This window comes from Marinomonas sp. KMM3893, assembly GCF_004352855.1.
Lineage (GTDB): Bacteria > Pseudomonadota > Gammaproteobacteria > Pseudomonadales > Marinomonadaceae > Marinomonas > Marinomonas arenicola.
The window spans coordinates 288,357-519,042 of record NZ_SJSC01000003.1 but is presented as its reverse complement, the minus strand read 5'-3'; the positions used below and the strand labels follow the sequence as shown (position 1 = coordinate 519,042).

Annotated in this window: 206 protein-coding genes, 1 tRNA gene, 1 other RNA gene and 1 pseudogene (2 of these 209 only partly in view); 78 read left to right on the top strand and 131 right to left on the bottom strand. The window is 46.4% G+C overall.

Annotated elements, in window-relative coordinates; all coding sequences use genetic code 11:
• The 15 genes from rnpB to E0D71_RS10225 form a co-directional block, all read right to left on the bottom strand.
• Window positions 1-134: RNase P RNA component class A (gene rnpB / locus E0D71_RS10295), an RNA gene on the bottom strand (it extends 213 nt beyond the left edge of the window).
• An 87-nt stretch (window positions 135-221) separates the two neighbouring features.
• On the bottom strand, window positions 222-1,565 hold the full coding sequence (locus E0D71_RS10290) for an ATP-binding protein (protein ID WP_133003217.1): 1,344 nt from the start codon (window positions 1,563-1,565) through the stop codon (window positions 222-224).
• 6 nt (window positions 1,566-1,571) lie between these two features.
• Window positions 1,572-2,270, bottom strand: a complete 699-nt coding sequence (locus tag E0D71_RS10285; RefSeq protein ID WP_133003216.1) for a response regulator transcription factor — start codon at window positions 2,268-2,270, stop codon at window positions 1,572-1,574.
• A 205-nt stretch (window positions 2,271-2,475) separates the two neighbouring features.
• On the bottom strand, window positions 2,476-3,774 hold the full coding sequence (locus E0D71_RS10280; RefSeq protein WP_133003354.1) for an adenylosuccinate synthase: 1,299 nt from the start codon (window positions 3,772-3,774) through the stop codon (window positions 2,476-2,478).
• Window positions 3,775-3,811: 37 nt separating this feature from the next.
• The gene (locus E0D71_RS10275; protein WP_133003215.1) at window positions 3,812-4,987 is read right to left on the bottom strand and encodes an ATP phosphoribosyltransferase regulatory subunit; all 1,176 of its coding nucleotides are present in this window, start codon (window positions 4,985-4,987) and stop codon (window positions 3,812-3,814) included.
• A 14-nt stretch (window positions 4,988-5,001) separates the two neighbouring features.
• Window positions 5,002-5,199 carry a DUF2065 domain-containing protein gene (locus tag E0D71_RS10270; protein WP_133003214.1) on the bottom strand — a complete coding sequence of 66 codons (198 nt, stop codon included), beginning with the start codon at window positions 5,197-5,199 and terminating at the stop codon, window positions 5,002-5,004.
• A gap of 117 nt (window positions 5,200-5,316) precedes the next feature.
• A complete protein-coding gene (gene hflC / locus E0D71_RS10265; RefSeq protein WP_133003213.1) occupies window positions 5,317-6,192 on the bottom strand; it encodes a protease modulator HflC in 876 nt (291 codons plus the stop codon).
• Window positions 6,192-7,442 (bottom strand): FtsH protease activity modulator HflK, encoded by a 1,251-nt coding sequence (gene hflK / locus E0D71_RS10260; RefSeq protein WP_133003212.1) that lies wholly within the window; start codon window positions 7,440-7,442, stop codon window positions 6,192-6,194. The genes hflC and hflK overlap by 1 nt, the downstream gene beginning before the upstream one ends.
• A gap of 41 nt (window positions 7,443-7,483) precedes the next feature.
• The gene (gene hflX, locus E0D71_RS10255; RefSeq protein WP_133003211.1) at window positions 7,484-8,776 is read right to left on the bottom strand and encodes a ribosome rescue GTPase HflX; all 1,293 of its coding nucleotides are present in this window, start codon (window positions 8,774-8,776) and stop codon (window positions 7,484-7,486) included.
• Between the two features lie 35 nt (window positions 8,777-8,811).
• Window positions 8,812-9,057: an RNA chaperone Hfq gene (gene hfq, locus E0D71_RS10250; protein WP_115898762.1), complete on the bottom strand. Its 246-nt coding sequence runs from the start codon at window positions 9,055-9,057 to the stop codon at window positions 8,812-8,814.
• An 88-nt stretch (window positions 9,058-9,145) separates the two neighbouring features.
• On the bottom strand, window positions 9,146-10,078 hold the full coding sequence (gene miaA / locus E0D71_RS10245; protein WP_133003210.1) for a tRNA (adenosine(37)-N6)-dimethylallyltransferase MiaA: 933 nt from the start codon (window positions 10,076-10,078) through the stop codon (window positions 9,146-9,148).
• Window position 10,079: 1 nt separating this feature from the next.
• Window positions 10,080-12,026: a DNA mismatch repair endonuclease MutL gene (gene mutL / locus E0D71_RS10240; RefSeq protein ID WP_133003209.1), complete on the bottom strand. Its 1,947-nt coding sequence runs from the start codon at window positions 12,024-12,026 to the stop codon at window positions 10,080-10,082.
• A 54-nt stretch (window positions 12,027-12,080) separates the two neighbouring features.
• Window positions 12,081-13,409, bottom strand: a complete 1,329-nt coding sequence (locus E0D71_RS10235) for an N-acetylmuramoyl-L-alanine amidase (RefSeq protein WP_133003208.1) — start codon at window positions 13,407-13,409, stop codon at window positions 12,081-12,083.
• 90 nt (window positions 13,410-13,499) lie between these two features.
• A complete protein-coding gene (gene tsaE, locus E0D71_RS10230) occupies window positions 13,500-13,967 on the bottom strand; it encodes a tRNA (adenosine(37)-N6)-threonylcarbamoyltransferase complex ATPase subunit type 1 TsaE (RefSeq protein ID WP_133003207.1) in 468 nt (155 codons plus the stop codon).
• A gap of 32 nt (window positions 13,968-13,999) precedes the next feature.
• On the bottom strand, window positions 14,000-15,526 hold the full coding sequence (locus tag E0D71_RS10225) for an NAD(P)H-hydrate dehydratase (RefSeq protein ID WP_165942981.1): 1,527 nt from the start codon (window positions 15,524-15,526) through the stop codon (window positions 14,000-14,002).
• Between the two features lie 34 nt (window positions 15,527-15,560).
• Between E0D71_RS10225 and E0D71_RS10220 the strand changes: the two genes are divergently transcribed.
• Window positions 15,561-16,310, top strand: a complete 750-nt coding sequence (locus E0D71_RS10220; RefSeq protein ID WP_133003205.1) for a sulfite exporter TauE/SafE family protein — start codon at window positions 15,561-15,563, stop codon at window positions 16,308-16,310.
• A gap of 48 nt (window positions 16,311-16,358) precedes the next feature.
• Here E0D71_RS10220 and orn read toward each other — a convergent pair whose 3' ends face one another.
• Complete coding sequence (gene orn, locus E0D71_RS10215; protein ID WP_133003204.1) at window positions 16,359-16,907, bottom strand: oligoribonuclease; 549 nt, start codon at window positions 16,905-16,907, stop codon at window positions 16,359-16,361.
• 74 nt (window positions 16,908-16,981) lie between these two features.
• Between orn and rsgA the strand changes: the two genes are divergently transcribed.
• Window positions 16,982-18,016 carry a small ribosomal subunit biogenesis GTPase RsgA gene (gene rsgA / locus E0D71_RS10210; protein ID WP_133003203.1) on the top strand — a complete coding sequence of 345 codons (1,035 nt, stop codon included), beginning with the start codon at window positions 16,982-16,984 and terminating at the stop codon, window positions 18,014-18,016.
• A gap of 48 nt (window positions 18,017-18,064) precedes the next feature.
• Here the strand turns inward: rsgA and E0D71_RS10205 are convergent, their stop codons facing one another.
• Both E0D71_RS10205 and motA read right to left on the bottom strand, forming a co-directional pair.
• Window positions 18,065-18,970, bottom strand: a complete 906-nt coding sequence (locus E0D71_RS10205; protein ID WP_133003202.1) for a flagellar motor protein MotB — start codon at window positions 18,968-18,970, stop codon at window positions 18,065-18,067.
• A gap of 34 nt (window positions 18,971-19,004) precedes the next feature.
• On the bottom strand, window positions 19,005-19,859 hold the full coding sequence (gene motA, locus E0D71_RS10200) for a flagellar motor stator protein MotA (protein ID WP_133003201.1): 855 nt from the start codon (window positions 19,857-19,859) through the stop codon (window positions 19,005-19,007).
• A gap of 82 nt (window positions 19,860-19,941) precedes the next feature.
• Between motA and E0D71_RS10195 the strand changes: the two genes are divergently transcribed.
• Both E0D71_RS10195 and asd read left to right on the top strand, forming a co-directional pair.
• Window positions 19,942-21,438: an HDOD domain-containing protein gene (locus tag E0D71_RS10195; RefSeq protein ID WP_243712014.1), complete on the top strand. Its 1,497-nt coding sequence runs from the start codon at window positions 19,942-19,944 to the stop codon at window positions 21,436-21,438.
• Between the two features lie 14 nt (window positions 21,439-21,452).
• A complete protein-coding gene (gene asd, locus E0D71_RS10190; RefSeq protein ID WP_133003200.1) occupies window positions 21,453-22,307 on the top strand; it encodes an archaetidylserine decarboxylase in 855 nt (284 codons plus the stop codon).
• Between the two features lie 141 nt (window positions 22,308-22,448).
• On the opposite strand, the gene secF is transcribed toward asd, so the two are convergent.
• The 5 genes from secF to queA all read right to left on the bottom strand — a co-directional run bounded on the left by secF (window position 22,449) and on the right by queA (window position 27,911).
• Window positions 22,449-23,363: a protein translocase subunit SecF gene (gene secF, locus E0D71_RS10185; RefSeq protein WP_133003199.1), complete on the bottom strand. Its 915-nt coding sequence runs from the start codon at window positions 23,361-23,363 to the stop codon at window positions 22,449-22,451.
• Window positions 23,364-23,373: 10 nt separating this feature from the next.
• Window positions 23,374-25,224 carry a protein translocase subunit SecD gene (gene secD / locus E0D71_RS10180; protein ID WP_133003198.1) on the bottom strand — a complete coding sequence of 617 codons (1,851 nt, stop codon included), beginning with the start codon at window positions 25,222-25,224 and terminating at the stop codon, window positions 23,374-23,376.
• A 76-nt stretch (window positions 25,225-25,300) separates the two neighbouring features.
• Window positions 25,301-25,627: a preprotein translocase subunit YajC gene (gene yajC / locus E0D71_RS10175; protein ID WP_133003197.1), complete on the bottom strand. Its 327-nt coding sequence runs from the start codon at window positions 25,625-25,627 to the stop codon at window positions 25,301-25,303.
• A 71-nt stretch (window positions 25,628-25,698) separates the two neighbouring features.
• Window positions 25,699-26,817 carry a tRNA guanosine(34) transglycosylase Tgt gene (gene tgt, locus E0D71_RS10170; protein WP_207923373.1) on the bottom strand — a complete coding sequence of 373 codons (1,119 nt, stop codon included), beginning with the start codon at window positions 26,815-26,817 and terminating at the stop codon, window positions 25,699-25,701.
• 32 nt (window positions 26,818-26,849) lie between these two features.
• A complete protein-coding gene (queA, locus tag E0D71_RS10165) occupies window positions 26,850-27,911 on the bottom strand; it encodes a tRNA preQ1(34) S-adenosylmethionine ribosyltransferase-isomerase QueA (protein WP_133003195.1) in 1,062 nt (353 codons plus the stop codon).
• A 160-nt stretch (window positions 27,912-28,071) separates the two neighbouring features.
• On the opposite strand from queA, the gene E0D71_RS10160 reads away from it, so the two are divergent.
• Both E0D71_RS10160 and E0D71_RS10155 read left to right on the top strand, forming a co-directional pair.
• A tRNA-Leu gene (locus E0D71_RS10160) sits at window positions 28,072-28,156 on the top strand.
• Window positions 28,157-28,241: 85 nt separating this feature from the next.
• Complete coding sequence (locus E0D71_RS10155; RefSeq protein ID WP_133003194.1) at window positions 28,242-28,448, top strand: DUF2986 domain-containing protein; 207 nt, start codon at window positions 28,242-28,244, stop codon at window positions 28,446-28,448.
• A gap of 44 nt (window positions 28,449-28,492) precedes the next feature.
• Here E0D71_RS10155 and E0D71_RS10150 read toward each other — a convergent pair whose 3' ends face one another.
• A complete protein-coding gene (locus tag E0D71_RS10150) occupies window positions 28,493-29,305 on the bottom strand; it encodes a helix-turn-helix transcriptional regulator (protein ID WP_133003193.1) in 813 nt (270 codons plus the stop codon).
• Between the two features lie 217 nt (window positions 29,306-29,522).
• Here E0D71_RS10150 and E0D71_RS10145 point away from each other — a divergent pair, with 217 nt between their 5' ends.
• The 3 genes from E0D71_RS10145 to E0D71_RS10135 all read left to right on the top strand — a co-directional run bounded on the left by E0D71_RS10145 (window position 29,523) and on the right by E0D71_RS10135 (window position 33,441).
• Window positions 29,523-30,947 (top strand): alanine/glycine:cation symporter family protein, encoded by a 1,425-nt coding sequence (locus E0D71_RS10145; RefSeq protein ID WP_133003192.1) that lies wholly within the window; start codon window positions 29,523-29,525, stop codon window positions 30,945-30,947.
• Between the two features lie 65 nt (window positions 30,948-31,012).
• Window positions 31,013-32,416, top strand: coding sequence for an aspartate ammonia-lyase (locus E0D71_RS10140; protein ID WP_133003191.1), 1,404 nt, complete (start codon window positions 31,013-31,015; stop codon window positions 32,414-32,416).
• Entirely contained in the window at window positions 32,413-33,441 is a 1,029-nt protein-coding gene (locus tag E0D71_RS10135; protein WP_133003190.1) for an asparaginase, read from the top strand. The genes E0D71_RS10140 and E0D71_RS10135 overlap by 4 nt, the downstream gene beginning before the upstream one ends.
• A 95-nt stretch (window positions 33,442-33,536) precedes the next feature.
• Here E0D71_RS10135 and E0D71_RS10130 read toward each other — a convergent pair whose 3' ends face one another.
• Window positions 33,537-34,421 (bottom strand): DMT family transporter, encoded by an 885-nt coding sequence (locus E0D71_RS10130; protein WP_133003189.1) that lies wholly within the window; start codon window positions 34,419-34,421, stop codon window positions 33,537-33,539.
• A 185-nt stretch (window positions 34,422-34,606) separates the two neighbouring features.
• The gene (locus E0D71_RS10125) at window positions 34,607-35,515 is read right to left on the bottom strand and encodes a sensor domain-containing diguanylate cyclase (protein WP_133003188.1); all 909 of its coding nucleotides are present in this window, start codon (window positions 35,513-35,515) and stop codon (window positions 34,607-34,609) included.
• Between the two features lie 282 nt (window positions 35,516-35,797).
• On the opposite strand from E0D71_RS10125, the gene E0D71_RS10120 reads away from it, so the two are divergent.
• Entirely contained in the window at window positions 35,798-36,580 is a 783-nt protein-coding gene (locus tag E0D71_RS10120; RefSeq protein WP_133003187.1) for a class III extradiol ring-cleavage dioxygenase, read from the top strand.
• Between the two features lie 30 nt (window positions 36,581-36,610).
• On the opposite strand, the gene E0D71_RS10115 is transcribed toward E0D71_RS10120, so the two are convergent.
• The 3 genes from E0D71_RS10115 to E0D71_RS10105 all read right to left on the bottom strand — a co-directional run bounded on the left by E0D71_RS10115 (window position 36,611) and on the right by E0D71_RS10105 (window position 38,329).
• Window positions 36,611-36,916, bottom strand: coding sequence for a hypothetical protein (locus tag E0D71_RS10115; RefSeq protein ID WP_133003186.1), 306 nt, complete (start codon window positions 36,914-36,916; stop codon window positions 36,611-36,613).
• Between the two features lie 62 nt (window positions 36,917-36,978).
• Window positions 36,979-37,272 (bottom strand): putative quinol monooxygenase, encoded by a 294-nt coding sequence (locus E0D71_RS10110; protein ID WP_133003185.1) that lies wholly within the window; start codon window positions 37,270-37,272, stop codon window positions 36,979-36,981.
• 535 nt (window positions 37,273-37,807) lie between these two features.
• Window positions 37,808-38,329 (bottom strand): NAD(P)H-dependent oxidoreductase, encoded by a 522-nt coding sequence (locus E0D71_RS10105; RefSeq protein WP_133003184.1) that lies wholly within the window; start codon window positions 38,327-38,329, stop codon window positions 37,808-37,810.
• A 70-nt stretch (window positions 38,330-38,399) separates the two neighbouring features.
• Between E0D71_RS10105 and E0D71_RS10100 the strand changes: the two genes are divergently transcribed.
• A complete protein-coding gene (locus E0D71_RS10100) occupies window positions 38,400-38,834 on the top strand; it encodes a GtrA family protein (RefSeq protein ID WP_133003183.1) in 435 nt (144 codons plus the stop codon).
• 118 nt (window positions 38,835-38,952) lie between these two features.
• Here E0D71_RS10100 and E0D71_RS10095 read toward each other — a convergent pair whose 3' ends face one another.
• Entirely contained in the window at window positions 38,953-40,221 is a 1,269-nt protein-coding gene (locus E0D71_RS10095; protein ID WP_133003182.1) for a HAMP domain-containing sensor histidine kinase, read from the bottom strand.
• Window positions 40,218-40,898 carry a response regulator transcription factor gene (locus E0D71_RS10090; RefSeq protein WP_133003181.1) on the bottom strand — a complete coding sequence of 227 codons (681 nt, stop codon included), beginning with the start codon at window positions 40,896-40,898 and terminating at the stop codon, window positions 40,218-40,220. The genes E0D71_RS10095 and E0D71_RS10090 overlap by 4 nt, the downstream gene beginning before the upstream one ends.
• A gap of 149 nt (window positions 40,899-41,047) precedes the next feature.
• Between E0D71_RS10090 and E0D71_RS10085 the strand changes: the two genes are divergently transcribed.
• On the top strand, window positions 41,048-42,067 hold the full coding sequence (locus E0D71_RS10085; protein ID WP_133003180.1) for a glycosyltransferase family 2 protein: 1,020 nt from the start codon (window positions 41,048-41,050) through the stop codon (window positions 42,065-42,067).
• Complete coding sequence (locus tag E0D71_RS10080; protein ID WP_133003179.1) at window positions 42,057-43,481, top strand: glycosyltransferase family 39 protein; 1,425 nt, start codon at window positions 42,057-42,059, stop codon at window positions 43,479-43,481. The genes E0D71_RS10085 and E0D71_RS10080 overlap by 11 nt, the downstream gene beginning before the upstream one ends.
• 136 nt (window positions 43,482-43,617) lie before the next feature.
• Here E0D71_RS10080 and E0D71_RS10075 read toward each other — a convergent pair whose 3' ends face one another.
• The 3 genes from E0D71_RS10075 to E0D71_RS10065 form a co-directional block, all read right to left on the bottom strand.
• Complete coding sequence (locus tag E0D71_RS10075; RefSeq protein WP_133003178.1) at window positions 43,618-44,583, bottom strand: hypothetical protein; 966 nt, start codon at window positions 44,581-44,583, stop codon at window positions 43,618-43,620.
• 295 nt (window positions 44,584-44,878) lie between these two features.
• The gene (locus E0D71_RS10070) at window positions 44,879-45,997 is read right to left on the bottom strand and encodes a GlxA family transcriptional regulator (RefSeq protein ID WP_133003177.1); all 1,119 of its coding nucleotides are present in this window, start codon (window positions 45,995-45,997) and stop codon (window positions 44,879-44,881) included.
• A 359-nt stretch (window positions 45,998-46,356) separates the two neighbouring features.
• Window positions 46,357-47,481 (bottom strand): hybrid-cluster NAD(P)-dependent oxidoreductase, encoded by a 1,125-nt coding sequence (locus tag E0D71_RS10065; RefSeq protein ID WP_133003176.1) that lies wholly within the window; start codon window positions 47,479-47,481, stop codon window positions 46,357-46,359.
• 311 nt (window positions 47,482-47,792) lie between these two features.
• On the opposite strand from E0D71_RS10065, the gene E0D71_RS10060 reads away from it, so the two are divergent.
• The gene (locus E0D71_RS10060; RefSeq protein ID WP_133003175.1) at window positions 47,793-49,067 is read left to right on the top strand and encodes an aromatic ring-hydroxylating dioxygenase subunit alpha; all 1,275 of its coding nucleotides are present in this window, start codon (window positions 47,793-47,795) and stop codon (window positions 49,065-49,067) included.
• 101 nt (window positions 49,068-49,168) lie between these two features.
• On the opposite strand, the gene E0D71_RS10055 is transcribed toward E0D71_RS10060, so the two are convergent.
• The 9 genes from E0D71_RS10055 to dld all read right to left on the bottom strand — a co-directional run bounded on the left by E0D71_RS10055 (window position 49,169) and on the right by dld (window position 60,133).
• Window positions 49,169-49,417, bottom strand: a complete 249-nt coding sequence (locus E0D71_RS10055; RefSeq protein ID WP_133003174.1) for a hypothetical protein — start codon at window positions 49,415-49,417, stop codon at window positions 49,169-49,171.
• A 10-nt stretch (window positions 49,418-49,427) separates the two neighbouring features.
• Window positions 49,428-50,198, bottom strand: coding sequence for an electron transfer flavoprotein subunit beta (locus E0D71_RS10050; protein ID WP_133003173.1), 771 nt, complete (start codon window positions 50,196-50,198; stop codon window positions 49,428-49,430).
• On the bottom strand, window positions 50,188-51,465 hold the full coding sequence (locus E0D71_RS10045; RefSeq protein WP_133003172.1) for an electron transfer flavoprotein subunit alpha/FixB family protein: 1,278 nt from the start codon (window positions 51,463-51,465) through the stop codon (window positions 50,188-50,190). The genes E0D71_RS10050 and E0D71_RS10045 overlap by 11 nt, the downstream gene beginning before the upstream one ends.
• Window positions 51,465-53,411, bottom strand: a complete 1,947-nt coding sequence (locus tag E0D71_RS10040; protein WP_133003171.1) for a (Fe-S)-binding protein — start codon at window positions 53,409-53,411, stop codon at window positions 51,465-51,467. Before E0D71_RS10040 ends, E0D71_RS10045 begins: the two co-directional genes overlap by 1 nt.
• A gap of 31 nt (window positions 53,412-53,442) precedes the next feature.
• On the bottom strand, window positions 53,443-55,518 hold the full coding sequence (gene dgcA / locus E0D71_RS10035; RefSeq protein ID WP_133003170.1) for a dimethylglycine demethylation protein DgcA: 2,076 nt from the start codon (window positions 55,516-55,518) through the stop codon (window positions 53,443-53,445).
• Window positions 55,519-55,564: 46 nt separating this feature from the next.
• The gene (locus E0D71_RS10030) at window positions 55,565-56,110 is read right to left on the bottom strand and encodes a DUF5943 domain-containing protein (protein ID WP_133003169.1); all 546 of its coding nucleotides are present in this window, start codon (window positions 56,108-56,110) and stop codon (window positions 55,565-55,567) included.
• A gap of 92 nt (window positions 56,111-56,202) precedes the next feature.
• Window positions 56,203-57,180, bottom strand: coding sequence for a dipeptidase (locus E0D71_RS10025; RefSeq protein ID WP_133003168.1), 978 nt, complete (start codon window positions 57,178-57,180; stop codon window positions 56,203-56,205).
• Between the two features lie 278 nt (window positions 57,181-57,458).
• Entirely contained in the window at window positions 57,459-58,154 is a 696-nt protein-coding gene (locus E0D71_RS10020; protein ID WP_133003167.1) for a VC0807 family protein, read from the bottom strand.
• A gap of 242 nt (window positions 58,155-58,396) precedes the next feature.
• Window positions 58,397-60,133, bottom strand: a complete 1,737-nt coding sequence (gene dld, locus E0D71_RS10015) for a D-lactate dehydrogenase (RefSeq protein WP_133003166.1) — start codon at window positions 60,131-60,133, stop codon at window positions 58,397-58,399.
• 271 nt (window positions 60,134-60,404) lie between these two features.
• Between dld and E0D71_RS10010 the strand changes: the two genes are divergently transcribed.
• Window positions 60,405-61,211 carry a M48 family metallopeptidase gene (locus E0D71_RS10010; RefSeq protein WP_133003165.1) on the top strand — a complete coding sequence of 269 codons (807 nt, stop codon included), beginning with the start codon at window positions 60,405-60,407 and terminating at the stop codon, window positions 61,209-61,211.
• 400 nt (window positions 61,212-61,611) lie between these two features.
• Here E0D71_RS10010 and E0D71_RS10005 read toward each other — a convergent pair whose 3' ends face one another.
• Entirely contained in the window at window positions 61,612-62,577 is a 966-nt protein-coding gene (locus E0D71_RS10005) for a transposase (protein ID WP_133003164.1), read from the bottom strand.
• A gap of 222 nt (window positions 62,578-62,799) precedes the next feature.
• On the opposite strand from E0D71_RS10005, the gene E0D71_RS10000 reads away from it, so the two are divergent.
• The gene (locus E0D71_RS10000) at window positions 62,800-63,675 is read left to right on the top strand and encodes an MYG1 family protein (protein WP_133003163.1); all 876 of its coding nucleotides are present in this window, start codon (window positions 62,800-62,802) and stop codon (window positions 63,673-63,675) included.
• A 243-nt stretch (window positions 63,676-63,918) separates the two neighbouring features.
• On the opposite strand, the gene E0D71_RS09995 is transcribed toward E0D71_RS10000, so the two are convergent.
• Window positions 63,919-64,815, bottom strand: coding sequence for a LysR family transcriptional regulator (locus E0D71_RS09995; protein ID WP_133003162.1), 897 nt, complete (start codon window positions 64,813-64,815; stop codon window positions 63,919-63,921).
• A gap of 201 nt (window positions 64,816-65,016) precedes the next feature.
• On the opposite strand from E0D71_RS09995, the gene E0D71_RS09990 reads away from it, so the two are divergent.
• Window positions 65,017-65,694 carry a glutathione S-transferase family protein gene (locus E0D71_RS09990; protein ID WP_133003161.1) on the top strand — a complete coding sequence of 226 codons (678 nt, stop codon included), beginning with the start codon at window positions 65,017-65,019 and terminating at the stop codon, window positions 65,692-65,694.
• Between the two features lie 103 nt (window positions 65,695-65,797).
• The gene (locus E0D71_RS09985) at window positions 65,798-66,925 is read left to right on the top strand and encodes a zinc-binding dehydrogenase (RefSeq protein WP_133003160.1); all 1,128 of its coding nucleotides are present in this window, start codon (window positions 65,798-65,800) and stop codon (window positions 66,923-66,925) included.
• A 126-nt stretch (window positions 66,926-67,051) separates the two neighbouring features.
• Here the strand turns inward: E0D71_RS09985 and E0D71_RS09980 are convergent, their stop codons facing one another.
• The 6 genes from E0D71_RS09980 to E0D71_RS09950 form a co-directional block, all read right to left on the bottom strand.
• Window positions 67,052-67,939 (bottom strand): DMT family transporter, encoded by an 888-nt coding sequence (locus E0D71_RS09980; protein ID WP_133003159.1) that lies wholly within the window; start codon window positions 67,937-67,939, stop codon window positions 67,052-67,054.
• A 238-nt stretch (window positions 67,940-68,177) separates the two neighbouring features.
• Complete coding sequence (locus E0D71_RS09975) at window positions 68,178-68,642, bottom strand: hypothetical protein (RefSeq protein WP_133003158.1); 465 nt, start codon at window positions 68,640-68,642, stop codon at window positions 68,178-68,180.
• Window positions 68,643-69,541: 899 nt separating this feature from the next.
• Complete coding sequence (locus E0D71_RS09965; RefSeq protein WP_133003156.1) at window positions 69,542-70,381, bottom strand: hypothetical protein; 840 nt, start codon at window positions 70,379-70,381, stop codon at window positions 69,542-69,544.
• 115 nt (window positions 70,382-70,496) lie between these two features.
• Window positions 70,497-71,612 carry a hypothetical protein gene (locus E0D71_RS09960; RefSeq protein WP_133003155.1) on the bottom strand — a complete coding sequence of 372 codons (1,116 nt, stop codon included), beginning with the start codon at window positions 71,610-71,612 and terminating at the stop codon, window positions 70,497-70,499.
• 205 nt (window positions 71,613-71,817) lie between these two features.
• On the bottom strand, window positions 71,818-72,003 hold the full coding sequence (locus E0D71_RS09955) for a hypothetical protein (protein WP_133003154.1): 186 nt from the start codon (window positions 72,001-72,003) through the stop codon (window positions 71,818-71,820).
• A 503-nt stretch (window positions 72,004-72,506) separates the two neighbouring features.
• Window positions 72,507-73,988 (bottom strand): carboxypeptidase M32, encoded by a 1,482-nt coding sequence (locus tag E0D71_RS09950; protein WP_133003153.1) that lies wholly within the window; start codon window positions 73,986-73,988, stop codon window positions 72,507-72,509.
• Window positions 73,989-74,370: 382 nt separating this feature from the next.
• On the opposite strand from E0D71_RS09950, the gene E0D71_RS09945 reads away from it, so the two are divergent.
• From E0D71_RS09945 to E0D71_RS09910, 8 genes are all read left to right on the top strand, one after another.
• The gene (locus tag E0D71_RS09945; RefSeq protein ID WP_207923363.1) at window positions 74,371-75,372 is read left to right on the top strand and encodes a TRAP transporter substrate-binding protein; all 1,002 of its coding nucleotides are present in this window, start codon (window positions 74,371-74,373) and stop codon (window positions 75,370-75,372) included.
• Between the two features lie 94 nt (window positions 75,373-75,466).
• A complete protein-coding gene (locus E0D71_RS09940) occupies window positions 75,467-75,964 on the top strand; it encodes a TRAP transporter small permease subunit (RefSeq protein ID WP_133003152.1) in 498 nt (165 codons plus the stop codon).
• Window positions 75,961-77,271: a TRAP transporter large permease gene (locus E0D71_RS09935; RefSeq protein WP_133003151.1), complete on the top strand. Its 1,311-nt coding sequence runs from the start codon at window positions 75,961-75,963 to the stop codon at window positions 77,269-77,271. Before E0D71_RS09940 ends, E0D71_RS09935 begins: the two co-directional genes overlap by 4 nt.
• A 145-nt stretch (window positions 77,272-77,416) precedes the next feature.
• Complete coding sequence (locus E0D71_RS09930; protein WP_133003150.1) at window positions 77,417-78,502, top strand: class I mannose-6-phosphate isomerase; 1,086 nt, start codon at window positions 77,417-77,419, stop codon at window positions 78,500-78,502.
• A 160-nt stretch (window positions 78,503-78,662) separates the two neighbouring features.
• Window positions 78,663-79,550: an NAD(P)-dependent oxidoreductase gene (locus E0D71_RS09925; RefSeq protein WP_133003149.1), complete on the top strand. Its 888-nt coding sequence runs from the start codon at window positions 78,663-78,665 to the stop codon at window positions 79,548-79,550.
• 370 nt (window positions 79,551-79,920) lie between these two features.
• Entirely contained in the window at window positions 79,921-81,204 is a 1,284-nt protein-coding gene (locus tag E0D71_RS09920; RefSeq protein WP_133003148.1) for a 2-hydroxycarboxylate transporter family protein, read from the top strand.
• 97 nt (window positions 81,205-81,301) lie between these two features.
• Window positions 81,302-82,900: a sensor histidine kinase gene (locus tag E0D71_RS09915; protein ID WP_133003147.1), complete on the top strand. Its 1,599-nt coding sequence runs from the start codon at window positions 81,302-81,304 to the stop codon at window positions 82,898-82,900.
• A complete protein-coding gene (locus E0D71_RS09910; RefSeq protein WP_133003146.1) occupies window positions 82,897-83,586 on the top strand; it encodes a response regulator in 690 nt (229 codons plus the stop codon). The genes E0D71_RS09915 and E0D71_RS09910 overlap by 4 nt, the downstream gene beginning before the upstream one ends.
• Here the strand turns inward: E0D71_RS09910 and E0D71_RS09905 are convergent.
• Entirely contained in the window at window positions 83,583-83,813 is a 231-nt protein-coding gene (locus E0D71_RS09905; RefSeq protein ID WP_133003145.1) for a DUF2789 family protein, read from the bottom strand. The two genes, E0D71_RS09910 and E0D71_RS09905, sit on opposite strands and share 4 nt — an antisense overlap.
• A 112-nt stretch (window positions 83,814-83,925) precedes the next feature.
• Here E0D71_RS09905 and E0D71_RS09900 point away from each other — a divergent pair, with 112 nt between their 5' ends.
• Window positions 83,926-84,330, top strand: a complete 405-nt coding sequence (locus E0D71_RS09900) for a hypothetical protein (RefSeq protein ID WP_133003144.1) — start codon at window positions 83,926-83,928, stop codon at window positions 84,328-84,330.
• Between the two features lie 7 nt (window positions 84,331-84,337).
• Here the strand turns inward: E0D71_RS09900 and E0D71_RS09895 are convergent, their stop codons facing one another.
• The 12 genes from E0D71_RS09895 to sdhC all read right to left on the bottom strand — a co-directional run bounded on the left by E0D71_RS09895 (window position 84,338) and on the right by sdhC (window position 98,181).
• The gene (locus E0D71_RS09895; RefSeq protein WP_133003143.1) at window positions 84,338-84,796 is read right to left on the bottom strand and encodes a polyribonucleotide nucleotidyltransferase; all 459 of its coding nucleotides are present in this window, start codon (window positions 84,794-84,796) and stop codon (window positions 84,338-84,340) included.
• 119 nt (window positions 84,797-84,915) lie between these two features.
• Window positions 84,916-86,136: an L-2-hydroxyglutarate oxidase gene (gene lhgO, locus E0D71_RS09890; RefSeq protein WP_133003142.1), complete on the bottom strand. Its 1,221-nt coding sequence runs from the start codon at window positions 86,134-86,136 to the stop codon at window positions 84,916-84,918.
• A 31-nt stretch (window positions 86,137-86,167) separates the two neighbouring features.
• A complete protein-coding gene (locus E0D71_RS09885) occupies window positions 86,168-86,371 on the bottom strand; it encodes a cysteine-rich CWC family protein (RefSeq protein WP_133003141.1) in 204 nt (67 codons plus the stop codon).
• Between the two features lie 150 nt (window positions 86,372-86,521).
• Window positions 86,522-87,394 carry a succinate--CoA ligase subunit alpha gene (gene sucD, locus E0D71_RS09880; protein WP_133003140.1) on the bottom strand — a complete coding sequence of 291 codons (873 nt, stop codon included), beginning with the start codon at window positions 87,392-87,394 and terminating at the stop codon, window positions 86,522-86,524.
• Window positions 87,394-88,560, bottom strand: a complete 1,167-nt coding sequence (sucC, locus tag E0D71_RS09875; RefSeq protein WP_133003139.1) for an ADP-forming succinate--CoA ligase subunit beta — start codon at window positions 88,558-88,560, stop codon at window positions 87,394-87,396. Before sucC ends, sucD begins: the two co-directional genes overlap by 1 nt.
• Before the next feature lie 90 nt (window positions 88,561-88,650).
• A complete protein-coding gene (gene lpdA, locus E0D71_RS09870) occupies window positions 88,651-90,090 on the bottom strand; it encodes a dihydrolipoyl dehydrogenase (RefSeq protein ID WP_133003138.1) in 1,440 nt (479 codons plus the stop codon).
• Window positions 90,091-90,220: 130 nt separating this feature from the next.
• Window positions 90,221-91,732, bottom strand: a complete 1,512-nt coding sequence (gene odhB / locus E0D71_RS09865) for a 2-oxoglutarate dehydrogenase complex dihydrolipoyllysine-residue succinyltransferase (protein WP_133003137.1) — start codon at window positions 91,730-91,732, stop codon at window positions 90,221-90,223.
• Window positions 91,733-91,765: 33 nt separating this feature from the next.
• Window positions 91,766-94,606, bottom strand: coding sequence for a 2-oxoglutarate dehydrogenase E1 component (locus E0D71_RS09860; RefSeq protein WP_133003136.1), 2,841 nt, complete (start codon window positions 94,604-94,606; stop codon window positions 91,766-91,768).
• A gap of 363 nt (window positions 94,607-94,969) precedes the next feature.
• A complete protein-coding gene (locus E0D71_RS09855; protein WP_133003135.1) occupies window positions 94,970-95,674 on the bottom strand; it encodes a succinate dehydrogenase iron-sulfur subunit in 705 nt (234 codons plus the stop codon).
• A gap of 12 nt (window positions 95,675-95,686) precedes the next feature.
• Window positions 95,687-97,459 (bottom strand): succinate dehydrogenase flavoprotein subunit, encoded by a 1,773-nt coding sequence (gene sdhA, locus E0D71_RS09850; RefSeq protein WP_133003134.1) that lies wholly within the window; start codon window positions 97,457-97,459, stop codon window positions 95,687-95,689.
• Between the two features lie 3 nt (window positions 97,460-97,462).
• A complete protein-coding gene (gene sdhD, locus E0D71_RS09845) occupies window positions 97,463-97,810 on the bottom strand; it encodes a succinate dehydrogenase, hydrophobic membrane anchor protein (protein ID WP_133003133.1) in 348 nt (115 codons plus the stop codon).
• Window positions 97,804-98,181, bottom strand: coding sequence for a succinate dehydrogenase, cytochrome b556 subunit (sdhC, locus tag E0D71_RS09840; RefSeq protein ID WP_133003132.1), 378 nt, complete (start codon window positions 98,179-98,181; stop codon window positions 97,804-97,806). Before sdhC ends, sdhD begins: the two co-directional genes overlap by 7 nt.
• A gap of 568 nt (window positions 98,182-98,749) precedes the next feature.
• Here sdhC and gltA point away from each other — a divergent pair.
• On the top strand, window positions 98,750-100,033 hold the full coding sequence (gltA, locus tag E0D71_RS09835) for a citrate synthase (protein WP_133003131.1): 1,284 nt from the start codon (window positions 98,750-98,752) through the stop codon (window positions 100,031-100,033).
• Window positions 100,034-100,112: 79 nt separating this feature from the next.
• Here gltA and E0D71_RS09830 read toward each other — a convergent pair whose 3' ends face one another.
• Both E0D71_RS09830 and E0D71_RS09825 read right to left on the bottom strand, forming a co-directional pair.
• The gene (locus E0D71_RS09830; protein WP_133003130.1) at window positions 100,113-100,340 is read right to left on the bottom strand and encodes a hypothetical protein; all 228 of its coding nucleotides are present in this window, start codon (window positions 100,338-100,340) and stop codon (window positions 100,113-100,115) included.
• Window positions 100,340-101,512, bottom strand: a complete 1,173-nt coding sequence (locus tag E0D71_RS09825; RefSeq protein WP_133003129.1) for a DUF2066 domain-containing protein — start codon at window positions 101,510-101,512, stop codon at window positions 100,340-100,342. Before E0D71_RS09825 ends, E0D71_RS09830 begins: the two co-directional genes overlap by 1 nt.
• Before the next feature lie 116 nt (window positions 101,513-101,628).
• On the opposite strand from E0D71_RS09825, the gene purM reads away from it, so the two are divergent.
• Genes purM through E0D71_RS09810 form a run of 3 tightly spaced genes read left to right on the top strand, consistent with a single transcriptional unit; the run spans window position 101,629 to window position 104,088 of the window.
• A complete protein-coding gene (gene purM, locus E0D71_RS09820; RefSeq protein WP_133003128.1) occupies window positions 101,629-102,687 on the top strand; it encodes a phosphoribosylformylglycinamidine cyclo-ligase in 1,059 nt (352 codons plus the stop codon).
• Window positions 102,684-103,337, top strand: coding sequence for a phosphoribosylglycinamide formyltransferase (purN, locus tag E0D71_RS09815; RefSeq protein ID WP_133003127.1), 654 nt, complete (start codon window positions 102,684-102,686; stop codon window positions 103,335-103,337). The genes purM and purN overlap by 4 nt, the downstream gene beginning before the upstream one ends.
• A 16-nt stretch (window positions 103,338-103,353) precedes the next feature.
• Window positions 103,354-104,088, top strand: coding sequence for a DUF3108 domain-containing protein (locus E0D71_RS09810; protein ID WP_133003126.1), 735 nt, complete (start codon window positions 103,354-103,356; stop codon window positions 104,086-104,088).
• Here the strand turns inward: E0D71_RS09810 and mobA are convergent.
• The 14 genes from mobA to E0D71_RS09740 form a co-directional block, all read right to left on the bottom strand.
• Window positions 104,083-104,676, bottom strand: a complete 594-nt coding sequence (mobA, locus tag E0D71_RS09805; protein ID WP_133003125.1) for a molybdenum cofactor guanylyltransferase — start codon at window positions 104,674-104,676, stop codon at window positions 104,083-104,085. The genes E0D71_RS09810 and mobA overlap by 6 nt on opposite strands.
• A 2-nt stretch (window positions 104,677-104,678) precedes the next feature.
• On the bottom strand, window positions 104,679-105,683 hold the full coding sequence (locus tag E0D71_RS09800; RefSeq protein ID WP_133003124.1) for a glycosyl transferase family protein: 1,005 nt from the start codon (window positions 105,681-105,683) through the stop codon (window positions 104,679-104,681).
• Window positions 105,680-108,364: a nitrate reductase gene (locus E0D71_RS09795; protein ID WP_133003123.1), complete on the bottom strand. Its 2,685-nt coding sequence runs from the start codon at window positions 108,362-108,364 to the stop codon at window positions 105,680-105,682. The genes E0D71_RS09800 and E0D71_RS09795 overlap by 4 nt, the downstream gene beginning before the upstream one ends.
• A 291-nt stretch (window positions 108,365-108,655) precedes the next feature.
• Window positions 108,656-108,985, bottom strand: a complete 330-nt coding sequence (gene nirD / locus E0D71_RS09790) for a nitrite reductase small subunit NirD (RefSeq protein ID WP_133003122.1) — start codon at window positions 108,983-108,985, stop codon at window positions 108,656-108,658.
• Between the two features lie 11 nt (window positions 108,986-108,996).
• Window positions 108,997-111,555: a nitrite reductase large subunit NirB gene (gene nirB / locus E0D71_RS09785; protein ID WP_133003121.1), complete on the bottom strand. Its 2,559-nt coding sequence runs from the start codon at window positions 111,553-111,555 to the stop codon at window positions 108,997-108,999.
• 62 nt (window positions 111,556-111,617) lie between these two features.
• The gene (locus tag E0D71_RS09780; protein WP_243712011.1) at window positions 111,618-112,859 is read right to left on the bottom strand and encodes an FAD-dependent oxidoreductase; all 1,242 of its coding nucleotides are present in this window, start codon (window positions 112,857-112,859) and stop codon (window positions 111,618-111,620) included.
• A gap of 63 nt (window positions 112,860-112,922) precedes the next feature.
• Window positions 112,923-113,768, bottom strand: coding sequence for an ABC transporter ATP-binding protein (locus E0D71_RS09775; RefSeq protein WP_133003120.1), 846 nt, complete (start codon window positions 113,766-113,768; stop codon window positions 112,923-112,925).
• Window positions 113,769-113,781: 13 nt separating this feature from the next.
• On the bottom strand, window positions 113,782-114,753 hold the full coding sequence (locus tag E0D71_RS09770) for an ABC transporter permease (protein WP_133003119.1): 972 nt from the start codon (window positions 114,751-114,753) through the stop codon (window positions 113,782-113,784).
• Between the two features lie 72 nt (window positions 114,754-114,825).
• Window positions 114,826-116,235 (bottom strand): CmpA/NrtA family ABC transporter substrate-binding protein, encoded by a 1,410-nt coding sequence (locus E0D71_RS09765; RefSeq protein WP_133003350.1) that lies wholly within the window; start codon window positions 116,233-116,235, stop codon window positions 114,826-114,828.
• Window positions 116,236-116,581: 346 nt separating this feature from the next.
• A complete protein-coding gene (locus E0D71_RS09760; protein WP_133003118.1) occupies window positions 116,582-117,772 on the bottom strand; it encodes a CmpA/NrtA family ABC transporter substrate-binding protein in 1,191 nt (396 codons plus the stop codon).
• Complete coding sequence (locus E0D71_RS09755; protein WP_165942980.1) at window positions 117,769-118,371, bottom strand: ANTAR domain-containing protein; 603 nt, start codon at window positions 118,369-118,371, stop codon at window positions 117,769-117,771. The genes E0D71_RS09760 and E0D71_RS09755 overlap by 4 nt, the downstream gene beginning before the upstream one ends.
• Before the next feature lie 204 nt (window positions 118,372-118,575).
• Window positions 118,576-119,220: a response regulator transcription factor gene (locus E0D71_RS09750; RefSeq protein ID WP_133003117.1), complete on the bottom strand. Its 645-nt coding sequence runs from the start codon at window positions 119,218-119,220 to the stop codon at window positions 118,576-118,578.
• A gap of 105 nt (window positions 119,221-119,325) precedes the next feature.
• On the bottom strand, window positions 119,326-120,660 hold the full coding sequence (locus E0D71_RS09745) for an HlyD family type I secretion periplasmic adaptor subunit (protein ID WP_133003116.1): 1,335 nt from the start codon (window positions 120,658-120,660) through the stop codon (window positions 119,326-119,328).
• Between the two features lies 1 nt (window position 120,661).
• Window positions 120,662-122,998 (bottom strand): type I secretion system permease/ATPase, encoded by a 2,337-nt coding sequence (locus tag E0D71_RS09740; RefSeq protein WP_133003115.1) that lies wholly within the window; start codon window positions 122,996-122,998, stop codon window positions 120,662-120,664.
• 141 nt (window positions 122,999-123,139) lie between these two features.
• Between E0D71_RS09740 and E0D71_RS09735 the strand changes: the two genes are divergently transcribed.
• The gene (locus E0D71_RS09735; protein ID WP_133003114.1) at window positions 123,140-123,505 is read left to right on the top strand and encodes a hypothetical protein; all 366 of its coding nucleotides are present in this window, start codon (window positions 123,140-123,142) and stop codon (window positions 123,503-123,505) included.
• 77 nt (window positions 123,506-123,582) lie between these two features.
• Here the strand turns inward: E0D71_RS09735 and E0D71_RS09730 are convergent, their stop codons facing one another.
• The 5 genes from E0D71_RS09730 to E0D71_RS09710 all read right to left on the bottom strand — a co-directional run bounded on the left by E0D71_RS09730 (window position 123,583) and on the right by E0D71_RS09710 (window position 127,915).
• Entirely contained in the window at window positions 123,583-125,538 is a 1,956-nt protein-coding gene (locus tag E0D71_RS09730; RefSeq protein ID WP_133003113.1) for an EAL domain-containing protein, read from the bottom strand.
• Between the two features lie 10 nt (window positions 125,539-125,548).
• The gene (locus E0D71_RS09725) at window positions 125,549-126,178 is read right to left on the bottom strand and encodes a transglutaminase-like cysteine peptidase (protein WP_243712010.1); all 630 of its coding nucleotides are present in this window, start codon (window positions 126,176-126,178) and stop codon (window positions 125,549-125,551) included.
• A 77-nt stretch (window positions 126,179-126,255) separates the two neighbouring features.
• Window positions 126,256-126,543 (bottom strand): DUF1244 domain-containing protein, encoded by a 288-nt coding sequence (locus E0D71_RS09720; RefSeq protein ID WP_133003112.1) that lies wholly within the window; start codon window positions 126,541-126,543, stop codon window positions 126,256-126,258.
• Window positions 126,544-126,552: 9 nt separating this feature from the next.
• Entirely contained in the window at window positions 126,553-127,173 is a 621-nt protein-coding gene (locus tag E0D71_RS09715) for a tRNA-uridine aminocarboxypropyltransferase (RefSeq protein WP_133003111.1), read from the bottom strand.
• A gap of 16 nt (window positions 127,174-127,189) precedes the next feature.
• A complete protein-coding gene (locus tag E0D71_RS09710) occupies window positions 127,190-127,915 on the bottom strand; it encodes a pyridoxine 5'-phosphate synthase (RefSeq protein WP_133003110.1) in 726 nt (241 codons plus the stop codon).
• A gap of 152 nt (window positions 127,916-128,067) precedes the next feature.
• Here E0D71_RS09710 and E0D71_RS09705 point away from each other — a divergent pair, with 152 nt between their 5' ends.
• From E0D71_RS09705 to E0D71_RS09695, 3 genes are all read left to right on the top strand, one after another.
• The gene (locus tag E0D71_RS09705; protein ID WP_133003109.1) at window positions 128,068-128,742 is read left to right on the top strand and encodes a DNA-3-methyladenine glycosylase I; all 675 of its coding nucleotides are present in this window, start codon (window positions 128,068-128,070) and stop codon (window positions 128,740-128,742) included.
• Between the two features lie 28 nt (window positions 128,743-128,770).
• The gene (locus tag E0D71_RS09700) at window positions 128,771-129,418 is read left to right on the top strand and encodes a DsbA family oxidoreductase (RefSeq protein WP_133003108.1); all 648 of its coding nucleotides are present in this window, start codon (window positions 128,771-128,773) and stop codon (window positions 129,416-129,418) included.
• A gap of 163 nt (window positions 129,419-129,581) precedes the next feature.
• Window positions 129,582-129,776 carry a (2Fe-2S)-binding protein gene (locus E0D71_RS09695; RefSeq protein ID WP_133003107.1) on the top strand — a complete coding sequence of 65 codons (195 nt, stop codon included), beginning with the start codon at window positions 129,582-129,584 and terminating at the stop codon, window positions 129,774-129,776.
• 4 nt (window positions 129,777-129,780) lie between these two features.
• On the opposite strand, the gene bfr (E0D71_RS09690) is transcribed toward E0D71_RS09695, so the two are convergent.
• From bfr (E0D71_RS09690) to parC, 3 genes are all read right to left on the bottom strand, one after another.
• A complete protein-coding gene (gene bfr, locus E0D71_RS09690) occupies window positions 129,781-130,245 on the bottom strand; it encodes a bacterioferritin (RefSeq protein WP_133003106.1) in 465 nt (154 codons plus the stop codon).
• Between the two features lie 11 nt (window positions 130,246-130,256).
• Window positions 130,257-130,730 carry a bacterioferritin gene (gene bfr, locus E0D71_RS09685; protein WP_133003105.1) on the bottom strand — a complete coding sequence of 158 codons (474 nt, stop codon included), beginning with the start codon at window positions 130,728-130,730 and terminating at the stop codon, window positions 130,257-130,259.
• A gap of 132 nt (window positions 130,731-130,862) precedes the next feature.
• Window positions 130,863-133,175 carry a DNA topoisomerase IV subunit A gene (gene parC / locus E0D71_RS09680; RefSeq protein WP_133003104.1) on the bottom strand — a complete coding sequence of 771 codons (2,313 nt, stop codon included), beginning with the start codon at window positions 133,173-133,175 and terminating at the stop codon, window positions 130,863-130,865.
• Window positions 133,176-133,352: 177 nt separating this feature from the next.
• Here parC and E0D71_RS09675 point away from each other — a divergent pair, with 177 nt between their 5' ends.
• The gene (locus E0D71_RS09675; protein WP_133003103.1) at window positions 133,353-134,048 is read left to right on the top strand and encodes a hypothetical protein; all 696 of its coding nucleotides are present in this window, start codon (window positions 133,353-133,355) and stop codon (window positions 134,046-134,048) included.
• 11 nt (window positions 134,049-134,059) lie between these two features.
• Here the strand turns inward: E0D71_RS09675 and E0D71_RS09670 are convergent, their stop codons facing one another.
• From E0D71_RS09670 to E0D71_RS09605, 14 genes are all read right to left on the bottom strand, one after another.
• Window positions 134,060-134,944 (bottom strand): GNAT family N-acetyltransferase, encoded by an 885-nt coding sequence (locus tag E0D71_RS09670; protein WP_133003102.1) that lies wholly within the window; start codon window positions 134,942-134,944, stop codon window positions 134,060-134,062.
• 196 nt (window positions 134,945-135,140) lie between these two features.
• Window positions 135,141-137,036 (bottom strand): biosynthetic arginine decarboxylase, encoded by a 1,896-nt coding sequence (gene speA, locus E0D71_RS09665; RefSeq protein WP_133003101.1) that lies wholly within the window; start codon window positions 137,034-137,036, stop codon window positions 135,141-135,143.
• Between the two features lie 170 nt (window positions 137,037-137,206).
• A complete protein-coding gene (gene lipA / locus E0D71_RS09660; protein WP_133003100.1) occupies window positions 137,207-138,166 on the bottom strand; it encodes a lipoyl synthase in 960 nt (319 codons plus the stop codon).
• A 1-nt stretch (window position 138,167) separates the two neighbouring features.
• Window positions 138,168-138,812 carry a lipoyl(octanoyl) transferase LipB gene (gene lipB / locus E0D71_RS09655; RefSeq protein ID WP_133003099.1) on the bottom strand — a complete coding sequence of 215 codons (645 nt, stop codon included), beginning with the start codon at window positions 138,810-138,812 and terminating at the stop codon, window positions 138,168-138,170.
• Complete coding sequence (locus E0D71_RS09650; protein WP_133003098.1) at window positions 138,813-139,118, bottom strand: DUF493 domain-containing protein; 306 nt, start codon at window positions 139,116-139,118, stop codon at window positions 138,813-138,815.
• A 24-nt stretch (window positions 139,119-139,142) separates the two neighbouring features.
• Window positions 139,143-140,291, bottom strand: coding sequence for a D-alanyl-D-alanine carboxypeptidase family protein (locus E0D71_RS09645; RefSeq protein ID WP_133003097.1), 1,149 nt, complete (start codon window positions 140,289-140,291; stop codon window positions 139,143-139,145).
• 88 nt (window positions 140,292-140,379) lie between these two features.
• Window positions 140,380-141,300, bottom strand: a complete 921-nt coding sequence (locus tag E0D71_RS09640; RefSeq protein WP_133003096.1) for a septal ring lytic transglycosylase RlpA family protein — start codon at window positions 141,298-141,300, stop codon at window positions 140,380-140,382.
• Window positions 141,293-142,351: a lytic murein transglycosylase B gene (mltB, locus tag E0D71_RS09635; RefSeq protein ID WP_133003095.1), complete on the bottom strand. Its 1,059-nt coding sequence runs from the start codon at window positions 142,349-142,351 to the stop codon at window positions 141,293-141,295. Before mltB ends, E0D71_RS09640 begins: the two co-directional genes overlap by 8 nt.
• Window positions 142,351-143,472, bottom strand: a complete 1,122-nt coding sequence (gene rodA / locus E0D71_RS09630) for a rod shape-determining protein RodA (RefSeq protein ID WP_133003094.1) — start codon at window positions 143,470-143,472, stop codon at window positions 142,351-142,353. The genes mltB and rodA overlap by 1 nt, the downstream gene beginning before the upstream one ends.
• Complete coding sequence (gene mrdA, locus E0D71_RS09625) at window positions 143,469-145,346, bottom strand: penicillin-binding protein 2 (RefSeq protein ID WP_133003093.1); 1,878 nt, start codon at window positions 145,344-145,346, stop codon at window positions 143,469-143,471. The genes rodA and mrdA overlap by 4 nt, the downstream gene beginning before the upstream one ends.
• Before the next feature lie 11 nt (window positions 145,347-145,357).
• On the bottom strand, window positions 145,358-145,825 hold the full coding sequence (gene rlmH / locus E0D71_RS09620; protein WP_133003092.1) for a 23S rRNA (pseudouridine(1915)-N(3))-methyltransferase RlmH: 468 nt from the start codon (window positions 145,823-145,825) through the stop codon (window positions 145,358-145,360).
• Between the two features lie 9 nt (window positions 145,826-145,834).
• Window positions 145,835-146,188, bottom strand: coding sequence for a ribosome silencing factor (rsfS, locus tag E0D71_RS09615; protein WP_133003091.1), 354 nt, complete (start codon window positions 146,186-146,188; stop codon window positions 145,835-145,837).
• Entirely contained in the window at window positions 146,185-146,865 is a 681-nt protein-coding gene (gene nadD, locus E0D71_RS09610; protein ID WP_243712008.1) for a nicotinate-nucleotide adenylyltransferase, read from the bottom strand. The genes rsfS and nadD overlap by 4 nt, the downstream gene beginning before the upstream one ends.
• Window positions 146,855-148,135: a glutamate-5-semialdehyde dehydrogenase gene (locus E0D71_RS09605; RefSeq protein WP_133003089.1), complete on the bottom strand. Its 1,281-nt coding sequence runs from the start codon at window positions 148,133-148,135 to the stop codon at window positions 146,855-146,857. The genes nadD and E0D71_RS09605 overlap by 11 nt, the downstream gene beginning before the upstream one ends.
• A 135-nt stretch (window positions 148,136-148,270) precedes the next feature.
• Between E0D71_RS09605 and tsaA the strand changes: the two genes are divergently transcribed.
• Both tsaA and E0D71_RS09595 read left to right on the top strand, forming a co-directional pair.
• The gene (gene tsaA, locus E0D71_RS09600) at window positions 148,271-148,987 is read left to right on the top strand and encodes a tRNA (N6-threonylcarbamoyladenosine(37)-N6)-methyltransferase TrmO (protein WP_133003088.1); all 717 of its coding nucleotides are present in this window, start codon (window positions 148,271-148,273) and stop codon (window positions 148,985-148,987) included.
• Between the two features lie 11 nt (window positions 148,988-148,998).
• Window positions 148,999-149,250 (top strand): hypothetical protein, encoded by a 252-nt coding sequence (locus E0D71_RS09595; protein ID WP_133003087.1) that lies wholly within the window; start codon window positions 148,999-149,001, stop codon window positions 149,248-149,250.
• Window positions 149,251-149,384: 134 nt separating this feature from the next.
• Here E0D71_RS09595 and rpsA read toward each other — a convergent pair whose 3' ends face one another.
• The 6 genes from rpsA to gyrA all read right to left on the bottom strand — a co-directional run bounded on the left by rpsA (window position 149,385) and on the right by gyrA (window position 159,143).
• A complete protein-coding gene (gene rpsA, locus E0D71_RS09590) occupies window positions 149,385-151,067 on the bottom strand; it encodes a 30S ribosomal protein S1 (protein ID WP_133003086.1) in 1,683 nt (560 codons plus the stop codon).
• A 163-nt stretch (window positions 151,068-151,230) separates the two neighbouring features.
• On the bottom strand, window positions 151,231-151,914 hold the full coding sequence (cmk, locus tag E0D71_RS09585) for a (d)CMP kinase (RefSeq protein ID WP_133003085.1): 684 nt from the start codon (window positions 151,912-151,914) through the stop codon (window positions 151,231-151,233).
• An 18-nt stretch (window positions 151,915-151,932) separates the two neighbouring features.
• Entirely contained in the window at window positions 151,933-154,173 is a 2,241-nt protein-coding gene (locus tag E0D71_RS09580; protein ID WP_243712007.1) for a prephenate dehydrogenase/arogenate dehydrogenase family protein, read from the bottom strand.
• Window positions 154,174-154,193: 20 nt separating this feature from the next.
• Complete coding sequence (gene pheA / locus E0D71_RS09575; RefSeq protein ID WP_133003084.1) at window positions 154,194-155,315, bottom strand: prephenate dehydratase; 1,122 nt, start codon at window positions 155,313-155,315, stop codon at window positions 154,194-154,196.
• Between the two features lie 5 nt (window positions 155,316-155,320).
• The gene (gene serC, locus E0D71_RS09570; protein WP_133003083.1) at window positions 155,321-156,400 is read right to left on the bottom strand and encodes a 3-phosphoserine/phosphohydroxythreonine transaminase; all 1,080 of its coding nucleotides are present in this window, start codon (window positions 156,398-156,400) and stop codon (window positions 155,321-155,323) included.
• Window positions 156,401-156,470: 70 nt separating this feature from the next.
• The gene (gene gyrA, locus E0D71_RS09565) at window positions 156,471-159,143 is read right to left on the bottom strand and encodes a DNA gyrase subunit A (protein ID WP_133003082.1); all 2,673 of its coding nucleotides are present in this window, start codon (window positions 159,141-159,143) and stop codon (window positions 156,471-156,473) included.
• 344 nt (window positions 159,144-159,487) lie between these two features.
• Between gyrA and ubiG the strand changes: the two genes are divergently transcribed.
• The 3 genes from ubiG (at window position 159,488) to E0D71_RS09550 (ending at window position 164,010) form a co-directional block, all read left to right on the top strand.
• On the top strand, window positions 159,488-160,213 hold the full coding sequence (ubiG, locus tag E0D71_RS09560) for a bifunctional 2-polyprenyl-6-hydroxyphenol methylase/3-demethylubiquinol 3-O-methyltransferase UbiG (protein ID WP_133003081.1): 726 nt from the start codon (window positions 159,488-159,490) through the stop codon (window positions 160,211-160,213).
• Between the two features lie 28 nt (window positions 160,214-160,241).
• Complete coding sequence (locus E0D71_RS09555; protein WP_133003080.1) at window positions 160,242-160,988, top strand: YciK family oxidoreductase; 747 nt, start codon at window positions 160,242-160,244, stop codon at window positions 160,986-160,988.
• A 61-nt stretch (window positions 160,989-161,049) separates the two neighbouring features.
• A complete protein-coding gene (locus tag E0D71_RS09550; protein WP_133003079.1) occupies window positions 161,050-164,010 on the top strand; it encodes an insulinase family protein in 2,961 nt (986 codons plus the stop codon).
• On the opposite strand, the gene E0D71_RS09545 is transcribed toward E0D71_RS09550, so the two are convergent.
• Together E0D71_RS09545 and fabV are read right to left on the bottom strand one after the other, a co-directional pair.
• The gene (locus E0D71_RS09545; RefSeq protein WP_133003078.1) at window positions 163,996-164,559 is read right to left on the bottom strand and encodes a hypothetical protein; all 564 of its coding nucleotides are present in this window, start codon (window positions 164,557-164,559) and stop codon (window positions 163,996-163,998) included. The two genes, E0D71_RS09550 and E0D71_RS09545, sit on opposite strands and share 15 nt — an antisense overlap.
• A gap of 105 nt (window positions 164,560-164,664) precedes the next feature.
• Entirely contained in the window at window positions 164,665-165,867 is a 1,203-nt protein-coding gene (fabV, locus tag E0D71_RS09540) for an enoyl-ACP reductase FabV (RefSeq protein WP_133003077.1), read from the bottom strand.
• A gap of 167 nt (window positions 165,868-166,034) precedes the next feature.
• On the opposite strand from fabV, the gene E0D71_RS09535 reads away from it, so the two are divergent.
• On the top strand, window positions 166,035-167,270 hold the full coding sequence (locus E0D71_RS09535; RefSeq protein ID WP_207923360.1) for a glycosyltransferase family 4 protein: 1,236 nt from the start codon (window positions 166,035-166,037) through the stop codon (window positions 167,268-167,270).
• Between the two features lie 47 nt (window positions 167,271-167,317).
• Here the strand turns inward: E0D71_RS09535 and E0D71_RS09530 are convergent, their stop codons facing one another.
• The 3 genes from E0D71_RS09530 to E0D71_RS09520 all read right to left on the bottom strand — a co-directional run bounded on the left by E0D71_RS09530 (window position 167,318) and on the right by E0D71_RS09520 (window position 168,488).
• Window positions 167,318-167,518: a DUF1289 domain-containing protein gene (locus E0D71_RS09530; protein ID WP_133003075.1), complete on the bottom strand. Its 201-nt coding sequence runs from the start codon at window positions 167,516-167,518 to the stop codon at window positions 167,318-167,320.
• A complete protein-coding gene (locus E0D71_RS09525) occupies window positions 167,499-167,675 on the bottom strand; it encodes an oxidoreductase-like domain-containing protein (RefSeq protein ID WP_243712006.1) in 177 nt (58 codons plus the stop codon). Before E0D71_RS09525 ends, E0D71_RS09530 begins: the two co-directional genes overlap by 20 nt.
• 96 nt (window positions 167,676-167,771) lie before the next feature.
• Window positions 167,772-168,488 (bottom strand): YebC/PmpR family DNA-binding transcriptional regulator, encoded by a 717-nt coding sequence (locus E0D71_RS09520; protein ID WP_133003073.1) that lies wholly within the window; start codon window positions 168,486-168,488, stop codon window positions 167,772-167,774.
• A 445-nt stretch (window positions 168,489-168,933) separates the two neighbouring features.
• On the opposite strand from E0D71_RS09520, the gene E0D71_RS09515 reads away from it, so the two are divergent.
• From E0D71_RS09515 to E0D71_RS09485, 7 genes are all read left to right on the top strand, one after another.
• Window positions 168,934-170,340: an ATP-binding protein gene (locus tag E0D71_RS09515; RefSeq protein WP_133003072.1), complete on the top strand. Its 1,407-nt coding sequence runs from the start codon at window positions 168,934-168,936 to the stop codon at window positions 170,338-170,340.
• A gap of 18 nt (window positions 170,341-170,358) precedes the next feature.
• The gene (locus E0D71_RS09510) at window positions 170,359-171,036 is read left to right on the top strand and encodes a response regulator (protein WP_115897125.1); all 678 of its coding nucleotides are present in this window, start codon (window positions 170,359-170,361) and stop codon (window positions 171,034-171,036) included.
• A gap of 31 nt (window positions 171,037-171,067) precedes the next feature.
• Complete coding sequence (locus E0D71_RS09505; RefSeq protein ID WP_133003071.1) at window positions 171,068-172,024, top strand: AEC family transporter; 957 nt, start codon at window positions 171,068-171,070, stop codon at window positions 172,022-172,024.
• Window positions 172,025-172,155: 131 nt separating this feature from the next.
• Window positions 172,156-173,046, top strand: coding sequence for a helix-turn-helix domain-containing protein (locus E0D71_RS09500; protein WP_133003070.1), 891 nt, complete (start codon window positions 172,156-172,158; stop codon window positions 173,044-173,046).
• A 21-nt stretch (window positions 173,047-173,067) separates the two neighbouring features.
• Entirely contained in the window at window positions 173,068-173,604 is a 537-nt protein-coding gene (locus tag E0D71_RS09495) for a flavodoxin (RefSeq protein WP_133003069.1), read from the top strand.
• 236 nt (window positions 173,605-173,840) lie between these two features.
• Window positions 173,841-174,155 (top strand): DUF3301 domain-containing protein, encoded by a 315-nt coding sequence (locus E0D71_RS09490; RefSeq protein ID WP_133003068.1) that lies wholly within the window; start codon window positions 173,841-173,843, stop codon window positions 174,153-174,155.
• Between the two features lie 243 nt (window positions 174,156-174,398).
• Window positions 174,399-176,285: a methyl-accepting chemotaxis protein gene (locus E0D71_RS09485; protein ID WP_133003067.1), complete on the top strand. Its 1,887-nt coding sequence runs from the start codon at window positions 174,399-174,401 to the stop codon at window positions 176,283-176,285.
• A 140-nt stretch (window positions 176,286-176,425) separates the two neighbouring features.
• Here E0D71_RS09485 and gltX read toward each other — a convergent pair whose 3' ends face one another.
• Entirely contained in the window at window positions 176,426-177,907 is a 1,482-nt protein-coding gene (gene gltX, locus E0D71_RS09480) for a glutamate--tRNA ligase (RefSeq protein ID WP_133003066.1), read from the bottom strand.
• Window positions 177,908-178,198: 291 nt separating this feature from the next.
• On the opposite strand from gltX, the gene E0D71_RS09475 reads away from it, so the two are divergent.
• Window positions 178,199-179,353 carry a methyl-accepting chemotaxis protein gene (locus E0D71_RS09475; protein WP_133003065.1) on the top strand — a complete coding sequence of 385 codons (1,155 nt, stop codon included), beginning with the start codon at window positions 178,199-178,201 and terminating at the stop codon, window positions 179,351-179,353.
• Window positions 179,350-180,174, top strand: coding sequence for a nitrate- and nitrite sensing domain-containing protein (locus tag E0D71_RS09470; protein ID WP_133003064.1), 825 nt, complete (start codon window positions 179,350-179,352; stop codon window positions 180,172-180,174). The genes E0D71_RS09475 and E0D71_RS09470 overlap by 4 nt, the downstream gene beginning before the upstream one ends.
• A 45-nt stretch (window positions 180,175-180,219) precedes the next feature.
• On the opposite strand, the gene xni is transcribed toward E0D71_RS09470, so the two are convergent.
• Window positions 180,220-181,002 carry a flap endonuclease Xni gene (gene xni / locus E0D71_RS09465; protein WP_133003063.1) on the bottom strand — a complete coding sequence of 261 codons (783 nt, stop codon included), beginning with the start codon at window positions 181,000-181,002 and terminating at the stop codon, window positions 180,220-180,222.
• 117 nt (window positions 181,003-181,119) lie between these two features.
• On the opposite strand from xni, the gene E0D71_RS09460 reads away from it, so the two are divergent.
• The gene (locus tag E0D71_RS09460; RefSeq protein WP_133003062.1) at window positions 181,120-182,352 is read left to right on the top strand and encodes a hypothetical protein; all 1,233 of its coding nucleotides are present in this window, start codon (window positions 181,120-181,122) and stop codon (window positions 182,350-182,352) included.
• A 175-nt stretch (window positions 182,353-182,527) separates the two neighbouring features.
• Window positions 182,528-183,850, top strand: coding sequence for a TolC family outer membrane protein (locus E0D71_RS09455; RefSeq protein WP_133003061.1), 1,323 nt, complete (start codon window positions 182,528-182,530; stop codon window positions 183,848-183,850).
• Window positions 183,851-183,944: 94 nt separating this feature from the next.
• On the opposite strand, the gene E0D71_RS09450 is transcribed toward E0D71_RS09455, so the two are convergent.
• Window positions 183,945-185,243 carry a M18 family aminopeptidase gene (locus E0D71_RS09450; protein ID WP_133003060.1) on the bottom strand — a complete coding sequence of 433 codons (1,299 nt, stop codon included), beginning with the start codon at window positions 185,241-185,243 and terminating at the stop codon, window positions 183,945-183,947.
• Between the two features lie 123 nt (window positions 185,244-185,366).
• Here E0D71_RS09450 and E0D71_RS09445 point away from each other — a divergent pair, with 123 nt between their 5' ends.
• The 5 genes from E0D71_RS09445 to E0D71_RS09425 all read left to right on the top strand — a co-directional run bounded on the left by E0D71_RS09445 (window position 185,367) and on the right by E0D71_RS09425 (window position 190,842).
• Window positions 185,367-187,430 (top strand): carboxy terminal-processing peptidase, encoded by a 2,064-nt coding sequence (locus tag E0D71_RS09445; protein WP_133003059.1) that lies wholly within the window; start codon window positions 185,367-185,369, stop codon window positions 187,428-187,430.
• A 209-nt stretch (window positions 187,431-187,639) separates the two neighbouring features.
• Entirely contained in the window at window positions 187,640-187,939 is a 300-nt protein-coding gene (ybfE, locus tag E0D71_RS09440; RefSeq protein WP_133003058.1) for a LexA regulated protein, read from the top strand.
• A gap of 73 nt (window positions 187,940-188,012) precedes the next feature.
• Window positions 188,013-188,591: a thymidine kinase gene (locus E0D71_RS09435; RefSeq protein ID WP_133003057.1), complete on the top strand. Its 579-nt coding sequence runs from the start codon at window positions 188,013-188,015 to the stop codon at window positions 188,589-188,591.
• Window positions 188,592-188,593: 2 nt separating this feature from the next.
• Window positions 188,594-189,496 carry a recombination-associated protein RdgC gene (locus tag E0D71_RS09430; RefSeq protein ID WP_133003056.1) on the top strand — a complete coding sequence of 301 codons (903 nt, stop codon included), beginning with the start codon at window positions 188,594-188,596 and terminating at the stop codon, window positions 189,494-189,496.
• Between the two features lie 173 nt (window positions 189,497-189,669).
• On the top strand, window positions 189,670-190,842 hold the full coding sequence (locus tag E0D71_RS09425) for a cation diffusion facilitator family transporter (protein WP_133003055.1): 1,173 nt from the start codon (window positions 189,670-189,672) through the stop codon (window positions 190,840-190,842).
• Here the strand turns inward: E0D71_RS09425 and E0D71_RS09420 are convergent.
• Window positions 190,839-192,152, bottom strand: coding sequence for a DNA recombination protein RmuC (locus E0D71_RS09420; RefSeq protein ID WP_133003054.1), 1,314 nt, complete (start codon window positions 192,150-192,152; stop codon window positions 190,839-190,841). The two genes, E0D71_RS09425 and E0D71_RS09420, sit on opposite strands and share 4 nt — an antisense overlap.
• A gap of 65 nt (window positions 192,153-192,217) precedes the next feature.
• Here E0D71_RS09420 and E0D71_RS09415 point away from each other — a divergent pair, with 65 nt between their 5' ends.
• The 6 genes from E0D71_RS09415 (at window position 192,218) to E0D71_RS09390 (ending at window position 199,052) form a co-directional block, all read left to right on the top strand.
• On the top strand, window positions 192,218-192,835 hold the full coding sequence (locus E0D71_RS09415) for a YigZ family protein (RefSeq protein ID WP_133003053.1): 618 nt from the start codon (window positions 192,218-192,220) through the stop codon (window positions 192,833-192,835).
• Window positions 192,836-192,837: 2 nt separating this feature from the next.
• Window positions 192,838-195,666, top strand: a complete 2,829-nt coding sequence (gene rapA / locus E0D71_RS09410) for an RNA polymerase-associated protein RapA (protein ID WP_133003052.1) — start codon at window positions 192,838-192,840, stop codon at window positions 195,664-195,666.
• Window positions 195,667-195,672: 6 nt separating this feature from the next.
• Window positions 195,673-196,329 (top strand): RluA family pseudouridine synthase, encoded by a 657-nt coding sequence (locus E0D71_RS09405; protein WP_133003051.1) that lies wholly within the window; start codon window positions 195,673-195,675, stop codon window positions 196,327-196,329.
• Window positions 196,330-196,453: 124 nt separating this feature from the next.
• Window positions 196,454-197,071: a MarC family protein gene (locus E0D71_RS09400; protein WP_133003050.1), complete on the top strand. Its 618-nt coding sequence runs from the start codon at window positions 196,454-196,456 to the stop codon at window positions 197,069-197,071.
• A 539-nt stretch (window positions 197,072-197,610) separates the two neighbouring features.
• Window positions 197,611-198,162: a hypothetical protein gene (locus E0D71_RS09395; protein WP_133003049.1), complete on the top strand. Its 552-nt coding sequence runs from the start codon at window positions 197,611-197,613 to the stop codon at window positions 198,160-198,162.
• 677 nt (window positions 198,163-198,839) lie between these two features.
• The gene (locus E0D71_RS09390) at window positions 198,840-199,052 is read left to right on the top strand and encodes a hypothetical protein (protein WP_133003048.1); all 213 of its coding nucleotides are present in this window, start codon (window positions 198,840-198,842) and stop codon (window positions 199,050-199,052) included.
• Window positions 199,053-199,137: 85 nt separating this feature from the next.
• Here E0D71_RS09390 and E0D71_RS09385 read toward each other — a convergent pair whose 3' ends face one another.
• Together E0D71_RS09385 and E0D71_RS09380 are read right to left on the bottom strand one after the other, a co-directional pair.
• Window positions 199,138-200,109 carry a histone deacetylase gene (locus E0D71_RS09385; RefSeq protein WP_133003047.1) on the bottom strand — a complete coding sequence of 324 codons (972 nt, stop codon included), beginning with the start codon at window positions 200,107-200,109 and terminating at the stop codon, window positions 199,138-199,140.
• A gap of 48 nt (window positions 200,110-200,157) precedes the next feature.
• Window positions 200,158-201,258 carry an HD domain-containing phosphohydrolase gene (locus tag E0D71_RS09380; protein ID WP_133003046.1) on the bottom strand — a complete coding sequence of 367 codons (1,101 nt, stop codon included), beginning with the start codon at window positions 201,256-201,258 and terminating at the stop codon, window positions 200,158-200,160.
• Between the two features lie 160 nt (window positions 201,259-201,418).
• Between E0D71_RS09380 and E0D71_RS09375 the strand changes: the two genes are divergently transcribed.
• The gene (locus tag E0D71_RS09375) at window positions 201,419-201,880 is read left to right on the top strand and encodes an EVE domain-containing protein (RefSeq protein ID WP_133003045.1); all 462 of its coding nucleotides are present in this window, start codon (window positions 201,419-201,421) and stop codon (window positions 201,878-201,880) included.
• A gap of 14 nt (window positions 201,881-201,894) precedes the next feature.
• Here the strand turns inward: E0D71_RS09375 and E0D71_RS09370 are convergent, their stop codons facing one another.
• Complete coding sequence (locus tag E0D71_RS09370; RefSeq protein ID WP_133003044.1) at window positions 201,895-202,578, bottom strand: hypothetical protein; 684 nt, start codon at window positions 202,576-202,578, stop codon at window positions 201,895-201,897.
• 193 nt (window positions 202,579-202,771) lie between these two features.
• Here E0D71_RS09370 and miaB point away from each other — a divergent pair, with 193 nt between their 5' ends.
• From miaB to lnt, 5 genes are read left to right on the top strand one after another with little or no spacing between them, the layout of a single operon-like run.
• Window positions 202,772-204,127: a tRNA (N6-isopentenyl adenosine(37)-C2)-methylthiotransferase MiaB gene (miaB, locus tag E0D71_RS09365; protein WP_133003043.1), complete on the top strand. Its 1,356-nt coding sequence runs from the start codon at window positions 202,772-202,774 to the stop codon at window positions 204,125-204,127.
• 12 nt (window positions 204,128-204,139) lie between these two features.
• A complete protein-coding gene (locus tag E0D71_RS09360; RefSeq protein ID WP_133003042.1) occupies window positions 204,140-205,186 on the top strand; it encodes a PhoH family protein in 1,047 nt (348 codons plus the stop codon).
• Window positions 205,186-205,650, top strand: coding sequence for an rRNA maturation RNase YbeY (gene ybeY, locus E0D71_RS09355; protein ID WP_133003041.1), 465 nt, complete (start codon window positions 205,186-205,188; stop codon window positions 205,648-205,650). The genes E0D71_RS09360 and ybeY overlap by 1 nt, the downstream gene beginning before the upstream one ends.
• A gap of 12 nt (window positions 205,651-205,662) precedes the next feature.
• On the top strand, window positions 205,663-206,526 hold the full coding sequence (locus E0D71_RS09350) for a transporter associated domain-containing protein (protein ID WP_133003040.1): 864 nt from the start codon (window positions 205,663-205,665) through the stop codon (window positions 206,524-206,526).
• Between the two features lies 1 nt (window position 206,527).
• The gene (gene lnt / locus E0D71_RS09345; protein ID WP_133003039.1) at window positions 206,528-208,129 is read left to right on the top strand and encodes an apolipoprotein N-acyltransferase; all 1,602 of its coding nucleotides are present in this window, start codon (window positions 206,528-206,530) and stop codon (window positions 208,127-208,129) included.
• Between the two features lie 96 nt (window positions 208,130-208,225).
• Here lnt and E0D71_RS09340 read toward each other — a convergent pair.
• Window positions 208,226-208,666 (bottom strand): annotated as a pseudogene (locus tag E0D71_RS09340) (hypothetical protein); the annotation flags it as partial.
• A gap of 158 nt (window positions 208,667-208,824) precedes the next feature.
• Between E0D71_RS09340 and leuS the strand changes: the two are divergent.
• The 3 genes from leuS to holA all read left to right on the top strand — a co-directional run bounded on the left by leuS (window position 208,825) and on the right by holA (window position 212,911).
• Window positions 208,825-211,272 carry a leucine--tRNA ligase gene (leuS, locus tag E0D71_RS09335; RefSeq protein WP_133003037.1) on the top strand — a complete coding sequence of 816 codons (2,448 nt, stop codon included), beginning with the start codon at window positions 208,825-208,827 and terminating at the stop codon, window positions 211,270-211,272.
• A gap of 62 nt (window positions 211,273-211,334) precedes the next feature.
• Entirely contained in the window at window positions 211,335-211,853 is a 519-nt protein-coding gene (gene lptE / locus E0D71_RS09330; RefSeq protein ID WP_133003036.1) for an LPS assembly lipoprotein LptE, read from the top strand.
• A 23-nt stretch (window positions 211,854-211,876) separates the two neighbouring features.
• Window positions 211,877-212,911, top strand: a complete 1,035-nt coding sequence (gene holA, locus E0D71_RS09325; RefSeq protein WP_133003035.1) for a DNA polymerase III subunit delta — start codon at window positions 211,877-211,879, stop codon at window positions 212,909-212,911.
• 29 nt (window positions 212,912-212,940) lie between these two features.
• Here the strand turns inward: holA and E0D71_RS09320 are convergent, their stop codons facing one another.
• Complete coding sequence (locus E0D71_RS09320) at window positions 212,941-214,392, bottom strand: MFS transporter (protein ID WP_133003034.1); 1,452 nt, start codon at window positions 214,390-214,392, stop codon at window positions 212,941-212,943.
• A gap of 199 nt (window positions 214,393-214,591) precedes the next feature.
• Between E0D71_RS09320 and E0D71_RS09315 the strand changes: the two genes are divergently transcribed.
• A complete protein-coding gene (locus tag E0D71_RS09315; RefSeq protein WP_133003033.1) occupies window positions 214,592-215,251 on the top strand; it encodes a putative 2OG-Fe(II) oxygenase in 660 nt (219 codons plus the stop codon).
• 14 nt (window positions 215,252-215,265) lie between these two features.
• Here E0D71_RS09315 and E0D71_RS09310 read toward each other — a convergent pair whose 3' ends face one another.
• The 3 genes from E0D71_RS09310 to E0D71_RS09300 form a co-directional block, all read right to left on the bottom strand.
• Window positions 215,266-216,786, bottom strand: coding sequence for a SpoVR family protein (locus E0D71_RS09310; RefSeq protein ID WP_133003032.1), 1,521 nt, complete (start codon window positions 216,784-216,786; stop codon window positions 215,266-215,268).
• A complete protein-coding gene (locus E0D71_RS09305) occupies window positions 216,767-218,059 on the bottom strand; it encodes a YeaH/YhbH family protein (protein ID WP_133003031.1) in 1,293 nt (430 codons plus the stop codon). Before E0D71_RS09305 ends, E0D71_RS09310 begins: the two co-directional genes overlap by 20 nt.
• Window positions 218,060-218,149: 90 nt before the next feature.
• Complete coding sequence (locus E0D71_RS09300; RefSeq protein WP_133003030.1) at window positions 218,150-220,072, bottom strand: PrkA family serine protein kinase; 1,923 nt, start codon at window positions 220,070-220,072, stop codon at window positions 218,150-218,152.
• Between the two features lie 417 nt (window positions 220,073-220,489).
• Here E0D71_RS09300 and E0D71_RS09295 point away from each other — a divergent pair, with 417 nt between their 5' ends.
• On the top strand, window positions 220,490-221,098 hold the full coding sequence (locus tag E0D71_RS09295; protein WP_133003029.1) for a flavin reductase family protein: 609 nt from the start codon (window positions 220,490-220,492) through the stop codon (window positions 221,096-221,098).
• A gap of 26 nt (window positions 221,099-221,124) precedes the next feature.
• The gene (locus tag E0D71_RS09290; RefSeq protein WP_133003028.1) at window positions 221,125-223,740 is read left to right on the top strand and encodes a cyclic nucleotide-binding domain-containing protein; all 2,616 of its coding nucleotides are present in this window, start codon (window positions 221,125-221,127) and stop codon (window positions 223,738-223,740) included.
• A gap of 131 nt (window positions 223,741-223,871) precedes the next feature.
• On the opposite strand, the gene E0D71_RS09285 is transcribed toward E0D71_RS09290, so the two are convergent.
• Window positions 223,872-224,483, bottom strand: coding sequence for a LysE family translocator (locus tag E0D71_RS09285; RefSeq protein WP_133003027.1), 612 nt, complete (start codon window positions 224,481-224,483; stop codon window positions 223,872-223,874).
• Window positions 224,484-224,831: 348 nt separating this feature from the next.
• On the opposite strand from E0D71_RS09285, the gene dapA reads away from it, so the two are divergent.
• Together dapA and E0D71_RS09275 are read left to right on the top strand one after the other, a co-directional pair.
• Window positions 224,832-225,704, top strand: a complete 873-nt coding sequence (dapA, locus tag E0D71_RS09280) for a 4-hydroxy-tetrahydrodipicolinate synthase (protein ID WP_133003026.1) — start codon at window positions 224,832-224,834, stop codon at window positions 225,702-225,704.
• A 188-nt stretch (window positions 225,705-225,892) separates the two neighbouring features.
• Entirely contained in the window at window positions 225,893-226,576 is a 684-nt protein-coding gene (locus tag E0D71_RS09275) for a mobilization protein (RefSeq protein WP_133003025.1), read from the top strand.
• 155 nt (window positions 226,577-226,731) lie between these two features.
• On the opposite strand, the gene E0D71_RS09270 is transcribed toward E0D71_RS09275, so the two are convergent.
• From E0D71_RS09270 to cofC, 5 genes are all read right to left on the bottom strand, one after another.
• Entirely contained in the window at window positions 226,732-227,595 is an 864-nt protein-coding gene (locus E0D71_RS09270) for an oxaloacetate decarboxylase (protein ID WP_133003024.1), read from the bottom strand.
• A 257-nt stretch (window positions 227,596-227,852) separates the two neighbouring features.
• Window positions 227,853-228,860 (bottom strand): TIGR03842 family LLM class F420-dependent oxidoreductase, encoded by a 1,008-nt coding sequence (locus E0D71_RS09265; RefSeq protein WP_133003023.1) that lies wholly within the window; start codon window positions 228,858-228,860, stop codon window positions 227,853-227,855.
• An 88-nt stretch (window positions 228,861-228,948) separates the two neighbouring features.
• Window positions 228,949-229,641 carry an NADPH-dependent F420 reductase gene (gene npdG / locus E0D71_RS09260; protein WP_133003022.1) on the bottom strand — a complete coding sequence of 231 codons (693 nt, stop codon included), beginning with the start codon at window positions 229,639-229,641 and terminating at the stop codon, window positions 228,949-228,951.
• Between the two features lie 57 nt (window positions 229,642-229,698).
• Complete coding sequence (cofE, locus tag E0D71_RS09255) at window positions 229,699-230,472, bottom strand: coenzyme F420-0:L-glutamate ligase (RefSeq protein ID WP_133003021.1); 774 nt, start codon at window positions 230,470-230,472, stop codon at window positions 229,699-229,701.
• Window positions 230,465-230,686, bottom strand: partial view of a 2-phospho-L-lactate guanylyltransferase gene (cofC, locus tag E0D71_RS09250; protein ID WP_133003020.1) — the 3' portion only. 438 nt of this gene lie beyond the right edge of the window; only the last 222 of its 660 coding nucleotides appear in the window; its start codon lies off the right edge, out of view; the stop codon is at window positions 230,465-230,467. Before cofC ends, cofE begins: the two co-directional genes overlap by 8 nt.

Here is a 230,686-nt window from a genome sequence, read left to right as displayed (position 1 = left end):
AAACTACTTAGGCGGTTTATTTTCTGCTGCACTTTCCGTAGGCTCACGCCCCCCAGGCGTTACCTGGCACTTTACCCTGCGAAGCCCGGACTTTCCTCCCCCTCTTACGAGGCGGCGACTGCCTAGCCAACTTGCGACGCGCATATTACTGACCTCGCCGCAGAATAACAAGCACTTTCTTGCAAGCGCCCCAAAAGCCCTGCAAGAAAGCCTAATAAACACTAAACCAAAGGCACTTTAAAGCAGACTTCTAAGCCGCCTTGCGGTCGGTTTTTCGCCTCGATACAGCCATTATGAGCGTGAATAATACGTTTAGAGATGGTTAAGCCCACACCAAAACCACCGCTATTTGCCTCGCGCGCTTCAGACGAGCGATAAAAAGCATGGAATATTTTTTCGAGTTTTTCCTCAGGCACACCAGGGCCATTATCACGTACAAAGATAAGGGCATTCCCCCCTTTCTCTTCCGTGGCCACCTCGATAATGCCACCCTCACCCGCGTAGAAACACGCATTACGCAGCACATTCTCAATCGCATGACGCAACTGCAAAGGGTCGCCCAATAAGGTTTTTGGCAAGGTGCCAGACTTGGTAACCGAAATGCCCTTAAGCTGACTTTCAAAACTCACATCAGCAACAATTTCATCCAGCCATTCTTGCAAGTGCACCGTTTCTTTACTCAATGCCGCCGCTTCAAGACGACTGAGCGTCAACACCTGCCCAATCAACTCATCCAACTCATGAAGCTCAGTTCGAATTCGGCAAAGGTAACTTTTCTGCGACTCGACAGCGAACTTATCTTCTGCGATCGTCAAAGCCACTTCCATCCGAGCCAGCGGCGTTCTCAATTCGTGAGAAACATCGCGCATCAAACGCTCTTTGGATGACAGCAAGGTATCAATGCGCACCGCCATTTCATTAAACTCTTGCGCCAGCTTACCTACCGCATCACTGCGCCTTGCAAGCTTATCCTCTACCCGCGCCGACATGTCCCCTTGACCAAATAGCCGAGCCACACGTTGCAGTTTCAACAATGGACCAAGCAACCAGTAAGCCAACACCCCACTAGAGACCAACAAGCCCAATAATGACAATGCAATCACCAACCCAGGCGCCAAAGAGTCTATCTCAGGGTTCGGTCTAAAAATTAATAGGTATTGGACGTTATTCGCACCAATAACCTGGATAAACTGACTGTGTAAGAAATCCGCAGCGGGACGCCCGTCCGCTCTAGCGCCTTTACTCAACGCGCTTCCTGCCGTCGTGCCACTTGTGTCGTTTTCACGGAAATTTCTTGGCAGCGGCTTAAGCAAGGGACGACCATTTTCTTGGTAAAGATAAATATTACCAGACAAGCGTTTTTCCGCTTTTTCCGCCTCCCCTTTTAACGCCGCTAAACCAAATTTTTCGTACCCTGCTACCAGTTGAACACCAATATCACCTAATAAATCAGCAGACACCTGGTTATGTTTCTGGACAAATTCAACAATTCCCAAACCAATACTTACAACCACAGTATTAGAAAGTAGAACCACCAGAAACACGCGCAAAAAAGTACTCTTCATAAACTATTAAACGCCCTGTTCACTTGCTACAAAAATATAACCCACACCGCGTACTGTTTTGATTCTAGGATCGCCATTCTCTAGATTACCAATTTTCTTACGCAAGTTACTGATGTGCATATCCAAACTACGGTCATACATTGTTAACTTTCGACCCAAGGCTTTTTCGGACAATTCTTGCTTAGTCAATACCTGACCCGGCGCCATCAACATACACTCAAGCAAGGTGTATTCAGACGTAGTCAGCTCAACCAACTCACCTTCCAAGAAAACACTGCGATCTTTACGACGCAAAAGCACACCCGACAACTCGATATCCGCCGTTGGATCGTCTTCTTTCTCTTGGCTAGCTCGACGCAAGATGGCTTTAATACGAGCCAACAATTCACGCGGGTTAAACGGCTTAGACAAGTAATCATCCGCCCCCATTTCCAAACCTAGGATACGATCAATATCGTCTCCTTTCGCCGTCAACATAATAACGGGCACAGAACTTTTATTACGAATCTGTTTGAGTGTTTCAAACCCATCCAACTCAGGCATCATGACATCTAGAATCACAATATCAGGCATATCAGCTGCCATTAACTCCAACGCTTCACGACCATTCCATGCGTGAGCAACCTGGTAACCTTCACCATCAAAGTACTCTTTGATCAAATCAGACAAACGTGCATCATCATCCGCTAACAATAACTTCATCATAATTACCTTATCTCTTTTAAATAGATTCATTCTCTTACGACGCAAGTGCGTCCGTAATATCAATTGTAAATATTACCTTAGGGATAAATAAAGACCTGCCCCCATTTTCACTCTATTTACAATTCATACTAATAAATGACTCCTTCTCACTAAAAGCAAACAAAAAAAGCCGCATCAGCGGCTTTTTTGTCTATTTCACAAGCAATTAGCTTTTGAAAGGGTCACGCAAAACAATAGTTTCGTTGCGATCGGGACCCGTCGAAATAATATCAACAGGCACACCTACATGCTCTTCTAAGAAGCGAATGTAGTCTTGTGCATTTTTAGGCAGCGCTTCAAAGTTTGGCGCACCCACTGTCGATTCACTCCAACCAGGAAGTTCAACATAAACAGGACGTGCTTGCTCATAGCCTTCACTATCAACAAGAGAGCCAACCACTGGATTGCCATCGGCGTCAGCGTAAGACACACATACCTTGATCACACTAGAACCGTCTAGTACATCCAGCTTAGTTAAGCATATGCCAGATACTGAGTTGATCTGTACTGCGTGACGAAGCGCCACAGCGTCAAACCAACCACAACGACGAGAACGACCTGTTGTTGCACCAAACTCATGACCACGAGTACCAAGGCGCTCGCCATCTTCATCAAACAATTCAGTTGGGAAAGGACCTGAACCAACGCGCGTTGTGTAAGCCTTGGTGATACCCAAAACATAATCCAGATACAAAGGACCGAAGCCAGTACCTGCAGGGGCACCGCCAGCGGTTGTATTGGAAGACGTCACATAAGGGTAAGTACCGTGATCCACATCCAACAATGAACCTTGCGCACCTTCAAACATGATGTTGGCGCCAGACTTTCTCAAGTCATGCAAAATGGAAATCGTATCCGCAACCATAGGGCGCAAGAAGTCCGCCATTTCCAAACCTTCCGCGTAGACTTCGTCGTAAGAGATAGGCTCAACTTTATGGTAGCTTGTCAAAATGAAGTTATAGTACTCAAGCACTTCTTTCAGCTTACAAGCAAAACGCTCAGGATCCAGCAAATCACCAACACGAATCGCACGGCGCGCTACTTTATCTTCGTACGCAGGCCCGATACCACGACCCGTTGTACCAATTTTTTTCTCGCCTTTTGCAAGCTCGCGAGCTTGGTCCATTGCGATATGGTAAGAAAGGATCAACGGACAAGCCGCACTCACTTTCAAACGATCAACCGCAGGCACACCCTGTTCTTGAAGATCAAGCACTTCTTTCTTCAACGCAGCAGGAGACAGCACAACACCATTACCAATGATGCACTGAACGCCTTCACGCAAAATACCAGAAGGAATCAAATGCAGAACTGTTTTTTTGCCATCAATAACCAAGGTATGACCCGCATTGTGGCCACCTTGAAATCGCACTACCGCTGCAACATCTTCAGTAAGTAGATCAACTACTTTACCCTTGCCTTCATCACCCCATTGGGTGCCTAGAATAACGACATTTTTACCCATAATATCAGGTCTCATCTTGATAGTTCTTAAAGAAAATCTATTGTTCGGCCGACACAAGCTGCCAAGCATCATCAACAAACACTAACGTAAAATCTATGGCGTCTACACAACCATCGTCCAACGCCTCAATCACTCGGTATCCCTGAGCTCGCAATGCATTCACTTTCAACCACAAATCATCACTTTCGCAGACAGGAGACAACACAGTTTTTGGCGCCACAACGTCAATATTGGCCAGTGCCACCAAGGCTTTAACATCAGTACTAAAGCCAGTTGCTGGTCGAGAACGACCAAAAACTTGTCCAATATTGTTATAGCGACCACCTCGAGCAATGGCGTTACCATGCCCTGGAACGTAAGCCGCAAAAAGCAATCCGGTGTGATAGCTATAAGACACCAAATCGCTCAAATCAAAATGCAATCCTATACTAGGATAGCGGCGAGCAACGACGGTGCTCACATTCGTTAGCAACGCCAGCGCATCATCAATCGACTGACTGATACCGCCTAACCCTTGAACAGCGGTTTTCAACACTTCAACACCGCCACACAGGCGAGGCAAAAGCACCAACCACTCAGACTGTTCTTGAGCCACGTCTAAATGTTTCACAAAAGCATCAAGCTCAGGAAGATCTTTAGCATTATAAAGTTCAAGCAGCTTACTTTCTTGATCATCGGTCAAGTCACAAGCGGCCAACACACCTCGCACGATATTAACGTGACTAAGGTCTAACACTAGATTTGATAGTCCCGCAGAAAAAAGCGTTTCCAACATCAAAGACAAGACTTCGATATCGCTCTCTAATCCACCGTGACCATATAATTCTGCACCCAGCTGTATTGGGCTACGAGTACCATCCAAGCCTGCTGGCATAGTGCGCAACACACTACCGCAATAACTCAAACGCTGAACACCTTCACCTTTAAGACAATGCGCATCGATTCGAGAAACCTGCGAGGTAAAATCTGCACGCACGCCCATAAGACGACCAGATAATTGGTCAATCACCTTAAATGTTTCGATTTCTAGGTCTGAGCCTGCACCGATAAGGAGGGAGTCTAGGTATTCTAAGAGAGGTGGGATTACAAGATGATAACCCCAACTTTCATGGAGATTCAGCAGGGTTCTTCGAAGATGTTCTATTTTAGCGGCCTGTTCAGGCAACGCCTCATCCACACCTTCAGGAAGCAACCAACGGTCTGCTAATGTCATTAAACTATATCCTCTTAGCTTCGAGTCAGTAAAAGGAGCATTAATCCAAGAAACATACTAACCACACCCAGAATACGCAAATTCACATCGGAACTCGCGAGTGCTTTCACCATGATTCGTCTCCATAACTGAGGAGCTAAAAACGGCAAAATTCCCTCGGCGATCAATAACAGGCTGACGCCAATAAGCAGCGACTGCAACAATTCCTGCATAGACTCTCTTTATTTTGACCATTAAAAAACCGGGCAGGACCCGGTTTGTGTAATAGTACCATGTTTCCTATTTCAACAAATAGGCTTCACGATCCAATATTGCTGAATAATTCATCCTTACTTAGAAGGAGTAGAACTATTCAAATACTTAAAGAACTCGCTATCAGGTTTAAGCACGAACAAATCCTTCTTACCAGAGAAGCTATCTCGGTAAGCCTGAAGACTACGATAGAAATCGTAGAACTCTGGATCTTGCTTGTAGACTTTAGAATAAATAGCAGCCGCTTGCGCATCACCGTCACCGCGAATCATTTCCGCATCACGTTGAGCTTCCGCTTCAAGAACCACACGCTGACGATCTGCATCCGCTCGGATACCTTCCGCCAACTCAAGACCTTTCGATCTGTGCTCGCGTGCTTCACGCTCACGTTCCGTTCTCATACGCTGGTAAACAGACTCACTCACATCTGGCGGTAACTCGATTCGCTTAACTCGAATATCAACAATTTTGATACCCAACTCAGACTGAGCTACTTTATCCAAATTATCGCGAAGCTCTGTCATCAACTGATCACGCTGACCAGAAACCACTTCATTCATGGTGCGCTCACCAAACTGGTTACGCAAACCTGTATCTACTCGAGAAGAAAGCACTCGGTTAGCCACAAATTCATCACCTGAAGTCGCCTGATAAAACTTAGCAACCGATTCAATTTTCCATTTAACATAAGAATCAACGATGACCGCTTTCTTCTCAAGTGTTAAATAACGCTGTGGACGAGAATCCATTGTCAAAATACGTGAATCAAATTTCTTCACATCATTTACAACAGGGATCTTAAAATGAAGACCCGGCTGAACATCCGCTTCAACAATCTCACCAAATTTAAGCACGACAGCGCGCTGAGTCTCTTTCACGACATACAAAGTCTGAGACGCAACCAAAATGGCAATCAGTGCAGCAAATAGAATTGAAAAAGAAAGTCCTTTCATTAGTTTCTCCCCTGTCTATTTACCGTCGTACCTTGGCGCTTACGAATCTCATCAATTACTTGATCCGTTATCGTGCCAATACTGCCAGAATCAAGAGACTTAACGTCTACCTTGCTTCCTGAAGCTTGATTTTTCATCAACTGATCTAGAGGCAGGTACATCATATTGTTACCGTCTTTTGTATCCACAACGACTTTATTGGTATCTTTATAAACAGATTCCATTGTTTCGATATAGAGACGACGACGCGTCACATCTGGTGCTTTCACATACTCACGGTAGAGGCGATCAAAACGATCGGCCTGACCACTCGCACGCGCCACTATTTCAGAGCGATAAGCTTCGGCTTCTTCACGAATTCGCTGTGCTTTACCACGCGCTTCAGGAATCACACCATTAGCGTAAGACTCCGCCTCATTACGAACACGCAATTCATCTTCTTTCGCTTTAATAACATCATCAAACGCTTCTTGCACTTGCGTTGGCGCTTGCGTGTTTTCAACGTTAACTTTAGAGATCAATAAACCGGTACCGTAAGCATTATTGTAATCCTGTAGACGCACCTTAACTTCTGACGCAAGCAACTCACGACCTTCCGTCAAAATCTGATCCATTTCAGAACTACCAACAACATGGCGCAAAGCACTTTCTGTCGCTTGAGCAAGAGACTCTTCAGGATCACGCACATTCAAAAGGAAATCTTTTGGATTTTCTACTGAGTACTGCACAGAAACACTTACATCAACAATGTTGTCATCAACCGTTAACATCAGCGCTTTATGATCATGAGAACGTACTTTTGTCACGTTCACCTTACTAACAGAATCTATTAATGGCGCATTCCAATGTAGACCAGGCATTACTGTTTCGTAGTACTTACCCAATCTTAGAACAACACCACGCTCTTGCTGATCCACCTGGTATACGCCTGACGCTGCCCATAAACCAAGCAAAGCGATCAACACGATGGCAACTAAGCCACTACCAAATTTTCCAGAAAAACCAGAATCACCACCACCGCCAGAACCGCCTTTACGGCCTTTCTTGACGCCTAGCATCCCCATAAGCTTTCTAAAAGCTTCGTCAAGATCAGGCGGACTTTGATCATTGCCACTGCCTGTTTGACGACCCCATGGGTCATTACTATTGGAATCCTTATCACGACCGTCGTTTGGGCGATCCCCATCTGTACGGTTTTTATCCGGATTCCATGGGTCCTTGTCGTTATTACCCGGTTCATTCCAGGCCATACTACATCTCCACTTTATTTTAATGATAATCAAATCTTGAGTTATGCAGCTTCAATCTGATCTTCAGACATTCCAGCACGCGCTAGTATTTGTAAATAGTCCTTTTTTGGCAACCTAACTTCTAACACAGATTGCCCAAATTCATCATAGCGTTCGGAGCGAACCGCTCCTTGCTCAAACAACATGGCCCTTAAGCGGCCATATTCATTTGGTAATACCAGCGTTTCATTGAGTACATCTTCCGCCAAAAGTTCCGCAATCGCTTGCTGTAATAATTCAATACCCAATCCATCGCGAGCTGACACCCACACCCGAACAGGTTTGCCATCCGCATCTCGATCTATTCGAGCTTCTGAGCCTGGCAACATATCAATTTTATTAAACACTCTTAACGTCGGCACTTCATCAGCGCCAATTTCTTTCAGTACACTTTCCACTTCCGCGATGTTTTCATCTCGTGATATATCCGCCGCATCCACAATGTGAAGCAACAGATCCGCCTCAGAAGACTCTTTCAATGTCGCCTGAAACGCTTTTACCAAGCGGTGCGGCAACTGTCGAATGAAACCAACTGTATCGGCCAACACCACAGAACCAATTTGCTCTAAGTCCAAGCGTCGTAACGTCGGATCCAAGGTTGCAAACAATTGGTCAGCGGCATACACATCCGCGCCGGTAGCACGATTAAACAAAGTAGACTTGCCCGCGTTGGTGTAACCCACCAAAGACACAGTCGGCACCGCAGAACGAGAACGCGCTCGACGGTTTTGATCACGCTGAGAATTTACCTTATCCAAACGTTTTTGAATGGACTTGATACGCTCACGCAACAAACGACGGTCTGTTTCAAGCTGGGTTTCACCTGGGCCGCCTCGTACACCGATACCACCTTTCTGGCGTTCCAAGTGAGTCCAACCTTTCACCAGTCTTGTCGACATATGCTGAAGCTGGGCCAATTCCACTTGTAACTTACCTTCATGGGATCGCGCACGCTGGCCAAAAATATCCAAAATCAATCCTGTGCGATCAAGCACACGACAATTTAAGAAATTTTCTAGATTTCGTTCTTGGGAAGGAGATAAGGAGTGATCAAAAAGGACGACTTCTGCCCCTTCTCGATCAACAATACCTTTGATTTCATCTAATTTGCCGGTACCGACAAAATATTTGGAATCAGGTCGCAGACGAGATCCGGTAACAACCGCTATCGGATCCGCACCCGCTGAGATGGAAAGCTCAACAAACTCTTCCGGTCCATAGGACACACGCTGATCGTGAAAATCCATATGAACCAATACTGCAATATCACCACTATCGGGGCGTTCAAAAAACAAATTAATATTCCTCAGTTTGCCCTGTTAACAGCAAACTATTCAGTAGCGTCTTCCGGCTGATCAGGAGAAGGGACGCGTATAGTACGAGAAGGCACAACAGTAGAAATGGCATGCTTGTATACCATTTGACTAACGGTGTTTTTCAAAAGAATCACAAACTGATCAAAGGATTCGATTTGGCCTTGAAGTTTAATACCGTTTACAAGAAAGATAGAAACAGGCACTCTCTCTTTACGTAAAACATTTAGATAAGGGTCTTGTAATGATTGCCCTTTCGACATTGGAATCTCCTTTAGCAAGCGCAAAAAATAAAATTAATCTTAGTAAAACAATACGGTAGATAGTACACGAAATCTTTCTGTATTTCCCCTATATAATCCTGCTTTCTATGTAATTCAAGGCCTGAGGAATAAGATCTTTTGCCAAACTGTCGAAAATCATCAAATCCTCCCAGCCTCGCAGCCAAGTTAGCTGCCTTTTCGCTAGCTGGCGAGTAGCAACCACTCCCTTAAAGATAGCATCTTCAAGCAAATCGTCACCATTTAAATAGTGCCATAGCTGACGGTAACCAACACAGCGCATAGAAGGAAGGTCAATAGACAAATCACCACGCCCATACAAGGATTCCACTTCTTGCAAAAAGCCTTGATCCATCATGTCGTAAAAGCGCTGCTCGATTCGTGCATGAAGCACGCTTCTTTCTTTTGGCATGACCGCCAAATTCACCATCTCAAACGGCAATGAAACAGGTGTCTGCTCAGACCACCATTGCGTCATTGATCGGCCCGATACTCGATACACCTCTAACGCTCTTTGCAAACGCTGAGGGTCATTCGGGTGAATTCGCAAAGCCGACTCAGGATCCACTCGCGCCAACTCCTCATGCAGCGCAGGCCAGCCTTTCTCCATCGCCTCTTGCTCAAGATCCGCTCTGATTTTGTCATCCGCACTTGGTAGTGGCGCCAACCCTTTTTGCAAGGCGTTAAAGTACATCATGGTTCCGCCAACCAACAAAGGCGTTTTACCCGCCGCGATAATCTCCTGAGATTGCGTCACCGCGTCCTCAACAAAGTCCGCCGCCGAATACGATTCCAAAGGGTCAATGATATCAATAAGGCGATGGGGAGCTTTCGCCAATGTGCTGGCGTCCGGCTTAGCCGTCCCAATATCCATCCCCTTGTACACCAAAGCAGAATCAACACTGATAATTTCATAACCATGATTTTGCGCCAGCTCAACCGCCAACCCAGTTTTACCAGACGCCGTTGGCCCCATCAAACACACAACACTTGGCTTTGCCATACTAGCGCCCTCGCAAAAATAGTTTATCAAGATCAGACATTGTCATCTGAGTCCAAGTCGGGCGACCGTGATTGCACTGACCGCTTCGCTCGGTAATTTCCATGTCGCGCAGCAAGCTGTTCATTTCAGCAATCGTCAATTTACGATTGGCACGCACCGCACCATGACAAGACATGGTCGCCATCAACTCATTCGCCCTAGCCTCTAACAGGTCAGACACCCCATTTGCAGACAGATCGCTGATCACATCACGCACTAAGGCTTCAGTATCCGCTTTAATAAGAATAATCGGCACTTCGCGCACCATGACACTTTCTAGACCGGTGCGCTCAACCCTAAAGCCAAACGCAGAGAATACCTCGCCATTTTCCTCTACCAGATCCGCCTCGCTTTGCGACACAGACACATTGATAGGCACTAATAACGGCTGAGTGGCGATGCTTTTTTCATAGAACGAGGTCTTCATTCGCTCATACACAATGCGCTCGTGCGCTGCGTGCATATCCACCAGAATCAAACCATTTTCACTTTCCGATAAAATATAAACACCGTGCAACTGGGCAACCGCGAAACCCAAAGGAGGAACCGTTTGGTATTCTTCTTGTACACTGCCAGCAAAACCTGTCGCCACATTCAGCGATGGCGCTGGGGTTTGCCGAATCTCACCGGTCAAAGGGTCAACCTGCTCATTACCAGCCGCCGACGCATAACCACCAGATGACGCATAGTCATTCGCATAACCAGACAAGCTTCGCATGCCTTCGAGTTGGCCCGCCACCTGATCCACTGCCACACGAGACTGAGGCGCGCGCATCCAATCGGTACTGTTCACCGGGCGATTCGCCAGAGGCAACGCGGATTGTTCGGTAATCGCCGCTTCTGGTTGCGCGACACCCTGAGAAACACTCAGACCGCCCTCACTCGCCCCTTCAGTTTCGGACTCAGGTCGCACATCCGCAATCGCCTTATGAATACGACTGAACAAAAAGTCATGCACCAAACGGCCATCACGAAAGCGTACTTCATGCTTCGTTGGGTGCACATTGACATCCACCGTTGCAGGGTCTAATTCCAAATACAACACAAACGTAGGGTGTCGACCGTTGTACAAAACATCTCGATACGCCTGCCTTACCGCATGCGCCACCAGCTTATCCTTGACCACACGACCATTAACAAAGAAATACTGAAGGTCGGCTTGAGAGCGAGAAAAAGTCGGCAAACCAATCCACCCCCACAAACGCAAGCCGGCGGCTTCCACATCAATGGTCAGCGCATTTTCAATGAATTTTTTACCCAACAAACTGGCCAATCTGTGCTCAGCATGCAACTGATCGGTCACCGGGCGCAGGTCGTAAATTTGCTTACCGTTATGGCTTAATCGAAAGCCTGTATCGTAGCGACTCAATGCCAGTCGTTTCACCACCTCTTCAAGATAGTTGAATTCGGTTTTTTCCGTGCGCAAAAACTTGCGACGCGCTGGGGTATTAAAAAACAAATCGCGCACATCTATCGTCGTGCCTTTCGGGTGAGAGGCAGGGCGCACAGAAGTGCTCATATCCTTACCTTCGGTTTCCACCCGCCAAGCCTCAACTTCGCCTTCTGCCTGTGAGGTCAAATGCAAACGCGACACAGAACTGATACTCGCCAACGCCTCACCACGAAAACCCAGCGTTCGTACGGCTTCCAAATCATCGAGTGTAATGATTTTACTGGTCGCATGACGACTCAACGCCAACGACAAATCGTCCTTCAATATACCCACGCCGTTATCACGAATTTTGATACGCCTCACGCCGCCCTGCTCAACATCGATATCAAGCTGGGTCGCTCCGGCATCCAAACTGTTTTCAAGCAACTCCTTCACCACAGAGGCAGGACGCTCAACCACTTCACCAGCGGCAATTTGGTTTGCTAAACGAGGGGATAAAAGATTAATTCTTTGCATGAACTGCCTTTTATTGAGAAAAGGCCCCTGCCAAAAGGCAGAAACCAGTAAAGATTAACTTGCGGGAATAAGAAGTTTCTGGCCAATCCAAATTACATCGTTTTTAAGCGAATTAGCACTTCTTAACGCACTCAGAGAAACATTATTACGTCGCGCAATTTGAGAAAGCGTGTCTCCCTTGGCCACAGTGTAAGCGTAACCAGCATGACGCTGCTGCTTCCATGCCACCAAGCTTCCTTTTGGTGCATTTTTTGTAAAATACCCAACAATGCCGCTCGAAATAGCCGACGCCAGTTTATAACGGTAAGTTTTGCTGGATAAATTTTTAGCCTCGGTGCCATTCGAAACAAAACCGGTTTCAATCAAGATAGAAGGAATGTCTGGGGATTTTAACACCACAAAACCCGCTTGCTGAACCGAGCTTTTATGAAGTCGAGCCACGCCTTTTAAATCATTCAGAACACTATTCCCCACATTCAAACTCATTTGAATGGTGGAGTTCATCGACATATCCAACAGTACTTCTGCCAACAACTGATCCTTATCATCCAGCGATATGCCGCCCACAAGGTCGGCTGAGTTTTCTTGTTGCGCTAACCATCGCCCCATTTCAGAGGACTTACCACTTAATGACAGCGCCCACACCGAAGCACCGTGCGCGCTCGCCCGAGTAAAAGAGTCCGCATGGATAGAAACCATTAAATCTGCATTCGCCTCACGCGCCACTTTAGAGCGGTCACGCAACTTCAAAAAAACATCCGTGGAGCGCGTCAATACCGCCTTAAAACCATCCACCTTGTTGATTCGCCTGGCCAGCTCTTTCGCAATAGACAACACAATGTCTTTCTCACGCACTCGATATTTACCAAGAGCACCTGGGTCTTTCCCCCCATGCCCTGGGTCGATGGCGATTACAATATCGCGTTTAGCGCTCTCAATGCTCGCCAAGCTTTTAACCGTTTTGGCAACTTGCTTTTTGCCATAACTAAGCTCCACTAAAATGCGTGGACCATAACCACCACTGGCCGCTAATACGGTGCTTTTCGCTCGAACTTGCTGTGACAAGTCCAACACAAAACGAACCCCATCGTTACGACGCGCGTAGCGCACTCGCATCAGCACCCCAGAGGATAAGGCCGATAAATTGTTAACGACCTTTTCACTCAATTGAACCTTACTAATATCCAACACCACGCGGTCGGGGTTAGACAACGGAAACATCCGATGCTCCGACGCAGCAGACAACTCAAAAACCAAACGGGTAACACCGGCTTGTTGCCCTACTCTAATATCACGAATTTCTGCCGCCGATACATCAAAAGACACCAACAACAAAAAAAAATGGCAGAAAACAAACAGGTAAGTGCGAAATTTATTATGCATATCAGACAGCTAGCTAGTATATGTGACACACTATAACTGCTGACTAAGTGGATCTCAATCTTAGTCAGAAGAAAGACATTAACGGGGCAATCAATTTAACGCGTTAGCCAAACCACTGAGCGCCAACTGTCCTCTCTTTGTCCCCGCCTCCACTAACACCTTACGACCTTGCGCAATGCGCTCAATAGACACAACCACATCCGCGTCAGGCAAGACACCTTGGCCCATTTCGGCCCATTCAATCAGGCACAAACCTTGATCAGAAAAATAGTCTCTAATGCCCATGTACTCTAACTCTTCAGCATCCCCCACTCGATACAAGTCAAAGTGAAACACCTCAAGCCCGGTAAACTCATAAGGCTCAACGATCGTATAGGTTGGACTTTTGACAGGCCCTTCGTACCCTAAACCACGCAACACACCTCGAACCATGGTGGTTTTACCCATTCCCAAGTCACCTTCAAGGTATACAACCACCCCTTTTTCAAAGGCTTGCGCTAAGCTCGCACCAAATGCTTCCATCGCTTCTTCGCCGTAAATTTCTTTTTCAACCTGCATTAACTCGTTATTCCTCAATAGTGTCTGATAATTCAATCCAAATACTCTAATACATCATAGGGCTGAGCACGATGAACCCCTCTCTTTCCAGCCATTTCGCCGGCGGCATAATTGTGCCAAGAAACCGCCATTAAAGCAGCCTCTAAAGGCGTTTTATAATACGCAAGTGTCGCACCCAACATACCGCTCAGTACATCACCAGATCCGCCCTTGGACAGCACTGGCTCAGATTTTCCCGCAATATAAACCTGCCCTTGGGGATTTGCTATCACAGACGCTAGGCCTTTTAACACCACCACACAAGCGTATTGCTTCGCCAACGCCACACTCGCCTCAATAGGAGAACGGTTAATGGCATCGATACGCCAACCTAATAGCCGAGCAGCCTCACCCAAATGGGGGGTAATAACAGACCCCTCGGGCAAGCTTACATCACTCAATTGCGCCAACCAAAACAACCCATCCGCGTCCAAAACCAACGGCAGGGACAACGCCATCACACGCTGAAATAACGCCTCCCCCCATTCCTCTCGACCCAAACCTGGCCCAAGCACCACCACAGTGTCTTTTCGAATACCCAATGACATTGCTCGCTCATGGGCAAGGTCGAACGCCATGACATTAGGGTTTCTAACCAGAGAAGCCGCCACATGTTCACCACGAGTCATCAAAGCAACCGTACCAGCGCCCGATTTCGCCGCCGCTTCACTGGCCATAATCGCTGCTCCACCGTAACCATGATCGCCGCCAAACACGGCCACATGCCCATAGCGCCCTTTATGGCTGTCGGCAAAACGCGGACAAGGCTTATGCTTAGCTAACTGGGCCACATCAAACCAATCAATTTGCTCGGAAAAAGAGGCAACAGCAAGAGACGAACGATCCCCCTCTGACATGGCGGACAACAAGGCATTCGACCCTAAAGCCTCATTAACCAAGCGCCCCGAGGCAATGCTTCCCAACCCTAAGACATGACCAATTTTAGGCTGCACCATGGACAGGGTAATATCCGCCGCCACGTACGCTTGCGCATAACCTGTATCGGCATCCACCCCCGTGGGTAAATCAATGGCCATTACCGAGGCACCAGCTCGCTTCGCACGATTAATCCAATCAACAACCGAACACAAAGCGTCGTCAAGCGGTAAACGCGCACCAATGCCCAGCACACCATCAACCACCACAGACCCAACGCATTCACGCAGAGCGTCAAATGGTTCGATGTCCACACCATCCGCAAGCGCCAAATCAAACGCTTTTAGTGCATCACCCCGTCGTTCGGTTTTTGCACAATCCAAAACCAATACATTCAACTCAGCTTGTTTTAATAAGCGCGCCAATAGAAGACCATCGCCGCCATTATTGCCACCACCAACCACAATGACAAAGTGCTGGGAATCGGGCCAATTTATGGCAATATGCTTAAACAGCATTTGGGCTGCACGCTGCATCACAGCAAAAGGGTCCCTCTCAGCCGCAAACAGACGCTTTTCTATTTGCCTGATGGCCGCCACGGTGAACACTGGCTGAGCAACAAAGCTTCCAATATGTTTGATCATCTTCATCACCTATAAATACACGCTAAGGTTATCTATGGATTGGCTACTTATTTCACTTATTGCGATTGCGGTTGTACTAACTGGCATTTCTAAAGGCGGCTTTTCAGGGGCATTTGGCATTCTCGCCGTCCCACTGATCTCACTAACAACCTCCCCCATGCACGCAGCCGCCATCATGCTTCCTATATTATGTCTTATGGATCTTTTTACCGTGCAAAAGTTCTGGAAAAAATGGGACACAACACAACTTAAAAAATGCATTCCACCGGCCATTATAGGCGTGATTATTGGCGGTTTAACAGCCAATTGGTTTTCTGAAGACTGGCTAAAGACGTTAGTCGGGGTCATTGCCATTGGCTTTTCCATTAACTCATGGCCAACCGAAAAACGAAAACGCACCCTTAACCCGCTCGGCTTTATCGCGGCAAACGCCTGGTGCACACTCGGTGGTTTCACCAGTTTTATTGCCCATGCCGGTGGCGCACCAATGAGCGTTTACCTGTTAAGAGCAAAGCTCGATAAAACACGCTATGTGGCCACCGCCGCGGTTATTTTCGCCACCATCAACTACGTAAAACTGATCCCATACACCTTGCTCGGAGAATTTAATACTCACACAGTGTTACTGTCTCTAAGCTTCGCTCCACTGGCCTATCTGGGTGTTCAATTGGGCGCCTGGCTACACTACAAACTGCCTTCTGACGTGTTTTTTAAGTGCATCTTTGTGTTTTTATTTTTAACGGGGCTCAAACTTACTTACGATGGCCTATCCGCCATTCTATAAAAAAGGCGCGCTGGTTAAGCGCGCCTTTCAAAAAGCAAAGCTCAGCGATTACGCGAGGCCAAACATGGTTTTTCGATAGTGCTGCAACTCACCAATGGACTCCATAATATCATCCAGCGCCAAATGTGCCCCTTTCTTAGTAAACCCTTCTAACGCCTCTGGCTTCCAGCGTCTTGCCAACTCTTTAATCGTACTCACATCAATATATCGATAATGGAAAAACGCTTCCAGCTTCGGCATATACTGGTATAAAAAGCGACGATCTTGGCCCACACTATTCCCACAAATTGGCGACGCGCCAGCGGGTAAATATTGCTCTAAAAACGCAATGGTTTCTGACTCTGCTTGCGCCATACTGATGTCTGATGACAAAACGCGTGCCGTCAATCCTGACTCACCATGATGCTGGGTACACCATTCATCCATGGCGTCCATAACGGCTTTTTCTTGATGAATAACAAGATTCGGACCTTTCGCCAGCACATTAAGATTTTTATCGGTTACCACAGTGGCAATTTCGATAATGGTTTCTTTCTCAGGATCCAATCCGGTCATTTCTAGATCAATCCACACTAAATTTTCATTACTAAAGCTCATCTTCGTCCAAATCCTTTATTATCAATGCTAAGCATTATACTCTATGCCCCTTACTATATGACCAGTCGAATCTAATGTCGAAGCGAAAACTAACCAAACAACAAACTTGGCGAATTGAAAGAATTCAAAAAGAACGCGTAGAACGCACACAAAAGCGCGATGAGCGCGCCGAAGAGGTCTTACAGTCTTCAGATCTTGGCCCAGAGACAAGCGGAATTATCTTGTCGCACTTTGGCACCCAGGTGGAAGTTGAGGGTATCCAAGAACCTTTCATAGGCGTCGCGACACGCTGTAATTTGCGCGCCAATCTAGGCCAGCTCGTTACTGGCGACAAGGTGATTTGGCGTCCAAAACAGAACGAAGGCGGTGTTGTGGTTGCGACCACCCCTCGCGTTACCTCCCTGTCTCGTCCGGACATGCACGGCCGACTCAAACCCGTGGCCGCCAACATAGACCACATTGTCATTGTGATTGCCGTTGAACCAGAAGCGCACGCGAACCTGATCGACCGCTATTTGGTCGCCGCAGAAACAGTGGGCATTCCACCGGTTATCTTGCTCAACAAAAGCGACCTGATCAACGAGAAAAACAAAGCTGGGCTCGACACACTAATGAGCACCTACGAGAAGCTCGGCTACCAAATCATTCGCACGTCAATTTCCAATCAAGCTGGCATGGAATCCCTATACGATTTTATGCAAAACAAAACCAGCGTCTTTGTTGGTCAGTCTGGAGTGGGGAAATCCTCTTTAATCAGCACATTGCTGCCTGGCGTGGACATCACGGTCGGGGAATTGTCGCAAAAAAGAAAGAAAGGCGTTCACACCACAACGGCGGCTCGCCTATTCCACATGCCTAAAGGGGGAGATCTTATCGACTCACCTGGTATCCGGGAATTTGGCTTGTGGCATATTTCAGAAGACGAATTGTTAAATGGTTTCATTGAGTTTCGTCCGCACATTGGCTATTGCCGATTTAGAGACTGTGCCCATGAAAAAGAGCCTGGCTGCGCTATTCTAGAAGCCCTTGAAAAAGGCGAAATAGAGCAACACCGCTTCGAAAGCTACCTAAGAATCAAGCAGTCCATCCGAGACAATAACGCCTTCTAAACGAAGGCGTTATGCTTTATCACCCAGCACTCCCAAGCAACCCTCTGCTTAGAAAACAGACTCAGGCGACAACTTCAAATCTGCTTGCTTAATCGTTGGGCCGTAATTCAGCTCATTGCGCTTTAACAAGGTTTTATAAGCGGAATCGGTCAGCAATGTAATGCTAATACGACGGTTTTCTGGGCTATTTGGGTCCACTCGATTGTACGGCACCGTATCAGACAAACCGATTACTTGCGCCACTCGACGATCCTCCACTCCGCCTTCTTCCAAGATTTTTCTGGCGGCATTGGCTCGACGCGAAGACAAATCCCAGTTATCCAATCCATTACCACCAAATTTTACCGAATCCGTATGCCCAGTGATCGTAATAGGATTACTCACCTTGGCAAAAATAGGCGCCATACTCAGCAAGATGTTTTCAAAGTCTGGAATAAACTGCGCACTGCCGCGCTCAAACATTGGCTTATCTGGATCATCCAACAAGGTAATCCGCACCCCTTGAGGGGTAATTTCAATGCGAATATTGTTCATTAAGGCGTTGCTTAAATTCATATTTTTAAGATCAGCCTGCAGCGTTCGATTCATTTCCTCCAGCTCTTTCTGACTGTCGTCTTTGGCTTTTTCTGTCTGCTTATTCAGCTCTTTTGTACTTCCTGGGTCAGGTAAATCAAGGTCCAACTTCTTTTCCGTACTTTTTGCCGGACTGCCGCCTAAATCAATCGGCTCAGCACTAAAGCCTGACTTTGACTGCCCAAGAGGGTCGTTAAAATAACCTTGAATCACCACCAACTCTTGAGGAGAGGCAACGTTGATCACCCACAACACCAAGAAAAAAGCCATCATGGCCAACGCAAAATCCGCTAAGGCTATTTTCCAAGCCCCACCATGATGACCGCCTTTTTTGACTTTTTTTACGCGACGAATAATGATGTCGCCAGAACCTACCGCCATAAAACAGCCTCCACTTCCATCAACCGCGATGCACTCATCGGTACTGTTTCAATTGGTCAGACAGCTCAATAAAGCTTGGTCTCATTTCTGGCGGCAATAACTTACGGCCGGTTTCAGCAGCAACCGGTGGCGCGTAACCTGACACAACAGAAATCAAGCACGACTTAATGCACAAGTAGGCTTTTAACTCATGAGCCCCTAAATTTTCCAAATGCGCAGAAGCTGGGCCAATAAACCCATAAGCAAAGAAAATACCCAAAAAGGTTCCCACCAACGCCGCCGCCACATGGTTGCCTATTTCAGTCATAGGGCCGCCAATCGACCCCATGGTAATGACAATCCCCAACACCGCGGCCACAATACCAAACCCAGGTAAGGCCTCCGCCACTCGATTCACCGCATGACTCGGCGCCAACAGCTCTTCACCAATTTGCTCGATCTCAGAATCCATAATCGCTTCAAGCTCATAAGCAGGAAGCCCAGTTAGCGTGAATATGCGGTAATTATCGGTTAAGAAGTTCACTATCTCGTGATCCCTCAACACATCAGGAAAGCGAGCAAATAATTCACTCGTGAAAGGCGACTCAATATCATCCTCAATGGCCAAGAAGCCATCTTGACGGCTTTTCTGAAACAAAGAATAGATCAACCCCAAAAGCTGGAGATAAAATGTTTTATTATGACGGCTCCCGGTAATCACCTGAGGCGCCATAGAAAGTACTTTTTTCTGCAAGGAGAAAGGGTTCGCCATCATGAATGCACCCAAAGCGGCACCACAAATGATGAGAATTTCAAACGGCTGCCATAGAACAGCCATATTACCGTGCGATGCTAGATAGCCACTTACTACACTGATAATAACAATCAGCATGCCCGCTAACGCAAACATATATTCTTCCTTAATATGACAAAGTATGCTCTTTAATAAATATACAGTATGATTAATGGAATCAAGTATTTTAGAGCTTTTAATGCAGCGACCTATGAAAGACAAGTCACCTTACGGCCTCAACAAATGGCTACGTTTTCTTAAGGATCACAAGCTACCTGTTAGGTCCGAAAACTTAGCGAGCTTAAAGAAACACATATCGCATCCAGATGCTACCATTGAAAACCTACAAACAAAAATCAAACGAGAGCCACTTGTCGCCTTTGCTCTGCTTAATCAAGCAAACAAAATCATCCCAAACAAACGCGGCGAGATAAAAAACCCTTATCACGCAGGCTCCATGCTTGGCATGAACGGCATCAAGCAGAGCTTTACAGACCTGTCGCCCTACACACACTCTAACAGCAATCCAGCCCACGTCGCCTTCTTGCAAGAGATACAAACCAGCTACGAAGCCGCTGGCATCGCCAATCGCTGGGCCAGCGGAAAAAGCACCGAGCACGAAGAGATCTTTTGGATAACTTTTTTTAGAAACACACCGCGCTGGTTAATGTGGTTTTTTGCCTACCCTGTCATGGAACGCCTACAAAGCAAACTTGCCGCAGGCGAAAACGCCGCCCAAGCAGAAATAAGCGTACTCGGCTGTCGGATTGATGAAATCACCGTGCACATGTGCAAATACTGGAACGCGCCTCGCGCTATTATAGAGTCTTTTCTAACCAGCCATGTGCCCAGCAACGAAGAGCTCAAAACATTAGCAAGGCTCAGCCACACCCCCGATCAGCTTCCAGGTTTTATCGAAGACAAACGACTAACGATCTTAGCAAACAGCCCGTTAATGTTTGTTTATTGTGCCAACAAGCTCATCCAAGAGGCGTTATTGCACGGCTGGCAAGGCAACACGCTGCATTTTTACTACCGAGTGATTGCCACCATCACCCACGATTACTTAGGCAAAGCAATCCAGAACGCCCATCTAGGTTGTGCTGAGGCCGCGACCCTTTATCTACACACCGCCAAAGTGCCACTTGCCTGTCAGCTATTATCGCCCACTCTGTACTCACCAGTTCGCACTAAAAAAGCAGCGCCTGCTCACATTCCTAGGTCTGCAATGGATAAGCTCAAAACACAACTGAGCAATCCGGCGTTAAAAACAAAAGAAAAACTGAATCTAGCCCTTAAAACCATTAAACTCACCATACCCAATGCCCAGCAGGCTATTTTACTCAAGCACACCGACGGTAAAATCAGCCCCGCCATGCAATATGGGCAAGACGTTAGCATCATCAAAAATGTAAAATGGAACATGCCATCGTCACTGTTTAAAAAAATGATCCAAAAACGTTCTGCTATTCACTGCCAAGGAAGCACATTGTCGGACTTGATAAACGACCTTCCTTATCTAGCAGACAGCCTTATTGATCAAAATGGCCATTTAATACTCGCGTCCACACCGATATCAGAAACGGAAACTGGCATTTTTTGGCTAACCACATCGAATGGCTTCAACGATAAAGATTATTCAAATTTAAAAAAGATTGTGATGCTGATTAGCCACAACCCAAGAAAGACACTTTAGACTAGGAAAAACTTGTGACCAAAGATCAACTTTTTGCGTTCGCGCAACAAATAACACCTCAAAAAACCCTTTCCAGAGTGATAGGAAAAATTGCAGAATGCGAAACATCTTGGGTTAAGAACACCTTCATTACTCAATTTATTAAAAAATACCAAGTAGACATGTCTCAAGCGATCAACAGTGATCCACTGTCTTATCGCAATTTTAATGATTTCTTCACCCGCGCAATTCGCCCTGAGCTTCGCCCTATCAGTGAAGAAAGCAACAGCATTGCCTGCCCGGCTGACGGCGCTATCAGCCAGCTTGGCAACATCGAGCATGGCACCATATTGCAAGCCAAAGGTCATCACTACAGCCTAACAAGCTTATTGGGTGGCGATGCCGCTTTGTCCGATCAATTTCTAGGCGGCTCTTTTGCAACCGTGTATTTGTCGCCAAAAGACTACCACCGCGTGCACATGCCTCTAACAGGCAAACTCACCAAGATGATCCACATCCCTGGCAAGCTGTTCTCTGTCAACAAGGTAACGGCTGAGCAGATACCCAGCGTTTTCGCTCGTAACGAACGCACCGTATGCCTATTTGATACCGAAGCAGGCCCCATGGCCGTGATTCTTGTGGGCGCCATGATAGTGGCCAGCATAGAGACCGTCTGGGCAGGCCAAGTCACCCCTTTTAACAAAAATGTGGTGACTTGGGATTACAGCGCCCTTAATGACGTAGTGATTAAGAAAGGCGAAGAAATGAGCCGCTTTAAGCTAGGCTCTACGGCCATTGTATTATTTGGCAAAGACGCCGTGAACTGGGAAGAAAGCCTGCAAGCAGAAACCCCAACCACCATGGGCATGCCATTTGGCACCATCAAATAAGCCATTGACGCTGCGACACTAGATTTTAGACAATAAAAAGCCTGCAATAAGCAGGCTTTTTTTGACTCTCAAACAGGATAACCTTGAAATAGGCTGCCTTGAAAACAAGCGTCGCGGCACAGTGTCCGCAACGCAGTAATGCTATGGCAACTCGTCTTCTAACTGCTCTTTTGGTGCAGGAATAAGATCTTCTCGGGTTACCTTCATCGTGAGTAGCAAGTTCGCCGCCACAAAGATAGAAGAGTACGTACCGATAAGAATACCGAACAAGAGCGCTAGCGAGAAGTTATGAATCGACTCGCCACCGTAGAAGAACAACACAAACAAGGTAAACAAGGTGGTTAAGGACGTGATAATAGTACGTCCCAGCGTTTGGTTGATCGATAAGTTAATCAAGTCATAAGGCTTGATGTCACGCAGAATACGGAAGTTTTCCCGAATCCGGTCACAGACCACAATGGTGTCATTCAACGAGTAACCAATCAGCGCAAGAATCGCCGCCAATACGGTTAAATCGAATTCGTAACCGAACAAAGAGAAGAAACCCAATGTAATGGTCACATCGTGAACCAAGGCAATCACCGATGCCAATGAGAACTTAAACTGGAAACGCACCGCAACGTAAATCATCACGATCAACAGCGCCAGCAACATACCTAAGCCGCCCTGCTCTCGTAACTCTTCACCCACTTGCGCACCCACAAACTCAGAACGCTTCAAAGACACAGACACATTGCCGTTGTCTTCAAGAGTAGACAATACCTGACCACCCAGTTCTGGCGTGTAAGCATTTGCCATGCGCACAACAACATCCGTTGGTGAACCAAAGTTCTGCACAACAACGTCACTGTAGCCGCCTTTATCCAGCAGACCACGCACCTCATCAAGTTGCGGTGCTTGCTGATAAGACACCTCAATCAAGGTACCGCCGGTAAAGTCCAAACCAAACTTAATACCCTTGGTCGCCAAAGAGGCAATAGAAATAAGGATCAGCGTAATCGAGAACAAGGCCACGACTTTACGCATCGCCATAAATGGAATTTTTGTCACTTTCATGGCTTTCTCCTTAAATGTACAGTTTCTTGTTAGCACGTCCGCCGTAAACAAGATTAACTTGTGCACGCGTCACGACAATCGCCGTAAACATGGACGTAAGAATACCCAGCGACAAAGTAACCGCGAAGCCTTTCACTGACCCAGTACCGACGGCGAACAAGATAATCGCCACCAACAAGGTCGTAATGTTGGCATCAAAGATGGTCGTAAAGGCACGGTTAAAGCCGGAATGAATCGCCTGATGACTCGGGGTTCCGCTCGCCAACTCCTCTTTGATCCTAGAGAATATGAGCACGTTGGCGTCCACCGCCATCCCCATGGTCAGCACGATACCTGCAATCCCCGGAAGCGTTAACGTTGCCCCTAGAACCGACATACAAGCGAGCAATAAAACCACGTTCAAGATCAAAGAAACGTTCGCAAACAAACCAAACAGTCGGTAATACGCCAACATAAACAGCATCACAACCAACAAACCAATCTGCGCAGAAACCATACCTAAATGAATGTTTTCAGCACCCAAGCTTGGCCCAATGGTACGCTCTTCTACGAAGTAAATTGGCGCCGCCAACGCACCCGCTCGAAGCAGCAATGCCAACTCAGACGATTCGCGTGAACTATCAAGACCAGTAATCCTGAACGAATTACCCAAGGTGGTTTGGATGGTCGCTAAAGAAATGATGCCTTTTTCACTGTAGCTCTTACGAACTTCTTTCAGTTTGCCATCTGTTTTAACAAAGCGAACCCGTGATTTGTGCTCAATGAAGACAACCGCCATGTTACGACCCACTGCCGCACGCGTGACTTTCGCCATCTTCTGACCACCCTTAGAATCCAAGCTAATGTTCACTTGAGGACGACCATTTTCATCAAAAGAAGAGCTCGCATCAGACACGCTATCACCAGTGATAATAATGTCTCTGTCTAAACGCGCCGTACGGCCACTGCCATTACGGAAGTTCAAGGTTTCAACATCGCCACCCTTATCATCCAATCCAGCTTCCAGATGGAACTCAAGGTTGGCGGTCGCACCGATAATACGTTTTGCTGTTGCAGTATCTTGCACACCAGGCAATTCCACTACAATACGATCGCTACCCTGACGCTGCACCAACGGCTCAGCCACACCCAACTCGTTAACACGGTTACGTAATGTGGTTAAGTTCTGCTGGATCGCATAAGACTCGATGCTTTTACGTGACGCATCTGTAAAGCCTGCGTCCAAGTAGAAGTCCGAACCGTCTTGGCGCGTACTGTAAACGTACTCATTGAATTGATCTTTCAACAGCGACTCTGCTTTATCAAGATCCGCCTCTTGCAAGAAACGAATTGAGAGCACGCCATTGTCAATGCTGACACTGCGGTAACGAACACGTTCCTTACGCAACGCTGCTTTCATTTCACTGGAAGCCACGTCCAGCTTCTGCTTAAGCGCCGCTGGCATATCAACCTGAAGCAAGAAATGCACACCGCCACGTAAGTCTAAGCCAAGTTTCGCAGGACCCGCACCAATAGACGACAGCCAATCTGGCGTCGTTGGAACAAGGTTCAATGCCGTCACATAACCATCACCTAACGCAGCAGCCACAACTGGCTTAGCCGCTAATTGGTCCTCACCACTATTGAAGCGCAAGGTACCACCAGCAGAGGTCAGCTCTGCTTTTTTCAAATTTATATGGGCGTCAGAAAGCGCCTCTCTTGCTTTTTCTAATGTGCGCTCATCAACGACAGTCGTTGTTTTTTGAGTGGAAATTTGCAACGCCGGATCATCCGGATACAAGTTGGGTACGGCGTAGATAACCCCTAACGCCAATACAAGAAGAATTAGCAAATACTTCCACAAGGGGTACTTGTTGAGCATGAAAAATCCCTTACACCTAAAATTAAGACAAACTAAAATAAGAAAAGCGCCTAAGAAAGGCGCTTTTCAGGGAAGGTTAGATGGATTTCAACGTCCCTTTAGGTAGCACAGCCGCTACTGAAGACTTTTGGAACTTCATCTCGATGTTCTCAGCAACTTCTAGTACAACGTAGTTATCATCTACACGAGATACTTTACCTAGTACGCCGCCGCCTGTTACCACTTCCGTTCCTTTTGCCAAAGAAGCAATCAAGTTTTTATGCTCTTTAGTACGTTTTGCTTGTGGGCGCCACATAAGGAAATAAAAGATAACGACAAAGCCGCCAAGCAACACTAGGTTGAAAATGCCAGCACTAGCTGGTGCTGCATCTGCCGCGTACGCGGATGAGATCAATGAGATCATGGTGTTAAACTCTCCAATGGTTTATGAAACTGTGGGCCACTCTTTTATGAGCAGCCATTATAAATTGATTATTATTCACTCAAAGGTGGCGTTTCCATGCCACGCTTCGCATAAAACTCATCAACAAAGGCGTCAAATCTACCTTCATCGAGCGCTTGACGCAATCCCGCCATAAGCGTTTGGTAATACCTTAAGTTATGAATCGTGTTCAATTGAGCACCGACCATTTCCTGACACTTATCCAAATGATGTAAATAAGACCGAGAAAAGTTTTTACAAGTGTAACAATCACATTCTTTATCTAATGGGGCTGTATCGTGACGATTTGAGGCATTACGAATGCGCACAACGCCATCAGAAGTGAACAAATGGCCATTACGCGCATTACGCGTTGGCATCACGCAATCGAACATATCGACACCGCGACGCACACCTTCCACCAAATCTTCTGGCTTACCAACCCCCATCAAATAGCGTGGCTTGTCTTCTGGCATTTTCGGCGTCACATAATCCAACACCTTCATCATTTCGTCTTTTGGCTCACCCACTGACAAACCGCCAATGGCATAACCATCAAAGCCGATGTCTACCAAGCCTTCTAAGGATTCATCGCGAAGGTTTTCGTACATGCTGCCCTGAATAATACCGAACAACGCCGATGGGCTGTCGCCATGTTCTTTCTTCGAACGCTGCGCCCAACGCAGACTCATGCGCATGGAATCCGCAGCACGCTCAGGCGTCGCAGGATAAGGTGTACATTCGTCGAAAATCATCACAATGTCAGAGCCTAAATCTTTTTGCACCTGCATGGAAATTTCAGGGCTCAAAAAGACTTTAGACCCATTAATTGGAGAACGGAAACTCACCCCTTCTTCGGTAATCTTACGCATCTCACCCAAAGAGAAAACCTGAAAACCACCGGAATCCGTTAGAATCGGTTTTTTCCATTGAGTAAAGTCATGCAAGTCACCGTGCGCCTTCACCACTTCAGTGCCTGGGCGCAACCAAAGGTGAAACGTGTTACCTAAAATAATATCGGCACCAATTTCTTCAATGTCTTTGGTCAACATCCCTTTTACGGTACCGTAAGTACCTACCGGCATAAACGCTGGCGTTTCCACTTTACCTCGAGGAAAAGTCAGCGTTGCACGACGCGCCTTACCTGATGTTGTGTGAAGGTCAAAGTCCATAAAACATTCTGGACGCTTATCTGACATACGTCTTATTCCTCACTCTGCGGGCCTTTGGCCTGCTCATTTCGCGTAATAAACATGGCATCGCCATAACTAAAAAAGCGATATTCATTTTCGACAGCCGACTGATACGCCGCCATCACGTGATCGTAACCAGCAAACGCACTGATTAACATAATAAGCGTTGATTCTGGCAGGTGGAAATTCGTCACCATGCAATCAACGGTTTTAAACTGGTAGCCTGGGTAGATAAAAATACTGGTGTCGTCTTTCATCGCCTGAAGCTCACCGCTTTGGCTGGCCGACTCCAAACTTCGCACACTTGTCGTTCCCACCGCAATCACTCGACCGCCGCGGGCTTTGGTTGCCCTTACTTGCTCAACAACGCTGTCTTCCACTTCCACATACTCAGCGTGCATGATGTGATCTTTCACATCCTCCACTTTGACAGGCTGAAAAGTGCCTGCCCCTACGTGCAAGGTAACAAAAGCCGTCTCAACCCCTTTGGCTTTGAGCTGCTCTAATAAGGCTTCATCAAAATGCAATCCTGCCGTCGGTGCTGCCACAGCGCCAGGCTTTTGATTGTAAACCGTCTGATAGCGCTCTTGGTCGCTGTCTTCGTCAGGACGCTCTATATAAGGCGGCAATGGCATATGCCCTATGCGCGCCAACACATCCAAAACCGGCTCAGCGAACGAGACGCGAAACAAAGGCCCTGATCGATCGACCATCACCGCTTCGATGGCTTCGCCTTTGTCTTGCCCAAGAATCAACTTGTTGCCAGGCTTTGGTGATTTACTGGCTCGAATGTGCGCGAGGGCTTCTTTCTCGCCCACGATACGCTCAATCAATATTTCAATTTTGCCGCCGGACTCTTTTTGTCCGAACACGCGCGCAGGAATAACCCGCGTATTATTAAAGACCATTAAGTCGCCAGGGCGAACCAAGTCTAGAATATTAGGAAACTGCAAATGCGCCAGATCCCCACTCACCCCATCAAGGTGCAGCAATCGGCTCGCGGTTCTATCCGGCATCGGATAGGTAGCAATTAGTTTTTCTGGTAAGTCAAAGTGGTAATCAGAAACTCGCATGATAAAGAAAACGACCTAGAAAAAATGACCCAGCATTTTAGCGAATTTCCACCGAAAAAGGTACGACCATAAAGAAATACCTGAAACATAATCAAAAAAAGGCGAAGTGAGTGTTGACAGGAGATTTATTTCATATAAGATACGCCTCACCTTTTTCAAGGCCAGTGTGGTGGAATTGGTAGACACGACGGATTCAAAATCCGTTGCCTTCGGGTGTGGCGGTTCGAGTCCGCCTACTGGTACCAACATAAAAAGCCCTGATCTTCGATCAGGGCTTTTTTTTCGTTCCTTAATGGAATGTTCAATAATCATGCATTAGGAACCTGCACTATGAATCGTCGCAAAAAAATCAAAGACATCTATGATAAGCGCATGAAACAAGCCAATCTGAAGGTGAATCCGAAGAAAGCCAAAGCCAAGTACATTTCGAAAGCGGAAAGAGCGAAGCTGGAAGCGGAAAGCGCGGCAATCAGAAATGGCGAAGTAGAAAACACAGAAAGCCAAACAACAGAAGCGACTGACGACAACCAAGCCTAGTCGCTCCTGTTTATTATTTTTCCTGCCTTTTCACAAAAGACAAACTAAAAACGTGCCCGGAAATGCCATTCATCGGGCGCCATTTGGTTTTTAATAGACTGACGAATCCCATAATCAATCTCCGCACTGTCTTTGTCGTACAAACCACACAGTTTTAGCGCATTATAATGGTCCACTTGCAGCCCAAGGTACTCATACACCACGCGGGCGCAGCATGGCATTCTCTCGCCACTCCCTGATACTCCCAAGCGCAAACCATTTAAACGATCGACCCGATTCTTAAACGAAGGGAACAAAATCGTTTGCGTCATCTCCACACCGGTTAACGACTCGTAATCCATCAAGAAAATGCGATCAGAAAGAAACTGCACCATCCCCTTATAAAGGTTATGAAACGGCTTGCTCCGACCTTCTTCTAACAAGCGTTCCGTTCTTTGATAAAACGCTTTACCATCGCGTTCTTCAATGCAGATCAAGGTACGCAATATATTCCCTGGGTGCGCCATCGAAAAATAGTACTCGTAATAGTACCCGTAATACTTTTCTAGGCCACCTTGACCTAGCTCACTCAGCTTATCCAGATGCGCCACTTCAACCGAAGTACGACTGCCCTGTACTTGCGACGCCGGTCGCATTTGCACCAACTGTAAAAACTGATGATGTGGCAACACAATCTCGTGATGTTCGACCCCAAAAAACTCACAAAAGCGACGCATGGTGTTTGCCGAAGGTCGATTTGTACCGCTTAAATAGCGATTAAACTGAGGCCGATTAATGCCCAACCGACGACACACTTCCGACGTCGATTTGTAATAACTGCATAACAATCGCAAGTTATCTTTAAAGTCATCACTCATAACCAATTTTACTCTCCCCAAATTTAGGGCGCCCATTCTAAAGCAAAAAAAACCAAAGCCGAACCTAAGAATAGTGCAAGTTGAATCCTTATTAGCATCAACTAGCGTCAAATAGTAACAAGTCACAAACTATCTAACAGGCATCAGCTCTTGTTCAATTAGCCCTCGCTGAATTTGAATAAAAATAGTTTATACATTCCTTTATAGGAGCACACACATGCTTTCCCTTCTAAGCGATCTTTTATGGAGTAAAATCCTAATAGCCGTTCTTATTGGACTGGGTCTCTGGTTCACTCTGGCCTCTCGTTTTATCCAGTTTCGTTACTTCGGTAAAATGTTCTCAATCCTAACGGCTCGTCATCATGAAACAGACGGTCATTTAAGTTCTTTCCAAGCACTAATCCTGTCTGTTGCTGGTCGTGTTGGCGGCGGTAACATTGCCGGTGTTGCGGTTGCGATTACCTTAGGTGGCCCTGGCGCGATCTTTTGGATGTGGGTGGTTGGCCTAATGGGCATGGCAACCAGCTTCATCGAGTGTACCTTAGCGCAAATTTACAAAAAGGCAGAGCCTGATGGCACTTACCGTGGCGGTCCTGCTTATTACATCGAAAAAGGCCTTGGTACAAAATGGAAATGGCTTGCCGTTATTTACTCCATCTTGCTATTAGCGACCTTTGGTATTGCGTTCGTCGCATTGCAATCTTACGCTGTCGCCAACTCCCTTAAAGACGCATTTGGCATCCCGCTTTCTTACAGCGGCATTGGTTTGGCCATTGTGGTTGGGATGATTATTTTTGGTGGCGTAAAACGCATTGCAAAAGTTGCGGAAGTACTGGTGCCCGTCATGGCTGGCGGCTACTTGTTGATCGCGCTTGTGGTCTTAGCAATGAACATCACCGCCATTCCTGACACCCTAATGATGATTGTAAAAAGTGCCTTTGGCATAGGCCCTGCTATTGGCGGTGGCGTCGGCGCGGCCATTTTGATGGGTGTAAAACGCGGACTGTTCTCCAACGAAGCCGGTCTAGGCAGCGCGCCAAACGTGGCGGCGGTTGCTTATGTTCCTCACCCTGCTAGCCAAGGTGTGGTGCAAGCCTTCTCCGTGTTCATTGACACCATCCTATTATGTACATGTACTGCGCTGATCATTCTTTTAGGCACAGCCTATGATCCAAGCACTGTCTCTGCGGCTGATGGCATTGCATTAACACAAGCGTCCTTGGCCACTCACATTGGTGAAACCGGCCGAATTTTTGTCAGTATTGCTCTATTACTGTTTAGCTTCAGTACCGTTTTGTACAACTACTACCTAGGCGAAAACAGCTTAAGCTACCTAACCAAAGACAAGAACAATCCTTGGTTAATGAATGGCTTTCGCGTATTGATCCTTTTCCTATGCTGTATTGGCGCCGTATTAAACCTAGGCACAGTATTCTCTTTTGCCGACTTGACCATGGGCTTACTGGCACTGGCTAACTTGCTAGCACTGGCGCTTTTGTTCAAAAAAGCACGATCTGTTACCAAGGATTACGACGACCAAGTCAAAGCAGGGGTTGCACAGCCAAGCTTTGACTCTGCGAAATTCCCTGAGCTGGATCTGGATAAAGACGCTTGGCCTGAAATCAACAAAAGTACGAAGTAATACCCCCATACCACACCTTAATTTCTAAGGTGTGGTTCTCTTTTTCGGTAATGAGGACTAGAAAAATGACGACACGCTCTGAATACGATTTACTTGGCAATATGGACGTTCCCGCTGATGCTTTGTATGGCATCCAGACTCAGCGTGCGGCACAGAACTTCTCTATTACCGGCGTTCCTATTTCACACTTTCCTGAGTTAATTAAAGCGCTCGCAATGGTCAAAGCCGCTGCCGCTCGTACTAACCAAGAAATGAACTTACTGTCTGCGGAAAAAGCCGACGCCATCGTCTTTGCTTGTCAGGATTTAATCCAAGGCGATCACCACGATCAATTTATTGTGGACGTTATTCAAGGCGGCGCAGGCACATCAACGAACATGAACGCCAATGAAGTCATCGCCAACATTGCCTTGGGCAAACTGGGCCATGAAAAAGGCGAATACAAATACCTTCACCCAAATGACGATGTAAACCGCTCACAGTCCACCAACGACGCTTACCCAACAGCGGCATGCCTTGGCATTCAATTTGCTGCCGATAACTTTGTGCCTAGCCTAGCGTCCCTTAAAGAAGCACTAGAAGAAAAAGGCAGAGAGTTCGCACACATTGTCAAAATGGGCCGTACTCAACTGCAAGACGCGGTACCAATGACACTGGGCCAAGAATTCGACGCCTTTGCGGTAACACTTGGTGAAGACATCGACCGCATCAGCGAAGCCTGCGCCCTACTTTGTGAAGTAAACCTTGGTGGTACCGCGATTGGTACAGGTATCAACACCACTGAAGGCTACGCTAAATTGGTCGTTGAGAAACTGGCGACGATTTCAGCCAAACCATTGGTGCCTGCAAGTAACCTAGTGGAAGCAACCTCCGACATGGGCGCTTTTGTGTTCTTCTCTGGCATCTTAAAACGCCTCGCGATTAAGCTAAGCAAAATGAGCAACGACCTACGCTTGCTTTCTAGTGGACCTCGCACCGGTCTTGGTGAAATCAATCTTCCTGCCATGCAACCTGGCTCTTCTATCATGCCAGGTAAAGTAAACCCGGTGATTCCAGAAGCCATGAACCAGACTGCGTATCAAGTTATCGCCTCTGATCTGGCGGTCACACTGGCTGCCGAAGCGGGTCAATTGCAGCTCAACGCAATGGAACCTATGATCATTTATAACTTGCTCAACTCATTGAAAATGCTGAAAGAAGCCTGCCATATGATGGAACATCGCTGCATTCGAGGCATTAAAGCCAACGAAAGCATCTGTGCTGGGCATGTTGAAAATAGCATAGGTATTATTACTGCACTTGTTCCTCATATCGGCTACGCTAATGCGTCTCGCATTGCTAATACCGCCCTCAATACAGGCAGCACGGTCAGAGCATTAGTGATTGAAGAGAACCTGTTGTCAGAAGAGCAGCTAAACACGCTTTTAGACCCGAAATCCATGCTATCTCCTAGTAAGGTTGGCGTATGAAATCTCAAGTTTTAATTCTCTATACCGGTGGCACCATCGGTATGGTACAGACAGACCAGGGCTTAGCCCCTGCGTCTGGCTTACAAGAACGCATTGAAATGGCGATGGGCGCAAGCTTGCCAGACTTACCAAGCTTTGAGGTACTTGAGCTCTCCCCCTTAATCGACAGTGCGAACATCACGCCGAGCAGTTGGACCAAGTTGGTGACCACCCTAGCCACTCATTGGCAGGATTACGATGGTTTTATCATTCTTCATGGCACAGACACCATGGCTTACACCACCTCTGCCTTGTCTTTTATGCTGGGTGCGTGCGATAAAAATGTCCTAGTCACAGGTTCACAAATACCGCTCGGCATGAACCGCAGCGATGCAACCAGTAACTTGCAAGCAGCCTTATCTTTGGCGTGCAGCCACCCAATCACAGACGTCAGTCTGGTATTTGATGGCAAGCTGATGCGCGGCAATCGCGTTCAAAAAGTCAGCAGCGGACGTTTCAAAGCTTTCGCCACCCCCAATGATGAGTTACTCGGTGAAATTGCCATCGACATGCAATTGCACTCCGAGCGCATGCTCGATAAGCCACAAGAGGCAAATCCGCAACCTCTCTCAGAAAGAGCTTTGACCTTCAAAGAAGGCGCGGTGGCCGTATTGACACTTCATCCGAGCCAGCCAATCTCTATGTACCGAAGCTTGTTAGACGATGAGAATTGCCAAGCTATTGTCTTGATGACGTACGGCGCGGGCAACGTACCGGACCAAAACAGCGCATTTTTGGACTTCTTGAGCGAAACCTTGTTGCGCAAAAAAGTCGTGGTTAATCTAACCCAGTGCTTGCATGGTGGTGTTTCACAAGGGGCTTATGCCGCCGGTTCCATACTGTCCACCATGAAGGTGTTGAGTGGCTATGACATGACGCTAGAAGCCGCCTTTTGCAAACTGCATTTCCTATTGGCACAAGGCAATGATTACCAAGCCATTTTAGAAAAATGGGACACCAATCTCTGCAACGAGTTTACCGTTTAATCCGTTAATCTAAAACGCATTAAAAAAGGGTTTGAAGGCAATCTTCAAACCCTTTTTTTGTACTTCACCAGTAGCATAAATGCCCAGCACCAAGATCAAACGGTGGCGGCGGTCACCAAGATAACGCTGATCACTATCATAGCCCCACCAAACCATTGACGCGCGGTAATTCTCTCTGAGAATCGGTATTTGGAGTAATACAAGGTACCTAAAATCTCCAGCTGCCCCAAGGTTTTCACCATGGCAGGATTGACCAAAGAAAAGGCTGTAAACCAACCAATAGACCCCAGACCGCTTAGCATACCCACCTTAAAACTTAATCCGGCATTCTGCTTAAACGGAGCGCATAGATTTCGTGTTTTCACGATTTGCAAAGCGCACAAAATCCCTGACTGTAGCAGTAACACGTACAAAAGCGTGACCCCTGCACTGGTCATAATAGAACCTTTTAAAGAGTGACTTGCCATCGACGCCATCACAGAAGTGATCGCAAAACAAAGACCGCTCCCTAAGCCAAACATCAAGGAAGCGTCTTGATGTACATTGGCTAAATTTTTCCATTTAATGCTCATGACCAATGCTCCGAAGACGCCGAAGGCGATCCCCCACCATGCCATCGCCGACAGCCCATAATGCAAAAGAGGCAAACCAATTAGCGCCGCCAGCACCGCCTCTGTCTTAGCCAATAAGGTCCCAAGCGCAAAGCTGCCCGACTGAAAAACACGCAACATAAAATAGGTCGCCATAATCTGCGCGAGTGCACAGACACTGGCCACGATAAAGAAGATCGATCCGGTTGGCAGCGAAACCGATCCAAACACCAAAATACAGACTAATAAGTACGCTGCCACCAAGGGCAAAGCGTAAAGAGAACGCGCCATGGTTGCGTGTAGAAAACCCGACTCGCGCGCTAACGTATTTTGATGAGCGGTACGAACAGACTGGCACGCCGCCGCAAACAAAGTGATAAAGATCCACATAAAACAAGGCATTCCTGAAGAGAAAATAAAATCGGCTAAGCATGACGCCAGAAAGGAAATTTGTAAAAGGAATTAGCCACATTAATTGGCCAAATAAGAGGGATATTGCTGTCTAATGCGGCATAGTCACACCTGATCGAAAAAAATAGACATCCGCAGGTCACAAAAAATAGAAACACCGCCCTTTAACCAACCATGGTTCTATTTTTACCGCCTCGCTTCGCCTGATATAACGCATCGTCTGCACGCTTTAATGCCATTTCATAAGACGTATCTGTGGCCAATATTTCTGCAATACCAATACTCACGCCAATAATAGAGGCAAGGCTTTTTGCAAAAAAGCGATTAAAATGAGCCTCACAACGCTCATGCAATAAATCCGCAAAGACCATCGCTTGCTCTAATTCCACATTAGGCAAAGCAACAACAAATTCATCGCCACCAAAACGACAGGCTATCGCATCGCCATTCAGTCCCGCACGGCAAATATGGCCAATCGCCATGATGACTTCATCGCCCACATAATGGCCTAAGGTATCGTTAATAGTTTTCAGGTTATCAAGATCAAATGCGACAATCGATGTCGGAATAAACTGCTCTTGCGCGGCTTTATAATGGCTTATTAGGTCCCGTTCGAGTCGCCTGCGATTAAATAAGCCCGTCAATTGATCTGTATCACTCAGTTCTCGCAGCTTAGCTTCCATATCGTGCCGTTCGGTAATATTGCTCGCCATCCAAAGCACTACCTCCTCGCCATCCACCAAGAAATCGAGTTTTTGAATGCGCCCTTCAAACCAAATTGGGTTCAGCGGCCCGTCTTCAACATCCGTATTCACTTCTTTAATGCTGAGTTCATACTCCCTAATCAAAAGCGCTTCGGTTTCTAACGCCAGTTCAATTTGCTCTAAAAACCACGCGGCCTTATCAGCCGACACCATGTCAGCAATACGCAGCCCCATCAAGCCCTCACTGCTGTGATAATAACGCTCGTCATGACCTCCAAATACAGCCACGTATTTACCACTTCGCGATAACACAAAAGCAGGGTCTGGTAAGGCCTCTAACACCATCGCCATCTGCTCGATACTAATCATACTTCTACTCCATAGAAAGATTATTGATACACGATTGCAGATACAGCGTTTGACAATCTATTTAAATGCCTAATGATAACCCATTACATTTAGCGCGTGATGATGAAAAGCACAAGCCTAAGCTGCTTATCAGGAGAAAATAACCGTCTAAATTAACAACAAATCGTTGTCAATAATTCAACAGCAGAGCAATTTATCTTCAATCAGATAAGCAATACCATGTCCGCATCATGATCGCACACAATGCGATCGTCCACAGTATATCTATAAAGAGACTTTAGAATGACCCAGCAGCCAACGCTTTTTATCTCTCATGGCTCTCCAATGATGGCTTCAGAAGTCAGTGACACTTCTGTGTTTTTGAGCCAACTAGGGCAAGAATTAACGACCCCCAAAGCGATTGTTGTTTTTTCTGCCCACTTTGATCTGAGCGCCGACATCGTTATTACTTCCGGCCAACACCCTGAAACGATCCATGACTTTTACGGTTTTCCTAAGGCGCTTTATAGCATTCAATATAAAGCGCCAGGCGCGCCTCTATTGGCTCAGGAAATTGCGTCTTATTTTGAAAAGGCTGGCTTAAACCCAATATTAGACAGCACACAAGGCTGGGATCATGGGGTCTGGATTCCCCTTAGATTGATGTACCCAAAGGCCAATATTCCTATCGTGCAAATTTCGATTAACAGTCGCTTAGGTACACAGCAGAATTACCTTTATGGTCAGCTCGTTGCGGCATTAAAAAACGATAACATTTTGATCATTGGGTCTGGCGGCGTTAGTCATAATTTAAAAGAAGTATTTAACCGTAAGCCGACCGAAAACCGCGTAGCCATGGTGACCAGCTTCACGGATTGGGTACATGAAAAACTGGTTAACAAAGACCTTGATGCCCTATTGAATTATGAAGAAGAAGCGCCTTTTGCACGCTTTAATCACCCTACTCCAGAGCATTTTTTGCCGTTAATTGCGGCGCTAGGCAGCAGTGACTTAAGCAAGGTAGAGCGCCTTCATAGCACGGTTGAAAGAGAAGTACTGGCTCTAGACACTTACCTATTCGCATAAGAGCTCAGAAAAGAATCGCCCGCAGCCCGATCATACTTCGGGCTTTAAAAACACCAGACAATAAATTACGTACAGCGCCACCACGCCCCACGGTACGGCATACCACCAAAAGCTGGCAACCGAGCCGCCTTTCCAATATTGAACCAACACAATAATGGCCGTAATAACAAAGGACAGCGGCAAAACAAAAAAAGAGGAACTTAATACCTGATCGTCAAAAGGCGTCAATGCATGATGCTGAGCCACTGCACCACCGGCAAAGATGCTCGCAATGACCATGTAACCGCCCAGCCCCAGCTGCACAAATGTCCCTATAACTACCCACATTAACGGCATGATTGATCCTTAGAAAAAGCGCGATTTCATGATGTTTTTTGTATTATCAAAGTGACATATTTCTACACCACATCCAAGCGCAACACCTTAGTCGGGCCCGCTCGAAACGAAGGCGTCAACTTGCTGGCTTCTTTCATATGCGGCGTTTCATGATGCGCATGCCAAGCGGCTTCACTGGCCCAACGTTCAGTCAGAACAAGCTGGTTCTCGTTGTCAGACACTCGATGAAGCTCGTATTCAAAGCAACCGTCCTCTGCTAGCACTAACGGCTTTAGCCTGTTAAAAAGGCGAACCTGCTGTTCTGCTTTCCCAGCTTGCACCTCTATCAAGACAACCAGTTTCACTTCCTTATCCATTTCAAACCTCTTTTTTAATGTCCCATTGCCGCCAGCTATCGCCATGCGTTAGGCCTCGCACAAAAAGCACCTTTCTTTTGTAGAAAATCCAACAAGGCTGTTTCTAAACATAAATTTACGCGATTTAACGGTCAAAGCAAGCAGCCTGTCACACCGGATATCGATGCGCTTTTCAAACAACAGATTCTCAAATAAATATATTTTAAGCGTCACCCGATTCTCTATATCGCTTCTTCAAAAATAGGCACATACTGATTTTGTTGCGCATAGAGAAATTCAAACCGCACAACAAGCGCCCTCAGGTTGGCTCAAACTGACTTCAGGTTTATTCAGTTTACAACGAGTGAAACGATTATGAGTAAGGGTCAAAACAGCAAAAAAGATTCCAAAAAGAAACCTCTGTTAACCGCCAAAGAGAAAAAGGCCGCAAAGATCACGAAGAAATCCACCATTACTAGCGTGCTGCATAGCTAAGCCGTATTCAGAGCTAAAAATCCAACTCTAGAGTTGGATTTTTTACGTGACAAATACACTATTACGCAGAAGCTTTTGCCATCAATGCCACCAAAGACTGCTTCAGCTCGTCATCCACAATATCACCGTCTTTCATAACATCGTAAAAAGAAGGAACGCTTAAGCTGCCTAATACATTCGCTTGGAAAAACGGCAAGTTATTTAACGCAAGCGCCAACACACTTTTCGCCCCACCAGGCCCAGGAGAAGTGGATAACGCAATAACAGGTTTATTTTGATAAACCTTAGTCACCAAGCGCGACGCCCAATCAAAGGTGTTTTTATAGGCCGCGGTATAACAACCATTGTGCTCAGCAAAAGACACCACCAGCAAATCCGCTTCGGCGATCTCATCCAAGAAGGCCTGAGCTTCGCTGGGAACACCAAATTCTTTTTCACTGTCTTCGCTGAACAGCGGCATAGCAAAGTCATTCAAATCCAACACTGTGACGGTCGCGCCTTCTATTAAGCCTGCAGCATAAGTTGCCAGCGTTTTGTTTATTGACTGCGCGCTCGAACTTGCACCGAATGCCAATACTTTCATGGTTGTTCTCCTTGTTTGGGTTAGCGTTTTGTTCACTTTTTTTTGATGGTACTATTTTTACACTGATTTGATGATTCAGACTATCCTTCAAAAACCTTTTGTTCGTTTTGCCATTGTTGGCAGTATTGGCTTTCTCGTTGATCTCACTTGCATGATCCTGCTTTCCCTTTGGCTATCGCCGATGCTAGCAAGAACGGGCTCATTTTGGATTGCGGCAACCTCTAACTGGGCATGGAATCGACATTTTACTTTCCGCCATGCCAACACCATGAGCCCTAAAGAAACACTGCAACAATGGGGACATTTTCTTTTTTGTTCAGGGCTGTCTTTTATTCCTAATTGGGGATGCTATTACTTTTTGATGAAGTTTGTATTACCTGACTCTCACACCCATTCTCTGCTGTGGCCTTATATCGCCATGGTGCCTGGCATCGTCTTGGGGTTGTTTTTAAATTATGCTTTTTCTCGATTTTGGGTGTTCAATCGCAAGCCTGCCTGCCCTTAGGCACAAAAAAAAGACCACTGATGAGCGGCCTTTTGTACAATGAATTATCCGTGCTTGATTTCCTTAAGAGATCCTAGCTTAGGTATTGATGACGTAAACCCAAAGCCATCGAGAAACATCAGACCTCTTGTTCTAATGGGAACAACACGGTAGCGGTACAACCTACGTCATCATTGTTTACTAAACTAAATTCACAACGATATTTCGCACAAATATCACGCACAATCATCAAGCCCAAACCATAACTTTCACCGTGCGGTTTACCATCCAAACCACAGCCTGTGTCTACTACTTTAATCTCATTATCCAGCATAATAAGCTGAATCAAGCCTTCTTCAGTGCATGCAAGCGCGTTCTTAACCAAATTACCGATAAGAATATGCAAAGCCGCAACCGGCAACTTCGTATGCACGACACCTTGCGCAAGGGTTTCTAATACCACCGACGACTTCGGCTGATAGTCTGTATGAGCACGGCAGATTAAGTTCAGCTCTGCTTGCGTAACTTCTCGGAACGAGAGGTTTTCAGGGTCCTCATCTCGGGTTAATGACAACAAGGTGGTAATGTAATCTTCCATCTCTTGGCAAGCATGTATCATGCGCACTCGCTGACGCTCAATAAACTCTTTAGAGTCTGACTTGCCCAATAAGGTCAACCCACCTCGCATGACCATCAGAGGCGTTCTCAGCTCATGACTCGCATTACGGTTAAAGGCTCGTTCGCGATCAATCAGGCTTCTAATCTGATTCTGATAACCGTTCAAGTGATCCACTAATTGATGTATTTCGCGTGTTGCTGCGCCATCAGGAATCGGAATCGGCACGAAATCCTCAGGGCTGCGTGATGCTAAGTTTTTCGACAAGCTCGACAAAGGGGCCGTCAAGCGACTAGATATACGCATTACGACCCATAAGCTGACCACCAACAACAACAGAGAGATAACCAATTGGATGGTTTGAGTATCAAACATCTTGGCTTCACTGGTTTCATAAATCTCATCGTAGTGGATCAAATAGAGGTCTCGCACTTGCCCATTGATCGTCACTTTCTTAAGCATGGAAAAAAACTCAAGATTCGTATCGGAATCTGAGTCTAGGTGATAAGGCTTATCGTCAGACACATCGTCTTCTAAAACCACCCAAGAAGGTAAGTTCTGTTTACCTAAGTAAGCCTCTGAAAACGGAGGAACAGAAACATGAGTGAGTGTCGTGCCCTGAAACATCTGGGTCGCCGTCGCAATGTCTTTATCCATACGGGTTTTGGCGTAAATCGATTCCATGTTTTCTATCATCGACACCAGCATAGAAAAATGGAAAGCAATAATCGCGAAAGCAACGATGGAGAAATAAGTAACGGTTAATTGTTTAGAGGTTCTTATCAGCTTCATTCTTCGCCTTCCGCCACTAAGCGATAGCCCACTTTTGAGATCGTCCTTAAGTAGGCGTGTTCAAACGGGCGGTCTATCAAGCTACGCAACTGATAAATATGACTGCGCAGTACTTTGCTGTCTGGCTCTTCATCGCCCCACAAAGCATCACAAATCTCTTCTTTGCTCACCACTTCCGGCGCACGGTTCATTAGGCATTTCAAAATAGTGTATTGCGAAGGGTTAAGAGAATAACGACTGCCTTCCCTTTGTAGCACTCGCGTGTTCATGTCCAAGGTCAAAGCACCGAAGGTTAACACTCGGTTGGCGACCCCGCCGTTACGACGGCGAATGAGCGCCTGTAAACGCACATCCAAAATTTCCAAGTCAAACGGCTTAATCAGATAATCGTCTGCGGCATGGGTAAAACCATTCAAAATGTCGTCTTTTGTGTCACGCGCTGTGAGCATCAAAACCGGTGTGTCTTTACCGCTTTCTCGTAATAATCGACAAACGGTTAACCCGTCCATTTTAGGCAACATGACGTCCAAAATAATCGCATCGTAATGCCCATTTTTTGCCAGCTCAAGGCCTTGCACGCCATTATTTGCGTAGTCCAGAATGTCGCCTTTGATTTCGAAATAATCGAAAATAACCCCAGCAATATCTTTGTGATCTTCAACCAATAGTAGTTTCATTCGTTCTCTGTCTCTGTCTGCCTAGCAAGGTCGCATCTGTGCTAGGCTAAATTAGGCGCATTAGCATGAAAAAAAAGTGAATCACCTTTTTACGACACCCCATTGAGTAACATGTCAGTATTCAAATCAGAGTACGCAAAAGGTGAATCATGAGTGCAGTACCCTACCTTTATAAAGCACCAACAAGAAAGCCAAAATCAGAACAAGCATTGGTTAGTGTCATCATTCCTTTTTTAAATGAAATGGATGTACTCGCGGCCTGTCATGAAAGGGTTTGTCGCGCTCTAGATGAGCTTGGTCAACACTGCGAAATCATTTACATCGATGATGGTAGCACAGACCTCAGCTGGCGCCTCGTCAAAACCTTTCGCCATACAATCCATCAAGTACAATGCTTGCGATTAAGCCGTAATTTCGGTAAAGAAGCGGCCACCAGTGCCGGGTTAAAAGCGTCCACGGCGCAATGCGCCATTCTACTGGATGCCGACTTACAAGACCCGCCAGAATGCATAAAAGACATGGTACAAGCGTGGCGAGAAGGCGCTCAAGTAGTGGAGATGCAACGTAAAGCACGCCATGGAGAAAATTTCCTGAAGCGCTTTAGCGCTCGTCTGTTTTACAAACTGATGTCGAAAATGAGCGATCAGCCGATCACTGAGAACGTCGGTGACTTTCGCCTGCTGGATCAAAAAGTCGTGTCCGTGATTAATGGCTTACCAGAGCGCACTCGCTTTATGAAAGGCTTGCTTGCGTGGCCGGGCTTTAAACGTACCATTTTGCAATTTGACCGAGACCCTCGTTTGGCTGGCACCACAAAATGGAATTACCCAAAACTGATTCATTTGGCGCTCGAAGGCATTACCTCTTTTAGTACCAAGCCTTTGCGCTGGGCGACCATGGCGGGCATTTTCACCTCCCTGAGCGCGTTTATTATGGCGTTAGTGATACTCACCAAAACCCTTATTTGGGGAGACCCGGTGACCGGTTATCCTTCCACCATGTTGATGATTTTGTTTTTAGGCGGCATTCAGCTTCTGTCGATTGGCGTGCTTGGCGAATACGTCGGGCGCCTGTTCATTGAATCCAAACAACGACCACTCTATGTCCTTATGGAAGAGTCTTTAAACCGCCCCACTTTTGCCCATCAGGAACTAGAGTATGCCCCGTAATACAAACGCTTTACCCTCTTCAAAGAGTCTCTTATTGCTGCTGCTTGGCTGTGTCGTAATACGCTTATTATCCTTGAGTCTCTACCCATTGATGGACACCACAGAAGCACGCTACGGCGAAATGGCCCGCATCATGGTAGAAACAGGAAACTGGGTAACCCCCATGTTTGATTACAATGTGCCATTTTGGGGAAAACCGCCAATGTTCACCTGGTTGAGCAGTGTCGGATTCAGCCTCTTTGGTATCACTGAACTGGCTGCTCGACTGCCTCATCTTTTGGTGGGACTAGGCGTACTTTGGTTGACCTATTTATTGGCAAAAACCCACTTCCAATCAAGAAGAATGGGACTGTTTTCGGCCAGTGTACTCGCCTCCACCTTCTCGTTTATCCTGATTTCTGGCGCCGTCACAACCGATACCGCATTAACCTTTTCCATTACCCTTAGCATGGTCAGCTTCTGGTTCGCTTGGAACAAAAAACACCCTATTTGGGGTTACCTATTCTTTGTTGGTTTGGCGCTCGGCATGCTCTCAAAAGGCCCGCTTGCTCTCGTACTGGTTGGCATCAGTTTGACGCTTTGGTTGCTGCCTAATGCCCGTTGGAAAAAACTCTGGCAAGCTCTACCTTGGGGTTATGGTAGCCTTCTGTTTTTACTGATTGCCTTGCCTTGGTATGCACTCGCTGAATATCGAACCCCCGGATTTTTGGATTACTTTATTGTCGGCGAGCACATCAAGCGCTTTGTTATTGGTGGTTGGCAAGGGGATTTATATGGCACCGCCCACGAGAAAGTCCGTGGCACTATTTGGCTTTATGGCGTAGTCGCCATACTGCCTTGGACGCCCATCATCATTGCGCAATGGGTCAGGTTGCTGAAATCCGGTCAGGACACTCAAGAATCCGCCAATGGCTTCGGTTGTTTCTTACTCTGTTGGCTGCTCGCGCCACTGCTTTTGTTTACCTTTGCGGGGAACATTTTATTAACCTATGTCATGCCTGCTCTGCCGGCTGCCGCGCTCTTAGTGGTTCATTACCATCACCAAAAAGCGCTGCCGTCTTGGCTTTATGGCGTTGGTTTTATTACCCCTGCTATTTTGATTGTGTTTATTGGCGCTCTTCATTTTCACTATGGTGACGCTCGTTCAGAGGCCAATATAATGACCAGCTGGAAAGCGCAAAAAGAACACGCCGATGCGGATCTGTTTTACTTAAGACACCGACCATTTTCGGCCGAGTTTTATTCAGCAGGTAAAGCCTTACAGCGCTCTCGAGCACTAAACTCTTGGTTGCCTTCGCAACATCAGCCTTTTTTCATCGTACAACGAACTGATAGTCAGGAAAGCTACCCGAACTGGTCTTGTTCAGAAAGAAGCCAAGTGCACAAAGAAACGCTCCTGTATTGCCATCAATAGGTTTTTAACAACCAAAAAACAGGCGTAAAAAAGGGAGCCTGCGCTCCCTTTTTTAATAAAAACAATTCATATCTAAATTGCGACAATCGAAAGTGCTGAAATTTAAAAAAACAAAAGAAAACAGTTTTCGAAAAGGTTAGTTCTCTTTTAAAGAATATTCAGAAAACTCAAATTCATTCCAATTTACTGTTCTTCGATTTTTTTCTCTTAAATGCAAAACTGTATCAAACCAATCAAGAGAAAGAGAAAAAACCTCATTGAAACCTTCGAGACGGTTTGATTCACAGAGAAATAATGGAAAGCATCTTCCAGGGTATTTTCTATCTATAGCCCCTACAAGATCACCAATTACACCAACATTAATCTTTTCATTTACATTTACTAATCTTCTATTTTGCTCATGAAACTTTCCAATAGCATGAACATAACCATCAAGCACTAAATGTAAATCAACAACATCTGAAAATCTTTCTAATACTTTTCTATCTTTTGATTTTTTCACTTTAATTTTAAATTTATTCATAGGTACAGAAAAAATTGAAAAAACAGAGCCATCTTTCCTACTCGATTCTCGACTTATGGTATTAATAGGTAAAGCTGTATGCTGAGAAAGATTTCGCAAAATACAAGCTAGAGCATATTCATTGTTATCTTCATATTCTTTTAGGTAGCTACTCTCAACAATATCAAGATAATCTTTATTCCCGCAGACTCTAGCCAAAAATGAAGTTCTATGGTCTATTGATGTCGACGATTCGTCATTTTTTTTATTCGCACGAAAATGTTTATCTAAATATAATTTTCCAAAATTCAATAAATTAAATGCTCTTCGATTTAACTCACTTCGCATCTCATGCATATGTTTATAGTCAAAAGCAAGGCTGGATGAGCCGTGAGCTGACTTCAAATTAAACTTATACAAACTTGTTTTAAATTCAATCAAACACTCAACGATCTGATCATATATGCATTCAAGATCAAGAATTCTAACAAGACCATCTCTTGCGTTTTTTACCCCTAACACTTCGTCATGAGTCAACTCAAACTTATGATTTTCTATCCCAAGTTCAGTTTTAACATTCACACCTACAAAATATTTCATTGATTTAGTCCTTTAAATATAGAGACAGCAGTATCTAATCAACACCGTGCATAAACACCACCTTTATGAATAGTACCAAGCAAGACAAAGTCTTGGTGAAGAGTAGACAACCTACTAGAAATTAAAAAATAAAACCTCAGGTTTAACAAAAAGAGATCAAAATGATAGATACTTTTTAAAAACACAGCCAATTAAAAGTAAAAAAACGGAGAATATACTATTTATGGACATAAAAAAAGGGAGCCTGCGCTCCCTTTTTTTATCCGTATTCTTCATTCACCAGATAAAAAGAGTTTTAAATGGCAACCGAGCCATAACTGGGTTCTGCATGCGCATTATTAAGTGCCGAAGAGGCATGGGCCATATACACAAAATTACCCGTTTCATTGGAGGTGGTCGCCGCTGGCACTAGGTCCACATGGCTCCACGCCATTTTACGTTCGTCTCGCGGCGAAATACCGATGTGTTTACGGTAGCAGCGGCTAAAATGCGGGGTGGATATAAAGCCACAAGCGGTGGAAATTTCCACGATCGACATATTCGACTGTTTTAATAATTGACGAGCTCGGTCTAGTCGCAAACGCAGATAATAGCGCGATGGTGAACAATCCAAATATTTATGGAACATGCGCTCTATTTGCCGACGCGACACATCCACAAAGGTCGCCATTTCATCCAGCTCTATTGGTTCTTCTAAGTTATTTTCCATCAACTGAATCACATCGACCAATTTGGGTTTGCAGCCTCCGCCATTATTCAATTGGCGCAGTGGCATACGTTGCTGATCAGACTCAGTACGAATACGTTCACAAATAAACATATCAGACACCGCATTCGAGAGCTTTGCACCATGCTGACGAGCAATCATGGTCAAAAACATGTCCATTGGGGCGTTGCCACCGGATGAAGTGATTCGATTGCGATCAATAGAAAAGAGCAAATTATTGCAATTTACTTTAGGAAAACGCTCTTGCAAGGCCGTTAAGCACTCCCAATGAACGCTGCAATTATAGCCATCCAACAAACCCGCATGCGCCAACACATAAGCCCCAGTACAAATACTGCCTAAGTGAACACCCTTGCGGGCTTTTTGCTGTAACCAAGAGACCTGCTTCGCGGTAAAGGCACGGGTAATATCTAACCCACCCACGACAATAATCAAATCTAGCTCAGGCGCATTCGCAATGGAAAAATCTGGTGTCAGGCTCAATCCATCACTCGCGGATAAAGGCTGTCCATCCTCAGAAATGAGTTGCCAGCTATACAGCTCTTCTGCGGATAACTGATTGGCCATTCGCAATGGCTCTATCGAGGAAGCCAACGCAATCATGGTGAAATGATCCAGTAGTAAAAACCCTACCTTGATCACCTTTTTTGCCTCGTGAGGAGATACTGAGTGTGTTGTCGTAGCCATGTCTGTGCCCTCTTATTTTCACTCTTTAAACTTAGGCAAAATTCAGACCAAGATTAAAGAAAATACTATTTTTATTATTTAGGGTAAAACCACATCAATATAACCAAGCCAAATGGCAGTTAAACGCTTTTTAAGCACAGAAAATCAGGCGTTTGATAAAAAGACGCATAAGCAAAAAGACGTTTCTATTTACGGCTCAAGTCATGTCAGATAAGACACCCTCCTCAACCCTTAAATAAAACGTCTTTTACGGCTCTCTTTTTGTCAGGCTAAAACGCCGTCGTTTTTCTGTTTTCGCACTGTTTTAAATCACCATTGCTCTTTTATTGATCCAGCATTTAACAAAAATAGCCTGTTAATTAAAATTCTACAACAACATTAGACTTAGGCACGGTGCAACACGACAGAACATAGCCGTCTTCTACATCTTCATCGGTGATACCACCGTTATGATCCATTTGAGTTTGGCCTGTTTTCACCAACACTTTGCAAGTACCGCAGATCCCCATACCACAAGCTTTGGGGATCATTAAATCCAGTTTTGCGGCCGCGGTGTGCAAGGTTTCTCCCGCAGAAACTTGGATACTTTTGCCGGTATTGGTGAACTCCACACGCAGTAAATCTTCTTGGTTAATCGCATCGGCTTCTGCTTGCGCGACTTCCGCTTGTTCTAACGCATCTTCCACCACATTGTCTGGGGTCGCGCCAAAGGACTCTTCATGGTAATGAGACATATCAAAACCATGTTCTTGCAGTAATTGTTTCACTGCCTTCATATAGGGCGTTGGGCCACAGCAAAAAATCTCTCGTTCCATAAAATCTGGCGAAATCATTTTCAACTTATCTTCATCAAAGAAACCGCGATACCCTTGCCATGGCAACCCGTTTTCCATGCGCTCGACAATCAAGTACAAACCAAAATTATCCAAACGCGATGCCATATGATCCAGCTCACGAGGGTAAATGACATCACGAGGCGAACGCGCACTATGGATAAAAGTAATGTCCACATCGGCGTTCGTATCAAACCACCAACGCGCCATCGACATAACGGGGGTAATCCCCACGCCACCAGACAGAAGCAGAACTTTCTCGGCGGCAAAATCAATGCAGTTAAACTGACCGACAGGCCCGTGCACTGCCACTTCACTACCAATGACCATGTTGTCATGAAGCCAATTGGACACTTCCCCACCCGGAACACGCTTCACCGTAATAGAAAAACTGTAAGGCACCGATGGCGAGCTCGAAATGGTATAAGAGCGCATCACTTGCTTGTCATTGATCTCTAATTCCAAGGTAACAAATTGCCCAGGCTTAAAGAAAAACATCACCGGTTGTTGCGCCATAAAACAAAAAGTGCGCACGTCCCACGTTTCATGAATTACTTTTACGCAACGCACATTGTGACGGCCATTAACCCAAGTTTGAGTGTTTACTGGGGCTAAGTAATCCGCGTTTACAGCAGGAGTCGAATCAGTCATAGAAAGTTCCCAATTAGTGACGCTATTGTCTGGTATTTCGCTCATTCTCGTTCGACTTTGTGCGCACCAATTAACTCTAAACGACAATAACTTGCTCATTGCAGTCAAGACCACGTAATTCAAGCCATGAGCGGTCGATTTGAATGTCACAGCATGTCGCGATTAGGCATTTTAATAAGCCGTCATTGGGAGAAGATAAGCCTAATGTTATCGCTCAAGAATCCCCCATTCGGCGCGCTTGAGTAGCAAACAAACCACCGTCAGTTTGACACCCCATGCACTATTCTTTTTGTTATTAAGGGTCCAGAAAGATGAACCAAAACGATCTACTCAATGTCCGCCACGCTACCCTTGATGAGGCTCGCACTGACATGCTCAGCGCACTGGATAAGCGCCTCAAAAACCACTCTTTGGAGGCCGCGCTCTATAACGATCCGCACATGTTTCGTATTGATATGGAAGAGGTGTTTCAAAAAGAATGGTTGTTCGTTGGCATGACCAGTGAAATTCCCAAAAAAGGCGACTACTTCACGGTTGAGGTAGGACAAAACCCAGTATTAGTGCTGCGTGATGCCGACGGCAACATAAATGCCTTCCACAATACTTGCCGCCATCGAGGCTCTATCATTTGCAGCGAGCATCGTGGCAAGGTTGCCAATCTCGTTTGCCCTTATCATCAATGGACCTATGATTTAAAAGGCAAGCTGTTGTTTGCTGGCACCGAGATGAATGAGAATTTTGATAAAACACAGCATGGCCTAAAACCGACCCATTGCAAAAACGCTGGCGGTTTTATTTTTGTGTGTTTAGGCGAGACCGCTCCTAACGATCAATTTGATGAGTTTCTAGCGTCTCTTGATGAGTACATGGAACCCTACGATGTGGAGAACACCAAACTGGCGGCGGAATCGACCATGTACGAACGCGCCAACTGGAAGCTGGTACTTGAGAACAATCGCGAATGTTATCACTGTGCAGGCAGCCACCCAGAATTATTGAACACCTTGCTCGAATGGGACGACACAAACGACCCTCGTGCCCCACAAGATTTCTTAGACCATTACACTGCGCAAGCGGCAAAATGGGACGCCGAAGGCATTCCCCATCAACACAAAAGCTTTGGTTCGTCGCAGCGCAACCGCATGGTGCGCATGCCATTGAAAAAGAACACCAAGGTCATGACTATGGATGGCAGCGCCGCTTGTCAAAAAATGCTCGGCCGAGTGAAAAATCCTGAATTGGGCTCAATGCGAATTTTGCATCTGCCTAACTCTTGGAACCACATGCAATCTGATCACTTCATTGTGTTTCGCGTGTTACCGGTGTCGGCTCAAGAAAGCATAGTGACAACAAAGTGGTTCGTGCACAAGGACGCGGTAGAAGGCGTTGATTACGAGCCAGAAAAACTGCGTCACGTCTGGGATGCCACCAACGAGCAAGACAAAGTACTTGGCGAACGCAACCAATTAGGCATTAACTCCATGGGCTATCGGCCAGGGCCTTATTCAGAAACCTATGAATTTGGCATCATTAACTTTTTAGAATGGTACGCCAATACCATCAAGAAAAACCTGCAGGCACCCTAACGATAACTGAATGTCAGGCACAAAAAAACGGGCGCTTACAGAGCGCCCGTTTTACTGTGATTCTGGTGGTTTCACGCTCACATCATGAGCCAATAATCCGCTTATGCTATGCCAGTAAAACTGACAAAACGACGCAATAGCGCTTTCACTTCCGGCAGAACGGTTACTTCATTATGCTCCATCTCTTGGCAAAGCTGCTGCACAAAAGAGATCTGTTCAGGGCATTCTTTTAACCAGGCTAAGGTCGCATCGCGCACCTCTTCTAAGCTCTGCTCTTGGCGAATAGGCGCCCCGAGCGCGATCAGCTTTTCTTTAAAATCTACTTCATCAACCAAGTCTACAATCATCATAGTTTAGTACCTAGCGAATCACTTTTTCTTCTAGTAAAAGATCAAAAATAGCGCGTGCTTTTTCTTTTGGCGTTTCGTTTTTCATCACCTTGCCAGTGCCCCCTTCGGGTTTTGCCGTGGCCGCTTTGAAGCGTTCAGCCGCGGTTTTCGCTTTCACCGTTTTTAGACGTTTCGGACGAATTTTTGCCACCGACTCTTGCCAATCTACACGAATCTGATCCACTTCACCAACACTCTCGACGCTTTCTACTGTCGCTCGTAAACCAACGGCAAAGGCACTTTGGCGAGCCGCTTCCGCGGCATGGTCCATGCTCGCTATAAACGGCAATTGAATGCTCACTGCACGGCGCTGCCCACGAGGCAAGGCCAACAGCACTTCCGCCTTGCCATCCTTAACTGCGACAATGTCCGCCACCCGCGCCACCACAGGCCAGCCTAACGCGTGCGCCAATAAATACGGCACCATACCAGATGACTCGCCGCTTTCAGCACGGACACCGGTCAGCACTATGTCGATGTTTTTCTGTTCTAAAAAACGCTGTAGAACAGGCACAGCATCGACGCTATCCTCTTGTTTTAAGACGGTTAAAGAAGGCAAGCCCATGCCTGCATATTGTCGTAATATCGGGTCATCTGGGTTACCCACATGAAGCACAGTCAAGGCCGTATCGGCCAATTTCAAACCAAGCTCTACCGCCCGTGAATCTTGTTCTGCGCGTCGTGCACGCCCCGATTGAGGATGACGCCCCACCGACACTAAGGAAACAATATTAAGCGGCATCACTGTTCTCCTGTTTTTTGCTTCCTTGCTGATTTCCATGCTCACTGGCATAAGCCTGAGCAAGCAGCATCAGCTCTGATAACACAAGGTCGCTATCGTCAATCACACTTAAATTCGCCCGCTTTACCATGTCGCAACCGGCATCCGTGTTAATGGCTATGATTTTGTCGCACTGGCCGATTCCCTGCATGTGCTGAATCGCCCCTGAAATCCCCACAGCCATGTACACGCGCGCAGTGACCCAGGTGCCAGAAGCGCCCACTTGGCGAAAACGCGGCATAAAACCGTCGTCCACCGCCACCCGACTCGCCCCTTCTGTGGCGCCCAGCGCCTCAGCGGTCTGATGAAATTGCGGCCAATTATGAATACCATTGCCCGCGGATAGGATGAACTCAGCCTCTGCTAATGGAATTTCATTAGGGTCCACCGCCACCTGACCTCGATCGAGTATGCGAGGCGTGTGCTCATGAAAAGCAGGCATTTCCAACGGCAAGACTTGGTGACGCGTTTCATCAATGGCGTTGCCACACTCTTCTAACACCATCACAATACGCGGTGTTTGTCTGGCAATATCAAGGCTGCCACCAGCGCCACGACAAACAACCTTCTCAGGCGTCACTTGCCATGCTTGTGAGGCAGGTCGCTCTCCTAAACTCGCCGCGAGACGCGACGCTAAATCCGTACCACCATGCACGCTGTCTGGAAACAACCAATGTTTTGGCGCCCAGGTTTCCTCCATCTGAGTTAACGCTGCCGCTCTCGCTTCAGGGGAAAAACCATCAAACTCATCACTTGTTCGCTGTATCAAACGATCCACCCCAGCAAGATCAAAGTGTTCCTCTTTGGTGTCTCCAAAGCACACGGCGACCACCGCGCCCTTGCCTTCCATGTCCGCTTGCAAAGCATGAGCGAGGCCTAAAATGTCTTTATCATGAACAGACAAGCGGCCGCCGACTAAATCTGGCACCACAAAAATATAAAAATCAGGGGCCGTCACCGTATGCAATGGCAATACCGTGTCCGATGACTTAGCCTGATGAGGCTGGCTGACGGCTGCCCCATTGCCCTTAAGACGATCAATTCGCTTAATGCCATTAGGGCCAATAAAACCAATTTGATGAGGGTTTTTACGGGGCAATCCACTCGGCCCAATAACATGCCCTAATCCCTCGCTGATCACCTCATGATGCAGCGGGTGCAAACGATTTCGTGCAATCCATTCCTTACGAGGATCTCGGCGCACGATGGCGGATGAAGAAGTCGTCATTAATGCACCTCCTCAATAAGCTGACCTAGCAGAATTTCAGCGATGTCTTTGACCACTGGACGCGGCTCAACCACACCTTCTAGCATCGCCGTACATTGCTGACAGCCTACCGCGACTAACTCAGCCCCAGTCTGGGTAATGTCTTCCATTCGCATGTCTGCAATACGTCGCTCCCCTGGAATATCAGTAATAGGTGCGCCACCACCGCCACCGCAACAACGGGAGCGAAAAGCCGAGCGCTCCATTTCCGCGATCTCAATGCCTAATGATTCTAGCAGTGCTCTTGGCGCCTCGTATTCGCCGTTGTAGCGTCCCAGATAACACGGATCATGATAGGTGACTTTGCCGCCTTTAAAAGCGCTCAGTTTGAGTAACCCCTGTTGCACCAATTGATTCAAGAAGGTGGTATGGTGAAGAACCTCAACGCCTTGGCCTGACCCTCCTTTAGACAAGACACCATCCACATCAAAATCACCGTATTCATTGCGCAAACAATGGTAAGCGTGAGGGTCAGTGGTGACTATTTTGCTAAATTTATACTTACCAAGCGTCGCCAGATTACGCGTCGCTAACTGCTGAAAGGTAGCGTCGTCGCCCAATCGTCTTGCCACATCGCCACAATCAAGTTCTTCGTCACCTAAAATAGCGACGTCCACATTAGCGGCTTTCATTAGAGCCACAAAAGCTCGGAGAATACGCTGACTGCGCATATCAAAAGCGCCATCGGATACCCAAAACAAAACCTCCGCGGTTTGCTTTTGTTTCATCAAGGGCAAATTCTGATCCGCCGCCCAATGCGTTCGGCTCGCTGGCGCATAACCGTTTGGATTGTCCGTCGCTATGATATTCTCTAAGATCTCAGCGCCCTTATTGGGCGTTTTGCCTTTTTCCATTGTCAGAAAGCGTCGCATATCGACTATTGCGTCCACGTGCTCAATCATCATAGGGCACTCTTCAACACAGGCACGACAGGTGGTACAAGACCATAACGTATCGGCATCAATGAGACCGGCGGTGATCACATTATCGATCCCACCTTTGGCGTTGCCCAACACTTTTGCGTCGCCCTTGCCGGCTGGATAAGGGCTGCCGGCGTAGTTTGCATCTGTGCCGCCCGCCAAACCAACCACCATATCTTGAATCAACTTTTTCGGGTTCAATGGCTGTCCAGCCGCAAACGCCGGACACATGGCTTCGCATTTACCGCACTGCACACAAGCGTCAAAACCGAGTAATTGGTTCCATTTAAAATCGCTCGGTTTGGCCACACCGTGAACATCCCCACCCAATACGGCAGGTTTTAACCCAGTAGAGCGCCCCCCCCCAAAACGCTCAGGGCGACGATGAAAAGCAAGGTGCAAAGCGCCAGCAAAAGCGTGCTTCATCGGCCCGCCCCACGTCATACCAAACAGCATTTCAGACAAACTCAAAACAATGCCGATCGACAACACCAGCGTCAGCAACCAACTGCCAGTGCCTTCAGGCAAAATGTCTGCCATAGGAAGCGTGAGCACAAAAAAAGTCAGCGAAAACATCAATAAGCTTTTCGGCAATCGCATCCAAGGCCCTTTCGATAAACGACTAGGGGGATGTAAACGACGCTTCGCAATGAACAGAGCACCCACAAACATCAGCACCAGAGACACCAATAATGCCCCCGCCAGCAGCTGGCTAGAGACACCAAACACATGCACCAAGATCACCAGAATCATCGACAAAACAAAACCACCGGCCGTCGCCACATGGCTGCGAGACATATATTTGTCCCGTTCCACCACATGATGAAGGTCCTGCAGATAGCGTCTTGGCAGCGCCAATAAACCCGCCACTATGTTCACTTTTTCCGGCTGTCCGGCGCGCCATAAATTGGCTCGCCGCACCCCTCCGACCACCGCCAACACAAGCAGCGTCGTAATTAAAACTGAAGGTAACCAGTCAATAACCATGATGAATCCTCATCAACGAGCGCTCTAACCATTAAAGATCTTTGCAAAGGCGCAAAGCATCATACAGCGCCGCATGCGTATTTCGCTGCGACACACAATCCCCAAGACGCCATAAAATCATGCCATCACTCGCCGCGTTACCCTCTGCTTCAAGCACAGGTTGAGGCTTGATATCAAACAAGGCTTCCATGTCGATTTGCCCCTTATTGCAAGACGAGGCTTTTAAGGCGTAATACAAATCCTCGTTTGGACGCGTGCCATTCTCCACCACCACTTGATCCACCACGCGTTCTTCTTGCTGGCCTGTGTATTCGTTTTCTAACACCGCCACCAGGTTGCTCCCTTCGCGGTAGACTTTTTCCAAAATCAAATCAGAAGACATGATCACGTCTTTTTCATACAGCGAACGGTAGTAAGTCGGAAAGGTGGTACCGCCAATGCCAACACCGGGCTTAATGTCATCCGTAACCAGCTCCACTAAAGCGCCTTTTGAGGCCAAATAATCCGCCGCCGACATGCCTGAAAACTCGCAAATCGTGTCGTAGATCAGCACGTTTTTACCCGGCTCTACCTTGCCACTTAAAATGTCCCAAGTGGACACCACCAAGCCTTCTTCTGCGCCCCACTCTGGGTTTTGCTCAAGGAAAGGGCGGCCACCGGTTGCCAAAATACAGACATCAGGGCTCAGGCTTTTTACCAAGGATTCATCGGCTGCCGTATTGAGTCGAATCTCAACGCCTAAGCGCTCCAACTCCATAATTAACCAACGACTAATGCCCGCAATTTGATCCCGCTGTGGTGCTTTTGCGGCCAAGGTAATTTGCCCGCCGAGCTCCTCAGCCCTTTCTATTAAGGTGACGTTATGACCACGCTCAGCCGCAACTCGAGCAGACTCCATGCCGCCAGGGCCACCACCAATCACAACCACATTACGAATCACTCCGGTGGTTTTCTCTATGGTATGAGGCAACCCCATGTATTCTCGAGAAGTGGCCGCATTTTGAATGCACAACACGTCTAAACCTTGGTATTGGCGATCGATGCAATAGTTTGCGCCGACACATTGGCGTATTTGATCGACCTGATCCATCTTGATTTTGGCAATAAAGTGCGGGTCAGCAATGTGCGCGCGGGTCATGCCGACAAAGTCCACATAGCCGCCTTCAATAATACGTTTGGCTTGGTTTGGGTCTTTAATGTTCTGGGCATGTATCACAGGCACAGACACCACGGTTTTAATGCCCGCAGCAAGGTGCAAAAACGGTTCTGGCGGGTAACTCATGTTGGGGATCACATTGGCCAAGGTGTTGTGAGTATCACAACCTGACCCGACCACACCGAAATAGTCGATCATGCCAGTGTCGTCAAAGTATTTGGCTATTTGCTTCATGTCTTCGTGGTTTAAACCATCGGGGTGAAACTCATCCCCCGAAATGCGCAAACCGACAACAAAATCTGGCCCCACTTCTGCGCGCACCGCTTTTAGCACTTCCATGCCAAATTTCATGCGACCTTCAAACGTGCCGCCCCATTCATCGGTACGTTTATTGACTCGTGGCGACCAGAACTGGTCGATCATATGCTGGTGAACCGCCGACAACTCAACACCGTCTAAGCCCCCTTCTTTCGCGCGGCGTGCCGCTTGGGCAAAGTCGCCAATGATGCGCCAGATTTCTTCCACTTCGATGGTTTTACAGGTCGCACGATGCACAGGTTCACGAATACCAGAAGGCGACATCAAGTTTGGCCAGTTTTCGCCATCCCAACGGGAGCGACGTCCCATATGGGTAATTTGAATCATGATCTTGCCACCGTGTTTGTGTACCGCGTCGGCCAGATTTTGAAAGTGCGGAATAATACGATCGACGGACAAATTAACGGAACTCCACCAGCTTTGTGGGCTGTCTATCGACACCACGCTGGAGCCACCGCAAATACACAAACCACAACCGCCTTTGGCTTTTTCTTCGTAATACTTCACATAACGGTCTGTTGTCATGCCCCCATCGGTGGCATATACCTCCGCGTGAGCCGTGCTGACGATACGGTTGCGTATCGTCAATTTGTTGATGTTTAATGGCTCGAACAACGCATCATACTGGGACATAATAGAACCCCGCCTTATTTAAAATAACGGACAACAAGTCAAAAGATTACAGTGGTGACACCGAGAAGTAGCCCACATCGCACCCTTCTTCTGCAGCACTCTGTGTTTGAATGGCTTGGCTGCGCACTGTCAGCCCTTGGCTTTTGGCCACCTGATCGAGCGCGCCAGCGAACCAGCCGGTGAACATATAATCCACCTTGCGATTCACCTTACAACCGTGTTCTTGCTGATAATGGTACACAAAGGCGGAGTTTTCTAAGCGCACCTTAGCGGTGCCGTTTGCCACATCCAAGGCTTCGGTAATAAAAAAGCCCCAGCCCCGTTGTGAAAGACGTTTTAAATAATGGTGCCACACTTCATCGCCGCTAAAGCCGTGCAGTTCAGCTTCTTTTTCACACCAAAAATACGCAGATTTATAGCCGGCTTTGTAGAGAATTTCGGCGTATCTATCTGCGCCTATTTCGGCTTCAATCGCCATATGGTTATTAACGAAAAAATGGCGTGGTACATACAGCATTGGCAAAGCATCGGTATTCCAAACACCGGTGTCATCATCGACGGCAATTGGCATTTCTGGTGCATGAGTTCCCATAATTTTTTTCCTAAGACATTGGTCGCTAAATTGATTAACTGAACATTAAAACCCTATGAACGAAATCGCTTGAACGTCACAACAAGAACCTCTTATTCTCCCCAGACGTTCTCAAGCAATGACACCCAATTCTCGCCCATGATTTTGCACACTTGACGCTCGCTGAAGCCGCCTTTCAATAAGGCCTCGGTTAGGTTAGGAAACTCGCCCACGGTGCGAATGCCTTTCGGGTTAATAATCTCCCCAAAGCGCGTTAAACGGCGTGCATAGCCTTTGTCATGAGTTAGGTATTCGAAGAAGTCTTCGCCGTGGCCTTGGGTGAAATCGGTGCCAATGCCAATGGCGTCTTCGCCCACTAGGTTGTAGATGTAACGAATCGCTTCTACGTAATCGTCAATGGTGGCATTGACGCCTGCGCGCAAAAAAGGCGTGAACATGGTAACGCCCACAAAACCGCCATGATCGGCGATGAACCTAAGCTCTTCGTCGCTGCGATTGCGAGGGTGCTCTTTTAGCCCTGACGGCAAACAATGAGAATAAGCGACCGGCTTGTTGGATTCGAGAATGACTTCTTTGGCGGTATTAGGCCCCACATGAGATAAATCACACAGCATGCCGACGCGGTTCATTTCAGCCACTATTTCACGACCAAAGCCGGATAACCCGCCATCCCGTTCGTAACATCCGGTGCCGACCAAATTTTGCGTGTTGTAGCACATTTGTACTATGCCCACGCCAAGGTCTTTAAAAATCTGTACATAGCCAATTTGGTCTTCAAACGCATGGGCATTTTGAAACCCCATCATGACCCCAGTTTTGCCCTCTGCTTTTGCCCGATGGATGTCTTTGGTGGTGTACACCTTGGTTAATAAATCGCTATTGGCTTCGATCAGCTGATTCATCTCAACCACATTACGAACGGTACCTTCAAAGTTTTCCCAGAAAGACACAGTACAATTAGCGGCGGTTAATTTTCCCTTGGCCATGTCTTCAAAGAGTTCACGGTTCCACTTCGCACAAATCAAACCATCGATCACTATGGCTTTATCATGTAGCTCTGCTGCGTTCATTGCTCTTCCTTCCTGATTAAAATCGAGGTTTTAAAGTTGGTAAACATCAATGAACTCAGTGTAATTTTTCGATTCGCGAGAGAGGTGGCTGGAAACGACTAGAGGAACACCAAAAGCGACTTGGCCAAAACGCACAACAAGGCGACTGCCCCATTAATACGAAAAAGGGATCATGAAAGGACTCTAAGGGAACGAAGAAATAAAAAATGGCCCTGTTTATCTAGCGTGATAAACAGGGCCATGGACGATCGAACAGGCGGTGTTACGCGAAGGAAATGCTATTTTTTAACCAACAACTCTTCCAGTTTTAACCCTGTCGCTTTATGAATACTGCGCCACAGGTAATAAAAAATGCCCATCATCATGATCATAGACGGAATCGCAATCATCGGATAACTGTATAGCGTCATTTGCCCTAGCTCTTCATTGAAGGCTTCGGTGCCCGCTGGGCTGGTGACTATCCATTTCGCCAAGATGTAATTCATCGTCGCGGAAAAAGCAAAAGAGGCCACGATAAAATAAGTGGCTTTCATCAACTGACGCTCAAATTGAGCGGTACTGTTGTTTTCAGCAAGCTTTTGCTTAATGGCATCGACGTCCATGATAGAGGCGTTAAAAAACAAAGCGCGCACCAAAGGGTAGCGTGTAAAAGTAGACACCCACACACCGATGCCGATCAATGCAGGGATCGCGGCTTCTTTGATCGCTAGCCATTTGTTGTCCAGTTCAAACAAACCAATACTGCCAGTGAGCAACACACTCACTAACCCCAACAAAGCGATGAAATTGAATTTCTTGTACTTGATAAGCTCAAACAGCCCCCAACCAAGTGGGAACGCAAGCGCAGCAACTAGGCCACCACTGACGCCAAGTTTGTCCTCACCGCTCATTTTCATCAGAATAAAAGAAGGCAAGATAACACTCACCATAAGGTCAACCATCGGACGTGGCTTGTGTGTGGGTGTACTGTTCATAATTTTGGGGTTCCAAGGTAAAAACAAAAATACTGTCGGACTATCATAAAGGAAAACGCATCCATAAAGGAAAACATACCATAAACCACATAGACAATATTTGTCCGCAAAAGTGCCATACTGAGACACAACAAGATGCCAAACCTCGCGCGCTTTTCAGACCCTTGCCGGTTGAAAAAAAAGAAGCCGAGATGTTTCCACCTCGGCTTCTAAATAGACGTTTTTGTTAATCAAAAACGCATTTATTTGCAGCCACACCCCTGATGTTTGTCATCCAGTGATTGCCAGTTTTTCAGTTTACTGGTGCCACCAATGCCGGAGTTAAAACTGTTGGTCGGATCTGTTTTTTGATAAAACTCACGCAAAGCAGGCTTCGCAATGTATTCGTGCCCAACATTATGTTCCGCTGGGTATTCAGCGCCACGAGCGTCATAGCTGGATAAAATCTGCTTTTTAACCGCCTTCGCATCCACGCCTTTTTTCATGATGTAATTTTGATGCATCACGTGGCAGAAGAAATGGCCGTAATACATTTTTACCGCCACTTTATCGTCGATCTCTGGCGGCAATTGCTCAAACCAATCTTGCTCATTACGCGGGAATGCCACGTCAATGGTCATGATGGAACCCAGATCTTTGCCATTCATCACATGGTAACGACCCAATGCACCACCGGTCACATAGCGGTGCAGAATCGCTTGATCCGCCTCGCGATCCGTACACTCTAGGAAATCCCCTTCGTTGTCTTTAAAGAAGTTTTCCAAGTAAGCTTTGGTTTCTGCAACACCCTCGTTGCTGGTTTCTACAATCCAATGATGTTCGTATTTGTCACGGTATTCTTCCATGCGTTTCGGCAAATGATTCGGAAACAGCTGGCTGATGTATTGCATCATACGATCTGAAAACTTGTTTGGCATAAACTTAAATTTTCCTGCCCAGCGATCGACCGCACGCTTTATGGCAAACATTTTAGGAATGTACTTGGTGCCCAATTTATCGATCACCAAGAAACTGTCTTTGCCGTATTTTTTACTGATGTCGTAACTGCTTCGGTGCATGTATTCGCCCGAAACAGGCAGGTTTTTAAAGGTCGACAACATATCTCGGCGCATTTGTTCCATTACCGCAGGATCGTTGGTGCCTATGTAGAAAACCTGATGTTTTTCTGGAATCGGGAAAGTATCAATGCGCACCGCAAACACCGCCAATTTACCGGCACAGCCTGATGCTTCAAACAAACGGCGAGCGTCCGCATTAAAGCGTGATGGCGTATCGGCGTCGACATCGCGAATCCGCTGTTGGTATTCGTTATCCGAGCCGCGTTTGTCTGGGAAATGAACGTCTTTTTCTTGATAACTTTGATTACCAAGGTTTTCTAACACTTGCTCTGGCGTATCGCCCAAATCAATACCAAGGTTGTTCACCAACTCCAGCTCACCGTCGCTTGTCACTTGGGCAAACAAGGACATTTCTGTGTACGCAGGACCGCGCTGCACCAAGGCACCGCCTGAGTTGTTACAAATACCACCAACAATCGATGCACCAATACAAGATGAACCAATCACCGAATGCGGTTCACGACCGAATGGTTTTAGCCTTTCTTCTAAGCCAAACAAGGTACTGCCGGCCAAGCCAACAATCTGCTTACCTTGATCGATCAATTGAATATCATCAATGCGCATGGTGCTGATAATCACAATCGGACGATCGTACTCTGCGCCATTCGGGGTAGAACCGCCGGTCAAACCTGTGTTTGCCGCTTGCATAATGACAATCACATCCGCCTTAACACAGGCTTTTAGTACTTTCCAAATCTCCACCAAACTGCCCGGTCGCACCACCGCATACGCATTACCACCACCAAGGCGAAAGCCCTGACAATATGGCTGCTTCTTGTCTTCATCCGTTAAGGTGTATTGACTTCCTACAATGGCCTTTAATTCAGTGGCCAAATCTAAGCTAAAACTGGATTCTGTCATAAAATGCTTCGTAACATGTTGATGGAGGGGCGATAAGTATACTCGACTCAAGCGACGATAAAAAAGTGTCATCTTCATTAGATGAGACATAAAAACCGGTTATATAGACAATTTTCTCTTACAGAAACTTTTCGCGCTTTCTCGACCTGCGCCGCAAGGTCATCGGGGACGAACCGCCATTAACAAATCTCCCACTGCGAGCACGAATTATTTGCTGCTAGAATGAAAAGAAACTCGACCCTAAACAGGCTATTTTTAAGGCGGTTCAGATATGAAATTAATAACGCATTCTCAGAAAGTGGCCCTAGCGGCTGCGATGATACTTCTGGTCGGTTGCAGCGCCTCGCCCACAGGGCGCACCCAGTTCGTTGCCCTACCCGACAGCCAATTGGATCAAATGGGCGCAGAGTCATTTACCACCATGAAAAAAGAAACCCCAGCCTCCGACGACGCCCAATTGCGCCAGCAAGTACAATGCGTGGCCGACGCGCTCATTGCCATATTACCGGACGATTACCGCAATCAAGATTGGGAAGTGGTGCTCTTTGACGACAAACAAGTGAATGCTTTTGCGCTACCTGGTTATAAAATCGGCGTTTACACTGGCCTTCTTAGCGTGGCGAAAAATCAATCTCAATTGGCCGCGGTCGTAGGCCACGAAATCGCCCATGTGATCGCCCGCCATGGTAACGAAAGAGTCTCCACGCAAATGGCCACCAGCCAAGCTCTGGCATTAGGCTATCAATTGAGTGGCGAAGAGTCGGTAGAGAAAACCGCGATTTTCCAAGCACTCGGCATCGGTGTGCAAGTGGGGATTATTTTGCCATTTAGCCGTACACATGAGTCCGAAGCGGATTTACTGGGTTTAGAATACATGGCCAAAGCCGGATTTGACCCAAGAGAAAGCGTAACACTTTGGCGCAATATGGCCGCCGCCGGCAGCAGCAAAACACCAGAGCTGCTATCAACCCACCCCTCCCATGACACCCGTATCAACGACTTACAAAGCAACATGCCGGCTAATCTCGCCGTCTACGACACCCTTGTCGCCCGCCATAAACAGGCAAAATGCTACTAACCACCCCTCAGGGTAAAACGCCATCAACAAAACGCGTTTTACCCTCATATCAAGACAGGCACTTCATACCCTCATATCAAGACTACTCTCATATCAAGACAGGCACTTCATAAAGCCAATTAAAACAAACACTTGATATTCGACTTACAAAAAATACCCTCATATCTAGACAGGCACTTCATAAAGCGAATTAAAACAAACACTTGATATTCGGCTTACAAAAAATGTAGCCAACCTCTTTGCGGCTAGGAAATGAATAAAACAATGATGTAAACGATAAGAAGAAGGAATGAGGCTAGAGCGCACATTCTCGTTGAGTGAAGTGGTTATTTGGCTGTTTTTGGCCATGAGAACCCCTCAACGCCATGCTGATACCTTGTAATTTATTCGACTATTTCAATCAGGCGAGTAGCTGAGCGCTTTTTCGATTGCGTCTGCGATGGTGCGATTCACAGTACTGGTCAATGGACGATACCTGCCCGACGACTCTTCCTGTTCTGGCTTCGAACTCGGTTGCAATACACACCCAATTGTCAGACGAGATATTCAATCGCTGTAGGATGGGAAGTAAGGAGGCATCAATCGAGCCTTTTTTGCCCTCTTTCACTATCCGCCCTGTCATCTCGATCAGCTCTAAATAATCCGCCAGTTTAAAAGGCAAACCGTTGGGCATGTCTTTTCGTGGATGACCGACAAAAGGATGCAGCGTCTTGGGCTGGCTGTTTTCTTTCACGGCAAGCACGCGCTTCTTAATACTGGTGAAATCGGAGCTTTCTGGAGTGTCACTAATACCCGACCTGACTGGATTTAAATCCACATAGGCCATGCAAGCGATAAGCGCCGCTTCGTCCAATAAAGCCTGGGATTTAAAGCGTCCTTCCCAGAAATGGCCGGTGCATTCGTCTTCTAGATTGGCTCGCCGTGCAATCGGCTCGTTAAGTTCTTTCATAAACCAGCTAATGTCTGTTAAGCGTGCTCGATAAGTTTCAGCGGCGGCTTCCACTACAGAGGTCACATAAGCTGGAAGCGTGCCGCCAAGCATATATTGCTGAGTAAAGGTCGTGCCTTTATGAAGCTTATGCCAGCGCTCTAACACCTCCACGACAGACCAGTTTTTCACAGTCTCTGAATCGATATGCAGCACAACATGAAGATGGTTACTCATCACCGCATAGGCACACACATCGATCGAAAAGACACTCGCGAGGAACAGCAAACGATGCTCAACCCAACTGCGTCTATGTTCGTAGCTCGCACCAGTAAATGGATCCTCACCGCACAAAAAAGCACGACGCACACATCGAGCCACGCAATGATAATAAGGGGTATCGTCTAAGCAAACCTGCTGACTTCTGGGCATTGGCATAATCCCGTTCCTCTTCCTTGAGAAAACAAAAATTAAGTATAGAAGAAGTCTGAAAAATAAACCGAAAAGAGCGGTAAGTACCGTGGTTACTGGCTTTTTCGTATGCCTGTCTTGGGTATTCTCAAATGAACTGTGTCACCCACCATTAAAACCCCGTAAAATCCCGATTTTTAGTACGTGTGTGCTGTTAAGTGAAATGAAATTAATAAAAGAGACTATAGAATGACCGAGCAAGTTCAAGTAATCGCAACGCACAATGGCAACTTTCACGCAGACGACGTATTTGCGGTAGCCGCGCTTAAACACATTTTTCCATCGATAGAATTAATACGCACACGTGACTTAGACGTCATAGCCAAAGCCGACATTGTGTTAGATGTAGGTGGGATATACGACGCAGAAAAAGACCGTTTTGATCATCACCAAAAAGGCGGCGCAGGGGCGCGAGAAAATGGCATCCCGTTTTCATCATTTGGACTGATTTGGCAAAAATACGGCCTAGCAATATGCGCAGGCAATCAAGAAGTCGCCAACTCATTGGATAAAAACTTAGTATCCGCCATAGACGCAATAGATTGCGGACACGTAGAAGGCGTAGCAACCGGCATTAGCCTGAGTCAAACCATCTCAATGTTTAATCCTACATGGCAAGAAGAAAGCGATTTTGATGCCTGCTTTGATGAAGCCGTTGCCTTTGCATCGCGTATATTAACTCGATTCATTGCTGCAGCAAGCGGTGGCGTAAACGCAAGAAGCATAGTCGCCAACGCCATAGAAAAGGCCGCGGACCCAAGAGTGATCGTGTTAGAACAATACACGCCATGGAAAACCACTGTCCTTAAGTTATCGCAAGACGCCTTGTTTATGGTTTACCCATCCCAAACAGGACAATGGCGCATACAAACCGTGCCCGTTGAACTTGGCTCATTTGAAGACCGTAAAAAGCTCCCCGCACCGTGGGCTGGCTTGTCTGATAAAGACCTGCAAGACGTAACCGGTTTAGACGATGCCATGTTCTGTCATAACGGTTTGTTCATCGCAGGCTGTGCCTCGTTTGAAAATACAATGAAAATGGCAAAAATGGCGTTGGATTATTAACCCATAAAAAAGACCAACATAGGACAGGCACCGTTAAACCCCAGTAATAACAAGGGTTTTGATATGCCTGTCCTATTTGACTTCTATTTTCCCCTCACCTTATTCACCCTATTCTGCTCTCCCTGCTAACCCTCTCTTTCTTGAGCAAATAAATTCAAGCATAGAAAAGAGACGAAAAATCTAAAACGCTGTTTTTATTGGGTTTTATGTATGCCTGTCTTAGATCGTTAGGTCTTTGCTGCTCTACCGCATTCGTTCTACTAAAAAGTCTACCGCCGCTTTTACTTTTGGTACTAAATAGCGCTGCTTTTGATACAGCAAATAAACCGCCATATTAGCATTTTGAGTGATGGCTAACTCATGCTCAAACTTGAGCTCTTGCAACGCCCCTGACTCAAGATAGCCATCGAGCGCCCATCGAGTGGACATTAAAATGCCCTCCCCCTTACAGGCTTTTTTGGCAAGCCACGATCCGTTATTTGAAATAGCGACCGCAGGCCCTGAAACATCATGCCATTGCTCATCTACTTTGCATAACCAAGGCGTTGGCCCTGTTGGCGTTTTAAAATACAGGCCACTATGGTGCTTTAATTCCATCGCATTCGCAGGCATTCCGTATTTTTCTAAATAACCGGGTGACGCGACAGGAATAAAGCCGTTATCCATGAGCTTTATGGCTAACACCCGTTCATTGGGCGCATAACCACCACGAATCGCAATATCAACATCGTCACGCCCAAGTGTCGATAGCTCATCGCTTAAGCTAACATCCAATACAATCTCGGGGTACAAGGCGCTAAATTCGTCAAGCAGCGGCAGCAAAATTTTGTCGCCAAAACCCACCATAGAACTGATCCGTAAGCGCCCCATTGGCGTAGTTTGATAACTGCGAACCGTCTCGTGGCTTTGCTCTAGTTGATTTAATATTTGTTGAACATCGTTATAGTAAATTTGCCCGACTTCTGTCAGTTTAACGATTCGGGTCGAGCGCTTTAATAAGGTCGCCCCCAAACTCTTTTCTAAATCGGCAACGCGTCTCGACAACGACGACGGCGGCACATTAAACATCTTCGCCGCTTTGGTAAAACTGCCCGTTTCGACGACTTTGCTGAAATAGCGTATTGCACGTAGTTGATCCACTCACTTCTCCACCAAAGGAATAGCTGGTTATCTTCGCTTTATTATTGCTTTAAAAGCAATAGTGATTCGTTTTTACCCCTATATATAAGTAGATTAAAACCAGTAATAATGACCCTAACGTAAGCACTGCAACCTTGACCCTCATCGCGTTGTGTTAAACACAGAGGCTCAACTTGCGCCCTCATGATGGAGCACTGACCTATGATTACTTTGCACGGTTTTGCGGCTAGCAACTATTACAACCTAATCAAACACCTGCTGCTCTACAAAGAGCTGCCGTTCCAAGAAAATCTTCTCTACGCTGGTAGTGACGAGTTACTGGCCATCAGCCCAGCGGGCAAAGTACCTGTCATCACCACAGCCGAAGGCCTGTATCTTTCAGAGTCGAGCGTCATTTGTGACTTTATCGAAGAGACTTACCCTGCCATTCCGCTATACCCTGAAAATGCAGGGGAACGTGCGGTTGTACGCCAAATCATGAAAGTGGCAGAGCTGTATTTTGAACTGCCTAGCAGACGATTTATCCTTTATGCCTTCTCAGGCACTGAAGCGCCAGAACCGGTTAAAGCAGAAGTACGCGAAGTATTAACACGCGGTGTGACTGCCTTGCGTCGCTTATGTCAGTTTTCACCTTGGATTGCCGGTGAGCAATTCACCATGGCTGACATCTACGTTTATTACGTTAACAGCATCGTCAGTAAGTTTGGTGCGAGTCAACTTAACTGGGACCTACTGGCAGAAATTCCTGGTATGAAAGCGTGGAACGAATCCATGAGCCAATCTGCCATTGCCCAAACAGTAGAAGCAGATCGCTTAGCAAATTGGCCCGAATTTATCCAAAAGGTAACGGCTCAGATACAAGCGGCGAAGACGAAATAGCACTCAGCGAGAAACACCAAGACCAAACTATTTATCAACAAAGCTTAACCAACACAACAAGCTGATAGCGTCGAAAATTCATCATTTTTAGGAGATTATCCAAATGACAGACACAAACATCCAACTTACGTCAACCATCAACGAAGACAACACATTAACACTGGCTCTACAAGACATCGGCATGCCACAGCCTGGTGATGATGAAGTGGTGATTCGCATCGAAGCCGCGCCCTTAAACCCATCTGATTTAGGCGTTCTATTCAGCGCAGCAGACATGTCTACAGCAACCCAATCAGGCACTCAAGAAAGCCCGGTCATTACTGCGAATGTGCCCGCTCAATTTATGCCATCGCTTAAAACGCGTGTCGGTAAAGCAACGCCCGTTGGCAATGAAGGGGCTGGCACCGTTGTCGCGGCTGGCGCATCGCCTGCCGCACAAGCATTAATGGGGAAAACCGTCGCCGTTATTGGTGGTGGCACTTATCGTCAATATCACTGTGCCAATGTACAAAGCTGCTTACCCTTAAAAGAAGGTACGACCGCCAAACAAGGCGCCTCCTCTTTTGTTAATCCGCTTACCGCACAGGCCATGGTGGCCACCATGCGCGCAGAAGGCCACAAAGCCATTATTCATGCCGCTGCAGCCTCTAACCTTGGTCAAATGCTCAACCGTATTTGTATTGCCGATGGCGTTGATTTAATTAATATTGTCCGTAAACCAGAACAGGAAAAACAACTGCGTGATTTGGGCGCCAAATACGTTGTTAACTCAAGCAGTGATACTTTCCTTGCGGACCTCACCGCCGCGATTATTGAAACCGGTGCAACGATAGCGTTTGACCCAATTGGTGGCGGTCAACTAACCAGCGACATTCTTAACTGTATGGAAACCGCCGCTGCACGCGATATGAAAGAACACACCATTTATGGTTCAGATACGTTCAAACAAGTTTACATTTATGGCGCACTGGACCGCGGCCCTATCACCCTAAATCGTAACTTCGGTTTTGCTTGGGCGGTAAATGGATTCTTATTATTCAATGCACTGGGCAAATTGGGCACAGAAACAGTCGCAGCGATGCGCAAACGCGTTGCAGAAGAAATCACAACGACCTTTGCAAGTCACTACACACATGAAGTGTCATTAGCAGAAGCATTACAACTGCAATCAATAGCGGGTTATGCGAAGCAAGCGACAGGTGAGAAATACTTAATTACACCTCAGAAGTAGTGATAATGAAACGGTGACGCTTTAGTCATTAAAAAAGCAGATACTGAATGTCAGTATCTGCTTTTTTTTGCTTGCGAACTCGTCGAATAAAAACAGAACAACAATGATAATAAAGGCTGTCTTTAGTTAATCAGCAACCCGCTTGCGGGTTAGCGCTATGCCTAAAATGATTAATAACATCGCCGCTAGGCTGTGCCATTCAATGACTTCGCCCAAAAGAAGCGCGCCGGTGAAATACGCCACAACAGGAATCACGTAATTAATGTACGACAGAAACGTAGGACCTGCCGTAGCGATAACGCTAAACAAAATAATGGTGCCATACGCCGTTGGCCCAACACCTAACCACAACATGGATAACGTAGCTTTTAAAGAATAGCTTTGTTGCCAAGGTAAATCTTGCCACAGCCACAATGGCACGACAGCAATGCTCGAAACAATCGTCATGCCAGCCGCGGTGACAACAGGGTTATAAGAGGGTAATCGCCTCACCAAAATGGCATTTATCGCATAACTAAACGTCGCGAGTAAAATCAATAGACCACTCAGTAAGTTACTGTGAGCGCCGACCAACGACGGCCAAAGTACAATCGCCACACCAGTAATACCTAGCAAAAAGCCGAAGATTTTAAAGCGATTAAGACTTTCCCCTGAGACAAAATAGTGTGCCAAAATCATGGTCGCCAGCGGCATAAATGCCATCAACAACCCGGTAATGCCTGAGCTAATATCCTTTTGCCCAGTGGAAATCAAAAAGAATGGCAACAAGTTACCCGCAAGACCCAGCAACAAAAATACTCCCCAAGCCAACGGCTCCACGGGCAAGCGCCAACCCTTAGCATACATAAAGAGAGTGAGAATAATCGCTGCAATCAAGACCCTTAGAGAGACAATTGCCAAAGGGCTAAAGCTTTCCAACGACACAGCGGTAAACATAAATGACGTCCCCCACAGCAAAATAAGCAACAGCAGAGAAAGCCAGTTTTTTAAAGTAGGTGTGTCATTATGAGCCATATGATTGATCCAATTAGCATTCTTACCGCATATATTAAAGAGAGAGTGTACCCGACAAGCCCCCACTTGTTTGATGTTTTTAATGCCCGCTTTCTTCAAGGCCATATTGAATAGCAAGCCTCTCTTTAGACACTCGGGTGCCGCTCCTGCTTGAGAGCACAAAGATTAATCGTAAATAAGATTAGAGGAAACGAACTAACACTTTGTTTTTATTGGGCTTTAGGTGTGCCTGTCTTAGTTAGGTCGATAAATCTCGTCTATTAATTCGATGTTCATTAGATATATTTTTTGATAATTCATGGAGCTTTTTATTTGAGAAAGATAAAAGGGTTTCGCCAAACCCTTTGCGGTGAGAATACTCAGACGCAATTACACTACCGGGGCCATTAAAAATTTCTTCATACGATCCATCTTCGTGAATTTTAATGCCAAGATAGTAATCAGGGACCTTTTTAAAAGTGAGGGATTCTTTGAATGTTGCTTTGATCTGTACTTTTCTACCATCCGATGTTTCTCCGTCATAATCCTTGGCTAAATATTCATACAAGGTTATGTCGTAGTCACGCTGAACTATAGCCTCGCCAATATCCCCGACTAAACGACCATCAATGGTAAATTCTTTAGCTGGAAGAGCTTCTTTAAGCTGCCTTATCCCTGAAAAAATTTGCCTTAGAGAATCTTCAATTATTTCGTGTTTTGGCATGTTATTCCTTTAGACGTTAAAACTTAAGTAGTACACATGCACGGTATTATATTCTTTTTAGCATAGTTATAAATCACTGGCCCTAAAGCTAGTAAAAACCGAAGTACTCTATGCCATTTTATTTATAGGATTTTATGTGTGTCTGTCTTAGTTAGATTTGTCTATGACACAATCTAATTCTGAGGAGTAAATAACTAGGTATAAATATGATACAAAAACCAAGCTATCAGAGATCTAAAGTACCGTATTTACTGGCTTTTTATGTATGTCTGTCTTGGTTAGGAGGCGAAGGCTAATCAATAAACTTAAAACTTTCAGCGCCATCAAAGTGCTTAACTCGCACTGATTTATATAATTCGGGGTCTGCCATACGAGTGTTTATAGCAACTCTATTTGTACCATCATCTCTTTTTTGCGTGTAATGCGTGGTGCAGCCACAATTTGGACAAACGTGATATGACCGTCGTTTATTGCCCCATAAGTAGACTTTTGAATGTTCTTGCTGCGTAATCTCTACTTGATCGGCTGTGTAATATGCCCACAAAGCACCAATCCTATGACAATTTGAACAATTACAGCTTGTTATCGTTTCAAGTAGTTTCTCAAACCTAAGAGTGATATTTCCACAATGGCACTTTGCTTCAATCATGAGATGTATTCCTGGTATTTAACGCCTGCATTTTCGGAAGATTTGTAGCGCAGTGAAAAATCAGTCCGACAAACTGCACTTGTTAATCCTGTCCTGATTGGTTGTTGTTTTTATTGGGTTTTAAGTATGCCTGTCTTGGATGGGCTCTTAAATCTAGATTACTCCCTCTTTAGAAATGTAACGCCCATATAAAAGACGCGTCATTAGGTGCGTCCAGAGGAACTAAGTATAGCGATTTTTGATGTGTTTTTTAGGGGTATACTTCAATTATATGCAACCTCTTGATCTTGGTTTCGCCCAGCGGATCAATTGACATTTCTTTTAACACAACTGCCTTTATTTCAGGCTTTGCCATTAATGATATATATTCAATACGATCCTGATCACCAACTACAGTAAACGAATAATCACCTTCAGAAATCTCTGTGCCACCGGTTACGGTAAGCTTGCCAGCGTTGCTACGTTTATTAAAATCAAATATATCACAAGGCACTTCTACTGGTGTTTTATCGATATGTGTCGGCGTATCAAAGATATTTTTAAATTCACTGCTTAGTTCTATTTCAGGGTCTTCTGGGTTTCCCATTGAATAATTATTAATATGACCCTCTTTGAGCTTATGATTTAATGCGCGCCAATGGTTTACTGAAAGCTCCCCAATTTTTACAACTGGTGCGTTATAAACCCTTACGTTATCACCATGAAAAACATTTATGGTGGCATTATCTTTTGCTTCATACATTGGTTTTTCTCCTTTTGCAGCAAGACCATAAATAAATTTTAAGAAATCCCAACCCTGCTGCGTAAGATCCCAAACGTCTTTTGGTGTATAAGCTGCAATTACAGGCAATGTATATTGAGCGGCCTCATAAATTATTTGAAGATCAGACTCTAAAGACCCGTGCTTAATATTGAATGTTTTTAAGTAAAACGAATCTCTGTCTTTCTTGGTGATTTTATGGCTACCATTGAGTACTAGATACGTCTTATCGAATATAGCCTGTACTTCTTGGAGTGAAGAAAGTGCCACCGGCAAGGGGATACCTTCGTTGAAGGCTGGCCCTTCCATTTTAAACCTAAAATCACTCATAACTTTCCTTGTGGTAGAAAACCCATAACGCATCACTAAGAGGTAAATAATAGTTGATTAAAATAAGCGACGAAGGAGAAAAAACCAACTGTTATTTGTCCTTTTGAGTGACTTGTTAGCCATTAACTCTCCGCTCTAGATAAACTTCGGTTAATTTATTACCTTTAAGGTCAAACAACTCAAATACGGGGCTCATTCCTTTTTGATACAGCATCGCTAGGTAGTTGTGCAGCATAGGGAAAACTTTGCGTAAGCCCGAAGAGCCGTTGGAGTTTGAGTCTTCAAGTTTAAAGATTAGATTACCCAAAACATTTTGAGCACTCAAAATTTTATAGCCGTGAAGCCCGAGATTGTTACCTATTTGACCAATTATTGTTTCTAAGCTGAGTTCAACATTTGTCATGCTCTTGAAATCTACCTCATGCATGAATTCAACAATAAAAAAATCCACTGCTATTTTATGCAATGCTTGCAGTTGATTCAGTTTATTCATTAACTGAATCAACTCATCAACTGTAACCTTAATAGTTTGAGAGTTGTTGTTACCATAATTGCAAATTATGACTTTGGCTTTTGAGTCATACCTATATGAAGAGTGGCTGGCAATATTTCGCCATTGATTGAAACTCACACCGAATAAATTATGTTTATATATTTTTTCAAACACTTCGATTTCTATAAGATTTGAAATTTCTTTCCCAAAAGATACACTTTCAGGTCTACCATGAATTTGAACACTGTCTAGGTTTACCAACATTTTGTAAATAAATTCAATGTGAGGAGCATGTACGCTTTCAACCGTATCACCTAACATTCTAAAGCAAGCTCTAGAAATATGACGTGGGTTATCACTTTCATCATGGTTTTGTAGAAAAAATGCATCATGCCAACAGGCTAAGGACTCATGAATACGTGGATAAATATTGTTGATAATTGAAACTGCTTTCTCTTTATCTTTTAACATCAAATCCCGGAACGATTTTGATAAATATAAAAGCGCTTCGGAAAACCAAATTTCACTTTCCATTTCAAGAATTACTGATATTTCCCAAGTATGGGTTGCCATATCTAATAACTTATGGACCATCTCTTCGTTTTCTATGAATTGATGGAGAGTTTTAAAAGTTAAATTATAAAATTCACCATCACTCATATTACTCTTGAGATCCATTAGAAAACTAACATCATCAACTGATGCTTCCGACATTGCGTGAATTTGACCAGACTCCATTGCTTCCCTTAATGGCTAACATCTTATTAGTAGGAATGCTCGTTTGCACTTTTTAAAAAACATCTCTATAACCACCTGATTTTTCAGTATTTTATAAAGCTAGCCACAAAATTAAAAACTGGCTCAACGAGCTTTCACATTACGTACTTAGTTTTTAACTAGGGAATAAAAAGAAGGTGTTATAAGAGGCTTAACCATCCGTTAGTTACTTTGCTTCCATTCCTTTGCTTACAAAATGTAACGCGAGTCGATCAAGATTACCAGACTGCTTTATCGTTTTTTGGTTTGTGGCTCTGGTTTGCGATTTGCTCCAAGTGCCTAGAGAAAGACGAAGACATTGGTATTCATCTAGTGCTGCGGCAACATGGCCATGTGAAAGCGCTGCTTTCATTGCCAGATTCCCGTCGTTCCTCCGTTCATACTGACCTACGTTCAATCGATGTTCTCGATGAGATCAGCGGCAGGTGTGAAGAAGAAGTGCCGAAGAGAAACGCTGGTTGGGCTGCTGGTGATGGTCAAGCAGTGCGGTCGAGGTCAGGTCAAAGCCCTTTTTGAAGCTGTGTTTATGGCTACAATAAGATCTGTAGGGCAAAAAGGGGTTCGACCCTGAGCTGTACATAACGTCACCGATCGTTTCGACTTTAACCGATGATTGGCTTTAGATATTCTCCAGTTACCGGCCTAAAGGCCAGCCCACAAGTAAATCGTATTCGACAAGTTTGGCGTTACCCGTCGGGGTCAAATCCTGAGGTATCCCCACGAATTTAAACATTGTGATAACTCATTTCAGCCAAAAGGCGCTGAAGCTGGTAGATGCTTCTTCGCCACTGAAATCGTAAAATCTGACATCCTGTCTGAACACCTCTTTTACCTAAGAAAAACCCCTTTAAGTCATTACAAGTAGCGTCCTTCTAGATGTTTTCTAAAATGTGCGGCATTCAGTGTTTCGCCTGTAGCGCGCTTGACCAGTTCATCCGTGGTGTGCAGCGAGGCTTGTGACCAGATGTTGTCGCTGAGCCATTGGAAGATGGGGCTCAGGTCGCCGCTTTGGATGGCGGCGTCGAAGTCAACGGTGTTGGTCATGGTGGCTTTGTATTGGGCGGCGTACATGGCGCCAAGGGTGTAACTTGGGAAGTAACCGAAGGCGCCATCGGTCCAGTGGATGTCTTGCATGCAGCCGTTTTTGTCGTTGTCTTTGGTGGAGAGACCAAGGGACGCTTTCATTTTTTCGTCCCACAATGCAGGCACGTCTGTGTGTTCGATGACGCCGTTGATCAGGTCTCGTTCGATCTCGTAACGTAGGATGACGTGAGCTGGATAGGTGAGTTCGTCGGCGTCCACTCGAATGAAGCCTTTCTCTACTCGGGTGTAGATTTTCTGTAGGTTCTCTTCGGCAAACACTGGGTCTTGATGCGCATTAAAGGCATCCGCTGACAGTCGTGATAAATGAGAAATAAACGGCTGGCTGCGGCCAATTTGCATTTCAAAGAATAAAGATTGGGATTCATGAATGCCCATGGAGCGTGCCTCGCCTACCGGTAAGCCAGCAAAGGCGTTTGGCAAGCCTTGTTCGTACCGCGCGTGGCCAGTTTCGTGCACTATGCCCATTAGCGCTTGCACGAAATCTTCTTCATCATAGCGCGTGGTAATGCGCACATCCGATGGCACGCCACCACAAAATGGGTGCACGCTTTCGTCTAAGCGACCACGAGTAAAATCAAATTGCAGCAGTTTCATGACTTCTAAGCCAAGGGCTTTTTGCGAGGCAGTCGAAAAACGCCCTGTTGGCATAATAATGGTTTCAGAGCGCTGCTTGGCTAAGGCTTTTTCAATCAACTCAGGAAGCCAGAGTTTCACTTCTGAAAACAACACATCCAATGAGGCGCTACTGGTGCCTGGTTCAAACTTATCGAGCATGGCGTCGTAAGGGGTAACACCAAGGGCGTCGCCTCGTATTTGCGCTTCTTCGCGGGACAAGGCAACGACTTCTTTCCAGTTTTTCTCAAAGCCTGCCCAATCGTTCTCTTGTCGTTGAGTGCGCCAAGCGTGCTCGCATTTAGAGCCCGCCATGGATTGTGCTTGCACTAAGGCTTCAGGAACGACCGTCGCTTGCTGCCATTGGCGCTTCATTTCTCTAAGGCTGGCTTGCTGTTCGCCGGTTAATGCTTCTTGCTCGGCCTGACCAAACCAGTCTTCCAATTGTGGCTGGGTAGATAATCGATGAACATGGACAGACAGTTCCGCCATGGCGTTTGAGCGCGCGTCATTGCCACCAGCGGGCATGTTGGCGGCGGCATCCCAACCGAGCATCGCTTGTGCGTGGTTAAAATGATGAATGGTTTGGTAATGGGCACTAAGCTGATCGTACTTTGACATAATTCTATTCTCTTTAAATTCGAGCGTTTTCTCATTCGAGTAGCGTCTGTGTTTTCATCATAATATTACATGCTCCCTGAGTGGGATAGGCTCCCATTGCCATCAAATCCATCCTATAAGTCATTATCTGCACTCATTCTTTTTCATAATCCGCCCCAACGAACTACTTTATAGAGTAGCAAGCTGATTATTTATTAAACGCTCACCGATCCATGCTTCATGATTAGAGCAAAACCAGACAGCTCAAAGAAATGAAAACAATGAGCAAAAAATACGCATAGACAAGGTGGATTTTTTTAAATATAGTGACTTTACCCCATTAAGTACTATTGTATAACAAATAGGATTTTCTGGATCAGATCATATAATAAGGATAAAAAAAATGATGACACTCCGTAGACACCTAAAGCAAATCGCAAAAGTTACATTGATTGGTGCCGCCTTCGCTGCATTAGCGACACCGGCAAGTGCAGACACTACTCTGCGTGGCGCCAGCATGTTCGATGAACAGCACGCATTCACAAAAACCTTGATGAAATTTGATGAACTCGTCACCCAGTATTACAACGGCGATGTGACCTTTGATTTACGCCTGAATGGCGAGCTGGGCGTGGAAAAAGATTATGTCACCTTCTTGAATCAAGGCGTGGCAATTGATTACACCATTTTAGCCCCATCCAACATGGCACGTTTTGCGCCTTCTATCCCCCTTATGGACATGCCGTTTCTTTTCCGTGATCTAGACCATTGGAATGCCGTGCTGTCGAGCAATGTGCTAGAACCGCTGGAAAAAGAACTGTCAGAGAAAGCCGACATTGTCATTGTGGGTTACGCAGGCGGCGGTACACGTAACTTAATCTCCAGTGAAAAAATCGCCAATATGGATGAGTTGGCAGGCCACAAAATGCGCGTAATGGGCGCACCGATTCAAGCTCAAGTCTTTAATGCGATTGGTGCAGCGCCTTCTGCGATTGCCTACAACGAAGTGTACAACGCCATTCAAACTGGTGTGGTAGACGGTCTTGAAAACGAAGCCGCCAGTATTCAGAACTTAAAGTTCTATGAAGTGGCGCCTTACCTAACAAAAACCGCCCACTCTATTACCGTTCGCCCTATCGTATTCAGTGGTAAAAGCTACCGCAAATTACCCAAAGACCTTCAAGCGGCCATCATGAAAGCAGGCAAAGAAGCCGGTGCTTTTGGGCGTGAGCTTGAGTCTCGTGAAGATGCGATCAAGTTGAAACAAATGGCAGACGCAGGCCAAATCAAGGTGTCTGAATTTGCCAATCGTGAAAAATTACTCGAAATGGTCAAACCTGTTCAAGATAAGTATGCCGCAAGCCTTAACGCGACGGATTTGCTAACGGCCATCCGTAACAAATAATACCTTGCGTTGAAAAGCCATTGCCCTCTCCGTGCGCGACCTCGTTCACGGAGAGTGTATTTTCATTCACGCATTCTATCTTGGAAGATTTTTTATGATTAAACGCATTTTGGAATCGCTGTGTAACATTCTGCGGGTACTACTAGGCATACTGGTAGGCGTCTTAGTTATTCCTGTCGTGATGCAAGTTGTCGCTCGCTACACCGGCATTATCCCTGTCTATTTATGGACCGAAGAGCTAGCCACCTTTATTTTTGTCTGGGTCGTGATGATCGGCTCTGTGATCGCCGTCTGGGACAATATGCATTTCGATGTCCAAGTCATTCCAGATAGTAGCAACCCGCTTATTCTGTTTATTCAACAGGCCATTGTTTATCTGCTCGTCGGCCTCTTCGGAATTTTATTCGCTTGGTACGGCGTCGATTATGCGAAGTTTGGCTATATCCAACACTCCGTCATGATGAACGCCAACTTACTGGTCACACACATCACTATTCCTCTTGCTGGTATTTTATGGGGTATTTTCTCCCTTTACCGTATGTACGAAGCCTTTGAGCACTATCGTGCCACTTCTAAAAGGATTGCTTCATGATTCTTACTACTGGACTCGCATGCGCACTCTTAGTGGGCGGCTTTATTCTCTTGGTGGTCGTCCGCGTGCCCGTTGCCTTTGCACTGGGCCTTGCCACCATCCCTGTTATTGCACTGGAAATTCGCTTAACCCCTTTTATCATCATCGACCGAATGTTTCAGTCGTACAATTCCTTTATTTTGCTGGCGGTGCCCTTCTTCTTGTTGGCCGCCAACTTAATGAACTCGGGGAAAATCACAGACAAGCTCATTGACCTCGCCAGAGTACTCACAGGCTGGATGCCCGGTGGTTTGGGTCACGTCAACGTCGCCGTTTCCATGCTGTTTGCCGGCATTTCTGGCTCCTCGACGGCCGATGCCGCCGGTTGCGGGAAAATCTTGATCCCTGCGATGATCAAAGAAGGCTATGACCGACGCTTTGCCATTGCCATTACCGCCTGTTCATCCGTTATGGGGGTTATTATTCCGCCCAGTATCTTGATGATTGTGTGGGGCGGCGTTATGCAAGTCTCGGTCGGCGCGTTGTTTCTGGCCGGTGCTGTCCCTGGCATCATGATTGGTTGCGCCCTGATGGCCACCGTTTATGGTTTTGCCAAAGTGTACGATTACCCGATTGCTCTGAAACCGACTTGGTCTTCGACGTTTAAAGCCTTTAAAGGCGCCGCGTTGGCCATGCTGACGCCAGTATTTGTAATCGTTGGTATCGTGGCGGGCATAGTGACTCCGACAGAAAGTGCCATTATTGCGGCGGGCTATTCCTTGTTTCTAGGCATGGTGGTTTACCGCACGGTGACGCCTCGTGAAGTGGGGACAATTTTATACGATACCGGCCGCTTCGCGTCCATCTCGCTCTTTGCCATTGGTACTGCGTCTGTCTTTGGTTGGCTATTGGCCTACTACAATGTGCCGCGCCTGATCATCAGCTTGATCACCGACATGGAATTAAGCAGCTTTGGAACGGCCTTGATCATTGCCTTCTTATTCTTGTTTTTTGGTCTCTTTATCGATGCGATTCCGACCATTATCATTTTAGGTACTGTGCTATTGCCAGTGGCCATTCAAGCGGACATATCCCCTGTGGTGTTTGCCATGATAGGCATTATTTCGCTGGCATTCGGACTGGTGACGCCCCCCTATGGGCTCTGTCTACTGATCTCCGCCTCCATTGGGGGGATGAACGTCATCAGTGTTTTGAAACAAGTGGTGATTATCCTTTTGCCTATGCTATTGATTTTGTTACTGGTGATCATATTCCCAGAAATCTCTCTCTGGTTACCAAGAACTTTGATGCCAAACACATTCAATTAGCCTAACACCCGCATCGTCTGCCTAAGCGTATGGCGATGCGGACAAGGTGTTAACCACAAATAAAACCATCGAGCAGCCAGCCAAAGGTATCAGTGAACACCCCCTGATAGGCCCACTGCCGATGTAAAAAAGAGCAGGAAACAGCATGGATTATAAAAACAAACTGGTGCGTTTCACCCCCAACCGTGTATGGCGCACCTACACTGGCGGCAAAATTCTGGACGAGCTAGAACAAAAAGCCGAGCCCAAAGATTCCCACTTCCCTGAAGACTGGATCGGTTCAACCACACAGGCGGTAAACCCAGACCGAGAAGACATAGTCGAAGGTTTGTCCCATGCGGTGGTCGGAGCAGAAAGCATTCGTTTCGACACCCTGTTAGCGCTAGACCCAAGCTACTTTTTAGGCGAGCAACACACCAAGGCCTTTGACCTTAACCCTATGTTGCTGGTGAAGTTTTTGGACTCCTCTGTGCGTCTGCATTTTCAAGCACACCCGACCGCAGAATTTGCCCGCGAACACCTCAATAGCCACCACGGCAAAGCAGAAGGCTACTACATTCTAGAGGTTCGCGAAGACATCACTGAGCCTTATGTCTATGTCGGCTTTCAGCATCCGCCTTCGCGTCGTGCTTTTAAAGACATGATAGAAAGACAAGACATTAGCGCAATGGAAGCCTGTTTTGAGAAGATCCCAGTAAAGCCCGGCGATTGCTTGTACATTCCAGGCGGCTCGCCTCATGCCATTGGCGAAGGGATTTTGATGGTTGAGATTATGGAGCCTTCGGATTGGGCGGTACGCTTTGAATTTTCCAAAGCGGGCTACACCATGCCAGAAGAAGCGCGCTTTATGAAACGTGACCTTGAATTCTGCATGGATGTGTTTGACTTCACTCAGCTGTCAGTACAAGACGCCATTAACACCTTTTATCAGCAACCTAAAATAACACGTCAGTATTCAGATCAATCGTACCAAGAGAGCTTGATTGATGACGCTGTTACCGACAAGTTCCGCGTTAAAAAATCCACCATCACAGGCTCGATAAATAAGGCCGAACAGGACTTTTACATTGGCATTGTCGTTCGTGGCGAATGCCGTATTCAAGTGGCTGATGAAGTCACTCAACTTAAACAATTTGATCGCTTTTTCTGCCCAGCCGGTATCGACAGCGTCACCATTGAGTCCTCTTCTGGCGTGGAAATTCTGGAATGCTATCCACCCGCTATCACCTAGCAAGATGGCACTGTGACCGACAATAGCTTGGCCAATAACATGGCCATTTGCTGTCATTAAGGTCATGGCAAATAACTCGCTCTTTCAGGTGCATGACGCTCATGCGCCTAATGGCGCCACTTACGAATAAAAATAATGTGTTTCATAGGGAGAACATAAGATGACAAAACCAACAATTGGATTTATTGGCCTAGGCCTAATGGGTGCGGCCATGGTCGGTCGCTTGCAATCTTTGGGTTATTCATTGACCGTGATGGGCAATGTTTCCCGTCCTAGAATCGATGCCGCTGTCGCGGCCGGTGCGGTGGAAGCAAAAACCGCCAAAGCCGTGGCTGAAGCCAGTGATATTGTGATGCTGTGCATGGACACATCTCACTCGGTTGAAGGGAGAATGCGCGGCGATGACGGCGTGATCAGCGGCTTAAAGCCTGGCACTATCGTCATTGATTTTGGCACGTCTCTGCCTGCTTCAACCCAAGCATTAGGGGAAGAAGTGGCGGCCGTAGGCGGCACGTATTTAGACGCACCATTAGGCAGAACCCCAGCTCAAGCCGTGGATGGTCTCTTAAATATCATGTGTTCTGGCGACGCCGATGCGTTTGCGAAAGTGCGCCCTGTGCTTGAAGATCTGGGCGAAAACGTCTTCCATCTAGGTAAATTAGGGTCTGGACACACCATCAAACTGATCAATAACTTCTTTGGCATGACCACCGCCAGCGCCATGGCTGAAGCTTTTGCCATGGCAGATCAAGCCGGGGTCGATCGCCAAGACCTTTACGATGTGATGTCAGCAGGACCATTACGCTCTGCGATGATGGATTTTGTGAAAGCCTATGGGGTCGACGGTGACCCAAGCAAACTGGGGTTTTCGATTCGAAACGCCTCTAAAGACGTGGGCTATTACCGCCAGATGGCAACCGATCTTGATGCCAAAAGCATTATGTCGGTCGGTGCTGACGAAGCCTTCTCCAGCGCGGTAAAACAAGATATGGGGGATAAAATGGTCTCTGAGATGGTCGATTTCTTCACCAGCAATCTCCGTAACTAATCCAAGTCCTTTCGCTGACGATCCATTTAAGGCGCGTTCCTAAAAGAAATCTGCTCAAGGAATTTAGCTAACATAGTCAGCGAATGATGACCCTCTGCTTTTCTACCTAAACCCAGCGATCTTCCATCGCTGGGTTTTTCTTTTATAAAAACCCCATGTAGACCCTATCCATTCAGCCACCTATTCAGCCACCCAAAGACGTTTTTCTGCCCTTTCTTAGAGGCCAAAAAATGCACAAAAATAGACAGATATTCGTTTCAAAAGTTACAAAAGGCCTCTTTAGTTTCATTAACAAGTCGATGACTTCCGCTTCAGAAGAAGATTGATAGACTGCGCCGCACAAATAAAACAAACAGAAAGTGAGATCTCCATGATTACAAACGATACTGTGCAGGCGCCAAATCAAGGCGCTCAAAAAGTTATCTTGGCCATTGCTGCCGCGATTATATTGTTCGCTACTTTTGAAAATAAAATGCCAGGTGGCATGATTGGCGCATTAGGTGCCATGGCCATTATCGGTTTTATCCTAAATTATATTGGCGATAGAACGCCTATTATCAGCCAATTTTTCGGTGGCGGCGCCATCGTGGTAATCTTTGGTTCTTCTTACCTTTTCCATAAAGGCGTCTTTCCTTCCCAAACCGCCGACCAAATCACGACCTTCATGAAGAGCGGTGGTTTTCTTGCCTTTTACGTTGCCAGCCTAGTCACCGGCTCGATTTTTGGCATGAGCACACAGACGCTGAAAAAAGCCGCGTTAAAATACATTCCTGTTATTTTGGGTTCTGCCGCGGTTGCCTGCTTATTAACCGGTCTTGTGGGCGTCTTGGTTGGCAAAAGCTTCTACGACTCAGTGATGCTCATTGCCTTGCCTATTATGGGTGGCGGCATGGGTGCAGGCGCAGTGCCTTTGGTGCAAATCATGTCTGGCAAAACCGGTATGGATGCGCAGACTTTAATGTCTCAAATGGTGCCAGCGCTGGCCATTGGTAATGCCATCGCCATCGTAATGGCAGGTTTGCTCAACAAACTGGGCCAGGTGATGCCAAGTTTGACGGGCAACGGCGAGCTTATTCGTGGTGCTGCTGCTGAAGTAGAAAGCGAAGAGAAAGACGCCACTATTGATCTTAAAATGCTGGCCATTGGTGCGCTCTTGGCAATCTCTATGTTCTTCTTTGGCACGCTGCTGTCTATGGCCATTCCGATGCACCCTTATGCATTAATGATCATTTCGATCGCGCTGATTAAGGTCTCTGGCTTGATGCCAAAAGCGTTCGAAGACTCTGCTCACGCTTGGTACAAATTTGTGGTGGGTAACCTGACTCCTGCTTTGCTGGTTGGTATCGGTGTGGCTTACACCAACCTAGACCAAATCCTAGCGGCCTTAACGCCTATGTACTTTGTGTTGGTGTTTGTCACTGTCTTGGGTGCGGTCATTGGCGCAGGCTTGATCGGCTGGATGATGGGCTTTTACCCAATCGAAGCGGCGATCACTGGCGGTCTTTGCATGGCAAACATGGGCGGTACTGGCGATGTTGCGGTATTGGCGGCGAGCCGTCGTATGCAGCTGATGCCTTTTGCTCAGATTTCCTCGCGTATTGGCGGTGCCTTTATGCTGATTCTGGCCACCCTTGTTGTGCAAGCACTGGCGTAATCACCGTTAAGAAGGGGGCGAGCCGCCCCCTTCTCTTATCTCTTCTTAGTTCATGCTGTATAATCGCGTCCCCAATCATTTTGACCTTGATGCACGCATGACGCTTAAGTCTTATCTTGCCCTTATTACCCTATCGACCGTTACGCTCATTGTGATTGTAGTGGGTTTGGTGCTGGGCTATTCCCTTCAAAATGCCTACTTAGAAGGCATTACTCAACGGGGTTTAGAACTCGGTCGAGTCATTGCCCATAATGAGAAGGTGATTCAAGCGGTTGAGCTAAGCAATCAAGGCACCTCAAACGACATCGAACACTACATTGAGACCCTGCGCGCTCAAACCGATGCCTCTTATATTGTTGTGGTGAACAAAAAGGGCATTCGTCTCAGTCACCCTACCCCTGAACGAGTCGGTAAAGCGTTTGTCGGCGATGACATCTTACCCGCCCTGCATGAAGGAAAAGACAACACCTGCGTCGCCACCGGCACCTTAGGTAAAGCGATTCGAAACTCCATTCCGATTCGTCACCAGGGCAAGATCATTGGCGCGATTAGCATCGGCTATTTGTCGCAATCTACCAGCACGCTTATTTACAGCCACCTTAAAGAAACCGGACTGTTAGTGGGGTTTGTGTATTTGCTTTGCATCGTCATTGCGGTTTTCTTATTGATCAAGTTAAAGCGGACATTTCTCTCGTTAGAACCCGAAGAAATTGTGCAAAAGTTCAAGGAGCAAGAGCTTCTGCTGGACAGTATCCGCGATGGCATTGTCGCCATTGATGAGCACCAACACATTACCGCCATCAATAGCACAGCGGTCGAATGGCTGGACAAAAACATCCCCAGCAGACAACAAGTGGTAGGAGAATGTCTGAGTCTGCATTCACAGCATTTGTCGCACTTTGCATTAGAAGCCAAAGGGCAAATTAGCAAACGCTCATTCAGCCTAGGGAAGCTCAATTTCATTGCTAACCTGTACCCAATGCAGCATAAAAAAGACCAGTTTGGTTACGTCATCGTGTTTTACCCAAACCACGAAGAGAAATCCCTTGAGCAAGAGCTGATTACCACCAAAAACTACGCCGATTTGCTGCGCACCAAAACACACGAGTACTCCAATCGCCTCAATGTATTATCTGGCATGCTGCAAGCAGAGCGCTACAAAGAAGCCATTGAGTACTTGCAACAAGAAAGCGATGGCTATCAAAAAATACTGCGCCAAATCATTCAATCCATAGAAAGCAGCGCCATCGCAGGCCTGATCTTGGCCAAATACAGCAAAGCCATCGACTCGAACATCACCTTTCATGTCGATAACGATTGCCAGCTTAGCGACTATTCTCCTCACACTTCTGAGAGTCTGGTCACCCTGGTTGGCAACCTGATTGATAATGCCTTGTTGGCCGCTTGGACCAACCGAGAAAAACGCAGGCCTGAAATCAGCCTGTATATTAGCGATCGCAGCGCCCACATCATGATCGAGGTAGAAGACTCAGGGGCAGGCATTGCGAAAGATCTGGAAAACCGCATTTTAGATTTTGGTATCAGCAGCAAACATAGCTCAGAACAACACGGTATCGGGTTATACTTGGTGAAGAAGATTGTAGATCAATACCAAGGCAGCTTAGACTGGGAACGCAGTGAAGCAAACACCACGGTATTTAGCGTATATTTAGATAAGCAGGCTCTCTCCCAATGAACATCATTCCTGTCATGATAGTAGAAGACGATATTCGCGCCAGCTATGTGCTTGAGAACACCATTAATCAACATCCGAATTTTGAGGTTGTGGCGGTGTGTGAAAGCCTGTCTGACGCTAAAATCAAAGCGCAGGCTTTTTCCCCAGAACTGGTGATGGTGGACATCACATTACCGGACGGCAATGGCATCGATTTAATCCGCACGCTAAAAAGCGACGGTTTTCATGGCGCTTTTATCATGACCACAGCCGAACGCGAAACCAGCACTATTGAAAGAAGCATTCAACTGGGCGTGATGGATTATCTGGTTAAACCCATTCGCATGTCGCGAGTCTTACAAGCGTTGTCAGACTATACCGAGTTGCGTCAGCAGCTTTCCAAAGCGATCAAGATCGACCAACAAAGCATTGATGCCCTATTTCGTAAGCAAACCCATTTGGACAAGAGTCGCAAAACCCCGAAAGGCATCGATCAGAAAACATTGGATGTGCTGAACAGGCACTTAGAAGAACGGCAAGAAGCCACATTTACCGCGGAGGAAATAGGCAATGCGATTCATTTAAGCCGCATTACCGCGAGGCGTTATTTGGAGTATTTAGAAGCCCAAGGGCTTGTTGAAATGAGCTTGGACTACAAAACTGGCGGTCGCCCCAAACAACGCTACACGAAAATCGTCGCGGTTTAACGCAACAAAGCATTCAACTCATCAATCGCCGCCGCCCACTCAGAGTCTTTGGACCACTCTTGGCTTAGAAAGGTCTTTTGAGAATCATTAAAACAACTCGCTTCGGTTAATTGCACCGTACTAGGCAAACCGCCGTGGGCGTCGACAAACTGATCGACATCCGCTTGCTCTTCACCTAAACCTAGTTGTGCAAATAAGCCTAAAATCGTGTGAGATGATGTATCCATAACGCGTCTCCTTTATTTAAATAAAGCGTTTAACGTTGCAAGAAAGCAAATACTCTCTGCTTTTAACATAGACTATGCGCATTAACTCTCCCATCTTTCTGGAGGAAACGAAATGAATCGAATCTGCCAATGGGCAAAAAACATTTTTCAACGTCAGACAATCACCTACCCCATTATTCTCATCGGCATTGATTACCCTAGCTTCTCATTGGCCAAATACCTTCAAGAAGAAGCAAAAGACATTCGCATAGTGGCGCTTATTGATGAAGAACCTTGGACCAACAAGACCCAAGTACATGGCATCACAGTGTATTATCCTAGCGACTTAATGACCTTGGCCGACAAGTATCAAGCGCAGCTGGTTGTTGCCATAGACGGCCAACAGCCTGAATTAACCCCTGAGTTAATAGCAGACATCTCTGCGTCCAATACCAGATTGGTACAATTGCATCACCACACAAGCAACGCAGAGCAACTCAAAACACTGTACCAAGCTTTAGAGGCGAATAGCCAATAACGAGAGACTATCGATAGACCTTGGCGAGTGCCAATTGTTGATTAGGAGCCATGTCATGCAGTGCGTTCATCATGGCTTCTTGTGACGACATAGACACCGCTTTTAAACGGTCCGATGACACTATTGCCGGTAAGGCTAAATCATCACGTTCCGCCAATACCTGCTTAAAGGCGGCCACATCGATGGCGTCTTTGCCTCGTGTGACTCGCTGCCTCTCTTCTGGGGTTAATGTCGCGACTCGGCCACCTGGCAGGTAAATGCCTCCGGTCACAAAATCCACGCCAAACGCGACCACGCCAGGTACAAAAAAGAACAGCAAACCGACCGCATCCAATAGGGCAACACCCACGTCTATCGTGCCTGTGGTCTGCCCTCTTCGCTCTGGATAAAGTAAGGTTCCACACGCACTCAACTGTGTTACTAACACGCTGGCGACGACCCCACGCACCCATATTTTTGACTGCATCCTGTTCTTTATTCTCTGCATTTCGTGCTCTCAATATCTGTTGTCCGATAGGCAGCACTCTAGCTCGAAGCGCCCACGACACGCAAACCCTGTCATATTTATTCCCTATTCCTTGCGAACTACACAGTCGTCATCAGGTCGTCCAGCTTGTCCACTATATAGTTACCGATCGGAAAAGCACTGGTCGCAGCAGGAGACGGTGCATTACACACATGCAAAGATCGTGGGCTATTCGCAAACAGAAAATCATGCACTAGGCTGCCATCACTCATCACCGCTTGAGCACGAATGCCCGCTGGGTAATCTTGCAAATCTTCCAATGTGATTTGCTCACAGTACTTTCGTACTTGGGCCAAATAACCGGCTTTAAACCAAGAATTTTTGGTCTCTTTTAGCCCTACTTGCCAATTCTGTCCGATCAAACGCCAGAAACCAGGAAAGCGCACCATGTCCCAAATATCTCGTGGGCTAATATTAATCGCGCCATAACCTTCACGCTTCCAGCCTTGCACGGCATTGGGCCCTACTGTGACCGAGCCATCGATCATTCGAGTTAAGTGCACGCCTAGAAATGGCAATTCAGGATCAGGAACCGGGTAAATAAGATGGTTTACGATTTGGCTGTGTTTGCGCGGTAATTGATAATATTCACCACGAAACGGAATGATTTGAAAATCAGTAGGAATCTTCAACATACGCGTCAGTCTGTCGGCCATTAACCCTGCACAGCACACCAGATAACGGGTATTGATTAAGTCACTGCCAACATGGATAGAGACTTTTTCATGGCTTTCTTGCAACGCTGAAACCTTGCAGCCAAAACGGATTTCGCCGCCTTTTTGCACAAACAGTTCGGCTAATTTTTGGCAAATCTCTCGATAATTGACAATCCCCGTCGCAGGGACAAATAAGGCGGCCACCCCTTTTACATTGGGTTCTCGGCGATACAGGGCATCGCGATCCAGACGAAAGACTTCCAGTTCATTTTCTTGGCAACGGGCATAAAGCGCGTTCATGCGCTCTTCTTCTGCGGCGTTGGTGGCGACAATCAGCTTGCCACATTCTTCAAATTCAATGCCGTGCTGTTGGCAAAAAGCTTTGGTTGCGGCGGCGCCTTGCTTACAGAAAGAGGCTTTTAAGCTGCCCGGCGCGTAATACACACCCGCATGAATCACACCTGAGTTATGACCCGTTTGATGCTGCGCCACTTCCTGTTCTTTTTCTAACAATAAAATCCGATACATGGGATAACGTTGCTGCAGCTGCCAAGCGGTTGATAAACCAACGATGCCACCTCCGACTACCGTAATATCGTATTTGACGCTTTCTGAATCATTCATCCACTGTCTCTTTTAATTGTTTTAAGAAAATTTAAACACGGGCTTTGTATTCGATAACAAACGCATCTGGGTCACTTTTATATCGCTCAAGACAAGACTGGCAGATGCAATCACGGCCAACAGATGACTCAGGCAAAAGGGACAACAATGAAGCAGGAACCGCCACCACAAAACACCAGCACTCACCATCTCGATCGCATAAATTTGACGCTGAACAAAAAGGGCAATTCATCATAAACCAAGCGCTCTATTTAGGTGATAAAAAAGCAAAAAAAAATCCCTGCCGAAGCAGGGATTTTACTATAGCTGTTGGTCTAGAACTATTAGCCTAAAGGCTAGTTGTCTAAGCCGATCTAACTAGAGAGTATCTAGCTAGGCAAGCAACTTACCAGCCAGTAAGTTCTTTAAGGCCAGCACCGATGTCAGCTAGAGAACGTACAGTTTTAACACCTGCGTCTTCTAGAGCAGCAAATTTCTCATCAGCAGTACCTTTACCGCCAGAGATGATCGCGCCAGCGTGACCCATACGCTTACCAGCAGGTGCAGTAACACCAGCAATGTAAGATACAACAGGCTTAGTCACGTTTGCTTTGATGTAAGCAGCCGCTTCTTCTTCAGCAGTACCACCGATTTCACCGATCATAACAATCGCTTCAGTCTGAGGATCGTTTTGGAACATTTCCAATACGTCGATGAAGTTAGTGCCTGGGATTGGGTCGCCACCGATACCAACACAAGTAGACTGACCGAAACCAGCGTCCGTTGTTTGCTTAACCGCTTCGTAAGTCAAAGTACCAGAACGAGATACGATACCTACTTTACCTGGCATGTGGATATGGCCAGGCATGATGCCGATTTTACATTCGCCAGGAGTGATTACGCCTGGGCAGTTAGGGCCGATAAGACGAACACCTAGAGAATCACACGCAACTTTACAGTCAAGCATATCAAGAGTCGGGATACCTTCAGTGATACAAACGATTAGTTTGATACCAGAGTTAGCCGCTTCAAGAATAGAATCTTTACAGAAAGGAGCTGGAACGTAGATAACAGACGCTTCAGCGCCAGTTTGTTCTACTGCTTCTTTTACTGTATTGAAAACAGGTAGGCCTAGGTGAGTTTGACCACCTTTACCTGGAGTTACACCACCAACCATTTTTGTTCCGTAAGCAATCGCTTGCTCAGAATGGAAAGTACCTTGTCCGCCAGTAAAACCCTGACAGATAACTTTAGTATCTTTATTAATTAATACAGACATTATTTGCCCTCCGCAGCTTTAACAACTTGAATAGCTGCATCTTTAAGACTTGTAGCTGCAATGATATCAAGATCAGATTTCGCTAGTACTTCGCGACCAAGGTCAGCATTCGTACCTTCAAGACGTACAACAACAGGCACTGTAACGCCTACTTGTTCTACCGCACCGATAATACCTTCAGCGATCATGTCACAACGAACGATACCACCGAAAATGTTAACCAAAACGGCTTTAACATTGTCATCAGAAAGGATGATTTTGAACGCTTCAGCAACACGTTCTTTTGTCGCGCCGCCACCAACGTCTAGGAAGTTAGCTGGCTTGCCGCCGTGTAGATTAACGATGTCCATTGTACCCATTGCTAGGCCGGCACCGTTTACCATGCAGCCAACGTTTCCGTCTAGAGCAACATAGTTAAGTTCCCATTGTGCTGCATGTGCTTCACGCTCATCTTCTTGAGATGGATCGTGGAACTCTTGCATTTTCTTCTGACGGTAAACAGCGTTGCTGTCGATGCCGATTTTGCCGTCTAGGCAATGAAGGTTACCTTCGTCAGTGATTACTAGAGGGTTGATTTCTAGCAATGCAAAGTCGTAGTCGTGGAACATTTGAGACAAACCAAGGAACACTTTAGTGAACTGTTTGATTTGAGCTGGGTTAAGACCCAATTTAAATGCTAATTCACGAGCTTGGTAAGGTTGAGCGCCAACCAAAGGATCGATGATCGCTTTGTGGATTAGCTCAGGCGTTTCCTCAGCTACTTTCTCAATCTCAACGCCGCCTTCAGTAGACGCCATGAAAACAACACGACGAGTAGAACGGTCAACAACAGCACCAAGGTACAATTCGTTAGCAATGTCAGTGCAAGATTCAACAAGAATCTTAGCCACTGGCTGGCCGTTTTCGTCTGTTTGGTAAGTAACTAGGTTTTTACCTAACCAATGTTCTGTAAATGCTGCAACTTCTTCATAAGAATCAACAAGTTTTACACCACCTGCTTTACCGCGACCGCCAGCATGAACCTGAGCTTTAACAACCCATTTGTCACCGCCAATTGTTTTCGCTGCTTCGACTGCCGCTTCTGGCGTGTCTACTGCGTACCCTTTAGATACTGGCAGACCGTATTCAGCAAAAAGCTGTTTAGCCTGATATTCATGTAAGTTCATTTGATTCTTCCGCTCATCTGAATGATTGACATAAGCTCTGTCTGTTAAGACAGAAATTACCGGCACAAGGCCGGCAAATCTAATTTTTTATTAACGCTTTTTACGGTTTGCAATGTGGATGGCATGACCATCTACTGCCAACGCCGCTTCGTGTACTGCTTCACTTACTGTTGGGTGAGCAAATACAGTCAAGGCGATGTCTTCCGCTGTAGAGCCAAATTCCATTGCAATTACCGCTTGTGCGATCAAGTCAGCCGCATGGCCACCAATGATATGGCAACCCAAGATGCGATCTGTTTCTTCATCAGCAATGATTTTAACAAAACCGTCAGTGTCGTTAGCAGCCATTGCACGACCAGACGCCGCGAATGGGAATTTACCAACTTTGTATTTAACGCCTTCTGATTTCAATTCCTGTTCGTTTTTACCAACCCAAGCAAGTTCTGGGTGAGTGTAAATAACAGAAGGAATGCAATCGTAGTTCATTTGCGCTTTGTGACCAGCAATAATGTCTGCCACCATCACACCTTCTTCAGATGCTTTGTGTGCCAACATTGGACCACGAACGATATCACCGATAGCAAATACGCCAGGTACAGAAGTACGGCATTGCTCATCAACGAATACGAAACCACGCTCATCTAGCTTGACGCCAGAATCGTCAGAGAAACAACCTTGAGTGAATGGCTTACGGCCAACCGCAACGATCAATTTGTCGAACGTTTGCTTCTGCTCTTCACCTTTTGCATCAAGGTAAGTTACTTCTACTTCTTCACCGTTGATTTGGCTGCCAGTTACGCGAGCGCCTAGGCGAATGTCTAGATCTTGTTTTTTGAAGATCTTAGCCGCTTCTTTCGCTACGTCTTGGTCACAAACGCTTAGGAAAGAATCCTGCGCTTCCAATACAACGACTTCAGAACCAAGGCGAGCCCATACAGAACCCAACTCTAGACCGATTACGCCAGCACCGATAACGCCAAGACGCTTAGGTACTTCACGGAATTCCAACGCACCAACGTTATCAACGATGATGTCACCCGTTTGTGGTGCAGGTGGGATATCAACCGGAATAGAACCTGTTGCCAAAATCACGTTTTCTGCGTCCATAACAGTAACGGTACCGTCATGCGCTGTGAATTCAACTTTTTTGTTCGCCAGTACTTTACCAAAACCTTCAAGGCTAGTAACGCCATTGGATTTGAAAAGACCTGCAATGCCGCTTGTCAATTGATCAACAATTTTGTCTTTACGATCAACCATGGTATTTACATCCATAGCCACATCGCCAACGCTAATACCGTGAACGCCGTAAGACGCTTTAGCATCATGGTATTTGTGTGAAGAATCCAAAAGCGCTTTTGATGGGATACAACCCACGTTCAAACAAGTTCCGCCCAAACGAGGCTTCTCTTCTTTGTCTAACCACTTTTCGATACAAGCCGTTTTTAGGCCTAATTGAGCCGCACGGATAGCAGCAACGTAACCACCAGGGCCGCCACCAATAACAATAACATCAAATTTAGTAGACATAATGCGTTTCCATTTATCTTGTCGAACTGCGACAACCCTCAAGGGTTGCCGCAAAATCAATTCGTACCTTTAAAATTGGTGCGAATACTTAGATTTCAACCACTTACACTTCAAATACTGAGCAAATCGCTTAGATTTCAAGTAGCAGACGAGATGGGTCTTCTAGAAGGTCTTTAATCGTCACCAAGAACTGCACCGCTTCTTTACCATCGATCATACGGTGGTCATAAGAAAGCGCTAGGTACATCATAGGTTGGATGACAACTTGACCATTAACCGCCATTGGACGCTCTTGGATTTTGTGCATGCCCAAGATCGCTGTTTGTGGTGGGTTAATGATTGGCGTTGATAGCAAAGAACCGAATGTTCCGCCGTTAGTGATAGTGAAAGTACCACCTTGCATATCATTCATACCAAGCTTGCCATCACGTCCGCGTAGTGCGAAGTCCATGATAGTTGACTCGATATCAGCAAGTCCCATCGCTTCTGTGTTACGAAGCACTGGCACCATTAGACCACGGTCAGTCGATACAGCAACACCGATATCTTGGTAACCATGGTAAACCATGTCGTTGCCATCGATAGAGGCGTTCACGGCAGGGAAGCGTTTTAGCGCTTCTGTCGCGGCTTTCACGAAGAAAGACATAAAACCAAGCTTAGTGCCATTGTGCGTTTTAATGAACAGATCTTTGTACTTCTTACGAAGTTCCATGATCGGGCCCATGTTGACTTCGTTATAAGTCGTCAATAGTGCCGCTGTTTGTTGCGCTTCAACAAGACGCTTAGCAATCGTAGCGCGAAGACGAGTCATAGGAACGCGTTTTTCGATGCGACCTTCTTCTCCTAGTGCTGCGACTGGCGCTGGTGCCGCTGCTTTCGCCGCTGGCGCTGCTGCTGGTTTCGCTTTCACTGCTGCATCGACGTCTTCTTTAGTGATGCGTCCGCCTTTACCAGTGCCTTTTACTTGTGCTGTCGTCAAACCTGCTTCAGCCAATGCTTTACGAGCAGCAGGACCTGCTACACCGTCTTCATCAGATTCTGCGGCGGCAGCGGCTGGCGCTGCGGCGGCAACCGGTGCTGCTGCACCAGTAGCGCCTACTAGGAAATTCGCTAGAATTTCGTTGCTTAGTACCGTTTCGCCTTCAGCTTTTAGAATCTCACCGATCACACCGTCTGCAGGCGCAACCACTTCTAGAACCACTTTATCGGTTTCGATATCAACGATGTGCTCATCGCGTGCACAGGCTTCACCTGGCTGCTTGTACCAAGTTGCTACTGTGCCGTCGGCAACAGATTCAGGGAAACTTGGTGTTTTAATTTGCACACTTTCTTGCGCAGCAGCAGGCGCTGCGGCGGCCGCTGCAGGTGCCGCTGCTTTTTCAGCTGGTGCAGCAGAAGCCGCTGCGCCAGATTCGAAAATAGCCAACACTTCGTCACTTAGTACAAGATCGCCTTCCGCTTTCAGTACGTCTTTTAGTACACCATCAGCAGGTGCAACCACTTCTAAGACAACTTTATCGGTTTCGATGTCGACGATATGCTCATCACGAGCACAGGCTTCACCTGGTTGTTTGTACCAAGTAGCGACGGTACCGTCTGCTACAGATTCTGGAAAAGTAGGTGCTTTAATTTCGATACTCATTTGATACCCTTATCTCTCTGACAGGCTATGGTGCTAGCCAACTAATGCGTCGTTAACCAGCGCTTCTTGTTCTTCAACATGGATAGACATATAACCAGCGGCTGGCGCAGCAGACGAAATACGGCCTGCGAAACGAATTTTCAGCTCTGGGTACAGTTTTTCCAATACTCGGTTCATACGGTGACGATTGGCATGCCAAGCACCTTGGTTTTTCGGCTCTTCTTGACACCAAACTAGGCTCTCAACATTTTTGTACTGCTCTAACTCTGACTCTAGGTCATCGTATGGGAACGGGTACAATTGCTCCAAGCGAATCACAACAACATCGTCTTTTTCAAGTTCTGTACGACGGTTGATCAAATCGTAATAAATCTTGCCGCTACATAGGACAATACGTTTTACTTTGTCTGCAACCATCGTTTCGGATGTATCAGGCAATACCGTTTTGAAGCTACCTTCTGCCAAGTCTTCTAACGTTGAGATCGCTTGCTTATGACGCAGCAAACTTTTAGGAGACATAATAACAAGCGGACGACGCATTGGGCGAATCGCTTGACGGCGTAAGATGTGGAAGATTTGCGCTGGCGTTGTAGGAACACATACTTGAATGTTGTATTCAGCACACAACTGCAAAAAGCGCTCTAATCTTGCGGATGAATGCTCAGGACCTTGACCTTCATAACCATGAGGCAACAGCATTGTTAGGCCGCATAAACGTCCCCACTTGTGCTCACCACTGGTAATAAATTGGTCAATAACCACTTGCGCACCGTTAGCAAAATCACCGAACTGTGCTTCCCAAATAACAAGCCCTTTTGGCGCTGTTGTTGAGTAGCCATATTCAAAAGCCAATACCGCTTCTTCTGACAAGTATGAATCGTACAAGTCCATAGTAGGCTGACTTTCAGATACATGTTTCAGAGGAACAAAGGTACTGCCGTCTTTTTGACTATGGATCACAGCATGACGATGCGAGAAAGTACCACGACCAGAATCCTGACCGGTAATACGCAGCGGGTAGCCCTGCTCTAACAAGGTCGCAAAGGCTAGCGTCTCAGCGTAACCCCAGTTTAGAGGTAAGGCGCCGGCGGTCATTTTATCGCGGTCTTGGTAGATTTTCTGCACTTGACGCTGAACCACAATACCATCAGGAATCACGGTCAACTTCTTAGCCACTTCTTGCAATTTAGCAAGTGGGTAGCTGGTATCACCCGCGTCTGTCCATTCGACACCTAAGTAAGGTTTCCAATCAACAAACAAATCAGATTTTGGTTCTAACACCAAGCTCTTAGCAACGTGACGACCGTTATCCAAGTCTTCACGGTTTTCGCTTACCATGCCAGCAGATTCCGCTTCGGTAACCACATTTTCAGCGATCAAACGATTTGAATAAAGCGTACGCGTCGTCGGCAACTTGCTGATCACGCTGTACATTAGAGGCTGAGTACCAGAAGGCTCGTCTGTTTCGTTATGACCACGACGACGGTAACAAACCATGTCAATCACAACATCACGGCCAAACTCGTAACGGTAATCCAATGCCAGCTGAGTAATAAACAATACCGCTTCTGGATCGTCACCGTTTACATGGAAGATAGGCGCTTGGATCATTTTCGCAACATCGGTTGCGTACTCTGTTGAGCGCGAATCGTCTTGACGGTTCGTCGTGAAACCAACTTGGTTGTTGATCACAATGTGAACCGTACCACCTGTGTGGTAGCCACGTGTCTGAGACATCTGGAATGTCTCCATAACAACGCCCTGACCTGCAAAAGCGGCATCACCGTGGATAGAGATAGGCACCACTGCTTTACCTGTTGTGTCCTTGCGGCGATCTTGACGAGCGCGAACGGAACCTTCAACAACAGGTGAAACGATTTCTAAGTGAGACGGGTTAAACGCAAGCGCGATATGTACTTCGCCGCCAGCAGTCATCACATTAGAAGAGAAACCTTGGTGGTATTTAACGTCACCAGATGTTTTAACCAGCTTCAACTTGCCTTCAAATTCATCAAACAAGTCTTTAGGGCTTTTACCTAAGGTGTTAACCAAGACGTTTAAGCGACCACGGTGAGCCATGCCAATCACAACTTCTTTCGCACCCAGTGCGCCAGAACGTTGAATTAACTCATTCACCATAGGAATTAAACTTTCACCGCCTTCAAGACCAAAGCGCTTAGCACCTGGGTAACGACTTGCTAGGTATTTTTCTAGACCTTCTGCTGCGGTTAAACGCTCAAGAAGATTTTGACGTGTTTCTTTAGAATATTCAGGGCAGGATCTTACTGATTCTACACGCTGTTGAAGCCACGCTTTTTCTTGCGTATCAACAATGTGCATGAATTCATAACCTATGCTTCCGCAGTAGGTTTTTTCAAGTTCAGCGATGATTTCGCTTAACTTCATTGAGTCTTTATTAAAGAACAAAGAACCCGTTTTAAATTGAGTATCAAAGTCCGCACCAGTTAACTGATGATAACTAATGTCTAAATCAGCCACTTTTTCACGCTTTTGCAATCCTAATGGATCAAGCGATGCGTGCTGATGACCTCGTACTCGGTAAGCGTCAATTAATTGAAGAACATTAATTTGTTTTTGTTCGTGATCAGAACCGGCTGCTGTACCTGTTGAAACAGGCATTGAGCGAAACTTGTTTTTGCCAAGTTCCAAGAACTGCTGTTGAATCACTGAATGAGGAAGATCTGTTGACTGTGCTTCGCTAACGCGAGGCAACTGATCAAAACATTTTCTCCACTCTTCCGATACTGAGTTCGGATCGACTAGGTAGCTTTCAAACAACCCCTCAACGTATTCCAAGTTACCACCTGAAAAATGAGAGGTGCCCCATAGCAACTCCATTAAACTTTCGTGCATTCTCGATCACCCTTATGTTCGAGCCAGCTACCGGGGTCCCGGTATGAATCCATCATGTTCGATCGATCACTTTATCAGGCCCGTAAGGCTGTTAAAGCCTCGATTTATTGTCAATTTGTCACCATTTCTGTCCCATTGCATTTCATACCAAACCATGTCGACAGCACACCTCCGTGACACTGTTTGCCGAAGCAATAACCGCTATGGTTTCTCTAAGTACATCCCTGCAAGCAGAGGACAAATTTTAAATTCTTTTTACTCAGTTCTCTACACCGAAAGATGCAAAAACGGCGGCATTGAAGACTAGATTCAAGCCGCCTGAGCATAATTCACTCTATTACAATAAAGTGAACCATTTATTACTTAAGTCGCTCTTTGCAAAAGCATGGTACGAATGTTACCAATTGCTTTTGTAGGATTTAATCCTTTAGGGCAAACGTTGACACAGTTCATGATGCCGTGGCAACGGAAAACACTGAACGGGTCATCTAATTCGCCTAAGCGCTCTTGTGTTGCTGTGTCACGGCTGTCTGCTAAGAAGCGGTAAGCCTGTAGCAAACCAGAAGGTCCGACAAACTTATCAGGGTTCCACCAGAATGATGGACACGCCGTAGAACAACATGCACACAAGATACATTCATAAAGGCCGTCAAGCTTTTCACGCTCTTCAGGACTTTGCAAACGTTCAATCGCTGGTACTGGCGTATCGTTGATAAGGAAAGGACGAATTTTTTCGTACTGTTTGTAGAACTGTCCCATATCAACTACTAGGTCGCGTATTACTGGCAAGCCTGGAAGCGGACGCAAGACAAGCTTGCCGTTCTTCGCAGCTTCTGAAACCGTGGTAATACAAGCCAGACCATTTTTACCTGACATGTTCATGCCATCAGAACCACACACACCTTCACGGCATGAGCGGCGGTAAGAAATACTAGGATCTTGAGCTTTCAACAAGTTCAACACATCCAGAACCATCAGATCTTTGCCTTCTGGCAGATCAATCTGGTAATCCTTCATGTATGGAGCATCGTCCACTTCAGGATTGTAACGATAAATACTAACTAACATTCCAATTACTCCTTAGTATGAACGAACTGTAGGTGGAAAAGCTTCCATCGTTTTCGGTCCAAAGTTTACGTCACGTTTCGTAACTGCTTTGCTCGCAGGATGGAACAATGAGTGTTTCAACCAGTTTTCATCATCACGCTCAGTAAAGTCATTACGGGCATGCGCACCACGACTTTCTTTACGGAATTCTGCTGGAATAGCGGTTGCTTCTGCCACTTCTAACAAGTTCTCAAGCTCAAGTGCTTCAACACGTGCGGTGTTAAACGCCTGACTCTTATCGCTAAGGTTTAGGTTTTCTACACGCTTACGGATCTCTTCAAGCGCTTTCAAGCCTTTCTGCATCATCGCACCTTCGCGGAATACGCCAAAGTACAACTGCATGACTTTTTGAAGTTCTGCACGAACCGTAGCAACATCTTCGCCGCCAGTCGAATTATTCAGACGGTTTAAACGAGCCATGGCTTTTTCAATGTCCGTGTCGTTAGCATTAAGCGTGTCAAAACCAGCGTCTAGCACCTTCTTAACATGCAAACCAACAGCACGACCAAAGACCACCAAATCAAGCAGTGAGTTACCACCTAGACGGTTCGCACCGTGGACAGATACACACGCGATTTCGCCACATGCATACAAACCATCGATGATCACATCTTCGCCTGAGTCGCTTTGCATTAGCGCTTGACCACTGATGTTAGTTGGCACACCACCCATCATGTAATGACAAGTAGGAATTACTGGAATCGGCTCTTTTACTGGATCTACGTGAGCAAAAGTACGAGACAACTCTAGGATACCAGGAAGACGTTTGTTCAACGTTTCTTCACCTAGGTGATCAAGTTTAAGCAATACGTGATCGCCTTCTGGACCACAGCCACGACCTTCTAGGATTTCAAGAATCATAGAACGTGCGACTACGTCACGACCGGCAAGGTCTTTCGCGTTTGGCGCATAACGCTCCATGAAACGCTCGCCGTCTTTGTTAATCAAGTAGCCACCTTCACCGCGACAACCTTCTGTCACAAGTGTACCGGCACCGTAAATGCCCGTTGGGTGGAACTGCCACATTTCCATGTCTTGAACAGGGAAACCAGCGCGCAACACCATACCAACACCATCACCAGTGTTGATGTGTGCATTGGTTGTAGACTGGAAGATACGACCCGCACCACCTGTCGCCAATACCGTTGCTTTTGCTTTAAGGTAAACCGTTTCGCCTGATTCAATACAGATTGCGATAACACCAACAACGGCGCCTTCACTGTTTTTCACAAGGTCAGTTGCGTACCACTCATTTAGGAAAGTAGTACCGCCTTTCAAGTTTGCTTGGTAAAGCGTGTGTAGCAAAGCGTGACCAGTACGGTCAGCCGCAGCACAAGTACGTGCCGCTTGTCCGCCTTTACCGAAATCTTTTGATTGGCCACCAAAAGGACGTTGGTAAATACGACCATTCTCTTTACGAGAGAAAGGTAGACCCATGTGCTCAAGCTCAAATACCGCTTGTGGACCAACAGAACACATGTACTCGATGGCTTCTTGGTCACCGATGTAGTCTGACCCTTTTACGGTGTCATACATGTGCCAGCGCCAATCATCATTTGGATCTTCACTTGCGATTGCACAGGTAATACCACCTTGTGCAGAAACTGTGTGTGAACGCGTTGGGAATACTTTCGTTACACACGCCGTGTCTAAACCGGATTCTGTCAATTGCAATGCGGCGCGCATACCAGCACCACCGCCACCAATTACAATGGCATCAAAAGAAATAGTACGAATATTTGCCATTACTTAAAGCCCCCAAAGAACCTGAATGCCCCATACGATGTAAACAAACATCAGTAGACCGCATAGCGCTTGAAAAAAGAAACGAATACCGGTTGGTTTAATGTAGTCGGTTGACACAGACCACAAACCAATCCAAGAGTGCATACCAATGGACAGCAGCATCATTAAACTAAAGATACGTACCCAAGTGGTCTCGAATAACGCACTCCACTGATCAAATGTTAGATCAGGGTGCAACAACAAGTAACCGATAATAAAAACCGTGTACAAGGACAAAACGACAGCAGAAATACGCTGCATCATCCAATCATAAAGACCAGAACGGCCGAAACTTGTGATTTGAGTTACCATATCCACACCCCTGCTAAAACGATTAGGACGGCAGCGATCACTAGGTTAGCGATGGCAGCTTGGCGCCCACTTTCTAATTCTTCAAAATAACCAAGATCCATAAACAAGTGTTTAATACCTGCTACGAAGTGGTACATCAAAGCGGAGACAACACCCCAAATAATGAACTTCGCTAGGAAGTTGTTTTGAAGCATATCAACAACGTGATCAAAACCTTCTTGAGACTCTAAAGAGACATCAAATGCATAAAACAAGAAGATCAAACCTACGAAAAGAATGATTCCTGTTGCACGATGGAGAATTGATACTATTGCTGTTACGGGCTGCGATATTGTTGAAATATCAAGGTTGACTGGTCTTTTTTTACTCACGACTCTTTACACCATTTTATCGATTGAATGGTCAATCACGACCCAATATCTATATGCAGATACACACTCATTGTTATAAAGTGCTACTGCATCATAGGCCTGCTTTGAAAATCCCATCGATTTGCAAACGAGTTTTGGTAAAGCAACTACTCTTTATCTCAATACGTCGGCAAATCAATGAAATCATCGGAGCCGCAATTATAGACCAGCAAAATTTACTAAGACAAATAGACAAGAGTAAGGGTTTTCAATGGTCATCATTCACAAGCTGAATGTAACCATAAGCTAAAACAATAATGGTATTAAATTACAAAAAATAATCCCGTTTTTTTTGACAAATACCTCTTATTTTTCAATAGGTTAAACGCATCGAGCGTATTTTTCAACCACAGGGAAACCACCCATTTTGTCAGATAATTACAAACAAAAGACCAAATATGCAAGTAGTTTGCAAATGCATAAGATTGACTTTTATAGTGCGTAGACAGTACTTTTTGCCCACCTTCTGGGCTAAGCGCATAATTCTGTCACTTCTTAGCCTCGGATCAGAATATGAAGGAGACCATAAATGGCCGATAAAAAAGCTCAACTTACAGTAGATGGGATCGATAAAACCATCGAATTACCTGTTCTTTCCGGTACGCTAGGCACAGACGTTATTGACGTACGCTCGCTAGGCTCAAACGGTATCTTCACTTATGACCCTGGCTTTATGTCCACAGGCTCATGTGAATCTGCCATTACTTATATCGACGGCGAGGCAGGCATCTTGCTTCACCGCGGTTACCCTATTGCACAATTAGCAGAACATTCTGACTATTTAGAAACCTGCTACCTTCTTTTATATGGAGAGCTACCAGACAAAGCTCAAAAAGAAGAGTTCGAAAGAACGGTTGGTAATCACACTATGGTGAACCAATCTATGCACAAGTTTATCGAAGGCTTCCGTAACGATGCCCACCCGATGGCGATCATGTGCGGACTAGTAGGTGCATTGTCTGCTTTCTACCAAGACCACATGGACATTAGCAATCCAAAACACCGTGAGATTGCGGCTTTTCGTTTAATTTCGAAAATGCCAACTCTGGCGGCTATTTGTTTTAAATACTCTAAAGATCAGCCAGTTATGTACCCACGTAACGACTTATCTTACGCAGAAAACTTCTTGTACATGATGTTTGCAACACCTTGTGAAGAGTATGTTGTTAACCCTGTTTTTGCGAAAGCCATGGATCGAATTTTCATCCTACACGCTGACCATGAACAAAACGCATCGACCTCTACGGTACGCCTAGCCGGTTCTTCTGGCGCTAACCCATTCGCTTGTATCGCCGCTGGCATTGCAACGCTTTGGGGACCTGCTCACGGCGGTGCCAACGAAGCAGTATTGTCTATGCTTGAAGAAATTGGCGATGTTGAAAACATCGACGAATTCATCGCAAAAGCGAAAGACAAAAACGACCCATTCCGTCTAATGGGCTTCGGTCATCGTGTTTATAAAAACTTTGACCCTCGCGCCAAAGTAATGCGTGAAACGTGTGACCAAGTATTAGCAGAACTGGGCATGTCAAATGACCCATTGCTAAAAATTGCCAAGCGTCTTGAGCAAATCGCCTTAGAAGACCCTTACTTCGTAGAGCGTAAGCTTTACCCGAACGTAGACTTCTACTCAGGTATCATCATGAAAGCCATTGGCATTCCAACCAGTATGTTCACGGTGATTTTCGCCATGTCTCGTACTATCGGCTGGATTTCTCACTGGAACGAAATGATCAGCAGCCCTTACAAAATTGGCCGCCCTCGTCAGCTGTATGTCGGTAAAACAGAAAGAAATTACCCTACTGACAAGTAGTTAATGACGACTGAGTTTGCATAAAAAAGCCGCGCTATTTCTAGCGCGGCTTTTTTTGTTTTACATTACCCTAAAAAGACTACTCGTCTTCTTCTACTATCTCGGTCACTACTTTGGCGGAACACTTAACGCACTCACCTTCAATCCAAACCTTATCCTTGTCTTGGTATTCCACAGGGTTGGTCATCCCAAGGTCCATTTCCATGCACTCATTACACCAAGTCTGACGCAAAAAATCTTGCTGCTCATCGGCAGGACGGGCAAAAAAGTCGACGGTTTGTACTGTGCCTTCATTTACATCTGTCACTATTGAACTCCATTGTATTTAAAATATTCGTCCGCAGCGGGTTCGGGCGTGCTGACGACAGGTTGTGCAATCACCGCAGGTGTTTCGCCATCAGACGGCGCACTGGCCTCTGTGTCTGACACTGTTGGCAACACAGCCACTGGCGGCGGATTCGTTACCTGCAACACACTGTTTAACGAGATGCTGTTGATGAGCTTTTGCTTGCTGCCATTGATCGCGATCGAGAAGAGCACCACGTCATCTTTAGCGCCCACAACGGACACATCTCTCACCACACCGACTCTTTCAAGGTAGGTTTGCACTGTGTTTAACGCACTATAACTGTTGATCCCAGACACCTGGACAGTCATACGACTCTCCGCTTGGTTGTTTCGAACCGCGGCATAACGAGTGGAAAACACTTTGGCCATCGCCGCGCTGGCTTGGTCTGTTAGTGCCGACAAATTATCGCCGCTCAACGTAAAGCGCTGAGAACTGCCGTCACTTAATAGCACCAGCAAGCTGCCACTCAGACTGCCCGCGTAATCTGCCACCCGAATGGCCGCCACCGCGTCTGTTTGATAGCGTTTACTGGCTTTGCTTATACTGCCTTCAAAAAAGCCCCATACATCGGCTGATGAAATGGCATTCTTATCAACCGAATCAATTAAGGGCGCGTAAATAGGCACGCCATACATGGCCGCCGACGACGCCAGATTATTAAGCAGATCGGACGGTGCGTTTGCACCTGATAATTGACGCACACCGCTGTCTTCACTCACCGCCCACACTAATACAGACGGACGATCTTCTCCCCAGACAGGCAAATTGTGTTGCGACAGAAAGCGATCAATGGATTCGGCATAAAACACCACGGTCACTTGCTTTCCTGCGACCAATTGACCATCAACAGGCAACAATTGACTTAATGCGACAACCGAATGCTGAGCAACCCAAGTCGGCGCCTCTGACTGCGCCTGCTTTAACAAGTCGCCAGTGATCGCCGCCTTGTCCCCCGACACTCGAACCAACACTTGTTCAACCGCTTGCGCAAAGGCTTCATTAAGCATTTGCGCTTCCGAATCGGTCACCGGCAATTTTATTTCAGCCCGATAAAGGTGCTTAACCGGAACCGCATTGGCGAATGACACAAAAAAAACACTGAATAAAACTATTAATATACGAAAATTCATAACCCTTCCTTCGTTTATTTGCTTATTCTACTGTCTTAATACCAAAGAACCATAGCCCTAATGCGTCACTATGCTAAAATGCATTTTTTTCCTCGTACCATGATAAGGCATAGGCAATGACCAAGTCGGATAAAACATCGATTAGTTATAAAGACGCGGGCGTTGATATCAACGCAGGCAACCAACTTGTTGAGCGCATTAAAGGCGTCAGTAAAAAAACTCGTCGCCCTGAAGTAATGGGTGGATTGGGTGGATTTGGCGCATTAACTCGTCTTCCAACCAAATACAAAAACCCCATTCTTGTTTCCGGCACAGATGGTGTAGGCACCAAGCTGCGCTTGGCTATGGACCTTAACAAACACGACACTATTGGTATTGACCTAGTGGCGATGTGTGTTAATGACCTTATCGTCGCTGGAGCAGAACCACTTCTTTTCTTAGATTACTACGCAACAGGTAAGCTAGACATAGACGTGGCAGCCAATGTGGTCACTGGCATTGGCGAAGGCTGTCTTCAGTCTGGTTGTGCCCTTGTGGGTGGCGAAACCGCTGAAATGCCTGGTATGTACCACGATGGCGACTACGACCTAGCGGGTTTTTGTGTCGGCGTTGTTGAAGAAGAAGGCATTATTGATGGCAGCAATGTAAAAGCTGGCGACACTTTAATTGCATTAGGTTCTTCTGGCCCTCATTCAAACGGTTACTCTTTGATCCGTAAGATTCTTGAAGTCAGCAAAGCCGATCTAAATCTAGACATCGACGGTGTGGCACTAAAAGACGCCCTAATGGAACCTACTCGCATTTATGTGAAATCCATTCTGAAATTAATGGAATCCGTTTCTGTTAATGCGCTGTCTCACATTACCGGTGGTGGTTTGCTTGAAAACATTCCACGCGTATTGCCAGAAAGCGCCGCCGCTCGCATTGATGCAAGCAGCTGGAAACGCCCTGCCGTGTTCGATTGGTTACAAGAACAAGGTAACGTTGAGCAAGAAGAAATGTACCGCGTCCTAAACTGTGGCGTTGGTATGGTGCTTGCTATTGACGCTGACAAAGCAGAACAAGCCTTAGCCATCTTAAAAGCAGAAGGCGAAAACGCTTGGATCATCGGTGACATTTGCGAGCGCAATGGCGGAAAAGAAGTACTGATTTCCGACCTTGAGGCCAATGCATGAGTTTTCCCATCGTTGTCTTAATCTCTGGCAGCGGTAGCAACTTGCAAGCTTTGATTGATCAAAGCTTGCAAGGCAAGCTCGACATTACGATCAGCGCTGTAGTGAGCAACAAAGCCGATGCTTTTGGCTTAGAAAGAGCCCGCAAAGCAGGCATACCGACTCATGTTTTGGATCATAAAAGCTTTGGCAGTCGAGAGGAATTTGACCAGTCACTGCAAGAAGTGATTGATCAATACCAACCTAAACTCGTTGTTCTAGCTGGCTTCATGAGAATCTTAACCGATTCCTTTACCCGTCACTACGAAGGCCGAATGCTCAACATTCACCCTTCTTTGTTGCCGAAATATAAAGGGCTAGATACGCATCAACGCGCCATCGATGCGAATGATAAAGAACATGGAGTCTCTGTGCACTTTGTCAGTGCTGAGCTTGATGCCGGTTCGGTTATCGTGCAAGCTAGAACCCAAATAGAAGCGACAGACACCGCCGATTCATTAGCAGAAAAGATTCATAAGCTTGAGCATGTGATCTATCCGCTGGCGGTAAAGTGGTTTAGTGAAGGCAGATTAACTGTCAATAATGGTAAAGCACTTCTTGATGGCCAACCGCTTCCCGAAAGTGGTGCCGATTACAAAGAAGTGCCTGAATAATGTAGGAATAAAACGTATGGGCATTCATAAGATTCTAATACCACTCATTATAAGCTTACTCGCCTTGCCCATACTTCCTGCCTACAGTGCCAGCGAAAAGTCAGACGCTTTTCTCACGCCCTATTCTGCGGTCTACAGCACCGTCTGGAAAAAAGGCATTACCGTTAAGGTAAAAGGCACACAAACACTCACCAAAGAAGCCAACGGCAACTGGCATTTTGCCTTTACCGCCGACAACCTGTTCGCGTCTCTAAACGAGCGCAGCACCTTCTCTGTCAACCAGTACCAAATTGTGCCCTCCCATTACCTGTATGAAAGCAGTGCATTTGGCAAAAAGCGCAAGGCAGAGCTTCTTTTTGATTGGTCAAAAATGCGGGTTCGCAACGACATCAAAAACAAACCCTGGAGCATGAAAATCGAGCCCAAAACGGTCGATAAGCTCAGCGTGCAATTGCAAATACGAGAAGATTTAAAGCAAGGGAAAACGAATTTAAGCTATTTAATTGCAGACGGCGGTTACACCAAGAACTGGCGCTTCAAACGTTTGCAGACCGAAACCATAGACACCACACTAGGACGTCTTAAGGCGATCAAGGTAACGCGCATTAAAGACGCCAATTCAAAGAAACAAACCTCGTTTTGGTTTGCCCCTAGCCATGACTTTTTATTGGTGAAATTGACTCACAAAGAAAAAGGCGGCGAAACATACACACTGGACATAGAATCGCTCGAGACCCCCAGCGAATCATAATTGGCCGGGGGGAAGGTTTGCGTCCAACTGCGCCTGATAATTGACGTTCAGTAAATCGCTGTCACAGTGCCACGGCACACAGCAATAACCATGTTGCCGGTAAAACGCCAACACGCTATTTTTCTCGCCGCTAGCCAAAAAATCCGTCAAGGACAAGAACGCCGATTCAACCGGCATAATCGCGTGCAAAGGATGAATACCACTGTCACTTTCTAAGCAATGTATCTTTTCTGGCTGCGCCAAGCTCGCGGCATTTAGCGCAGCAAAAGCCGCGCTAGAAATATTCGGTGTATCACAAGGTGCCACTAATAAATGCGAACTACGGGCACGATGGAGCACACTCCACAACCCAGAAAGTGGCCCTCTATTGGCGTACGTCTCGGCGTCTTTTACCCATTCATAACCGAGCGCCTGATAATCCGCAAACTGGCGATTTACGTTTAACACAACCGTCGAGGTTAACCCTGACATGGCCTGTGCTACGCGCAATATCATAGGTTTACCTTGATAACACTGTAAGCCCTTTTCCACACCCGCCATGCGCTGCGCCTGACCACCTGCCAGCACAGCACCAGATAAAGACCGCATGATTAGAGCGCCTCTTGCAATGACAAGGCACTTTTGTCCCGTTTTGACCAGATCGTATCAGCCAAGCTCAAGCAAGCTTCGTGGGATTCCACCTTGAACACCAAACCGGCCACCGACGCCAGCGTTTGCCTTACAGCTTGTTCCCCAAACGGGTCCAGGCTCACGCCTTGCCAATGCTCCGCTAAACGTGCCAAATCCAAATTGTCTTTGAGTCGTTTATGCTCGCGCTCAGCTTTCGGCCAGCTCGTCCGAGAAGACACACCTTGCTGGTGTTTGCCCAACACCACATCACGCTCTGGGTTCACTTCGGCTTCCCCATTGCCACCACGAAACACCAACACGGAAGGATCGCCTAACTGCCCAGTGGCCTCCAAATGCAAATCATCGTAGCCCTTATGAAACACCCCATGAACACTGTGTTCACCGCCAAATGGGTTCATCATACGAACCACGGTATTCACTGGCGAACGCAAACCTAACAAATATTTTAGGTCCATCATGTCACTGAGTTTGGCGTCGATGTTCGCCAGCGCAATATAGGCAAAATTACGCAGTTCTAACTGCTCATCCACCTCGGATCGAGTCTGACACAAAGGCCAATTAAAAGCCTTTAGCACCTGATCCACATAAATACGTTCTTCGCCACGAAAAGAATGACCGTGCATCACGGTTTTCACGCCATCATTCGCCAATGCCAACGCCGCCAATAAAAACCATGGCAATTCATTGCGCTTACCTGCATAACTCGGCCAATCCAGCTGTACTTTATGCTCAATGCCTCCGCGCTCGGCTAAAAAACGACGCGTTGCTCGAGTAAAGCCTACGGTTTCATCGACTGTTTCTTCACGTATGCGAATCAACATCCAAAAGGCGCCTATTTGTTCTGGTGCCACCGTCTCTGTAAGGATAAGCCACATCGCTTGTTCCGCTTCTTGTTCCGTTAAACTACGGGCCCCTTTTCTTCCACGACCTAGTATTTTAACAAATTGCGTAAACGCCTGACTCATGCAGATAGCTCCATTCTTTTCGGTATAAAGTGTTTCAATTCAGGGATGCAGGAACCACAATTGGTGCCGCATTTGAGAACCGCGCCCAGTGCTTCAACGGTCTCAGCCCCCGATGCTATGGCTTTCTCGATTTGTTTACTACCGATTTGATAACAAGAGCAGACAATATTCCCTTTATCTTCAACATTGGCTGGCAAACCAACCAATAGCGCGATGCGATCCAGCTCTGACAGCGCATCACTTGAGGCCAATTTAGACAGTAACCAATCCGCTGACACCACTTCAGGCTGATGACTCAAATACACAACCGTATCAAGCCGGCCACCAGCCAAACAAGCCAAACGCAACTGCCCCGTCATGGGGTTTGTGTATTCCAGCCAATGATTCCCCTCAACACACAGCGCTTCTTGCCATGGCGAAAAGGCTTCTTTCAACCTTGCTAGGTGAACGCCATTGGGCCAAACCACCTCATACCGAAAGCCTTGATCAGAAGGAATCACACACCAATACAATGCCTCAGGGAAGGATTGCGGCCGTGAAGACACCACCAATGCATACTGCAACAGTGGGATACGCTCCACTTGCACAACGCCATGCTTAGACTCAGGCTGGCCTGATAATGGGTCGACTGTTTGTGGAATCAGGTTGGAAACGACGGCCGCGTTAGCAAATTGCTGCGTCCAATGAATTGGCACAAATATCTGACCTTGAGCCGTGCTCTTGGTCACTTTGGCTTTTAATCTCACCTCACCGTGAGGCGAACTCAGGCGCGTTAATGCTCCGTCGATAATACCCAGTCGCTGTGCGTCTTCTGGGTGAATATCCACATAGGGTTGTGCCGTGTGTTTTGCTAACGATGGGGCATCACCGGTTCGCGTCATGGTGTGCCATTGGTCGCGGACTCGGCCAGTATTTAACACAAACGGCCATTGTTGGGTGACCTTGAGCGCAGGCAAGCTGGGTTTGATAGGGACAAATTGCGCGCGACCATCCTGAGTAAAAAAATGACCGTCGGCAAACATGCGTTTGGTCCCTTCTGGCTTGCCTTCCGGCACTGGCCACTGGGTCGGTGTGAAGCCATCGTACTGGGCTTGAGTGATATGGCGATAATGACCAATATCAAAATCCCGGGTGCCATTATTTTCAAAAGCAGACAGCCCAGCATGCTCCGCAAAAATCTCATGCACACCTTGATAGTCAAACGCCGAACCGTACCCCATGGCTTTGGCGACTTCACAAATCGCCCACCAGTCGTGTTTTGCGTCACCCGGCGCTGGCAACAATCCGCGCTGACGAGAGATCCTGCGCTCAGAATTGGTGACAGTACCGTCTTTTTCACTCCAACCTGTGGCTGGCAATAGCACATCCGCCATGGCCGTGGTGTCTGTGTGCGCCTTGCAATCGCTAACAATCACCAATTCGCACTTTTCCAATGCGCGCCTTACTTGCGCAGTATCCGGCAAACTCACCATGGGATTAGTGGACATAATCCACAGCACCTTTACTTTTCCAGCCTCAATCGCCTGAAACAAATCCACCGCCTTTAAACCATTTTGCGTGGCCATGTTCGGCGCCTGCCAAAAACGCTGCACCAGATCCAAAGCGCCCGGTGTAGCAAAATCCATATGGGCCGCTAACTGATTCGCCAAACCACCCACTTCACGCCCTCCCATGGCATTAGGCTGACCGGTAATGGAAAAAGGCCCAGCGCCTTCTTTTCCAAGTCGAGCGGTCGCCAAATGACAATTAATAATGGCGTTGCATTTATCCACCCCTGAGGAGGATTGGTTCACGCCTTGGGAGTAGAAGGTCACCGCCTTATCGTTGCTCGCCCACCACTGAGAAAGCGTCATCAAATCGTGCTCATCCACACCACAAAATGCGGCTGTGCTGGCCACATCTGGAGTGGACTCCATCGCCTGCTGCAAGGTGGCTTCAAATTGGTTGGTATGCTGGGCGACAAAAACGTCATCCACCAGCCCCATGCGAGCCGACTCCTGCAATAAAAAAGAAAAAATCGCCGCGTCTGACCCTGGGCGAATCGCCAGATGCAAATCAGCAATATCGCAGGTCGCCGTGGCCCTTGGGTCTATCACTACGATTTTCATAGAGGGTCGCTGTTGTTTCGCGGCAACCATTCGCTGAAACAAAATGGGGTGTGTCCATGCGGCGTTCGAGCCCACCATAATCAGCAAATCACAGCGCTCTAGATCATCGTAATTGCAAGGCACCGTATCTGACCCAAACGCTCTTTTATACCCCACCACGGCAGACGCCATACAAAGCCTGGAATTGGTGTCCACATTGGCGGTACCAATGAAACCTTTCGCCAGTTTATTCGCCACATAATAATCTTCTGTGAGAATTTGCCCAGACAGATAAAACGCGAACGCATCGGGCCCATGATCTTTCACCACTTGCGAAATCTTGTCAGCAATGGTGTCAATCGCGCGCGCCCATGTTGCTACTTGGCCGTCAATCTGTGGCGACAGCAAGCGATCGTCTGACTTGATGGTTTGCGCCAAGCTGCTGCCTTTCACACACAAACGCCCAAAATTAGCAGGATGATCAAGGTCACCAGACACCGGAGGAACAACCTCATTAGGGTTCGCAGGCAGGCTCAAGTTAACGCCGCACCCGACACCACAATAGGGGCACGTTGTTTTCACTGTTGTTGTCATGGCTTGCTCCTAAACGAAAAAAAGCCCAACCGCATTGATCTCAATGCGGTTGGGCTTCGTTGCCTTTTTATGATATTCGTCTGCTTTATATGACAGCCTTCATCGGCCCTCGGTGCAGTATGCTTAGATAAATGCAAAACACAGGCCAATATTTATGACTTTACGTAAAAATATAAATCACATATAAATCAACAACTTAACAATCCATCAAACCAATATAAAAAACACCAATCAAAAAGGCATCTTTTGCTTACTCTAAGTGCACCATAAAGGTGCCACGCCTGCCCAATATTAATCAGGCTGTCGAATGTAGACCTTGCCATCAACCAACTTCGTCGGCCAAGCAGGCACTTTAACGTCTTCTTCTACACACTGACCATCCAATAAAGAATAATGCTGCTTGTACAAGGGACTTGCCACCGACCACTGCCCCTGTAGGTGCGTCACTAAACCTCGCGATAACACATTGGCTTTGCCAATCGGGTCCCAATTGCCAATGGCAAACACCTGCTCTGGTGCGGCTGGCACATAAAACAAGGCCACCTGTTTGCCGTTTACCATTGCGGCGACACCCGCATCGACGACTAGATCACTTTGCTTACAAATTAAATTCCACTGCATTGCTGTTCTCCCTAGCCTACTTTTGCGATCAGTTGCTGCTTTTCTAAATCGGTTGCTGGGCGCACTTGGTTACGCTCTTCAACAAACACCACATTAGTGTCTTCGCCTTCGCTGTTCACAAATTGGCGGAATGTTTTCAGCGCCTCGTCATCTTCTAAGGTGGTTTTCCATTCGCACTGGAAGGTATCAACCACGGCCTGCATTTGCGCCTCCAGCTCTGCGCACATTCCAAGCTTGTCTTCGATCACCACGCTTTTAAGGTAATCCAAACCGCCCTCAAGTCCTTCCATCCACACGGAAGTACGTTGCAATCGATCGGCGGTTTTGGTGTAAAACATCAGAACTCGGTCAATGTATTTCACCAAGGTCGCATCGTCTAAATCCGTCGCGAACAAATCCCCATGGCGCGGCTTCATCCCGCCGTTTCCACAAACGTACAGATTCCATCCGCCCTCCGTCGCAATCACCCCGATGTCTTTACTCTGTGCCTCTGCGCATTCACGCGTACAGCCAGACACCGCAAACTTGATTTTATGAGGGGATCGAAGGCCTTTGTAGCGATTCTCAAGATCAATCGCCATGGTCATACTGTCGTTCACACCATAACGACACCAAGTACTGCCCACACAAGATTTTACGGTTCGTAAAGATTTCCCATAGGCTTGGCCCGTTTCAAAGCCTGCGTCAATAAGCTGTTTCCAGATTGCCGGTAACTGAGACAAGGTCGCACCAAACAAATCAATTCTCTGCCCGCCCGTCACCTTGGTATAGAGCTTATACTGCTGGGCAACTTCTCCCAGCACGATGAGTTTTTCCGGCGTGATTTCTCCGCCAGGAATACGCGGCACAATAGAATAGGTACCGTCTTTTTGCATATTGGCTAAGAATCGGTCATTGGTGTCTTGCAACGAAATATGTTCTTTTTTCAGCACATAATCGTTCCAAACACTGGCTAGAATTGACCCAACCGCTGGCTTACAGATATCACAACCGTGACCTTTACCATGCTTGGCCAATAAGGCTTTAAAACTTTTGATTTCTTCGACCTTGATCAGGTTATACAGATCTTGGCGGGTATACGCGAAATGCTCACACAAATCCGTACTCACCTCTACGCCTAAAGAAAGCAGCTCATTGTCCACCACTTTTTTCAGCAAAGCGGCACAGCCACCGCAGCCTGTCGCCGCTTTGGTCACGCCTTTCACATCACCGACAGACAGCGCACCCTTGCATACGGCATCGCTGATATCTTGTTTGGAAACATTATGACAACTGCAAATAGACGCCGTTGCAGGCAAAGCATCGACGCCTAAGCCCACCGGAGCATCGCCCATGGCTGGCAAAATCAATGATTGAGCTTGGTCAGGCAAATCGATGGCGTTTAAGAAATACTGCAATAAGGTATCGTAGTAACTGTTGTCACCCACTAACACGGCACCTAGCAGCTTTTTACCGTCTTCAGAGACCACCATTTTCCGGTAGCTTTGGCTCATTTCATCTTGGTAAACAAAGACCTTACAACCCTGAGACTGCCCATGTGCATCGCCAATGGAGCCAACATCGCACCCCAACAATTTCAATTTCGTACTCATGTCGGCGCCGGTGAAAGACAAGGATGCGTCCCCTAACAGGTGCCCCGCCGCCGTTTTCGCCATAGTGTAGCCAGGCGCCACCAAACCAAAGATACGATTATTCCAAAGCGCACACTCGCCAATCGCATACACGGAATCATCGCTGGTCTGACAATGGTTGTTGATGGCAATCCCGCCTCGCTCCCCCACCGTCAATCCAGACTGTTTCGCCAAAGCGTCTTGTGGACGTATCCCTGCAGAAAATAAAATAAGATCCGTTTCTAGATGGCTACCATCAGCAAAATTCATCCTGTGGTACGCGTCATCCCCATCAATGATTTCTTGCGTCACGGTATTGGCGTAGACGCTAACGCCCAACTTTTCGATCATGACTTTCAGCACTTCGCCGCCGCTTTCATCCAGCTGCACGGGCATTAATCGCGGGGCAAACTCCACCACACTGGTTTCAAGCCCTAACTGCTTAAGTGCATTGGCGGCCTCAAGACCTAGCAAACCACCACCGACCACAGTGCCTCGGGTGGCATGTTGAGCGCATGCTCTAATCGCATCAAGGTCTTCTAGGGTGCGATAAACAAACGTGTTATCACGCTGATGACCAGCAATAGGAGGCACAAAAGGATAAGACCCTGTTGCCAATACCAATTTGTCGTATGGCAGAAACTCTCCTGTTTCTAAGGTAAGCGTTTTCGCCTCTCTGTGGATCTCTGTGACTTGGCTGCTGGTAAAATAACGAATGCCATTTTCATCGTATAATGAGCCATCCGTCATGGCCAAATCGGCGGCGCCTTTACCTGAAAAATACTCGCTTAAATGAACACGGTCATAAGCCAAATGAGGTTCTTCGCCCAATACCGTTATCTGATACAGGTCCTGACCACCCTGAGCGATCAATTGCTCGATGAAATGGTGCCCGACCATACCATTACCAATAACGACTAAATGCGGCTTAAGTGCTCTGTTTGATGTCTTTGAAATCATCTTATTTTCCTCTCACCAGTATCCGTTTGCCCGTAGGCTGACAGCGTCTAGAAAGGCTTGTTTTAGGCAACTTTGGATTGGCAGTACGCTTCGCCAAAGACCAGTAAATCAAGCATGTCAGAGACATTGGTCTTATTTTGAATCAGCTGGAAATACCAGCTACCATCGGCGACGTTGCCATAAAGAATTGCGCCCACCAGTAAGCCATCGTTGACCACCAGTTTGCGATAATGATTGGATCCTACATCGTTAAATACGATGCAATTATCATCTTGATTAGGCTGAATCCTTCCAACGGAGAAAAGATTCACACCTGATACTTTTAGTTTTGTTGGTACGGGCTCGATCAAGAATCGAGCTTGATTGCCAGCCAGCACGGCAAGCAATACCTTTATTTGCGTCCAAATCGGAGCCACTAACCCAAAGGTTTGATCGTCAAATTCGCAACACTCACCTAGGGCAAAAATATCTTGGCAAGAGGTCTTCATCTGCGCATCCACAAGGATCGCTCGGTTAACTTGAAGCCCTGCCTTTTTGCCTAATGCCACTTCTGGTGTAATGCCTGCGGCCATAACCACCATCTTGGTTGCTATCTGCTCCCCATCCGGCAATTTGACGTGCGAAACAAGACCCTTTTCGTTTTGTAACAAGGTTTGTGGGCTTGTCCCTAAACGAAAATGAACGCCCATTGTTTCTAATTTTCTCTGCAACAAGCGTGCCGATTCTGTGTCGAGCTGTCTGTTTAATAACCACTTAGAACGATGAAACACAGTGACTTGATGACCTCGCTTGGCCAAACCAACGGCGGCTTCCAGCCCCAGCAAACCACCACCAATCACACTAACAGGCTGAGAGCCTTTTATGGCGGACATCAAGTTCACGTCTTGCCATTGTCGAAACCCTATCACGTTGCTTGCCTGTGCACCGTCAATCGGCAGCATGGTGGCGCGAGAGCCTGTGGCAATGATTAACTTATCGTAAGACATCACCATGCCACTCAGTAAAGTAAGGCTTTTTTTCTCAACTGAAATGCCCTGAACAGGGTCACCTGATATAAGAGTGGCACCAGATAAGACCATTTCTTCAAGGTTCACCAAAGCCATGTCGGCCGATGAAATCTCCTCCGCCAACAAAGAAGACAACATAATGCGGTTGTAACCAAGCTGCGGCTCTTCGCCTATCAAGGTAATGTGAAAGCGCTCGCTCTGCTGACGACATAATTCATAAGCGAGTTTACTGCCAGCCATCCCTCCACCGACAATCACTAGGCGCTCTTTAACAGGCGTTTTGACGACTTTATGCACTGCCCACCTCCTGCTGATTTGCCCTTGAAATATCTGTCTCTGGTACGCTTAACATTGGCTTATTCATGCGCTCGCAGCTTGCTGACACGTCTTTTTACTGGCCTTAGAGACGGAAACAATAGGCTCAACTTTGCGCTGTTTTTCATATAAGAAAGTTAGAACCTGGGCTCTGTAATTGACATATTTAGGGTCATTAGCCAAGGCCAAACGATCCCTAGGGCGCTCCAAATCCACTTTCAATATTTCGCCCACCGTGGCCGCAGGGCCATTCGTCATCATGATGATGCGATCCGACAGTAATACGGCTTCATCCACATCGTGGGTAATCATGATCACCGTGTTGTTTAGGTCTTTTTGAATGTCCATCAAAGAGTCTTGTAAATGGGCTCGAGTGAGCGCATCCAAAGCACCAAATGGCTCGTCCATTAGTAGTACACTGGGCTCCATCGCCAGCGCTCTGGCAATGCCTACTCGCTGCTTCATACCACCAGAAATTTCATTCGGTCGCTTGTCCGCTGCGTGCGTCATGTGCACCAACTCTAAATTGTGCAAAATCCATTCGTGCATTTCTTTTTTGGATTTTTTGCCTTTAAACACCCTCTTCACCGCCAGCTCTACATTTTCATAAGCGGTCAGCCAAGGCAGCAAAGAATGATTCTGAAACACCACCGCTCTTTCAGGTCCTGGCCCGCGCACTTCCTTGCCATCCAGTAACACTCCGCCCTCTGTCGCATCATAAAGTCCGGCAACAATGTTCAATACAGTGGATTTACCACAACCAGAGTGACCAATGAGAGACACAAACTCCCCTTTGGCTATTTTAAGGCTGACGCCATCCAACGCTTTAAAAGGACCATGCGCGGTAGGAAACTCAATCGACACTTTACTGATATCAAGATGGGTAGACATACTCTTCTCCTAATTAGCGTAATACTTGGCTTTTATCCCAAGACACAAAGCGTTGAACCGTTAACATCGCTCGGTCTAACAAAAAGCCGATAAAGCCAATCATCAACACCGCCACCATAATGCGCCCTAAAGAATTCGAGCTGCCATTTTGAAACTCATCCCAGACAAACTTACCCAAGCCTGGGTTTTGCGCCAGCATCTCTGCAGCAATCAATACCATCCACGCAATACCAAGAGACAAACGCAGACCGGTAAACATCAAGGGGATCGCTGAAGGAATGACGATCTTGATCACATGAGTCAGCCAACCCAGCTGCAACACTTTCGACACATTCAAAAGGTCTTTATCAACCGCCGCCACACCCACCGCGGTATTGACCAAGGTCGGCCACATACAACAGAGCGTGACAGTAAACATCGACGTTAAAAAAGATTTAGAAAACATGGGGTCATTCGTGACATAGGTTGCGCTCACGACCATGGTGACCAATGGCAGCCACGCCAACGGCGAGACCGGTTTAAAAATCTGAATGATCGGATTTAAAGCGCTGTAGATCGAACTGTTTAAGCCAATTAAAATCCCCACCGGCACGGCGATTAATGACGCCAATCCGAAGCCCGCTAAGACGGTATAAAGACTGGTGAATATTTGCTCGAAAAAAGTCGGCTTGCCAGTGTAGCCGCGAATGGTCCCAACATAACTTGGGTCTTTCGCTTGTCGCTTCGCAATGCGCACTTCTTGACGCTCATAAAACTTGGCTTCTTTTACCTTCTCCCGCTGATGATCCGCTACCAAGCTATTCCATTGCTGGTACACCACCACAGGGCCTGGAAACACGCCGAGTGAGGTGTGCACTTTACTCGCACCAACTTGCCATAAAAGCAGGAAAACAAGGATGCCAAAAACAGGAAAGAAAACCGATTTTAAAGAGAAGCCTGACAGCCACTCTTTAAACATTGCCGTTGATACAATTGATGTTTTCATAATAATCTCACTATTGCGATGTGGCTTAGATTAAACAGGCTGCAAGCCAAGCTCGCAGCCAGAGGGCCAAAACTAAATCTGGTCATCGCCTTTTAAACCTATGGTGAAACTGTCTAGATACGCATTCGGGTGCTTGCCGTCATAAAGCACATGGTCAATAAACTCATTTTGAGGCGGTTTAAAGCCATCTTCTGTTGCAAAGTCAGGGAAATCTGCGGCCGTCATGACACCATCTTCAATTAAAGACTCTGCGGCTTGTTGATAAATGTCTGGGCGGTACACCTCTTTCGCGGTTTCCATATACCAGTCATCCGATTTTGCCTCTGGAATTTGCCCCCAACGGCGCATTTGTGTGAGATACCAGATCGCATCGCTGTAATAAGGGTAGGTAGCGTGATGACGGAAGAAGACATTGAAGTCAGGGATCTCGCGCTTGTCCCCTTTTTCATATTCAAAGGTCCCCGTCATACTGTTGGCAATGACTTTTTCATCGGCCCCCACGTATTCACTACGAGCCAGTATTTTCACTGCTTCAGGGCGATTGGCGTTGTTGTTTTCATCCAGCCATTGGGCGGCTCGGATCAAGGCTTTCACCACATGGATGTGTGTATTTGGATACTTATCCGCCCACGCTTGGCTCACGCCAAACACTTTTTCTGGGTTGTTTTTCCAAATTTCATAATCTGTGATAACCGGCACACCAATGCCTTTAAACACAGCCTGCTGATTCCAAGGTTCGCCCACGCAATAACCTGAAATCGTACCGGCTTCCATGGTGGCGGGCATTTGTGGAGGTGGCGTTACCGACAAGAACGCATCGGCGTTAATTTGACCACTGACATCGCCCTTTTTAGGAGAGTAATACCCCGGGTTAATGCCCCCTGCCGCCAACCAATAACGAAGCTCATAATTGTGCGTAGAGACAGGAAAAACCATTCCCATGTTGAAGCGTTTGCCTTGTGCCTTAAAGTTCTCAATCACGGGCTTCAAAGCACTCGCGCTGATCGGATGAACCGGTTTGCCATCTGCGCCGACCGGAATATGCTGTTTCATTTGTTGCCAAACATCATTGGAGACCGTAATGCCGTTGCCATTTAGATCCATACTAAATGCCGTTACTATGTGCGCTTTGGTGCCGTAACCAATGGTCGCACCCAGCGGTTGCCCAGCAAGCATGTGCGCCCCGTCAAGCTGCCCATCAATCACTCGATCCAGCAATACTTTCCAGTTCGCTTGCGCTTCCAAAGTCACATACAAACCTTCGTCTTCGAAATACCCCTTCTCGTAAGCGATGGCAAGAGGCGCCATGTCCGTTAATTTAATAAAGCCAAATGTCAGCTCTTCTTTTTCTGGGTAACCTAGCTCGGCGTGCGCAACACCGGCAAACACCGCCGACCCGACAAGTAAGGACACAGTGATTTTTTTGCTCGCCACTGCGAATTTCGCTAAAGGTAACAAGGCTCTCTTCGGTCTCAAATTCATGATCAACACTCCGCTTAGGCGTAAAAACAAAAAAAGGCGCATGCGAATCACAATCAATGTGTTCGCAGGCGCCTTTGCCATTCTTCGATCATTCAACTCTGAACAATCTAAAATTAGGGTGATAATTAGCGCTCGTTGCTAACCTCACCAAACTGTCATCGGAAGCGTTTTTCTATCCGACTGTCTATATAACTCTCTTAATCCTAATAAAGCACGGAGCATGCCAAAAAAAATAAACCATTGATTATTAATCATTTTATTCATATTCAGCAAACAAGTGTGTCATCTAGTATCAATAAAGCAGATCATTTTTGGGCATATTTTTTCAACCCTGCACCATGACTAATCAAAAACGAAGACCATGTAACACCCCATCAGGGTGCAACTGAACGCGATTCGCTGTGACCGCCGTTAAAAACGCTTTTTCTTGCTCTTCACTGATTTTCCTACCAGCCTCTTCAGGTCGAGCTAGACCAAGCGCTTGATAGTAGAGATCTTGACGATACACCTGCTCAACAATTTGATTCAAAGGCGGAAGTTGTGCCAGTTGTTGCCATCGAGACATCTGCGCCATTATCCATAATGCATAATTAGGCAACGGCCGATTGATATCGACCCCAGAAAAGCGCTGATAAGCTTCCATTGGCCAATCAAATTGCCCTTTTGGCTTCAAGGTATTAAAGCCATACATCAGCTGCTCAGCAGAACAATTTAAATAATCTGGATGGCTCAATATGGTCAATAATTCAGCCTGATTCTGTTTATCATCGACCCACTGACAGGCACGATTAAGGGCGCGTATCATGGCTAAATACACCTCTGGATGTTGCGCCGCCCAGAGCGAATTCACCCCAAATACTTTTTCTGGCGTACTGCCCCATAAGTCGTACCCAGTCACCAATATATGACCCACACCCTGCTCGACTGCCAAACTGTTCCAAGGCTCACCAACACAATAACCATCTATCTCACTTTTTTTCAGATAATCGACCATCTGTGCAGGTGAAACAACGATAATCTGGAGGTCTTTATCTGGGTCGATCCCAGCCTGAGCCAACCAGTCACGAAGTTGGTAGTTGTGGGAAGAATAAGGGTAAACAATGGCAAAACGAAGCGCTGGATCGGTTGGCTCTTTTTTATCTAATAAGCGCTTTAAGGCCGCGCCTGAGCGGATATCTTCAGGACCATTGCTGTTGCTAAGCAGTTTTTGATACAAGGCATTGCTGACGGTAATCGCATTGCCGTTGTGACTTACTGTAAAACTGGTTTCCATCGCCGTTTTAACGGTCCCAATGCCCAAACTTGCCGCTATCGGTAATGACGCCAGCATATGCGCCCCATCCAATACATTAAACGCAACCTTATCTCTAATGCTCGCCCATGAGGCTTCTTTGGACAGGGTTACTTGAACCCCTTCAGCTGAAAAAAAGCCTTTTTCATGAGCAACAACAAAAGGCGCACAATCAATTAAAGGAATAAAGCCGACTCGGACCGGCTCGCTGTGCGTTATCACTTTGCTAGAACCAAACACGCTCATTTTGCTTCCCCCAATAATTCCATGACAGAGATGACGTTTCTTGCCACATCGATCATGCGCTGACTTCGATCCATGGCTAACTTTCTTAAAGCTTGGTAAGCCGCAGGTTCATCACAAGCTTGATGCTTCATAATTAGACCTTTTGCCTTCTCTATGACTTTTCTATCCTCAAGCTGACTTTTCACCGAGTCCAGCTCCAAGCGGAGCGCCTGAAATTCCCGAAAACGCGCAATGGCCACTTGCAACAAGGCTTTGACACTGCCACTTTGCACACCATCTACCACATAAGCGCTCACCCCTGCTCGGATCGCGGCTTCAACGTATTTGGAGTCATCTTCTTCAGCGAACATCACAATCGGTCTGGGGTTGTCTTTGGTTAAGCGAGACATATTCTCCAACATATCTCTGTCTGGCGACTCAATATCAATAATCACCATATCTGGCTGACTTTCCGTTACGGCTTGGGTCAAATTTCGCGCGTTCTCAAGACGCCGAATCACTCGATAACCGCTGTCTAACATAGCTTGTTCTACGATGGCCGCTCGGGCTGGCTCATTATCAACAAGCATGACAGTCAATTCTTTGGCTGGGGGGGTCATGTGCAGTCTCTCGAAAACAGCTATAAACACCTTAATGAAGCAATAAGTGCGCCATAATGAGACAGGAAAAGGCTAAATCAGATCGTCAGCGTGCAGAAGCCTAATGGCAACAAAGCTGGAGAAGGGTGTTTTTTTGTATGGAATTAAATACGTTAGCCGCGGATGGTGCAGCTAACACAATACAGTGATTCGATAGGGAATATCTTAGTGCGTAAAAGACGAGCCTTGCACCAAAAGAGCCAACGAAAGGCGATCTTTGGTCTGAGTTTTTTTAAATATGGCGGTAAGGTGGGATTTTACCGTTCTTTCTGTGATGTCCATTTCATAAGCTATTTGCCTATTTGAGAGTCCGTGGGCAATAAAACGCACCACATCTTGCTCTCGTTCAGACAGCGTCATGAGCAACTCAGTATCTTCAATTTGTTGCGCTTGAGGTAGCGATTGGGCAATTAAATTTTGAATAAACTGCTTACCGCCCCATATTTCACCAGCGTCGATTACGGACAAGGCTAGGGCGAGCTGCTCTTTTGCAATATAAGGTGAGCATTGCCCACTAACCCCAAGAGAAAGCAATCTTAATGCCGCATTCTGACTTGGCTGATTAGGAAAAACGACTATTTTTATCGACGGATAAGCACGGCGTAATCGCGCCACATCTTCTACTTTTTTGGAAAAATTCTCGTCTTCTAAAAACACAAAAAAGTATTGAAAGCCGCCATCTGCTTTTGCATCAAGATGAGATTGAACGTCTTGCATATCTAGAACGCGAGTCAACACAGTCCCTTTTTTTACTACTTTTCCCCAATGATTCCATACGGCGTCATCAGTATTCCAGCACAAAATATTCAAAGCGTCCCTCACCTACTTCTGTTGTTGCTATTCATTCTACTCTCGATGTAAAAAACAGACTGTGAAAATTTGTTACTCTTTCCGCTAACACAGTGCTCTTTTGTATCATCTCTCGTGCAAGGCATTTTGCTTGGCTTTGATAATCGGTTTTAACAAATAGTCCAACAAGGTTTTCTTCCCTGTGATGACATCTACTGTCGCTTGCATACCAGGAATAATAGGCAGATTTTGCTGGTCACTGCCCAAGTAATTACGGTCTGTTCTCACTCGCACTAGATAAAAACTTTCCCCCTCTTCATCTACTATGGTATCGGCACTGATATTTTCAACCGTCGCCTGTAATCCACCATACACAGAGAAGTCATACGCGGTCAGTTTCACCACCGCATGCAATCCAGGTTTAATAAAGCCAATATCCTTAGGCCTTACTTTTGCTTCTATTAATAAAGAGTCTTCGATCGGAACAATTTCCAGCAGATTCATACCAGGCGTGATAACACCCCCAACGGTGTTAATCTGCAACTGCTTCACGATGCCTTTAACAGGCGACCTTACTTGAGTCCGAGATACCTTATCTTGCAAGGAGACATTGGCTTCACGAAGCTGATCCAGCTTGCTGCGCACTTTGGTCAAATCCTCTTGCGCATCAGCGCGGAACTTTGTCGTGCTCTCGTTCAACTTGTTTTCCGCTTCTTTTAAAGCGGATCTCGCTCTGGGTAGCGCCAACTTAGTTGCATCCAAATCCCCTTTAAGTTGGTTCACCTGTCTTTCTAGTTGCAGCAACTCAACACGCGACACCGCCCCTTGCTCAAAAGCCGGACGCGTTAAATTCAACTCTTCTGTTGATAATTCAAAGCTACGCTGTAGGTTACTTAATTTGGCTTTCTGCTCAACTATTTCTTGTTGTTTTTGCGCCACCTGTTGATCGAAGACAAGTTGATTACTGCGCAGTGATGCCGCCCGGTTTTTATACAACTCCATCTCTCGACTAACCACATCCGGGTGCAGGGCTCTCATTTCAGAATCAAAATTGGGTTCTTTGCCTAATGCTTCCGCTTGTAAGCGAGTGGCGCGAGCTCGTAAATTGACCGACTCCGCTTCTTGCTCTCTAAGAGACGAAACCGCTTCGGTGTTTTCTATCGTCATCAGGATTTGACCGCGTTCAACCGTCTGGCCTACACGAGTATTGATTTCTTTGAGGATACCCCCTTCCAAGTTCTGAATCTGTTGAACTTGGCTAGAAGGAATAACCTTGCCTTCCCCGACGGTTATTTCATCAAAATCCGTGTTGTCGGCCCAGATAACGGCGGCCACCACAAAGATAAAAATAACCCATAGAATGATGCGGCCACCACGCGGGGTTTTTAACATCAGTGCTGAGTTTTTATCGTTCAAAAAACCCAAATCACTTTGTGATATCTTATTCGATTTTTTTGTCATGCTAACTAACCTTAAGCTTGCCTTGTCGAAGCGCCTCATGAACCTGCGCTTTTGGACCATCTGCAATTAATCGACCGTTATCCATCACAATAATTCGATCAACCATGTCCAACATTGACGCTTTATGAGTGATCAGTATCAAGGTTTTGTCTTTAACAACATTCATCAAACGACGCTTCATTCTTGTCTCAGTGGTGTTGTCCATAGAAGCCGTCGGCTCATCTAAAATCAAAATCGGCGGATCGAATAACAAGGCACGTGCGATGGCAATACTCTGACGCTGACCACCGGATAATTGCATGCCACGCTCACCAACAATACTGTCTAAACCACTGGGTTTGCGGTTCGCAAACTCAGACACGCCTGACAGCTCAGCGGCGCGCAAAATGGCTTCGTCTTCCATGTAAGGAACACCCATGACAATGTTGTCGCGTATGGAACCATAAAACAGGGTCACATCTTGCGATACGGAGCCAACATTACGACGTAAGTCTGTTGGGTTAATTTGGCGAACATCCACACCATCGACACGAACCGCGCCATCCATTGGTGTATAAAGCCCAGTCATTAACTTACCAAGCGTTGATTTACCAGAACCGATCCGGCCAATAATCCCCACCTTTTCACCAGACTTGATGTTGATGTTAATCGCACTGATTGCCGCTTGTTCTTGTTCAGGATAAGCAAAACTGACGGCATCAAACTGAAACGCCCCTTCAAATTTAGGACGGTGAACAAACTTCACATCATCTGGATTTTCGACTGGGGAATTCATGATTTCGTTTAACGCAGTAAAGGCGGACTTAGCTTGATTATAACGAGTGGCTAATCCGGCCACTTGCGCCATAGGCCCAAGAGCACGACCGGTTAACATAACTGACGCCACCAGCGCCCCCATGCTCATATTGCCCTCAGAAATCTGATACACACCGACGATGACGATGACGACCGTCGTTAGTTGCTGTGCCATCGAGGCAAAAGACGAACAAGATTGCGCCAATTGACGGGTTTTTACCCCCCAATCCGCAATGTTACCAACGGCATTTTCCCATTTCTGCTGCAACACACCTTCTGCGTTGTTCAACTTAACGCTCTCGGCGTTATACAAACTTTCAATCAGTACGGCATTCTTTTGCGAGGCCGTTTTTTGGCTTTCTTCAATTGAACGACGCAGCGGTATTTGGATAATCACGCTGTACATAAGAATCAAGAAGATGGTGATAATAGGTATGTAGCCAACCGGGCCACCAATCAACCAAATCACACCCACAATTAAAAACATAAAAGGGATGTCTACTAACGTAGTAATGGAAGCCGAGGTAATAAAATCTCGTATACTTTCAAATTCTTGCAGGTTTTTAGCAAACGCCCCAACCGATTGTGGACGAGATGCCATGGTAATGTTGTTTACTTTAGAGAAAATCGAAGCTGATATCAGAATGTCCGATTTTTTTCCTGCGATATCAATAAAGTACGCTCGTAATGTGCGTAATAAAAAGTCGAACATATAGACAACCGTCGCGCCAATCGCCAATACCCACAAGGTATCAAACGCGTTATTGGGCACCACTCGGTCATAGACATTCATCACAAAAAGCGGGCTGGCGACCGCAAAAATATTAATCAGCAAGGAGGCAATAAACACATCGCGGTAGATCCGCCAAGACCGCGTAATGGTTCCCCAAAACCAATGTTTCTTACTGGCTTTTTCACTCTCTTTTTCTGAGCGTTTATCAAACTGATAAATCGGTTTAACGAAGAAACAATAGCCACTGTAGGACGCCATCAGCTCAGATAATGGCAATGTAAACTCACCCTCACCGGCTTCAGGACGCATGATGGTCGCTGTTTTATCCTGTTGATTGACGCTCAACAAAACACACGCTTGCTGGTCTTTTAACAATAAAACCGCAGGCAACACCATGCTTGGTATTTTTAGTAAAGGTCGTTTAATAAATCGCGAGCTGATACCAATGCGTTTCGCGGCGCGCTTGAACAGCGCAGGCGTCATATCGTTATCTGTAATCGGCAGCCCTGCCGCGATTGAGTCGGCGGAATAAGGATTATGGAAATATTTACTGAGCAATACGAGACAATCAAGAAGCGGATTTGGGTACTCTAAGTCGCTTCCTTCTACTTGCCATTGAGGGGCTGAGGCAGGCTCATCTGTTGTCGCTTGGTGCGGCGCATCATCAGGTAGCTCTTGCTTTGCGGCAGAGCCAGTGTCTTCTTGGTTTGAGAGAGTATCAGAGCTCTGTTCTTCTTTCACATTGACGTCAGCTGGCGCTTCGTCAGAAGCAGAAGTATCACCTTGCCCTGTTCGAATGGAGTCAGACATACTTCCTTTTACTCCTTAAACATAAAAAAAACATAAACTTAGAAATCGACTTCAGATAGTTATAGTCTAGAATAGAGCTTATTAAGTAAGATAGAAAGTCAGATTCTTGAACTATACAAAATAATACAATGGGGAAACGCTGTGCTCTATGCAAAAATAAATAAGGATGGCGACATTATAGATGTAGCCACAACACAATCAAATGACTACAAGCTGCTTGTTGCGCCAGATGACCCAGTTGTTGCCGCGTTATTAGAGTCTAAATTCAAAAGCACTGAAGAAAGCACCCAAGAACTGCTGAGTGGTTCTGACGGCGACATGATGCGAATCATTGAAGACTTGATCGATCTATTGAGTGAAAAGCGCATTATTCAATTTACAGAATTGCCGATGGCTGCTCAGAAGAAATTATTGAGTCGAAAATGGGTGCGTGGCGTTCACAACGGCGGCGAAGACAGCCTGATCGACGATGAGTTTGCCAATAACGACAATGACTCCTTGATTTAATCCAGGTGAGCAGCCCGATATAAATCAACAAGTCATTGTTTATTCAGAGCCCTTGAGTGGGCTTAGCCTTATTGGCTTTACATATCTTGGGCTCGGTCAACAACAAAGCCTTGTCCTGCCGCAATATCAAACTTCGCCAATCGACTTAATTGTTGCTCGCTTTCAATCCCTGTCGCAATCACTTGAATATTCAAGCTGCTAAACATCTTACATAAGATATGCATGAAAAAGGATTCAGACTCTTTGCCCGTGGCCATCTTAGTATACGATGGGTCTACTTTCACATAATCTGGCATGAGCTGCTGTAAATAATGGAAGGTGGTAAATTGCTTACCCACATTGTCTACACCAAAACGCACATCATGTTTTCTTAGCAGTTGAGACAAGACGAACACCTGCTCTTCAGCCGCAAGTACGTTTTGCTCGGTGACTTCAAAGACAAGCTGATGACGAAGCGCGCTGTCTAACCCTTGCAGGGTATGATCCAGCCAGGTCATGAATTCAGGTTTTGAATAAGAAGATGCCGCCAGGTTAATCGCTAACGCTGGCAAGGGCGTACTTTTGCGACGTCGAATAAACTCAATAACACGTAAGATAACCACTTTATCCAGTTGATCACCAAGGTCAAACTGTTCAGCCAAACCGATAAAGTAGCCCGCATGGTATTGTTTTCCCTCGTGCTCTAGACTGGCAAACACTTCCTCATGCATCACTTTTTTATCTTCTTCAAAAAACACCACCTTCTGTTTTCTTAACAGGAAGGCTTTATTGGCAATCGCTCGCTCTAATATTTCTTTCCAAGCCAGTCGACCAATGGCCGTTTCTTGCCCTGTAATGGCATCAAAAACACGGCTGATATTCGCGCCATTGGCTTTCGCCTCCCGCAGCGCCGCGTCGGCTTGCGCCATGGCATTAGAACGACTCACCTTACCGCTTAATGAGACAGCGCCAATATTCGCAACCGCATCGCCATAGGAGATCTGGTTTGGAATCAGCGTCATCAAGCCGTCCAAGATATCATCGACGACGCGCTGTAATCTGGCTTGATCAATATTGGGAATCAAAATAATGAAATCAGCACCAGACAAGCGTGCAATAGACGCTGAAGAGGCCACGCTTTGCACCTTCTCTGCCATGATCTGCGCAGACGCACGAATAAACATATCGGCCGCTTCATACCCGCGCTCATTATTGAGCTTGCCCAGATCAGAGAGATTCACCAGCAACAAGCCATCCATAGTACGATCATTGCTGGCAAAATAAGATTTGGCTTGGCTTTCAAAAAAGTGACGATTGCCTAATCCACTAACCGGGTCTTTAAAGGCCTTAGCTTGCAACCACTGCACTGTTTCGGCTTCGGCGTCGAAGTCTTTTTCTAGTTTTTCAGTCAATCGATTCATCGACTGTACGACGGATTTTAGCTCCCGGGTTTTAGGCAACTTGTCCATCTTAATAAATTGACGTTGCTGAATCGCTTCCGCTTGTTTTTCCACTTCGGCTAAAGGCTTAAACAAATACCGCAGCGCAATACTGCCAAACAAGATGGTCATCACACCGATAATCACAAACGACAGCAATAAGTCCCTACTGGCTTCCCATAATTGGTAATAGCCGTAACCCGCGCTACCGGTAATGTACACCTGACCTAGTTCATTCCAACCATTAGAAATCACCGCATTGGCCTGTGGTACATCAAAACTGATTAACTTAATAAACCACTGTGGTACGCCGTTAATTTTGGTCTCGTTTGCACGCACAATGTCTTTGTCTGTGGCGTACACATGAATACGTACTTCAGAAAAATAGCCACTGTCAAACACCGCATTAATGGCACTGTCCACCGACGCGTAATCTTCCTTCGCCATAAAGTCTGACACAGTCATACTGAGCGAGGTTGCCGAATCTTGTGTTGTCGACTCAAGCTGATTAATCAAATAGCCTTTTGTTGTATTGAAGTTAATCCCCATCACAACCACTAGTATTACTGAAAAAATGACAACAATCGTCATCATTAACTGGCGAAATAGCGTCACTCTGATTCTCCTAGTTATTGTACGTAGCGAGTCGGTTGTTTAAATCGGTCCAGAGACTCAAGCGCGATGAACCTCCCACCAGTTGCCCGCGTCCTTTTTCTTTTGAAAGCCACAGATTTTTCGCGTTAAAAGAGTAAATAGGCAATAAATCCGGGCGCTGGGAGGCTGGTTTTAACGTTTTATCTAAATTATCCAAAAGAACAGGGATCGAGGTTGGCTTATGATAATACGCCAACACCATATGATGCTGATTGAGAGTCAGCGACTTAACGTACACTAAACGCAGTTGCTCATCTGGCACACCTAGCTCGCGCAACGCAAAGTATTTCGCAATGGTAAAATCTTCGCAGTCCCCTCCTCTTGTTGCGAGAAACTCAATCGGGGTGGCCCAATAATCTTCTTTGCCCCAATGTTTAATATCACTGACAAAGTCCATCATATTAAAAAAATTATTCACCTTCGCTAGTTTCTCGACAATCGGCAGGTCTTTGGATTCATCAATCATCGCTCGCCAAGCAAAGATCCGTTGCTCTGCACTCCTGCCATATTGTTTACCCACTTTTTGAGCGATGGCAAAATATTTATCAGAAATATCAGCATACAACCAAAATTGAGGAATAACACACAGAATCAATGACAAGCATACGACCCGTTTATTAGGCCGTATACTTTTCAGGAAGGAAAACAAAGAAACAAGCAAGCGCAGCACCTAAAGCCTTATTTAGACGCTTTAGCGGCGAATGCAGCAAGCTGTTCTGCGGTGGCGGCAGGCTGATACTTGTCTTTCCACTGCGCATAAGGCTCACCATAGACATATTCTCGGGCGTCTTCATAAGCCACTTCAACGCCTCTCTCTTCGGCTTCTGCGACATACCATTTACTCAAGCAATTACGACAAAAGTCCGCCAAATTCATCAGATCAATATTTTGCACCGACTTGTTATCGTCCAAATGTTTCAAGAGACGACGAAAAACCGCGGCTTCAATTTCAGTTTGCTTATCCATGAAAGTACCTTAATGTTTAATTTCAATAGTGGGGACCGGTTGCTTATGCTCGCTCGGTTGACGACGCCATTGCCACTTTATGGATGCGACCATGAAATCTCGAATTGGTTGCATTTCTTCTGCGGCGATTTTCTCAACGGCATAACAGCAGGCCTCTAATGTAGACAGAGCACAGGCATTTGGAGATTTACGAATTTCGTAATTAGGCGCAGGCGGAGACGCAAAATGCACACTCGGTATAGAATGAAGAAATGGCTGACTCAAATAGAATCGTTTTGCCTTTCGCCATGTTGCATCAATCAGAATAATACCCTCAATGGTCGCCGCTACGTCGCTTGTTAAGGCTTCAATCGGTTGCGCCTGTTCAGCGGGATACAGCACTCGCCATTTCGTCAGATCTAACGCCTGTAAACGCTCTGGTAACCTAACATCATCCATCCCTATGCATTCTACTTGCGGCAACACCAAGGTGAGCAAAGCCACCGTATTCTTAGCATGCTTTGCTTCTTTCGGGTCCTGCAGCACAATAATTCGCAACCCGACTTGTCGAGGCGCTGGCAATAAGTGGCAGACACATTGCGCGGCTAAAAAATGGCAGCGAGTACAGGTTTGTCGTTTACTGCTGCCCATCAGTTAACACTCATCCTTAAGACAACTTTTCTAGGTACGCTCGCACCACATTATCCCAACCTAGGTCTAACGCTTCCGCGGTTAACGCATGACCGATCGACACCTCTGTAATGCGCCCAGGCTTGCATAAGCGTTCAATGTTCAGCAGATCTAAATCGTGACCGGCATTGACACCAAGCCCTACTTCTAAAGCGGCTTGCGCTGTGTCTTGATAGCGCTGTGCAATCGCTTCAAAGTGTTCGTCTCCATAATGGTTCGCGTATTCTTCGGTGTAAAGCTCAACGCGGTCCGCACCCACTTCCTTGGCCAATGCCATGTTGTCGGCGTCAGGGTCCATAAACAACACCACTCGGATGCCTTTCTCTTTTAGTTTCGCAATCACTGGGCGCAATGCATCTTGGTCGCGGGCAATGTTCCAGCCATGATCTGATGTCAGCTGGTTAGGGTCATCAGGCACGAGCGTGCATTGGTGAGGTTCCACTTCAAGCACCACACTTAAAAACTGCTCGTCCGGAAAACCTTCAATATTAAGCTCAGCACCAGGGTAGCTTTTTAACAGTTCTTTTAAATCGTAGGCGTCTTGGTACGTCGCATGGCGCTGATCGGGTCTTGGATGAATGGTGATCCCAAACGCCCCTAAATCCAAGGTGCGTTTTGCCATCTCGACCATGTTAGGGTAATTTCTGCCACGAGAATTTCGAAGTAAGCCTATTTTATTCAGGTTAACGCTTAAGTGTGTCATTTCACTTCTCTCGATCTGTCTAAATGTATTTCATCGCATTATAAGACAAAGCCTTAGCAGACATCACTAAAATACCACATCAATTCCTCTTATCGACCCCGCTCAGCCTCCTATCCTTGTGGTAAACTTCCCGCCAATAGATAGGAGTAGCCATGCAGTACGAACCATTCCAAACGATTTATGATCGCGCCGCGTTACGACACGGTGGCCAACAAAACCTTGAACAGCAACTGACCAAACCTGCCAGCGTGGCACAACTTTACCAACAATCAGATGATCGTTGGTTGGCCGCTTTTTCGCAGAAAATTTTTCAGTCAGGCATTAATTGGCAAGTGGTAAGAAACAAGTGGGAAGGTTTTGAAAGCGTTTTCTTTGGCTTCGATATTGAGAAAATGTTACTGATCCATCATGAAATGTGGGAAGAAAAAGCCAAAGATACCCGCATTATCCGTAACTTCGGCAAAGTCATGACGATCCGTGAAAACGCCTTTATGATCCATGAATGCCAGCGTACGCACGGCTCCTTCGCCAAATTTGTTGCCGATTGGCCCACCAGCGACATCACAGGCTTATGGACCTACCTGAAACAACATGGCCAACGACTCGGTGGTAACACAGGCCCGTATACATTAAGAATCATGGGCAAAGACACCTTTCTAATGACACGAGACGTCGAAGGCTACTTACGCCTGCACGATATTATTACCACAGGAAAAGACACAAAATCCGCTCTACTGGCCGCTCAAACGGCTTTTAACCATTGGCAACAAGAAAGCGGCCGATCGCTAAATGAAATCAGCCAATGCATCGCAATGAGCGTCAATTAACTTTAAAAATCACCGTTTAGGAGAAAACATGGCCGACCTGCGCATCGATATCATTTCAGATGTTGTTTGCCCTTGGAGCTATCTAGGGTATACCAGATTGAAGCAAGCAATTGACCAATTGGGCGACGATTATCGCATTGATATTCGCTGGCAGCCCTTTGAGCTGCACCCTGACATCTCCCCAGAAGGGGAAGACAGAGAAAGCTACCTAACAAAGCGCTTTGGTAGCCAAGAGAGACTAAATGAAGCCACCCACGCGCTGCAGCAAGTTGGCATAGAAAATGGCATCACCTTTAACTTCTCTGAAAAAGATCGCCTGCCAAACACCAAGCTAGCACATCAATTTATCTTAGCCGCCAGCAAGGTCGATTTGGCAACGCCTTTGGTGCTTGCCCTTTTCCACGCGCACTTCACGCTCGGCCAAGACATTGGCAAAAAAGCCAAGCTGGAAGAAATTGCCCTAAGCATTGGCATGCAAGACAATGACATTCAGTACGCTTATCAAGAAAAAGCGCTCACTATTGTCAATAAAAAAATAGCACGCTTAAAAAGCCTGGACATCACCTCTGCCCCAACCTATGTGATCAATGATCAATACATGGTCCATGGCGCCCACGACCCAGAAGCCTTTCTAAAAATTCTTCACGACATTGCCAACAAAACACCGACAGCCTAACCTCTTTTTTGTACGAATTAGCCTTTAGGCTAATTCGTACAAAATTCACTCAAAGTTAAAATCTATCAAAGAAAATAAATAGATAAATTTTTATCCGTTGATAATCATTTGCATTCGAACTAGAATCGCATTATTGGAACATTAACGAGAGTGATTTTCATTTATGTACGTATGTCTTTGTAACGGCGTTACCGATGGCCAGATTAAACAATCCATTCAAGAAGGTGCGACGACCATGAAAGCCCTGTATCAGGAAACGAATCTGGGGAACCAGTGTGGGAAATGCTGCCAATGCGCGAAAAAGATATTAAACGATGAGCTTCTGCAGATTGCAGAAACCCAGTTTCAAGCCGCTTAATGATTTACATTTGAGACTGTAGGTAGTTTTCCAAACCAGATGAGGCAATAAGCATCTGCTGTGTTTCTAACCAATCAATCTGCTCTTCCTGCTCTTCTTGAATATTTTCTAGTGCATCTCGACTCATGAAATCGAGCTTGGTTTCGCACAATTCAATGGCGTCTTTTAGCACGACCAAGGTATCCAGCTCCAACGCCAAATTCGCAGCAATCATCTCTTCGCTGTTTTCGCCAATGCGTAACCGACCTAAATCCTGAAGATTCGGTAAGCCTTCCAGAAACAAAATTCGCTCAATCAATCGATCGGCATTTTTCATTTTCTGAATAGACGTTTTATAGTCTGCTTTATCCAGAGCACTAAAACCAAAATCTTTAAACATGCGAGCATGCAAAAAGTACTGGTTAATGCCCACAAGCTCATTGGCCAACACCTTGTTCAAGCTCGCTAGTACTTCGCGATCACCTTTCATAAAATGCTCCCTTATTTGCCCATTTGTGACTGGATATAGTTCTGCATACCAATTTTGTCCATCAAGCCAAGCTGTTGCTCTAGCCAGTAGACATGATCTTCTTCGGTATCAAACAAGAGTTTTTCTAGCATTTCGCGTGTTTGATAATCCTTTTCCTCTTCACACAAGGCGATCGCTTCACGCACACAAGCAACCACTTCAAGCTCTAGAGTCAGGTCATTGGCCATGGCAGAACGCACATCAGAGCCAACCAACAAATCACGTCGCTTCGTCATGCATGGCACGCCCTCAAGAAACAAAATTCGTTTGATCAACCAATCTGAATGCTGAGTTTCTTCTTCCATCTCATGATTTAATCGCTCGTAGAGCTTATCCATGCCCCAATCATCATACATACGTGAATGAATAAAATACTGGTCAATGGCCGCCAGTTCGTTTGCTAATAGCTTATTCAAGCCATCAATTACCTTTTTGCTACCTTTCATTTCACTCTTCCTCATTCCTATCAGGGATGTCCGTTTAATGCTTTTCGTTTAATGCTTTTCGTTTAATGCTTAGCGCCCAACTCATGAGCTGGCGTAACCACACCAGCTCATCTTTACTCTAGTTCAATTTTGCTATTTTTCAGCCACGTCTTCTACGCCACTGTCGCCTTTATTTGGCTTACCTTCACCCACTTTAACGTCGAGGGTATCAATGCGCTGGAAGCCTCTTGGCAATTTCAAACCACGACGTCCACGCTCACCGATGTAATCCTGTAGATCTTTTTCCGTAAAGGAGATAAAGCGCTTGCCTGCGTACGCCATCAACAGGTCGTTAGGCAACACACACGCCATGGAGACAAGCAACTCTTCTCGCTCTGCGGCACGCGCACTCGGAATGCTCAACATTTTATTCCCTTTGCCTTTCGCCATTTGTGGCAAAGAAGCGACATCAAACACCAGCATGCGACCTTCATTGGAGATCACCACCACGCGCCCTGATTGCGGATTTTCAACCAACACCGGCGCCATAACCTGCGCGCCTTTTGGCAAGGTCAATGTGGCTTTACCCGCTTTGTTTTTCGCATAAAGGTCTTTTAGCTGTGCCACAAAACCGTAGCCTGCATCGCTTGCAATAAGGTAATGGGCCTCTTCGCTGTCTAATACCGCTGCGACAATAGTGACGTCTTTCTCAAGGCTGATGCGCCCCGTGATGGGCTCGCCCTGTCCGCGTGCAGACGGCAAGGTGTGCGCCTTCATAGAATAGGTACGCCCATTCGATGCTAACAGCACCAACGTCTGATTTGAGCGCCCTTTGGCGCTGACCAAGTAACCGTCGCCTGATTTGTAGCTAAGCCCTTCTACGTCAAGGTCATGCCCTTTACCGGCACGAATCCAGCCTTGCTTAGAAATAACCACAGTAATAGGGTCATTGGACAGTAGGTCTTCTTCATTGAACGCTTGCGCTTCCTTACGCTCCACAATTGGGGTTCGGCGATCGTCACCAAACGCATCAATGGCTTCGCGAATTTCTTTTGAAATAAGCTTCTTCAATTTGCTATCAGAAGACAGCAAGCTTTCTAGTTGCAAGCGCTCTTTCTCAAGCTCATCTTGCTCCGCTTTAATACGCACTTCTTCAAGCTTCGCCAAATGACGCAATTTCAACTCTAAGATGGCTTCAGCTTGAATGTCGGTGAGGCCAAAACGCGCCATCAACTCCACTTTGGGCTTTTCTTCAGTACGGATGATATCGATCACTTCATCGATATTCAGAAAGGCGACCAATAAACCCGCCAAAATATGCAGTCGACTATTTACTTTATCTAAGCGGAACTGCAAGCGACGACGCACCACATCAATGCGGAAACGCAGCCATTCTGACAAAAAGTTTTTCAGCGGTTTGACTTGTGGCAAACCATCCAAACCAATCACATTCATATTAACGCGATAGGATTTTTCTAAATCGGTTGTCGCAAAAAGATGCGTCATCACAGAGTCAATATTAACCCGGTTAGACTTGGGCACTATGACCAAGCGCGTCGGATTCTCATGATCAGATTCATCTCGTAAATCCACCACCATCGACAGTTTTTTAGCGGGGTTTTTATCCTGCATTTGAGCGGCAATTTGCTCAAGAATCTTGCTACCAGACACCTGGTGAGGCAATTCATGAACAACAATCTCGCCCTCTTCTATCTCGTAGCGGGCACGCGCTTTAATTTGCCCTTTTCCGGTTTCATAGAGTTTACGAATGTCGCTACGGGGTGTGACTATCTCGCCCCCTGTTGGGAAATCAGGCCCTTGAATGAAACCAAGAAGATCATCCAATTCTGCTTTTGGGTGATTCAATAAATGAATGCACGCCTCACCCACTTCTCGTAAGTTATGAGGAGGAATGTCGGTCGCCATCCCCACCGCGATCCCCGTGGTACCGTTGAGCAATAAATTGGGGAGACGCGCAGGCAACACCGACGGTTCCTGCAAGGTGCCATCAAAGTTAGGTACCCAATCGACTGTACCTTGGCTCACTTCACGCAATAACACATCGGCGTATTTAGACAATCGCGATTCGGTATAACGCATGGCAGCAAACGATTTAGGGTCATCGGGTGCCCCCCAGTTTCCTTGTCCATCGACCAAAGGGTAACGGTAGGAAAACGGTTGCGCCATTAACACCATGGCTTCATAACACGCGCTGTCGCCATGGGGGTGAAATTTACCTAACACATCGCCCACAGTTCGAGCGGATTTTTTGTACTTAGCAGACGCCTTTAAACCTAACTCGCTCATCGCATACACAATACGACGTTGTACCGGTTTTAGCCCATCGCCAATATGCGGTAAGGCACGATCCAAAATCACGTACATTGAGTAGTTTAAGTACGCTTTTTCTGTATAGTCTTTTAATGAAAGTGTTTCATTCGACTCGAAGTTTGACAGCTCACTCAAGGAGAATTTCCTTCTACAGCGTTTTTCAGTGTGTCGTTAGTAGCACACCAATAATTGAAAAAATAGTTTGCCCGTACTATAAAGAAACATCGTTATGGCCTGCAACCTTAGCTTGGAAGTTTATCTAAGGTAGATGACTATCTCATCCATATATTGCGTTATTGCAAAGGGATCTATATGAATAAGCACCACTCCAGCTTTTCGCCTTACCCTATTCAGCACGAGCTTGGTAAAGGCGGTTGCTCTTCTATTATTCACAGGGAAGACAACATAGGCATTCGTCACGAGCATTTGTTACAAGACTCAACACCCAGCCGTTTCTACCAAGCCACCGACAAGTGCTTCCTGTTTATTTTATCTGGCGAGCTCTTTCTAAAAAGCCAACACAATGAGATACACCTTAAAAAGAACCAAGGCAGCTGGCTGCCCAGTACTGCAATCACAGTAGCAACCTTGTTATCACCAGAAGTCCGACTCTGTATTGTTACCTTTTCCACTTACCCGAAACAAACCGAGAAAGTCACTCAATTCAATAAGGTATCATCCGGCAACATCACCAGTATTGTGGAAAAAAGTGGTGTCACCATATGGCCTCTGTATCAAGGAGAAGAAGGGGTTATCGCCATTCATAGCTATCCAGCACACTATAAAGAAACCCCTTACTATCATAAGCACACTGACCAATACCTACTCTGCTTAGACGGAAAAATGGCCTTATCAATCAATAAACAGGCGTTCGAATACTGCCCTGATATTGGACAGCACCTGCCAAAGATGACACGCAAAGCCGTGTTCAACCCTAACAACAAAAGCATTACCGTACTGAGCATCACTACCCCTTACCCAGAAAAAGGCCGCGTACTCGCTCTGTAAGCGCCGCGACACTAGCGCATCACCAAGGCGGTGAGCACGTGATCCTCCCACTGGCCATTTATTTTCAGATAATGTTTAGCGTAGCCTTCTTTAACAAAATTTAATTTCTCCAGCACCGCAGCACTGCGTGCATTTCTAGGCATGTAATTCGCCTGAATTCGATCAATACGACACTCTTTTCGAAGGTATTCATTACCGGCGCTTAAGAATTCATGCATCAGTCCTTTGCCCTGCTCAGACTCTCGTAAGCTGTAACCAAGGTGACAAGACTGAGAGACCCCTCTGACCAGATTCGAATAATTCGCGTAACCCAACATACGGCGCTCATCAGGGGATAAGAAACAAAAGGCAACACCTTGATCTTTAAGGAAATCTCGGCGCATTTCACGGATCCGCAGTTTGCATAAAGCGGTAGAGTAATAAGCGTCTGTGCGCAATGGTTCCCAAGGAGCAAGGAACTCTTTTTCCTCTATTACGTAGGCTTTCAACAAGTCTACTTCTGACTCATCTAATATTTTAAGAACGCCTCGTGCGGTTTGAATACGGGGAAAACGTGATGAATGATCCGGTAAATTCGTCTGTTGAAATGAGTGACTTTCGACGACCTCAACCAATCGTAAGTGATACGAATCAAACCAAAATTGCTCAGCCAAAGACAGCGTTCGTCTCAATATTGTATTGTTCAACCAATGCTCAGCCGTGTCGCGATCTTGCCAATAAGTTAATAGTAAATCGGTTTCGCCTAACGAGCATTCTGCGGCAATGAATCCGGCTTGCTCTTTGGCCAAATCAATCAACTTATCGATCATAATCCGATAAGTCATATTCTCAAGCATAACACTGCTCGACAGTATCACAGCATAACAAGGCATACTGGGTTGAGAAGACGTCGTCATAATCATCCTAGTTAATGAAACGGTTCTTAAAAATGACACTCTTACTGTTTTTTATACGAAGCCAGCTTAAGCATGAATCTGCCGATCTTAAAACAAGGGGAAAACACACTTTGACCCAAAGAAAACACCCTCATCAAGCACCATAACAACATCAGGCTAAGACCTAAACACAGTGCCTTAGCCTGAATATCCGCGCTTAAGATAAGTAAGTAGAACCTCGCAATACTTTTTGATAGGTATCAATTAGCTTTGCCTGTTCCTGGCCATCTAGATCACTTGCAGAGACTTTCTCTTGATAGCGTTTTAACAAGGCTTGCTCATCATAGCTTACGTACTTAAGTACGTCCTGAACACTGTCCCCCATCAACACATGGTCAATTCTAAAGCCATCTTCCGTCAGATAAACGTCCACAGAGCTAGTGTCACCGAAAAGGTTATGTAAGTCACCTAAGGTTTCTTGGTAAGCCCCAACTAAGAAAAACCCCATTAGATAGTCTTCATTGATCGGAGGCGGCGGCAACGGCAAAGAAGACTCAATCCCCTGGCCATCCACATAACGATACAAACAACCATCTGAGTCACACGTAACGTCTTGTATTTTGCCTCTAAAAGACGGCGCTTGATCCAATCCTTGCAAGGGCAATACAGGGAACAACTGATCAATCCCCCACGCATCTGGCATGGATTGAAACACGGACAAATTAACAAACAGCTTTTCCGCCAAACGTTCATTCAGCTCATCGATCACCGGACGATGCCCACGGTTGCGGTTGTCTAATTTTGGCAACAAGTTACGACACGCCACGACAAAAAGGTTTTCGGCTTGAGCGCGCTGTTCAAGATTCAGCTGGCCGTGATTATAAAGAGTCAGGCTGTCATTAAAGTCATCTAACAAATCATGATAAATTTCGACCAGTGATCGAGTATCGCTTTCTTCGTTATTTTTTAAACTTTGGTAACAGTCCCAAAGGCGCTGTATTTCTAACACGCTGTCTGCATCTGGTGCTTCAATCGGCAGCAATTCCGCGCCGTGAGAAAACACATCCGCAATCATCATGGCATGGTGCGCCGTGACCGCACGACCGGATTCTGAAATCAGGTTTGGATGAGGCAAGTTGTATTGGTCACACACATTATGAAAAGCAAACACCACGTTATTCGCATACTCGCTAATGCTGTAGTTGGCAGAATAGGCACTTTGTGAGCGCGTTCCTTCGTAATCCACACCCAGTCCGCCGCCAACGTCCACCCACTTCACAGGCACACTCATTTGATGCAACTCAGAATAATAACGTGCGCACTCTTTCAGACTGTTCTGAATATCACGGATTTTGGTGATTTGAGAGCCGAGATGGAAATGAATCAACTCAAGGCAATCCAGCATGTCTAAATCACGCAAACGATCAACCGCACGCAACAGTTGCGAGGTGGTCAAACCAAATTTGGACTTTTCACCACCACTGTTACTCCAATGCGTTGAGCTCGTCGACGCCAAACGAATACGAATGCCAATACGAGGCTTAACGCCTATTTTTTTCGCTTCGTCTAAAATAAGATCCAGCTCATGCAGCTTTTCAACCACAATAAACACTTGGTGACCCATTTTTTCAGCCATTAACGCCAAGTGAATAAACTCACGGTCTTTATAACCATTGCAGACAATAATGCCGTTAGGGTTTTGGTGCATCGCAAGCACCGCCATCAATTCAGGCTTACTGCCGGCTTCTAACCCTACCGTCGACGGATTGTCAGGTTGGCAACCCGCTATCTCTTCTACGACTCGGCGCTGCTGGTTCACCTTAATCGGATAAACAATCGAATAGTTCGCTTTATAATCATAATGCTCGATGGCTTGGCAGAATGATTCCGTGATCTTTTCGATTCTTGAATGCAGAATATTAGGAAAGCGCACTAAACAAGGATAAGGAATACCCTGCTCTTTCAGGGCTTTCGAGAGTTCAGTCAAATCAATGCTATTTTCTCTGTCTGGCAGCGCAATGGCACGGCCTTGATCGTTAATAGAGAAAAAACCAGCACTCCAGTGAGTGACATTATAAAGTTCAACAGAATCTTTCACTGACCAAGGCTTCATATTGCCTCCTAAAATTCAAATAAATACATCAAAACAAATCCCGCTGAGTGACATGAAATCAGAGCCTCAACCGCACTTGCCCTTATTTAGATTGTTGTCATGAGATAATAAAAAAGCGGGGCTAAGGGGGACTCCCTCAACTCCGCTCTTTTCAGTACTGTAATAATAGCTTAAGAAACGCGTTCGCCGTGAGCTTGCTTATCAGCGTGGTAAGAAGAACGTACTAATGGACCACAAGCAGCATGCTTAAAGCCAAGTTCTTTTGCCACTTCTTCATAACGCGCAAATTCTTCAGGCGGTACAAATCGCGCCATTGGGAAATGGTGTTTTGAAGGTTGCAAGTATTGACCAATCGTCAACATATCCACGTTATGAGCACGCAGATCTTTTAACACTTCAACGATTTCTTCAAACGTCTCGCCTAAGCCCACCATCAAACCTGATTTGGTTGGCACTTCTGGGCAACGATCTTTAAAGTTCTTGAGCAAATCAAGAGACCATTGGTAATCAGAACCTGGACGCACTTGACGGTAAAGGCGAGGAATGGATTCTAAATTGTGATTAAACACATCTGGTGGTGCAAGCTGCAAGATGTCCAACGATGTTTCCATGCGCCCACGGAAATCCGGCACCAAAGTCTCGATTTCAATGTTAGGGCTCAAAGCACGAGTTTCATTGATACAATCAACAAAATGCTGCGCACCGCCATCTCGTAGATCATCACGGTCAACGGAGGTAATCACCACGTATTTTAATTTCATGTCACGAATGGCCGCCGCAAGCTCTTTTGGCTCATTCGGGCTTAATGCATTCGGACGACCGTGAGCAACATCACAAAAAGGACAACGGCGCGTACAAATTTCGCCCATGATCATGAAAGTCGCCGTACCATTACTGAAACATTCCCCTAAATTAGGGCAGTTCGCTTCTTCACATACAGAGGCTAGCTTATGCTCACGCAGTGTCTGCTTGATACGAGCAATTTCAGGAGAAGCAGGCATACGCACACGAAGCCAATCTGGCTTGCGTGGAATTTCTTCTGTTGGGACAATTTTTACTGGGATGCGGGCCATTTTATCGGCGCCACGAAGTTTTTCGCCTTGGACAACGCGTTTGCGTTCTGCAGTCATTCTATTTCCACCCTTGTTGGATAGTCGGATGTTTGTATCCGAGCTGTTCAGCAAGCTGGTTCGCCAACTGAACTTTAACATTAGAAAAATCGACCTGACTGCTCAAGCGAGCCATATCGACCATCTGAAGACCTTGATAGCCACATGGATTAATACGATTAAAGGGGGATAAATCCATATCCACATTCAACGCTAAACCATGAAAAGAACAGCCTCGGCGAACTCTTAAGCCCAAGGAAGCGATCTTTTTTTCATCTACATAAACACCTGGGGCATCTGGCTTGGCATACGCCTCAATATCATTGAGCTTGAGAGTCTCAACAATGGCATTCTCTAACACACTGACCAAATCCCTTACGCCTATTCCAAGGCGTTTGAGATCAATCAGTACATAAGCTACCAGCTGGCCTGGGCCATGGTAAGTAACCTGCCCGCCTCGATCCACTTGAATAACAGGAATATCTCCTGGCGCCAGTAGATGCTCTTCTTTACCCGCTTGTCCTTGCGTAAATAAAGAAGGATGTTCAAGTAACCAAATTTCATCTTGATCTTCTTTCGAGCGAACTTGGGTGAATTCTTTCATTCGTTCCCAAGTTGTCTCGTAGGCAATCACGCCTAAATCACGGCAAATAAGGTCCTGATTCATTTATAGAACCATCTTAACCGCTTCAAGCGCCATAAGATCCTTATGCAAGTTTGCTAGCTGTTCTTCACTCTGAGCCAAAATACGGAAGCTGTAGCTGACAAAACGTCCCTTGCTTGAGCGATTGATATTAGTCGCTTCATTGCCCATTTCTGGAGCATGCACTTGCATGCATTTCACAATATCCACATGACAGTTATCAAGATCAAGTGCCACCACTTTAATCACATAGTTGTCACATGGAAATTCAATCTTGGGCGCATCAACTGCATTTTCAGCTTGATCGCCATCTTTTGTAATCAGAGCCATCGATAGTCCACTAGATCCTAAGACCTAAAATAAATTCATGAAGAAAAGTTTGATTTTATCAAATATACGCTTAAAGAAGCCACCTTGTTCAACAGGCTCAAGCGCAACAACATTGCGTTCTAATACAACATTGCCAGCGGTACCAACAACCACTTTACCAAGCACATCGCCCACTTTGATTGGCGCTTCAATTTCAGGGTTCATTTGTAAGCTTGCAGGAAGCGAGTCCGCATCTTGGCGCGGCAATGTTACCAATACGTCATCGGTAAAACCAACTTTCACTGTATTTTGGCTACCACCCCAAACACGGGCATTGTTCACCACTTGGCCACGGCTATAAAGCTTGCGTGTTTCGTAGTATCGGAAACCGTAATCCAATAATTTCTGAGATTCGCTGGCACGAGCTTCATCTGATTTTGTGCCCATGACAACGGTAATCAAACGCGTGCCATTGCGTACGGCAGAAGCGGCCAAGCAAAAACCAGCGGCTTCAGTATGGCCTGTTTTCAAACCATCTACGGACTTATCACGCCATAACAGACGATTGCGGTTAGGCTGACGAATGTTGTTATAGGTAAAGTACTTTTCCGCGTAAATTGGGTAATTTTCAGGGAACTGAGTAATGGTCGCACGCGCTACGATCGCAATATCGTGAGCACTAGAGTAATGATCGTCTGCTGGGTAGCCCGTCGCATTGACGAAATGAGAGTCTTTCATACCAAGCAGTTTAGCGTGCTGGTTCATCAAGTCAGCAAAAGCAGACTCACTGCCTGCAATGTGCTCTGCAATCGCGACAGTCGCATCATTACCAGACTGAACAATCATGCCTTGCATCAGTGTCATTAATGGCACTCTTGTGCCTTCACGAACGAAGGTACGAGACCCTTTCATGCGCCATGCTTTTTCACTGATGGTGACTTTATCATCAACACTGATATCACCGCGAGCTAGCTCATACTCAGTGATGTAAGCCGTCATTAACTTAGTCAGGCTGGCTGGCGGTAGTTTTTCATCCGCATTGTGAGACACTAAGATATCGCCGGTGTAAGCATCCATTAGGATATAACTGCTAGCGGCAAGTTCTGGTGGCGCAGGAATTAGCGAAGGCTCTGCGTGAACGGCATTGGCTGTTATGCCAAGAAATACGGATAAAATAATTAGGAGTCGCTTCATACTCTACAACATCGTCTGGTTAAAAAAAGTTTACAAATGATACTAGAGAGAAAAATGAATCTCTAGTCTATGAAATTCGCCTTTACAGTTACATCGCAACTCGTACTGGCTTTGCAAAGCCTGCATCATAAAGCCTTTTTTGCCAATTAGACAGTTCTACATCACTGCCATAAGGGCCTACTAATACTTTATAAAGTGCATCGCTGTGCTTCACTATCTCGATATTAATTTGCGTATCAAAGACAGAAAACAGTTGGTTTTTCAAGCGTTCGGCCGCTTCCTTTGTTGAAAAAGCCCCCAATTGCAAGTGCGTAAAAACAGGCACTTTCGACACCGAACTTGAAGGTGCCGCAATTGACTTAGAGGTCAATATAACAGGGGGATTAGCCTCTTTCTTAAGGCCTGAAGAAGCGTTGGGTTCTGGCTGATAAACACCCCCTTTTGGCGGCGTTATGGCTTCGATTCTCACGTGAGCCAAGCCTTTTTTCTGATAATCCAAGCGCACCGCGGCCGCGTAGGAAAGATCGATCAATCGGTCCCCATGAAAAGGCCCTCTGTCATTCACTCTAACAATCACAGAACGCTGATTATCCAAGTTGGTGACTTTTAAATAGGTCGGTAAAGGCAGGGATTTATGGGCAGCAGAAAAGGCATACATATCATATGTTTCCCCATTTGATGTGGTATGACCATGAAATTTCATGCCATACCAAGAAGCCGTTCCTTCTGCTACGTAGCCCTTAGCAGATTTCATCACCCAGTATTTCTTACCCCAGACTTCGTAAGGGCTTTTATTGCCGCCTCGACTTTTAGGTTCCCATTTAGGCACCAAGTCAGGCAAATGGTCTACTTTGACATCGTGGTCAGGAGCGTGATCCTTAAGAATGGTATAACGCCCTCCAGCGGAGGCTTTATCATACTCAGCAGAACTCATTGTATTACCGGTGCAACCACTCAATAACACAAGGCACGCCCCAATTAATAACCATAAACCACGATGTTTAATCATTCTTTCCTATGCTCTCAGCAAGCTCCAATACTGACATGGCATAACGTCGGCTTGGGTTGTAATCCATGATAGTAAAAAAGTTCTCATAAGCCAGCCAATAAGAGGTTTCATCCTCCTTGGTGCGCAAGCCCACTAAGCCCATTTTCTTTGCTAAGAAAGGTTGCGTTGGCAACACTTTCAACGCCGCCCACTGGGCCGCTGTTTTGATGGGTTTTCTGTCTGCGTTTATCCATTTTGATACCGCATCTGGACTGTCCACCTGAGCCATTACCAAGTAAGGTTGCTCGTATTCCCAGCCATGGTGACGCAAATAATTTGCCACACTGCCGATGGCATCTGCATCTGAGTGCCAAAGATCAACATGACCATCGCCATCATAATCCACCGCTAACTTACGGTAATTGGTTGGCATAAACTGCACCATACCCATGGCCCCACTATAGGACCCCTTTGTCGCGCCAATGTTCCAATTATTTTCACGCGCCAATAATAAATAGGCACGCAGTTCATTCTGGAAGTAAGCTTGTCGTCTTGGGTAATCAAAGGCGAGCGTGGTTAATGAGGTGAAAACATCTTTCGAACCGGTAATGCGCCCGTAATAGGTTTCAACCCCTATCAAAGCCACAATGACGTGCCAATCAACGCCATATTCTTGCTCTGCTTTTTCTAACCAATGTTTGTTTTTCTGGGCAAAAGCCTTACCACTGGCAACCCGTTGCGCATTGGTAAAACGCGAGCGATATTCATAATAAGGGGTAATGGATTCTGGTTGATTGTTGGATTTTTGAATGACTTTTTCACGTATTTTTATCCGTGAAAACGCCAATTCTAGCGTATTTTTATCAAAGTGATCTTGCTTCACTAAGCGGGCAATAAAGGCTTTTACTTGCGGGTTGGCTGCATAAGAGTCTGCTTTATCTTCAGGCGCATCATCGAGCAATTGATTACTGACACCCAGCTCATCACCCAACGCTTGTTCCTTCACTTGCCCAGCGCTACTGCACCCGACCAAGCCAAGCACTAGTAACATCCCTACTGCTAGTTTCATCATCATCTCGCCCTTTTATGTGTTTGTACCGACATCAAAATTCCAAAGGTCGCCATAATTGTTATGATGGACGTACCGCCATAACTGACCAAGGGCAAGGGTACCCCAACCACAGGTAAAATGCCTGACACCATGCCGATATTTACAAACATATAAACAAAAAAGGTCAGCGTTAAACTGCCTGCTAATAGGCGTGCATAATTGTCTTCCGCTGTTGCGGAGATATACAAACCACGAGAAATCACCAACAAATAGGAAAAAATCAGAATACCGCAACCGAGCATGCCAAACTCTTCACCCAATACCGCAATAATAAAATCCGTATGGCTTTCTGGTAAAAAGTTTAACTGTGCTTGCGTGCCTTCGAGCCAACCTTTGCCATACAGACCGCCCGAGCCAATCGCGGTTTTAGACTGAATAATATTCCAGCCAGAACCTAATGGGTCGCTTTCTGGATTCAAAAAGGTCAATACGCGCTGACGCTGATAATCGTGCATAAAATGCCAAAGCACATAGCCTGCAGCAGGCGCTGACACGGCGGCCCCCAGAATATAGCGCCAACCAAGGCCCGCCAAAAACAACACAAAGATGCCCGACACGGCCACCAATAACGCGGTTCCTAAATCAGGTTGCCTAGCCACCATCAATGCGGGGGTAAAAATCAACGCTAACACCACCACCACTTCTCTAAATTTAGGCGGTAACTGGCGATCAGAAAAATACCAAGCAATCATCATTGGCATGACGATTTTCATGATTTCAGAGGGTTGAAAACGCAAGCCACCAGGCAGTGCCAACCAACGCTGCGCACCTTTCGCACCAACGCCAAACAGCAAGACACCAATCAGCAACATGGCCAAGAAAATAAACAAAGCCGGTGAGGCTCTGCGCATGTATTTAGGGGGCAGTTGCGCCAAGCCAAGACACACCCCCATACCGATACCAAAACGGAGAATTTGTCGCTCTACCATTTCCATATCTTGACCAGACGCCGAGTACAAGACAACAAGGCCACCGGCCATCAGCAGCAGTAGCGCACCAAGCAACAAAATATCGACGTGAATCAGCTTCCAAAGGCGAGCGTTCGCAAATGACAGCGCTCTTCTATAAACATTATCACTCACTTCGCATTACCTTTTAAATAGTCGTACTTTTTAGGGTACTTACCGTCGATATAAGCATCAAAAAGTTTCTTCGTTAAATCGGCCGGTTTGGCAGCCCCGCCGCCATTTTCAAAAATCGCAAAAACGGCAATCGTCGGCTTCTCCGCTGGCGCAAAAGCAATAAACAAACCATGGTCATGAAGCCGCTTCGCCAGTTTGTCCGCTTCATATTCCTCACCGTCTTGCAGACTAAAGACTTGCCCTGTCCCTGTCTTACCGGCAATGGCGTAATCCGTCCCCTGTAAGCGCCTTCCTGTGCCCTTAGGATCGGTAATCACTTTGCGCATTGCGGTAATGATTTTTTCCCAGTTGCGCTGGTCTTTTAGGATGATGTTATGAACACCCCCTTCTTTGCCCTCAAACGTCGCAGCTTTGTTGCCAATTGTCTGCGCCATGCGTGGGAAATAATAATGCCCGCGCGCCGCAATGGCGGAAACCGCCGTTGCAATCTGAATCGGTGTGGCCACCATGAAACCTTGGCCTATCCCAACGTTTACTGAGTCCCCTGGGTACCAAGGCTCATTGTATTTGGCTTTTTTCCACGCATTGGATGGCAACAAGCCGATGCTCGCACCGTTTAAATCTAGCAACACACTTTTCCCAAAACCAAAGCGTGTCAAAAAGTCATGGATCGGGGTAATGCCCATTTTATTCGCTAACTGGTAGAAATAGGTGTCCACCGATTCGATGACCGCACGCTCTAGATTAATCCAGCCATGACCGCCTCGTTTCCAATCACGATAACGACGTCCACCGGGATTAATTTGGTAATAACCACGAGCAAAATAACGTTCAGTCCATGAAGAGAAACCATATTCTAGGCCAGCCAGCGCCATAAACGGCTTAATGGTCGAAGCCGGTGGGTAACCACCACGTAAAGCACGATTAAACAAAGGAAGGTCTTTTGAGTTGCGCAATACGGAATAGTCTTTATAAGAAATCCCCCTAACAAACAAATTAGGGTCAAAGCCGGGCTTGGAGACCAAGGCTAAAATACCGCCAGTATTCGGATCTATGGCCACCACAGAGCCTTTGTAATTACCGAGTAAGTCGTAGGCGTATTGCTGCAAACGCGCATCCATATACAAATGAACGTCTTTACCTGGGACCGGATTCTCTCGCCCCAGCTCATCCATGATACGACCGCGCGCATTCACTTCGACTTTCTTAATACCTGGCTTACCAAACAAGGTGCTTTCGTAATAGCCTTCGACCCCAGTTTTACCAATAAACAGAGCGCCTTGGTAAGCCTGCTTATCCACTCTTTCTAAATCTTTGGTCGTAATACGCCCAACGTACCCAACGGCATGAGCAAACGCTTTGCCATAGGGATAATAACGAGTGAGCTGAGCCTCAACCTGTACGCCATCTAACTTATAAAGATTCACGGCAATACGCGCCCACTCTTCATCGGTTAACTGGGATTTTAAGGTAATGGATTGATAAGGCCGACGATAGTCTTTCAGTTTTTCATCAAACTGATCCCATTCGTCCGGACTAATATCGATCAACCCAGAGAGAATTTTGCGCAGCTGAGGCATGCTTTTAATGCGCTCTGGCGTCACCGTCAAACTGTGAATAGGACGGTTATCGGCGAGCACCACGCCATTGCGATCATAAATCAACCCACGTGGTGGTGGCTCAGTGACCAGCATCACACGGTTATCATCGGCTTTGGTTTGATAAAGTTGGTAATTTAAGACTTGGAGGTAAAACAAGCGAGCCATCAAGACGCCCGCCAAGAGCAACACTAAAAGGCCCGCAATAATAATACGCGATTGTGTCAGTGTTTTTTCTTGATTGTAATTGCGGAAGTTCTTATATCGACGGCTCAACGAACGATCCTCTATCTATGGTACGGATGATTATTCATCAAGGTCCAAGCACGGTAGATTTGCTCAGCAAGAATAACCCGAACCATAGGGTGTGGCAGTGTCAAACGAGAAAGCGACCAGATTTGATCGGCTTTCGCTGTACAACGGGGGTCAAGCCCATCAGGGCCACCCACCAACAAACTGACATTATAACCTTCCATGCGCCAGCTCTCGGTCTGATCTGCCAACTGATGCGTTGACCACTCTTTACCGAGGACCTCCATTGCGATTACCTTATCTCCCTGAGGAATCGCATCGAGCATCAGATCACCTTCTTTGCGAATTGCTTTAGGTATATCGGTGTTTTTCCCGCGTGGTGACATTGGGATTTCCACCAATTCTAAAGCAAAATCTTTGGGCAATCGCTTGGCGTAATCGTCATAGCCTTGCGTTACCCATTTCGGCATTTTAGTGCCGACAGCAATCAGTCGAACGCGCATTGCAAAACCTTAAATCGATTCTGGTTTAATGTCCCAAAGTTTTTCTAGGTCGTAAAAAGCTCGCGCTTCTTCGGTCATGACATGAACAACAACATCATGAAGATCAACCAACACCCAGTCGCTTCCTGTACCGCGTCCTTCAAAACCTAAAGGCTGAAGACCATTAGACTTTAGATGCTCAATAACATTCTGCCCCAAACCATTCACATGACGCTTAGAGGTACCGGTACAAATAACCATGAAATCCATCATGTCTGTGTGTTTTGAAACATTCAACACAGTGATCTTATCACCTTTGACATCTTCCAGTGCTTCCACTGCTAAAGCTAAGATTTGATCCGCTGTGAGATTAGGCTGACTCATAAAGTTACGTTATCCTGATATAATTGATTTTGTATTATGTATGTTTGTACGGGTTCTGGTAGCAGATACGCAATGGATTCCTGTTTTTTACGCAGGGCTCTTATCATACTCGAAGAGATCTCCAGAGACGGTAGCGTTTCTAACCAAATAAAACCTGAGGGCGCGCATTGTAACTCATGCGATGAAGCGGCACGATAGTTTTCGCAGAAAGCGCTTAATTCCGAAATCAGATCCGGCTCCCAGCCCGGTCGAGACACCACCAAAATATGCGCATACTGGATCAATGCCTGCCAATCCGCCCAAGTTGGGATCGACAAAAAACTGTCCATTCCCAACACCATGATCAAGGGCTCATCTGGGCCAATCTCAGAACGAATGTCTTTTAAGGTATCAATCGAGTAACTCGGCCCTTCACGCACAATTTCTCGTCGATCAACGGACAAACGCGAATCGCTCGAAATCGCCATTTCAACCATTGCCAGACGCTGTGCCGCGGTAATGCTAGGCAGACCTTTATGAACTGGCTGAAAACAAGGAACCAAACGCAAAGACTCAAAACCAAAACGGTCGAGGATTTCTACCGCCGCCCTCAGATGCCCATTATGTATCGGGTCAAACGTCCCTCCCATAATGGCAACGCCAGAAGCTCGCCCCAGATGCTTGGTATTAATTGTCACGGGTGTGGCCATCCCCTAGCACTATGTACTTCTGGCTGGTTAAACCAATCAGACCGACCGGTCCACGGGCGTGGATTTTATCGGTAGAAATACCAATTTCGGCACCCAACCCATATTCAAAGCCATCCGCAAAAGCGGTCGAGGCGTTCACCATCACAGAAGACGAATCCACTTGCGTCATAAACGCACGGGTCTTAGAGTAATTTTGAGAAATAATGGCATCGGAATGGTGAGAGCCATAATGATTGATATGCTCGATGGCTTCCTCCATGTCAGCCAGAATTTTAATCGAAAGCTTAGGAGCAAGGTATTCGGTAAACCAGTCTTCTTGTGTGGCGACTCCGATCGCTATGTCTGACGCAGCAGACCCAGCTACAATGGTTCGAGTGGCGTCACAACCAACCAACTCAACCCCTTTCTCATGAAAGGCCGACACCAATTTTGGCAAAATCTGCTCAGCAACCGCTTGATGAATCAACAAAGACTCCATGGCATTACAAACACCGTAACGACGCGTTTTGGCGTTCAACGCTATATTAAACGCCTTATCCAAATCTGCCTCATCGTCGATATAAACATGGCAATTACCATCTAAGTGCTTAATAACAGGCACTCGAGCGTCTTTACTAATGCGCTCTATAAGCCCCTTGCCGCCACGAGGAACAATCACATCTACGTATTCAGGCATGGCGATCAAACGCCCCACGGCATCACGGTCCGTCGTATTTAATACCTGCACGGCACTTTCTGGCAAACCAACGGCCTTAAGACCCGCTGTTACCGCTTCTGCAATCGCTTGGTTCGAATAAAACGCTTCTGAACCACCACGTAAAATAGTGGCATTGCCTGATTTCAGGCATAAGCTGGCGGCGTCAATGGTGACATTTGGTCGTGACTCGTAAATGATACCGATCACACCCAATGGCACGCGCATTTTTCCTAGCTGAATACCCGATGGGCGATACAACATATCGGTAATCTCGCCAATCGGATCCGGTAACCCAGCCACTTGTTTGAGCCCTTCAATCATGCCATCGATGCGCGCATCACTGAGCAGCAAACGATCCAATAAGGCAGCATCTAAGCCCTTTTTCTCACCATTTTGAATGTCTTTGGCATTTTCTTCTATCAATCGAGGTCGTGCCTTTTCCAACGCGTCCGCCATGGCTAATAGCGCATTGTTTTTATGCTCTGTGGACGCTTTAGCAAGCAAGCGCGATGCCGCTCTCGCTTGCTGACCAATCTGATTCATATAGGATTCTAAAGACATTTTTAATCTCTAATTCGGTTAAAAAGTAACGCTCTAATCGCAGAAATTTATCGTCCGCGCAGCTCTCTTGCCAGTATACTAACACAAACTATTTAATCCTTTAGCCTTGAATTCGATGAAAAAAAGGAAGCAAGCTTGTCTGCTCCAACGCACTTTAACCTAACCACAATTGGCCTAGTCCACTCCTGCTACAAAGAAAAATTTGGCATTCCAAGACAACCTGGGCTTGTCACTGAGGCAACCGCCAAGATCGAACTACTACCGCCTTTTAACCGCTTGGATACGCTTGATGGATTAAGCGATTTCTCTCACATCTGGGTTCAGTTCATTTTTCACGCCACCATGACAGAAAACTGGAAAGCCAAAATACGGCCACCTCGACTGGGCGGCAAGGTCAAAATGGGGGTGTTTGCCACTCGCGCGACACACAGACCCAACCCCATTGGGTTGTCGGTTATAAAGCTTGGCAATATTTACCAAGAAAAGGGCAAGGTTTTTATCGAGCTACTTGGCGCCGACTTACTCGATGGCACCCCAGTACTCGACATCAAACCTTATATTCCCTACGCCGATAGCATCCCCGATGCCCAAGGCGGCTTCGCCCCACAAGCAGATCGCACCAGTGAGGTTGTTTTTTCTGAGCTAGCCGATCGCCAGTGCAACCATTACCAATCATTGCATCAGCGAGATATTAAGACTTTAATTAAACAAGTCATCGAGCAAGATCCTCGCCCGTCCTACTTACAACAAAAAGACGGCAAAGAGCATGGCATAAGATTATGGGATCTGAACATTAGATGGCGCGCTCATCCAGAGTATTTTGAAATACTCCATATAGAACAAACCGAATAGGGAGAGCAGGTATGAATAAAAAAGACTTTCTAAAGACCTATCAAAACATAGACAAATTGAAGCAAGCAGACGTTTCAAACAGCGAATCAACGCCGCCACTGTATCGCTCTCCTTATGATGAGAAGCTCATCAAAGACATGCATTTTGCTAAATTTCAGAAGAACCTTCAGCAAACACAAGAAAACAACTCACTGAAACAATTATTAGAAAAAGAAGACTGGGACGAAGAGGACACGAAAACACTTCTCAAATCGCTTCGATGAAGCGTCACACAGAGTCTATACCCACAGTTATCCACATGTTTTATGTATAGTTTTCTTGTCAACGCGTTATCGTAAATTTGACATAAAAAAAGCGGGCCTAAGCCCGCTTTTTAATAGCCAATGAAAATCAAAACTTAGTTTTGGTTTTCTAGTTGAGCTTTGATCAAATCACCGATAGTGGTAGGACCGTTCGCTTCAACTTGCTGTTTCTCAGAATGAGATTTAAGCGCAGCTTTTTCTTCAGTAGCATCTTTCTGTTTGATAGAAAGTGTAATAGTACGAGCTTTACGATCAACACTGATGATCGCTGCTTCTACTTTATCGCCTTCTTTCAATACAGTTGTTGCATCTTCAACACGCTCACGGCTGATTTCAGATACTTTCAAAGTAGCTTCAACGCCTTCAGCTAGAACAACAACCGCACCTTTTGCATCTACAGAAGCAACAGTACCGTTTACGATAGTGCCTTTGTCGTTTTCAGCAACGAAACCAACAAATGGGTCTTCTTCAAGCTGTTTAACGCCAAGAGAGATACGCTCGCGTTCTGCATCGATAGACAATACAACAGTCTCAAGAACATCACCTTTCTTGTATGCACGAACCGCTTCTTCACCCGTTTCTTCCCAAGATAGGTCAGACAAGTGAACAAGGCCGTCGATGCCGCCGTCAAGACCAATGAACACACCAAAGTCAGTGATAGACTTGATTGCGCCAGAGATTTTGTCGCCTTTGTTGAAAGATGTAGCAAACTCTTCCCATGGGTTCATGGTGCACTGCTTGATACCCAAAGAGATACGACGACGTTCTTCGTCGATATCAAGGATCATAACTTCAACTTCATCACCGATCTGAACAACTTTAGATGGGTGGATGTTTTTGTTAGTCCAATCCATTTCAGATACGTGTACTAGACCTTCTACGCCTTCTTCAAGTTCAGCGAAGCAACCGTAATCAGTCAAGTTAGTAACTTTAGCAGTTACTTTAGTACCTTCTGGGTAACGTGCTTTGATAGCAACCCATGGATCTTCACCCAATTGTTTAAGACCTAGAGACACACGGTTACGCTCGCGGTCAAACTTAAGTACTTTAACGTCGATTTCATCGCCAACAGCAATGATTTCACTTGGGTGCTTAATGCGTTTCCAAGCCATGTCAGTGATGTGTAGAAGACCATCAACACCACCAAGATCAACGAACGCACCGTAGTCTGTAAGGTTCTTAACGATACCTTTAACTTCTTGGCCTTCTTCTAGAGAAGCAAGTAGTGTTTCGCGTTCAGCGCTGTTAGTCGCTTCCATAACGGCACGACGAGATACAACAACGTTGTTACGTTTTTGATCAAGCTTGATAAGTTTGAACTCTAGATCCACACCTTCTAGGTGAGACGTGTCGCGGATTGGGCGAACATCTACCAAAGAACCTGGCAAGAAAGCACGGATGTTTGCGATATCAACTGTGAAGCCACCTTTGACTTTACCATTGATAACACCATTGACGATGGCGCCTTCTTCGTAGGCTTTTTCAAGAACAGCCCAAGTTTCAGCACGTTTCGCTTTTTCACGAGACAATTTAGTCTCACCGAAACCATCTTCAACAGCGTCAAGTGCAACTTTAACTTCGTCGCCGATGTTAACATTGAACTCACCACTTTCCGTTAGGAACTGAGCACGAGGAATTACGCCTTCAGATTTAAGACCTGCATGAACAGTTACCCATTCGCTGTCAATATCAACAACAATACCAGTAACAATTGAGCCTGGCGCCATTTCGACGGTTAACAGGCTTTCTTCAAACAGTTCTGCGAAGCTTTGAGTCATTGTATTTCCTATATAGTTGACCAAAAAATTTTGGTCTTATCCGTATCACCAGCAAATACGGGTCAATTTTTATGATTATTGCGATGGAAGCGTTGCTGGTCTCCCACCGACTTGAATAACATTTAGACTATTCTAGCACATTTTACACGCACAAAAGAACAGGCTATATCAGACCAGCCTTCACTGATTCAGCAAAAACGATCTCAACAACCTCTTCAATAGAAAGATCTGTACTATCAATAACCAGCGCACCAGCGGCTGGAACAAGCGGCGCTATGGCTCGATTCGCATCGCGCTCATCTCTTTCTTTAATAGATTGTACCAATTCTTCTAGATTAACCGCCTCACCTTTTTGTTGCAATTGAAGTAAGCGGCGCTGGGCACGCTCTTCTGCAGACGCGGTTAAGAAAATCTTAATGGGCGCATTCGGGAACACAACAGTGCCCATATCTCGACCATCTGCAACTAGTCCTGGTGCTTGAGCAAAAGCGCGCTGACGCAACAACAAACCCTCACGCACTTCAGGAATCGCCGCTAGTTTGGACGCATTGTGCCCTACTTCTTCGGTTCTGATCGCTTGGGTGACGATCTCACCCTCTAACACGATTTCGACTTTACTTTCTTCTGATTGCTCGAACTGAATATCTAAATGTTCAGCCAACACTTTCAGCGTGTCCGCGTCTTCTACTGACATCCCATGATGAGACACCGCCAACGCCAACAAACGGTACAGCGCACCACTATCAAGCAAATGCCATCCCAGCTTCTCTGCGACCAACTGACTGACAGTGCCTTTACCGGCACCACTTGGACCATCAATCGCGATGACTGGAGCTTGATTTATCATAAACATTCCTCTTAATTTCTATTGCACTACTGCACAGTGAAAACCCAACTGCGCCGCAACACTCCCTAACTCAGTAAACTCTTCTAATAATTTTTGGCAATCATTCACCTTGGTCACTTCTCGGCTACGCAGCCCCAGCGCCAACATAGCCAATGCCAAACGATAATCACCAGCACAATCAACCTCACCACCAAGCGGAACCCCACCAGTGATCGACAAGTTGCCTGAGCTGTATTCACAAACGATGCCAAAATGTGTCAGCGCGTCCACCAAAGACAAAATTCGATCTTCATAATAATATGGCAGATCCGATAAGCCTCGAATAACACTCACTCCGGAGGCATAAGCCGCCGCAACACACACAAACGCTAACTCATTGCGCAAACCATAAACATCCGCCGCCGCTAACTCAAAACAAGACAAGGGCGCAAATGACACATCCAGTTTACCGACCTCAAATCCTGCCGATTGCTGCTCTGCAACTCGAATATTGGCGCCAATGCTTTGCAAAAAAGACACATAAGGCGACGCCATTTCACCGACAAACGCATTCTCTATGGCCAACCTAGACCCTGGGGACAATACGGCAGACAGCGTCAACCACGCGGTTTGGTTAACGTCTCCGGGCAGTTCAATGTCTGCCCCTTGAGGCGTTGCAGGCACAAGACTGACAACACTACCGTTAAGCGAAACATCCAAACCGAAGCAGGAAAACAAGGCCTTCACCTGTGACACACCATATTTGCACGCCTGTAACTCGGCGCCTTCTGGGGAATACAACATGGCCAGCAGCGCGGCAGCATGAAGCCTTTTCGAGCCACTGTTTAACACCAAGGACACTCGCTGAGAGGTGGATGGCGCCAAAGAAACAGGCAAGCAGTCCGCTGTGGCGGTCATTACATGACCCCCCATAGAGCGCACCAAGTTAAACAACGCCTTCATCGGTTGGTTCAATAATGCCCCTTCACCGACCAAGGTAACGGGGAAATCCTGTCCAGCCAACACTGGCAACAGCAAATGCAAACTCACACTAGACTGATGCACATTAATCGGCGCTATTGGTGCTTTTAGCCCTTTTAAGCCAACCCCATGAACACGCAATTGGTCTGCAGCCACCTCTTCAATCACCACCCCCATATCTCGAAAGGCCTGAACCGTAACACGAACATCACCGGTTAGATCGACGTTGCGTAAATGACTCACCCCATGAGCAAGACAAGCTAGCGTAATCGCTTTATGTGACAAAGACTTGTCGCCGGATAAAGAAACACGGCCTTTTATGGAAGACGCGGGAGCAACACTAATAGAAACCGGACGAACTTCTTTAGGAACAGCAGAGGTTCGCTGTTCCAACAAACGAAGAAAATGATCACGAGCGGATTTCGCCCGAGTAAAAACACCAAACATACTGGCGCCATCACCCTGCTCAATAGCCGTTCTCATCACCGCTAAACGCTCAGTAAAATGATCTAACGTTGCCAGTGTCGCTTCTTTATTAGATAAGAAGACATCACGCCACATAACAGGATCACTGGAGGCAATACGAGTGAAATCACGAAAACCGCCTGCTGCGAATTTAAACACATCCTGACTTCGATCACTGTTCGCCAGCGCATCCACCAAGGTATACGCCAATAAATGCGGCAAATGACTGGAAGACGCAAGCACATGATCGTGATGTTCCACATCCATGCTCACCACATCCGAGCCCACAGCGGACCACAATTGATGCAAACGATCCAGCAGCGCCGGATTACTGTCGACCAAGGGAGTCACAATCGCCATGTGCTTTTCAAACAACTGGGAATTGGCCGCCAACACACCGCTTTTTTCCGCACCAGCAATAGGGTGACTCGGAATAAAATTAGCAGGCACTTCACCAAATACTTTTTTAGCCGCACTCACCACGCTGCCTTTTGTGGAACCCACATCCGTCAGCAAGGTCGTGTCTTTCAAATGCGGCTGTATTTCTAATAACACAGATTCCATCGCCCTAACTGGGGTCGCTAAGACAATCACATCCATGTGCGCAATGTATTCTGCCGTCAAGGCGGCAGGGTAATCAATCACACCTGTCGACACCCCTAACGCCAACTCGCCCTCTCTACGGTCGGCACCGTAAAGAGTGGCTAAGCCTTTTTCTTTTAGCGCTTTGGCGAAAGATCCGCCAATCATGCCCAGACCAACAATCAACACATTACCGAACGGCTTTCCCTCTCGCTGAGAGTCGAGCACGTTTTCTGAGTCATTTCTATTCACAAACAACACCAATTATTAGACTAAAGAACGGCAACCGGGTAAGAGCCAAGCACTTTTACTTCAGAAGCTCGCCCTCTCAACTCCGCAATAACCGCCTGACAGGCTTCATCTTGATAATGGCCGACAAAGTCTATGTAAAAGATATAACCCCAACGACTCATTAACGAAGGTCGTGTTTCAAGACGCGTCATATCAACACCATGGCGCTCAAACGCTTCCAACAAGCGGTACAAAGCACCCGGCTCGTTTTTCGCACTGATCAACAAGGAAGTCTTGTCCTTACCACTTGCCGGCACATCTTGATTACCAACAATCAAAAAGCGCGTCGTGTTATCAGGACGATCTTCAATATTGGCAGACACCGTCATAAGACCATACAATTCACAGGCTACTTCGCCAGCAATGGCAGCCACTGCGCGACCGTTTTTGCCCGCCTCAGCAGCAAGACGCGCCGCTTCAGCATTAGAACTCACCGCCACACGCTCAGCATGCGGCCAGTAACGATCCAGCCAAGCACGGCATTGCGCCAAGGATTGTTGATGAGAATAGATATGCGTTACTTCGTCTGCATTACTGTGTGGACTCACCAATAAATGGTGATGAATACGCACTTCCACTTCCCCACAGATTTTCAACTGCGAATCTCGAAAGCTGTCTAAGGTGTGATTTACCACACCCTCGGTGGAGTTTTCTACCGGCACCACTCCATAATTGGCGGCCCCCGATTCCACCTCGCGAAACACTTCGTCTATCGCGGCCATCGGCGCACTAACAATAGATTTACCAAAATGCTTCAGCGCCGCCTGTTGCGTAAAGGTCCCTTCCGGCCCTAAAAACGCAATGCGCATCGGTTTTTCCAGCGCCAAACAAGAAGACATTATTTGGCGAAAGATCTTCGCCATTTCTTCGTTGCCAAGCGGCCCTTCATTACGTTCCATCACGCGACGCAACACTTGAGCTTCACGCTCCGGACGATAAAACACCACGGCATCGCCGCCTTGCTCAGCCAGCTTTACTTCCGCTACTTTTTGAGCACACTGCGCCCGCTCATTTATCAAAGCCTGAATTTGCGAGTCAATGGAATCGATCCGATCTCTCAGCAAAGGCAATGTTTCAGGCACAGACTGTTTCGTATTTGCCATAATAATTATCCGTGACGCTGTTCAAAAGAATGCATGAAGTCGATCAAGGCTTGCACCCCTTCCATCGGCATCGCGTTGTAGATACTCGCGCGCATTCCGCCCACAGAGCGATGCCCTGCTAAGGTTCTCAAGCCTGCCGCTTCTGATTCTTCCAAAAACAACGCTTCAAGAGAGTCGTCCGCCAACACAAAAGGCACATTCATGCGTGAACGGTAAGCTGGGTCAATCGGATTAGAATAGAAGCTGCTTTCGTCAATCGCACGATACAGTGCTTCGGCCTTACGAATATTGGCTTGCTCAATGGCCTCTACGCCACCTTGATTTTCCAACCACTCAAACACCAAATCCGCCAAGTAAATGGCGAAGGTAGGTGGCGTGTTGATCATGGAGTCGTTTTTCGCCAAGGTCGCAAAATTCCACGTCGTCGGTAAAGTCTCCGCACTGCGCGCCAACAAGTCTTTACGCACAATACAAATCACCACACCCGCAGGTCCAACATTCTTCTGGGCACCCGCGTAAATCATGCCGTATTTGCTAACGTCTATTTTACGAGACAAAATCGTCGACGATAAATCCGCCACAATCGGCAACGAGGTTTCAGGCAACTCGGAAAATTCCAAACCACCAATGGTTTCATTCGGGCACAAATGCAAGTACGCCGCGCTTTCATCCAAATCAAAAGAAGAAAATGCTGGCACAGTTTGGTAATTCTGCGCTTTAGAAGACGCAACCACATTGATCTGGCCGTATTTTTTCGCTTCTTTAATCGCCTTGGTGGACCAAGCGCCCGTATCCAAGTAACAAGCCGAGTCAAAACCATTCATTAGGTTGGCCGGAATCTGTGCAAACAAGGTAGACGCACCACCCTGTGCAAACAAGATTTCATAGTCATCACTAATATCCAGCAAACGCGCCAGACGCGCTTTCGCCGAAGCAAGAATAGACATGAACTCAGCACTACGATGGCTCATTTCCATCACGGAAACGCCAGCGCCATGCCAATCCAACAATTCAGACTGCGCTTTCTTTAGAACTTCTTCAGGGAGTGCAGCTGGACCAGAACAAAAATTATAAACTCGGCTCATCCTGTTTTTTACCTCTAGTATCCAGGATCTAACTTAAACAAAAGCGACGCACCAAGGTGCGCCGCTCTTATTACTCTTCGTCTTCGGTGGTATCAGGCGTCTCACCAGAAGCAGTAGTCGGCGCTGCCGCCTCATCTGCTCCAAGCTCCTCGCCGTCTTCCACATCACCTTCATCGTCTTCAACAACACGAACCACACCCACTAGGTGCTCATCGTTTGTTAAGCGAATCAAGGTAACACCTTGTGTGTTTCGACCTTGACAAGACACTTCGGTGACTCGCGTACGAACCAAGGTTCCTTGATCTGTGATCAAGATAATCTCATCCGTTTCGTCTACTTGAGTCGCACCAACCACTGGGCCATTACGCTCAGAGACCTGGATACCGATAACCCCTTGACCACCACGACCGTAGACTGGGAAGTCGTCGATCGAAGTACGCTTACCATAACCATTTTCACACGCCATCAAGACGGCAGCGCCTTCTTGAGGAACGATCAAAGAAACCACTTTTGCGTCTTCGCCTAAACGAATACCACGAACACCGGCGGCGGTACGACCCATGGCACGCACGTCGCCTTCAGAGAAGCGAATCGTTTTACCAGAGCTCGATACCAACATAATGTCATCGTTGCCAGTCGTTTGAGCAACACCCACAAGAGCATCACTGTCATCTAGACTCAAGGCAATCAGACCCGTTGAACGAGGGCGAGCAAAATGCTCCATTGCTGTTTTCTTAACAGTACCGTTGGCTGTTGCCATGAAGATGTAGCTGCTGGCTTCTTGAGCCTCTTCATCCACTTCTGCATCCGCGTCTGATTTTTCCGGTGTTGTTAATGGCAATAAAGCCGAAACATGTTCACCTTCTGCAAACGGTAACAAGTTTACAATCGGACGGCCTTTCGAGTTACGGCTGGCCGTTGGAATTTCAAACACGCGCAACCAATACACTTTACCAAAGTTAGTAAACAGCATCACAGTATCGTGACTGCTTGTTACTAATAGATGGCTAATATGGTCTTCGTCTTTCATGGCTGACGCAGATTTACCGCGACCGCCTCGGCGCTGAGCTTTGTATTCTTCTAATGGTTGAGATTTCGCATAACCGGTATCCGAAATCGTCACAACCATAGGCGCTTCATCAATCAAATCCGCAATCGTCAAATCTTGACGAGACGTTAAGATTTCAGTACGACGCACATCACCAAACGAATCACGAACTTCTTCTAGCTCTTCACGAATGACTTCCATCAAACGATCAGGGTTAGACAAGATTTCCAATAGTTCAGCGATCAACTCAATCAGCGCTTTGTACTCCGCCATGAGTTTTTCGTGTTCTAAGCCCGTTAAACGGTGCAAACGCAAATCCAGAATCGCTTGCGCTTGGTCTGGAGAAAGGTGGTAAGCACCATCCACAAAACCATATTGCGCATCCAGATCATCAGGACGACAAGCATCAGAACCCGCGCGTTCTAACATCGCCATCACATTGCCTGGCTGCCAAGATTCAGCAACAATTCTTTCTTTTGCTTCCGCCGACGTTGGCGACATTCTGATCAACTCGATAACGCGATCGATGTTGGCAAGAGACACCGCCAAACCTTCAAGAATGTGACCACGCTCACGCGCTTTGCGAAGCTCGAAGATAGTACGACGAGTCACCACTTCACGACGGTGTTTGACAAAGCATTCAAGGATTTGTTTCAGGTTAAGCAATTGTGGACGGCCATCGACTAAGGCCACCATATTGATACCAAAAACAGATTGGAGTTGTGTTTGAGTGAAAATATTATTCACCACTACGTCTGGGTTTTCACCGCGACGCAGTTCAATCACAATGCGCATGCCGTCTTTATCAGACTCATCACGCAACTCACTAATCCCTTCTAATTTTTTCTCTTTTACCAGCTCAGCGATTTTTTCAATGACTTTCGCTTTGTTTAACTGATAAGGAATCTCAGTAAAGACGATGGCTTGGCGATTGCCCTTTTCCATGTCTTCAAAGTGGTGACGGGCGCGCATGTAAATACGACCGCGACCTGTTTTATAGGCCTCCACGATACCGGCACGACCATTAATAAAGGCCGCTGTCGGAAAATCTGGACCAGGAACATGCTCCATCAACTCATCAACAGTAATGTCAGCATTATCAATAACCGCTAAGCAGCCATCGATTACTTCACCTAAATTGTGAGGAGGAATGTTCGTTGCCATGCCCACCGCAATACCGGCAGAACCATTCACTAATAAGCCTGGTACTCGGGAAGGCATAACCGATGGCATAAATTCAGTGCCATCGTAGTTAGGAACAAAATCGACCGTTTCTTTTTCAAGATCCATCAATAAATGATGGGCGATTTTGGCCATACGAATTTCGGTATAACGCATTGCGGCGGCGCTATCGCCATCGACAGAACCGAAGTTACCTTGTCCATCCACCAAGGTGTAACGCATGGAGAAAGGTTGCGCCATACGAACAATAGTGTCGTAAACAGCCACATCACCATGTGGATGGTACTTACCGATTACATCACCGACGATACGCGCGGATTTTTTGTACGGTTTATTCCAATCGTTTTTCAGTTCATTCATTGCGAACAAAACACGACGGTGGACGGGCTTTAAACCATCTCGTACGTCTGGTAATGCACGCCCAACGATTACACTCATTGCGTAATCTAGGTAGGAACCCTTTAGTTCGTTTTCGATACTGACGGGAATAATTTCTTTGGCTAATTCACCCATAGATACAACCGATCCTTATGCCTCGGAGTCTGACAGACGCCCTGATATCTTTTTATAAGCGCTGCATTGTACCATAAGGAAATAAATAACACCCCTGCGACAGTATCTTTTGTTTGCTATTTGATGACTCTACCGAGACACTCAATCTGACAAAATTTATGACACGATTCAGACGATTAACTGACAAAGAAACCACGAGCAAGCCAAGTTTGCTATTGGTTGCCTGTATTGATCTCGCTATAATGCAAAGAACACTTTGGCCAATCCGCCATAAAACGGCAGCATCTATCTAACTCAACACCCTAGATGCAGACAACGCCCTACAACACCATCGGAAATTAACCATGACCAATACAAAAGAACAGCACAACAATGTAGATTTTACCGAAGTGGCTAAATTTGAAGCGCTAGCCAGCCGTTGGTGGGACACTGAGAATGAATTCAAACCTCTGCACGACATCAACCCATTGCGCGTTAACTATATTAATGAACGCGCAGGTCTGTCTGGAAAAAAAGTCATTGATGTTGGCTGCGGTGGCGGCATTTTGTCAGAAGCCATGTCCAAACTGGGTGCCGACGTTAAAGGCATCGACATGGGTGAAGCGCCTCTCGCGGTTGCCAACTTACACCTAGAAGAGTCCAAACTAGACATCGACTACGAAAGAATCACCGCCGAAGAAATCGCGGATCGCGAAGCCGGCACTTATGATGTAGTGACTTGCCTAGAAATGCTTGAGCACGTGCCAGACCCAGCGTCCGTCATCAAAGCCTGCATGACTCTGGTCAAACCTGGCGGTCACGTCTTTTTCTCCACCATCAATCGCAACCCGAAAGCGTACCTTTTTGCGATTGTAGGCGCCGAATACATTCTAAACATGTTGCCAAAAGGCACCCACGATTACGCCAAGTTCATTCAACCTGCTGAGCTGAACAATCACGCAAGAAAAGCAGGACTAGAAGTCCTACACATGACCGGACTTACCTACAACCCAATCACTAAACACTATAAGCTTACAGACAAAGATGTGTCCGTGAATTACATGATGCATACCCAGAAGCCGAGCATGTAAGCCATTAAATAAGAGAGAAGGAGGCGTTATGTTTGATTATCAAGCCCCAGAGCAACTACTCAAAGACAAGATAATTCTGGTCACTGGCGCTGGAGATGGCATCGGCAAAACCGCCGCCCTCACCTACGCCCAGCATGGCGCCACTGTCATATTATTAGGCAGAACCACAAAAAAACTAGAAGCCGTTTACGACACCATCGAAGCGAAAGGCTACCCACAGGCTGCCATAGTCCCACTCAATTTAGATGGCGCCAGCGAGCACGATTTTATTGAACTGGCAGCCACGCTAAAAAATGAATTCGGACACCTAGACGGTATTTTACACAACGCCAGCCTACTAGGTGAACGCACCCCACTTGAAACCTACGACGCCGAGGTCTTTGATCAGGTCATGAAGGTTAACGTGCTTAGCCAATTCATGCTAAACCAAGCCCTTATGCCACTATTAAAGGCGGCCCCCAACGCGTCAATTGTGTTTACAACCTCCAGCGTTGGTAGAAAAGCCAGAGCTTACTGGGGCGCTTATTCGGTGTCGAAATTTGCCACCGAAGGCATGATGCAACTGCTTGCTGACGAATTAGAGAGCACCTCCAACATTCGCTGCAACGCCATCAATCCAGGGGCAACCCGCACCACAATGCGCGCGGCCGCTTACCCGGCAGAAGACCCAGAAACCCTTCCCTCTCCTGAGGAAATAATGCCGGTTTACCTGTATTTAATGGGCGCCGATAGCGAAGGCATCAATGGCAAATCATTAGACGCTCAAGCCAAATAAACTACCGCGCAATGGTTTTCCACCATTGCGCGCCACTCAAACTTTCGGCTAGTATCGTGACATGACAACAATACCTAAGACATTGATCACTGCGCTTTTTTTTCTCGCCACTCTCGTCGGCTTTCACCCTACCGCTTTCGCCGCCACAGTAACCAGCAACCCTCATAAGCCTCTTGAAAAAGCCATTAGCGATCACAACAACTACAGTTTAATAACGCTAAAAAATGGCCTCAATGTCATCCTTGTTAGCGACCCACACGCAGAACGATTTGCCGCTTCCATGGCCGTAAATGTCGGCAGTTACCAAGACCCTAAAAACCAACAGGGATTAGCGCATTTTTTAGAACACATGCTGCTCTTAGGCACCCAAAAATACCCTAATGCTGGCAGCTACCAGTCCTTTATTAGCCACCATGGCGGCAGCTACAACGCTTACACCAGCATCAACTCCACCAACTTTTTCTTTGATATAGAAAGTAAGCACTTTAGCGGCGCATTGGATAGATTTTCACAATTTTTCATTGCCCCACTGCTTGACCCGAATTCCGCACAACGGGAAAAAAACGCGGTTAACGCCGAATACAAAGCGAAATTTAACAGTCAACGCCGTCGCCTCAATCAGGCCTTTAAAACATTACTCAACCCAGAACACCCTCAGAGTCAATTCACCGTCGGCAGTTTAGACACACTGAAAGACCGCGAAAATAACCCACTGCACAAACAACTACTGACGCTTTATAAAGAAAACTATGTGGCCAACAACATGGCCTTGGTGTTGGTTGCTAACCTGCCAATGGCAGATCTTGATGCATTGGCCACCAAATACTTTTCAGCCATCCCTTCTGGCAACATAAAACCAAGACCAAAAGCCCCATCATTACTCAAACCCGGGGCACCTCAACTGCAGTTCACTCGCCCCAATATAGACAGCAACACGCTGTCATTTTGCTACCAGATTGACAGCCAAGAAAAACACTACAAGACACGCCCAGCTCGCTATTTAACCTATATTTTAGGCAACGAAAGCAAAGGGTCACTGTACGCCACACTTAAAAACGAAGACTTAATCAACAGCTTAAGCAGCGACATATCCCCTGACTACGAGCACAACGCGCTATTTTGTACCGACATTCGACTGACCGACCAAGGCACGCACAACATAGACAAGGTTGCCAGCACCTTCTTCGCTACGATCGGCACCATTAAGTCAGCCCCGATTAACCCTGTTTATCTCGAAGAAGAAGTCACACTAAGCAAACTGACCTATGACTATCACAATTACATCAGCCCACAAGCCTTAGCCAAGCTACTGTCTTCTAGGATGCTGTCGGTGCCACCACAAGACGCCCTTAGCAGCTTCAAAATAGAGAAAGTCGCCAGCAACAAAGACATCACCCATATTTTGAATCAACTAACCGATCAAAACCTATTGGTCCAATTATCCACCCAACACACACTACCCAAAAAATGGTCAAAAGACCCCATCACATGGCACACAGAACCCTGGTACCAAAGCCAGTACAGCAACACCCAATTTAGCGACTATTTTTTGAACATGGTGCATTTCTCCACCAAAAATACGGCCATCACACTTCCCAAAAAGAATCCGTTCATCCCAACATCACTCAGCATGGTCGATGAGCAAGATAAGACGCCACACATCATCCTCCAGAAAAAGAATTTCACCTTTTGGCACAAAGCGGACACCAGCTTCCAAAAACCAACCAGCATTAACTTTCTCGCCATTCAATTTGACCACGCTGCCGATACCGCCAAGCACAGCGTACTCAATCATTTATGGACTCGAACCGTAAACGACAGCATCAGCGAGTCCACTTATGAGCCCTATATTGCAGGCCTTGGCTACAGCCTCTACCCTCACCTTAATGGCATTTCTTTTAACACCACAGGCTATGCAGACAAACAAGGCGACTACCTCGTTTGGCTGGTCGATCAGTTTTTTCTATTCAAGCCTACGCCGCAAGACTTTCAGCGCATCAAGGCACAGCTAAAGAAAGATCTCGATAACCAAAAGAGCCGCCAAGCCTATCAAGGCGCCAACATTGCACTAAGCTCCTTGATCACCAAGAACAACTTCACCACCAAAGAACTGCTTGCGGCACTTAAAGACAGCACCATTGGGGACCTTCAAAACTACATCAAGAACGCCAAAAGCCACTTCGAAGTCGTCGGCTACAGCACTGGCGACGTGTCAGAAGCAAACGCCATGAAGCTTGCCAGCACACTGCATGAGCGATTCATCAACAGACTCGCCCCTCACTTATCGACCAAGGTAGAAACCAAGCAACTGGCCGCACAAGAAAAGCTCGAGTACCGCTTCCCATCTATCAGCAAAGACAGCACAGTCCTTTACTCCTTGATAGACACAGGCCCGCAGACAGAAAACAAAACTGAGTACGAATCCACTCTGCAAAAGTCCTACTTTGCCATCTTGTGCAACATACTCAACAGCCGCTTTTACAACCAGCTGCGCACCGAACAACAACTGGGCTACATTGTCGGCGTGCAAGACCTCAGTACACGCAACACCCCTATTCTCGGCTTTCTCATACAGTCCCCTGATAAGGACACCAACACCTTGGTCAACGCCATTGAATCCTTTATCAAAGAACAAGCCATATTGTTGCAAACACTGCCCAAACAAGACTTTCAGAACACCAAAAACAGTCTACTGAGTAGCCTAAAAATGGGCGCTAGAAATCTAGACGACAACGCGTACGATGAATGGCATGAAATCGCCAAATACTCACAGGATTTTGATCACAAAAAACAAGCTATTAAGGTCGTAGAAGGGATCACGCAAGAAGGTTTTATTCAGTACATTAAGCAGAAAATAGAACAAGGCAATACTGCAAAAATACTCATTCACAATAAAGCGCTAGATAAGACACTAATACAGAAAGGACACTGGATAAAAGCTCACCCAGAAGGCAACAACTTGACTGGACACTCGTTAAAAATAGAAGCTCAACACAACACACACACCCTAGCCGCCAATTAGTTTTTCCAGTTTATCTTCTTGGCTTTCACTCGGCTTCGCTACATTATTGGAAGCCTTCACCGCTGGTGTTTTAGGCTTTATTTCTGAGAACTCTCCGGTATCTGGGATTAGATTTTGTGAATTCGAGTCATCTTGAGACTTCTCTAGCTTATTAAGCTGATCGCCAAAGACACCTATTTCCGGCATCATTCGCAGGCGCTTTTCTTGAATATCATCAGGGATATGACCAGTAAACAAAACCGTAAAGGGTGCATCTTTAGTACGCTTATTCACCTCATCATAAATCGCTTTTTCTCTTTTGGCGATCTTCTGCTCTTCAAGATAAGAGCGATCCGCCCCCGTCGCCGTCACCACCACATTAGGCCCCAACAACGACACTTTACTTTTTTCAGCAGGAATAACAGCAACCTCATCTGGAGAATTAAGCACCACCTGATGACGACCATGGATCACCTGATTGCCATAGATAATATCCACCGGTTGAATTTCCACTGTTTGAGCCTGCACCACTAAAGGCAGCACAAACATAACCCCTACTATTTTTTTCATAACCACCCCAAAGATCGAGCCTCTAACTATAAGAGATAATCAGCCATTAAAAAAGGAGGCTAAACACTGCTTAGCCTCCTTTTTGTAAACTAATCGCTGAGCGTATTACAAAGTAATAACATCAAACTCAACCAATGAATCCACATCCGCTTCGTAATCAACGCCATCTACACCAAAACCAAACAGCTTCAAAAACTCATCTTTGTAAAGCTGATAATCGGTTTCAGCAAATAAGTTTTCATCGGTAATTTGTGGCCATAGATCACGGCAAGCTTGCTGAACATCGTCGCGCAGCTCCCAATCATCCAAGCGCAAACGGTTCGCGTCATCAACCAATTCAGCTGGGTTATGGTTATTGTACAAACGCTCAGAGAACATGCGGTATATCTGATCCATACAACCTTCATGAAGGCCTTTTTCGCGCATCACTCTGAAGACCATAGCCAAATACAAAGGCATCACTGGAATAGCCGAAGAAGCTTGAGTCACAACCGACTTCAAGACAGCGACGTTAGCACCACCATTAAGCACAGACAGCTGACCGTTAATTGCAGCAGAAGCACGATCTAGATCTTCTTTCGCTTTACCTAGAGCACCGTGCCAATAGATAGGCCATGTAATATCAGAGCCGATGTAAGAATACGCAACGGTACGCACACCTTCAGCCAATACGCCCGCTTCTTGCAACGCAGACATCCATAATTCCCAATCTTGGCCACCCATTACGGTCGTTGTCGCCGCAATTTCTTCTTCTGTCGCTGGCTCAATTTCCGCTTCGATAATCACATCTTTATTCGTATCGATCGCAGTAGAACGGTAAGGCTGACCGATCGGCTTCAAAACAGAACGAATGACTTCGCCAGTTTCTGGCATTTTGCGCACTGGCGACGCCAATGAGTAAACCACCATATCGATTTCACCAAGGTCTTGCTTGATCAACTCGATGACTTTGTCACGCGCTTCATTTGAGAAAGCGTCGCCATTAATGCTTTTGGCGTACAAACCTTCTTCTTTGGCTGCTTTTTCAAACGCCGCCGCATTGTACCAACCCGCAGTACCCGTTTTCTTTTCTGTTGCTGGTTTTTCAAAGAAAACACCGATTGTCGCCGCACCAGAACCAAATGCCGCTGCAATACGAGAAGACAAGCCATAACCACTAGAAGAACCAATGACCAATACTTTTTTAGGGCCATTTTCCACTTGGCCTTTTGCTTTCGTAAAAGCAATCTGCTCTCTTACGTTTTGCTCACAGCCTACAGGGTGAGTGGTGGTACAAATAAATCCACGAATCTTTGGTTTAATGATCATATTATCTTCTCAACGTCATGTTTTGCTTACATCCTACCTAACCAGAAAGCACCTTTCATCAGGCAAGACAAATCTGCGCACAATGATACAATAGCTTATCCTATATGTCCTCGCTCACTTTCAATAACCGGACATTCGTTCCCCATTTTCTGCAAAGAGACACCTTGATGCATCTACTTGTTATTGGTTATGTATGGCCAGAGCCAAACTCCTCGGCGGCCGGCAGTCGCATGATGCAATTGCTCCATACTTTTCGAGACGCCAACTGGCAAATCACTTTCGTCAGTCCAGCACAACAAACCGAGCACATGACCAAGCTTGACGAGCTCGACATCGCCTGCGAGCACATCACGCTAAACGACGCCTCGTTTGACCACTATGTCAGCTCATTGGCACCCGATGCAGTGATGTTTGACCGCTTCATGATGGAAGAGCAGTTTGGTTGGCGAGTTGAAAAGTTCTGCCCCAACGCATTGCGCATTCTAAACACCGAAGATCTTCATTCCCTAAGGGAAGCACGCCATCAGGCACTGAAACAAAAGAGAAGCTTCCAGCAAGCAGACCTGCACAGTGATTTGGGCATTCGAGAAATCGCTGCCATTCATCGCTGCGACCTAACATTAATGATTTCCGAGTTCGAAAAAAACCTACTCGTAAATGAATTTCATGTGCCTGAGTCTCATGTTTTTCACCTTCCCTTTATGCTGGAAAGATCCACTGAATATGGGGTTTTACCCACCTTCGAAGAACGCCAACACTTTATTACCATTGGCAACTTTAGGCACGCCCCGAATTGGGATGCCGTTCTGTATTTAAAACAACAAGTGTGGCCAAAGATACGCAAAAAACTCCCCACCGCAGAGCTGCATATTTACGGCGCCTACCCGCCTCCAAAAGCCACCCAACTGCACAACGAAAAAGAAGGTTTTCTGGTAAAAGGCTGGGCCAAAGACGCTCAAGACGTCATGAAACACGCCAGAATTTGCTTAGCCCCATTGCGCTTTGGGGCTGGCATTAAAGGCAAGCTTGTCGAAGCCATGCAAATGGGCACACCCAGCATCACCACCTCAATCGGCGCAGAATCCATGTACGGGCACCTGCCTTGGAATGGCGTCATCAGTGATGACATAGAAGAATTTGCGGCCGCCGCCGCAGCGCTTTATCAGGACTCTGCCAGCTGGCATCTGATGCAGAAAAATGGCTTTTCCATCCTAGACACCCTTTACGATAAAGCCGTCTGGGGACCGCGTTTTTTAACAAGGATTGAGCGACAACTTGCCCTAAAAGACACCCTAAGGGAAAAACATTTTTTGGGTAAAATGCTCAGGCACCACAGCCTAAAAAGCACCCAATACATGTCTCAGTGGATAGAGCTAAAAAACAAGAAAGAAGAAGGTAATTAACACAAAGAACCCATGAAGCGAGCGCTCACAGGCCTGAAAAACATTGACTAACTAACGAACTGACTGGTCTGTTCGCGCTCAGACACTTTGACCAACACCGCTCTTTGCTCTTCTGCCGTCAATCGCCCCCAGGTACTGATTTCTTTGCCAGTACGGTAGCAACCAACACAGACGTCGTCATCGTTAAGCAAACACAAATTCACACAAGGCGATGCTACTTTGGCGTTTTTAGTCGCTTTTTTTGACATGACTCTCTCCTTCGGCATCCTTGTCAGCCGCTGCCTTCATGGCTTTCTGCTCAGCATTCCATTCGCGCAGCTCTTCATAATACGTATCCCAAACACAAGGAGAGCACTCACTTTCACAGCATTCCCAGTCTTCTGGAGGTGTCGGACGTTCGGACATTTCATTACCCATACAAAAGCGTTAACACATTGAAATTAAAGTCATTGCACTTCTTAGAGTCGTCCCCCTAAGAAGTGCAATAATATTGATAAGCGCTTAATACTCAGCGTTATGATAAACACGCTGAACATCATCAAGATCATTCAAAAGGTCAAGAAAACGATCAAACTGCTCAACATCTTCACCTTCAATGGCCGTCAAGTTTTGCGCAACGAATTGAATCTCGTCAACATCAAATTCAATCTCACCAAAGGCGTCAACCAAAGCCGCTTTGGCTTTGCCATACTCTGTGTTTGGTGCAAACACGGTTACCTTGCCATCTTCTAGCTCGATATCAGTCACGTCCACATCGGCCATCATTAGCGCTTCTAAAACAGCCTCTTCGTCTGTGCCGTCAAAAACAAAAATCGCACTGTGGTCAAACATATGACTCACACTGCCTTGGCCACCAATCTTGCACTTAACCTTGTTAAAACAAGTACGCACATCACCAAAAGTACGGTTTGGATTATCAGACAAGCAATCCACGATCACCATGGTATTGCCCGGCCCAAACCCTTCATAACGAGCCGTGTCGAAATCTTCTCCGCCACCGCCTTTCGCCTTATCAATCGCTTTATCAATAACATGGGTTGGCACCTGATCTTTTTTCGCTCTTTCGATCATCGAGCGAAGTGCCAAGTTACCATTTGGATCAATACCACCGGATTTTGCGCAAACATAAATCTCACGGCCGTATTTACTGTAAACCTTGGCTTTTTGATCAGACGTTTTTGCCATGGACTCTTTGCGGTTTTGAAAGGCTCTGCCCATTACATTTTCCTATTCTATGCGTTCTTAAAAGCAAGATTCTAACGTGAAGGACAAAAAGAAGGAACTGCTAGAGTGCCAGATTCCTCCTTTTAAGTGCATTTTGAAGAACAGATGGAAGCCAACACAAGGCGAGAAAATACGATAAGAATCAATTTCATAACCCGCTCAGGCAAGCACGGGAAGATTTCGAGCGGCCAATACAGCAAGGGAAACCGTCGCTAAAACACAAAACATTTCTTTATTTGGCGCGAAAACAGCAGAAAATCAGCAAATCCTCATTGTTTACACCACCCAAAAGTAGCGCACAAGATCCTTGAAACTGTATGATAAACATTCTATAAAAAGTCTTTATATTATTAATCTAGATGCGGTTATTTTAGCCAACTCGTTGCGGCTCTTGAAATACAAATGAGTCCACCTACCACAGGATTTCACTGACTCCACTATGAGAATTACCAAGAAATTCAAAATACGCCATAAGCTGTTTGCCGTCTTCGTGCTCAGCAACATTTTAGTGATTGTGTCTATGTGGCAGGTTTTTCAATGGAGCTTTGACCGTGGTTTTGTGTCTTACGCCACAGAGCGAGATCGCGATTTCCTAGAGCAAATGGCGAACAGAACCGCCAACTTGTATATCTACTACGATGATTGGTACTTCTTGATTCAAGAAAGCCAAATGGAAAAAGACTGGCACAAAGAACGCCTTGAGAACCTGAGAGACTTGGTGCCGCCTCCTAGCACCCCTAATTTGGACCTTATCTATCCATCTCAATACTATCGCCAGCGTTTCCTATTGTTTGATAAAAATCAAAAAAGCATCATAGGTGATACGCCCTTTGATAAAGCGGAAACCCACGCGGTTATCGTCAATAAAAAAGTCGTCGGCTATATTGGCTTACGCTCTATGCGCGCCCTAGTACAAGACCAAACCTTGCGATTTGTACGTCAGCAAGGGGAAGCCTTTTTATTGATCTCTGCCTTTATGCTGGCAATTGCCGCTTTGCTTACTTGGCCTCTTGCTCAATGGCTAAGCCGACCATTATGTACCGTACGTGAAGCCACACGTAAACTGTCAAAAGGTCATTACGATACTCGCATTAAAATTCACGGCTCAGACGAGCTTGCGGATTTAGGAAATGACTTCAACCATTTGGCCATCACGCTGGAAAACTCTCGCGAATCCAGAAAACGCTGGGTTGCAGATACCGCGCATGAGCTAAGAACGCCGGTTGCCATTTTAAGGGGCGAAATTGAAGCCATGCAGGATGGCATCATTAAAGTATCGCCAGAAAGTCTTTCTTCTCTACAGCAAGAGACGATACATATAACGCGTCTAATTGATGACTTAAACCAGTTATCCATGCATGATGTAGGCAATCTAAATTATGAAATGGAAGACGCGGATTTAAATGAAATCCTAGAACAAACAGTCCAATCTATGACACTGAGATACAATGAAGCGGGTCTTGATATAGAACTTGATATCATCAAGAAAGCCCCGATCATGATTACCGGTGACACAGATCGATTGCACCAGCTCTTTGCTAACTTAATGAATAACTCATTAAAGTACACAAACGCACCAGGAAAACTTAGTATAGTATTATCAAGAGAAGATGATACGGCGGTTGTGTTGTTCGAAGACACTCCTCCAGGTGTGAATGAAGAAGAGAAAAATCGAATTTTCGAACAGTTCTATCGAGTCGAGAATTCACGTAATAGGGCAACAGGTGGTAGAGGCTTAGGGCTTGCGATCTGTACCAATATTGTAGATGGCCATCAGGGCAACATTAGTGCCTATCACTCGCCACAGGGTGGTTTAGGAATAAGAATAGAATTCCCTTTAAATTAATATGGAACAAAAAGCATTATGAGCAAAATACTAATTGTTGAAGACGAACCAAAATTAGCTGAGTTAGTCGGCGCCTACCTAGACCAAGCAGGCTATGAAAACCACCATATTGATCGTGGCGATCAAGCGGTAGATTACGTGAAAAACAATCACGTAGATTTAATCCTTTTGGATCTTATGCTACCAGGCCTAGATGGTATCGAGATTTGCAAACAGGTACGTCAATTCAGCGGCATCCCAATCATTATGGTGACCGCAAAAGCAGAAGAAATTGACCGTCTAATCGGCCTAGAAATGGGCGCAGACGATTATGTATGCAAACCTTTCAGCCCACGCGAAATCGTTGCGCGCGTTAAAGCCAACCTTCGTCGCGTTGAGCTTGACCAAACTGAATCACCAAGAACAGATGGTTTTGACCTAGATGTAGATCGCCTACGCGCCACTTATAAAGGTGAGCTAATCGATCTAACGACCGTTGAATTCCAATTACTGCAATTGCTGATCAAAGAACCTGGTCGCGTTTTCGGCCGTGATCTGATTATGAAAAGCATTTACGCAGACAGCCGTGTAGTAAGTGACCGTACCATTGATAGTCACATCAAAAAACTGCGCAAGAAAATCTCTGCCGTTGCGCCTGAGCTAAACGTGATTCATTCTGTCTACGGTGCGGGTTACCGATTCGAAAACAACGATTAATAGACACTGTAACTCTGTTTATCTATAAGGAATGACGTTGGATAACTTTTTAGACGTACTTGGTTTTTCTTTTTCTATCACCATGCCAATTTTTTTAATTCTGGTGCTAGGAATTTTTCTTTACCAAGTACAGCTGATCAATGATAATTTCATTGATGTTGCCTCTAAATTGGTTTTCAACGTCACTCTTCCTGCCCTACTCTTCATCAGTATTTCCAAAACCAAATTAAGCAGTGACACAGATTTTTCTCTGGTCATTTACGCCATGCTTGCCGTGGTTGCGACCTATATTCTATTAGAAGTTATCACCAGTAAGATGATTCCCGATAAGGGAGATCGTGGCGTGGTTATTCAAGGCGCTTTTCGCTCTAATATGGGCATTATTGGTTTAGCCTATTGTGTCAACGCCTATGGCGACAGCGTGTTTTCTGTGGCTTCTATTTACCTTGGCGGTGTAACCGTCCTTTATAATATTTTGTCTGTTATTTGTTTAAACAGATCCATGGATGCCAAAAAGAGCATTGCTAACACCTTAAAAGGCATCGCAAAAAACCCACTTATTCTCGCCATTGTGGCCGCATTAATTTTCTCTGCCACTGGCCTAACGCTGCCTTCTACCCTGCACAAAGCAGGTGATTACTTTGCGCAAATGACACTGCCTCTGGCTTTGCTCTGCGCGGGCGCCTCGTTGAGCTTTAAAGCCATGCAAAAAGACATCACGATTGCGATGATATCTTCTGTTGGCAAGCTCATCTTTATCCCTGTCATCATCACCTTCGGTGGCTATCTGCTCGGATACCGAGGCATGGAACTTGGCGTGTTATTTTTGATGTCGTCTGCGCCATCCGCCTCAGCAAGCTACATCATGGTCAGAGCCATGGGCGGCAACGCGACCTTGGCGGCAAATATTATCGTGATCACCACCATTGCCTCTCTATTAAGCACCAGCATAGGCGTCACCGTGTTGCGCAGTTTAAATCTAATGTAAGAGCGCGTAACGCCAGTGTGACCGGCGTCATTTCAGGCGCGATAGAAAATTAAATTATTTTAATGATAATCACTTGCATTTAACCTAAAAAACCTCTTTAATGATAACCATTATCAAGACAGAGGTACGACATGCAGCACGTTAATTTACATGAGGCCTATGACTCACAAGGTGACACCATCAGTCATCTATCTGACATTATTGGTGGTCACAAACGTCATATCAGTCTGTTACCCAATCTAAAGGTTATTGACCAACACCTATCCTGTCATAGTGACACTCTGTTTACTGAACAAGCTCAACAAGGGCTCTATTTTTCGCTTGTGGGCACAAAACCTATTATTGATAGCGACGATATCGATAGCATTCAAATCAGCTATCAAGCTCAAGACATTGTTGGTGATTTTGCGATGGCGGAAGGCGAAGAAAAATCGTTGTTCCAAATCCACGTGACAACAGAGCTGCTTGCCAGTTTATTTAATGAAACAGAAGAGCAAGTTATTCAGTACTTTAGCAATTTATTTGCCAGCATTAATCAAGACGGCCCTCTTATTAGCCTGCCTGTAACGGAAAAAAACCGAGCGGTTTGCCGCCTAATGCTTGCCTATCAAAGACAAACATTAAGCCTTATTGGTCACGTGTACTCTTGTATTTTCACGTTTGTCGATCAACTTAAAATGCTCAACCATTTATCCCGCTGTGAAGATTGCCAACAAAAAGTCTTTCAAGCACAGAATTTATTAGAAAGTCCTGATCACGGTAAGCTGGAAATAGATCAGCTGGCCCATCGCGTAGGCTTAAACAGCGAGGCATTAACCCTTGGATTCCAGCACCTAGTAGGACAATCCGTTGAACGCTATGGCATGCACAGTCGAATGCAATATGCCGCGGCTATGTTGCGCCAAGACCCTCATTCAAAATCGTCCGTTGTGGCCAAAAGCGGTTTTACTGAATCTCAGTTTGAAGCCGCTTTTGTCCAGCATTTTGGCGTTAGCAGCCATCAATACGGGCAAATTCACTAGTAATAGGAACATTGAAAAACCATGGATCAGCCGTCAATCGCCTTAATATATGGCACAGATACCAATAACACCGAGGAAGTTGGTACAAAAATCGTTAATCAATGGAAAGAACTGGGCATTGATGTAGAAATGCACAATGTTAAAGACATCGAAATCAATCAACTCGAAAACTACGAGATGTTGATTCTCGGTATACCAACATGGGATTTTGGAGGCATTCAAGAAGATTGGGAAGAGTTAGGCGATGCGCTTAGTGAACTCTCGCTTGCTGATAAAACCATCGCCCTTTATGGCCTCGGCGACCAATTTGGTTATGGTGATTATTTTGTCGATGCCATGGGCTGGCTCTACGAAAAATTAGCACCAACCCAAGCCACCTTTATTGGTGAATGGCCAACGGAAGGCTACGAATTTGAAGCCTCTAGAGCCTGCATAAAAGACAAAGAACACTTTGTCGGTTTGGCCATAGATGAAGATCAACAGTTTGAACTCACTGATCAGCGCATCGAACAGTGGGTTATCCAACTTTACGCAGAAAGAGCGGTTGAAGCCGCATAAATATCACCTGACTGGCACATTGGATATAGGTTCACGACTCAAGATTTGGACGACTGCACATTCGCTGCCCCGAATGACCAAATTTCACCTCATCTAATGGATATTTATAACGCTCGCTCATACAGCGTGAAGCACGTGACCACTCCTTCTTTCTCTCCTGCTTGGGGGGTGGTCACGCATTTCTATTTTCTAGCGCGATTCGCTATGATGGGTACTCCTTTTTTGAATAGACCATCATGAACCTGCAACTTTCTGACATTATCTTCTTCTTAATCATTGCGATGCTTTTCTATGGTTGGTGGCGTAACAGCACCATCAGAGAACGCGCCATCATGACGGCAAAAAGTCACTGCCAAGAACTCAATCTGCAACTACTCGATGACAGTGTCGCTGGTGACGGCTGGAAGCCATGCTGGGCAAATCATCAGCCTTGTATAAAGCGCACCTATCAATTTGAATTCTCTTCTACTGGACGTATGCGCTACCAAGGTCGTATTGTTTTTGTGGGCAATAAAATAGCCACTATTTGGTTAAGCCCCCACGATATTTAACCCCTAAAAAAAGCGTTATATATTCTCGATTGTTGCGACAATTGAGCCGCACATTGTGTGTTTATTAAAATAAATTTTTCCATTTAATTGCAAAGCAAGATAAACAAGAAATAGAATGTAAATGAAACCTTACTTTGTTTGCATGATTCACAACAAACTAGGCTTTAGCTTTACCCCAATATTAGGCTGTGTATCAGCGCATTATTGGCTCATAAAATATAATAAGAAATATAGGTATCATTTATGCTGTCAAACCTAAGTTTTCGCACCAAGCTTATAGCCCTGCTGTCTGCAGCGATTATTGGTTTTGTTATTGTTACCGTGGTGGCTTTACAAGGATTGAATACCCAAACTTCTGCATCAGAAAGGTACGAAGTATTAACACGGGTAGACAAAGACTTGGCAACCTTGGTTATTACCTTAATGGAAGAGTATGAAACGCTTTCCTCACTCAACGACAAGTCGCATAAGTCCTTCTTAAAAACACTCGACTCTGAGTCTATCGAGTCAATGAAAACCTTAGATGACAACATACAATCCGTGTCCTCAGAAGAGGCAAAAAACCTTTTACATCAGGTTAAAACAACCGTAGATGCTTATAACAGCACCTTAAAACAACTGGTTCATCAACAGCAAGTCGTTGGCTTTAATGGTTCCGCTGGCCTCAAAGGCAAGATCTCGGATTTGGGTGTTCAAGTTACTGATAAAGTCTCTTTTCTAAGCCTAGTAAAACAAGAATTCTTACCGGTTCGCGAAGCGGAAAAGAACTTCATCTTTGAACCGACAGCAGACAATAAAGCGGCGTTCATGGAGAAGTACAACAAGTTCCACAAACGCATCGTCGATTTTGGTCTAGAAGAGCGCTTCGGTGAAGTTATCGAGCAGTACTTTGCTGCCATACAAAATTACGATCAAGCCAATAACACCCTAGTGTCTCTTCAAAAACAGTTTAAAACGAACAAAGAAGCCTTTCACGATGCTCGCTTAGCCGCGGCTAACTTTATGCAAAGCGCGGTGCAAGAGGCTCGTTTACAAGCCTCCGCCAGTTCTGAGAAAGCCAGCGCAGGTTTAATCATAGTGAGCATTATTGTTGCCATTGTCGCCGCGCTAATGATGCTAGGCATTGGCCGCAGCGTAAACAAAACACTCAATCAAATTATTCGAGATCTGGGTAAGGTAAAAAGCGGTGACCTAACAGCCCGCCTATTCGTGAATAGTAAACGCAATGACGAATTTGATTCCTTGTGCAGCTCAGTCAATGAAATGACCGATGGCCTAGGCTCTGTGATTGGTGACGTGGTGCACACCACACGAGATGTGTCCGGCATGGTAACCGAGCTAAATGACTCAGTGAAGAACATCGCCGACAGCAACCGTTCGGTCAGTGAACAAACCAACTCTTTAGCCGCTGCGACAGAGGAAATCTCCACAACCATATCCAGTATTTCCATTACCACCGACGAATTAAGCAATCAGTCTCAGGATACCTATGAGTCTGCTAAAGTCGGGGCAGAAACCATCAAGGGCGCATTGTCGAATTTGGCCAGCACCATTAGCATTGTCAATCAAACGGGTGTGCAGCTCAATGAGTTAGGTCAGCTATCAAAAGACATTGATAATGTCATTGGCATGATCAACGACCTTGCTAGCCAAACCAACTTGCTCGCACTGAACGCGGCCATTGAAGCGGCACGTGCAGGGGAAGCGGGTCGAGGCTTCTCCGTTGTGGCCGATGAGGTTCGCTCTTTGGCAGAGAAAACCGTTGATGCAACCGCCAAAATCACCGACATTGTCAGCACGATTCAAGGCTCCACTCAAACCGCCATCGAAACGATGCAAAGCGGCCAAGAAAGCCTCCATGCTATTGAAAGTTTCAGTGAAAAAGCCGAAATCGCCATTCAGGAAATCGAGCAAAATGCTCAAACCAGCTCAGCCTCCTCCATTGATATGGCACGCTCTATTCAAGAAGTAGCGAAAACCGCCGTGCACATGAGTGAAGAAATGGACCGTATCGCACAGCAATTACAACGCGATAACAGCTACATCAACAGCATAGAAGACAATACACGTCACATTCACGACCAGGTCGCGAACCTAGACAGCAAAACAAGCGTGTTTACCACCAAGTAGTATTCGAGCAGCCACAACCGGCTTATCCACTATGTCGTGATGACAAAGGCGCAATAAAAAAGCTGACTTAGTAAACTAAGTCAGCTTTTTTTGTTTTACTTACCAAGCCTTTAAATCAAAGCATTGATCTATAGACGGGCTTATAAATCCGCAAATTCTTTTTCCCAACGTTTCGCTTCTTTCTTAGAAGGTCCACCTAAGGCATTCACCGCGGTACGCATGCGCGCACGCGAAAGGTCAGGCCCTAGAATCGCCATAGAATCGAAAACCGAGACAGATGCACTGGAACCCGAAATAGCCACAAACAAAGGCGCAAAGAAATCTTTCGGCTTCACGTCCATACTTTGAGCAAGAGATTTCAAGGTGTTGAAAATCTCATCTTTTTCCCAAGTGCGTAACGCTTCAAGTTTCCACAAGGCAAACTGCATGGCTTTGCGCAATGTTTCTTCTTCCATTTTTACCGTCGAAAAATCTTCTTTGGTAATCGGCAACATACCTTTTAGGAAGAAGCCTGCAACATTCGCTACGTCGGAGAAGGTTTCTACGCGAGGCATGATCAATGGAATGATTTGCATCAAATACTCAGGGTTTAACGCCCACTCAACGTATTTCTGTGCGAAGGTTTCAGGGTTTAGATTCTCACGAATCCACATACCGTTTAACCAGCTCAGTTTTTCAACATCAAAAACTGGCCCGCCCAAAGACACACGTTGGATATCGAATTGCTCAATCATTTCATCCAATGAGAATTTTTCACGCTCATCAGGCATAGACCAACCCATACGACCAAGATAGTTAATGACAGACTCTGCCATGTAACCCATGCGTTGGTAGTACAAGATACTGGTTGGGTTTTTGCGTTTTGACAACTTTGACTTATCTGGGTTACGCAACAATGGCATATGGCACAATGTCGGCATGTCCCAACCAAAGTATTGGTAAAGCAAAATGTGTTTAGGCGCAGAGTTAATCCACTCTTCACCACGAATAACATGGGTGATCTTCATCAGATGATCATCCACTACGTTCGCAAGGTGATAGGTTGGCATACCGTCGGCTTTCAGCAAGACTTGCATGTCAACTTGAGACCAATCGATCTCAATGGTGCCACGCAGCATATCTTGAACAACACAGGTGCCTTCTTCAGGGATTTTCATACGAATAACGTAGGGAACGCCGGCGTCTAGCTTTGCTTGTACTTCTTCTGCGCTCAGAGCCAAAGCTCGACCATCGTATTTTTGCGGTAGGCCTTGCTCTTTTTGCTCGATGCGCATTTGATCAAGCTCTTCAGGGGTTTCAAAAGCGTAAAACGCATGGCCTTTTTCCACCAACTCTAAAGCGTATTGACCGTAAATATCACCACGCTCACTTTGACGGTAAGGACCATATTCACCGCCAACATCTGGACCTTCAGCCCAATCAAGCCCTAACCAACGAAGCGCATCTAGAATCATTTTTTCTGATTCCGGCGTACTACGAGTTTGATCCGTATCTTCTATGCGTAAAATAAACTTGCCGCCCATTTTGCGAGCAAACGCCATATTAAACAGAGCGATGTAAGCTGTGCCAACATGTGGGTCGCCTGTTGGAGACGGTGCAATACGAGTTCTTACCTCTGACATATCAATCTCATTTATCCAGTTCGTGAAATGCGGCTATTATAATCTGCTTGGTGCCATGGGGTAAGTGCGCTTTCACATCTTTTCCAACCTCATGTTTGACCCTGACCAAACAAACCCACGAAGTCTGCTCTTTTATAGCGCCTAGCGCCGTCTTTATTGGTGCAATTCTTAATCAGCACGCCCAACATCAGGCCAAAAACCGCCCATCACTGCTCTGGCCTATTTATTGCTGGTTAGGAAACAGCTCAACCGTGACGTAACGGTATTGGATACCTTATAAGGATTGCAATTATGCTATTGAAGCCTGGCACCTTGCTGATGACAGCACTGCCCTATTTTGGCCGCCAAACCTTGCTCATCGTACTGGCCTGCGGCACCCTCTTCCTCTGCTTTACGCCGACTATTCCTACGCTGTTTGTTGCTTTGTCGGTCTTATTGCTGCTCTACTTTTCCCTATCGGTCTCCCAGATAACAAAAAACAGATTGCAAAAGCTAGGACAGGCTCTTGAGGTAAAGGATCAGCCTAGCGTCATACCGCTTATTCATTCAGACGCTGAATTTAACCGCTTAGCCCACTGCATTAACCCTTTGCTGCGCACCTTAGAGCGCCACCAACAGCTGTTGATCAGCTGTTCACAAGAAACCCGTTACACAGCCACCGAACTGCAAAACTCATCCACCCATGTGGCGCAAGGCGCAGAAGAAGAATATCTAGCCATTGACACGCTCGCAGCCACCAGCCAAGAGATGAATAACAAGATCTCCACCATTGCCGAGCGCATTGCACAAACATCGCAACTGGCCGCCAATACTAAATCGCAATCTGAAAAAGGGCAGGACGCACAAACTCAATTAAAAGAACGACTCACTCTGATGCAAGGCAAGGTGGACAGCAATCAATCACAAATGGCTTCCTTAAGCGAAACCGCCAGTAACATCCGACGCTTTGTTGAAACGATTGAAACCATCACCTCACAAATCAATCTACTGTCATTGAATGCGGCCATTGAATCCGCCCGGGCAGGGGAAGCCGGCAGAGGCTTTGCGGTGGTGGCTAACGAAGTACGCACTCTCGCAGCCAATACGGAACTTGCCACCCAAGACATTGCCACGTTAGTGGATTCCATCTCAAAACAAGTGAATGCCTGCGAACAAACCAGCGATGAATTAATCGCCTACGCCAACAGCGCCAATGCCAGCGCAGAAGAAACAGATAACGCACTGCAATTGATTTACCAAGCCGCCCACGAAACACAAGATGACATTAGTGTCTCAACGCAATTAATCTCAGAATTTCGCCTCTCAAACGCCGCCATGAGCGAGCGTTTGCAAAGCATTGCCTTAATCAGTAAACGCCACAGCAAAGCCAGCCAAGACACCAAAGACATGGTCAAATATTTAGAGTGGCTGTCCTCACGACTTGAGCAGAAGGAACTCGCGGAATGACTTCAATCCTCTTATTTATCGGTTTATGCGTTGGCGTAGTTGCCTTAGCCATAGCGCGCCATTATTACTCAAAGAAAAGCGCTAAACGGCGTTCGTACCAAGGTTTAGAAGGCAGTAAACAGCTCATCGAGTTAATCAAGCTCACCCAGCAACATCGCGGCATGCATTCTGGATTTTTAAATGGGCAAACCGAGTTTTCAAGCAAATTAGACTCATTAAAAGCCGACATTAGCCATCGCTACAACACCCTACTCCGGCTCGAAGAGACACTTAATTACCCCAAACAATTAAGTTGCCAGTTTCAATACATTCAATGGCAAAAGCTCATCCGAGATTCAGCGCTTAGCAGCGCACAAAGTTTTCAAATTCACTCACGCCTTATTGCTAGATTGCTCGACGGCCTTTGGGATATGTCCGATGAATTCGCGCTAACATCAAGCCAGGATGACACTGTGCGGGCCTTAGCACAGCAATACATTAAAACCCTGCCGAATATTGCCGAAGCGTTAGGACAAATTCGCGCACTGTCTGTGCAAGTGGCGGCCAAACACACCCTAAGCTCCGATAAGAAACTGCAGCTGCTTTTTACCTTAGGAAAAGTCGATGCTCATATTGACCATCTCGATCAAAGCCACGCCTTACAAGACAAGCAAAAAATCAGAGATTTTGTTGAGCAGATTCGCAAAAAGACAGACAGCAAAGAGTTGGTTAATAGCCAGCCAGAGGCCTTATTTAAAGACGCCACCTTAATTATAGATGACGTGTTTGCACTTATTTTTACAGGGGTAGACACATTGCAAAAGAAAATCCACTTGTCCTAAAGACTCAGCCTGTGGATTGCTCATCAGAGCCAAAAAAATGCTCGTTTAGGCTGGCTGGTAAGCCAGTTGAGAAAGGCGCACGCCGATTTCAACATCGACTTTTAAGGACACCAACTGGCGCGATAATAAGCATTGCTCATAATTATCAGATAAAAGATGCTGAATGCGGTCCGAAAAAGACGTCACATTTTGATAAATACTTTCTATGGTTGAATGCGTCTTCATGATCGACATGGCGGTTTTCGGGCCTATGCCTTTCACCCCAGGAATGCGGTTAGTGGTGTCTCCAACCAAAGCCCAGTAATCCGTCAGTTGAGTGGCTTGCACCCCGTATTTCCCTGGTACCCAAATTTTATCGTAACCGAGTTTGGCAAAATAATCGTATTGCAGAATATTCTCGTTATCGAGCAACTGAGTAAAGCCTTTATCGGTCGACACTATGTAGGATTTTACCCCTTGGTTCGCCGCTTTGACGGCCAAAGTAGCAATCAAATCATCCGCTTCCCAACCTGCTAAGCGCAAACAATGAATCTTGTTATAACGAAAGACGGTGGCAAAATCAGGCAATGACTCCAAAAGCGCATCGTCCATGGGCACTCGACCTAATTTATATTCTGGGAAAATTTTATGACGCCAAGTTTGACCACTGGCATCAAATACCACAACAATATGAGACGGTACGATTTGTTTAATGAGTTTAATCAAGGCATCAATGGAAACACTTTGTGTTCGCTCTACCCTGCGCGCCAGATCTTGTTCTGATTCCAGCGCCGCATAAAGGCGACGAATCAAATTTAATCCATCAATGATCAGTAATCGTTTATCCACTCTAGACCCTTTATTTACACGCTGTGATATTAATGCCATATTTTGCCATTAGATTAACATGCCAAGACAAGTAGAACGACACAACGACGCTTAATCATTGAAGACAAGAAGGTTTTTATGAAAGGTTTGACGGTATATTTCTGCCTACCTCTGCTGCTAACCAGCATTCAGGCTAGCGCACAGGCATCGCCACTTCGCGCTGTTATCGACACCAACAGCAGTCAAATTGTTGAAAACATCTCCGCGAATCAAACCCCCAGTTTATCGGTGACACCCGGGAGTTTACTGCCCCTCACCGCCAACTTCTCACCAATCACACAAGTTCGAGCGGCGGACTACCGTGATTGGTCTTCACAAATCGGCCAGCAAGTGACGGTCGAGAACAAACACAGAGAGTTATCTTATACTGGGAAATTGCTGGCTCTTGAGCCGCAAAGCGACACCTTTTCTTTACTCATAGAGAAGAAAACCGTCACTTTGCCCATCAATGATTTTTACTTGATTCCGTCCCACGCCCACGCCACGGACAAAAGCACCAAGACTCAGTACCCAAGCGTTGTCAGCTATCAATCCAATGACTTGTCCTGGAGCCCGAAGCGCACTCTTATTTTTACCGATGGGTTTGTTTCTCTCATCAATTCCGCCGAGCTCCACAACGCGGCAACGCACGCAATTCAGCTCAAAAACAGCGTGTTACACTATTCTCCGGCGACACCAATGAGAGCCAAAGTAGAGCAAACCGCCTTGCGCATGAGCGACAGCAGTAGCGCGGATTACACAGACAACGAAGTGACTTTCCCGCTCAAGAGCGCACACCTGAAAGCCAACTCAGACACCCTAGTCAAACTCATTCGCTTGCAATCGCCTATTGATAAAAACGAACATACTGCCACTGTCTATACCGCGTTTAATCGCGCCGCTGACATCCCTTTATCCTTTGAAAATACGCTAACTTTTACACTGAGCGCCGACGCCTTTCCTGGGCACTACCAGACGTTTTGGCAACGCGATGGCTTACTGATCCCAAGCAACAACACCCACCTAGACATTGCTCGAGCGAAACAACCGATCCAAGTGGTGACCAACAAAAGCCTCGATATCACAGGGCATTTATCGCTAGTGAGCAGCACATCGCAAAAATTACCCAGCAAGCAAACTTGGAAGGTCACGCTGCAAAACCACTCAAATCAGGCGAAAAGCTATGTAATTTCACACACAATGCGCGGTGTCATTAGCCATGTAGAGGGTCCGAATGTCAGCCAAAAAACAGCCAGTAGCGTTCAAATAAAAGGCAAAATACCGGCCTTAAAAACGCAAAGCTTCCAATACCAAGTTGAGCTAAAAGAATAGAAAAAGGGTAATAAAGACGAGATGATGCATTGAATTTTCACAATCCGCGACGCACTAAGTTTTTTGATTATGATATGGTCACGGGTAATACCAGATATAACATTTACCCTACTGCCATCTTATTGTGCCCTAGGGTAATATAACTATATTTCATACTAAGAGCCCACGATAACCCATGAAAAAGCATATTATCTCATCTTTTATAGCCGCCATGACCATAAGCAGCGCCACTGTTCATGCAGAAAGCTTATATGACGTTTATAAATTAGCACTGCAAACGGATCCTGGTTTACGCGCGGCAGCGGCGACTTATAAAGCCCAAGGCGAACAAGTCACCGTCACAAAAGGTAGCCTATACCCTAATATTTCTTTGAGTGGGAGTTTGGGCTATGCAAAGGACGACAACCCAAGCACAGACTACAACACCAAAACAGGGGCCGTATCACTGGACCTTGATTACCCAATCTATTCCCCTGCACTCGATTACGGTGTGGATGCGGTTGAATTGACTTACAAAAGCTCTGGAGTCACCTACGAAAACACCAAAGAAGATTTGTCTTTGACGGCGTTGACGGACTACTTCAATTTGCTGATGGCACAATCCACACTGAACACCACCCTTGCTCAAGTAAAAAGCAACAAGAGCGAATTGGATCAGGTTCAGAAGCAATACGATGTTGGCCTAGTGTCTATTACTGACTTGCAAGATGCGCAAGCAGAATATGACGCAGTAAAGGTAACCGAGCTGACCAACCGCGCGAATGTTGCTTATGCTCAAAAGGTGCTGTTGCAGTTAACCGGTCGTGTTATTACAGACATTCCTGAACTTTCAAAAGATTACCCGATCCAGCTTGATCCAAACATGTCAGTGGATTCTCTGATCCAAAAAGCGGTCAAGAACAACAAAGAGTTGAACATCCTTGATCTTGCGGTACAAAGTGCCGATAACAACATCGATCTAAAAAGAGCCAGCGGCCGCACGCCTGTTGTGTCTATCACAGGATCATTATCTCGTTCTAACTATGACTACAGTGAAGACGTATCATCCGGTGATGGCAACTACGATAATGCCACCGTTGGCTTAGCGCTTAGTATGCCACTTTACAGCGGTGGCTCGATCAATGCGTCCATTAGACAGGCTGCGGCAGAAGCCGAGTCGAGCCGAGAGTCCCGCGATGACTCATTGCAAACCATTGAGCTAAACATCCGCAGCTTGGTTCTTAACTTGCAAACGTCTGTGGCACAAGTACAAGCACAGAAAGTACTGATCAAGTCTCGTCGCAGTGCATTGGAAGCCAGCAAAGCCGGCTACGAAGTAGGAACACGTAACTTGGTTGAGTTATTAGACGCTCAATCCAACTTGTTTGATGCGATTGACGCCTTACAACAATACCGCTACAACTTCGTCTTGCAGCAACTTCAATTGCTTGAAGTCACAGGTGAGCTAACAGAAGACAAGATCAAAAGCCTAGACAAGTGGCTTGTCAGCAGAAGCTAATCGCTGCGCGCTAAAAACCACCCGCTAGCACCATAAAAAATGCCGAAGCGTGAACTCATTCACACTTCGGCATTTTTTTATCAAGGACTCGCTCTTAACGCGCGATCAACTTAGCACGCTTAGTAAAGCGCGCCAGCACCTTATAAAGCCCATGAGCGTCATGGCTACCAGCTAATTCACGAATGGAGTGCATACCAAAAGTTGGCAAGCCAATATCGATCGTCGGCACACCGATTTCTCCAGAGGTTATCGGCCCAATCGTGCTGCCACACGCCATGTCGCTGCGCACGACAAAGCTCTGTACTGTGTAGTTTTCTTCAGCGGCAATATCCCGGTACACACTCGCCGTTTCGCTGTTGGTGGCATAACGCTGATTCGCGTTAATCTTGATCACCGCACCTTGGTTAATCATAGGAGCGTGATTTGCATCGTGCATGCTAGCGTAATTCGGATGCAACGCATGCGCGTTGTCTGCAGACACCAACATCGAACGCTGCATAGCCTGTACATATTGCTCTGGATTTGGCGATAAGCGACGCAGTACATCTTCCAAAAACGGCCCATTCGCGCCACAAGCAGACAAACTGCCAATCTCTTCATGATCGGTACAAATCAACAAACTTGGACGCTGATTATCTGAATCCAATAACGCTTGCATACCAACAAAGCAACTCAGCAAATTATCCAATCGAGCGGAGCAAATGTACTCTTGATGCAAGCCCACTAACGACGGCTTCTGAGTATCGTAAAGGCTGAGCTCAAAATCCAATATGGTTGCCACTTTCGCATCTGGATGCTGCTTCTCAATTTGAGTTTTCAGCAAAAGTTGCAGATCGAATGTGTTTTCTGCGCCACATAAAATAGGCAAAATTTCGTTTTGTGGGTTCACAGAAAACGCTTCATTGGCTTTTCTATTCAAATGGATGGCCAGATTAGGAACCACAGCAATAGGGTCTTTAAAGTCCACCAGACGGCTACTAATGTCACCGTCTTGGTTTTTGTAACTAACGCGACCTGCGATCGACAAGTCACGGTCTAGCCAGGTGTGCAGCAACACCCCGCCATACACTTCCACACCCAATTGGTGATGGCCATGACGCTGCACATGAGCATTCGGTTTCAGCTTTAAGCACGGACTGTCTGTATGCGCCCCTATCATTCGCCAGCCACTTTGATGAAAATCCAATTGCGGACTCGTAAAGGCAATCAGTGACGAGTCATTACGGGTCACAAAATATTTTCCACCTTCATCAATCACCCAACTATCTTCTTCTAATAGTTCAATGAAACCCGCATTGGTTAATGCTTGGCGCATGCTGTCTGTGGCATGAAAAGGAGTGGGAGAATCTTGTAAAAAAGATAACAAAGTATGATTAAAGCTAGAATATTCCATAATTTCCTGAAAGGACAATACCTTAAAAAAGTGACTTTTTAGCAGTTAGGCTGGCCTTACTGCTCTGTGTCTAATATGATTTTACTCAATAACGTAAATACAGACCAAGAGAACCCACACCGGATGAATTATAAACACCTATTGTTTTGCCTTTTCACGGGTCTAATCTTTGCCTCGACGCAAGCATCTGCCTACACAGAACTTCAACCGCCACATGAGTACGACACAGTATCCAAAGAACTAGTGAGTATGCTAGAAAGCGAACATTATGACAAACCTACGATTGATGATCGAATTTCAGAAGAAGCCTTTGATTATTACTTGGACTCTCTCGACCCATCTAAAAGCTTTTTACTGCAAAGCGATGTGGATGCGTTATCACAATACAAAGACAGCTTTGACGATGCCTTACGCAATGGCGACACACAAGTGGCTTACACCATCTACAACCTCTATTCAAAGCGCATCGAAGATCGTCTAAACAGCGTTGAAAAAGACATTCCAAAAATCGTCAAATCCTTTGACTACACAAAAAAAGAGTCACTGAATAATGACCCTGATAAGTTAAAGTGGGCAACCTCTGAAAGCGAGCTAAACGAATACTGGCGCAAGCGTTTAAAAAACCGCGCTTTGGTGCTTAAGATGAACGGTGATTCCGAAGAGAAGATCATCGACACATTAGAACGCCGCTATAAAAACCAGCTGCGCCAAGTAGACCAAACGAACGCCGTGGATGTTTACCAAATCTTCGCCAATTCGATTACCGCAACATTGGACCCTCATACGTCTTATTTTGCGCCACGCGCATCAGAAACCTTCAACATCAACATGAGCCTTTCTTTAGAAGGGATTGGTGCGGTACTGCAGGCCGATGACGACTACACCAAGATAGTTCGTTTGGTTCCAGGTGGCCCAGCCGCCACTCAGACCGACCTAGCCCCTAACGACAAAATCATTGCCGTTGGCCAAGAAGGCAAACCCATGGTCGATATTGTTGGCATGCGACTTGATGATGTGGTCGAAATGATTCGCGGTGAGCGAGACACCAAGGTAAATCTGGAAGTGATTCCAAGTAAAGGCGATGGCCAAACCAGTAAAAAAATCACCATAGTCCGCAAAAAAGTAAAACTGGAAGACCAGTCTGCGAAAAAAGACATCATCCACATTAAGCGTGATGGTAAAGACTACAAGGTAGGCATTATCCACTTACCTACCTTTTATTCTGATTTTGCGGCCATCCAACGTGGCGACAAAAACTACAAGAGCTCCACTCGTGACACTAAGAAGCTGATCGAAGAATTGCGCAAAGAAGGCGTGGTCGCGCTTATCCTTGACCTTAGAAACAACGGTGGCGGCTCATTGCAAGAAGCAAACTCACTAGCAGGCCTATTTATTCCATCTGGCCCTGTGGTGCAAATTCGCGATCAAAAAGGGCGTGTTACGCCACTTGGCGACAGCGACGGAGAAATCAGCTACAGCGGCCCTCTTGCTGTGTTAACCAACCGTATGAGCGCATCCGCGTCTGAAATCGTCGCAGGGGCTTTGCAAGACTATGGCCGCGCCTTGATCCTGGGCAGTCAAACCTTTGGTAAAGGCACAGTCCAAGTACTTCAAGACATGGACAAAGGCCAACTTAAAGTCACTCAAGCGAAGTTTTACCGCATCTCAGGTGAAAGTACCCAGCACAAAGGGGTTATCCCAGACATTGCCTTCCCTTCTTTGATTGACGACAAACTGGTCGGTGAAAGCGCATTAGACAATCCGCTACCATGGGACAAAATCCATGAAACACGCTACCCAGTCTATTGGAACATGGAGGCCTATGTACCACTGCTTGAGCCACGCCATAACGCGCGCATCAAGAAGGACCCAAACTTTATTGCGGTGGTAGATCAAATCAAAGACTACAAAGCCCAAGCAGAAAAATACAAAACCATCTCTTTGAATGAAAAGGTTCGCGAAGCACAAGCCGCGGCGAATAAGAAAAGAGAATTGGACAGAGAAAACACGCGTCGCAAAGCCCTTGGCCTAGAGTTGGTTAAATCAGTCGATGACATCAAGCCATCTGACAAAGCCGATGACGACGCTTATGCTCACGAAGCATCAGAAATTTTGCTGGACTTCATTGCCATTAACCAAAAAGCAGAAGCCGCCGCTAAGGCACAGCAAGCCGCCAGCCACAACTGATCTTAATCCTGGCGGGATTACCCAAAAAGGCAGTGTGTTTTCACACTGCCTTTTTCTTTATTAAACGCAAACTCGTGGCTTTGGTCTTGGACTGACATCAAAATTCCCACATAATAGCGCGCTGAAATTCATAATAAGGCGATACAGGGATTACCCCCCTGCTCAACGCCCCGTTTTATTCTACTTTTTGATTGTATGTACGGAATACCATGGCAAAATCGTCCGCCGATAGAAACACTATCGACTTATTTGGCTCTCCTCGAGGTCGACCTCGAAGCCAACCGTTGAATCGAAAAGATCAACTAAAAGCAAACAAACGCATCCAACGCGAAAAAGAAAAAGCCCTTGGGCTGAAACGGTTAGAATTATTGGTTGATGAAGAAACCATCACCAAGCTTGACCAGCTCTGTGAGCTAAACGATGTAAAACGCTCTGAATGGCTAACCATGCAAATTGCCTTGTCTTTTTCAAAGTCAAAAACAGGGAAGCTAAAAAAGCCGACCCGCTAGCCAGCCTGCGTCTGTAACAAGACTTTTCGCTGACTATAAACCCACGCATAACAACTCGATTAACTGACTTACTATGGCCAAACTGTACTTTTATTATTCTGCAATGAATGCGGGAAAATCCACCATACTCTTGCAGTCCGCTCACAATTACCAAGAACGCGGAATGGAAGTCATGTTACTGACGGCCGCTATTGACGACCGTTATGAAAGCGGGCAAATTGCTTCTCGTATTGGCATTAATGCAGAGGCTCAAGTCTTTACCAGAGAGTCCGATCTTTGGTCGCAGATCGACGCACAACATCAAGCAACCAAGCTAAGTTGTATCTTGATCGATGAAGCTCAGTTTCTTACCAAAGAACAAGTGTATGCATTGTCTGATGTGGTTGACTCGCTGGACATTCCCGTCTTGGCGTTCGGTATTAGAACCGATTTCCAAGGGGCGTTATTCGAAGGCAGTAACGCCCTACTCGCTTGGTCAGATAAATTAATCGAGCTGAAAACCGTTTGTCATTGTGGCAGCAAAGCCACTATGGTGATTCGCCTTGATGAACAAGGCCATCCAGTAAAAGAAGGCGCCCAGGTAGAAATTGGTGGCAACGACCGCTATTTGTCCGTTTGTCGAAAACATTTTAAAGAAGCCGTGAGACGATAATTATGTGGTTCAAGAACGCCCAGATTTTTCAATTAAAAGACACAGAGTCACTCGATACGAATGAGCTCATTGATAAAATTCCTGAGTTCCCACTAAAAGAATGTGGCTCACAAGAAGAGTTTTCTTTCGGCTGGCTGCCATTAATTCGCAACAGCGAACAATGGAGTCTGGCCAGCGACCACTGCTTGTTATTCCGTGCAGGCAAAGAAGAAAAAGTATTGCCAGCGGCGGTAGTTCGTGAAGAACTGGAAGCCAAGGTGGCCGAAATCGAATTAATAGAAGGACGCAAAGTCGGTCGTAAAGAGAAAACCGACATGAAGGACGAATTGGTCTTCACGTTGCGCCCTAAAGCGTTTTCAAAACGCACAGACGTTTGGGCATATATTGATTTAAAAGCCAAAATCTTAGTTATCAACAGCACCAACGCAAGCATGACCGAATTGCTTTTCAAGCACCTGCAAACCACGCTAGGTAGCTTCCCTATGTCTCCGCTGCAAGCTCAAGTTTCACCGGCGTCTTTGATGACCGACTGGCTGACCAAAAATGAAGTGCCTGCTAGCCTAGAAACCGGCGACGAATGTGAAATTCAAGACGGTTCAGAAGAAAAAGCGACGATCCGCTTTAAAGCATTAGAACCACTATCAGAAGATGTAACACGCCACCTAGAGCAAGGCATGGCGGTAAAATCTTTAGCCCTACGCTGGACAGACAAACTGACCTTTGTATTGCATGAAGATCTGACCTTACGCAAAATCAAATTTGATGATGCGCTAAAAGAAGCGGCCTTTAATGACTCTCAAGGTGGCGGTTTATCCGACATGGATGCCAACTTCTCCTTGATGTCGCTGACACTGCGCGAGTTCTATGCCTCTTACTGCCTTTGGTTTGAAATCCCAGAAGCATAAAACGTGCCTGAGTTTTAACCACTCCCCAACGTTTTCCACAGATATCGTGGATAACACTGGGGAGAACATTCGGGAAGCCAGATAACATGCAGATCCCCAGAATAAAGTTAGACACAACAGACGCTATTGAGTGCTATTAAACTCAATCTGGAAACCATATTGATGAGCGTTTTATGACAAAACTTCAGCAAGAACAAGCTATTGCCAAAAGAGTTACCCTGATGGGAGCAATTTGGGATGCCATCTTAGGCGCCGCGAAAATTGTTGCCGGTTATTTCTCTCAATCCCAAGCACTGATTGCCGATGGCATACACTCATTGTCCGATCTAATCACCGATGTGTTTGTTTATTTCGCGTCTTCTAATGCGCGCCAAGGGCCTGACGAAAAACACCCATACGGACACTTACGCTTTGAAACCGTGACCACGGTCTTTTTAGGCATGGTATTGGTCGCGGTCGCGGTAGGCATTGCCTATGAATCACTGGATAACCAGAAAGAAGCGCAATTCACCTGGTATGGCATGGCGGCGTTGCTGGCCACCATTGGCATTAAAGAAGCCATTTTTCACTATACCAAAAAAGCGGGCGAAGAAATCAGCAGCAAGCTGTTGATTGCCAACGCTTGGCACAGTCGCAGTGATGCCCTGTCTTCGGTTGCTGTGTTAGTCGGCCTCATTGGGGTGTATTTCGGCTACGGATGGGCTGATATGCTGGCGTCCATCGTGGTGGCTTTATTGATTGGTAAGATGGCGCTTAGCATGATCTGGGAGAGTTTAAGCGAATTGGTCGACAGCGCCCCAGACCCAAAGCTTATCGCCAAGATCAAAGAAACCGCAGACAGCCTAAAAAATGTCATGGCGCCCCACGATGTGCGGGCACGCTCGATGGCGGGTAAAATTTACCTTGATATGCACATTCATGTACCAAGCCATGCCAGCGTCAGTGAAGGGCATTTTCTGGGTGAACTGGTGTCTTACACCATTCGTAAAGCGCACCCGCAAGTGGTCGACGTGTTAGTACACATTGACCCAGAAGAAGACTTCGACGAAGTGTTGTCGGCTGAAGGCGCCAAGCCTGAGTACCTGAAACGACCAGCAAGGCACCAAGTATTGGCGGATTTACGTTTTTTATTGCGTCAGCACACGGCGTACTTAAATATTGATCAGACTCGCTTGCATTATCTTGCAGACAGCTTAGACATCGAACTGGTGGCCGATTCTAGTAAATTGCCAGAAGACGCGAACCTGCAAAAAGTGACGCAGGCTATCTATCTTGATATTCAAGCGGCACCTTATGCTAAAAAGGTCGACGTGCTTTGGTCTTTTCCTAGAAACGATACGAATTAAGCGTCTTCCGATTCGTCACTCAGAGCGTCATTCAGGCGCTCTGCGGGCAGCGCCTTGGTGGTTTTTGCGCCCATCTGTTTCAGTTTTTCAGCGCGCGCCAATAAGTTCCCTCGGCCTAAGCTCAGTTTTTTCAACGCCGCATCATGACTGCGCCCTACCGCGTCTAACTTGCTACCAATGTCATCCATATCCTGCACAAAAGCAGCGAACTTGTCGTACATAGCCCCTGCTTGACGGGCAATTTCAATGGCGTTTTGGCTCTGCTTTTCATTGCGCCAAATGTTCTGAATAGTCCGCAAAGTGGCCAACAAGTTAGATGGCCCCACAATAATAATATTGTGCTCAAACGCTTCACTAAAGAGACCGTTGTCCGCCTGTAACGCCAGACCAAACGCCGCCTCGATGGGAATAAACAGGAGCACAAAGTCCAACGAAGTAATGCCAGGAAGGTCATGATAAGACTTAGCGCTAAGCTCTTTCATATGACGGCGTACCGCTTCGAGGTGCTGTTTTAACGCCCGATTTCTTGCCTCATCGTTGTCCGCTTCCATATAAGCAAGGTAGCTCACCAACACCATTTTAGAGTCCACTACGATTTGCTTACCTTCAGGAAGATGAATCACCACATCAGGCTGCAACCGTCTTCCCTCTTCTGTTTGCAAGGACATCTGTACATCGTATTCCCGGCCTTTTTCTAGCCCCGACTTTTCTAAAATACGCTCCAAGATGACTTCACCCCAGCCACCTTGCAGTTTGTTTTGCCCTTTTAATGCCGTCGTCAAGCTCATGGCATCGTCACTGATCTTCTGATTCAGTTGCTGTAAGCTTTTGATTTCTCGAACCAAAGAAAAGCGCTCTCTGGCCTCTTCTTGATAGCTTTTGTCCACGCTTTCTTGAAACTTCTGAATTTGGCTGCCAAGCGGCGTCAGTAAAGAACCCAGTTGGCGCTCGTTTTCTTTTGCCAAATGCTGCCCTTGCTGGCTCATAATCTCATGGGCCATTTGTTTAAATTCGGTTTCGTTCTGTTTCTTCTGCTCACGATAAAACGCTTCTTTTTCCTGCCAAACGCTTTGCGCTGCGGCAAATTGCTGTTCTAACGTAATGGATTCTTTTTCGAGATAGTGAATCTGTTCCTTAGATTGCTCAACGAGGCGCATTAACTCCTCATTTTGTTGCTGCATTTTTTCTTGTGTATGGTGCCACTGACGACGCATAGCCTGTACAATAAGGCTGGCAAGGCCAGACAGTAGAATCGCGCCCACACAAAAGCCCGATAACGCCCAAACCGATTGTGAAAGCCAATCTGTCATATGAATTAAAACCCGCTATTTTTATAGTGAAATCAATCACTCTTGAATTCAATTGATAAGTTTACATGGATTACTACTTAAGCCCAACACACACGCAACGCTTTGATCTTGAAATTAAAAATAGCCAGTTCATTACGCGAGTAAGTCGAACTCAAGGCCGTGATGCCGCCAAAGCCTTCATAGACGAAATACGCGCCCAGTACCCAGACGCGAATCATCATTGCTGGGCCTTTGTCGCGGGCGCCCCCAACAACGTGCATTTGTGGGATCAAAGTGACGATGGCGAGCCCAAAGGCACCGCCGGAAAACCCATGTTAAATGTGCTACAGCATTCAGATTTTGGCGAAACGACGGTCGTCGTTACTCGCTACTTTGGTGGCATTAAACTCGGCGCTGGCGGGCTAGTAAGAGCCTATAGCCAAGCCGTACAAGAAGCCTTAACACAAACAGAATATGAAAATGTTTACCCGCGCGTCCCTGTTCAACTAAAAATCACCTACTCTCTATTGGGTAAGGTCGAATATTTTTTAGAGCAAAGCGACATTGAGGTAAACAACAAAACCTACACCGACAGCATTATCATTGATCTTGCTGTTATAGAACGCACTTGGCCTGAGCAGAAACAAGCACTGACTGACTTATGCCAAGGCAGCTTAACGTTAATTGAACCGGACAAAGAGTAACTATGTACCAAACTGGACAAAGATGGAGTAGCCGCAACGAGCCTGATCTTGGCGTCGGCATGATCATTGAAAAACAAAACAAATCCTTCTTGTTGCATTTTCCCGATGCAGAAGCAGATCGCCAATACTCAAACGACCAAACCAGTCTTGTACGCCGTACACTCACACCTGGCGACCAATTGTCTTTCAAAGATGAAACCTTCACGGTACTGGAAGTGGAAGAAATTGACGGGCTCATCGAATACCGCATTAGCGACGATGACGATTGGCTGGAAGAGTCTCTTATCCAATTTCCACGTAACGACAAAAATGAACTGGATTCCATTTTAGCCTTGTCACCTGCCCGTCGCATGTGGTTTGACTTACGCCGCCATACATTGGAGCACCAAGCCGCCAACGCTGCGTCCCAAGTGCGTGGGTTAATGGGCTTAAAAGCAGAGCTTTTGCCACACCAAATTTACCTAGCGCACGACATCGCAAATCGCCCACAAGCACGCGCCCTCTTATGTGACGAAGTGGGCATGGGTAAAACCCTAGAAGCCGGCTTGATCTTGCATCAACGCCTATTAAACGGTCTGTGTAAACGCGCCTTGATCCTCACCCCAACCAACCTGCAACACCAATGGTTGGTTGAAATGCTACGTCGTTTCCATCAGCCATTTAGCTTGATTAACGACGCTGTGTATGAAGATTTCATGGACGGTGACGACAACCCATTTGAACAACAACCCTTTGTGATTGCCCCAATCGATTGGGCAAGCCAGCACCCGAAAGCCGCCCAGCACATGCTAGACGCAGAATGGGACATGGTGATTGTGGATGAAGCGCATCACCTAGCGTGGCACCCAGAAACACCGAGCATCGGTTACCAGGTGGTTGCCCGCCTTGCTGAAAAATCAGAATCTTTGTTACTGCTCAGCGCAACACCAGAGCAGACCGGCGAACGCGAACATTTCTCTCGTTTGCAATTACTGGATGCCGATCGCTATCACGATTTCGAGCGTTACCAAGCGCAACAACAGGCATTCAAACAAGCCGCCAGCTTAGCGGAAGCCTTGTTGCCAATCACCACACAGGATGACAACGCTGCAGAGCACGATTGGCCGACCACATTTGGCGACTACCTAGAGGAAGTAAAAGCCAAAGAATGGTTCACCAACCTAACCGATGGCAACCCTGAGCAACGCGCCGAAGCGGCCAAAGAAGCCATTAGTTGGCTGATTGATCGCCACGGTACTGGGCGTGAAATGTTCCGTAACACCCGAGCGGCTGTCGGCGGCTTCCCTAATCGAGCATTGCACAGCTACCCGCTTGAAAATAACGAGTTTTTTGCCTCTGCAACACACCATGTTCAGCCTGAAACAGACGTTCAAGATGGATTGTGGGAAAAAGACCCGCGCTGGAACTGGCTAAAAGAGTTCCTAGAATGCCAAGCAGATAAAGTATTGGTGATTTGTCATACCGCTGACATGGCCCAATGGCTAAATGACCAGCTTACGTTTGCCGGCTTCCAAAGCGCCGATTTCCATGAGCAAATGCCATTGATCCATCGCGATCGCGCGGCCGCTTATTTTGCTGACGAAGAAGGCGCACAAATTCTCGTTTGTTCTGAAATCGGCAGTGAAGGTCGTAACTTCCAGTTTAGCCATCACCTAGTGATGTATGACTTACCTGAACACCCTGACTTGCTTGAGCAACGTATCGGTCGTTTGGACCGTTTAGGACAACGTGAAGACGTGCAAATTCACGTGCCTTACCTTGCCAACAGTGTGCAAGAACGCCTATTCCATTGGTATCACGATGCACTGAATGCATTCTGCCGCACCACAGGCGCAGGCGACAAAGTGGAAGAAGCCTTCCGCGATAGCCTATACGCTTATCTGCATGGGCAAGACGATGACACCACCTTGCTTGAAGAAGCCAATGTGTATCACGAAGCGTTGCTGAAGCAGATGGAAGAAGGCCGCAATCGTCTATTGGAAATGAGTTCTTGTCGCCCTGAACGCGCTCGTGAATTGATCACACAGATCAATGACCAAGCCATCCACGGCCTGCATAACTACATCGAAGACGTGACCCACGCTTTTAACATTCACGCCGAATGCATGAACGACAACCCTGAGCAAAGCGCTTGGTTCATTCGTCCATCAACCGACATGATGCTAGAAGCTCTGCCTGGCATCGAAGAAGAAGGCAAAATGCTGATGTTGGATCGCCGTCAAGCGAGCCAGCGTGAAGATGTGGCCTTTGCAACGTGGGAACACCCACTGATCACCATGCTAATGGACGAAGTCCAAGGCTTTGATTCAGGCAAACTCACCTCCGCTATCTTGCCTATTGCCGCCTTACCAGAAGGCACAGTCTTGGTCGAAAGTATGTTTGTCATCGAAGCGACAGCACACCCTCGATTGAAGCTGGCGCAATCACTGCCGATGACGCCAATGTGGCAATTGTCTGATTCCAATGGCAAATTCCTGCACCAGCAATTTACCGCGGATAAGTGGGCTGAAAAACTAAAAGGCGTGCCAAACCGCGTTGCAGAACAATGGGTTGCTGCCTTGCGCAAAAATCTGATCGAAGTATTACAAACTCATCAGCTCAACGCTCAAGACCAAGCTCGCCCTATTGTGCAGGCGGCAAAATCGTCTTATCAGCATCGCTGTCAAAGTGAAATTGAGCGTTTAAGTGAACTTAAAACATTCAATTCTGCGATCACCGAAGAAGACATCGAACGCCTAGAAACAAACATGCAAGAAGGCTTAGTGCGCATTGATGAACACCAAATCCGTTTGGATGCGATTCGAATCATTCTAACCACTAAACCGGAATAGCCATTCGTGCCAACGCCATCATCTAGACGAGCACCAGACTCTACCCTAGAGATACTCTATGAAGACGACTGGTTTGTTGTGATCAACAAACCAGCGAATTGTTTGTCTGTACCCGGTCGCGGTCCAGACAAACAAGATTCTATTTTGTATCGTGCTGAGCAGCAGTTTGGTGAAGCCTTTGCCATTCATCGATTGGACGAAGCCACCTCAGGATTGATTCTGGTGGCCAAAACCCACGAATGCCAAAAGCGCATGTACGCACATTTTCGTGAACGAGAAGTCAAAAAAGAATACCGCGCCTTGCTGCGCGGTAAACTTTTAGGCCAACGAGGAGAAGTGCGCAAACCGTTACGTTGCGACTGGCCAAACCGGCCAAGGCAAATCGTTTGTACTGACGAATGGAGTAAAGATTCCATCACCTTTTGGGAGCCAATGGCCTACGAAGGCAACACCACTCGCGTTCGGCTAACGCCCTACACGGGTCGTTCCCATCAACTTCGTGTGCACATGCAAAGCATCGGACACTCGATCATCGGCGATGAATTCTACGACCCAGAATACTCCGAAGCCGACCCTAGATTACTGCTGCACGCGTATCGCCTCGAATTCCGCCATCCTTTTACCAAAGCCTGGCTCGCCTTCGTCGCACCCTGTCCTTTTTAGCCCGCGGTCCCACCGGGGCGAATGACCGCTGGGCTATTTATTGCGGCGTATAAATGGTTAGTAGTAACATGGGCGCGCAAATGACTCACAAGCGCATTAGCGCCATACAAGGAAGAGTAACGATATGAGCGATCTGTATACGCAAATGATCACGGTCTTTTTGGGCTTTTTCGCCATTATGAACCCTATCGCAAACACCGCCGCCTTCGCGGGCTTAGTCGGAGACAAAAGCAAAGCGGAGCAAATTAAAATCGCCGCGAAAGCATTGGTCATCACTTTCATCGTCATCTTGTCTTTTGCCCTACTTGGCAAAGCCATCTTTCATTTATTTGGAATCACCATTTCTGCGCTGAGAATAACCGGCGGTATTTTAGTGTTTCTCGTCGGCTATCACATGCTGAATGGACACACCTCTAAAATGCATTCTGCACAAGAGCATGACGAAACAGACATTGCTGTGTCGCCTTTGGCCGTGCCACTGCTTGCTGGTCCTGGCACCATTGCAACGGCAATGAATTACTCTTCGTCAGGGGGGGTATCAGGCATATTAGTCACCCTGTCTGTGTTTGCTGTTTTGTGCATCATCACTTTTTTCTGCTTTATTTTTAGCTCGCGCATTCTGGCACTCATAGGCAAAAGCGGCCTTGATATCGTCACCCGTTTAATGGGGTTAATTCTCGCGGTCATCGGCATGCAAATGGTGATTGTCGGCGTCACCGCCGTGGTCAAAGCCATGAACTAAGCAACTCAATGCTTTGCCTTCCTCAACCAAAGGGTCATCAGACTAGGAGGCATTTCCCTTTAAAATCCTAAGCACTTTATGATGACTACATCCGTTGCGTTTAAAGGGATTTGACCTCGCAGGTTCCAACAACCTGATACACAATCGGCGTTTCTCTTCGAAACTGCCGCCTGCCTCATCGAAAACACCGATTATTCTTATCCGCAACCGACTGAACTCCTAAGCCTGCATGAGCACAGAGCAAGGGGTCATTTCCCTTTAAAATCCTAAGCACTTTATGATGACTACATCCCCTGCGTTTAAAAGGATTTGACCACGAGTATTTGCCGCGATCTTGGGCAAACGTGACGACAAATATTTGTCTTCTTTAAAAAGTATTTGAAAGGGTATTTTTAAGCTCAATACAACATGACAAAAATAGATTTCATCCATGAAAGTCGACATAAACTTTTCTATAACATGCTTGTATTGCAGTAGAGGGGTGGTCGCTGATTTATGTTTTAAGACCCGATAAGTCTAGGATTTTCGAAGGTGTCTAGGTGAGTGACCATAATGGCGCTGAAATGCATGAAGTGCGTGATATAGAAGAGATTAAAGTCTTTGATATTTATGAGGCTTCAGCGGCCCGCTTGGTCGACCAAATTCAAACAGACATGAAGATTAAAGCCAGTGTCGTCAGCAAAGAAGAGCTACCTAACACCGTCGCTTGGGCCGATATTGTCAGTTGTGCCACATTAAGTGAAGAGCCGTTGGTACTAGGAGAATGGGTAACACCTGGAACACACGTTGATTTGATCGGTAGTTTTACCCCTAATATGCGAGAAGCCGATGATTCTCTAATGCAAAAAGCACAGGTATTCGCCGATTTCAAAGAAGCAGCACTAACTGAAACGGGCGACTTTATTGCCCCAATCAAAAGCGGTGCAATCACAGCGGACCATATAATAGGTGATTTTTTCACATTAAGCCGTGGTGTTCATGCTGGACGTCAACAATTTAACGACCCAGAAAATGATATCTCCGTATTTAAAGCGGTTGGCTCCTCCATTGAAGATCTTGCCACTGCGATGTTATGGTTTGATTCAATTTAGCGAATAAGTTTTCACAGAATTGCCTTTTAAAGTGCAAGGTCAAACTTGCACTTTTTATAAGGCATTCTCTATAAAATAACGCCATACAGATCAATCATTTATTTTTTAGGAAAGGATCATTTCTAAAAAAGAGATTGGTTTCTACAAGCCAGATCTTAAATAAAAGCTGAGCTTTTTATAATGGTAGCAGCATAAATTCAGTGTTGAACATTGCATCACTTGAAAAGAGAGCGAACATTGCCTAGGGAAGGTATGACTATCTGCCGCCTTTTTTAAGGCCTACAGCAGCAAGGCTTAGGTTGATTTTATTCACTGACTGTCCCTCTAGAACGTCAGCAAAAAGGCATCTATAGCAAGCAATCGGTGCTCCACAGACGCCCGACTCTTGTTCTTTACCCTCTCTATACCAATTCTTATCAAATTAAAGTAATGGGCTGGCGAGGTTATGAGGTAAGATGTTGGCACTTACATTGCATTTTGTTGCTGTTGATCACGGTAATAGGTGCCCCTATGATGTAAATTAAAACAACTTAATAACAGATCGGTGTTTCCTCACCGCTTTGAACACGCTTCATTACACCACTATTCCGTACGCTAAAGAGGCACTTCTAAACAAAGTGCTTGTTGGTTACCCCATGGAACAATGACGTTATTACACACTAAGAGACAGGCGTTTTATGACAGATAAGCACTTTATTTTTCAACGAATTCAGAACTTTGCAGGCGAAGGGTTTGACCCCACTGCGGATGACCAGGTAGCGACTATGCTGCGCTCAAAATTTAATATCTACCTACCTCAAAGAACATCCATCGATAAGTCCCTTGAGTCCACCAGTAGTGATCACGAAATCATTAATCTGATTATTCAATATCGAACCATGAGCGCTTAACACTTTTCCCTATTCTTTTTCACGACTGCCCTTAACGCTTCTTTTTCTTGCCAACAGGCGTCTGTGACCTATCAGGGTTCGCGCATTACAAACACGAGAGCGGGCTTTCTTGCCAAACTCGATTCGCCGCTTGGTGCAATAAACTGTGCCGCCACGCCACTTTTTCTTCTTGCCGGTCATAGCCACCACCAATCACACAGGCAACAGGCAAGCCCAGCGCTACACAAGTGGCGATCACGAAGTGATCTCGCGCCAGCACCCCCTTATCGGTTAGGTTGACATAGCCTAGCCGGTCCTCTTTGTGCACATCGACACCGGCATCATAGAAGATAAAATCAGGCTGATGTTGCGCTAATAAGTTCGGCAGCGTGCTTTTTAAGATGGCTAAATATTGCTCGTCATCTGCCCCTTTGGGAATGGCGATGTTGATGCCTTTTGTTTGTTTCACACTAGGGTAGTTTTCTTCGCAATGCCAAGAGATTGGTATGATGTCAGTCCGATCTTGAAAGAAGGCAACGGTGCCATCGCCCTGATGCACATCGCAATCCAAGATCAGCACTTTTTTGGCTTTGCCTGAGTTCACCAAAGCCAATGCCGCGACAGCCAAATCATTAAAAATACAAAAGCCTGCACCATGGGAAGGGTGCGCATGGTGTGTGCCACCCGCCAGGTGACAGGCCAACCCATGTTGCAAGGCCAACTCACTGGTAAGTATGGTGCCAGAAACCGCACGCAAGGTACGCTCTACTAGCCACTCAGACCAAGGCAAACCAATTTCTTTGACTTCTTGGACACTCAAATCGCCACGAATAAAGCGCTGAACATACCCTTTATCATGAGCCTGCATCAGTGTGGTTAACGATAAGGGTATGGGTTGATGCTCGTTTTCAGCGCTCAAAATACCTTGTTCACGCAAGGTCTCTGCGAGCAAGCGAAATTTGTGCATCGGAAAACGATGCCCTGCCGGAAACGGTATGCTGTAGTGAGGGTGAAAAACCAGTGGCATTTTAGCCGGCGTTACCGCCACAGCACTGGCTGTAGAAAGCGAATCAGTCATAGAAAAACACAGAAAATTAAAGACATAGAACAAGCATGTTAGCAGTGATTATTGGCTGCGCGCCACTATGACCTTGCGAATCGCCGCGTTAAAGGATTCCACCAAACGAGGAGGAAAGCCTTTGCCACTTTCAAAGTTAACCTGTTGAATCGCTCGCATCGAACTTTTTCGATATTCGCTGCCCGACTTCCCCCAGACAACGTCAATAAACATCACAGAAATGGCCAACAAGAAGGCCCCTTGAGGAATTAAAGGCCCCACCAATCCAGCCGGAAAACCGCTGCCATCAAAACGTTCTTTATGGGTTTTCACCATGGCGACTGCGGCATCCCAGCCAAGGTGTTTGTCGAGCAGTTTGGCGCCGACCATAGGATGATTTAATTCTGCCTGACGCTTGGCCTCCTCGTCATCTTGGCAGTTCAACACCACCGCCATCCCCATATTATGCATGTAGGCTGCGGCACTGAGTTGAGCGGGATCTTCTGGTGTTTGGCATTCTAGATTGATCAATTGGCTCAGTTTAAGAATGCGTTCACTACGCTCCTCAGAGTAACCTAGCAAACGGTTTAGCTTGGTGCTGAATAATCGAAATTGCTCGATGTCTGCTTGCTGCACAGCGCTGTAATTGACCTTCACCAAAAGCGACGTCGTTTTTGCGCCGATCGGTGCATCGCTTAACTCAACCGCGATATCTTCTAATAAAGAACGAGCAAGGCTTGGTCGGTTGGCGTCGTTTTCACAGCCATAAATAGCGTCCAGTCCTGACTGTAACTTTTCCAACACCAAACGCTCGGCGCCGTGGTATTGATACAGATCTTGCAATAGGCAACCCACTTGCTCCAGCACCACATTGATCACATCGCCTAAGTCATAGTGATAAGCGATATAGCCGCCCCGCATGCCATCCACAATTTCTTCTAAACTGTGAAGGGCCGCCACCAAAGGATCCAGAAAACAGACAGAGCAGTTTCCTTTCATACTATGAAGCGAACGAAATAACGTATCGAGTTTGTCGAAAGAAAAGCCGTCATCTTCGATATTATTGATGATGTTTTCGATTTCTTGTTGGGCTTCTTGGTAGCACTCTAGTAAGTCATCTTTGAGCTCTTTTTCCAGAGCAGAGAATTCTGTGCAGGCAAATTGACTCATAGTGTCCATCCATTACAAAAAAGCGCGCTTGTTTGAAACCTGTATGTCGCCTTCAAACGATTTCGCGCATGACCTATTCCATGGCTTAATGCCCTCATTGTAGATAAAATACCATGGATCGTGAAGCACCCAACTGTCTCGCTATGACACTGAGGAAAATATGTCTCAATATTGGCTAATAAAATCCGAGCCTGATGCGTTTTCAATAGATGACCTTAAACAACAAGGACCGTCCCCATGGGATGGTGTTCGAAATTACCAAGCTCGCAATTTCATGAAGGACATGAAGATTGACGATCTTGTCTTTTTTTATCACTCCAGCTGTAAACCCGCGGGCATTGCGGGCATTGCTAAAGTCACTCGTAACGCGTATCCAGACCACACCAGTTGGGATCCGAACAGCGCATACTACGACCCTAAATCCACGAAAGAAAGCCCTCGTTGGTTTATGGTGGATATTGAACTCGTTGAGAAATTTCCTGTACTGATCCCATTAAGCAGTCTAAAACAAGACCCTGAACTGACCGACATGGCGCTGCTGAAAAAAGGGAGCCGCTTGTCCGTCATGCCCATAGTAGAGTCTCATTGGCAACATATACTCCAGAGCACACGCTCAGCCTAACCCATGATGCTGGCTTAATGATAACGCCTTTCGCGCTCTTTCAGTGACACGGCGGTATCAAAGTAATAACGGGCAATAACCCCCAGATAATCATTGTCTTCGCCCGATCGAACAATGATCCCAAGGCTCGCTAACTGGCGGTATTTCTCTGGCTGATAGTAGGTTTCAAGACGCCAAGCAGACTCATCGTTATAGCGCTCACGATAGACAGAAACACGCTGATCGTCGTTCAGGTAATAACTCATACCAACACGAGTACTACTAAGATTGTTGAGTGTACTGTCGTATGAGGTGTAGTTCCCGGTGAGCGTTACAGCGTCCCAGAATGCATCCGCCATGGCGCGCCCCACCACACTGCGATCGGTTTCTTTGTTGTCGTCTTTCGGCTTGAACTCAGACACGCCAACACCAATACCTAATCGACCGTATTCATTTCGAGCAAACCAGTTAGAAGCCAGTTCCGACTGCGCAAAACTGTCTTCTGAGCGTCCTGTCATCAGGTAATTACTATTCAACAGAACTTGTGTGGAATACACATCCGTTAACGGAATATTCAGCACGACGTCCAAATTAAACAGCGCTTTACTGTTTAATAGCCCGCCTCCGAGCCCCAATTCAAAATTGGGGGATTCGTCATCTGCCCATACGGACTCACTGAAAATGTTTAAAATAATGAAAATTGAAAGCAGGTACTTCATAGGGTCTCCTTGCCCAGACAGCCCTATAACTGTGGCATTGTCAGGTAAATAAAGCAAAGTCGATGGCGCTTGTGAACAAACTATTTCGACTTTAAATGCGCGGAATGTTCGACACCTCTGTGATTCAGACTCAATCCCCAATATAATGGGTACAAAGTCGATAAGACGAACACATTTTAGGTTTATAGGTTACATGGCAAAAAAACTTTTTATCCAAACTCACGGCTGCCAAATGAACGAATACGATTCTTCTCGTATGGCAGATTTACTCGGCGAAAGTCATGAGATGGAGCTAACAGACAATGCGGACGAAGCAGACGTTCTGCTTCTAAACACATGCTCCATTCGTGAAAAAGCGCAAGACAAGGTATATCACCAACTTGGCCGCTGGAAAAAACTAAAACAGAAAAACCCAAACCTCGTCATTGGTGTGGGCGGTTGTGTAGCAAGCCAAGAAGGCGATGCTATTCGCAAGCGCGCTAAACACGTTGATATGATTTTTGGCCCACAAACGCTGCATAAGCTACCAGAAATGGTCAATGCGGCGGGCAGCCATATTCCTATCACTGACGTCACTTTTCCAGAAATTGAAAAGTTCGACCACCTACCAGCGCCTCGCGTTGACGGCGCGGAAGCCTTTGTTTCCATCATGGAAGGCTGCAGTAAGTACTGTACTTTTTGTGTGGTGCCTTACACTCGCGGTGAAGAAGTCAGTCGTCCGTTTGAAAGCATCCTAGTTGAAGTCGTTCAATTGGCTGAGCAAGGCGTTCGAGAGATTCACTTGCTGGGTCAGAACGTTAACGCATACCGTGGTGAAAACGAAGATGGCGACGAAACAGATTTAGCGGACATTATCCACGCCGTTGCTCAAATTGACGGGGTTGAACGTATTCGTTTCACCACCTCGCATCCAGTGGAATTCACCGACAGCTTGATCGAAGCCTTCCGTAACGAGCCTAAGTTGGTGAGCCACCTGCATTTGCCGGTACAAAGTGGTGCCGATAACATTTTGAGCGCCATGAAACGCGGCCATGATCGTCAATATTACATTGATAAAATCAACCGTATTAAAGAAGCACGACCAGGCATTAGCTTGTCTTCTGACTTTATTATTGGCTTCCCTGGCGAAACCGACGATGACTTCATCGACACAATGAACCTGATACAAGAGATTGGTTTCGACCATTCTTTCAGCTTCGTTTACAGCCAGCGCCCTGGTACGCCAGCGTCTAACTTAGAAGACGACACGCCTGAAGAGGTGAAAAAAGAACGCCTTTCGATTCTACAGCGTCGCATCAGCCAGCAAGCTTATGACATTAGCTTGGCCATGGTTGGCGAGGTTCAACGCATCTTAATCAGTGGTTATTCCCCACGCGATCCAGGCCAGCTACAAGGCCGCACAGAAAATAATCGCATTGTGAATTTCCGCGCGACGGACTCACAATTAATCGGCAAATTTGCCGATGTGGTGATCACAGACGCTTATCCAAACTCCCTTCTTGGGGAATTGATTGGCTCTGAACTCGACACTGATTTTGTTCTTCATTAAGTAAGGTAACTCTTGGAAACCACACAGACAACACAACAAACTCGCTTAGCGCCTGCCCAAGCTTCTGCTTTGGCGGCGTTATGCGGTCAGCTTGATGAGAACATTAAGCTGATCGAAGCTCGTCTTGATGTCACTATCCGCTATCGCGGTGAACTGTTTGATATTTCAGGCGATGACGCAGAACGCGTTGCTGCCAGCAAAACCCTGATCGAAAACTTGTATCGAGAAGCCCTCGCGGAATCAGCGCTTAGTACAGAAACAGTGCATCTCTATTTGCAAGAATCTGCGATTGAATCAATCACCAAAAGCAGCAAAAGCCAAAGCGATCAACTGGTCATAAAAACACGTAAAGCCTTTATCAAACCAAAAGGCAAAAACCAACAAGGTTATGTCCGCGAAGTTCGCAAAAATGACATTAACTTTGGCATTGGACCCGCTGGTACAGGTAAAACGTACCTGGCAGTGGCGTGTGCAGTTGAAGCGTTAGAAGCCGATCGTGTAGAACGTATTATGCTTGTTCGACCGGCAGTGGAAGCAGGCGAAAAACTGGGCTTTTTGCCTGGTGACTTATCACAAAAAATCGACCCTTATCTACGCCCACTGTACGATGCTCTTTACGAGATGCTCGGCTTTGAGTTAGTGGACAAGCTGATCGAGAAAAACGTCATTGAAATCGCGCCGCTTGCGTTTATGCGCGGTCGTACGCTAAACAATGCGTTTATCATTCTGGATGAAAGTCAGAACACCACCCGTGAGCAAATGAAAATGTTTCTTACGCGCATTGGTTTTGGCTCTACTGCGGTTATCACAGGCGACACCTCTCAGGTCGATTTGCCGCGTGGAACCTCCTCCGGCCTTGCCCACGCTATGCATGTATTACGTGGCGTCAACGGCATTAGCTTGACTCACTTTACCGCGGCCGATGTGGTTCGTCATCCTCTGGTACAACGCATCGTTGAAGCTTACGAGCGCTTCGATGAAGAAGAGGAAGTCGAGAAAAAAGCCCGCACCGAAGCCCGTTTAAAAGCGCAAGCTGAACACAAGAGCAATACAGAATAATGGCCCATTTAGAGTTAGATCTACAAGTTGCCACAGAAGACACCGACACCCTACCCAGCCTTGAAGATTTTTCTCGCTGGGTACAGGTGGCCTTGCCGACCATTGGTGACGAATTTGAAGTGACTATTCGTCTTGTTGACGAAGCAGAAAGCCAATCACTCAATAACGAATACCGTGGCAAAGACAAACCCACTAACGTCCTCTCTTTTCCATTCGAAGCACCTATGGATTTAGATGTGCCCCTGCTGGGTGACTTAGTCATCTGTACGCAAGTGGTTAACCAAGAAGCAAAAGAACAACAAAAACCTCTTTTGCATCACTGGGCACACTTGACGATTCATGGCATATTGCATTTACGTGGTTATGACCATATAAATGATGATGAAGCAGAAGAAATGGAAGCACTGGAAGTGCAACTACTCGCTTCCCTAGATATACCCGACCCCTATTTGATAAAAGAGTGAGTTCACAACCCCATGAGTGAAGACCGATCGAGTAACTCCAACGATCATAAATCTTGGTTTGAGCGATTAGCGCAAGCGTTTCATGACGAGCCTCGTAGCCGAGAAGACATCGTCAAGCTACTAGAAACGGCGGTAAAGTCCGATGTTATCGACCGCGATGCCTTTACTATTGTAGAGGGTGCTTTAGAAGTATCTGAAGTACAGGCCCGTGACATTATGATTCCACCTTCTCAGATGGTGATCATCAAATCCGAAGACGATCCAAAAACCTCGATTCGAAAAGTCATCGATTCTTCCCACTCTCGCTTTCCTGTGGTGGGCGAAGAGCCGGATGAAATTCTGGGTGTACTGCTTGCGAAAGACCTATTGCCTTTGCTGTTTAAAGAAGAAGACATTGTGCTGGACGACATTATGTCGCGTTTACGTCCGGCCAACTTCATCCCAGAAAGCAAGCGCCTCAATGTATTATTGAATGACTTTCGAACCAAACGCTACCACATGGCCTTGGTACTCGACGAATACGGCAGCGTGTCTGGCTTAGTCACCATCGAAGATGTGTTAGAACAAATTGTTGGTGAAATCGAAGACGAAACAGACCGCTTAGAAAACGAAGACATTCAAACCACGGAAGACAGTAATGTGTTCCTAGTACCAGCCTTGTGCACCATTGAAGACTTTAACGAATTTTTCAAAGTGGACTTGAGCGAAGAAGAGTTCGATACCGTTGGAGGCATTCTGGTACAGCAATTTGGCCATGTGCCCGTTCGCGGCGAAGAAATCACCTTCAACCAGCTGCATTTCCATGTGCTGAAATCAGATGGTCGCCGAGTGAAAACCATACAAGTCTCCACCCCTACAGAAGAATCAATGGAATAATATGTCCGACCGCCTCCCCGACTTAACCACTAAAGCGGGGCGGAAACGCCCTTCTGCGTTAAAAAACCGCTCACCGTATATTGTTTTTATTATCGGTTTATTGGCGGGTGCTTTGGGAGTAACCAGCTTTGCTCCCTTCAATTTTTGGCCTAGCTACTTTGTCACCCTGATGGTCTTCGCGACCTTAATTTTGTCCAGCTCGACGGCAAAATCGGCGTTTTGGCGAGGCACCTCGGTTGGCTTAGGTTTCTTTGGCGCGGGCGTGTCTTGGGTCTTTGTCAGCATTGACACCTATGGCCAAGTGGGCGACATTGCTTCTGCTCTGATTACGTTTTTATTTGTCTTAGTCGTCACGCTTTTCTGGTCCGTATCCGGCTGGCTGTCTTGGCGCTTAATTCAACGTTTTAAACACATCTCACCGGCTTTGTTGATCGCCTTTAGTTTATTGCTTGGCGAATTTGCCCGTAGCCATTTATTCACCGGTTTCCCATGGCTCTTACCTGGCTATGCCATACAGGAAACTTGGCTGTTCGAATTACTGCCAATTGGTGGTATTTGGCTGACCAGCGCTGTGGTGGTACTGACCGCCTGCCTGATTCCCGGACGCTTGTTTAGCAACCATAATCACATTGCTTTGATCATGGCGGTGCTGTTCACCTGGTCTGCCGGTTTGTATTTGCATTACTTCCCTGAAAAATGGGTCTCGCCAACAGGCTCAATCAAAACCACCTTGGTGCAAGGCAATGTTCCACAAGAACTAAAATGGCAACAAAGTACCGCCGCCAGCTCATTGGCGTATTATGAAAAAGCCACCAGAGAACATTTGGACAGTGATTTGGTCGTTTGGCCAGAAACCGCCATCACCTATTTTTATCACGAAGTTCGCCCTTTCTTAAGCCCATTAAGAAAGCAATTGGCAGACACTAAAACCACCTTAATTACTGGTGTGCCGGATTACCAAGCCGACACAAAAACCTACTACAACGCGATGTGGGCGACGGGTAATGGCTTTGGTCTTTACTACAAACGTCACCTAGTACCGTTTGGCGAATACATCCCTCTCGCGTCGATCGTGGGGCCTATTTTAGACATCTTTGGCATGCCGATGTCGTCTTTCTCTCCAGGAGACAGCAACCAGCCAACACTGCAAGTGGGCGAATGGGCCGCGGCGCCTTTCATCTGCTATGAAATTGTGTACCCAGAACAGGTTCGCCGTTTAGTTCGCGACAGTGACTTCCTAATCACCATCAGTAACGATGCTTGGTTTGGCGCGTCCATTGGTCCGTGGCAACACTTGCAGATCGCGCGCTTTAGGGCCAAGGAATCAGGGCGCTACTTGATTCGTGCGACCAACACAGGTGTGTCGGCGATCATTGATCAAAATGGCGACATTGTGGCCGAAGCGAAACAGTTTAAAAGAACCACTCTCACCTCCACCGTGAAGACCTTTAGTGGTATCACGCCTTATGTCCAATGGGGTTACTGGCCTGTGCTCTTACTGCTGCTGATCACCTTTATCCTCTCTTATAGCAGCAACAAGGCTTTGAGCAAAAAACGCATCGACGAGAAGAAGAGTCTATTGAAGAAGCGACTTTACCAATAAGTCGCGCTTTCATCGCAAGTAAAAAAGGAATTAGGTTACTTGCGATGAAAACATTAGGTCTATCAAGCAATTAGATAGGGTAAGAAAACCACCTGTTTAATGGGTCGACAACAACCCGTAGTGGCACACTTCACAGGTTTCTAACGGGCCATCTTGCGCCAAGGTATTATCGTGGCCACAAGACATGCAGTGATACACACCCGCTTTCGCTTGCTCTCCGGCCACATGACACTCTTCGAGTGGCACAGGATTATTGTTCGCGTGATTGATTAACCACAACAAGGCGGCGTCTTCTTTCTCGTCCAGCTCTTCGACAAAATCATGACCTTCGTCTAGGATCAAATGCCAATTGGCATCAACCCACGCTTCGGTATAGCCCATCTTATCGTGCCAATAAGCTTTCATAAGCGACACGTCGTCTAATAGCCAATCCTTAGCCCCTTGCAATGTCTTACGAGCTTCTTCAACCAAATCCGTGTTGTTTTGCTCATTTGCGTGATCTTTTTTCATTGTTTTCATAACTCCTCTTCTATGTGCCTTCTCATTAGAGCTCCATCTCTATAAAATAGCGAATATTCTTAGACTCTGTTGGGCTCTACGCAAACATTTAGTGCATTTCTTCTCTTTTCCTTAGTTAGAGAGGCAATTGTGTAGACAAGGCCAACCTAACGCCTATTACGGGACCATAAAACATCATGCAAGAACAATATAATCCTCAGCAGATTGAACAAGCTGCTCAATCATTTTGGGATGAAAACAAAGTATTCAAAGCCGTCGCCGATGCCAGTAAAGAAAAATTCTACTGCTTGTCTATGTTCCCTTACCCAAGTGGCCGTTTGCACATGGGCCACGTACGTAATTACACCATTGGCGATGTGATCTCTCGTTACCAGCGTATGCAAGGCAAAAACGTTTTGCAACCAATGGGTTGGGATGCTTTTGGTCTGCCAGCAGAAAACGCAGCGATCAAACACAAAACCGCACCAGCGAAATGGACCACAGAAAACATTGCCTACATGAAAGGCCAATTAAAAGAACTTGGCTTTGGTTATGACTGGGACCGTGAAGTAGCAACTTGCACACCTGAATACTACAAGTGGGAACAATGGTTCTTCACTCAATTGGTAGAAAAAGGCTTAGCGTACAAAAAAACAGCGGCCGTTAACTGGTGTCCTGAAGACCAAACGGTTCTCGCAAACGAGCAAGTAGAAGAAGGTGCTTGTTGGCGTTGTGGCACGACCGTAGAGAAAAAAGAAATTTCTCAGTGGTTTATCCGTATTACGGATTACGCAGAAGAATTACTGAACGACCTTGACCAACTAGATGGCTGGCCAGAAAAAGTAAAAGCCATGCAGCGTAACTGGATTGGCCGCTCTGAAGGTCTAGAATTCAGCTTTGCCGTAGAAGGTAAAGAAGAGCGCTTATCTGTTTATACTACTCGCCCAGACACCATCATGGGGGTCACTTACGTTGCCGTAGCGACGCAACACCCATTGGCATTAGAAGCCGCTGAAAGTAACCCAGCGCTTGCTAACTTCGTCGCCGAAAGCAAATTGATGTCGACCACAGAAGCCGACATGGCCACGGTTGAGAAAAAAGGCATGGACACTGGCTTTAAAGCCATCCACCCTATTTCTGGCGACATAGTGCCTGTTTTCGCGGCCAATTTCGTGTTGATGGAATACGGTTCGGGCGCGGTTATGTCGGTACCTGCTCATGATCAACGCGACTTTGAATTTGCGAAAAAATACAATCTAGAAATCAAACAAGTCATCCAGCCTGCGGGCGAAGAAACAGTGGATCTTGAGAACGCAGCTTTCACCGAAAAAGGCGTGTTATGCAACTCAGGTGAATTCGACGGTTTGGCGTTTAAAGACGCGTTTGCTGCGATTTGCACTTGGATGGAAGACCAGGGTATTGGCGAGAAAAAAGTCAACTATCGCCTACGCGATTGGGGTGTAAGCCGCCAACGTTACTGGGGCACACCCATTCCGACTATTAACTTGAAAGATGGTTCTGTCGTTCCTGTACCAGAAGATCAACTGCCTGTTGTCTTGCCGACAGACGTGATCATGGATGGCGTTAACTCTCCAATCAAAAACAACCCTGACTTCTCGTCTATTATGTTCAACGGCGAAGAAGCAGAGCGCGAAACCGATACCTTCGATACCTTTATGGAATCCTCTTGGTACTTCGCACGTTACTGCTGCCCAGATTCAACAGACGCCATGCTGACAGAAGAAGCCAACTACTGGCTACCTGTTGACCAATACGTTGGTGGTGTAGAACACGCTATCTTGCATTTGTTGTACTCACGTTTCTTCCACAAGTTGCTGCGTGATGCCGGCTTAGTAACGTCTGACGAACCATTCAAACGCCTTCTAACCCAAGGTATGGTGAATAAAGACGGCACCAAGATGTCTAAATCCAAAGGCAACACCGTTGACCCTCAACAAATGATTGAGAAATACGGCGCGGATACCGTTCGCCTATTCATCATGTTTACCGCACCACCAGAGCAATCTCTAGAGTGGAACGACGCGGGTGTGGATGGCGCATCACGTTTCTTACGTCGCTTGTGGGCTTTGTCTTACCGTCACACCAACGCAGGCGAAGTCGGTACATTAGACATTGGTGCACTGAATGGCGCGCAAAAGTCACTGCGTCGTAAAACTCACGAAACCATTCAGAAAGTCACCGACGATATTGAACGCCGTCAAACCTTCAACACCGCCATTGCCGCTGTGATGGAGCTGTGCAACGAAATCAGTAAGTTTGAAGACAACTCGCCATTGGGTCTGGCTGTGGTTCAAGAAGCATTAGAAGCGGCAACCTTGTTGTTGTCTCCTATCGTGCCTCACATTTCTCATCAGCTTTGGACAGACCTTGGTCACACGGACAACATTGTGGATACCGCTTGGCCAACACTGGACGAAGATGCCTTGATCAAAGACGAATTGACCATTGTCGTTCAAGTATTAGGCAAGAAACGTGCTGAGTTAACCGTGTCTGCCAGCGCAGACAACAAAACGATTGAAGCTGAAGCATTGGCTCACCCAGGTGTGGCTAAGTTCCTTGAAGGAAAAACGGTTCGTAAAGTCATCGTTGTTCCCGGTCGCTTGGTTAATATTGTCGCAAACTAATGCGCTTAACAGGGATGGCGCTGCCATCCCTTTTCATTCTTGCCGAATAAGAGATCATGGCCATGCTAGTATCATTTAACAAAACGACCCGTTATTTTTTCCTTGCCCTCATCGCCATGAGCGTTACTGCTTGCGGCTTTCACTTACGTGGACAAGTCGCAATACCACAAGCACTGAAAACCATTACCCTAACCTCAGACGCAAAATCCAATACCTTTAATACTTCGTTACGTATTGCCTTGTCGCGCGCTGGCGTTAACGTGGTCGACCCTAAAGACGCTGGTGATGATGTATTAGAACTCAAAGTAAACGCCATAACGACTTCGGATACTGTGTTGGCGCGTAACTCGTCAAACGACATTACCCAAATCGAGCGTCGCATGAGCACCAGCTATTTTATTCGCCAAGAAGATGGCAAGTCGCTGTACGGTCCTCGTACCGTCAGTACTAGCAAAACCTTGTCGAATCAGAACTCAGAAGAAAGTACCAAAGCGGCTTACAATCAATCAAAAGAAGAAGACATGAGCGAAGAGCTTGCCAATCAATTGATCTATGATTTAGGCTACGCGCCCCTTAAATAAGCTCGCCAACAGGCTAATCACTGATGAAAGTAAGAGCAGATCAACTGCCTCAGCAGCTTAATAAAAACCTCGCACCCCTGTATATTATTTCGGGGGACGAGGTGTTACTGATCCAAGAAGCCGCCGATAGCATTCGTCGTGCAGCGCAACAAGCAGGCATCAGTGAACGCCTTAGATTTGTCGCCGACGCGCAATTTGATTGGCAAGATGTGATCAATGAAAACCAGAGTTTGTCGTTGTTTTCCAATCAACGTTTGTTTGATATTCAAATAGATAAGATGGGCGAGAAACACACCAAAGCCCTCGCTCAACTGGCGCAGTCTCTCACCCCTGATAACACCATATTACTCACTTTACCCAAGATAGACGCTCGCACCCAAAAGGCAAAATGGTTCACACAACTGGAATCCCAGGGCGTGTTTGTCCAAATTTGGCCAGTGGACGCCAGCCGCCTGCCAGCGTGGGTTCAACAACGGGCTCAAGCGCTCGACTTATCCTTGAGCCGAGACGCCGCAAGCATCATTTGTGAACGCGGAGAAGGCAACTTATTAGCCCTTTCCCAAGAGCTTGAGAAGCTGGTATTACTGCATGGCGCTGGCACTAAAATAGACGCAGAAAAGGTCGCCGAGTCGGTGGCCGACAGCAGTCGTTATTCGATTTATGATTTAAGCGATCGCTTATTAATGGGCAAAACCAAAGACGCCATGCATTGCTTAAGCCAGCTCATTGGCGAAGGGGTCGAACCCAACATTATTCTCTGGTTGTTTAACCGCGAGGCACAAACCCTTGTGGATTTATTACACGCCATGAGATCGTCCAGTTTACGCCAAGCCTGCCAAGCCCAAAGAATTTGGGATAAGCGCATCCCTTTTTATGAAAGCGCCATGTCTCGTCATAACCAAGGCACGCTGCCCTATTTGCAAAATTACCTAGCCTTGATGGATCAACGCATCAAAGGCCTCGACGGCCCTGATTTAGAAGTGGGATTTCGCAATTTGGTCATGATGTTTTGTGGTTTCAAGCCCGTTATGACTGAGTTAGATCTGCCCGCCTACTAACAAGGCGGTGCGATCTAACGTCTTCGTAATCAGACTTCTTTGAGGCTTTTATTTAATGCCTTTAAACGCGTAAAACTCAGTATAATGGCTAACATTGTCGCCGTTACAGCCACCCAAAGGCTGACTCTTACACCCTGAGCTTCCATCTGTAGATGCGCCGATTCACCATGGCTAGACAACGCATACTGCGCCAAAATAACCCCAACAAGAGCCCCGCCTAAACACTGTCCAAAGGTTCTCATAATTGCCAGTACGCCTGATGCGTAACCGCTGTTTTCCCGCGACACATTCGACAACAACTCACGATTATTCGGGCTTTGAAAACAGCCAAAGCCAATACCACACAATAAGCTGCGAAAGCCTATGTCCCAGATGGACGCGTTGGCTGGCAATAACGCCAATAATGCGATGCCCAGCATAAAAATACACAAACCAATCGTTGATACCAAAGCCGCAGAATAGCGGTCCGCAAACTTGCCCGCTTGAGGCGCGGCTAAAATAATGCCCACAGGCCAAGGCGTAAAAAGCAATGCTGAGGCAAATGCACTGTAGCCATAGACATTCTGAAACAGAAAAGGCAATGCAATAAAAATGATCCCCTGACTGACAAAAGAAGACAGCGACGTTAAAGCCGCCAATGAAAAGCGTGTCGATGAAAAGATAACCAAAGGCAGCAGCGGTTTCGCCACACGCTTCTGTCGTCGAAAGAAGAGTACGCCAGCAACAACAGACACCACGGCATAGAGTAGAGCAGTGAATAAGGTATCCGTCGATATGCCGCCCTCGCCCGCTTGGGAAAAACTATTGGCGGTCATAATAAAGGCCCCCAGCATAACGGCCGACAACACGCCGCCTAGAACATCAAAAGACTCACGCTCATTCGTTTGCTTGCGAGGCATCGCGCGCTGCGTGAGCAACAAAGCCGTCAGGCCAAACGGCACATTAATCACAAACAACCACTGCCAGCTCAATGTTGAAATCAGTGTGCCACCAAATACCGGGGCAATGGCCGTTATCGTGGCGATCAATAATGCATTCGCGCCGAGTATTCGTCCCAACAAACGATTGGGAAAAATAGACCTGAGTATCGCGGGAGCAATACTTAATACCGCAGCAGCACCAACACCTTGCAGCAGGCGCATGCCCACCAGCATAGGCAAGGACGTGGATAAAGCACAACCTAATGACGCCAAGGTAAACACACTCAACCCCATGGTAAATTGCACACGAAAGCCTACTTGCTTAACAAACGCCGCAAAAATGGCCAAAAACATCGCCGTCGACAACAAATAACTATTGGATATCAAGACCGCATCACTGGACGAAATGGCCAACGAGCGAGCAATCTGTGGCAAAGCAATATTGACCATTGAGCCATCAAACACCGCCATGGACGTTGTCGTCATTACCGCAAGCATTGCTAAACAGCGCTCTCGCCCCTTTAAACCTTCATCTCCAGGCTTGTCTGAAAATAATTCCATATAAACCATAGCTCCCACGCATGCCTTGTATTTGAACTCATTGTAAATGAGTCGCAGTATAAGCGCTCAAGAAGCAACTCAAAAGGCTGAATTCAAACCGCAGGGTAGCGATGGACTTCATTTATTCTCTTAGCCTGTTATCATGCGCCATTCTCATGCACCACTTTTACGACACTCTTAAGTTACTAGGCAGAATAGAATGAACGATGAATCCATTATCTTAGAAGAACTCAATGTCTGGAACACGCCTTTGTTTGTGAGCCAGCTACCAGACCATGAGTTTTTAAAAGAGGCACTGCTGGATTTGATCTATCAACAAAAAGCCGCACAAAAAACGGCGATTGATAGCCTAATCGCCCCAACAGCAAAACACGCCATGCACGAAAGTACGTTGGATTTTCTAGATCAAGAAGACCCGACTGTGATGGAAACCAAACGTATTTTAGAAGAATTAACGTTAGAAGTGGCTGCCAGCTTAAACCATTCATTCTGGCCTGAAGACGCCAACGCAGACGCACACATTATTGAGTCTTGGTATCACGTCACGCAAAAAGGCGGTTACCATGATGTGCACTCGCACCCAAACTGCTCTTGGTGTGGCATTTATTATCTAGAACCTGGCGATGCGTCGAGCGCAGGCAATGGTGGCTTAAATCGTTTTTATGACCCACGCGTCAACGCCGAACATTATGCGGATCCAGGCACCGCCTACTTAGGCGCTCAAGGGGTATGGGACTTTACACCTGTCGAAGGTCAAATTGTGTTTTTCCCTTCGTATTTGAAACACTCGGCTCTGCCCTATTTTGGCGACAAAGACCGAGTAGTGATTGCCTTTAATAGCATCATAGAAGTGTATTAATAAGGCGCCTGCGTTCAATCTTCTTGGCCGCAGGTGTAGGTTTGCACTAACCCCTCTTTACCCCAAGACTCTAAACGCACCTCAAAGCCCCAGAGTCGACGGAAATGCTTCATGACTTCGACCGTGTCTTCATTTAACGGACGGTCGCCATCCATCACATGACGCAACACCAAGCTTCTGTCTTCGTTAATATTGACTCTTTGTACCTGAATATTCGGTTCGCGGTAACTCAGGTTATATTGCTGAGACAAACGCTCTCGTAACTTTTGATAGCCTTCGTCATTGTGAATTTCTTTAACCTCAACAAAGGGGTCCAGCACGTCGTTTTCCATGCCAAAGAAGCGAAATTCACGCATCAACTTAGGTGACAAATACTGCAGAATAAAACTTTCGTCTTTAAAATTGCGCATGGCAAAATCCAGCACCTCAAGCCAGTTTTTGTCCACGATATCAGGGAACCAGCGACGGTCTTCTTCTGTGGGCTTTTCACACATTCGCTTAATATCAGAATACATAGCAAACCCCAGAGCGTAAGGGTTAATGCCCGAATAGTAAGGCGAATCAAAGCCCGGCTGATACACCACACTGGTGTGTGATTGCAGAAACTCTAAGATAAAGCCATCGTCCACCAGCCCTTTGTCGTACAAAGTATTCATCAGGGTGTAATGCCAAAACGACGCCCAGCCTTCGTTCATCACTTGGGTCTGGCGCTGAGGGTAAAAATACTGAGCCATTTTACGCACAATGCGAATCAACTCTCGTTGCCAAGGACGCAGTAAAGGCGCGTGTTTTTCTAAAAAATAGAGCAGGTTTTCTTGCGGCTCAGAGGGAAAAATCCGTTCTTTTCGAATCGCCGCCTCCTCCTTATCCAACGTAGGAATCGTGCGCCACAAATCGTTTACCTGTTGTTGCAAAACACGCTCACGCTCCTCCTGTCGAGAACGTTCCTCTTCTGCTGAAAGCGGCACCGGACGCTTATAACGATCCACCCCAAAGTTCATCAAGGCATGGCAAGAATCCAGCGTGAGCTCCACTTCTTCTATGCCGTACTTCTCTTCACATTCTTGAACGTATTTTTTAGCAAAAACGAGATAATCAATGATCGCCGTGGCATCGGTCCAGGTTTTAAACAGGTAATTACCTTTGAAAAAAGAGTTGTGCCCATAACACGCATGGGAGATGACCAAGGCTTGCATCATCATATTGTTCTCTTCCATCAGATAGGCAATACAAGGCGATGAATTGATCACGATTTCATAAGCCAGCCCCATGCGGCCACGCTTATAGTTTTGCTCGACTTCTAAAAACTGCTTGCCATAGGACCAGTGGTGATACCCTAACGGCATACCAACGGACGCATAGGCATCCATCATTTGTTCAGAGCTGATGATTTCAATTTGATTTGGATAGGTGTCTAAACCAAACTCCTTGGCTATTTTACCTATCTCTTGCTCGTATTTTTGCACCAATTCAAAAGACCATTCTGGCCCTTCGGATAAAAAGTGACGCTTCGCTTTACTGGCCGCTTGACTCATTTTGCCTCCTTTGGAACAAGTCCCGGAAAACAGGGTAAATATCGCCAACATCGGTTATATGCCGCATTGAAAAGTACTTAGGATGCGCGTTTTGCACCTGTTCATAGGAGTACCACAAACTTTGATGCTCTCGTGGGGTAATTTCTATATAGGTAAAATACTGTACTTTATCGACAATGCTGTCTTCTAAAATCTTACGACAGGTAGTCGAATCGTCATCCCAATTATCGCCATCTGACGCTTGAGCAGCATAGATGTTCCACGCATCCGATGGGTAACGATCCGCAATAATTTTGTCCATCAAGGTCAGGGCACTGGAGACAATGGTGCCGCCGGTTTCACGAGAATAAAAGAACTCCTCTTCGGTCACTTCTTTCGCGCTGGTGTGATGACGGATAAACACCACGTCTATTTTTTCGTAGTTCCGACGCAAGAAAAGATACAAGAGAATAAAGAATCGCTTGGCAATATTCTTTGTTTCTTGGGTCATTGAACCAGACACATCCATCACACAAAACATCACCGCTTGGCTGCTGGGTTTGGGCTCTTTTATATGATGGTTGTATCGCAGATCATAAGTATCCAAAAATGGCGTACGCGCGATTTTCTGCTCCAGCAAGGCGACCTGTTCTTCTAGCTCGGCCATTCTTACCTGATCGCGCAACGACACATCCAATGCCATCAGGCGCTCGATCTCGCCCTCAACTTCTTTAAGCTGACGCCTTGCCCCACCACTCATCACAATGCGCCGTGCATAAGCATTACGCATAGACCGCACTATGTTTAATTTAGACGGTGTGCCATCACTGACAATGCCGGCGTGCTTCAAAGAATACTCTTTGATTTCCTTAAGCTCTTTCTTCAATAAATTAGGCAACGCCAAATCTTCAAAGACGTAATCGAGAAACTCTTCTTGGGATATTTGGAAGACGAAGTCGTCTTCCCCTTCCCCCGTATTACTCGCATCGCCATTACCGGCACCACCCGCGCCACCGCCACGTGGTTTAGGTATGCGGTCACCGGTTGAAAACTCTTTATTACCAGGATGAACAATGGAGCCCTTTCCACCAACACCATGACCAAAAGTTGGCTCATGTATGTCTTTTTGTGGAATCGTAATTTTCTCACCACGGTCCAAATCCTTAATGCTGCGCTCGTTCACCGCCTCCTCAACGGCTTTACGAATGTGCTCACGGTAACGGCGTAAAAATCGTTGCCGATTCACACTGCTCTTATGCTTTCCGTTTAGGCGGCGGTCAATAATGTATGACATACCCACCTCCTTTACTGATCAGACAGTACATCTTAGTCTTTCGCATAAACACCACCCGCCTCTTCGTTGGTACGACATCAATATGATTCTCTATTGAGATTTACGGACGCGTAAGTACCACTCAGACAATAAGCGAACTTGTTTTTCGGTGTAGCCGCGCTCTACCATGCGCTTAACAAACTCATTGTGTTTGTTTTTGTCTTCACTAGACGATTTCGCACTGAATGAAATAACCGGTAATAGGTCTTCCGTGTTAGAAAACATTTTACGTTCAATCACGACTCTGAGTTTTTCATAACTTAACCAGCTTGGGTTTTTGCCATTGTTGTTGGCTTTGGCTCGAAGCACAAAGTTCACCACTTCATTTCGGAAGTCTTTAGGGTTACTGATGCCCGCGGGTTTTTCGATTTTTTCCAGCTCGTCATTGATAGACGAACGATCCAAAATATCGCCGGTTTCAGGGTCTCGGTATTCTTGATCTTGAATCCAAAAGTCCGCATAAATCACATAACGATCGAAGATGTTTTGACCGTATTCTGAGTAAGATTCCAAATAAGCGGTCTGAATCTCTTTACCAATAAACTCCACATAACGAGGGGCAAGGTATTCTTTCAAAGCTCGTAGATAACGATCGTGACGATCCTGATCGAATTGCTCTTGCTCAATTTGTTGCTCTAGCACATACATTAAGTGCACAGGGTTAGCCGCCACTTCCGTCGGGTCAAAGTTAAACACTCGTGAGAGAATCTTGAACGCAAACCGCGTCGATAACCCATCCATGCCTTCATTCACCCCTGCGGCGTCTTTGTACTCTTGTAAGGATTTCGCTTTAGGGTCGACGTCTTTCAAAGACTCCCCATCGTAAATGCGCATTTTCGAAAAAAGACTGGAATTCTCAGGCTCTTTTAGGCGGGACAACACAGAGAACTGTGCCAGCATTTTGAGCGTATCTGGCGCACAAGGAGAATGATGCAGCGAGCTGTGTTCCAGCAATTTCTGGTAGATGTGCATCTCTTCCGTTACTCGAGTACAGTAAGGCACCTTAACCGTGTACACCCGATCAATAAACGCCTCATTGGTTTTGTTGTTCTTAAAGGTTTGCCACTCAGACTCATTCGAGTGAGCGAGAATCAAACCATCAAAAGGGATCCCCCCCAAACCTTCGGTGCCGTTATAGTTACCCTCTTGCGTCGCGGTTAACAAAGGGTGAAGGACTTTAATTGGCGCTTTAAACATTTCCACGAATTCCATAATGCCGCGGTTACCGCGACACAATCCGCCTGAATAGCTGTAAGCATCAGCGTCATTTTGTTCGAAATATTCCAATTTACGAATGTCGACCTTACCGACCAAGGCCGAAATATCTTGGTTGTTTTCATCCCCAGGCTCGGTTTTCGAGATAGCGATTTGATTGAGCGCAGAAGGGTAAATTTTCACCACTTTGAACTCTTCAATATTGCCGTTGAATTCTTTTAGCCGCTTCGTCGCCCAAGGAGACATGGCGTTTTTTAGGTAGCGTTTTGGAATGCCGTATTCTTCTTGAAGAATGTCACCGTCTTCATTGACGTCAAACAAGGCCAACGGCGATTCAAACACCGGGGAGCCTTTGATGGCGTAAAACGGCACTGTCTGCATGAGTTCTTTTAATTTTTCCGCGAGAGAAGATTTACCGCCCCCCACAGGCCCTAAGAGATACAAAACCTGTTTCGATTCTTCCAGGCCTTGAGCGGCATGAGTTAAGAAAGCCACAATTCGTTCAATGGCTTCTTCCATGCCATAGAAATGCTCGAATGATGGGTATCGCTTGATCAATTTATTGGAAAAGATTCGACTCATCCGCGTATCGCGGGATGTATCAATCACCTCAGGTTCACCAATGGCCATTAAAAGGCGCTCAGCCGAAGAAGCAAAAGCGGACGAATCCTGTTTGCATAAAGTGAGGTACTCAGAAAGAGACATTTCTTCTTCTTTTTGAGCGTCATAGCGAGATTGGATATGGTCAAAAATACTCATTACAGCATCCTCTCAGGGTAAGTTGTAGCAAGGTTATTGCCGTTAAACTCACGGGCGTTACCTAAATTTTCCGGCAGAAAGAAACTGGGTATATGTATTAGGTTTAGCATAGTCTCAGCCGTACTCAAGGCTTTTAATGCAAAGTCTCATTTCATAATATCCTTACCAAAACAAGATATTAGACAAATAAGTGTATGAAAATTAAGCGCTTTCAATCGCTCAAAATACGCTCAAACAAAACATTAAAAATAACAAAATTCATATTTCAATCTTAAATCGTCTGTTTTCCTTACCATTGCGCTTTGAGATCACGCCAATGGCAAGTAATTCGCACAAGTTTCCAATCAAGCATTCACAACGCCTCAACACTTGTAGTAATTTAACCAGTATCGATTTTTGATTTGATTAGGAAGGTTTATGCTGTTTCAATTTGATCAACTCAGTGGCACTGACCGCTATCACTTGATCACCCAAACCGTGACCCCAAGACCCATAGCTTGGATCATGACACGCAATGAAAATCAGTCTTATAATCTTGCTCCTTTTTCTTTCTTTTCTGCCATTTCTCCCGATCCTGCGCTTCTTGTTGTTTCTATCGGTAACAAAACAGCCGATCTTCAAAAAGACACTAAGCACAACCTAATTCGAGAGCAGGAATGCGTTTTGCATATTCCAAGTGGCGAGCAAATTGAAGCCGTTAATCGTAGTGCCGCGACCTTAGCCTACGGCGAATCAGAATTAGACGATGGCGGATTGACACTGGTCGACTTCACACCACACTTGCCTCGTATTGCAGGGGCAAAAGTCGCCATGCACTGTCGTCTCTATGAAATGCACCCGATAGGCACATCATCATTTAACGCCTGTTATTTGGAAATTTTAAGCTTACATGTCGATGACGACATTCTGAAACAAGAAAACGGGCGCAACATTATCAACAACGCCCAACTCAATCCGTTAAGCCGTCTTGGTGGAAACGATTACGCACTCATTGGTCAAACACTGACGATCAAACGCCCTGAATAAGCGCAAAAAGAACCGAGGTAATAACGATGGACATCACCGAACAAATACAAGCCATGCCTTTTATGGCCGACACCAGCAAAGAACTGCACGCCTCATTGCTTGATATTGCCAGCATAAAAACCCTTAACTCAGGCGAATTATTGGCCAAGCAGTTTGAAATTGGTCACTCTTTGTATTTTTTATTGGATGGGGAAATCGCCATTTCCATCCCTCTAAAAGAACAGGGTAAATCCTATAATGTCGGTTTGCTGAGCACCAAATACACGCCCATTGGATGGTCTGCTTTTCGCCATCCTTCGCGCTATGCCACCACCTTCCAGGCGACCAAATCCTCTGCCGTGCTGGCACTGCCTATTGTGGCATTGCAAAAAATATTAGACAGCGACCTCGACTTCGCGAATATTTTCTTACGCTTTATCTACGAACAATCACTACCAGTCCTCACCAGCATACATAACCAAACACGCCCTTTCTTTTCCAATGAATCGTTGGCGTTTGAAGAAACACGGCCTTTTGTTAACCCAGACCAACAGACGCAATCGCTGAAAGAGTCGACAGCGCTGCTAAATTACGCCCCTTTTTGTGAAACCTTTACCCAAGCAGAAATTCACGCTCTGGCCAAACAGGCGTCGATTTTGTTGGCTCACCAAGGCGATATTATTTGCCAACAGGACCAATACACTGACGGTTTGTATTTCCTAATCAAGGGTAAAGCGGTCATTAGCTACCAAACAGACAATGGCGACATCATTACCACTCGTTCTATTGCACGCGCAGGCACGCTACTGGCTTGGTGTACCCCAGGTGATGAACTAAAAAACCGCACCTCTATTATTTCCTCTCGTGATAGCAGTATTCTGTTTATCCCGAAAGACAAGCTATTGTCTCTTTTTGACACCATGCCAAAACTGTCGGTGAAATACCTACACCGTTTAATCTGGTTGGTCGGCACTCATTTACTGGCCGCCCGCATGCGTTATTTGTCTCAAATTGCCAACGATGAAGCCCTTGCCGTAAGCAATGTCATCGAACAAAACGCCGCGGTTCTACCGGTGAGCTCGCCTCTTTATAAAGTCAGTGAATTGTTAAAAAGCGCCATCACCACCGCCTCTGCGTTTGGCGTCTTGTACAAATGTCTGCATTTTGGCAGCGTCCTAGAAAGAACCATTGCTGGCATGTGCTTAGACATTCTCAAAGACCTACAACGTGAGAATGCCTTTTATCGTCATTTGCAAAAAGCCTACGACAACATCAATAGCTTGCCAAAAGACACCCCAGCACTGGATGTCAGACGATTTGGAACAGAGCAATTCAAGCAAGCTTTTCAGCAAGTGCCTTATGTGATTAAGGGCTTAGAAAACCTGCCTAAAAAAGCAGGCAGCCTGTTTATTTATAATCATTTATTAGGCTCGCCAACCAACCGCTTACCCAACGGTTTCCGCTTCTCTATCGACGCCCAATTTATTAGCGCCATGATCATAGATAAAGAATATGGCATTTCAGGGCAACGGATTGTGCGTCGCAGTGGGGAGAATGAATTCTGGCGTGACGATTATTATGAGCGCTTTGATAATGTCTTTGTCGATAGCTGGGAAACGCTGAGTAAGGACACTCCTGAATACCAGCAGTTTATTGAGCAGTCTCAAGACACCTTACGTAAAAACTACCCGCTAATGATCTCTCCAGAAGGCAAGAGTTATGGCACGCACCAATCACCTGGTACCTTTTTACCGCACGCTTTTGAGCTGGCGAAATCGATGGGGGCAGACGAACCTTGGATAGTGCCTCTCGTGGTTGCCAACTTTGACCGTCGTGCGGATCACAACATTTACACCGTGATCATCAAACCGGCGTTTAAATTGTCCGACCGAGTTGACACCCAAGACCCTAAAGCGCTGGACGCCTTTTTAGCAGAATACCAAGAAGAATACCGTGGTTACGTGAATGAAGCGGTCGAGCTATCAAGAGAGATCCGCCAATACCCGATTCTCAGTGGACGCTCTGGTTATCGCTCCAATGTAATGAGTCTAAACCAGTTGGATGTGGAGTTTGAGTCTGATGTACGAGAACTAGAATTCCGTACTGCGCATCAGGATTACAAAGATCGCCCTGTCGCCTTTTATGGCTCATCGACCATTCGTCTCTGGCACGATTTTGATGAACATTTCCACCCTAAGGACACCATTAATCTAGGCTTTAGCGGCGCCACCTTAGAAGCCTGTGTGTACTATTTTGAGCGCATCATTTTGCCTCATAATCCACGCTCTATGGTGATTTACGCAGGTGACAATGACATAGGAAATCATTGTGATAGCAACAAGGTAACTGAGCTTTACATCGATTTACTGCAAAAAATCGACCGTTACCTGCCCGGCATCCCCGTAACCTTGCTAAGCATCAAGTGCAGTCCTGCACGCCGCGCGATGCGTGACACCATAGAAAAAGCCAACTCACAGCTGGAGCGCTTGGCGATCACACGACCCAATACTCGCTACCTCGACCTATTCTCTACCTTGCTGGATCAAGAGGGAGAGATTAAAGAGAACTGCTTTGAAGGGGACAAATTGCACATCAATAGCAAAGCGTATGACATCTGGACAAAACACCTAAACAAAGAGCAGGCATTTATTTTCCAAGGATAAATTTCCAAGGATAAATTTCCAAAGATAAAGAGACCATCAAAAAAGGGGCGCCCAGTGTTGTTCACTGAGCGCCCCTTTCTTATGGCGACTATTAGCGATTGACGCCCACCGCTTGATGCAGCAATTCGCTATCATCCAATAATGACTTTCAACGCCAATAAAATCAGCAAGCACCCCATGACTCTATCGACCCATACCTGATGACGGCGCAACCATAGAAGCACTGGCCCACCAGCAAGCAGCAACGCCACTAAGACATACCAGCCACCATCGATGAGCACCACGGTTGCCCATAATTGAAACTGCACTAAGGCGTCCATATCAGCCTGAATGTATTGACTAAACAGCGCCAGAAAAAACAACCCGGCTTTGGGGTTCATGAGCGCCATGAAAAAACCATCTCGCGCCGATTCCCAATAGGAAGACTTCACCCCAGTGGCGTCTATGTCGCCACTTTTGCCAGCGTAGCGAATGGATTTAATCCCTAACCAGGCCAAATACAAGCCGCCAATCACAGACAAAATATGAAACGCAGTGGGGTGTGCCGTTACCAGCACCGCCAAACCTTGCATCGTCAGCAAGGCCCAAAAACCAACGCCGAGGCCATGAGTGATTGCCGCGACCACACCATGCAAAGGCGCTTGAGATAATGTCACTCTTAGTATCACGGCCAAACTTGGGCCAGGCGAAATCGCCCCCATAGTACAAATTGCGGCTAACGATAGCCAAGTTGCTAAATCCATTTGAACACTCTTATTATTAACTTTTAGGGTTGTGACAGAAAACGAAAATACACAGGCGGATTATTTTGCCCGTATTCACCTCTAAATCCTAGATAATTAAGCACGGAGTCTTGACCTTCTAAGACAAAAACGGCAGCATGATAACCATCAACTTACAGAATAGATTTACTAATAAACACTATGCTTAATGTCATCTTATCAAAACACAACGGCGATAAACGTAAGGCTAAGAAGCCCTGCAACGCTGACGTGTGGATGTAAGATAAAAAATTCCCCGGCAGCATTTCTCGCTGACGGGTTCACTTTCTCTTCAGCGACATGCTTACCTACTATTAATGAGGCAACAGTATGTTCCACGGTGCAATAACCGCTTTAATTACTCCTTTTCGTGATGGTCAATTAGATGAAGACGCTCTGCGTAACATTGTCCGCTGGCAAATAGACCAAGGCATCGACGGACTGGTTCCTGTTGGTACGACTGGCGAGTCCCCTACTCTAAGCGAACACGAACATAAGCGCGTCATCGAAATTACCGTAGAAGAAACCAATAAAGCCGTCCCAGTATTAGCGGGTGCTGGATCGAACAACCCAGTCGAAGCCGTCAACTATTCTGAGTTTGCCTACCAAGCAGGCGCCGATGCCACCTTACATGTGGCAGGTTACTATAACCGCCCGAATCAAACGGGTTTGTACGAACATTTCAAATACGTCCATGACAACAGCAAACTGCCTATCGTGCTTTATAACATTCCTCCGCGCTCTGTTGTTGGTCTTGAAGTCAGCACCTTAGTTCGTTTAGCAGAATTACCACGCATTATTGGTGTCAAAGATGCGACCGGTGACCTAACACGCCCCATCCGTGAACGCGCTTTAGTCAATAAGCCTTTTTGCTTTTTAAGCGGTGATGATGTGACGACAGTGGCGTATAACGTGGGCGGTGGTAACGGTTGTATTTCCGTTTCTTCCAACGTAGCACCGAAGCAAGTTGTTGAATTACAACGTTTATGTCGCGAAAACAGATTCAGCGAAGCGGCTCAACTGCAAGACAAGCTGTTTAACTTGCACAGCGCTCTGTTTATTGAACCTAACCCAGCGGGCGCTAAATACGCCATGTCATTGCTTGGTCTGTGTTCTGAAGAATGTCGCTTACCCATTGTGCCACTGCAAGACAGCAGCAAAGCCAGCATTCGCCAAGCTATGCTTGATCTAGAGTTGATCTAATCCAACGCTCTTAAGGCAACAATCTCACTGCATAAGCCAGCCTGTGACCAGGCTGGCTTTTTTATTATCAAAAAAATCATTTTTCACCATAAAATATTGATAAAGTATCTGCAGAGGAAACAGGGGATTTCCCCAAGGGACTGAACGGCTAGTATTTCGTTTACATGATGCATTGCAAGGAGAGTTGAATGTCTAAAGTACATTTTGTTGGTGGTGAAAAAGGCGGCGTTGGCAAATCCATGACCGCGCGCGTGTTAGCCCAGTATTACATTGATAATGAACGGCCGTTTCTCGGCTTTGATTGCGACTCTTCCCACGCGACTTTCTCGCGGTTTTATCAAGATTTCTCCTCCCCTATTATCATTGGTGAAGAAGACAGCCTAGATGGCATGTTAGCGGCCATTGAAGAATACCCAGATCGTGACCTCATTATTGATTTGGCCGCCCAAGCCGCTCAACCGCTTGGCGTTTGGATCGAAGAAACAGATGTCTTTGGGCTGTTGGATGAAATGGGTTATCAGGTGTGTTTGTGGCACGTAATGGACGATGGCGCGGATTCAGTCGCCCTGCTTGAGCAATTATTAACCCGCTATCAACAACCTTCGGTTGATTTTGTCGTGGTGCAAAACTTTGGTCGTGGCAGTGACTTCTCTCGCTTTCAAAAATCAGACACCTACAAGCAAGCCATCGAACGCGATGCCTTAATTCTGGAACTCGCTAAACTTCAAACCAAATTAACGCAGAAAATAGACTTTAATAGCAGCAGCTTTTGGTCAGTGGCCAATGACCGAAGTATTATGAATATCGCAGAGCGTCAGCGAATGAAAGTCTGGCTGCGCAAAGTCTATGAAGAACTCGATAAAATAGGCTAATTCAAAGCGCTCTCTTTTCAATAAGCCATAAAAAGCCAAGATCCACTCTCGCGAATCTTGGCTTTTCTAACTCTAGCGAACCCTGCACTTCGTCTGCTACAAGATGCCGTTGCTCGCTATTCAGTCTCTAAAAACATGCCCTTGTCTGGGCAAGATTATTCCTGCACGTCCATGTATTTGTTTGCCCACACACGGTTTTCTTCTAGCGTTGAGTAACGCGTCGACAATTCTGAAGCGTTTAGCGTGCCTTCGGCAATGCCTCTTTGCTCACGCAAGCAGTCGTACGTCGCCTTGATCGCGGCAAAATACGCGGCATGACCATTAACAATAATGCGCACACCATTGGCAGCAAGACGTTCACGATCGCGTAGCTCTGGGTTGTCGTAAGACACCAACATAACAGGAATGGTCAAATGTTGAGTGATTTGCTCAAGATGATCAAAGTCACGAATACCGACCATACAAATACCATCAACCCCAACCGCTTGATACGCCGTCACACGCGTGATGGTTTCTTCGATGGTTAGTTGGCCGGCATTCGTACGAGCAATGATGCTCATCGCAGGATCAATACGCGCATCCAATGCGGCTTTCAATTTGCCTACCGCCTCTTCTAGCGGAATTAAATCCGTTGATTTATGACCGTATTTGGCAGGCAAAAGTGTGTCTTCAATCGTCAACGCAGCAACACCCGCTCGCTCTAGTTCGGTGATGGTACGAATGACATTCAAAGCATTCCCGTAGCCATGATCTGCATCAGCAATAATAGGCAAACGGGCAACACGACCAATACGAGTTGCTTGTTCAGTGAATTCACTCAAAGTGATCAAGGCAAAATCGGGCGCGGCCAATACTTGAAGTGACGCAACAGAACCGCCAAGAATACCAACTTCAAAACCAAGATCCGCGGCAATGCGTGCCGACATAGGATCGAAAGTAGACGCTGTGTAGTAACATTTATTGCTTGCTAATAAGGCACGAAAGTCATTTCGTAGATCGTGCTGGGAAGGTGTTGCCATGTATTTACTCCTGAAATGTCACTAAATTACATATGACTAATTTGGCGAGATTATACTCGTCTTAGGAATAAGCTTCATCAGTAACCAACCAATTGGTTATGTTTTGTAACTAAATGATTACTATAACGAGCGTGTATAGTATACGCTGTGAGCACGGATTATCAGGACTCTGTAAAGAATGGGGGATAATATTTATATCCACAAAAAAGCCGACGTAAACGTCGGCCATGGTATTGCTTAGTATCCACTCAATGCCATTACATGGCTTTAAACTGAGGAATAATATGACGACCATACTGGGCGATGATCTCTTCTTCATCACCACTGTCTAAATAGATATTAAACTGCGTGGTGCCGGCTTCTTCTAGCGCTTTGACCCGTGCGATATGATCATCCACTGTGCCCAGTACACAAAAACTTTTCACAATGTCTTCGGTAATGAAATCCAAGAAAGGATTATCACTCTGGCCGTGTTTTGAATAATCGTAACCACGACGTTTTTCAATGTAATCCGTTAAACTCTTCGGTACTAATCCAGAGTCATTACCGTATTTTTCGACAATATCAGCCACATGGTTACCCACCATCGCAGGAAACCATTTCGTGTGTTCAATGCAATAATCTATGTCGCCAAAGTAGGCTGGCGCGGCCGCCTGTACTTTGAAATTCGACATATCACGGCCTGCTTTTTCTCCGGCACTAATCGCTTGATCTTTGAACCATTTTACCAAATCAGGATCACCAATTTGCAGGATCAAACCGTCACCCACCTCGCCCGCTGTCGCCAGCGCTTTAGGCCCATATGCGCCAATCCAAACCGGTAGTTCATAGCCAGTTGCCCAAGGTAATTTGACTGGCTCTGGGCATTCGCCGTATTCCACCTCTTCTCCACGTACCATGGCTTTTACCTTGGTGGTGAATTCTGCAAGACGCGCCAATGTTGCCGGTTTTTTCCCCATCACCCGCATCGACGAATCACCACGGCCTAGACCAATGTCGAAACGACCGTTACTTTGGTGCGCCAAACTTGCGTACAGACTTGCAGACAATGACCAATCTCGAATATTTGGGTTGGTAACGCAAGGTCCAAAACGCATGGTTTTGGTGTGCTCCATGCACATCGCCATCGCCACAAAGGATTCACGCCACAAAATATGTGAATCATAAAACCAACAGTAATCAAAGCCGGCCGCTTCCGCTTGACGGACTAAATTTCGAGCTCGATCTGGGCTGACAAACCCTTTAAAGGTAATACCGAATTCCATGCTGAGTTCCTCTTATGCTTGTGATGTCTTTTAATATTTTTATGGTTTAAAACCGTTCAATAACGGGGTCTAACGTCAGTCAATACATTCAGTGTTGTGGAGGGCAAATCCGTATACCGGCATGACTAAACGGCACCTCTTTTGAGATATTCAAACGAATCAAAATAGGCGTAATTGCTTCGATGCAGCGAGCACTTTCCGCCAAACCGGCGTTATAGGCTTTCGTCCCCATGGTATCGATCAGCGCCATAACCTGTTTTTTCGACGCCAAGTCATTACCGCAAACCAAAATATCGCAATTAATAGGACGCGATAAATCGTTCAGAGTGATCGCCGACACATTGTGTAAGGCGCCCACCACAGGAACCGAATCCCCCAATAGAGCTTGCGCATGTTCAGTGACAGAACCGGCGGCTGGCATTTCTACGGCTTTCGGGTTGCCAGGGGCCAAAGGCACCACTATGTCCACCAGAATTTTCCCTGTTAGCCGTGGTTTGAGTGTATTCAAGGTGGCATCGTGTGCACTGTAAGGCACAGACAAAATCACCATGCTGCTTGCTGCTTGAGTCGCCGCTTCCATAGACAGGCCAGTAATGCTGGCTGCATCCCCCCCAAGCTCAGCCAATTGAGCCACCAGCTCTTCGGCCAAGGCGTGCGCTTTTTGTGCGTCACGAGAGCCTAATACGACGCTCGTTCCTGCCATTGCAAGGCGCAAGGCGAGACCTTTCCCTTGTGGGCCAGTGCCACCGATAATGGCGACTTTTTCGCTTTCTCTACTCATTCTATTCCCCTTTTTATGCAGCGTTTCTTATGGGTGTTCTAGTCATTTAGCGTTCACTTATTTAAAAAGATCTTCATTTTGTGCACGGATAAGATCGCGGCTCTGACTGTCTGTTTTTGGCCAATCAAGACCACGAAACACAATCACCGGCGCTTTCGCACTTTTTTCCATCAATAAACCAGAGGCCGCGGCCAGCTCATCCGCAAACGCCGGCGCTGTCACACTAAGCGGGCGCCCAAAGGCGTCCATTTCCCCTTCCATCTTCATCACCCCAGGCACATTAGCGAGACCAATGGCCACGTTGGTTTGACCTAGACGCCAAGGTCGTCCAAAGGTGTCGCTGATCACAATGCCCAGATCGCATTGGAAATGTGCTTCTAATCGCTGACACAATAATTGCGCGCTGCGATCGGGATTCTCAGGCAATAAAATCAATTGTCCTGGGTGGTCCGCATTGGATTCATCCACCGCCGCATTGGCGCAAATGTAACCATTTTTATGCTCTGCAATGAGCACACCTTCTTGCTGGTCTGGACGTTTAACCGCCCGCACTATGCGTTTTGACTGAGATAAAATCACCTCAACTTTACGAGGGTCTTTATTGACGGTTTTAGCTAACTCGATGGCGTCTGCGCTTGGTGTGATCTGATCCAAATAGGCACAAGCGCCTTCGCTTTTGGAGACCACTTTGTGCGCGATCACTAAAATATCCCCCGCCACCAAGGCTTTTTGTTGCGCCTGAAAGGTGTCGATAATGACTTGCGCAAGGTCATCCCCTTGCTGAAAATCAGGCAAGCCTTCAAGGCGAAACATGGTCATGGACTCAGGCATAGCGTCGCTCCTTTATAAAGGGTGTATCTGCTCCCCGACGCCACGCAGAAAAGCGCTGAGGCTGCTGAGCAATGGCCCTTTCGAGGTCATCACTTTGATCAATGTCTTGTGATAAATTCGGTAATAAAAGCTGGCAACAAGCGAGGCCCTGTAACCCAGCTTCAGCGTCATGTTTTGCGGCGGATTCTGTGCCATAGCGAAACGCAATGGCATC

What these genes read in the sequence shown, in the direction of transcription:
- E0D71_RS09510 (WP_115897125.1), top strand. Translation starts at nt 170,359, where the DNA reads ATGAGCAAAATACTAATTGTTGAAGACGAACCAAAATTAGCTGAGTTA.
- cmk (WP_133003085.1), bottom strand. Translation starts at nt 151,914, where the DNA reads ATGATAAATCAAGCTCCAGTCATCGCGATTGATGGTCCAAGTGGTGCC.
- bfr (WP_133003106.1), bottom strand. Translation starts at nt 130,245, where the DNA reads ATGAAAGGTGATCGCGAAGTACTAGCGAGCTTGAACAAGGTGTTGGCC.
- E0D71_RS10235 (WP_133003208.1), bottom strand. Translation starts at nt 13,409, where the DNA reads ATGCATAATAAATTTCGCACTTACCTGTTTGTTTTCTGCCATTTTTTT.
- E0D71_RS09495 (WP_133003069.1), top strand. Translation starts at nt 173,068, where the DNA reads ATGGATCAGCCGTCAATCGCCTTAATATATGGCACAGATACCAATAAC.
- E0D71_RS10270 (WP_133003214.1), bottom strand. Translation starts at nt 5,199, where the DNA reads ATGCAGGAATTGTTGCAGTCGCTGCTTATTGGCGTCAGCCTGTTATTG.
- E0D71_RS09755 (WP_165942980.1), bottom strand. Translation starts at nt 118,371, where the DNA reads ATGACCCCCCCAGCCAAAGAATTGACTGTCATGCTTGTTGATAATGAG.
- E0D71_RS09535 (WP_207923360.1), top strand. Translation starts at nt 166,035, where the DNA reads ATGCATCTACTTGTTATTGGTTATGTATGGCCAGAGCCAAACTCCTCG.
- E0D71_RS09315 (WP_133003033.1), top strand. Translation starts at nt 214,592, where the DNA reads ATGAACGATGAATCCATTATCTTAGAAGAACTCAATGTCTGGAACACG.
- E0D71_RS09705 (WP_133003109.1), top strand. Translation starts at nt 128,068, where the DNA reads ATGCAGTACGAACCATTCCAAACGATTTATGATCGCGCCGCGTTACGA.
- E0D71_RS10045 (WP_133003172.1), bottom strand. Translation starts at nt 51,465, where the DNA reads ATGACGACTTCTTCATCCGCCATCGTGCGCCGAGATCCTCGTAAGGAA.
- pheA (WP_133003084.1), bottom strand. Translation starts at nt 155,315, where the DNA reads ATGGCAAATACGAAACAGTCTGTGCCTGAAACATTGCCTTTGCTGAGA.
- serC (WP_133003083.1), bottom strand. Translation starts at nt 156,400, where the DNA reads ATGAGCCGAGTTTATAATTTTTGTTCTGGTCCAGCTGCACTCCCTGAA.
- E0D71_RS10060 (WP_133003175.1), top strand. Translation starts at nt 47,793, where the DNA reads ATGAACCAAAACGATCTACTCAATGTCCGCCACGCTACCCTTGATGAG.
- E0D71_RS09265 (WP_133003023.1), bottom strand. Translation starts at nt 228,860, where the DNA reads ATGGAATTCGGTATTACCTTTAAAGGGTTTGTCAGCCCAGATCGAGCT.
- E0D71_RS09300 (WP_133003030.1), bottom strand. Translation starts at nt 220,072, where the DNA reads ATGAGTATTTTTGACCATATCCAATCTCGCTATGACGCTCAAAAAGAA.
- E0D71_RS09460 (WP_133003062.1), top strand. Translation starts at nt 181,120, where the DNA reads ATGAAAGGTTTGACGGTATATTTCTGCCTACCTCTGCTGCTAACCAGC.
- E0D71_RS09825 (WP_133003129.1), bottom strand. Translation starts at nt 101,512, where the DNA reads ATGAATTTTCGTATATTAATAGTTTTATTCAGTGTTTTTTTTGTGTCA.
- E0D71_RS09935 (WP_133003151.1), top strand. Translation starts at nt 75,961, where the DNA reads ATGATTCTTACTACTGGACTCGCATGCGCACTCTTAGTGGGCGGCTTT.
- E0D71_RS09445 (WP_133003059.1), top strand. Translation starts at nt 185,367, where the DNA reads ATGAATTATAAACACCTATTGTTTTGCCTTTTCACGGGTCTAATCTTT.
- nirB (WP_133003121.1), bottom strand. Translation starts at nt 111,555, where the DNA reads ATGATTTCAAAGACATCAAACAGAGCACTTAAGCCGCATTTAGTCGTT.
- ybeY (WP_133003041.1), top strand. Translation starts at nt 205,186, where the DNA reads ATGGCCCATTTAGAGTTAGATCTACAAGTTGCCACAGAAGACACCGAC.
- sucD (WP_133003140.1), bottom strand. Translation starts at nt 87,394, where the DNA reads ATGTCTGTATTAATTAATAAAGATACTAAAGTTATCTGTCAGGGTTTT.
- E0D71_RS09385 (WP_133003047.1), bottom strand. Translation starts at nt 200,109, where the DNA reads ATGACTGATTCGCTTTCTACAGCCAGTGCTGTGGCGGTAACGCCGGCT.
- E0D71_RS10135 (WP_133003190.1), top strand. Translation starts at nt 32,413, where the DNA reads ATGAAATCTCAAGTTTTAATTCTCTATACCGGTGGCACCATCGGTATG.
- E0D71_RS09985 (WP_133003160.1), top strand. Translation starts at nt 65,798, where the DNA reads ATGACAGACACAAACATCCAACTTACGTCAACCATCAACGAAGACAAC.
- ybfE (WP_133003058.1), top strand. Translation starts at nt 187,640, where the DNA reads ATGGCAAAATCGTCCGCCGATAGAAACACTATCGACTTATTTGGCTCT.
- E0D71_RS09640 (WP_133003096.1), bottom strand. Translation starts at nt 141,300, where the DNA reads ATGATTAAACATCGTGGTTTATGGTTATTAATTGGGGCGTGCCTTGTG.
- E0D71_RS09700 (WP_133003108.1), top strand. Translation starts at nt 128,771, where the DNA reads ATGGCCGACCTGCGCATCGATATCATTTCAGATGTTGTTTGCCCTTGG.
- E0D71_RS09420 (WP_133003054.1), bottom strand. Translation starts at nt 192,152, where the DNA reads ATGACAGATTGGCTTTCACAATCGGTTTGGGCGTTATCGGGCTTTTGT.
- E0D71_RS09645 (WP_133003097.1), bottom strand. Translation starts at nt 140,291, where the DNA reads ATGAAGCGACTCCTAATTATTTTATCCGTATTTCTTGGCATAACAGCC.
- E0D71_RS09980 (WP_133003159.1), bottom strand. Translation starts at nt 67,939, where the DNA reads ATGGCTCATAATGACACACCTACTTTAAAAAACTGGCTTTCTCTGCTG.
- E0D71_RS10285 (WP_133003216.1), bottom strand. Translation starts at nt 2,270, where the DNA reads ATGATGAAGTTATTGTTAGCGGATGATGATGCACGTTTGTCTGATTTG.
- secF (WP_133003199.1), bottom strand. Translation starts at nt 23,363, where the DNA reads ATGAAAGTGACAAAAATTCCATTTATGGCGATGCGTAAAGTCGTGGCC.
- E0D71_RS10030 (WP_133003169.1), bottom strand. Translation starts at nt 56,110, where the DNA reads ATGGGAACTCATGCACCAGAAATGCCAATTGCCGTCGATGATGACACC.
- E0D71_RS10130 (WP_133003189.1), bottom strand. Translation starts at nt 34,421, where the DNA reads ATGTGGATCTTTATCACTTTGTTTGCGGCGGCGTGCCAGTCTGTTCGT.
- E0D71_RS09855 (WP_133003135.1), bottom strand. Translation starts at nt 95,674, where the DNA reads ATGTTAGTTAGTATTTATCGTTACAATCCTGAAGTGGACGATGCTCCA.
- E0D71_RS10145 (WP_133003192.1), top strand. Translation starts at nt 29,523, where the DNA reads ATGCTTTCCCTTCTAAGCGATCTTTTATGGAGTAAAATCCTAATAGCC.
- E0D71_RS09470 (WP_133003064.1), top strand. Translation starts at nt 179,350, where the DNA reads ATGACTTCAATCCTCTTATTTATCGGTTTATGCGTTGGCGTAGTTGCC.
- E0D71_RS09450 (WP_133003060.1), bottom strand. Translation starts at nt 185,243, where the DNA reads ATGGAATATTCTAGCTTTAATCATACTTTGTTATCTTTTTTACAAGAT.
- E0D71_RS09375 (WP_133003045.1), top strand. Translation starts at nt 201,419, where the DNA reads ATGTCTCAATATTGGCTAATAAAATCCGAGCCTGATGCGTTTTCAATA.
- E0D71_RS10100 (WP_133003183.1), top strand. Translation starts at nt 38,400, where the DNA reads ATGATTCAGACTATCCTTCAAAAACCTTTTGTTCGTTTTGCCATTGTT.
- orn (WP_133003204.1), bottom strand. Translation starts at nt 16,907, where the DNA reads ATGAGCTTTAGTAATGAAAATTTAGTGTGGATTGATCTAGAAATGACC.
- E0D71_RS10150 (WP_133003193.1), bottom strand. Translation starts at nt 29,305, where the DNA reads ATGAGTGATGACTTTAAAGATAACTTGCGATTGTTATGCAGTTATTAC.
- E0D71_RS10075 (WP_133003178.1), bottom strand. Translation starts at nt 44,583, where the DNA reads ATGAAATATTTTGTAGGTGTGAATGTTAAAACTGAACTTGGGATAGAA.
- secD (WP_133003198.1), bottom strand. Translation starts at nt 25,224, where the DNA reads ATGCTCAACAAGTACCCCTTGTGGAAGTATTTGCTAATTCTTCTTGTA.
- holA (WP_133003035.1), top strand. Translation starts at nt 211,877, where the DNA reads ATGAAAGTAAGAGCAGATCAACTGCCTCAGCAGCTTAATAAAAACCTC.
- E0D71_RS09955 (WP_133003154.1), bottom strand. Translation starts at nt 72,003, where the DNA reads ATGAAAGCAGCGCTTTCACATGGCCATGTTGCCGCAGCACTAGATGAA.
- hflC (WP_133003213.1), bottom strand. Translation starts at nt 6,192, where the DNA reads ATGAAAGGACTTTCTTTTTCAATTCTATTTGCTGCACTGATTGCCATT.
- E0D71_RS09760 (WP_133003118.1), bottom strand. Translation starts at nt 117,772, where the DNA reads ATGAGCGTGTTTGGTTCTAGCAAAGTGATAACGCACAGCGAGCCGGTC.
- nirD (WP_133003122.1), bottom strand. Translation starts at nt 108,985, where the DNA reads ATGCAGTGGAATTTAATTTGTAAGCAAAGTGATCTAGTCGTCGATGCG.
- E0D71_RS09860 (WP_133003136.1), bottom strand. Translation starts at nt 94,606, where the DNA reads ATGCACGAAAGTTTAATGGAGTTGCTATGGGGCACCTCTCATTTTTCA.
- E0D71_RS10085 (WP_133003180.1), top strand. Translation starts at nt 41,048, where the DNA reads ATGAGTGCAGTACCCTACCTTTATAAAGCACCAACAAGAAAGCCAAAA.
- E0D71_RS09715 (WP_133003111.1), bottom strand. Translation starts at nt 127,173, where the DNA reads ATGGGCAGCAGTAAACGACAAACCTGTACTCGCTGCCATTTTTTAGCC.
- rlmH (WP_133003092.1), bottom strand. Translation starts at nt 145,825, where the DNA reads ATGCGCGTTCGACTGATTGCTGTCGGCACTAAAATGCCGAAATGGGTA.
- E0D71_RS10025 (WP_133003168.1), bottom strand. Translation starts at nt 57,180, where the DNA reads ATGAACGCAGCAGAGCTACATGATAAAGCCATAGTGATCGATGGTTTG.
- E0D71_RS09485 (WP_133003067.1), top strand. Translation starts at nt 174,399, where the DNA reads ATGCTGTCAAACCTAAGTTTTCGCACCAAGCTTATAGCCCTGCTGTCT.
- E0D71_RS09545 (WP_133003078.1), bottom strand. Translation starts at nt 164,559, where the DNA reads ATGAAAAAAATAGTAGGGGTTATGTTTGTGCTGCCTTTAGTGGTGCAG.
- lpdA (WP_133003138.1), bottom strand. Translation starts at nt 90,090, where the DNA reads ATGTCTACTAAATTTGATGTTATTGTTATTGGTGGCGGCCCTGGTGGT.
- rpsA (WP_133003086.1), bottom strand. Translation starts at nt 151,067, where the DNA reads ATGACTCAAAGCTTCGCAGAACTGTTTGAAGAAAGCCTGTTAACCGTC.
- bfr (WP_133003105.1), bottom strand. Translation starts at nt 130,730, where the DNA reads ATGAAAGGTAGCAAAAAGGTAATTGATGGCTTGAATAAGCTATTAGCA.
- E0D71_RS10070 (WP_133003177.1), bottom strand. Translation starts at nt 45,997, where the DNA reads ATGGCTACGACAACACACTCAGTATCTCCTCACGAGGCAAAAAAGGTG.
- E0D71_RS09975 (WP_133003158.1), bottom strand. Translation starts at nt 68,642, where the DNA reads ATGCCAAAACACGAAATAATTGAAGATTCTCTAAGGCAAATTTTTTCA.
- tgt (WP_207923373.1), bottom strand. Translation starts at nt 26,817, where the DNA reads ATGGACTTTGACCTTCACACAACATCAGGTAAGGCGCGTCGTGCAACG.
- E0D71_RS09285 (WP_133003027.1), bottom strand. Translation starts at nt 224,483, where the DNA reads ATGGATTTAGCAACTTGGCTATCGTTAGCCGCAATTTGTACTATGGGG.
- E0D71_RS10115 (WP_133003186.1), bottom strand. Translation starts at nt 36,916, where the DNA reads ATGCCGTTAATGTGGGTAGTTATAGGGACATTTGTGCAGCTGGGGCTG.
- lipA (WP_133003100.1), bottom strand. Translation starts at nt 138,166, where the DNA reads ATGACTGCAGAACGCAAACGCGTTGTCCAAGGCGAAAAACTTCGTGGC.
- dapA (WP_133003026.1), top strand. Translation starts at nt 224,832, where the DNA reads ATGTTCCACGGTGCAATAACCGCTTTAATTACTCCTTTTCGTGATGGT.
- E0D71_RS10120 (WP_133003187.1), top strand. Translation starts at nt 35,798, where the DNA reads ATGACCCAGCAGCCAACGCTTTTTATCTCTCATGGCTCTCCAATGATG.
- E0D71_RS10105 (WP_133003184.1), bottom strand. Translation starts at nt 38,329, where the DNA reads ATGAAAGTATTGGCATTCGGTGCAAGTTCGAGCGCGCAGTCAATAAAC.
- E0D71_RS09275 (WP_133003025.1), top strand. Translation starts at nt 225,893, where the DNA reads ATGTCTAAAGTACATTTTGTTGGTGGTGAAAAAGGCGGCGTTGGCAAA.
- E0D71_RS09520 (WP_133003073.1), bottom strand. Translation starts at nt 168,488, where the DNA reads ATGGGCAGAGCCTTTCAAAACCGCAAAGAGTCCATGGCAAAAACGTCT.
- sdhD (WP_133003133.1), bottom strand. Translation starts at nt 97,810, where the DNA reads ATGGTAACTCAAATCACAAGTTTCGGCCGTTCTGGTCTTTATGATTGG.
- E0D71_RS10090 (WP_133003181.1), bottom strand. Translation starts at nt 40,898, where the DNA reads ATGAAACTACTATTGGTTGAAGATCACAAAGATATTGCTGGGGTTATT.
- E0D71_RS09965 (WP_133003156.1), bottom strand. Translation starts at nt 70,381, where the DNA reads ATGAGTGATTTTAGGTTTAAAATGGAAGGGCCAGCCTTCAACGAAGGT.
- E0D71_RS09945 (WP_207923363.1), top strand. Translation starts at nt 74,371, where the DNA reads ATGATGACACTCCGTAGACACCTAAAGCAAATCGCAAAAGTTACATTG.
- E0D71_RS09555 (WP_133003080.1), top strand. Translation starts at nt 160,242, where the DNA reads ATGTTTGATTATCAAGCCCCAGAGCAACTACTCAAAGACAAGATAATT.
- cofE (WP_133003021.1), bottom strand. Translation starts at nt 230,472, where the DNA reads ATGCCTGAGTCCATGACCATGTTTCGCCTTGAAGGCTTGCCTGATTTT.
- miaB (WP_133003043.1), top strand. Translation starts at nt 202,772, where the DNA reads ATGGCAAAAAAACTTTTTATCCAAACTCACGGCTGCCAAATGAACGAA.
- E0D71_RS09380 (WP_133003046.1), bottom strand. Translation starts at nt 201,258, where the DNA reads ATGAGTCAATTTGCCTGCACAGAATTCTCTGCTCTGGAAAAAGAGCTC.
- purN (WP_133003127.1), top strand. Translation starts at nt 102,684, where the DNA reads ATGAGTTTTCCCATCGTTGTCTTAATCTCTGGCAGCGGTAGCAACTTG.
- E0D71_RS10290 (WP_133003217.1), bottom strand. Translation starts at nt 1,565, where the DNA reads ATGAAGAGTACTTTTTTGCGCGTGTTTCTGGTGGTTCTACTTTCTAAT.
- E0D71_RS09925 (WP_133003149.1), top strand. Translation starts at nt 78,663, where the DNA reads ATGACAAAACCAACAATTGGATTTATTGGCCTAGGCCTAATGGGTGCG.
- purM (WP_133003128.1), top strand. Translation starts at nt 101,629, where the DNA reads ATGACCAAGTCGGATAAAACATCGATTAGTTATAAAGACGCGGGCGTT.
- E0D71_RS09350 (WP_133003040.1), top strand. Translation starts at nt 205,663, where the DNA reads ATGAGTGAAGACCGATCGAGTAACTCCAACGATCATAAATCTTGGTTT.
- E0D71_RS09530 (WP_133003075.1), bottom strand. Translation starts at nt 167,518, where the DNA reads ATGTCAAAAAAAGCGACTAAAAACGCCAAAGTAGCATCGCCTTGTGTG.
- E0D71_RS09650 (WP_133003098.1), bottom strand. Translation starts at nt 139,118, where the DNA reads ATGGCTCTGATTACAAAAGATGGCGATCAAGCTGAAAATGCAGTTGAT.
- E0D71_RS09320 (WP_133003034.1), bottom strand. Translation starts at nt 214,392, where the DNA reads ATGGAATTATTTTCAGACAAGCCTGGAGATGAAGGTTTAAAGGGGCGA.
- rsgA (WP_133003203.1), top strand. Translation starts at nt 16,982, where the DNA reads ATGTCGAAGCGAAAACTAACCAAACAACAAACTTGGCGAATTGAAAGA.
- E0D71_RS09950 (WP_133003153.1), bottom strand. Translation starts at nt 73,988, where the DNA reads ATGTCAAAGTACGATCAGCTTAGTGCCCATTACCAAACCATTCATCAT.
- leuS (WP_133003037.1), top strand. Translation starts at nt 208,825, where the DNA reads ATGCAAGAACAATATAATCCTCAGCAGATTGAACAAGCTGCTCAATCA.
- E0D71_RS09745 (WP_133003116.1), bottom strand. Translation starts at nt 120,660, where the DNA reads ATGACAAAAAAATCGAATAAGATATCACAAAGTGATTTGGGTTTTTTG.
- E0D71_RS09435 (WP_133003057.1), top strand. Translation starts at nt 188,013, where the DNA reads ATGGCCAAACTGTACTTTTATTATTCTGCAATGAATGCGGGAAAATCC.
- lnt (WP_133003039.1), top strand. Translation starts at nt 206,528, where the DNA reads ATGTCCGACCGCCTCCCCGACTTAACCACTAAAGCGGGGCGGAAACGC.
- E0D71_RS10095 (WP_133003182.1), bottom strand. Translation starts at nt 40,221, where the DNA reads ATGAAGCTGATAAGAACCTCTAAACAATTAACCGTTACTTATTTCTCC.
- E0D71_RS10040 (WP_133003171.1), bottom strand. Translation starts at nt 53,411, where the DNA reads ATGGTTATTGACTGGTTACCTTCAGTTTTAATTACGACGCTGCTTGTG.
- dld (WP_133003166.1), bottom strand. Translation starts at nt 60,133, where the DNA reads ATGACAGAATCCAGTTTTAGCTTAGATTTGGCCACTGAATTAAAGGCC.
- E0D71_RS09605 (WP_133003089.1), bottom strand. Translation starts at nt 148,135, where the DNA reads ATGTCTTTAGAATCCTATATGAATCAGATTGGTCAGCAAGCGAGAGCG.
- E0D71_RS09900 (WP_133003144.1), top strand. Translation starts at nt 83,926, where the DNA reads ATGAATCGAATCTGCCAATGGGCAAAAAACATTTTTCAACGTCAGACA.
- E0D71_RS09740 (WP_133003115.1), bottom strand. Translation starts at nt 122,998, where the DNA reads ATGTCTGACTCCATTCGAACAGGGCAAGGTGATACTTCTGCTTCTGAC.
- E0D71_RS10010 (WP_133003165.1), top strand. Translation starts at nt 60,405, where the DNA reads ATGAAATTAATAACGCATTCTCAGAAAGTGGCCCTAGCGGCTGCGATG.
- E0D71_RS10140 (WP_133003191.1), top strand. Translation starts at nt 31,013, where the DNA reads ATGACGACACGCTCTGAATACGATTTACTTGGCAATATGGACGTTCCC.
- rsfS (WP_133003091.1), bottom strand. Translation starts at nt 146,188, where the DNA reads ATGAGTCAGCCTAATCTCACAGCGGATCAAATCTTAGCTTTAGCAGTG.
- E0D71_RS09430 (WP_133003056.1), top strand. Translation starts at nt 188,594, where the DNA reads ATGTGGTTCAAGAACGCCCAGATTTTTCAATTAAAAGACACAGAGTCA.
- E0D71_RS09775 (WP_133003120.1), bottom strand. Translation starts at nt 113,768, where the DNA reads ATGTCTACCCATCTTGATATCAGTAAAGTGTCGATTGAGTTTCCTACC.
- E0D71_RS09885 (WP_133003141.1), bottom strand. Translation starts at nt 86,371, where the DNA reads ATGATGAATTGCCCTTTTTGTTCAGCGTCAAATTTATGCGATCGAGAT.
- E0D71_RS09505 (WP_133003071.1), top strand. Translation starts at nt 171,068, where the DNA reads ATGACGTTGGATAACTTTTTAGACGTACTTGGTTTTTCTTTTTCTATC.
- queA (WP_133003195.1), bottom strand. Translation starts at nt 27,911, where the DNA reads ATGCGAGTTTCTGATTACCACTTTGACTTACCAGAAAAACTAATTGCT.
- E0D71_RS10055 (WP_133003174.1), bottom strand. Translation starts at nt 49,417, where the DNA reads ATGATGATTGTAGACTTGGTTGATGAAGTAGATTTTAAAGAAAAGCTG.
- E0D71_RS10225 (WP_165942981.1), bottom strand. Translation starts at nt 15,526, where the DNA reads ATGATCAAACATATTGGAAGCTTTGTTGCTCAGCCAGTGTTCACCGTG.
- odhB (WP_133003137.1), bottom strand. Translation starts at nt 91,732, where the DNA reads ATGAGTATCGAAATTAAAGCACCTACTTTTCCAGAATCTGTAGCAGAC.
- yajC (WP_133003197.1), bottom strand. Translation starts at nt 25,627, where the DNA reads ATGATCTCATTGATCTCATCCGCGTACGCGGCAGATGCAGCACCAGCT.
- E0D71_RS09455 (WP_133003061.1), top strand. Translation starts at nt 182,528, where the DNA reads ATGAAAAAGCATATTATCTCATCTTTTATAGCCGCCATGACCATAAGC.
- E0D71_RS09670 (WP_133003102.1), bottom strand. Translation starts at nt 134,944, where the DNA reads ATGACGACGTCTTCTCAACCCAGTATGCCTTGTTATGCTGTGATACTG.
- mobA (WP_133003125.1), bottom strand. Translation starts at nt 104,676, where the DNA reads ATGCGGTCTTTATCTGGTGCTGTGCTGGCAGGTGGTCAGGCGCAGCGC.
- E0D71_RS09270 (WP_133003024.1), bottom strand. Translation starts at nt 227,595, where the DNA reads ATGGCAACACCTTCCCAGCACGATCTACGAAATGACTTTCGTGCCTTA.
- E0D71_RS09695 (WP_133003107.1), top strand. Translation starts at nt 129,582, where the DNA reads ATGTACGTATGTCTTTGTAACGGCGTTACCGATGGCCAGATTAAACAA.
- ubiG (WP_133003081.1), top strand. Translation starts at nt 159,488, where the DNA reads ATGACCAATACAAAAGAACAGCACAACAATGTAGATTTTACCGAAGTG.
- dgcA (WP_133003170.1), bottom strand. Translation starts at nt 55,518, where the DNA reads ATGTCCCAGTATGATGCGTTGTTCGAGCCATTAAACATCAACAAATTG.
- E0D71_RS09500 (WP_133003070.1), top strand. Translation starts at nt 172,156, where the DNA reads ATGCAGCACGTTAATTTACATGAGGCCTATGACTCACAAGGTGACACC.
- E0D71_RS10220 (WP_133003205.1), top strand. Translation starts at nt 15,561, where the DNA reads ATGGATTGGCTACTTATTTCACTTATTGCGATTGCGGTTGTACTAACT.
- gltX (WP_133003066.1), bottom strand. Translation starts at nt 177,907, where the DNA reads ATGTCAGAGGTAAGAACTCGTATTGCACCGTCTCCAACAGGCGACCCA.
- E0D71_RS10110 (WP_133003185.1), bottom strand. Translation starts at nt 37,272, where the DNA reads ATGGATAAGGAAGTGAAACTGGTTGTCTTGATAGAGGTGCAAGCTGGG.
- E0D71_RS09910 (WP_133003146.1), top strand. Translation starts at nt 82,897, where the DNA reads ATGAACATCATTCCTGTCATGATAGTAGAAGACGATATTCGCGCCAGC.
- E0D71_RS09675 (WP_133003103.1), top strand. Translation starts at nt 133,353, where the DNA reads ATGAATAAGCACCACTCCAGCTTTTCGCCTTACCCTATTCAGCACGAG.
- miaA (WP_133003210.1), bottom strand. Translation starts at nt 10,078, where the DNA reads ATGGCAAAGCCAAGTGTTGTGTGTTTGATGGGGCCAACGGCGTCTGGT.
- E0D71_RS10020 (WP_133003167.1), bottom strand. Translation starts at nt 58,154, where the DNA reads ATGAACAGTACACCCACACACAAGCCACGTCCGATGGTTGACCTTATG.
- E0D71_RS09800 (WP_133003124.1), bottom strand. Translation starts at nt 105,683, where the DNA reads ATGAGTCAGGCGTTTACGCAATTTGTTAAAATACTAGGTCGTGGAAGA.
- gltA (WP_133003131.1), top strand. Translation starts at nt 98,750, where the DNA reads ATGGCCGATAAAAAAGCTCAACTTACAGTAGATGGGATCGATAAAACC.
- lhgO (WP_133003142.1), bottom strand. Translation starts at nt 86,136, where the DNA reads ATGAATGATTCAGAAAGCGTCAAATACGATATTACGGTAGTCGGAGGT.
- E0D71_RS10195 (WP_243712014.1), top strand. Translation starts at nt 19,942, where the DNA reads ATGCAGCGACCTATGAAAGACAAGTCACCTTACGGCCTCAACAAATGG.
- E0D71_RS09905 (WP_133003145.1), bottom strand. Translation starts at nt 83,813, where the DNA reads ATGGATACATCATCTCACACGATTTTAGGCTTATTTGCACAACTAGGT.
- E0D71_RS09795 (WP_133003123.1), bottom strand. Translation starts at nt 108,364, where the DNA reads ATGACAACAACAGTGAAAACAACGTGCCCCTATTGTGGTGTCGGGTGC.
- E0D71_RS09475 (WP_133003065.1), top strand. Translation starts at nt 178,199, where the DNA reads ATGCTATTGAAGCCTGGCACCTTGCTGATGACAGCACTGCCCTATTTT.
- E0D71_RS09525 (WP_243712006.1), bottom strand. Translation starts at nt 167,675, where the DNA reads ATGTCCGAACGTCCGACACCTCCAGAAGACTGGGAATGCTGTGAAAGT.
- mltB (WP_133003095.1), bottom strand. Translation starts at nt 142,351, where the DNA reads ATGATGAAACTAGCAGTAGGGATGTTACTAGTGCTTGGCTTGGTCGGG.
- lipB (WP_133003099.1), bottom strand. Translation starts at nt 138,812, where the DNA reads ATGAATCAGGACCTTATTTGCCGTGATTTAGGCGTGATTGCCTACGAG.
- E0D71_RS09770 (WP_133003119.1), bottom strand. Translation starts at nt 114,753, where the DNA reads ATGAAAACATCAATTGTATCAACGGCAATGTTTAAAGAGTGGCTGTCA.
- sdhA (WP_133003134.1), bottom strand. Translation starts at nt 97,459, where the DNA reads ATGGCAAATATTCGTACTATTTCTTTTGATGCCATTGTAATTGGTGGC.
- E0D71_RS09400 (WP_133003050.1), top strand. Translation starts at nt 196,454, where the DNA reads ATGAGCGATCTGTATACGCAAATGATCACGGTCTTTTTGGGCTTTTTC.
- E0D71_RS09920 (WP_133003148.1), top strand. Translation starts at nt 79,921, where the DNA reads ATGATTACAAACGATACTGTGCAGGCGCCAAATCAAGGCGCTCAAAAA.
- E0D71_RS09390 (WP_133003048.1), top strand. Translation starts at nt 198,840, where the DNA reads ATGACAGATAAGCACTTTATTTTTCAACGAATTCAGAACTTTGCAGGC.
- E0D71_RS09915 (WP_133003147.1), top strand. Translation starts at nt 81,302, where the DNA reads ATGACGCTTAAGTCTTATCTTGCCCTTATTACCCTATCGACCGTTACG.
- tsaE (WP_133003207.1), bottom strand. Translation starts at nt 13,967, where the DNA reads ATGCAGGTTGAAAAAGAAATTTACGGCGAAGAAGCGATGGAAGCATTT.
- E0D71_RS10065 (WP_133003176.1), bottom strand. Translation starts at nt 47,481, where the DNA reads ATGACTGATTCGACTCCTGCTGTAAACGCGGATTACTTAGCCCCAGTA.
- E0D71_RS09370 (WP_133003044.1), bottom strand. Translation starts at nt 202,578, where the DNA reads ATGAAGTACCTGCTTTCAATTTTCATTATTTTAAACATTTTCAGTGAG.
- rapA (WP_133003052.1), top strand. Translation starts at nt 192,838, where the DNA reads ATGTACCAAACTGGACAAAGATGGAGTAGCCGCAACGAGCCTGATCTT.
- E0D71_RS09295 (WP_133003029.1), top strand. Translation starts at nt 220,490, where the DNA reads ATGCTGTTTCAATTTGATCAACTCAGTGGCACTGACCGCTATCACTTG.
- E0D71_RS09595 (WP_133003087.1), top strand. Translation starts at nt 148,999, where the DNA reads ATGAATAAAAAAGACTTTCTAAAGACCTATCAAAACATAGACAAATTG.
- speA (WP_133003101.1), bottom strand. Translation starts at nt 137,036, where the DNA reads ATGAAGCCTTGGTCAGTGAAAGATTCTGTTGAACTTTATAATGTCACT.
- E0D71_RS09930 (WP_133003150.1), top strand. Translation starts at nt 77,417, where the DNA reads ATGGATTATAAAAACAAACTGGTGCGTTTCACCCCCAACCGTGTATGG.
- hflK (WP_133003212.1), bottom strand. Translation starts at nt 7,442, where the DNA reads ATGGCCTGGAATGAACCGGGTAATAACGACAAGGACCCATGGAATCCG.
- E0D71_RS09960 (WP_133003155.1), bottom strand. Translation starts at nt 71,612, where the DNA reads ATGGAGTCTGGTCAAATTCACGCAATGTCGGAAGCATCAGTTGATGAT.
- E0D71_RS09990 (WP_133003161.1), top strand. Translation starts at nt 65,017, where the DNA reads ATGATTACTTTGCACGGTTTTGCGGCTAGCAACTATTACAACCTAATC.
- E0D71_RS10205 (WP_133003202.1), bottom strand. Translation starts at nt 18,970, where the DNA reads ATGGCGGTAGGTTCTGGCGACATCATTATTCGTCGCGTAAAAAAAGTC.
- E0D71_RS09490 (WP_133003068.1), top strand. Translation starts at nt 173,841, where the DNA reads ATGAACCTGCAACTTTCTGACATTATCTTCTTCTTAATCATTGCGATG.
- E0D71_RS10000 (WP_133003163.1), top strand. Translation starts at nt 62,800, where the DNA reads ATGACCGAGCAAGTTCAAGTAATCGCAACGCACAATGGCAACTTTCAC.
- E0D71_RS09720 (WP_133003112.1), bottom strand. Translation starts at nt 126,543, where the DNA reads ATGGATAAGCAAACTGAAATTGAAGCCGCGGTTTTTCGTCGTCTCTTG.
- gyrA (WP_133003082.1), bottom strand. Translation starts at nt 159,143, where the DNA reads ATGGGTGAATTAGCCAAAGAAATTATTCCCGTCAGTATCGAAAACGAA.
- E0D71_RS10125 (WP_133003188.1), bottom strand. Translation starts at nt 35,515, where the DNA reads ATGATTAGTATCGAGCAGATGGCGATGGTGTTAGAGGCCTTACCAGAC.
- E0D71_RS10280 (WP_133003354.1), bottom strand. Translation starts at nt 3,774, where the DNA reads ATGGGTAAAAATGTCGTTATTCTAGGCACCCAATGGGGTGATGAAGGC.
- E0D71_RS10080 (WP_133003179.1), top strand. Translation starts at nt 42,057, where the DNA reads ATGCCCCGTAATACAAACGCTTTACCCTCTTCAAAGAGTCTCTTATTG.
- E0D71_RS09940 (WP_133003152.1), top strand. Translation starts at nt 75,467, where the DNA reads ATGATTAAACGCATTTTGGAATCGCTGTGTAACATTCTGCGGGTACTA.
- E0D71_RS09895 (WP_133003143.1), bottom strand. Translation starts at nt 84,796, where the DNA reads ATGCAGTCAAAAATATGGGTGCGTGGGGTCGTCGCCAGCGTGTTAGTA.
- E0D71_RS09310 (WP_133003032.1), bottom strand. Translation starts at nt 216,786, where the DNA reads ATGAGTCAAGCGGCCAGTAAAGCGAAGCGTCACTTTTTATCCGAAGGG.
- sucC (WP_133003139.1), bottom strand. Translation starts at nt 88,560, where the DNA reads ATGAACTTACATGAATATCAGGCTAAACAGCTTTTTGCTGAATACGGT.
- E0D71_RS09290 (WP_133003028.1), top strand. Translation starts at nt 221,125, where the DNA reads ATGGACATCACCGAACAAATACAAGCCATGCCTTTTATGGCCGACACC.
- E0D71_RS10050 (WP_133003173.1), bottom strand. Translation starts at nt 50,198, where the DNA reads ATGCCGCTTAATATTGTTTCCTTAGTGTCGGTGGGGCGTCATCCTCAA.
- E0D71_RS09425 (WP_133003055.1), top strand. Translation starts at nt 189,670, where the DNA reads ATGACAAAACTTCAGCAAGAACAAGCTATTGCCAAAAGAGTTACCCTG.
- mutL (WP_133003209.1), bottom strand. Translation starts at nt 12,026, where the DNA reads ATGCAAAGAATTAATCTTTTATCCCCTCGTTTAGCAAACCAAATTGCC.
- E0D71_RS10275 (WP_133003215.1), bottom strand. Translation starts at nt 4,987, where the DNA reads ATGACATTAGCAGACCGTTGGTTGCTTCCTGAAGGTGTGGATGAGGCG.
- E0D71_RS10005 (WP_133003164.1), bottom strand. Translation starts at nt 62,577, where the DNA reads ATGCCAATGCCCAGAAGTCAGCAGGTTTGCTTAGACGATACCCCTTAT.
- E0D71_RS09550 (WP_133003079.1), top strand. Translation starts at nt 161,050, where the DNA reads ATGACAACAATACCTAAGACATTGATCACTGCGCTTTTTTTTCTCGCC.
- fabV (WP_133003077.1), bottom strand. Translation starts at nt 165,867, where the DNA reads ATGATCATTAAACCAAAGATTCGTGGATTTATTTGTACCACCACTCAC.
- E0D71_RS09765 (WP_133003350.1), bottom strand. Translation starts at nt 116,235, where the DNA reads ATGAATTTGAGACCGAAGAGAGCCTTGTTACCTTTAGCGAAATTCGCA.
- npdG (WP_133003022.1), bottom strand. Translation starts at nt 229,641, where the DNA reads ATGAGTAGAGAAAGCGAAAAAGTCGCCATTATCGGTGGCACTGGCCCA.
- E0D71_RS09515 (WP_133003072.1), top strand. Translation starts at nt 168,934, where the DNA reads ATGAGAATTACCAAGAAATTCAAAATACGCCATAAGCTGTTTGCCGTC.
- lptE (WP_133003036.1), top strand. Translation starts at nt 211,335, where the DNA reads ATGCTAGTATCATTTAACAAAACGACCCGTTATTTTTTCCTTGCCCTC.
- E0D71_RS09415 (WP_133003053.1), top strand. Translation starts at nt 192,218, where the DNA reads ATGGATTACTACTTAAGCCCAACACACACGCAACGCTTTGATCTTGAA.
- hfq (WP_115898762.1), bottom strand. Translation starts at nt 9,057, where the DNA reads ATGTCGAAAGGGCAATCATTACAAGACCCTTATCTAAATGTTTTACGT.
- E0D71_RS09710 (WP_133003110.1), bottom strand. Translation starts at nt 127,915, where the DNA reads ATGACACACTTAAGCGTTAACCTGAATAAAATAGGCTTACTTCGAAAT.
- E0D71_RS09305 (WP_133003031.1), bottom strand. Translation starts at nt 218,059, where the DNA reads ATGTCATACATTATTGACCGCCGCCTAAACGGAAAGCATAAGAGCAGT.
- motA (WP_133003201.1), bottom strand. Translation starts at nt 19,859, where the DNA reads ATGTTTGCGTTAGCGGGCATGCTGATTGTTATTATCAGTGTAGTAAGT.
- E0D71_RS09810 (WP_133003126.1), top strand. Translation starts at nt 103,354, where the DNA reads ATGGGCATTCATAAGATTCTAATACCACTCATTATAAGCTTACTCGCC.
- E0D71_RS10155 (WP_133003194.1), top strand. Translation starts at nt 28,242, where the DNA reads ATGAATCGTCGCAAAAAAATCAAAGACATCTATGATAAGCGCATGAAA.